The following is a 229,432-nucleotide window of genomic DNA, read 5'->3' as shown; positions in this document are numbered from 1 at the left end:
TCCCTGCTCTCCGGCACGCTTGCCAAAGGAGAGGCCTGGCCGACTACCAACCGGGATCTCAATTTCAGACTGACGGTGCGTGATGGTCAGGGTGGCGTTGCCAGTGATGACATGAAAGTGCAAGTGATCAATACCGGCGCGGCATTTCGCATCACCAATCCGTTTTACGGGGTGACTCTCACTCCGGGGGCCAGTCAGGCCGTAGCATGGGATGTGGCGGGCACAACTGTGGCGCCGATCAGTTGCAGCAAGGTGGACATCTCGGTGACTCAGGATGAGGGCGTAAGCTGGACAATGCTTGCCGCCGGACAACCCAATAACGGCGCAGCAACGGTAACGTTGCCTGCCGATCTCACCAGCAGCGTCAGGCTGAAAGTGGCATGCAGCGACAATATCTTCTTTGCCATCAGTCCCCTCAAATTGCCTCTGGTGCAAGGTGGCTCGACTTCAGGTGGCGGCGGTGGTGGCGGGGCGCTCGGATTGTGGACGCTGGCTCTGGCACTGCTCGGCTGGCAACGGAGGCGTACATGAAGGGAGTCCCTCTGTTACTGCTTGCCATGCTCGGCGGCTGTCAGGCCGATGCCAGCACGCTGGAACAGGAGCTGAGTGCAAACCTCGCCAGGCAGGATTACCGCCTGATAGTGATAGCCGGGCGGGGAGAGTTCGCCCCCGGTATTGCAGCCGAGCAGCAGGCAGAGGCCAAGGCGCGCTGTGGCAAGCGTTATCTGGATGGATTGGGCGATGTGATAAGGCCCGGTCAGCAAGAGATACATGCCAAGTTGAGTGCTTACGCCAGCGAGTATAACCAGCGTATGGTGATTCATTGCCCAATAGCATCGGGCGCTGGCAAGCAGTAATACACCAACGAACCAATCCAAATGGAGGGGATACTCATCCCCCTATCTATCCGTGAAGGCGCCAATGGCGCCTTCACTTTTTCCGTTGTTGAATGGGGCCAGTCTGTATTGCCTGAGATGGAGGAGCGCGGGTGTAGCACGATTTTTCAGCGTGACAGAAGTTTTGTGCGAATGTTCTTTTCTGTCTGTCACGCAGATCGTCAATTGACGCTGCACCATACTTGTTGTCACCAAGGTAGGGCAAGGAGGCTCTATGAAGCATGGCATTGCGGTGATTATCACCAGTTTGTCTGTTCAGGTTGCAGCAGAACCACAGTGGACCTTCATGGATGAAAACTTGGAACGGGGAGGGGTCTATGATGTGCGAGCTGAAAAGGTCAGAGTGGTGGTTCCTGACAAGCCTTTTGAACCCGGGCATCTCGCCAGTGTATTGACCTTGCCATTGCCGGATGGCACTACGGTGCAGTTTGATGTTCATCCCAATGCCTTGCTCCCGGAGTCTTTGGCCCAGCGCTACCCTTCTATCAATACTTACAGTGGGAAGGCTATCGATCGGGCGGCGGATACAGGCCGATTCGATGTCACCACACATGGTTTTCACGGTATGTTTACCCATCAGGGGCGTACCTTTTATGTCGATCCGCTTCAGGACGGTTTCTCTTATGCCGTTTATGAACAGCAAGATGCCTGGCGGCGACAGGATGTGGATCAGGTGATTGATCCTCATGGTATCGAGCGTGAGCGAGCTGTGCTGGTCGATGGCAATTTGCGCAAGCGCTACACCATCGCCATCTCGGCAACCGGGGAATATACCCAGTATCACGGTGGTACCAAGGTTGCAGCACTCTCGGCCATTGCAACACTGCTTAATCGGGTCAATGAAGTCTATCGCCGTGATGTGGGGGCCGAGTTTCAGCTTGCAGCCGATACAGACAAGGTGATTTTCACTGATCCTGCGACGGATCCTTTCACCAACTCGACCCAGGATATTGCCATCAATCAGGTCCAACAGGATTTGCTGTTGAATCCATCCTTTGATTTGGGCCATCTGCTGGCGACATCAGGCGGCGGAGTGGCGACCCTGAGATCCCTCTGTAACCCGTTTAGCCGTTCACGGGGCATGACCGGAGGCTCACAGCCTATCGGTGATGCATTCTTTATTGATTATGTGGCTCACGAATTGGGGCACCAGCTGGGGGCAGAGCACTCCTTCAATGGCATGGCCGACAGTTGTGCCACGGGTCGCAAGGCTAGCTCAGCCTGGGAACCGGGCAGTGGCTCGACCATCATGGCCTATGCCGGGATCTGTGGTGAGGAGAATCTGCAGGTTAACAGCACACCTTTCTTTCACAGCAAGTCGATCGAGCAGATGCGGGCTCTGATGGCCTCTCTGCCCTCCTGCGGCACCGACCTGGCGCTTGCCAATAACGCGCCGGTTGTGGATGCGGGGGGCGATAGGGTGATCCCCGCCAATACGCCTTTCACTCTTGTCGGTAGTGCGCTGGATCTGGATGGTCATCCCCTCAGTTACACCTGGGAGCAGGTTGATCTTGGCAATGCATCCTACAGCGTGGCAACCATGGTGGATGATGGAACCCGCCCGCTGTTTCGCTTTGTTTCACCGACATCGGATCCCCGCAGAACATTGCCCGCCATGAGCTCTCTGATATCGGGTGTCTTGGCCAAAGGAGAGGCGTGGCCTGCGACCAATCGCAATCTCCAGTTCCGCCTTACCGTACGTGATGGTCAGGGGGCGGTGAGCAGTGATGAAATGGTGGTTCAGGTGATCAATACTGGCGCGGCATTTGCCATCACAGCTCCGCAGATCGGCGCCATGGTGGCGGGTAGCACTCAGCTAGTGACATGGAATGTTGCCGGGACCGATCAGCCTCCTATCAATTGTCCCAGCGTGGATTTGGCACTGACACAGAATGGGGGTTCTACTTGGACTACGCTGGCAAGCGGGCTTGCCAATAACGGTTCGGCCAGTGTGGTGTTGCCTGCACCGTTGACCAGCACGGCCAGGCTGAAGCTGGCATGCAGCAATAATATTTTTTTTTCTCTATCAATGGGATAAGAGGTAATGCTTCTGCCACTACGGAAAGTGCAACTGTCATTACCGACAACAATGCGGGTGGCGGCGGTGGTGGTGGTGCAGTGAATCTTATCGTGATCCTCCTGATGGGAGGGGCAGCCGGATGGCGCAGGTATTACGGTTAGCCGTCAGTTTGCTGTTTCTATATATCTGCGCAGCGCCTGTTGTGGCCGCATCACTGACCGAGACAATAGATGAAAGTCTTGCTACTCAGGATTATCGGCTCATCGTGCGTGGCGGGCGCGGTGGTATGGCCCCGGGGGTTGTGGAGTCATTGCAAGCAGAAGCGAGAACCCGGTGCGGAGTCCGTTATCTGAAAGGGTTCGGTGATGTAATTGAGATGGGCAAGGAGTCGGAGTTTGAGCTGCGGATTGACTATGCCACCCGATATAACCGACAGATGCTGGAAAGGTGCATGCCGGAGGCAATTTCAAAGCCGTAGTGGCTGTTTCACAACGGCGTGTAAATCGGCATGTTTGGAGTTATAACTCTAATATTCCAAACATAGTGATAGCCTCATGGGAATGATTCGATGACTCACATATGAGCCCCCATATACTTTTTTGGAGTTTTAACTCTATTAAAAAGAACTGCTGAAAATGCTAACAAAATGAGCTGTTTATAAACTATGACTCACTAACTTTATGATTTTAAATGAAATAAAATTCATTTAATTTTTATTGAAAAAGTTGAATTGTGATTTGCGTCACGTTATTCTCGCCGGCTGTTCAGTCAGGTGATTAATAATGATGAAGTTCACAATAAATGCAATCTCAGTTGTCATCGCAATGTCAGCCAATATCGCGCTGGCATCCCCATGGCATATGGTCGAAAAACGCAGCAAGCAGGCCGATGAACCTGTAAGGGCTCGCGCATACAATATCTTTGAGGTAGAACCGGATTTTTTAGAAAATCTGCGCTTGGGCCAAACCGTGATTACGCTACCATTGCCTGATGGCAAGATGGTGCAATATGAATTGGAAGCCTACTCCGTATTACCGCCTGCGCTGGCAGCAAAATACCCAGATATCATGACCTATAAAGGACATGAAGTTGGCACCCCCAGTAATACCGGTCGTTTTGATATTTCTCCGCGTGGTTTTAACGGCATGTTTATGCATGCCGGAGAGCAGATATTTGTCGATATTCAGCGTAATGGTACCTACGCTGTCTATTACAAAAAAGATGCACATTCAATGAATGGCAAGAATATCAAGGAGATCATTGAAAAATCCGAGCTGAAAAAAAAGTTAGCATACAAAACTGAAGCGGCTCGTAACGAGGCTGGCTATGCTGCATCTATGCTCAAGGAATATCGAATTGCATTCTCAACTACTGGGGAATATACCGAGTATTTTAAGGGGAAGGCTCAAGCGTTGGCTTCACTGACAACGTTGGTTAACCGACTTAATGACGTATATGAACGTGATCTTGGTGCTCGTTTTGTATTGGCAGATGGCAGTGATACTATTATCTATACAAAAAATGACAGCCCCTTCTACAACGGTGTAAATAAAAAATATGTAGCCGGTGTCAGTCCTTGGTATGAGGAGAATGACAGTAAAAAAAACGGCTATGTACAGGGGGAGAAAGTCAAGAATAAGGAGTTGGGTTATTTCGATATAGGTCATGTACTGACAACTGCAGATAAAACGGGTGCCGCTAACTCGGGATCTTTATGCGCAATGGTTATACAAGATGCGACTATTCCATCAAAGCCGGTTATTTCATTAAGATCGATGGGGCGAACAGGAAATACAATACCAGAAAGTGATTCATTCTTTATTGATTTTGTTGCTCATGAAATAGGCCATCAATTTGGGGCCAATCATACCTATAATGCAGGCGTAAGGCAAAGAGTTGAGGATATGGCTTTTGAGCCTGGCAGTGGTAGCACCATTATGGGTTATGCTGGCCTGATAGCGAACCAAGACTTGCAGCCCAATAGCGAAGCCTATTTTCACAGTAAGTCTATTGAACAGATGTTAGCGCATATTGCTACGCGTGAAAAAGAAGCGAGTGATGCTGTGGAAGAAATTGCTAACAACCCGAGTTTAGCTCCTTATATTGCACCGTATATGGAGCCTCGTTGTGGCATGCCTATTCCGAGAGAAAATGGAGATAATCATGCGCCGGAAATTACCGATGTGCCAGCAGGACATGTGATCCCCAAAGGGGTGGCATTTAGCCTGAGTGGCAAGGGTAATGATATTGACGGTGATACCCTTACCTATACTTGGGAACAGGTCGATCTGGGGGATGGAACGACGAGTGGCGATCAATTGAGTTCCGGTCGCCTTGCAACCGGCCCTCTGTATCGTTACGCCGCGCCGACCACTTCCCCGGTTCGTCACTTTCCTTCGCTGGCTACCCAGTTAAAAGGGGAAGCTGAGAAAGGTGATGTTTGGGTCAATGTGCCGCGCACCCTTAACTTCCGTCTGGTCGCCCGTGATGGCAAAGGCGGTGGCGCCTATGGTGAGACCTCGGTCGAGGTGGTCGATACAGGTTCACAAACCTTCAAGATATTGCCAGCCCCTGACCAGCGTATTCTGGTTGGCAACCCGACCACAGTGAATTGGCAAGTAGCTGGCACTGACCGTCATCCTGTCAACTGTCAGCGGGTCGATATCAGTTATAGCAATGATGAAGGCAAGAGTTGGCAGCCGCTGGTCAATGGCGTGAGCAACAATGGCGCTCATGAGGTAACCATTCCGGCCAATGCTGGCAGCGCTGTTCGCCTCAAGCTGGCCTGTAGCGACAATATTTTTTATGCCATTACGCCAAAGCTGGCGACCAAGAGCAGTAATACACCGGCCCCCCAGCCTGAAAGCAATGGCGGCGGCGGCGGCGGTGGTTCGACCGGTCTGTTCGCGCTGCTGGGCCTTGGTATCGCTGCGCTGCTGCGTCGTCGTGAGACCATGAGCTACTAAACCAGATAACCCAAGGGTGAGATTACCCATCTTTGGTAAATTGATAAACCAAGCGAAGAGGCGTGAGCCTCTTCGCTTTTTTTGTATGGTTTACAAGGTTCCTTTATCGAGCGCACAATGCCTGCAATCACTCTCTTGATGGTCGTGGAACCATTATTTATTTGAAGGAAAATCAAGATGATGGATGTTGCTGATCTGCGCCGTGAATACTCCCGTGGCGGGCTGCACCGGGCCGATCTGCCGGCCGAGCCGCTGGCGCTGTTCGAGAAGTGGTTGGCGCAGGCTTGTGAGGCCAAACTGACCGATCCCACCGCCATGGTGATAGCGACGGTGGATGCCGATGGTCAGCCCTGGCAGCGCACCGTGCTGCTCAAGCACTACGATGCCCAGGGGATGGTCTTTTACACCAACATGGGCAGCCGCAAGGCGCAGCAGCTGGAAGGCAATCCCCGTATCAGCCTGCTCTTCCCCTGGCACACGCTGGACAGACAGGTTCATGTGACCGGCCGAGTGGAGAAGATGAGCACTTTCGAGGTGATGAAGTATTTCCACAGCCGTCCCAAGGATAGCCAGATCGCTGCCTGGGTCTCCAAACAGTCGACCCGCATCTCGGCCCGCGGCGTGTTGGAGGCCAAGTTCCTCGAGCTCAAGCAGAAGTTTGCCAATGGCGAAGTGCCGCTGCCGAGCTTCTGGGGCGGATTCCGGGTGGTGATCGAGACGGTGGAGTTCTGGCAGGGGGGCGAGCACCGGCTCCACGACCGCTTCTACTACACCCGCGACGGGGATGGCTGGCATATCGAGCGTCTGGCTCCCTGAGCGCGCTATTCGAATCTGTTTTCACAAGGAGTGTGTATGCGTCTGTATGGTGATCTGCGTTCCGGCAACTGTTACAAGGTGTGGCTGCTGGCTCGCTGGCTGGAGCTGCCCCTTGAGTGGGTAGAGGTGGATATTCAGGCGGGGGATACCCGTACCCCCGCATTTCTGGCCATGAACCCCAACGGCAAGATCCCGTTGCTGGAGATTGGCCAGGGCGATACGCTGGCGGAATCCAATGCCATCCTCTTCTATCTGGCGCACGGCAGCGCCTTGTGGCCAACCGATCCGCGCCAGCAGGCCGAGGTGCTCAAATGGATGTTCTTCGAGCAATACAGCCATGAGCCATACATCGCGGTGGCCCGCTTTATCGTTCACTATCTCGGCCGCCCCGAGTCCCAGGAGGCGCGGCTCGACGGGCTGAAAGCCGGTGGCGAGAAGGCGCTGGCGGTAATGGAGCAGCAGCTGAAACAGAGCCCCTACCTGTGCGGTGATGCGCCTACCATCGCCGATATTGCACTTTATGCCTACACCCACGTGGCAGAGGAGGGGATCTTCTCTCTGCAGGGGTGGCCAGCTATCCGTAGCTGGATCGCCCGTATCGAAGCCCACCCCCGTCACCTGACGCTGCCAGCGGCCTGTCAGGCCAGCTGATGGAGCTGCTGATCGAGGCCAGTCTGTGGCAACCGCAGTGGGCTGCGCTGTTGCCGCACTGGCAGCAGGGTCATCGCTGGCAGCTGCTACTGGGCAAAGAGGCGGCCGCCGTCCTCGATCAAACCGATGCTCCCTGGGCGAGAAGTCCTCCTGACGGGGTGCTCTGCCCAGGGGCCCTGCTGGCTGCTTGGCTCGATGGGGATCTGCTGACGGATTTTCATGTTGATCCCAGCCGCCAGATCCTGATCAGTGCCTCTACCTCCCTATTGACCCTCGCCAGGGAGCAGGGACTGCTCACCCTTGGTCCTATGGGGGCCGATCTGCCGCTTACCCCCGAGGCCGATTTGGGCGCCGTGCTCAATCGCCTGCTGGCGCGCCGCGTGACGGTGCCGACCCTGGCTGAGGGGCATTCGCTATCAGGTGTCGTATTGCGACCACTGCAGGCCGACGATGAGCGCGAGATAGTGCGCTACTGCAGCGACGAGGCGCTGGCCCGCTACACCCTCAATATTCCTCACCCCTATCCGCCGGAGGGGGCCCGCGACTGGCTGGCGCTCAGCTGGCGCAAGGCGGCGCTTGGCCTTGGCTGGAGCTGGGCTATCACCTTGCCAGAGGAGCAAGGTGCGGCGTTGCTTGGGGTGATCTCCCTGCACTGGAATGGCGAGCTCGCCTGGTGGGTGGGCGTGCCCTGGCAAAATCGCGGTCTGGCGACTCGGGCCGCTGGCTTGGTCAAGGAGTTTGCCTTTGACCAACTGCAACTGCCTGCGCTGACGGCTCGCCATATGCCGGACAATCTCGCCTCCGGCCGGGTGATGGCAAAAGTGGGGATGCACTATCGCGGGCGGCGCCATATCAGCGGTCACCAGCCGTGTGAGGTGAGTTACTGGCGACTGGATCGCGCCCCCTCCTTACCCAATCCCTTGCCCGAGGATATTACCCGCTGGCTGGCAGATGAGCGGATCGCCGTGGTGATCCTGCGCGATCCTGTAACGTTGGATCGGCAGAGTACCAACGGCAAGCTGGCCATTTCGCTCTTTGTGGATGAGAGGGGCGCGGGGGAGAAGCCCTGTTTTCTGCACTGCCCGCCGCATCTTGAGAGGTTGCTGGCGCTACACTGTTACCCCGTCGATCTGCTGGAGCAGGCCGAACCGGAGCAGTTGTCCCATCTTGGCGGCGTCTTGCTGAAAGAGAGGGATGAACAGGGGCTGGCGTGGTTGCTGCAACTGGCCGCACTGCAGCGTCAAGGGCCCGATCTGCTCAGCCGCGAGGAGCGCGCATCACGGCGCCACTGGTTCAACCAATTGATGGCGCAGGCGCTGGGCGATCAGGGTGACTCTTTGCAGATACGCTATCAGCAGTTACGGCTGCTGGTGGAGCTGCCGGAGCTGGTCGATGAGCTGGATGGCTGTTGGCATCAAATGCCCGAACTGACCTTTGAGCGGTTGGCGCGGGAGGCTCCCGCCCTCTGGCTGGCCTACCGCGAGGCGATGAACAGGGTCACCCCGGCTACGCTAACCGCCTTGCAGCAGCAGTTTGCAGCTCGTTTTCCTGAGTGCACCCTCCCATTTTTGGACAAAGGTACTCAGAATGACCAGCCGTTGTGTGGAATAATGCCCGCTCTGCTGTACGAGGAGTAATACCTGATGTTGAGAACCGAGCGCCCCGGTGACATGCTGCCGGTTTATGAGCTGCTGAGTGCCGCCTTCGGTCGTTCCGATGAGGCCGAACTGGTCAACCGCCTGCGCGAATGTGGTGCTGCCGTGGTGACCATGGTCGAAGAGGAAGAGTACGAGTTCATGGGGCACCTGATGCTAAGCCCGATCACCATTAACGGCATGGAAGGGCCCTGGCTCGGTCTGGCGCCGGTCGCGGTTCATCCCGACTGGCAAGGTCAGGGTATTGGCTCTGATCTCATCCGTGAAGGGCTTGATACGGCGCTTGAGATGGACTGGAAAGGAGTGGTGGTACTCGGGGATCCGGCCTATTACAGCCGTTTCGGTTTCCGCCCGGCCAGCGAGTTTGGCCTCCACTGCATCTATGAGGTGCCTGCCGACTGCTTTATGGCAATGGAGCTACAGGAGCGCGGTTTTGCGGGTGTGCAGGGTGAGGTGCTCTATCACCCCCTGTTTGATGAACTCCCCGACGAGTTGCCGGATGCGCAGGCAGAAGCGTCCCATTTATAGCGAGACGTCGCAGCGACAAGCCATAACGAAAAAGCCCTCATCGAGGGCTTTTTCATCTTGTATTGGTCCCTGCCGGGCTTATTCGAGCAAATTGGCTCAGGCAATGATATCGAGCTGGGTGCCCTTGCGATTATCTTCGCCCACCATGTCACCCATCTGCTGGGCGAGCGGGCTCTGCTGGAATTGCATGTAGTCGCTGAGATTCTGCTGGCGCTGGTAGCGATTCGCAGCCTGATACATATCAGCCGTGCTCGGGCCCGACTTGCTGTCGCTCTCTTGACCGCTGGCCTCCAGGTAGCGCTCCACCACGGCTTTATCTTGCTGGTTGGCCGTATAAGAGACCGCCAGAGTTCTGCGAGCCGTTGCTTTCTCTTCGCTCTGCGCCTGCACTTCATTCTTCTTGGCCAGTGCTTCGTTACGGGCCTGACTGACCTGCTCGGGTGTGACAGCGGGAGAGGAGGGATATTTGCCGTAATCAGGCAGCGGCATGGGCCGGGAGGTGATTTGCATGGTGGCGCTTCTCTTTTGAACAGGGACGGACGCATCATACTCATCGATCTTAGTTCAATAAATCACCACTTGTCGGTTCATCAAGAGTGGGTTCAGTTTCGCGCATCGATTGTTAATTGAACCGTATCTGAGTGACAAAAAGGCGCCATAAGGCGCCTTTTTGTCGTTCAGTCATCGCTGGATCAGTTGAAGAACCAGTACCCGCGGTTGACCAGACGGGTCAGCAGTTGCAGGAAACCGGCCTGATCGGCCAGCTCCACCATATCGGCTTGAGTGATGATGTCTTTGTCACACAAGAGCGAAATGGCGGCAGCGTCTTCGCTCTGCAGGGTCCAGGCTTCGCCATCGATGAAGCACTGCTGGCTCTCGCCGCTAAACCAGACGGTGCGCAGACCCGGCACCTTGATGGCGGGCTCGCCCTGGGTCAGCAGGTCGGCCACTTCCTCGACGCTGTAGTCTGGCTCCACCGGATTGACGTCCAGATCGTGCTTGGCCTCGGAGATCATGGTGCCGAACCATTCCTTGAACAGGGTCTCGTCATCGAGGGCCTGTTGCATCAGCTCGCGCAGACGGTGCAGCTCGTGGGGCTGGATCTCGCCGTGACGGGCGCGGGGCTTGAGATCGGCATCGCCGTAACGCTCGGTACGCACCTCGTTGTCGATCAGGTGATCGGCAAAGGAGGAGATAAGTGCTTTGGCATCCGGCGCACGGAAGCCCACCGAGAAGTTCATGGAGGGCTCGATGGCGTAGCCTTCGTGGGGGAATCCGGGCGGAATGTAGAGGATGTCACCCGGCTCCATGATGACGTCGATGATCGCCTCGAACGGTTCGCAGTGCAGCAGTGCGGCGTGGGCGGCGAACTCGTTGAGGGGCTTGGCATCGCCAACCCGCCAGTGGCGTTTGCCCAGACCCTGGGTGATAAACACATCGTAGTTGTCGATGTGGGGGCCGACACCCGCATGGGGGGTGGAGAAGCTCACCATCACATCGTCAAAGCGCCAGCCCGGGATGAACTGGAACGGCACGGCCAGCTCGTTCACCTCTGGGGCCCAGTGGTTGCAAGCCTGTACCAGAATGGTCCAGTTCTCTTCGCCCAGATGGTCATAGGATTCGAAGGGACCGTGGGCCGCATCCCACTTGCCGTCGAAACGGGTGACGAGGCGCGACTCTACCACCTCTTCCATGGCCAGACCCGCCAGCTCGTCCGGGCTGATGGGATCCTGAAAGTCCTTGAAGCCACCCTTGATAAGGAGCGGGCGCTTCTGCCAGTAGTGCTCGAGGAAGTGAGCGATATCCAGATTGAGTTCGTACATGCTGTTTCTCGTGTCTCGCAAAGAGGTTTTGCCCAAGGCAGGCTTGGGAAAAGCCACTCGGGATCCTGCCGTGGCAGGGAAAATAACAGGGGCCCTGTTGCAGATCATGCACAGGGCCCCGGTGGTGTCGTTTATCCGCTTATTTCAGCAGATCAACCAGACGCTGGGCGTCACCGATGTAGTTGGCCGGGGTCAGCTTCTTTAGCTCAACCTTGACCGCTTCCGGCAGCGCCAGGGTGTCGATAAAGGTACGCATCCCTTCAGCATCGACGCGGCGACCACGGGTCAGCTCCTTGAGCTTCTCGTAGGGCTTCTCGATACCGTAGCGGCGCATCACGGTCTGGATCGGCTCGGCCAGCACTTCCCAGTTGGCATCCAGATCGGCGGCCATGGCGGCGTCGTTGGCTTCCAGCTTGGAGATGCCCTTGAGGGTCGCCTGATAGGCAATCAGGGAGTAACCCACCGCCACACCCAGGTTGCGCAGTACGGTCGAGTCGGTCAGATCACGCTGCCAGCGGGAGATAGGCAGCTTGCTCGCCAGATGCTGGAACACGGCGTTGGCCAGACCCAGATTGCCTTCGGAGTTCTCGAAGTCGATGGGGTTGACCTTGTGCGGCATGGTGGAGGAGCCGATTTCCCCCGCGATGGTGCGCTGCTTGAAGTGGCCTAGGGAGATGTAACCCCACACATCGCGGTCGAAGTCGATCAGGATGGTGTTGAAGCGGGCCATGGCGTCGAACAGCTCGGCGATGTAGTCGTGCGGCTCGATCTGGGTGGTGTAGGGGTTCCAGGTCAGGCCGAGGGAAGTCACAAACTCCTCGGAGAACTGGTGCCAGTCCACATTCGGGTAGGCGCTAAGGTGGGCGTTGTAGTTGCCGACCGCACCGTTGATTTTGCCGAGGATCTCCACCGCCATGATCTGCTTGAACTGGCGCTCCAGACGGTAGGCGACGTTGGCCATCTCCTTGCCCATGGTGCTCGGGGTTGCCGGCTGACCGTGGGTGCGGGAGAGCAGCGGCATGTCACGGTACTCGTGAGCCAGACGCTTGAGCTCGCTGATCAGCTTTTCGCAATAAGGCTTGATGACCTCTTCGCGAGCGGTTTTCAGCATCAGACCGTGGGAGTTGTTGTTGATGTCTTCCGAGGTACAGGCGAAGTGGATGAACTCGCTGACAGCCGCCAGCTCCGGGTTCACTTCGACTTTCTCTTTGAGGAAGTACTCCACCGCTTTCACATCATGGTTGGTGGTGCGCTCGATCTGTTTGATACGGGCGGCGTCACTCTCGTTGAAGTTGCTGACGATGCCGTCGAGCAGGGCGTTGGCGGCCGCGCTCAGGGCTGGGACTTCCGGGATCCCGGCGTGGCTGGCCAGTTTCTGCAACCAGCGAACCTCGACTTCAACGCGAAAACGCAGCAGGCCGAATTCGGAGAAGATAGGGCGCAGGGCATCGGCCTTGTCGCCATAACGACCGTCAATCGGGGAAACAGCAGTCAGCGCGGACAGCTCCATGGGGTGAACTCCTGATGATTTGTGTGGGGGATCCGTATCCACTCGCGCGTGGGGCTGAGTCGTCGTCAGGGCGGAGGTGCGGCTGTTCACCCTGATGTCGACCTCGGTTGCCCGCGCGCGAGCCGATGATTAGTAACGTTTGGCCAGTTCCACCATCTTCTTGCGAGCGAAGATGATCTGGGTGCGGCTGCCACCGAGCTGACGCCACAGCACGCAGGCACGAATGCCAGCCAGCAGCAGGGCGCGCACTTTGTGCTGCACCAGCGGTTGCTGCAGGAACAGCGGGGTGCCTGCCACCTGAATGCGCGGCCCGATGGGGCTGATAAGATCGCTGTAGATGCTCGCCATGTTGGCCAAAATCTGCTCGTCGAGCAGATCGAAGTGCTGTTGCTGGCGACCAATCTGGCTGATCCGCTCACCCAGCATATTGAGAATGTCCTTGCGCTTGGCCAGCTTGCGCTCCAGTGCAATCAGGCTCACCACGTAGCGGGTCAGCTCGGCATTCTTCTGGCTGCCGTCGGCACCCAGCTGCTCGACCAGCGCACGGTAGCCGTCGCGTATGGCCAGATGGGTGTTGTTGAACACCTCGAGCGGCTGGCTCGGGTTGGTCACCAGAATGCTGGAGAGGCTCTCGCGCAGGGCCGCCTCGTCACAGCTGCCGTCTCGGGCCACCTTCTGCACCAGATACGCGGCCTGGCAGATGCCGGCAAAGGCCATTGTTCTGTCTTGGAATTTATCGCTCACGTCTGCTGCCTTCTGTTAAGGATTCAAACCGGATGGCTGAAACGTTGTTCGATGATGCCGCCGCCCAGACACACTTCCCCGTCGTAGAAGACGGCGGACTGGCCCGGGGTCACTGCAGCCTGCTTCTCGTCGAAGATGACCCGGATGGTCTCGTCGTCGATGGGCTGGATCAGGCAGGGGATATCCTGCTGGCGGTAGCGGGTCTTGACGGTGCAGCGACGCGGCTCGCGGATCGGGGTGCGATCCACCCAGTGCAGCTGGCTGGCGATGAGGCCATCGGAGTAGAGGCGGGGATGCTCGCCCTGCGCCACCACAAGCACGTTGCGTTCGACCTCTTTGTCGACCACATACCAGGCCTCTTCGGTGGCATCTTTGCGACCACCGATACCGAGCCCCTTGCGCTGGCCCAGGGTGTGATACATCAGACCCTGATGCTCGCCGATCACCTTGCCATCCACGGTCTCGATTTTACCGGGCTGGGCGGGCAGGAACTTGGCCAGGAAGTCCTTGAACTTGCGCTCGCCGATAAAGCAGATACCGGTGGAGTCTTTCTTCTTGGCGGTGATGAGATCCAGCTGCTCGGCGATGCGGCGCACCTCCGGCTTCTCCAGATCGCCAACCGGGAACAGGCTCTGACCCACTTGCTTCTCGCTCAGGGTATAGAGGAAGTAGCTCTGATCCTTGTTGGTATCGAGACCGCGCAGCAGGCGCGGGCGGCCGGTGCTGTCGTCACGGCGCACATAGTGGCCGGTGGCGATGTAGGTGGCACCCAGCTCTTCGGCGGCAAATTCGAGGAACGCCTTGAACTTGATCTCCTTGTTGCACAGGATATCCGGGTTCGGCGTGCGGCCAGCCTTGTACTCTTCGAGGAAGTGCTCGAACACATTGTCCCAGTACTCGGCCGCGAAGTTGATGGTGTGGAGTTTCATCCCCAGCTTGTCGCAGACGGCCTTGGCATCAGCCAAATCCTGGGCGGCAGAGCAGTACTCGTCCGTGTCGTCTTCTTCCCAGTTCTTCATGAACAAGCCTTCGACCTGATAGCCCTGCTGCTGGAGCAGGTAGGCCGAGACGGAAGAATCCACGCCGCCGGACATGCCGACGATCACCTTGATTTGGCTGTTGTCTGTCATTAGTCGAAGTTACCAGTTCGTTTAAACGGGGCGTATTCTACCAGAGTTTTGCGCCCCCGGTCACATATCCATGCCGCAGTTCCCATCAGGAGCCTGATAGCAGGAAATCGTTTTTCTGTTTGTCAGCACCATGATGAAAAAATGGTGCCAAACGATATCGGATAGCCTGTTCACGATCTGTCACGAGAGGCCGTCAGCAAGGTAAAGAGCAGCGCAGGAACCGGAGCGTATGTATATACGTGAGCTTTCCTGATTGCAAACAAGCGAGCAGCACATGAGCCTTGATCACGGCCTCGCAGTAAGAGCGTGGACAGGTTCTCAAATAAAGGCCTTGAGTGCCGACAGCGGCAGCCGTGTCCCCACCAGATAATCCTGAATGCATTGCCATACCAGGGGGCTGCGCAGAGCCGGTTTGCATTCTGCTATTTCTTCCAGCGTAAGCCAGTGACAAGCCAGCACATCGCCGTCAGGATCCTCTGGATGGTGCTGGCCGGGCGCTTTTTCAAGGTCGAAGATGATGGCGGTGCGCACATAGGTGGCCTCGCTGTCGGCCGGTTTGAACAGATAGGTGCCAAGCCAGGCGGTCGGCGTGGCGGTCAGCCCCGTCTCCTCTTTGAGCTCGCGGCAAGCCGCTTCGAGCAGGTTTTCCCCCGGCTCCACATGGCCGGCGGGCTGGTTGAAGCGGCGCTGGCCTTTAATCTCCTCTTCCACTACCAGAAAGCGTCCCTGCCACTGCACCAGGGCTGCTACCGTCAGGCGCGCCTCCATGCGGGCGTGGCTGGTGGCCGATTGCTCTGCCTGATTGCTCATCATGACTCCTTGTCGCTGCTATTGGGATTGCCCGTACGGGCGGGTCTGCGTGCTGTTCCTCGCCCGCTGCTGCGGGGTTTGCCGCGGGTCGGGTTCGTGGCTGCGCGCTCGGTTGGGTGAGTGCTGCGGGGGCGTTCGTCCCGTCTCGGCTGGGCTGGCCCGCCGTGGTGCCTCCCCTGCCGGTTTGGCCGGTTTGGCCGGTTTGGCGGTATGAGCGCCTGAACGGGATGAGGAGGGACGCGGGCGGCTGTTGGAGCTCGGCGCCAGCTCGGGAGCGGGCAGGGCGCGGCTCTCGCCGGGGGCCAGTCCATCGAGGGTCCAGTCACCGATGGCATAGCGAATAAGGCGCAGGGTGGGGTGGCCGATATGGGCGGTCATCCGCCGTACCTGGCGGTTGCGCCCCTCGATAATCTTGATCTCCAGCCAGCTGGTGGGGATCTCCTTGCGCTCGCGGATCGGCGGATTGCGCGGCCACACCGCAGGTTCATCCATGATGCGGGCCCCGGCAGGCAGGGTCATGCCGTCGTTGAGCTCCACACCGGCGCGCAGGGCGGCCAGTTGCTCCTCGCTCGGGATGCCTTCTACCTGCACCCAGTAGGTCTTGGGGGTCTTCTCCCCCGGCTGGGTGAGGCGCGCCTGCAGCTTGCCGTCGTTGGTGAGTAGCAACAGTCCCTCGCTGTCGCGATCGAGCCGCCCTGCGGCATAGATGCCGGGCTCTTTGATGTAATCCTTGAGGGTCTCGCGGCCCGCCTCGTCGGTGAACTGGCAGAGCACCATGTAGGGCTTGTTCAGCAGGAGCAATTTGCGATCCGCTGGGGCCAGCTCCGGTTTGCGGGGGGATGCATGGCGGGGTGCGGCTGGTTTGGCCGCCGTGCGCGGGGCGTTATCGAGCGGCGCACGGCTGACAGAGAGACGGGAGCGGGGAGATTTCATCGGATACACACTTCAGACAGACGATGGCAGCGAGTGTACCACAGGGTGCTGAGGGCAGGATGAATGGCTGGCGTTACAGCAAGCAGCGCCCAGAGCCAATTCGCCTAGCTCAGCAGGCTCTCGATCACGATAGCCTGACGGGCGGGGGTCGAGCCCGCCAACAGCAGGGCGTGGCTGACGACATCGTCGATCATCGCCTGTGCCAGTCGGGTAAGGGGGCGCAGGGTCTCCCGTCCGCTACCAATCGGCACCGCCAGCAGAATAATGGTCTGCACCGGCCCGATTTGAGAGCCCCACTCAATGGGCTCCTTGCAATTGAGCAGGGTCAGCGCTGGCTGGCTGATCCCTTCACTCAATACATGGGGCATGGCAAGGCCGGGGCGGATGATGGTGGCCGAGACCTGCTCGCGCCGACTGATCGCCTCCTCCAGCGCGGCTCTGTTGCTGACCAGCTCGGCGGGGAGCAGATCGATTAGATGCTCGAGGGCCTCGGCTTTGGTCAGCGGTTCGGGGCTGTGGGCCAGCTGGCGCAGGGCAAAATGGTAGTCGGGCAGCGCGTTGGCCAGTCGCAACTCCGCCAGTGCGGCGGTGCGCGGGCGCACCAGTGGTTGACCCAGTTCCCCGCACCAGCAGGTGAAGGCCATGTGGGCCAGCTCGGCATCGCACCCTTCAATTTGCAACTGGCAGAGATCGCCGGGCTGGGTGGCGAGGGTCAACAGGGAGAGCTGGTTGCTGGCGGCAACGGTCTGGCGCCGGGTGAGGTTGGCACAGCGGATGGTGGATTTGAACATCCCCGCCAGCCGGTTCAACTGCTTGGCCTGGGTGATGCTCAACCCCTGCTGGCAGTAGAAGGTGATCTCGCGGGTCAGCATCAGACCGGGATCGGCAGGGCCTTGAGTACGGCGTTGGCATCCAGCAGCACGGTTTCCAGTCTCACCTGATGGATGGTGCAGCCGAGGAAGCGCTCTTTCTGCTCAATCTCGATATCGGAGGCAATCAGCACCAGGTCGGCGCTGGCAATATCGCGGGCGGTCAGCATGTTCTCCATGCCCATGGCGCCCTGAGTCTCGACCTTGATCTTGAGTCCCTGCCCAGTGGCGGCTTTTTGCAGGGCATCGGCAGCCATATAGGTATGGGCAATACCGGTCGGGCAAGCGGTGACGGCAACGATCTTCATCTGCTCTCTGTGATGCTGACAAGGGGGAGCAACAAGATAGCGCCAGTGGGGGGCTTTTACCAAAAGTCCATATGAAAAGTGGGATCTTGATGGGGATATGCCTGCCCCTTGAACGGCAGTGCAGGTTCATGCCGGGCCAGTCGGGTGTCTAGTTGCTTCAAACAACAAGGGCCACCCCGGTGGGTGGCCCTGAACAATCTGCGTCTGTTGTTATGGCTATCAGGCGGTCTGGGCGGCCAGTTCGGCGGCTTTCAGTTCGCGCTTGATGCGGCGGATCTTGCGCTCTTCGGCGACCGCGACACAACCCATCAGTACCAGACAGGCGGCGGCTGCGATATCCAGCGCGGCGAAGGTGCCGGTCCAGCCGGTCAAGCCAAAGATGGGGGTGCCATCAGCGATCATGCCCAGACCCAGTTTGGCGAAGCTGTCACCGATGAGGTAGGCAAAGGTGCCCTTGACGCCATCGGCCACGCTGATGCCCTGCTTGGGGACGAAGCCCACGGCGGCGACGCCGATCAGCAGTTGCGGACCAAACACCAGGAAGCCCAGGGTGAACAGGGAGCCCAGGAACATAAACTGGGTGGTCGCATGCTGGTAGAGACCCAGGGTGGCGATAATCAGCGCCAGCGCCACGCAGGCAACCAGACCACGACGACCGTTGGCCAGATCGGAGAGGTAACCCCACATCAGGGTGCCGACCAATGCGCCCACTTCGAAGAAGGTAAAGCCCTGAATAGCCACGTCTTTGGAGAAGCCAAGCTCCTGGTGGGCATAGACGGTAGACCACTGGTCGATACCGATACGCACCACGTAGAGGAAGATGTTGGCAAAGCAGAGCAGCCAGATCACCTTGTTCAGCAACACGTACTTCACGAAGATCTGCCACTTGGTCAGCTGCTGCTCTTCGGTAGCGATATCCTCTTCGCTCGCCACTTCGTCAAACAGCTCTTCCACCTTGCCAAGGCCATAGGCTTCCGGCGAATCGCTACCAAAGCGCAGGCCGATAAAACCGACGATCAGCGCGATGATGGAGGGGAAGATAAACATGCCGAGCACGTTGCCATCGAACAGGTAGTTGGCACCGAACAGCGCCACTCCGGCCGCACCGGCACCGCCCACGTTGTGAGAGAGGTTCCACATACCCAGATAGGTGCCGCGCTTGTTGCGAGGGGTCCACTTGGTGATGGTGGAGTAACTGCAGGAGCCACCACAGCTCTGGAAGAAACCGCTCAGGGCGTAGAAGAAGATCATGAAGTAGAGGCTGAAACCGGTGCCGCCCATGCTGGCACTGAAGCCCAGCATGCAGAGCGCGGAGAGGATCAGCATCAGCGGCAGGAACTGCTTGGTGTTCTTGCCATCGGCGTAGTAGGAGACGATGGTCTTGCCCACCCCGTAGGTGATGGAGAAGCCAAGGCCGATCATGCCAAGCTCGGTCATGGAGAGACCGTACTCCTGGATCATGTCATTTTGCGCAATGTTGAAGTTCTTGCGGATCAGATACATGGTCAAATAGCCAATAAATACAACCAGATAAGATTGCATAAACGGCTTGAACCAGAGCTTGCGCCGGGCTTCGACCGGCAGGTCCAGGGTGGGGATCCTGACCTGTTGGAGCAATTTCAACATCTTCGTTCATCCTCTGCGAGATAGACGGTATTTCCGCCGCGCCCCTCATTTGTAGATAGGTTGTTCGAGGTCACGCCACGGAAGGGGGAACGGAACGTCGGGGCTGTCAGCCGTTGCTGCGCTCGACGCTCCATCCATATAAACCCGGGCCCGGCACGGGATGACGGGGCGCATTGCCCGTCGCGGTGCGGGTCACGACATCAGGTGGGGTGACTCTAATAAGAGGGGCAAAAAATGGCTTGAGAGCCATCCCTAGCGGGACTAGGAAATTTTCCTAGTTTTTGCGCTTTCGCGGACAAAGCGTGAGAAACATCACACCGCTGACGCCGGATTGCTGCCATTTCAGCCAGTTTGGCGCTTTGTGCGAGGGCTGGGCTGGTGGGATGGATAGGCCAGAAGGGAGCAAGGGAAAGGCAAGGAGAGAGGTGAAGGGAGAGATGAGGGAAGAGTGCTTATCGACCACTATTTCTCGGGGGGAGATATTGGGAAATACGGCCCGCCAGCCATCCCCAAAAAACAAGAGGCCACCCCGTGGGGTGGCCTCTTTTATGGTTTAGGAGCCTCGATGGTGAGGGGGGACTCAGGCCGCCTTGGCCAGGGTTACCTCGTCACTCTTTTTTACCCGCAGCTTTTTCAGGGCAACCGCGACCACGCCGGTGACGATGGCACCGCAGATCATGCAGAGCAGGGCCAGCAGCGGCTTGTTGACCGCCCCCAGCAGGGCCACGATGGGGCCACCGTGGGCAACACTGTTGGTGATGCCGAACAGGAAGGCCATCACAGCGGCGGTCATGCTGCCCAGCACGTTGGCCGGAATCACGGCCAGCGGGTCACGGGCGGCGAACGGAATCGCCCCTTCGGAGATACCCACCAGACCCATGGCACCGGCGGCTTTGCCTGCTTCGATCTCGGACTCGTCAAAGATGCCGAGCTTGCGACCGAGCACGGTAGCCAGCGACATGCCAAGGGGCGCAGCCGGGATGGCGCAGGCCATGGCACCCATAAACTGGGTCTGACCGGAGGCGATCATGCCGACGGAGAAGAGGAAGGCCACCTTGTTGACCGGGCCACCCATATCAAAACCAGCCATACCACCCAGCACGATACCCAGCAGCACCAGACTGCCACCGCTCATGGAGAGCAGCATGGCGTTGAGGCCGGTCATCATGTCGGCAATCGGGGCGCCGATGATGAAGATAAAGACCGCAGCGATAAAGAGCGACCCGATGATGGGGGCGATCAGGATCGGCACTAGCGGTTGCACCATCTTGTGGTACTGACGGGTGGCAATCCAGCGCACCAGATAACCGACCAACAGGCCCGCGATGATGGCACCGATAAAGCCGGTCCCGGCATCAGCGCCGTAGAAGCTGCCGTTGTTGGCGATCCAGCCGCCGATAAAGCCCGGCGCCAGTGCCGGACGGTCACCGATGGCGTAGGCGATATAGCCCGCCAGAATGGGGATCATCAGGGTGAAGGCGGCCACGCCCACGTTGAGGATCTGGTTCCACATGCTCCCTTCCGGGATCTGCATGCCGCTCGGAGTCGGGTTGCCGCCGATGGCCAGTGACAGGGCGATAAGCAGACCACCGGTCACCACGAACGGGATCATGTGCGATACGCCGTTCATCAGGTAGCGATAGAGATCCGAGCTGCCGCCGCTGGCGCGCTTCTCGTCACCCTTCTTCTCATCCTTGTCAGCCACATAGGCGGGGGCTTTCAGCGCCTGCTCAATCAGACCCTTGCCATCCTTGATGGGGGCTTTTACGCCGGTCTTGATGAGCGGCTTGCCAGCGAAGCGGGCCATGTCCACCTGCTTGTCACAGGCGACCACGATGGCGGTGGCGCGGGCAATCTCGTCTGCGGTCGGGCTGTTCTTGACACCGATGGAGCCGTTGGTCTCCACCTTCACCTCATAACCCAGCTCCTTGGCGGCGCGCTCCAGCGACTCGGCCGCCAGATAGGTGTGGGCGATACCGGCCGGGCAGCCGGTGACACCGATAATAAAGCCTTTGCTGGTGGTCGGGGCCGCGCTCTGCTCCTCTTTCTTGGTCAGCAGCAGCGCCAGCGCATCGGCCGGGGTTTTTGCCGCCAGCAGTTTGGCGATAAAGCCCTCTTCGATCAGCTTGCCGGAGAGCTCGGCCAGCACCTCGATATGGTGGTTGGCGCCGCCATCGGGGGAGGCGATCATAAAGAAAATATGGGACGGCTTGCCATCTTCGGCGCCGTAGTCGATGCCGTTGCGGCTGATGCCGATGGCGACCGCCGGGTTGCATACCGCTGCACTCTTGGCGTGGGGCAGGGCCACGCCCTCTTCAAAGCCGGTGTTGCCCAGCTCTTCGCGGGCCCACAGATCCTTGATAAAGGCCTGCTCGTCGCTGACCTTGCCTTGCGACGCCAGCAGGCGGGCCATCTCGGTGAAGACCTCTTCCTTACGCGTCGCTTTCAAATCGAGATTGATCAGATGTTCATTGATCAAGGTGGTGATCATGGCGCTCTCCCCGCTTCCGGTGACGGAAGCTATGCGTGAGTACGTATCGACGTACTGGATAAAAATGACCTGTTCATTATCGTGGCTCGCTCGCCCCATCCCTATCGGACAAATGTGCTAATCACTGGATTTTTGTGCGCACTAAAACGCGATGTGATGAAGATCCCATTTTCAGGCAGGACTCACCATTTTCAGGTTATTGCTAATTTTGTCTTTAAAAACAAATAAATGGATTGTGGTTGGTCTCGTAGCCAGGTTTGTAATGCGTCATGTCAATAAATTAATCACCAGCAGGGTCTGGATTTATATGTGGTTTTAAGGCGTTATCAGATGTGACCCTTCTCACAAAAAGTCGCCATTTCGTCGGGCGGATTAGGATTTTTATGCGCCTGATGGCGGAGGCCAATCGAATTGGCTGGGCGAGCGCAGAGGGGCGTTGTTTGGGAAGAAAGTGTGGTGGCAAGAGAGGGATGGCCGAAAAGAGAGAGGTGATAACACGAACGTTCGAATACGCTGCGCTATTCGAACCTGCGGATTACACCATATGCGCCACCGACCCCAGCCAGTTGGGAACTTGTTGCCGATACCACTCCAGATATTGCTGTGCCTGCGGCTTCTCTCTTCTGGTCAGCAGATTGGTGACCTCAATAATCAGCCAGCACTTGGCCATGACGAGATGGCGGAGCAACCGGTCGCCAGAGAGCAGCGAACTGTGGCGCAGATAGCGTTCAATGATGGTTTCATATTCAGCCAGCGAACCCATCCGCGGCACCAGCGGGGCCAGATCGATGGCCGGACTACCATAACCAAATCGCTCCCAGTCAAACAACACCAGCTCACCATTGTCGCGGGTGCCCCAGTTTCCCTCGTTGCTATCTCCCGAAATCAGGTATGACTCCTCGAATAGTTCGTGACCAAGTTGCTGGATATGGTGGATCTTCTCGTTTACCGCTTCCGGCAGGCAGAGTACAGAGAGCGCCTCGTTGGTGTCGACGAGCGACCAGCCGTGAGTTTTCACCGCAAAGTCGGGCTGATAGTTGGCGTTATGCAGGCTGGCCAGCTGAGCAAAGGTCTGTTCGTTGTGGTGCAGCTGCGTGAGCGTGACCGGATGAGGGATCTGCTCAAGGAACAGGGTCTCCCCTTCGACCTTGAGCAGGGCAGGAGTATTGAGCCCGCTCAAATGCAGTGCGGCGCGTTGGTAGAAATGGCGCTCGACAGGCGATGCGCCGCTTTTTCTGATACAGGGCTTGCCATCCAGCAGCTGGATATTTACCGAAGCGCCCCCCATTTTCGCCAGCTCCTGTTGCGTCATCCTCTACCCCGTTAGCTATGAGTGGTCAGTTGCGTGAGATAGCTATTTACCTCTGTGCGAGTCGTGAAACGGTGCTTGTCGTTTGGGAATCGATCAAACAGCTCTTGATGGAATTGGCGGGAGCTTTTGCCGGCTCGCTGCCCATATTCCGATGCCCACACCAGCAGTTGTTGAAAGTTATCTTCGGCTGCCACTGCATCCCCTTGCCTGGCGCTTTGTGATCCGCGCGATAGCAGTGAATCACGGCATACTGACCAGTCGAGATCCAGAAAAAGCAGGGTATCGGCGGCATCAATCAGTTGCTCGGCCAGGGCACCAAATACCCCTTCAACCACCCATGAGGGCTCTTGAGCAAGGGTTTGAATGGCATGATCAATCTCATGCTGGGGCCGTTTTTGGTTAAAGCCGCCCGGTTGCCAGACAATGGTGTCCAGATTGACCTCGCGGATAGTTAACTGCTCAGCCAATCGAGCAGCCAACCAGCTCTTGCCCGACCCCGAGTTGCCAATAATCAGAATTCGTTTCATCTATGAGTGCTCTTTTCTGGAACAGATATTTGGAGGCTGGAAAGTAGAGGTGATAACGCCAATGTCCGAATACGCTTCGCTATTCGAACCTACGGGCTGTACAGTTAATGTCATCATTTCATTTTTCGTTTATGACTAAGAAATTTCAAACGATAAAATCCAATTGATGAAGTTTGAAATTTGTTGGAAGGTAACTGCCAGCCATATTTGTATGATTGCTAGAATGGCGACGAACCAAGACATTCTCTTTTGATATGATAAATTTGCAGATTGTACTTTTTCATTGGATGCTTGCTTTTTTAATTCTAGGTTTGCCTTGATTTTACGAACATTATTCAAGTATGAATTAGCCTTTTTAAAAAACAGATCATAGTCCAACGTGTCATCATCCTTGTAATGCATGAAATCAAGTTTTGTTGCGATTATAGCAGTAAGTAACTCCTCTATCTTCAATACTTCAACGTATGAATCATAAATGTGATTGTAGCTTTTATCAGGGCTTTCATTATAGGTGTCTATAATTGACTGGCAATATTTTTGATCAAGACGGTTAAATCTGGCATCGCAAATATGTAAGAATTGATAGATGTGATGCGAGTTGATTGGTGAAAATAAACGAACTGAGAAGTCATTGAGTCGGTGTTCATCTATTTCTTCAGATGTTTGGGATGCAATATATAGATGAGATATTTTAGGAGGGATTGATCTTGGCCTAAAATAACGAAGGGAGAATAAGCATCTTTTTAAATCATCACTTTTAAATGATAAGTTAAAGCTATCGAAACTCTTAATAAAGTGTGTGTCACAGTTATCATTATATATTTCTTTTGGAGGTGGTGCTTTTTCAATAAAGTATGGATTTATATCATCTATATGGATATCCATTGTATATACAGGTACTTCGGTTTGACTTATACCAAAAAACTTGTACAACTTGCTTTCTGCCAATTGCGTTTCTTTATGTAAAAATTCAAGTCTTGATGATAAACGTTCTTCAGATAAGCTGAATCGATCTGATACGGTTGAAGCTACGAATTGTGCGCTAAATGGGTTACAGCTTAAATATTGTATCTGCTCGGGTTCAATATCTGTCACATTAATGTCTTTTAATAATTCTGTAGCTTTGTCGGATAATATCCAGTACAGAGCCAAAAAGGCTAAGCCTCCATCTATATGAATTATTTGTATCGAGCAAGCTTCTATGTAATCACTTTGATGATGAATATATCCATCAACATGATATCTTTTTGATGTGCTTCCGATTTTAAAAAAAACTACATTTAAAAAACTATTGTTAAGCATGGAGTTCTTGGCGTAGGAGTCATCTAAGTAATTGTTTTTAACTTTCCAATATTTTAATTTTATTGCGTTATCTTGAGTGATGGAACAAAAGCTACTGATGGCTTTTGCTTTCCATTTTAGTTGTGGGTTGAGTAGACTGTAATGAGTGATTATGTTGTTTGTTTTACGTTCTTTATTATGTGCGTGATATTCTTTTGTTTCGTAGTAGAACTTGCTGGCAAGATTCATTTTTTTGCTAAAAAACACAGGCGCGATCTTGATCATTCCGCATATGACAGCTGTCATGAAATTGGTATAGCTACCCACTAACCATCTCCTATTTTTAATATGAAATATAAAAATATAGTCTTTAGATATATTTTTATATAGGTTTTAAGTGCTGGAATGTTATTCAGGAATTTTAGCAATATAGTTTTTATAAGGTTTACAGTAGACTTGAAACTACTATTACAGGGCTTGAAAATGGGAGTGGAGCCGAAGGCGTAACGGACTAACTACACGAGAAAGCCCGTAGGTTCGATTAGCGCAACATAATCGGACGTTCGCGATGTTTTTAAATATCTCGCTTGTGGGGCTTCGCTCTGCGCCAACCTACAAAACCCACGCTACCGCCCGTGGATTACAGCCTCCAGCCTGCTGCTGTTATCCGGCGATGTGGTGGTTGGCGCAACGGCTGCACAGGGTTATCTCTGCAAGAGTGGTTGCCAAGTGGGGCATATTAATTGAGAGAGGGGTAGGGGGAAACCGCAGTCGGGCAAAAACCTGCCAGAGATCAATAAATTACTTATTAAGTGGCTGCTATTCGCCCACTTGGGACAGTGACCGCAGACAGAGCTTCACCTCATGCCGGATACAACCACCACTCAATACTCCAGAAACTTCTCGCCGCAGCGTTCGCAGATCAGATGTTTTACATGGGTGGCCTGATAGGCGAGGGTCTGGCCGAATACCGCATTGGTCAGGCTGCTGGAGCGAAAGGCTTGCCAGAAGGTTTTGCGCGGATCCTTGGGCATGATGTCCTGGCTGTGATCGCGGGCGACCAGCACCACGATATGGCGGGTACGTTCCCTGCATTTGTCACAGCGATGGATTTCACTCGGCGGATTCTGGTCGTGCGGGTTGCTCATAAAGAGGCTCGTGAAGAAAGTGGACGCCCATCATATCCTTCTCCACTTGGCTCTCAATCTCTCCTTGCTGGCGCAGTGAACAGCCTCACATTTTGCGCTGCTACAGGCTTGCCCAGCCAGCTCAGGCCGATGCCCGCTTCTGCGGTTTGCTGGTGAGCGGTGATGATATGGCGGCTGCAGGCTTGCCCAGCTAGTTCAAGCCGACTCCCGCTTTTGCAGATTGGGGGTGATGATATGGCGGTTGGGGGCGAGCTCGGGCTGCTGCATCCGGGTCAGCAGTCGTTTGGCCGCCTGACGGCCGATTTCGCGGGCCGGTGAGCTGACAAAGGTGAGGGCGGGTGTAAGGTCAACTTGATGTGGATTTGAAAACATAACGGGGCCATCAGTGATGGCCCCGTTATGGTTGCGCTGTTTTCCCTTATGAGCAGACGCCGAAATCAGCCGCGAATGGTCGTCGGGATAGCGCAGTCCGGGCGTGACATGGCTGGTTCGATTGCGGGCTCGATGAGCTCGGTAGCTGCTAGTGCTGTGCCTTGGGTCAGGGCTTCGGCCTGATGCAGCATGCGGCTGACAAGCTCAATCAGAAGATCCACATCCAGCTTGTCCAGCCACTCGCGACACCAGAGCAGGGTGCTCTGCTCGCTGTCTCTACTGAGTTGCAGCACAGGCCAGTCGGCCATGGCGGCGAGGGAGGGGGTCTGGATATCCTCCAGCGGGATAAACAGGGTCACCAGTTGATCCCGCTCGCGAATATGAAGGCTGAATGGGCCCGCCTGCAGATCCAGTCCCTCTTCATGCAGGCACTCCTGCGGCAGGGATAGCTGGCGAACGAGGGTCGATAGCATGGCATGGAACATCATTAATCCTCCCGATGGGTGTTATCAAAGACCGACTCTGTGGGCGGCCACAGGTTGGCGATAGGGGGGCGGGCAGGGGTACCGACCAGTGGCGCCCCTATGGTGGCGGCCCAAGGGTCGACTACCTTGGCGTGTGGCCCCCAACTTTCCGGCTTGGTGAGTTCACTCCCCTCGGCGCGGCCAATCACCACAAAGCAGTGGGTCTGGGCGTGACCTTGTGCACCACGATGGGCCAGCACTTCGATCCGCTGGTCACTGTTGTGGCGCAGCAGTTCGGCCGCCGCCGAATAGGCCAGGGTCGAGCAGCAACCGGCCTTGGCGTCATCCACCGCCTTGGCGATGTTTTCCATGGTGCGCAAGGAGAGTGGCTGCTTGTTTCTGGTTATCTGGATGGCGGCCATATTGGCGCTGTTGTTGGCGCGCTGGTTGGCTGCCAGGCGCTGGGGATCCTGCCCGAAGGCGTTGAGTTTGCCGATGATCTTCTGATAGCTCGGGTTGTTGGGCTGGACAAAGGTCTGGGCGTCGGTGCAGGCGTAGCTGCCCAGTTTTTCAAGTCCGGCCATGCTCTTTTGCAGCAGGGCCTGGGTGCCACCTGCCATCACTTTCGGTTCATGTCGCGGGGCGCCTCTGGTGATGGCCCCCTGTTCTGCCAGGGCCTGCTTCAGTTCATTCAGACGAGCGCCGCGTGCAGCCACTTCTTTGGGGTGGTGCTGCTCCCAGTGCTGGATCGCATCCTGCACCCGCTGCGCTTTGCCGCTATCGGGGGCGCTTTGCAACTGGCGCAGGGCGCTGATGACCTGCTTGAGATCGCTGCTCTGGAAGTGGCCGATGCCGCGCTTGACGGATTGTTCGAACAGCTTGTTACCCTTGGCCAGCAGCGGGCTGGCCTCTGTCTGTTGGGGCGATGCTGGGCGGTTGAGGTGAATGTGTCCACCGATTGCTGGTAAGGCCATGATGTGATTCCCGACAGGGTTGACGATAAGGGGATGATACCGAGCCGTGACGGCGCGCTATATCAGGGAGCGGTCGGGGATTTGTCAGTTTTTCGCGTGTTGCGCAGTTTGTTTGGCCAGGCGGGCAGCGTACTGCCCTACCACTGTGGCCCTTCGCTCTGGCGCCACTGCTCCAGCCAGCGCAGAACCTCGGCGGTTGCCTCAATCTGGTCGGCGGGAATGTAGTTGTTGAGCTGGGCATCCCGATAGAGGGCACGGGCCAGTGGAATGCGTTGCAGCACAGGGATCCCCTCCTCTTCGGCAATCTTGCGTACCTGCAGCGCCTGGGCATCGGTGAACTTGAGGGTCACCACCGGCAGCGGGGTTTCTCCCCGCTCGTAGCGGATACCGATAGCGATATGGGTCGGGTTGGCGACGATGACCGAGGAGCGCTTGACGTCGGCGCGCATGTTGCTCGACTGCAACTCCTGATGGAACTGGCGGCGCTTGCTCTTGATCTCGGGGCTCCCCTCCATCTCCTTGTACTCCCGCTTCACCTCGTCCTTGCTCATCTTGAGCTGCTTGATGTGCTGGTAGTGTTCGAAGGCGTAGTCAGCGATGGCGATCACCACAAAGCCCATGGCGCAAACCGCCATCAGCTGGCCCAGCATGCCCCCCAGCACCGGGGTGATGCAGCTCATGCCGCAGCCGGGCAACTGGAGCATCGCCTGCAGATTGCCCTTTATGGTGACCCACACCAAGAGGCTCAGGAGACTCACCTTGAGCAGGGATTTGACGAACTCCATCAGGCTCTTGATGGAGAAGATCTTCTTGGCCCCTTCCACCGGATTGATCTTTTTGATGTCGGGCTTGATGGACTCGCCACTCAGCAGAAAACCGTACTGGGCGAAGTGGGAGGCGAGCACCACCAGCACCGCGACCGCGAGGAGCGGAATGCAGAGATAGGCCATCTCCTGCATCAGGTTCTCCACCACATGGTTGAGCGCCTGGGTAAAGGGGAGGTTGATGTGGGACTCCGGGATCATCATCAGCTTGCCCAGATGTTCGAGGTAGTAGTCGGACATCGCCATCAGCATGCCCACCAGACTGAGGATAATTGCGGTGGAGACCACCTCCTTGCTCTTGACCACTTGCCCCTTCTGGCGGGCATCCCGCAACTTTTTGGGGGTGGGTTGTTCGGTCTTCTCGCCGCTCATCGCGCCTCCAGAATGGGGATCAGCAGTTGCAGCGGATCCATCACCGCCAGCACCTGTTGATAGGCGTGATCCATCATCAGCTTGATATAGATGACCAGCAACAGGCTGGCGACGGCGCTTTTTATCGGCATCGCCAGCACGAAGACGTTGAGGGAGGGGGCGAAGCGGCTGATCAGCGCCAGCCCGAATTCGGCCAGAAACATGGCGATCAAGAGCGGTGCCGCCAGCAAAGCGCAGAGCAGCAACATATGGCTGAACTGGCTGTAGAAAAAGTTGACCCACTGCTCGTCGATGGTGGGGAAAAAGTGCGCCACCGGCCAGCTGATGTAGCTCTGGAACAGGGCGGCCAGCAGGGCGAGAAAGGCGCCGCTGGCAAAGAAGAGGGTGATCAGGGTCTGGGTCAGCAGCAGGCCGGTGGGACTGGTCTGGCTGCCGAGACTCGGGTTGAACAGGGAACCCATGGCGGCACCGCGCTGGTTGTCGATCAGAAAACCGCTCGCCTCGATGGCCCAGAAGGGGATGGCGGCGACAAAGCCGATCAGCAGGCCGAGCAGCACCTCCTTGGCGATCAGCATGGCCAGCGCCATGCCGTCGATCTGATCCGGCAAGGTGTCGGCGACCGTGGGGTAGGCGTAGAGCGCCAGCGAGCAGACCACGCCGTTGCGGATCATCGCCCCCCCCAGCATCTGTTTGCTCAGCACCGGCAGCATCACGAAGCAGCTGATAAAGCGCGGCAGCAGCAGGGTATAGGCCAGCATCTGGGCCTGCAGGCTCTCCAGCGTCATTGGATCTGCGGTACCTTGAATAACACCATGTCGGCAAAGCTGTAGAGCTCGTTCCCCAGCCAGGCGGTGGTGGCAAACAGGGTGATCACCACGGCGATCAGCTTGGCGACAAAGCCCAGGGTCTGCTCCTGGATCTGGGTCAACGCCTGCAGCAAAGAGACAAGGGTGCCCACCAGCGCCGCCACCAGCACAGGTGGCATCGAGAGGATCAGCACCAGCCAGAGCGCCTGGCTGGTGAAGTGAAGGATATCGGCGTGACTCATGCTAGCCTCCATAACTGATGACTAGCCCGTGGGTCAGGCGGGCCCAGCCATCGAGCAGCACAAACAGCAGCAGCTTGAAGGGCAGCGAGATGGTCATGGGGGAGACCATCATCATCCCCATCGCCAGCAAGATGTTGGAGATGATGAGGTCGATGGCGATAAAGGGCAGGTAGATCAGAAAGCCGATTTCGAAGGCGCGGCTCAGCTCGCTCACGGTAAAGGCGGGCAGCAGGATCAGCAGGCTGTCTGGCTCCAGCCGGTCGGCATATTTGCTGGGCCAGAGCTGCTTGGTGCTGTCGATAAAGAAGGCGTGTTCCCGCGGTTTGATCTGCTTTTTCAAAAAGTCGCGGTAGGGGGCAATCCCCTCATCGAGGAACTTCTCCACCGATTCGGCTTTCGCCAGCGACACCTCGTTCTGGCGCAGGTAATCCTGGGTGGCAAAGCCAACCGGCGCCATCACATAGATGCTGAGAATGATCGCCAGCCCGTACATCGCCATGTTGGGGGGGATCTGCTGCACCCCGAGGGCGTTGCGCAGCAGCGAGAAGACCACCGCCAGCTTGACGAAGGAGGTGGCCATCACGGCGATAAAGGGGAGCAGGGCCAGCAGGGCCAGCCCGACGATAAGGTTTAGCTCGTCTGGCAACTGGATCATGACTGTGACTCGTTGTCGAGGCGTTCGACCCGTACACCCAGGCGACCCTGGATCTCCACCAGTCGGCCCGTTCCCAGCGAATGGCCGTTGCTGATGATGCGCACTTCGCCATCGAGGGGCGTGCCAAGATCGATCAGGGCGCCCGGTTGCAGGCTGGTGAGGGTATGCCAGTCCAGGGTCTGGCGGCCCACTTCGAAGCTCACCTGGATCGGCAGTTGATCCAGTTCGGTCGGGCCGAAGGGTTCAGCGGAGGCAGTATTATGCATGGCAGTCAATTCCAGATGTTGTTGATGGGGTTGGCAGTAGGCAAAGGGGCGACCCTCCACGCAGACCAGCAGTTGCTGGCCGAGCTGCGGATGGGGTGGCGGCAGCAGCACATCGCCGATAGCGAGGGTGACGAGCTCATCCATGGTCAGCCCCATCTCGCCCCACTGCAGCGAGAGGGTGAGGGGCAGCGGCAACCGCTGCTGCCGTGGCCGTGGTGGCAATCTGGCCAGCAGGGGCTCGGGCTGCGGCAGCCAGAGAGCGAGACTGGCCCCCTCCCGTTGTAACAGCAGTTGCAAGGCTGGCTCATCGGTCTGAACGTTACTCTCCGGTCGGGTCAGCGCCGAGCAGGTGAGGCCACCGAGGGGTTGTCCCAGCCGTTCGATCAGTGCCAGTTGCAGCGGCTCGGGCAGGCTGAACAGTGCCGCCTGTTGTAGATCCGGCGCCAGCCAGTGCGCCAGCTCTGCGCCGTTGCACAACAGCGGCAAAGAGAGCCCCTGCCACTGCAGTTGCAGCCGGGTATCGAGCGTCGCAGGCGGCAAACCGATGGTGAGGAGAAGCTCGCCGCCACTCCAGCCAAAGTGCTGGCGGTATTGGCTCAGGGTCTGCTGTAAAGTCAGCTCTGCCAGCGAGGCGGAGGTGAGGGTAATCGGTGTCATGCGTCGACATCCCACTCTTCGTAGATGGATCGTTTATGGCGTGAGCCCTGCTCACTGTCGGGCTGGCCGAAGAGATCGAGGGAGACCCGCTCGCCGGGATAGAGCCGTTGCAGGCGGTCGACCAGATCGCTGCGCCCCTGATTGAGTAGCAGTTGCCCTTCGCTGGTTGCCAGAATCTCGATCTGCAACTCGCCATGGTGGTGAGCGATGCGAATGGAGAGATCGCCCAGCTGTGGCAACGTCAGGCGCAGCAGCGGCGGACGCTCCGGGCGGCCCAGCTCCTGATAGATATCCACTGCCAGCCACTCCAGCAGTTGACCCAGTTCCCGATTATTTTCGGCAGGTGCCAGCCGGGCGAGCTGCAGATCCCCTGGGGTCACGGCAAGGGGAGCGCCCCAGATAGTCGGGTTGGCAAAAAGCTCATTTTTTGGGGCTGTTTCACCTGTAGTGACTGGCTTGAGTGCCACCAGCGGTGGTATTTCTGCGTCAAGTTGAGCTACCTGTTCACCGACCTCAGTTGGCTGGGGGGGGGGTAGTTTGGGAGTTATCGCCTCGCTGTCCGTTGCCAATGGCAGTAGATGTGGCGTGGTATTGGCGAGGGTGTGTAACGGGTTGGCGCTGCTTGCCTCATAAGCCTCAATGACTGGATGCTGTTCTTCAAGCCACTCGTTTTCAGTCTGCGTGGCTTGGGTAACATGACCATAGGGCTGGGTAATAATGGCGGTTAGCCCCAAATCGGCAGAGCTTTCAAGCAAGCTTGTCTCTGGATCTCTTTGCATGCTCTCCGGTTGCGCGGTGAGCTTGCTCCCAACCCCCTCGGTGAGCGGCAGAGACTCGTTGAGGTGCGTCGAAATTACATCGCTGCGGGTATTTGTTGGCCTCAGTGCGGCCGGATTAGCTGTTATCGTCAGTATGGGGTGGCGCTGTTCGTTGTCCTGTGCAGTGAGTTGTGTGTGCTTGGTTTGTTGACGAGATGCGCGAGCCTTATCAAGCGTCAGTGTTATTGCATTTATTGGTGCAATGGTTGGTGGCACGAGTGGTGTGTAGTCCGTTACCGCTATCGGGTTTGTGTCGAGCAGTTCAGCGCCAGAATGTGCAGCAAAAGTGGGTTTGTCGTGCCTTTCTTTAGCTGAGATATCTGTTGCTGCCACTCGCTCATCAGTAAGGCGCTGGCTCTGATCTCCGTTAGAGGGCGTGAATGTTAGCTGTTGCGGGTTGGTTTGCCCGCTCCCCTGCCGCTGTTGTTTTGATGTGATCTCTTTGTTGTCAGGCTGAGTGCCTTTGGTCGTGTGGCGTAGGGGAACTGGCTTGCCAGCTTCTGAGGGCGCGCGGTAGATATTCTGTTGCGGCAAGGGGGGGACGTCCGTCACTCTCTGTGAATGACGGATCTGCCCTTTACCATCAGGCTGCGGGTTGTGGCCGCGTTCTTTGAGGTTCTGATCCAGCCGCATCGCTTGCTCGAAACGCTGTTGTTGCGACCGATTGGCTTCAGCCATCTGGGTATCACCCCGGGCTGTCACTGTGCCCTGTATCGGGAGGATTCGCTTCATGACTCGTTACATCCTGATCTGCTGGCGGAACTCTTCCTGTTCCTGCTCTTCGTTGTAGTCGCGCAGGGCTTGCTGTGAGGCCAGCTCCTGACGGTGTAATTCGGCAAATTTCTGTTGCTGCTGGCGGGCGCGGTGTACCGCCTGCTGGCGCTCCTGCAAGCGGATGCGTTCTTCAGCCACCCGTTCGCCCTGTTCGGCGGCCAGTTGCTCAAGGTGGGCCTCTTTCTCCCGCAGCAGGGCAACCTGTTGTTGCCACGCCTTGAGCCCCTTGCGATCGAGTTGCTCCGCCTGACAGATGGCAAATAGCCGATCTTCTTCAGCCTGGCGCCACTGGCGGTAGTCGAGACTCTCCTGCTCCGCTTCGCGCTGGCGGATGCGGGCGAGTTGCAGTCGGGCCTGTTGCGCGGCGAGCTGTTGCTCGGCTCGCTCCAGCCGCAGGTCTTTGATCCGTTGCAGGCGGCCGATCATCTGGTCAGCGCCTCCAGGGTGGCGAGCGCCTCGGGCAGTGAACTCGGCTCATGGGTGCCCTGTTTCAGCCACTGGCGAATGGCCTCGATACGGGTGATCGCCTCGTCGGCCACCTTGTCCTGTCCCTTCTGGTATTCGCCGATCTGCAGCAGCAGTTCGACCTCTTCGTACTTGGCCAGCCAGCTGCGCAGGCGACCGGCCTGCGCCTGATGCCCGGGCGCGATGATCTGGTTCATCACCCGACTGGCAGAGCGCAGTACGTCGATGGCCGGGTAGTGGTTGGCCGCCGCCAGCTTGCGCGAGAGGATGATGTGGCCATCGAGGATGGAGCGGGTCTCGTCAGCCACTGGCTCGGTCATATCATCCCCCTCCACCAGCACGGTATAGAGGGCGGTGATGGAGCCCTTGTCCGACTGACCGGCCCGCTCCATCAGGCGGGGCAGGGCGGCAAACACCGAGGGTGGATAGCCCCGTCGGGTCGGCGGTTCGCCGGCGGCCAGACCAATCTCGCGCTGGGCACGGGCAAAGCGGGTGACGGAATCCATCAACAGCAACACCCGCTTGCCCTGATCCCGGAAATATTCGGCGATGGAGGTGGCGACAAAGCCCGCCTTGGCCCGCTCCATGGCGGGACGATCCGAGGTGGCCACCACCAGCACAGCCTTCTTGAGCCCCTCTTCCCCCAGATCCGCTTCGATAAATTCGCGCACCTCACGGCCCCGTTCACCGATCAGCGCCAGCACGGTGACATCTACCTCGGCGCTGCGAATAAGCGACGCCAGCAGGGTGCTCTTGCCACCACCGGCGGCCGCGAAGATCCCCATCCGTTGCCCCTCACCGCAGGTGAGCAGGCCGTCGATGGCGCGAATACCGAGCGAGATGGGCTCGGCGATGCGCTTGCGGCTCATGGGGGCCGGCGCATCCCGATAGACCGGATACCAGGCATCGGGCTCCGGCAGATGGCCACCGCCAAAGGGGTTACCGAGGCCATCGAGCACCTGACCGAGCAGATGATCGCCGACCCCGACCTGATGCATGGCACCGGTCGGGCTCACCTCGGTATTGGAGGAGATGCCGAACATTTCGCCAAGGGGGGTTAGCAGCGCCTGATGTTGGGCAAAGCCGATCACCTCAGCCTGCAGGGAGAGGGTGTTGTCCGGGTTGCGCAGATGGCAGAGCTCGCCGATCCGCACCCCGGGGACGACTGCCTTGAGCAGGGTACCGGTCACCTGGGTGACCCGGCCACGGATCTGGATCAGGCGGCACTCGTCGATGGCGTGACGAAGCTGGTCGGGGATGTGGTCGAGGGAGAGGGTCATAACAATCTGCGCCATTGAAACTGGTGGCCACTATAGGGGATGGGGGGCTACGGGGATTTCAGCGCGAGTCGGGACTTTTTAGAAAACCGTTGGGGGCGGGCTAAAAATTCACGGCCGATTTTGGCATAGGGAGGCGAGGGCGATTTTTATAATGCCATCCTCGTCAATCCATTCGTCACGGGAGTTTTCATGGCCATTATCCAGAGCAACCCCTATGCCCCTGCCGCCCAGCCCGAGCTGCGCGGAGCAGAGGTCGCATCCCGTCAGGCTCCCCTGCAGGGTGGGCAATTTCAGGGGGAGCGGGTCGTGCTGGCCAGTGCCGCTCAGTCGCTGGCCGATGCCGCTGAAGAGCTCACCTTTGTCTTTTCCGAGCGCGCTGAGCTTTCGCTCGCCAAGCGCAAGCTGAGTGACAGCCATGCCCGCATCAGCGAGATCGAGGCGCTGGTGGGGGACTACCTCGACAAGGTGCCGGAGCTGGAGCGCCAGCAGAAGATCAAGGAGATGGTGAGCCACCTCGGCAGCGGTCGGCTGGCCAATCTCTCCCAGCTGCTGGCCTACCTCGAGAGCTATTCGGGGGAAGTGAGCGAGCAGTTCGAGGCGCTCTGTCAGGCGCGCAAGGCCCTCGCCGGACGACCGGAGATGCAGGGCACCCTGGCGCTGGTGGAGCAGGCGCTGGCCAAGCTGGCGGACGAGCAGGGCAGTGCCATCGTGCTGGGAGCCCGCATTACCGGCCCCGCAGCCGAAGCGGCCAAAGCGGGCGTGGGAGCCGAGCAGGATCTACGGGATCTCTATCGCGATGCGGTGCAGGACTATCGTGCCCTTTCTGCCGCCTGGCGCGATATTCACAGCCGCTTTGGCAACGGTGCACTGGAGAAGGTGACCGGTTTCATGATGAAGGCCCTGAGTGCCGATCTCGATAGCCAGCAGCGTTGGCTCGATCCGGTCAAGCTGGAGCGGGTGATGAGCGACATGCACAAGCTGCGGCTGCTCAACACTCTCTCGGCGCAAGTGGACGAGCTGTGGCAACGGGTGAAGGAGGGCTCGGCCCATGGCATACGGGCCTTCTGAGCTGATGGGCGATCTGATCGCCCTGGTGGAGAAACGCTGGGCCAGCGTGCGGGATGTGGAGCAGGTCGGTGTGGTTCTTGAGCTGTCAGATTGTCGCCAGCAGGTGCTGCTCTATCAAGAGCTCAAGCGGCTGATCCGCCTGCTGCCGGTGGAGCTGTTCAGTGAGGAGGAGCAGCGCCAGAACCTGTTGCAGTGCTGTCAGGGTGCGCTCGATAACGCCATCGAGCGGGAAGAGGATGAGTTGTCTGGAGAGTCGTCATGAACTGGATTGAACCCCTGCTGGTGCAGTTTTGCCAGGATCTGGGCATCACCATAGGGGATAACCCCCATTCGCTGATCCAGCTTGAACTGGAGCAGAGCGGCACTCTGCAACTGGAGCTCCATCAGGGGCAACTGACCCTCTGGTTGGCCCGTGCTGTGCCCTGGCATCAGAGTGGCGAGGCGATCCGCCGCGCCATGACCTTGACTGCCGCGGCGCAGGGGCCGGCACTGCCGGTGCGCAGCGGCTGGTTGGGGGAGGATCAGCTTATCCTCTTCGTCACTCTCGATGAGCGGGCCGTGACTCTGCCCCAGCTCCATCAGGCAGTGACCACCCTGACCCGGCTGCAGCGAGAGGTGCTGGTGTCATGAGCCGGATCACTGCCGCGCATATCGGGATCGAGCAGCTTAGCGCCATCTCCCTCGACGATCAGGAGCGAAGCCTGCCGGGGCGTTATGCCCTGTTACCCGATGGCCAGTCCATCGAACCCCATATCAGCCGCCTTTACCCCGAGCGGCTGGCGGATCGGGCGCTGCTCGATTTCGCCACCCCGGATCGCGGCTTTCACGACTTGCTGCGGCCGGTCGATTTCAATCAGGCGATGCAGGGTCTGCGCAGTGTGCTGGCAGAAGGGCAGAGCCCGGAGTTGCGAGCGGCCGCTGCGCTGCTCGAACAGATGCACGCCGATGAACAACTGATGCAGATGACACTTCATCTGCTGCACAAGGTATGACCATGGTGCTTACGTCACAGCAGCAGGATGCGCTGCTGCTCACCGGCTGGTTGCAACTGCAATATGGCCACCCCGACAAGGCGAGCGTGCTGCTGGCCGCCCTGCTGCAGATCCACCCCGACCATCAGGGAGGGCGTCGGACCTTGCTGGTGGCCCTGCTCAAACAGGGGGAGGGGGAGGCGGCGCTGGCCCATGTCGATCAGCTGATGCAGCAAGGGGAGGCCGACGGCCCGCTCTGGCTCTGTCGCAGCCGGGCCTGCCAGTTGGCAGGGCGGCTGGATGAAGCCCGTTTTGCCTATCAACAATACCTCGAACTGGAAGAGCAGAATGAATCAACGCTCCCTTGAGCTGCTGCGCCGGATCGGCGAGCGCAAGGACATCATGCTGGCGATCCTGCTGCTGGCCATCGTCTTTATGATGGTCTTGCCGCTGCCGCCGGTGGCCCTCGATATCCTGATTGCCATCAACATGACCATCTCGGTGGTACTGCTGATGATGGCGGTTTATATCAATTCGCCGCTGCAGTTCTCCGCCTTTCCGGCGGTGCTGCTGATCACCACTCTGTTCAGGCTTGCCTTGTCGGTGAGTACCACCCGGATGATCCTGCTGCAGGCCGATGCGGGGCAGATCGTCTACACCTTCGGTAACTTCGTGGTGGGGGGCAATCTGGTGGTGGGGATCGTCATCTTCCTCATCATCACCATCGTCCAGTTTCTGGTGATCACCAAGGGTTCGGAGCGGGTCGCCGAGGTGAGTGCCCGTTTCTCCCTCGATGCCATGCCCGGCAAGCAGATGAGTATCGATGGTGACATGCGCGCCGGGGTGATCGACGTGCACGAGGCGCGGGATCGTCGCGGGGTCATCGAGAAAGAGAGCCAGATGTTCGGCTCCATGGATGGCGCCATGAAGTTTGTGAAGGGGGACGCCATCGCGGGCCTCATCATCATCTTCGTCAACATCCTCGGCGGCGTCACCATAGGGGTGACCCAGAAGGGGTTATCCGCCGCCGATGCGCTGCAGCTCTACTCCATCCTGACGGTAGGTGATGGCATGGTCTCCCAGGTGCCGGCGCTGCTGATCGCCATCACCGCGGGGATCATCGTTACCCGGGTCTCCTCTGAAGAGTCTTCCGATCTGGGTACCGATATTGGCGCCCAGGTGGTGGCTCAGCCCAAGGCGCTGCTGATCGGCGGTCTGTTGCTGGTGTTGTTTGGTCTGATCCCGGGCTTCCCGATGATCACCTTCTTTGCGCTGGCGGCCATCGTCACGGCAGGCGGTTATTTTATCGGCTTGCGTCAGCGCAAGGCGCAGAGCAGCAACAGTCAGGATCTTCCTGCCGTGCTGGCGCAGGGGGCGGGAGCCCCCGCCGCCCGCAGCAAGCCAAAACCGGGCAGCAAGCCGCGGGGCAAGCTGGGGGAGAAGGAGGAGTTCGCCATGACGGTGCCGCTCCTGATCGATGTGGATGCCGCTTTGCAGGCCGAGCTGGAGGCGATAGCCCTCAACGACGAACTGGTGCGGGTGCGCCGCGCCCTCTATCTCGATCTCGGGGTGCCCTTCCCGGGTATTCACCTGCGTTTCAACGAGGGGATGGGGCCCGGCGAATACCTGATCCAGCTGCAGGAGGTGCCGGTCGCCCGCGGTCAGCTGCGCCCGGGCCATCAGCTGGTGCAGGAGAGCGCCTCCCAGCTCGATCTGCTGGGGATCCCCTACGAAGAGGGGGCGCCGTTGCTGCCGGGACAACCGACCTTGTGGGTCGCTAATGAACATCAGGAGCGGCTGGAGAAGTCACGGCTGGCCACCCTCACCACCGATCAGGTGGTGACCTGGCATCTATCCCATGTGCTGCGGGAATATGCCGAGGACTTTATCGGCATTCAGGAGACCCGTTACTTGCTGGAGCAGATGGAGGGTAGCTATGGCGAGCTGGTCAAGGAAGCGCAACGCATCATCCCGCTGCAGCGAATGACCGAAATTTTGCAGCGGCTGGTGGGGGAGGATATCTCCATCCGCAACATGCGCGCCATCCTCGAGGCGATGGTGGAGTGGGGCCAGAAAGAGAAGGATGTGGTGCAGCTCACCGAGTACATCCGAAGCAGCCTCAAGCGCTACATCTGCTACAAGTACGCCAACGGCAACAACATCTTGCCCGCTTATTTGCTCGATCAGCAGGTGGAGGAGCAGATCCGCGGCGGCATTCGCCAGACCAGCGCCGGCAGCTATCTGGCGCTCGATCCCACCATTACCCAGAGCTTCCTCGATCAGGTGCGCCATACCGTCGGTGATCTGGCCCAGATGCAGAACAAGCCGGTGCTCATCGTCTCCATGGATATCCGCCGCTATGTGCGTAAGCTCATCGAGGGGGATTACCACGCCCTGCCGGTGCTCTCCTATCAGGAGCTGACCCAGCAGATCAATATCCAGCCCCTCGGGAGGGTCTGCCTGTGAGGGGGGAGCCGTTAACCTCTGACCCCCTGATCCCCTGGCTGCAGGCCATGGGAGTGGCGGTGGCCCCTCACCATCTGGGGGCGACTCCCATCCAGATCGGCCACGGTTTTTGCTATCGCCAAATTTATCTCGCCTGGCGCTTTGATCCTGCGACCCGACGGGTCTGGATCCTGCTGGTGCGCCGAGAGGGGGAACGGGCCGGACTGGCCAATCCCTTTGCCGCCCTCTATCTGCTGGCCGAAGCCACTCTGACAGTGCTCGGGCCGGGCCATTACCTCTACGGCAACGTCGATGTCTTTCGCGGCAGTAGCCTGAGCGGTGAGCGGCTTGGCCGATTCTACCTGCGCTGGACGGGAGCCAGTGAACCCGAGCCCGGCTGGTTCATGCTGGCCGCCGAGCGAGTCTGTTCCTTGCGGGATATGCGAAAACGACAAAAGCACGGCCTTGCGTGACAGGCATGTCCAAAGGGGCCTCATAGAATAGGAGCCAAGATGAAACAACCGCGTTTTGCCGACCATAGCGAGACCATATCGCAGGCAGAGCAGGCGATTGCCGACAGCGATCACCGCAACGCTCTGTTGCAAGAGATGCTGGCTGGTCTAGCTCTCTCGGATCAGACCTGTCAGCTGCTATTCGATGCGCCGACCGAGCAAGTGGCCGTGGCCGAGCAGGAGTTGCTGGCTGAGATCCAGCGCAGACAGGCGTTACTGCCGGCACAGCCGGGAGAGGGCCGCAAGAGTCGCCGTCCCACCATGATGCGCGGACTGATGATTTAAGGAGTCGTGATGAGCACTATCCCTGACTACAACACCAACCCTGGTGCGTTCGTCGGCTGGCTTGATGGGCAAGCGCTGGACGCATTGCCGGGCCATAAAAACCCCAAGTTGACCGAACTGGTCGAGCTGCTCAAGGGCAAGATCACCATCAGTGCTGACTCATCGACTGCGCTGAGCAAGGAGCAGCTGGAGAAGTTGCTGGCTGCCTATCTGACGGATCCCGCCTCGATCAACGGGGGTTGGGCGATGGGCCAGTTCCAGGGGGGGCAAGATGCGGCCATCGCCGCCATCAAGGGAATGATCGAGCGGGGAGCAAAACAAACCCCGCCAGTCACCCACTGGACCGTCCCTGAATTTATGCTGCTCTCCCTCAGTGCGCTGACCATGGATCGCATCGATGACGATCTCATCACGACCTTTACCGGGGTGATGGCGTTTCAGGACAACCAGCGTAAAGGGTTGCGGGAGGAGCTGGCAGAGATGACAGCTGAGCTGAAGATCTACGGGGTGATCCAGTCCGAGATCAACAAGAAGCTCTCGGAGGCATCCGACAAACCGACTTTCAACACCAATTTCAATCTGCTGGATTACAAGCTCTATGGCTATGAATCTCAGGCCAAATTTCTGGATGGGGCAGAGTTCAAACTGTTGTCGAAAATGTTTACCGATGATCTGGTGAAAAATGCACTGCAAGAGTTCACCAACGCTAAAAATGCGCTGGAAAAAGTAAAGTCGGCCAGCCTTGACTCCAAAACGCTGGGTGAGGCCAGTGCCGCTTATGAGCGTAAAAAAGCCAATCTTGAGCAGATCGTAGCAACGCAGGTCATCACAGTTAAAACGTTCCTCGAAAGTGGCCAGAAGAAGAGCGGTGCGATGGAAAATATCGAAGCCAGCTACAGCTATAAGAAGGATGACAACAAGCTTGGCAACTTCTCCACCAGCGTGAGCGACCGTTCTCGCCCGCTCAACGATCAGGTCAGCGAAAAGACCACCCGCCTCAACGACGTCAGCTCGCGCTACAACGCCGCCATCGAGGCACTCAACCGCTTTATCCAGAAATACGACAGCATCATGCGCGACATTCTTGGCGCAATTTGAGGAGAGATCATGCAGACCGATACCACCCTGACCCCGGAATACGAAGCAGAGCTGGAAGCCTTTATCGCTGACGGCGGCACCCTGGCCATGCTGCAGGATATTTCGGGGGACACCTTGGAACAGCTCTATGCCCTGGCCTTTGGCCAGTATCAGGCCGGCAAGTGGGAGGATGCTCACAAGGTCTTCCAGGCCCTCTGCATGCTGGATCACTACGAGCCGCGTTATTTCCTCGGGCTGGGTGCCTGCCGCCAGGCGATGGGTGAGTTTGAAACGGCGGTTCAGAGCTACAGCTTTGGCGCCATGCTTGACCTGAACGATCCCCGTTTCCCGTTTCATGCAGCCGAGTGCCGGCTGCAGCAAGGTGATTTGAACGGGGCCGAGAGTGGCTTCCACTCGGCCCGACTGCTGGCGGACACAGATCCCCGGCAGGCAGACCTGGCGGCAAGCGCCAAGGTCATGTTGGAAGCCATCGCAATCAGAAGGGATCTGCAAGATGAACCCGATCAGCAATGAAAGACAGGTTTCCCCGCTGGGAAACATAGGTGATGTTGCGGGCCTGGCGCCCGTTACCCAACCTCGCAGTGAAACACAGCTCGATGCCGCAACGGTGCAAGTCACCGGTCAGGCCCGCAAGTCAGGGGTCTCGCTGAATCCACCGCTGGCGGTAAGCAATAGCCAGGTCAGTGCGCAGCAGCTTGGCGAAATCGGCAAGTTGGTGGCCTCGGTGAAAGAGAACACCCGCTTGATTCTGCCGCACACCGCCGGGTTGGTGACCGCGGCCTTTACCTCGCCCGAAGCGTTCGAGATTGAGCTGGGCAAGCTCACCAGCGATCTGGAGAAGACCCAGACCAAGCTGAAGCTTGATGATATCCGCCGAGCTCGTGAGCTAAACGAGAAGAAGATCGGTGAGAACCAGGAGAAAATCAAAGAGGCTGAAGAGAGTGCCCAGGAGGCCAAGAAGGCCGGTATCTTTGGCAAGATTTTCGGCTGGCTCAGTGCCATCGCCTCGATAGTGATCGGTGCCATCATGGTGGCGACCGGAGTGGGCGCGGCTGCGGGAGCCCTGATGATCGCAGCTGGCGTCGTTGGCGTGGTCAACATGGCAGTTCAGCATTTGGCTGATGCTGGCTACATTTCTCCAGAAGTGATGGAGCATCTGGGGAAAGCCTTGATGGGAATAGAAATGGCGTTAGCCATTATTTCGTTGGGTGCCAGTTTTGGCTCATCGATTGGCTCTGTGATTGGCAAGGTGGCTACCAAGATTAGCAGCACGGCCGCTGATGCGGCTGCCAAGCTCATCTCAAAAGTGAGTGAACTCACTGCCAAGTTCACGGCTAAGGCCACGGTTGAAGCGCTGAAAGTGACAGGGCAGGCGGCAAAAGTATTGAAAGTTGGTACTCAAGCGGCTGATGTATTGGTAGATGTCGGGAGCGGCGTGACCAAATCTGTCCAGTCTACAAAAGAGTCCGAGTCGCTCGATGCCCAGGCTGATCTTGCCTTGAGCAAGAGCGAGATGACCGAGTTGCAAGGGGTCATCGACAAGCTCAAGGAGGCGATAGCCCAGATGCTCGAAGCGTTCCAGCAGACCATGGAGATGATCTTCCAGATGATCAATGCCAAGGGCGACATGATGAACAACCTGGCCCGCAGACCTGCCGCTATCTAAGGAGTACCGACCATGATTAACAGTGATTATGCAAATGGCGTGACCCGTACTGCCCCGCTGACCGAGGTGCAAGCTGGCGAGGCGCAGCAGGTTCGCAGTGCGGCCACGGCCCATGAGGCTGCCGTTTCGACTCGCCCGCAAGGGTCAGAGAACAAGAGCGTTCCTACTCTGCCACGCCCCTCCATCCCCTTCGATACCAAAGGGGTGACCCAGATGGTTGCGCAGCTGGACAGTGCGATGGATATGATGTCCTTGCTGTTCAAGCTGGCCCGCCAGGCTCGTGAAGAGGGGTTGCAGGTTCGGGACATCGAAAACAAGCTGGTCATCAGTAGCCAGCAGGCGCAGGTTGACGAGATGCGCCACGGCGCCAAGCTGATGATCGTCATGGCGGTGGTCTCCGGCGTGATGGCGGGGTTCTCTGCCATTATGGGCGGGATCAGCCTGGGCAAGGGCGCCAAGACTATCAAGCAGCAACAATCCCTTGATGGCAAGATTGCCGGTCGCGAGGCCTTGATTGACGCCAAGGTTGATAGCTTGAGCAAGCAGGGCCAGCAGGTTGACCGTGCTGATGTGGGCAAAGTCTGGAAACAGGATCAAGTTGCAGACAGTAATGCGAGCCGATTGTTGGACAAGAAATTTGCTCGCACTTCCGAACGGGGTCAGGTGTTCAACACCGTAACCCAGTCTGTGGGGCAAATGAGCAACTCTGCGGTGCAGGTGGCACAGGGTGATAGCCAGGCCAATGCGAAAGAAGATGAGGTCGAGGCGACCATCAGTCAGGGCGAGAAGCAGAAGGCCGAGGACAATATGTCCTTCAATGCCAACTTTATGAAAGATCTGCTGCAACTGATGCAGCAGTATTCCCAGAGCCAGAATCAGGCCTGGAAAGCGGCATTCGGCGTTGCATAAACGCCATGGCAATCAAGGCGCCCACTGGGGCGCCTTTTTGTTTTTTCCGGCCATTTTTCTTAAAAGTGGCGCCCTTGAGTGACAGCCCGCATGGCGGTGGCAGGCTAACATGCCTTTCTCTCTGCTGGAGGAAATCATGGATGTAACTGTCATCATCAATCGACTGCTCGCTGAATTTGCCACCAAATATGGTTTGCCATCCCTGGCTCTGAATCAGGAGGGGGTTGCGGCGCTCTGCTTTGACGAGCAGTTGCAACTCAGCCTGATCCTGGTGCCGGAGCGTGATCAGCTGGTGTTGCAGGCCGACGTGGCCGAGCTGCATCAGGTGGGCGAGGGGATTTTCCGTCAGTTGGCCAGCTTCAATCGTCACTGGTATCAGTTCAATCTTCACTTCGGTTTCGATGAAGAGAGTCTGACGGTGCAGCTCTATCGCCAGATGGCGGCAAGCCGGTTGACCCTGGCGTACCTTGAAGAGAGTCTCGCCAGCATGCTGGAGCATGCCGAGTTCTGGCAGGAGTTGCTGCAACCCGGTACTCGAGAGGCAGGCAGCAGCGATCAGGTGATGGGAGTGCGGGTATAACCATGAAGATTCAGGAATCACAAGGCGCGCTGGCCCTGCATGGGACAGAGGCGGGCAAGGTGGGGGCATTTGCAGGCAGAACCGTGAGTGCCCGGTCAACCAGTGCGAGCCAGGTACCCCTGTCGGCACTGCTGCGACGCTCCATTACCCTCAATCAGGTCCAGGAGCTGGCGCTGCAGCGACTGCAACAAGGTGAGCACACCCCGCTGAGTGAACGGCGGATCAGGGTGTTATGAGAGGTCTGCTGGCACTGATGTTGTCGGCCATGCTGGCCGGTTGTGTCACCACCCCGGAGCTGAAGCCATCGCAACAGCAACTCAAGGGCGAGGTGCATTTCCCGCAAGCCTTGCCACGTCCGGCGACAGTGGAGGTGGCTGTGCTCAGCGTGATCGGGGGGCGTCCGTTGCAAGTGGCTGCCACCCGTTATGAGGTGACCATGCTGCCATTGCTGTTTGATCTGCGTTTGACCCCTCTGCAACTGGCGGAAGGGGAGATCTATCTGCGTGCCCGCTTGCGATTTATGGATGGCACCGCGGTACAGGCTATGAGTCAGCAGAAAGTTTTTAAGATTTTTAATGACAAAAAAATGGTTATTCAATTGCAGCCAAAATCTTGTTATCCACAATGTCAGTAATGATTGTGTTTAAATAAAAAGCCTCAAATCAATCATTTATTAATTTGTCAGTTAAGATTGAAGGTTTCTTTTTGTAACGAAGTATCTTTTTCTGTAAGCACACCATTAAGTATGAGTCGTTGCATTGGATAAATAGTGTGTTAGCTCTAATTTTAGGCTGGTTTTTCTGCTTGTGACTGTTGTAGGATCCCCCCTCATTTCAATGGTGATTAATTTTGAACTCACCAGCGAATGACTTGATTACAAAATAATAAATAAAAATAACAGCAATAATAAAGCACCCGAGAGCGACCCGCTTCCGGAGGTGTTACTGGTACTACACGCAGATTCAGGAAAATAAAACATGAAGGGCATTACTACCACAGAGAAGGGCGATATGGCCCTGCTCCAGTGGTGCATGTCTGCTTTTAACGTTATCGAACATCCGCAAGAGGGAATTTATATTCTCCTGGAAGGATCGATGAAGTGGCAGGACTGTACCGATACCTATGAATTATCCCCCAACGAACTTCTGTTCGTGCGCCGTGGCAACTACGCGGTCTGTACCGGTGACGGCCCCTGCCGCCTGCTTTGGCTACCTCTGTCAAACTCCTTTTTGCAAGGCTTCTTGCAACGTTTCGGTTCACTGTTGAGTGAAGTCCCCCGGCTGGAGGGGATGGCCCCCACGCTGTTGCCGTTTCACTCATCCCCCTTGCTGACCCAATGTATTCAGGGACTGCGCGGGTTGACCGAACATGAACATCCCCCCGCACTGGCCCAATTACGCACCGAAGAGTTGCTGTTTCTGCTCGCTTTTGGCGAACAGGGGCCTCAACTGATGTCTATTTTGCGCCAGCTGAGCAATCGCCAGGTCGAGCGGTTGCAACAGTTTATGGAAAAGCACTATCTGATGGAGTGGAAGCTCAGCGAATTCGCCAAAGAGTTCGGTATGGGATTGACCACTTTCAAGGAGCTGTTTGGTTCGATATATGGTGTTTCTCCGCGAGCCTGGATCAGTGAAAGGCGGATCCTTTTCGCTCATCAGTTATTACTCAATAGTGAAATGAGCATCGTCGATATTGCGATGGAGGCCGGTTTCTCCAGCCAATCCTATTTTACCCAGAGTTATCGTCGTCGTTTTGGCTGTACGCCAAGCCGAGCCCGACACGGCACAGATTAACGCCGGACTAAAATAATCTGACGTTTTTTATAAGCCGCGGAGCGAGGCAATGGATAGAATAGCCAGCATATCGAAACATCATTCCATTATTGCCCGCAGCAAGATGAGCAAGGCATAGCATGAGTCAGCAAGATCACCATTCACCTAACCAGGGCCTGTTTGCAGGTCGTCGGGTTACCGTTGTCCAGCCAGATACCCTGAGTCGGGATCGTCTGGTCGGCCAGCTGTCCGTGCTCCGTTATCAGGATGCCGGCGTGATCACCTCGCAGCAGATGGCCCTGTTGCAACGACTGTTGCCAAGAACCCGACTGGAGAGCCTGTTGGGCTCCATCTGGTTTCAGCGCCGTCTCGATGCCGCGCTGGCGGTCTCGCGTGAGGAGCTGCAACAGATCTTGCGGCTGGCAGGCAGCGAGCGTTGTGACTGGATGCAGCAGCTGGGGGACCGCATCAATCTGGCGGATCGTCCCTTGCTGTGGCACTGGGTGCTCTATCCCTTGCACCGCTGGTGGGTTCAGCGTCTTGAACCACTTTACGGCGCCTGGCTTAACGAACTGGAGCAGTTGCAGGTGATGCGCCGCCAGCTCAATGCCCAGGCTGTGTTCTGGCAGACCGTGGTCGATGTACCGGCGGATCTGGAGAGCCGGATCGCCGATCAGCTTGAGCAGTTGAACCAGCGCGAGCAGGAGCTAACCCGGCTGCAGACTGATTGTGAGACACGTCTCCAGCTGGCCTGGCCTGCCTGGTATGCGCAAACGAGCAAGGAGGGGGACCCGGTTCACCTGATGCCGGTACCGCTCGAGCTCGGCACATTCTGGCATGCCCTGCAGGCTCTGCCCCATCAGGATGAGGCAGCCCTAACCCTGCATGAGTGGCTGGCCGGCCGGGGCATTGCCCTGGGTCAGGATCACTTCTACTGGCAGCCTCCTGCGCCCTAGATAGCCCGAGGAACTATGCAAACGCTACTGAATCGATTGGCCGCAAACCTTGGCCAAGGGCCTTTTATTGCCGACGCACAGGGAAAGTACCATCTGCGGATCGATGGTTATCCCCTCTTTCTGACCCCCAGAAACGGTGAATTGCTGCTGAGTACCCCGCTTGCAAGCAGCCAGAGGAATGACGCTGAGGCCCATGATCCGGCGCTGCTAAAGCGTCTGTTGCAACAGGTGGTGGCCTGGGGCCGTCATGCCCCCCATGCCCTGGTGCTGGACGATCTTGGCAATTTGCAGCTGGAGGCGCGGCTCGCGCTGGAGTGGCTCGACGAGGCGCTGCTGGCGGAGCGCCTGAGCCAGCACATCGCCCTGCTGGAGCGGTTGGAACCCCAATTGACCGAGGCCGCCTTGGCCCCCCAATGGAGACAGATGATATGGCACCCTTGAGTGTGCAACCCCTGCTGCGTCCCCTGTTGTGGATCTGCCTCGCCGTGATGGCGTGGCAGCGTCCCGCCATGGCACAGGAGCTGGACTGGGTGCCCATGCCTTACAGCTATGTGGCAGAAGGGGAGAGTCTGCGCGACGTGCTGGTCAACTTCGGTGCCAACTACGAGGTCTCGGTGGTGGTCAGCGACAAGGTCAACGATCAGGTCAACGGTCAGTTTGAGCATGACGAGCCGCTCGCCTTTTTGCAGCAGCTCTCCTCCCTCTATAACCTGGTCTGGTACTACGACGGCAATGTGCTCTACGTCTTCAAGAACAGCGAAGTGCAGTCCCGTCTCATCAATCTGGAGCAGACTGGCGCAGCAGAACTCAAGCAGGCGCTGCAACGAGCCGGGATCTGGGAGCCCCGCTTTGGCTGGCGCCCCGATGCGGATAACCGGCTGGTCTATGTCTCCGGCCCGCCCCGTTACCTTGAGCTGATCGAGCAGACCGCGCTGGCACTGGAGCAACAATCCCAGCTGCGCAGCGAGAAGACCGGGCCGCTGGCCATCGAGATCTTCCCCCTCAAGTACGCCTCGGCGACCGATCGCTCCATCCAGTACCGCGATACTGATGTGGCGGCGCCTGGTGTGGCGACCATTCTGGCCAAGCTGCTGAGCGATGCTGGCGTGCAGATGGTCAACGGCGAGGGTAGCAAGGCCGCGACGGCCACCTCCGGTCAGGCCATCGTGCAGGCCGATCCTTCCCTCAATGCGGTGATCGTGCGCGATGCTCCGGAGCGGATGGCGATGTACGGCAAGCTGATCGCCGCGCTCGACAAACCGGCGGCCCGCATTGAGGTAGCGCTCTCCATCATCGACATCAATGCCGAGGATCTCTCCCAGCTGGGGGTGGATTGGCGAGTGGGGATCCGTACCGGTTCCAACCAGCAGGTGATTATCAAGACCACCGGCGATCGCAAAGGAATTGAAGGGGGCGCTGCGCTCGGCAGTCTGGTGGACTCCAAGGGACTCGACTATCTGCTGGCCCGGGTCAACTTGCTGGAAAACGAAGGCAATGCCCAGGTGGTCTCCCGCCCGACCTTGCTGACCCAGGAAAACACCCAGGCGGTGATCGACCACAGCGAAACCTATTACGTGAAGATCAGCGGTGAGCGGGTGGCCGAGCTGCAGGGGATCACTTACGGCACCATGTTGCGGATGACCCCCCGGGTGATCCAGATGGGTGACAGACCCGAGATCAGCCTGAGCCTCCACATCGAGGATGGCAACCAGAAACCCAACAGTGCGGGGGCCGATGGCATTCCCACCATCAGTCGCACCGTGGTCGATACCATCGCCCGGGTCGGCCACGGCCAGAGCCTGCTGATAGGCGGTATCTACCGCGACGAGATGAGCGAGAACCTGAGCAAGGTGCCCTTCCTTGGTGACATCCCTTATCTGGGGGCGCTGTTCCGTAGCAAGGACACCCAGACTCGTCGTTCGGTGCGGCTCTTTATCATCGAGCCTCGTCTGATTGATGACGGTATTGCCCACTATCTGGCGCTGGGCAATGGTCAGGATCTGCGAGCCGGGGTGCTCGGGGCTGATGAGATCTCCAATCAGAGTCTCTCCCTTGGCAAGGTGCTGGGGGGCGCGCAATGCCAGCCGCTGGCTGCAGCCCGCGATGTGCAGCAACTGCTGCGTCAGGGGGGCAAGAGCTCGTCTCTCACTCAGTGCCGGATGGGCAATGAGCTGGGGTGGCGTCTGGTCGAAATGAACAAGGATCAAAAATGTACACCGGCCGCCAGCTGGTGCGTGCAGGCGGGCAATGAGGGCGCGACCCGATGAGCTGGAAGTGCCGCGTATATCGCGGGCTCAACCGCGGGGTAGAAGTTCCTCTGCCAGAGGGGCGTCTGGTCATAGGTTCCGATCCCCTCAAGGCTGATCTGGTGCTGGTGGATGAGGGGATGGCCCCCGAGCATCTGGTACTGCTGGTGAATGGGGAAGGGATCACCCTGCAAGCCTGGGCGGACGGTATTACCCCGACTCAGGACGGTGTCGCCCTGACCGCGGGAGAGACGCTCAGGGCGGGGACGCGACTGGAGGCAGGCCCGCTGCTCTGGAGCTTCTGTGACAACAGTCGTTCGCTACCCGAACAGCTTGAGGCACTGGCGGCGGTGGTTGCTCCTTCTCGTGCGCCGCGGCGGCGGGCAGCGGGCGCCGATGTCTGGATGGGGGTCCTCTGCCTGAGTCTGGTGGTCGCCGTGGTCTTGCTGCTCGGCACGGGCTGGTGGCATGGCGCCGACGAGAACGAATCCGCCCGCAGTGAGCAGGCATTGAAGCGCTTTCTGGCCGCACCAAACTACCGTCAGGTGGTGCTGAACAGCAGTGACCCCGAGCTGTGGCAACTCTCGGGTTATGTCGATGAGAACAGCGCGCGTCTTGCCTTGCAGCAGTACCTCGACAGCAAGGGTTTCAGCTACCGGCTGGAGCTGCGCACCATGGAAGATTTGCGGCAGGGTGCCGGCTTTATCTTGCAGAAGCTGGGTTATGAACAGCTGCAGATCCGCAATGGCAAGGAGCCCGGCTGGCTCAAGCTCAGTGGTGAAATTCAGGGGCAGGATGGCAAATGGAGCACCATTGAATCTCTGCTCAAGCAGGAGGTACCCGGCCTGCTGGGGATTGAGAATCAGGTACAGATTGCCGGGGCTTATCGCAAGCGCCTCGATGCCTTGCTGCAGGAGCAGGGGCTGGCTGGGACATTGCGGGTGCGCGAGGCAGGTGGGCGACTCGAACTCTCCGGCCAGCTGGATGAGCGCCAGCTCAGCCAGTTTCAGCAGGTCAATCAACAGTTTCGCCGAGAGTTCGGTACACACCCGACGCTGGAGCTGATCAACCAGACCAGAACGCCGCGTCAGGATGAGCTGGAGTTCGATGTGCGCAGCGTCTCGTTTGGCCGGGTGCCTTATGTGGTGCTGGCAGACAACCAGCGCTATCCGGTTGGGGGCGCAACCTCCAGCGGCGTGCGGGTGCTGGCTATTCGCCCCGATGCGGTGGTGGTGAGCAAGGGCAAGCAGCAATACATCGTCAAATTAAAAGGAGCCGAGCGGCATGATGACCAGTTTGGAAGCGCGACTGTCCGGCGCTGATCCCGCCTTTGCCCGTGAGCTGCATGAGCAGCTTGTTCAGGCGCAGGGAGAAGTGAAACGACAACTGCTGCGCGGGGGAACCCCGCAACAGTATCGGGAGTGGCAACAACAGGCCGACGCCATCGAGGCGGGGCTCACGATCATTGGCAAGATAAAGGAGCACAACCATGGCTGATTACTTTACCTATACGGACAAGAACAGTAACACCCTCGATCAAGTGGCAGAAAACCTTTCTGGTCAGGCCAACACCGCCAACACCGAGGTCAACAAGGCCATTGAGGCGATGAAAACCAATCCGGATAACCCGGCGCTATTGGCCGAGCTGCAGCACAAGATCAACAAATGGTCGGTGATCTACAACATCAACTCCACCGTGACTCGGGCCATGAAAGACCTGATGCAGGGTATTTTGCAGAAGATTTGATGATGAACCCTGAACTCAAGCGACAACTGGCCGAACTTGCGCTGGCTGGTACCGGCCACCATTGTCACCAGGAGGCGGCCACCATCGCCGACTGGCTGGCTGGTGCGCCGGAGATAACCGAATGTGTAACGCTCATTCGCCTCTCCTCCCTGATGAACCGGGGGGATTACCAGGCCGCTTTGCAGCTTGGTGGCGAGCACTGCACACCGGATATCGAACCCTGGCTGGCCCTGTGCGAGTGGCGGCTTGGTCGGCAGGAGGCGCTGGCTGCACGGTTGCTGCGACTGGAACAGAGCGGTCAGCCAACCTTGCAACAGTTTGCCGCAGGCCTGCGCGAGCAGATGACCTCATGAAAATTGAAGGCAGCGATCAGCTTGGGGGAGAGCAGCCGTTGCGTCAGCCACCCCCGCCCGAATCCATGGCCCAACGCCAGTTCGAGCGACTGCTGGCCAAGACCCCCGAGCCGGATCTGTTCGAACGCTGGCAACAGGGGACACCCCTTGAGGGTTTGCTGGCCGGTGTAACACCAGCCGCCAAGCGTGAACTGCTCTGGCAGATCTACCAACAGGGCGACAAACCGGCGCCGGAGATTGGCAAGCAATTGTTTGCCCCGGTCACCGACAAGCTGATCGCGCGTTTTGGCGAGCGTCAGTCGCCGGTGGTGGATGCCATCGATCTGCCGGAGCTGCGAGCCACCATGCGGGAGTTTGACCCCCTTGCGTCGCGGCGGGAGAAGGTGTTGCTGAACTTGTTGAGCGAGCTCAGGGACGGGCAGGGCGCCGTGCCTGCGGGGCATCAATTTCTCGATGCACTGGCCCGGCGCGAGCTGATGACCCTGATCCCGCTCAACGGCATGGTAGACAATCTGATGCGCAATTCGCACAAACTTGATCTGGAGGCGTGATGGAAATTGCACAGTCTGCCCAGGCGGTGGTAACCAGCCTGGATGAGTTGAAAGCGGTGGATCTCTCCTCGCCCCATGTCGCCAGTTTTGAACAGGCGATGGGGAGCACATCCCAGGGGATGGGGAGCTCTCTGCTCGGGGAGCTGGGGGAGTTGAAGCAGCAGTTTGTCGAGGCCAAGCAGAGCCTGCAAGCCGAGCTGGCCACCCCGGGGGATGATCCCAACAGCCTGATGCAGATGCAGTGGTCGCTGATGCGGATCACCATGCAGGAGGAGCTGATTGCCAAGACAGTGGGCAAGATGAGCCAGAACGTAGAAACCCTGTTGAAGACCCAGTGAGGTAGTGTGAAGAGATCGATGCTGATGGGGGTGCTTGGCGCCTCGTTGCTGCTCAGTGGCTGCAAAGTGGAGCTCTATACCGGGGTCACTCAGAAAGAGGGCAACGAGATGCTGGCGTTGCTGCAAACCGAGGGGATCGCCTCGGACAAGCAGCCGGACAAGGATGGCCGCATCAAGCTGCTGGTGGAGGAGTCCGACGTGGCGCAGGCCATCGAGACCCTCAAACGCAAGGGCTATCCAAAAGAGAGCTTCTCCACTCTGCAGGATGTGTTTCCCAAGGATGGCCTCATCTCCTCGCCCACCGAGGAGCGGGCTCGCCTCACCTATGCCAAGGCGCAGGAGATCTCCAACACTCTGTCGGAAATAGACGGCGTGCTGGTGGCTCGCGTCCATGTGGTGCTGCCGGAGGGCAATGAAGGGATCAGCAAGAAACCCTCTCCCGCCTCGGCCTCGGTCTTTATCAAGCATGCGGCGGATATCCAGCTCGATACCTACATTCCGCAGATCAAGCAGTTAGTCAACAACAGTATCGAGGGGCTCGCCTACGACCGGATCAGCGTGGTGCTGGTGCCCTCGGCGGATGTGCGCCAGAGCCCGCTGATGCCGCGCAATACCTCGCTCTTCTCCATTGAAGTGAGCGAAGGTTCAAAGTGGCGGCTGGGCGGCCTGATTGCCCTGTTGCTGGCGCTGGTGGTGACCAGCAACCTGGCGCAATACATGTGGCACCGGAGCCGGAGTCGCGGATGACGGTCGGTTTGACCCCCTATCAGCTGCGCTTTTGCCCGGCCAGTTACCTCCATGAGGCGCACCTGCCCTCATCCTGGGCGCAGGTGCCCAAACTCCTGCCCGAGTGGCGAACACTGACAGCCAGTAACGGCGCTCTGCTCGAGGCGCTGGCGCTGGGGATTGGTTATGAGATGCCAGTGCCTCTGGGTGGATTGGCGCTCTTTCCCCAAAGTGAGTTGGTGCTGTTGTTGCGCCGTTTGGGGGCCGTGCTGCACGGCGAGGCGATCCGTCACTGCTTGCTGGCACCAACGCTGCGCCAGATCATCGCCCTGCTGGGGGAGGAGGGGCACAGAGCCGTACTCTCCCAGCTCGACTTGTTGATCGGCCCCTGGCCCGCTGGCTGGCAGCAGCCTCTGCCCGCTCAGCTCGATGAGGGGGGGCTGGAAGAGGCGGGCTTGCAGTTCTGGCTGGCTGCGGCCGGGGCAGGCTACCCCGACTGGGCTCGCCGTCTCACCCTGCGACTTCCCCCTGCGCCACCCGGACCATCATGGCCTTTGGCGGCTGATCAGCTGCCACTGGCCCGGGCGCTTTGTCTCAAGATTGCCAAACAGGTAACCCCCCAATGCTGCCATTTGTTGAAATAAAGAGTGACCATCTGCAACTGGCGCCAAGCCAGCGTATTTTGCGTAGCCAGGATTACCTCTCCTACCTGAGCGCACAGGAGCTGGTAGAGGCCGCCCGCGCCCAGGCGGCTGATATCGTGGCGGAGGCCCGCGCCGTCTATGAAGAGCAGAAGAGCCTTGGCTGGCAAGCCGGGATTGATGAGGCACGGCGCGAACAGGCGGTGCTGATCCACCAGACCCAGTTGCAGTGCCAGGGGTACTATCGCACCGTGGAGCAGCAGATGAGCGAGGTGGTGCTGCAGGCGGTGCGCAAGATCCTGCACGATTACGATCAGGTGGCGCTCACCCTCAAGGTGGTGCGCGAGGCGCTCTCGCTGGTGAGCAACCAGAAGCAGGTGACGATACGGGTTCATCCCGAGCAGGTGCAGGCGGTGCGCGACCAGATTGCCCGGGTACACAAGGATTTCCCCGAAATCGGCTATCTCGAGATCTCCGCCGATGCCCGCCTCGATCAGGGGGGCTGCATTCTCGAGACCGAGGTGGGGATCATCGACGCCAGCCTCGATGGCCAGCTGGAGGCGCTCTCCTTCGCCATGAGCTCGGCGCTGGAAAAGCGTGGTGAACAGCAGGCCCGACTCGCCGGGGCGAATACCGCGGTTGAATAAGGCGGCTGAATATATGGCCGGCTACGTGAGAGAACATTCATCTGACAAGTCCCGCCGGTTGTTACCTGCGTAAAACAAAACCGCCCCGGAGATCTGGGGCGGTTTTTTATTTGCTGACACAGAGACGAGCCGTGGGCGACATAAGGGCTCAGCGATAGCGGCCACGTACCGAGCTGCTGGCGCGGCCGGCCATCTTGATCAGGCTCTGGCGGGTGTGCAGGTGGCAGAGCGCGACGCCGAGGGCATCTGCTGCATCCGCCTGCGGGGTGGCGGAGAGTTTCAGCAGATGGGTCACCATATGCTGCACCTGCTCCTTGGCGGCGCCGCCAGTGCCCACCACTGCCTGCTTGATCTGGGTGGCAGAGTATTCGCTCACCGGCAGATAGGCGTTGACCGCGGCGACGATGGCGCTGCCCCGGGCCTGTCCCAGTTTCAGGGCCGAGTCGGCGTTGCGGGCCATAAAGACCCGCTCGATGGCAAACTCGGTGGGTTTGAACTGGGTGATGATCTCGCATACCCCGTCATAGACCTGCTTGAGGCGCTCCGGCAGCTCGCCGCAATCGGTGCGGATGCAGCCAGAGCCCAAGTATTCGGCCTTGCCGCCCACGACCCGGATAACCCCGTATCCGGTGATCCGTGAACCCGGATCGATGCCCAAAATAATGCTCATGGGTGTTGATTGCTCTAAACGCGAGTGATGGCCGCCAAGATAGCAAACTGTGGCCCGTTTGGCTGTATGTCCCGGGTCAAGCGGGTAAAGATTGGCCAGCCTGCGTCGGGCGTGGCTACCCCTTGAACAATTCTATGGTGTCGCCATCCTGCAGGCTGCCGGCACCGCGCACCACCACCCGATCCCCCTGCTTGAGGGCGCCGCTCACCGCTACCTGCTGGCTGTCGCCAAACAGCACGGTGACCGGCACCCGATTAACCTTGAGCGACTTGCCGCTTCGCGCCACCTGATAGACCACGCTGCCATCGGTGCCGAGCACCAGAGCGTCACGGGGCAGCAGCATGCTCTGCTGATCCCCCAGTGGCAGGGCAACCCGTACCGGCGAGCCGATGATGAAGGTGCCCGCTTCCGGTTTGAGGCGCAACTCGATGAGGCGCGACTTGGGATCGGCGCTGGCGGCTCGCTGGTAATAGACGCCGTGACCGCTCAGCTGCTCCCCCTCCACCCGCAGCCGGGTTTGCGGCGCCAGCTGCTGGGCCCAGAGGATGGGGGCCTGCAGGCGGATATCCGGCTGATCCGGGTTGACCAGCTCCAGCGCCTGCTCGCCAGCGTCCACATGCTCGCCGGGCTGGATGAAGTGGTTGTTCACCACCCCATCGAACGGGGCATAGATGTGGCTGCGGCGCAGCTGTTCTTCAATCTGGTTCACCTGTATGGCGGCCAGGCGCTCGGCCAGCGCGGCCTGCTCCACATCATAACTGGCCTTGTCGTACTGGCTTTGGGAGGCGCTCTTTTGCTGGTGCAGCCGGGTGATCCGCTGGGATTCGGCGCGAGCGAAGCGCAGGTTGCTCTGCCATTTCGCCTGCTCGGCGCGAGCCTGCTCCAGCGAGAGGCGCAGCGCCGTACTGTCGAGGCGCAGCAGCTCATCTCCTTTTTTGACCCGGCTGCCAAATTCGGCGATCCACTCCACCCGGCCGCTCACTTCGGCGCTGAGCGCCGCCTGCTGGCGACTCGCCACCGTGCCGCTGACCCAGATATTGGCGGCCGCATCCCCTTGGGTCACATCCGCCAGGGTCACCATCTTGCCCTGATCGGCCATTACCGGTAGCGCGCTGCCTGCAATCAGCGCAGCGCCAGCCAATATTCGGGTGATCATATGTGTCATTGATGAGCTCCTTGCTCAGGCCCGCTGGCGCAGGGGTTGTGGGATCGCCACCTGCTCCCCGAGACGCAGGAAGGCAGGCAACAGGATCAGGGTAAACAGGGTGCTGCAACTCATGCCGCCGACAATGACGGTGGCGAGCCCGCGGTAAATTTCGCTCCCCTCGCTCGGGCTCAGCATCAGCGGCAGCATGCCGAAGATGCTGGTGAGACTGGTCATGGCGATGGGACGCATCCGGCTTTGCAGGGCATCGGCCACCGCCAGCTGGCGGTTCATGCCGCCCCGCTCGGCGGTGCGGGTCTGATGCACCAGCAGGATGGCGTTGTTGACCACCAGTCCCAGCAGGATGACAAAGCCGATGATGGTGAGCAGATCCATCGGCAGCGGCACCAGCAGCCCGCTCAGTTGCAGCGCCAGCACGCCGCCAACCGAGGCAAGGGGCAGGGTGAGCAGCACCAGCAGGGCATCCTTGAGGGAGGCAAACACCCCCCACAGCAGCACCAGCAGGATCACCACGGCGAACAGGAAGATGGTCCCCAGATTGTCGAGCGCCTGTTGCAGGCTGTCGGCGTTGCCGGCAATGCGCAGCTCGCCACCGGCGGGCAGCAGGGGGCGGATGGCGGCAAAACTGCGGTTTTTCAGGGTGTCGATCACCTGCTCCATGGTCATGCCCGCCGGAGGGACTATCTGCAGGCTGATACTGCGCCGCCCATCGGCCCGGAAGATGCTGGCCGGGCCCATGTCGTGCTCTACCCGCAGCAGTTCGCCAAGGGGGACGATGCGCCCGGAGGGGGTGGCTAGCGGCACTGCCTTCAGTTCGTCCGGATTGGCGGAGCTCTGCCCCATCAGCATGATGTCGAGCCGCTCCTCGTCATCGAAATACTCGCCAACCCGCAAGCCGTCGCCAAAGGTCTGGATGATGGTGGGCAAGGGCGTGCGATCCCAACCCACTTCGGCGAGACGCCGATCTTGCGGCACCAGTTTGAGCTCGGGGGCGGTGAAGTCGAGACTCGGCTCGGGTCGGATCTGTGCTCCCGGCAGGTCCTTGCTGAGGATCCCCATGCTGGCTCGGGCCGCCTGATAGAGCTCGGGCAGGTTACCCCCCTGCAGCAGCAGGGAGACGCCGTTTTCGCTGTCAAAGCCGCCAAACAGCGACCCCTGACCGCCGAACACCCGGGTGTCGGGAATACCCACCAGCAGCTGTTTCATCAATAGGCTCTCCAGCTCCTTGATACGGTTTTCGTCTTTGGGGCGCACGCCAATCTGGGCGCCCCCCGGGTAGCGCAAGATGTAGTAGTTCTTGAGGGCAGGCTCTTTCTCCCCCTTCATGTAGGGGGCGAGGCGGGCGATCAGGGTATCGATCACCTCTTCGCGCTGGGCCTTGAGGTTGACCCCGGGGGTGAAGTTCATCCAGACATCCACCGCGTCCCGTTTCACGTCCGGCAGATAGTCCATCTTGGGCAGCAGCGCCCAAGTGGCCAGTGCCGGCAGACTCATCATCAGGGTGATGACCGTCCAGCGCTGGCGTGAGGTCGAGGTCCAGCGGATCACATGACGAGTGGTGCGCTGCCACAGCGACTCATAGGGATCGGTCAGTGTTTCATGTCCCATCCAGCGCGCCGCCACCGCAGGCAGCACGATGACGGCGACCAGCATGGAGACTGTCACGGCGCAGGCGATGGTGAGCGCCAGATCGGCAAACAGCTGACCCTCCACATCGTTGAGCAGCAGCACCGGCAGGAAGATAGCAACCGTGGTGAGGGTGGAGGCGACCAGCGCCGTCCACACCTGACGGGTGCCTTCGAGCGCCGCCTCCGCCTTGCTCAAATCCCCCCGCTCGTGGCGTCGGTAGATGCTCTCCAGCACCACGATGGCGGCGTCGAGCACCATGCCGACGGCAAAGGCGATGCCCGCCAGCGAGATGATATTGAGGGTGCGATCCATCACCTTGAGCAGGCAGAAGGTGAGCATGATGCTGATGGGGATGGCGAGGGCAATCATCAGGGTCGCCTTGAGCTGGCGCAGGAAGAGCCAGAGGATGGCGCAAGAGAGCAGCACCCCGAGCCCCAGGTTGGCGGTGACCATGCTGACGGCGCGATTGATGTAGAGGGAGGCATCGAATGACTGCTCCATGTGCAGCCCGACCGGCTCCAGCACCTCCCGGTTGAGCTCGTTCACCCGGGCCTTGATCGCCTCAAGGGAGGCCAGGGCATTGGCGCCGCTCTCCTTGAAGATCTGGGCAGCGATGGCGGTATTGCCGTTCTGGATCCGCAGCACCGGGTTCTCCTCCCGTGCGACCCTTACCTCCGCTACATCCCGCAGATAGATGGGCAGGCCATTGCGCCAGTCCACCACCTTGTCCCCCAGCGTCTCGACATTATAGCGACCGGCGAAGCGCAGCTTGTACTCCCAGCGACCGATGTCGAGGGTACCGGCCGACACGTCCCAGCCGGTGGTGGCACGGCTGGCCAGTACCGGTATCTCCACCCCCAGCTCGGCGGCGCGATAGGGGTCGAAGCGGATCTGGATCTGGCGCTCGTTGATCCCCTCGACTGCGACCGTCGAGACCCCTTCAATGCGCTCCAGCTCGGGTTTGACCCGCGCCTCGATCAACGCCTGATGATCATCGATCACCCCCTTGGCGCCGGGCAGCTGCTGGATGAAGAAGAAGGTGAGGGTGTCGTTGCTGCTGTAGTTGTTGACGTAGGGGCCGCCAATCTTGTCCGGCAGTCCCGAGACCCGGTTCAGTCGCGAAATCACATCGAGTTGGGCCCGCTGCATGTCGGTGCCGAGGGCAAACTCCATGTCGATTTCGGTGAAGCCGGGATAGCTGTTGCTGACAAGGCTCTTGAGCCCTTGCACCCCCTGCATCTCCTGCTCGATGGGGTCGGTGATCTCCGACTCCATCTCTTGCGGCGAGGCGGAACGCCAGCTCACCGAGATGTTGAGGTGTGGACGGTCGATGTCGGGGAACAGCTGGATCGGCAGTCCCCGGATGCTGAGCAGGCCCAGCAGGAAAATCAGCACGATCGAGACCGCCACCCAGATGGGGCGTTCGATCGCCGTTTTGGCGAGGTTCATTCACTCTTCCTGAGTTGTTATTGGCCATTCCGCTGGCCTTGCTTCCAAAGCCCCTGCAACAGGGACTCAAGCATTTAACTGGAATTCTCCCGGCTTGTAAATGCATGGTTAACAAACAAAAAACCGGCCACGAGGGCCGGTTTGGTACTGGTTTGCCAAGGGATCAGGCTGCGTGCTCGACCTTGTTTGGCTGCTTGTTTGCTTGCTGGGAGAAGCCTTCCAGCTCGCCCGGGGCGAAGTTGTCTACCTGAATCGCTTCGTAGCGCAGGGCATCGGCGGCCAGCAGCTTGTCCGCTTCGTCCTTGCTCAGGATGGAACCGGCCAGTGCGGCGGCAACCAGCTCCGGCAGCGCCAGTTTGCGGGGCAGTTTGCCCTCTTTCTGGGCCTGCACCAGCTTCTTCTCGTAGGGCTGCACAGCGACCATGGCCTGGAAGGCGCGCTCCATCAGGCCGACCGGATCCGCCTCGTCCTTGCCCACATAGCAGAGGGCGGTCAGACGGTCGCGGAACTCGCCCGGCTTCATCATGGCCAGACAGATGGCGTGGCAGCGATCGTCGGCCGGCATCTTGTAACCGACGCCGAACGGGAACACCACGCGCTTGAGTACGGCACCCACCACCTTGTTCGGGAAGTTCTGGAAGAAGCCCTCGAACGCCTTGCCAATCAGGTAGAGGTTGCGCTCCACCGCGTACTGCACGAACGGCAGATCGGAGACCATGCGGCCCTGATCCTCGTAATGCTTGAGGGTGGCGGAGGCCAGATAGAGATGGCTCAGCACGTCACCCAGACGGGCGGAGATCATCTCCTTGCGCTTGAGATCGCCCCCCAGCATCAGCATGGAGACGTCGGCGCACAGGGCCAGCCCTTTACTCATGCGGGAGAGCTGCTTGTAGTAGCGAGCGGTTTCACCGGCTACCGGCGCGCTGTTGAACTGGCCCAGAGTCAGCCCCTGGAACAGGGAGCCGAAGAAGTTGCCGGCGCCGAAGGCGATGTGCTTCATCAGCAGGGCGTCAAACTTCTCGAGACCGCGTTCCACGTCGGTATCGGCCGCCGCTTCCAGCTCGGCAAAGACATACGGGTGGCAGCGAGTGGCCCCTTGCCCGAAGATCATCAGGTTGCGGGTCAGGATGTTGGCCCCTTCCACCGTGATGGCGACCGGAATCCCCATGTAGGCGTAGCCGGTGTAGTTTTTCGGACCGAGCTGGATGGCGCGACCGGCGTGGATGTCCATGGAGTCATCCATGATCTGGCGCGCCATCTCGGTCATGTGGTACTTGGAAATCGCGGTGACGATGGCCGGTGCCTGACCCAAGTCCAGGGAACCGGCGGTCATGCGACGAGCCCCTTCCAGCTGATAGGTGAGGCCGCCGATGCGGGCCAGCGCTTCCTGTACCCCTTCAAACTTGCCGATGGACATGCCGAACTGTTTGCGCACATAGGAGTAGGCGCCCACGGTGCGGCTCGCCATGTGACCACAGGCGGTACCCAGAGCAGGCAGCGAGATGCCGCGACCGGCGGAGAGACACTCCACCAGCATGCGCCAGCCGCGACCTGCGTAATCCGGGCCACCGATGATCCAGTCGAGCGGAATGAACACATCCTTGCCGAAGGTCGGGCCGTTCAGGAACGCCAGACCCATGGGGTAGTGGCGATCGCCGACGCGCACGCCCGGGTGGCTGGTGGGGATGAGCGCGCAGGTGATGCCGAGCTCTTCCTTGTCACCCAGCAGTTTTTCCGGGTCATAGAGTTTGAATGCCAGCCCCAGCACGGTGGCGCGCGGCGCCAGGGTGATGTAGCGCTTGTTCCAGTTGAGGCGAATACCCAGCATCTCTTCACCCTTGTGCATCCCTTTGCAGACGATCCCCTTGTCAGGAATGGCACCCGCATCGGAGCCCGCTTCCGGCCCGGTCAGGGCGAAGCAGGGCACCTCTTTGCCATTGGCCAGCCCCGGCAGCCAGAAATCTTTCTGGGCCTGGGTGCCGTAGTGCATCAGCAGCTCGCCCGGGCCGAGGGAGTTGGGCACCATGACGGTAACCGCCACGCTCAGGCTCTTGGTCGCGATACGGGTGACGATGGTGGAGTTGGCAATCGCCGAGAATTCGCGGCCGCCGTAGGATTTCGGGATGATCAGGGAGAAGAAGCCTTCCTTCTTCAGATAGTCCCACACCGGCTCTGGCAGGTCTTTGGTTTCGTTGACGATCTTGAAGTCATCAACCATGGCGAGCAGGGTTTCGACCTGATTGTCGATAAAGGCCTGCTCCTCTGCGGTCAGCTCGGCCTTGCCGTAGCCGTGCAGTTTTTTCCAGTCGGGGTTGCCGCGAAACAACTCGCCATCCCACCAGACGGAGCCAGCTTCCATGGCCTCCCGCTCGGTAGCTGACAAGGGCGGCAATATCTTTTTGAAGATGCCGAACACCGGACGGGTTACCACCTTTTTACGGATGGAGGGTACGCCGAGCACAACGGCTATCGCCAGCACCAGCAGGACAAGCAATGTGATCATACCGAAGTTCCTTCTATTTCACTGTTTCCGTTGATTTATTGTTTGTTGTTACACGGCCAGGGATAGCCTGGTCGACTCCACGGGCGCCCCGACTCCGGACGCCAGATAAGGAATAACGTTGCGCACCAGCCCTTCCACATCGAGCTGCTGGCCAAAGTCGGCCAGGGCGATGTCGCGCAGGGCATCGGCAGAGGCCATGGTGAATACGACGGTGCCCAGAGTGAAGTGCAGGCGCCAGAAGAGATCCGCCGGCGACAGGGCCGGATTGGCCTTGGAGATGGCCTGGGTGATCCGCTGCAAAATGGGGCCATAGTGGGCGGTGATAAAGCGGCGCAGGTGGCCCTGGCTGTCGATATAGCCGCGCCCCAGCAACTGCATGAAGATGGCCGGGCCGTTGGCCCGCACCGCCGATAGCTTCATCAGCGGCTCGACAAAACTTTCAAACAGTTGCAGCAGGGTCAGCTGCTCCTGCTCCATCAGTACCCGCAGGCGGGCATCGAGATCGGGCATAAACAGGCTCAGGTAACGGTCGAGTACTGCCTGGATCAGCTCCTTCTTGGAGCCGAAGTGATAGTTCACCGACGCCAGATTGACGTCGGCTTCACTGGTGATCAGACGCAAAGAGGTATCGGCGAATCCCCGCTCGGCAAACAGCACTTCAGCGGCGTCGAGAATACGGTTTTTGGTATCGATTTTACTCACTGGACACCTCACTTAAACGAATGTTTAAAAAGTACGTTTCATAACGTGAAGTGTCAAGAGAATGTGAATGAGTGTTAGCGGAATGTTTTTCGATGAAAAAAGCAAAGTGGGCGGAACTTAGTCAAAAAGCAGGACTCTATATCTATGCCACTGCAATTAAACATTAAGTCTCGCCCAACCTGCACCATGCTAGTTGGGCCTTTTTTTGCGCGTTTGTTACCAGTTTGCGGCTTGCAGGCAAAAAAAACCGCCGCAGGGCGCGACGGTGGGGAAAGTGAGTTCGCGTCATCCTGACAGCAAACTGTCGATGCGAGTTCAGGCATGTATCGACGGGGGCAGTATGCCAGCCAGAGCCCCTCAGACTATGTCAGCTTCGCGGCATTTTGTGACAAAGTGTGGCAAGCACTGGCGTGGCCCAAGCTGCCGCTCTTTGCTATGCTGCCCTTTCAAAATATGAGGGGAGAGAAGATGAAGTACCCGGTCGATACCCACACTCACACCATTGCCAGCACCCATGCCTACAGCACTATCCACGACTATCTGCCGATAGCCAGGGCCAAGGGGATCAAGCTGTTCGCCACCACGGATCATGGCCCCGAGATGGCCGATGCCCCTCATGTCTGGCATTTTGCCAACTTGCCGATATTGCCAAGAGTGGTGGATGGGGTTGGGATCCTGCGGGGTATCGAGGCCAACATCAAAAACCTGGAGGGGGAGATCGATTTTCCCGAGCGCTATGAGTCGCGTCTGGACATGATCATGGCGGGCTTTCATGAGCAGGTATTCCCTCCCTGCGATCAGGCAACCCACACCCAGGCGATGATCAACGCCATCAAGAGTGGCCGGGTCGACATGATCAGCCACCCGGGCAACCCCTCATTTCCCATCGACATTCAGGCTGTGGTCAAGGCGGCTGCGGACTATCGGGTGGCGCTGGAGATCAACAACTCCTCCTTCATTCACTCGCGCCCGGGGAGCGAAGGCAACTGCCGTGCCATAGTCGAAGCTGCGCGAGATCTGGGGGCCTATCTCACCTTCGGCTCCGATTCCCACGTGGCATTTACTCTTGGCGATTTTGACCACTGCCACCGTCTGGTGACCGAAGCGGGCTTCCCGCAAGAGCGGATCCTGGTGCGCTCCCCCCGCGCCCTGCTCGATTTTCTCGAGAGCCGCGGCCGGGCCCATATCCCCGAGTTTGCAGATCTGTAAATCGGACTCTAACACCATGAGCCAACTCATAAAATCGAGCTGACTCAATTGACTTGCCGGTCATTTTTCATGAATGTGGAGAGCAACAAGCCGGTATAGCTCAGTTGGTAGAGCAGCGCATTCGTAATGCGAAGGTCAGGAGTTCGATTCCCCTTATCGGCACCAGATCGTGAGGGCAGGTTTCATTTGTGAAACCTGCCCTTTTTACATGGCTTTTGCCAAGGCTCGCTCCACATAGAGATAGCCAATCCCCATCACCTGCTGGGCGCGGCTGAGCTGGCCGAAACGGATATGGGTGGCGTTGACCGCATCGCTGCAGTCGAACGGGTTGGCGCCGGTCTGACTGACGATCGTTTGCAGCCAGGTTTCACCAAAGTGGCAGCTGCGGCCATAGAGCCAGATGCGGTTGATGTTGAGGATATTGAGGAAGTTGTAGAGGCTCAGGCCAATGGCGCGGGCCCCTTCGTCCACCAGGGCACGGATCATGGTATCCCCCTGATGGTAGAGCGCGAGCAGTTGGGCGGTATCCAGCTCTACACCAGTCTGCGCCGGGTTGTCAGCACTGGCTTGTTGTTTGAGAAAGACCCGGGCCCGTTTCTTGATGGCAAACAGCGAGGCGACTGTCTCCAGGCAGCCATAGCGGCCGCATGCACAGGCGCTGCCGTCCGGATTGATGATGGTGTGCCCTATCTGGCCGCTGCCAAACAGGGCGCCCCGGTAGATCTGGTCGTTGATGATAAAGGCCGAGCCAATACCGTAATCGACGTTGATGACGCAAAAATCCCCGTTCCCTTCCCGGCCCTGCCACTTCTGGGCCAGCGCCAGCATGATGCAGTCGTTATCCACCATCACCTCGCAACCCAGCCGCTCCTCCAGCAGATACTTGAGCTCGACCGGCGCGTGCCAGGGGGCTTGCGGCATGGTTTGCGATACCCCGGTCGCCGGGTTGACCTGACCGTGTACCGCCAAGGCCAGCCGGATCGCCAGTCCCTTGTGGCGGCGCTTGTGCTGGTAGTAGTGCGCTTCAATCAGGTGCAGCAGCTCATCGGGGGTTTGTGGGGCAATCTTCTGGTCGCTGAACTCACCCAGTGGGGTGATCAGGTTATCCACCAAGATGCTCTCCAGATGGGTGGGACTGATATTGAGGCAAAGAATGGCCCCCTGGCCGCTGGCGATGCGGTAGCTGCCGCCATTGATGCCGCGTTGGGAGAGGTTCTGCTCGCTGTGGCTGATGACCCCCTCGGCCACCAGCTCGTCGAGGATCTTGCTGACCGCCGGAATGGAGAGCTCGCAATGGCGCGCCAGGGTGGACTTGCTCGCCTCCTTGAGCTGGTATAGCAGGGCCAGCAGTACCTGCTTGTTGTGGTGGCGTACCTTCTGGTTGTTCAACCCTGTGCTCATCACTTCACTAAACTCCGCTTACTTTATTGCGTGATCTTTAGGCAATTAATGGTGGTTTAACCATTCTAATCTGGCCTCACTGAAATTTTTACTAACAAGTATTAAGTGAGGCGAAATTGATGAGAGCTGATGTCAAGGTCTGGGTCGAAACCATCACCCTGCCGACCTACGAGGTGGGCGCCGAAGATCCCAACCCCATGTTTCTCGAGAAGCGGGTCTATCAGGGCTCCTCGGGGGCTGTCTATCCCTATGGGGTGATCGATACCCTCACCGGCCAGAAGCAGATGAAGTCCTATCAGGCGGTCTGGCTGGAGAACGACTTTATCAAGGTGATGCTGCTGCCGGAGCTGGGGGGGCGTATCCACCGTGCCTACGACAAGGTGATGAATCGCGACTTCGTCTATTACAACGAGGTGATCAAACCGGCGCTGGTGGGGTTGGTGGGGCCCTGGATTTCCGGCGGTATCGAGTTCAACTGGCCGCAGCACCACAGACCCACCACTTTCATGCCGGTGGACTTCACCATTACGGAACGGGAGGGCGGCGCCAAGACCGTCTGGCTCGGCGAGGTGGAGCCGATGCGTGGTCTGCAGGTGATGGCGGGGTTTACCCTCTATCCCGACAAGGCGCTCATCGAGATCACTGGCAAGGTGTTCAACGGCAACGACACGCCGCGCCACTTCCTCTGGTGGTCCAACCCGGCGGTGAAAGGGGGCGATGCCCACCAGAGCGTCTTCCCGCCCGATGTGACCGCCGTCTATGACCACGGCAAGCGCGACGTCAGTGCCTTCCCCATCGCCCGCGGCACCTACTACAAGGTGGACTACTCCGCCGGGGTCGATATCTCCCGTTACCGCAATATTCCGGTACCCACCTCCTATATGGCGGACAAGTCTGACTACGACTTTGTCGGTGCCTACTGCCATGACGAGCAGGGCGGCCTGTTGCACGTGGCGGATCACCACGTTTCGCCGGGCAAGAAGCAGTGGAGCTGGGGCAACTGTGACTTCGGTCTGGCCTGGGATCGCAACCTGACCGATGACAACGGCCCCTACATCGAGCTGATGACCGGGGTCTATACAGACAACCAGCCTGACTTTACCTGGCTGGATGCGGGGGAGGAGAAGGTGTTTGTGCAGAACTTCCTGCCCTACAACACCCTCGGCACCCTGCAAAACGCCAACACCCGCGCCGCCATCAAGCTGGAGCGTAGCGAGGACGGTCTGTTGTGCGGTGCCTACGCGATCGCGCCGCTGTGCCACGCCCGTTTCGAAGTGAGTGATGAGAGTGGCGTGCTGTTCACCCAGACGCTAGATCTGCAGCCGGGTCAGGCCTGGCTTGAGTCGCAGGCCATCACCAGCGAGGGACGCTTGCAGGTACGCCTGCTGGATGAGCAGGGCCAGACGATCCTGAGCTATCTCGAGCATCAGCCCGCGGGCGAAGCCCTGCCGGATCCCGCTATGGCGCCGGAGCCCGCCGTCAATCTCGACTCGGTCGACGAGCTCTACTTCATCGGCCAGCATCTTGAGCAGTATCTGCATGCCAGCCGTTCGCCCTTTGATTACTACCAGCGGGCTCTGGAACTCGATGGCGGCGACTATCGCTGCAACCTGGCGCTGGCAACGCTGGAGTACAACCGCGCCAACTATGAGCAGGCGCTGACCTACGTCAATCAGGCGCTGGTCCGTGCCCATCGCCTCAACAAGAACCCCCAGTGTGGCAAGGCGAGCTTGCTGCGTGGCCACATCGAGGAACGTTTGGGGCAGTTCGATGCCGCCTTCGATGACTTCTACAAGGCGACCTGGAGCGGTAACTGCCGCGACAGCGGCTTCTTCGGGCTGGCCCGCATCGCCATGGTGCGCCGGGATCCCGCGCAGGCACTGCAATTTGTGGAGAAGAGTCTTGCCGTCAACGGCACCCACTACGGCGCTATCGCCCTCAAAGGGTTGGCGCTGCTGGAGTCTGGCCAGCGGGAGGTGGCCATCGCCTATATCGACGAGCAGCGCGTTCGTTATCCACTTCACTATCAGCTGGCCTTCCTGCGCTGGCTGGCAAGCGAGCAGCCAAGCGATCTCGAGGCGCTGCGCACCCTGTGCAACGGGCGCGGGGTGAATGTCTGCTTCCTGGCGAGCAATCTGCTGGCGCTGGGTCGCCCCGAGCTGGCGCAGCAACTGCTCTCAACACTGCCGGTGGAGGAGACCCTGCCGCTGCTGTTCCAGGCTGCATTGTTGCCGGAAGGTGAGGCGCAGGATGCCCTGCTGGCGCGAGCCGAGCAGGCCTTTAGCCGCAAGGTGCGCTTCCCCAATACCCTTGGCGAGGTGGCCATGCTGGCGCAACTGCCACACAGCTGGTTTGCCAGCTATCTGCTGGGCTGCTTCCACTACAGCAAGCGCAGCTACCCGCAAGCTATCGCACTGTGGCAGCAGGTGTGCGAGCAGGCGCCCGGGTTTGCCCCGGCATGGCGCAACCTTGGCATCTATCACTTCAACAAGAGCGGCGATCCGGTGGCGGCCGAGCAGTGTCTGAGCCGAGCCTTTTCCCTCAAGCCGGATGATGCCCGTTTGCTGTTTGAACTGGATCAGCTGCACAAGCGTTGCGCCATGGCGCCAAGCGAGCGGTTGGCGCTGCTGGAGGCGCATCGTGAGGTCGCCCTCAAGCGCGACGATCTGACCGCCGAACTGCTCAGTCTCTATCACATCACCGGCCAGCTGGAGGCGGCGGCAGAGATCTTGCGGCTGCGCGAATTCCACCCCTGGGAGGGGGGCGAGGGCAAGGTGACCGGCCAGTACCTCATCAATCAGCAACGCCGGGCATTGGCGTTGATGATTCAGGGACGCCACGAGCAGGCTATTCCGTTGCTGCAACAGGCGTTGCACTACCCCCTCAATCTGGGGGAGGGACGTCTGGTGGGACAGACCGACAACGATATCCACTACCTGTTGGCGCTCTGCCATCTGGCCTGTGACAACCAGAGTCTGGCGGCCCAGTGTCTGCAACTGGCCTGTCTGGGTCAGGGTTCGCTCGGGGCCAGCCGCTACTACAACGATCAGCCGGTGGATTATCTCTTCTATCAGGGTATGGCGCTGGCACGTCTTGGTCGGGTTGCGGAGGCGCAGCGTCTCTTTGAAGGAATGGTCGGCTGGGCCGAGCAGGCGATGGGCGAGTCTGTCGAGGCGGACTTCTTCGCCGTCTCACTGCCGGATCTCATCGTGCTGGATGACGACCCGCAGCACAAACATCGCCAGCACTGTCTGCTGATCAGAGCACTCGGTCTGTTAGGGCTGGGTCAGCTGGATGGTTGTGAACAGACCTTGCGAGAGCTGCTCATCCTTAACCCTGCTCACGACAAGGGGCACCTCTTTGCCCTGATCTGCCGCGAGCTGTCACTCCACTCATAACAAAAACCGGCGCCCCGCCACGGTGAGGGGCGCCACTGCACCCTACAATCGACAAGATGATAAGGATGAGTCATGGAACGCACGAAAAATCAATTAGATACGAATGGGCTCAATATGAGCTACATCTGGATGATCTGTTTGGTGGCCGCCTGCGGTGGCCTGCTGTTTGGTTATGACTGGGTGGTGATTGGCGGGGCCAAGCCCTTCTATGAGGCCTATTTCGCCATCACGGATCCGGCCCAGTCCGGCTGGGCCATGAGCTCGGCGCTGGTGGGCTGCGTGCTGGGGGCCGCCATCTCCGGCTGGTCAGCCGACCGCTTTGGTCGCAAGAAGCCGCTGATCCTGGCCGCCATCCTCTTCACCATCTCGGCGTGGGGCACGGCTGCGGCCAGCAACTTCGATCTGTTTGTGGTTTATCGCATCATCGGCGGGATCGGCATCGGCCTGGCCTCTGCGCTCTCGCCCATGTACATCGCCGAGATCAGCCCGGCCAACAAGCGCGGCAAGTTCGTGGCCATCAACCAGCTCACCATCGTCATCGGTGTGCTGGCGGCTCAGCTGGTGAATCTGATGATCGCCGATCCGGTGGCAAGCAATGCGACTCAGGCCGATATTCTGGCGACCTGGAATGGACAGTCCGGCTGGCGCTGGATGTTCGGTGCCGAACTGGTACCTGCGTTGGCGTTTCTGGTGTTGATGTTCTTCGTGCCGGAGTCGCCGCGCTGGTTGGCCAAAGATGGTCAGTATGAGAAAGCCTCCCGCATGCTCGGCAAGATTGGCGGGGATGCCTATGCCAAGCAGACCCTGGCCGATATCCGCCAGACTCTGGTGGGCGAGACCCACAAGGTCTCGCTGGCGGAGCTGGGCAAACCCTCGGTGCGGCCGATCCTCATCATCGGGATTGTGCTGGCGGTGTTCCAGCAGTGGTGCGGCATCAACGTCATCTTCAACTATGCGCAGGAGATCTTTGCCTCCGCCGGGTTTGACATCAACAGCACCCTCAAATCCATCGTCGCCACCGGTCTTATCAACTTGCTGTTTACCCTGATCGCGCTGCCCATGGTGGACAAGATTGGCCGCCGCAAGCTGATGCTGATTGGCTCGGCGGGCCTGACCATTATCTACGGCATGATGGCGGCGGCCTACGCCACAGGCGTACTGGGGCTGCCAGTGTTGCTGCTGGTATTGGCGGCTATCGCCATCTATGCCTTGACCCTGGCGCCGGTTACCTGGGTGCTGCTCTCGGAGATCTTCCCGAATCGGGTGCGTGGGCTGGCGATGTCGGCCGGTACGCTGGCGCTCTGGATCGCCTGCTTCGTGCTGACCTACACCTTCCCGCTGCTCAATGCCGGGTTGGGGGCTGCGGGCAGCTTCCTGCTCTATGGCCTTATCTGTTTTGCCGGTCTCATCTTTATCTATCGCAAGGTGCCCGAGACCAAGGGCGTCACGCTGGAGGCACTGGAAGCCCAACTGGCCCAGGGCAAGGTCGAACTGACGCCGACCAAGGCTAGCGCCTCGGCATGACGGTTTACACATTAAATAACCCGCATCTTCGGATGCGGGTCTCTGCACAAGGGGCCTGCCTGCTGGGGCTGGAGGATGACAAAGGGCGCCCGCTGTTGCGCGACACGGACCTGGCGCAGCCCTGGCATCCCGGCCAGAGCGCGCTGTTTCCCATGTTGCCGCTGGCCAACCGGGTCGCAGGCAACCGTTTTGAGTTATGGGGGGAGGAGCATCGCTTGCCAGAAAGTCCCGTCGATCCCGACTTTTTCCTGCATGGCGATGGCTGGTTGCAGCCATGGCTGTGGGTGGCGGGTTCTACCAGTTCGGTGACGTTGCAGTTGACCAGCCAATGCGGCCCTTTTCACTATCTGGCGGAGATCGACTATCGGCTGCAGGGGGCGAGCCTGGTGGCGCGAATCAGCCTGACCCATCTTGGGGAGCGCCCCTGTCTCTACGGCGCGGGTTTTCACCCCTTCTTCTGGCGCGACGAGCAGACCCGCATCCGTTTTCTGGCGAGCGGCGTCTGGCAAGAGGGAGCGGAGCATCTGCCGACCGACTGGTCGAGCAGGCTGGCGCCCCACCTCGATTTTCGCCATTGGGCTCGCCCGCAAGGGTGGCTCAACTACTGTTATGGCGGCTGGCGCGGTCAGGCCGAGCTTGACCATCCTGCCCGCCAGCAGCGGCTGCTGGTTTCAAGCGAGTGTGCCTTCCTGATGCTCTATCAGCCCGATGAGGGGAGTGGCTTCGTTTGTCTGGAGCCCCAGAGTCACGCCGCCAATGCCCACCACCTGGCCGGTCACCCCGGTTTGCAGCTACTCGCCAGAGGTGACCGCATGAGTATCGGTATGACCCTGACAGTGGCGTCCGGGGGCTGATAATGATCTGGCTTGTGGTATTGGTGAACGCAAAGAGCCACCCGCCGGGTGGCTCTTTTTATTGCGGATTATCCTGCTTGTTACCTGAGCTCCGGTCAGGCTATCTCCATCTCTGGCTGTTGTGTCGAGGTGTGTTGGCTGGTCAGCTTGTCGATGCGCACCGCAGCTACCTTGAACTCGGGGATCTTGGCTTGGGGGTCGGTGGCATTGATGGTGAGCCGGTTGGCCGGGGCTTCGGCGAAGTGGAACGGGATAAAGACCACGCCCGATTGCATCCGCTTGGTGACGAAGGCGGGCAGCTCGATATGGCCGCGGCGGCTGGTGACCTTCACCCGCTCGCTGTTGCTGATGCCCAACCGCTGCGCATCCACCACGCTCATCATCACCCGTGGCCCAGCCAGCTTGTCGAGCCCCTTGGTCTTGCGGGTCATGGTGCCGGTGTGGAACTGCTCCAGCAGGCGGCCGGTAGTGAGCACGATGGGATAGGTCTCGTCTGGCAGTTCGGCGGCATAGCGGAACGGGGTCGCGACCATCTCCCCCTTGCCACGGGTGAACTGCTTGCCGTGGAGCAGGCGAGTGCCTTCGGGCGCCGCGTCGTTGCAGGGCCACTGCAGCCCTTGCGCTCCCACCTTGTCCCACTGGATGCCGGCGTATTGCGGGGTGACCCGGCAGATCTCGGCGGTGATCTCCTGTGGGTGTTGATAGCGCCAGTCGCCACCCATGGCGTTGGCGATCTGCTGGATGATCCACCAATCCTCCCGCGCTTCACCCGGCGCCTTGAGGGCGGGGGAGATGCGCTGTACCCGCCGCTCGGTATTGGTGAAGTGGCCGCTCTTCTCGGCAAAAGAGCTGGAGGGGAGCACCACATCGGCGAGTTGGGCGGTTTCGGAGAGGAAGATATCCTGTACCACCAGAAACTCCAGCTGCTTGAGCCCCTCAATGACGTGATGCTGGTCCGGATCGCTCAGCACCGGGTTTTCACCCATCACATAGAGCCCCTTGATGCTGCCTGCACAGGCGGCATCGATGGTTTCGGTGAGGGTGAGACCAGGCGTGCGCGGTAAGTCTGGCTGCTTCCAGGTGGTGGCGAAGCGGGCATGCACCTCTGGGTCGGTCACCTTCTGATAGCCGGGCAGGCAGTTGGGCAGCGCCCCCATGTCACAAGCCCCCTGCACGTTGGACTGGCCCCGCAGCGGGTTGATGCCGCCCCCTTCGATGCCGATGTTGCCGCACAGCAGTTGCAGGTTGGCGATGGCCCGCACGTTGTCGTGGCCGGTAGTGTGCTGGGTGATCCCCATCGAGTAGTAGATGGCGGTGCGTTCGGCGGTGCCGATGAGGCGGGCGAGCTCGATCACCTGCTCGGCCGGCACGCCGGTGACGAGGGCTACCTTGTCCGGTGCATAGGCCGGGGAGAGCACCTCCGCTTGCAGCGCCTCGAACCCTTCTACTCGTGCGGCGATATAGGCCTTGTCGTGCCAGTTGTTCTGAATGATCTGCTGCATCAGGCCGTTGAGCAGCATCACGTCGGTGCCGGGGCGGTGGGCCAGGTAGAGGCTGGCGTGGTCGGCCATTTCGATCCGCTTGGGATCGGCCACTACCAGCCGCGCTTTGCCCGTGGTGACGGCCTGCTTGATATGGGAGCCGATGATGGGGTGGGCCGCCGATGTGTCGGAGCCGATGATGAAGATAAGATCCGAGTGATCAATGCTCGGGATGTCGTTGGTCATGGCGCCGCTGCCGAGTGACGCCTCCAGCCCGGTGACGGTGGAGGCGTGGCAGAGCCGCGCGCAGTGATCCACGTTGTTGGTTCCCAGCTCCCGGCGCATGAACTTCTGGAACAGGTAGTTCTCTTCGTTGGTGGTTTTGGCCGACGAAAAACCTGCCAGCGCATCGCTGCCATAACGTTGGCGCAGGGCGGTGAAGCGTTCTGCAACCAGCTCAATGGCATCTTGCCAGCTGGCGGGCACCAGCTTGCCATCCTTGCGGATGAACGGTGTGGTGAGGCGCTCCTCGCTCTGGATAAAGTCAAAGCCGAAGCGCCCCTTGACGCAGAGCAGCCCCTGATTGACCGGCGAGTTGCGATTCCCCTCCACATAGCGGATGCGGTTGCGCGCCTCATCGACGTAGAGGGTGACACCGCAGCCGACCCCGCAGTAGGTGCAGATGGTATTGACCGGCGTGAGCAGTTCGGTGCGCCCCTGCGACTTGTCGCGGGCATCCACCAGGGCCCCGGTGGGGCAGACCTGTACGCAGGCGCCGCACTGCACGCAGTGGGAGTCGCCCATCGAGAGCCCCGTGTCGAACTGCGGCCGGTTCGAGAGGGTGCCATCGCTGTTCTTGGCAAAGCGCAGCACACCCTGTACCGCCTGCTCACCGCAGGTCTGCACGCACTGGCCGCAGCCGATGCAGCGGTTGGCATCAAAGACGATAAATTCGCTGCTGTTATCCACTGCAAACTTCTGGCACTGGCTGGTATCGAGGGCACTCTGCTCGACCTTGTATTCGGTGGCGTAGTCGCGTAGCGCGCAATCGGTGTTGGCCTGACAGCCGCACTCGAGGCAGCGGCTGGCCTCGCTGCGGGCATTCTGGTCACTGAGGCCGCGCTCCACCTCGGCAAAGCTGCCCTCGCGATCCTGGTCTGCTAGATGGGGCATGATGCTGCGGGCGACTTTTTTCAGGTGAGCAAACTGGGCGGGATCGACCTGCTTGAGTGTGGGTGCCTTGCAGGCGTTGAAGGGGCGAACCGGATCGATCATGTCACCGTGAAGGAACTGATCGATGGCCAGCGCGGCCTTGCGACCATCGGCGACCGCCTCGATGGCGGTGGCTGGCCCGCGGCGCAGATCGCCGATGGCGAACAGGTTGCCGTGGCCGCTGTGCATGGTCTCGGGGTGGGACTCTAAAGTCTGCCAGCGGGTGAAGGGGAGGGTGAGGGATTCCCCTTCCATAAAGCTGAGATCCGGCTGCTGCGACACTGCCGCAATCACGGTATCAAACTCTTCAATGAGGTACTCGCCGGTTGGCTCCGGGCGGCGGCGACCGGAGGCATCCGGCTCGCCGAGGGCCATCTTCTCGAGGCGCACCTGACAGACGCGACCACGACTGTCCGGCAGATTCTCTACCGGATTGGTGAGCATCAAAAAACGTACCCCTTCGTGCTCCGCCTCGTCAATCTCGTAGACTTCGGCGGGCATCTCGGCGCGGGTGCGGCGATAGATAAGGGTGGTTTCAGCGCCCAGCCTGACCGCCGTGCGGGCGCAGTCGATCGCGGTATTACCACCCCCGATCACCGCAACCCTCTTGCCGGTGGTGAGCCGCTTGGCCAGCATCCGATCCTTGAGGTAATCGACCCCGAGATAACAACCGGCCAGGGTGCTGCCCGGGTAATCCATCGGCACCGCCTTGGATGCGCCAACCGCCAGACAGACCGCATCATAGTCGCGGCACAGTGCCGAGAGGGTGATCTGGTGGCCCAACCGCTGCCTGGTGTGGATCCGCATGCCGCTTTGGCACATCAGGCCAATCTCCTGATCGAGGATCGCCTTGGGCAGCCGGTACTCGGGGATGCCGTAGCGCAGCCAGCCACCCGCTTCGGGCATCGCCTCGAACAGATCGACCTCGAACCCCTCGTAACCCAGATAGTAACCGCAGGTGAGGCCGCCCGGGCCGCTGCCGATAATGGCCACCCGCTTGCCCTTGGCGGGCTTCTTGGCTGGTTGATAGGGGGCAATCTCGGCCAGATCGAGATCTGCGGCGTGGCGCTTGAGCTGGCGAATGGCGAGCGGCTCATCTACCAAGGCGCGGCGGCACTGTGCCTCACAAAAGGCGGGGCAGACCCGGCCGATGGAGAGGGGCATCGGCAGGGTCTGTTTTATAACGGCCATCGCCGCTTCGTGCTCCCCCATGGCGATGTGGTGCAGATAGGATTGAATGTCCACGCCGGCCGGACAGGCGCGCTGGCAGGGGGCTTCGCAATCGGCGTAGTGATCCGAAAGGATGCGGCCGAGCGCCTGCTGGCGGTGGGCGCGCAGGGCATCGCTTTGGCTGGTGATCACCATTCCTGCCTCGGGGTGTGTCTCGCAGGCGCGGCGGATGCCGAGACCGGTAATTTCAACCACGCAGAGGTCGCAGGGGGTCTTGGGGCCGCTGGTGTTGTCACCGCACAGGGAGGGGATATCGATCTGGTGCTGTTTGGCTATCTGGAGCAGGGTTCTGGTCGGGTCAACCGTCAACTGAGCCCCATCGAGGGTGATGGTGATCATGGCGTCATAAACTCGCTTTTAAGGCGCAGAAAATGCTGCATCTGGCGGAGCCAGCAGGGGAAGCGACAGGGAGGCCGCTTGCTATACGCTCACCATAACAAAGATTATTTACAACTTTATTTGATTTTAGACAGCTTATTGTTCAAAAGGGAAAACGATTTTAGGTTGTCTTGTCTACCTCATCGGCACGGCGCATCGTTGAGAAATATTCCTGTTAAAGCAGGAGATTCATTGTTTTAATGTCAGTTGATGCATCTAGCAGAAGAGAGGCCGCTCTCGCTCACGGTAGGCGTGATCCGCCAGTAGCACCATTTGTGATGCAATTTATTTTGCATAAATGGTGACTCAAGGCATGCGGTGCATGCAGAGCAAAGGGGGTGGGTGGCACTCGGTTGGATAAAAGGTTGGTGGATAGGGGGCGGGCATGCGTGAGTGGCGAGCCCGACACAAAGAAAATGGCCACCTTTTCCAAGGTGGCCATTCACGTTGCCGATCGGCGCGCTGTTGGCCCAAAGGGTTGGTTGCGGAAGATCAGCCGGATATCAGGGTGGGCAGCCGGGCTTGCCAGATCTGGTGCCAGTGCTGCAGTTCGCTGCGCGGCATCGGGCGGGCGGTGAAGAAGCCCTGACAGATATCGCACCCCAGCTTGGCCAGCAGTTGCCAGGTCTGCACATCTTCTACCCCTTCGGCGACTGATTTCAGCCCCAGCTTGCGGGCCAGCTCGATGCTCGATTCGATGATGGCCAGACGGGAGGGGTCGGCATAGCAGCGATCGACAAACGAACGGTCAAGTTTGAGCTCGGTAAAAGGCAGCAGCGCCAGCTGCTGCATCGACGAGTATCCGGTGCCGAAGTCATCGATGGAGAGGCCAAAGCCGTGCATCCGCAGCCGGGTCAGCACCTCCAGTGCCTTGCCGATATCCTCGACAAACGAGCTTTCGGTCACCTCCAGGGTGATCAGCTCGGGGTTGACGCCCCAGCGCTGGCACTGGTTGATCAGGAAGTGGCAGAGGTCTCCCTCAATCAGCGAGGTGGTTGAGAGATTCATCGACAGATTGAGGGAGAGACCGGTCTGGCCCCACAGATGGCAATCCTGCAGCGACTTGTTGATGATGACATCGGTCAGCTGGTCGATAAGGCCGTTGTTTTCCGCCAGCGGGATAAACATGCCGGGGGAGATCAGCCCGTATTCCGGATGCTGCCAGCGGGCCAGCGCCTCCATCCCCACCCACTGGCCGGACGCAAAGCCGACCTTGGGTTGATACCAGGGCAGCAACTGATCGTTGTCGAGGGCGCGTTTGAGCTCGTCCACCGAGAGGACGAGGCCATCGTCCTTGCCCGAGGGGGCCGACTTGGGTGCCCAGGAGTCGATCAACTGGCGCAGCCGCTGCGGGCTGGAGGGTTTCTCGATGCGACCCAGCACATGGAGACCATAGGCCGCGCTCATGCGCAGCACGGCCTCCACCACGTCATCTTCCAGCGCGCTGGAGAGGATGATGCCGCCCCGAAAGCCACCCAGCGAGAGGCGGCGCAGCAGCGCCATGCCATCCATGCCGGGCATCCGCAGATCGCAGAACAGGATGTCGACAGTGTGGCTCTGGCACAGCGCCAGGGCTTCGATGCCGTCTGCGGCCTCCAGCAGTTGCTGATAACCGAGCGCCCGGATCTGGTGCATCAGGGTCTTGCGTTGAAAACCGTGATCCTCGACCACCATGATGACCAACTCGTCTGCCGTTCTACTCATCGAGCCACAATCCCATTTCACGTTCAATAATGTTCATCTGTTCTTCCACTCTCTGTGTCAGCAGCGCGAGCTCGCTCAACTGTTTGAGGCGGGCCGCCGATTCCAGTTGCGCCGCCTGCTCGGCCAGGGAGAGCTCCCCGACCATTCTGGCTGCCCCTTTGATGCGGTGGGCGATCTCCACCAGCTCCTGGCTATCATCGGAGGAGAGTGCGCTCATCATAGCGTGGCAATCTTTCCGGTTGGAGGCCAAATACTCCCTTGCCATGCTTTTGGCAACCCCTTCATCGCCAAACAGATCTTGCCAGCGACCGATCATGTCGAGATTGATGGCCTGTCGTGCGGGCACTCTCTCTGTGATCGTAGTCGCGGGCAACCACCGCAGCAGCATCTGGCGCAGTGACTCCAGCGAATAGGGTTTGCACAGCATGCCGTTCATGCCGGCTGCCGTCATATTGGCTGCCGCCTCCTCCGAGGTATCGGCGGTGACGCCGATGATGGGTGCCTGCTCCCCTTGTTCCCGCAGGCGGCGGGTCAGGGTGTAGCCATCCATGTGCGGCATGTGGCAGTCTGTGATCAGCAGGGCGAAATCCCGGGTTTGCCAGGCGTGCAATGCCTTCTCGCCATCTTCCACTACCTCGCACTCCACCCCCAGGATCGCCAGCTGACGGGTCAGCAGGGCGCGATTGACCAGATGGTCATCGGCGACCAGTACTCGCCCGCCCAGTTTTTCGATGCTGGCGGCATGGGTGGTCACGGCTCGCCCGGTGATCAGCTCGCGGCAGCTTTCGAGCAACAGATCCGGATAGAGGGGGGATTGGCCGAGGCGCCACCAGTTCTCCGAGCCCATGCGTCCCCGCAACGCTTCGCGGGGAGAGAGGATGACCCCCTTGAGAGTGCCGGACTGCAGCAAGGTGTGCCAATCGCTCCCCAGACTGGACTCCAGCGCGGCCTCTTCCGCCAACAGCAGGCCGTCGAGATCGGCGGTGAGCTGGTGGATCTCGAGGGGGCTCAACCGGGCGCCGAGTCGTGCCATGGTGGCCTGCAAGGCGGCATCGCTACCCAGCCACCACCATTCGCTGCCCGCCAGTGCGGGTGGTTCCCACAGGCCATTGAGCAGCGGGATGCTGAAGCGGAAACAGGCCCCTTCACCGAGCTGGCTCTTGACCGTCAGAGTGCCGCCCATCTTCTTCACCAGCTGATCACAGATGGCCAGGCCAAGACCGGTGCCACCAAAGCGGCGATTGATATCGGATTCCACCTGCTCGAACGGGGTAAAGAGCAGCGCTTGCTTCTCTTCGGCGATGCCGATGCCGGTATCCGTCACCGCGATAACCAGCTGCTGGTCCTGATAGCTGACCTGGAGCGAAATGGTGCCCTGCTCGGTGAACTTCACCGCGTTGTTGAGCAGATTGGAAATCACCTGGCCCACTCTGACCGGATCGATATCGGCCAGGTCGGGGAGTTGATCCTCCCACTGGAGCGTGACCTTCAGCCCCTTGCTGTAGGCCAGTGCGGCATGGCCGCGGATCACATCGCACACCACAGGTTGCAGACGGCAGGATTGGTGATTGAGGTGCAGCTGACCCGCCTCGATTTTAGAAAAGTCGAGGATATCGTTGACCAGATAGAGCAGGTGGTTGGCCGAGCTCTCCACATTGCGCAGCAGATAGCGCTGGTCATCATTGAGCTCACTCATGCGCAGCAGCTCCAGCATGCCGTGCATGCCCGAGATGGGGGTTCTCAGCTCATGGCTCATGGTGGCCAGAAAAAGGCTGCGAGCCTGCATCGCCTGCTCGGCCGCGGCGCGCGCCTTACGCAGCTCATGCTCCTGTTGCTTGATAGCGGTGATGTCCTGCACCACGCCATTGAGCAGGCGATCATGGCCCTGTTGCGCCACAAAGTTGCCGCGGATCTGGATATAGCGCTCCCCCTGAACAGAGGGCACCAGCACCTCCATATCGAGCGGCTCAAGGGTTCGCGCGTGTTGGGCCACCTCATCGGCAAAGGCGGCCAACGCCTCGTCGTTCAAGCCGAAGATCACGCCGCCAGACTCGGCTGCCATCAACTCTTGGTGGGTCATCCCGAGAATGTCGCTGGCTCCTTGGGACAGATAGAGGAATTTCCCCTTGCCGGCCCCTTGCCAGAGATATTGATAAACCAGACCCGGCATGCTGTCGGTGATGTCCCGCAGCCTGCCCTCCACTTCCCGCACCTTGTTTTCGGCGGCCTTGAGGGCACTGACATCGGTCAATACCGTCAGCACCCCCTGAATCTCGCCGTCTGCGCCGCGATAGGGCAACTTGACGTAGACCACGTGAAGGGGAACATCCCCCTCGCGCTGGGTATAACCCGATCCTTGGAAGATCTCGCCGGTTTCCCAGACCGCACGCTCCTCGCGCAGCATCTGTTGCCGCTCGTCCTCGGTCATATAGCCCCAGCGATCACCTTCTTCCCCATCACCGACAAACAGCTCGCGGTATGCCCGGTTGCTGAGGGTCAGGCGATGATCGCGATCCCGCAGCGCCACCATATTGGGTAGGGAGTCGAGCAGGGTCTGGACGAACACCAACTGTTCATTGAGCGTCTTCTCGGCCCGTTGTCGCTGCACGATCTCCCGTTTCAGAGTGCGGTTCCAGGCCCAGAACAGGGCAAACAGCAGAGTGGCAGCCGTGCCACCTATTACGAACCAGAGCAGCACTGTTTCGCTGTTGATGCCGGTCTGCACACTCATGGAGAGCCAGCGCCTCTCCACTTTATTGAGCTCCTCCGGCGGTATCGAATAGAGCACCTTGGTAAGGATCCGCTGCAGCATGGGATCTTTGCGCGTGGCCATGGCGACCGGCAGGCGCAAGTCTTTGCCGGCATAGACCACCTGATAGCGTTCGCTCACCCGCTTGTTGATGGATGGAAGGGTGACCATCACGTAGTCGGCATCGCCCGTGTCCAGCAGCTCCAGCAAGCGGTTGTCATTGTTGACCTCTACCGGATGGGCGCCGATGTGGGTCAGTAGATCTTTATCCAGCGAGCCATGCACCATGCCGACCCGTTTCCCTCGCAGCAGTGAGAGATCGGTGATATCGGTACTGCCTTTGGGGGCAATAACGACCCGATCGACAAACAGATAGCCGGGGGTGAACAGCGCAAACTGGCCGCGGTCGTGGTTGGGGGAGATGGCCGGAATAAAATCGATCTGCCGCAGCTTCAGCATATTCTGGGTTTCACCCCAGCTATTGGTGCGAACCAGAGAGAACTTCAGCCCGGAGACTTGCTGCATCAGCGCCATCAGGTCCGCCACATAACCGACCAGCCTGCCCCGGTAATTGAATTCGCTCATGGAGGTCCAGTCCGGAGAGACGCCGTAAGTCAGCTCAGGATGCTGGTTGAGCCACTCCTGCTCCTCAGGGGTAAACTGCACAGACTTCACCGCTCCTGAGTCCGCATGTTGGCTAGTCGTAGTGGCGGCCAGCATGTGACGACGATCTTCAACCGGTATCTCGTTGAATGCCTTGCTCACCAGGCTGACTAGTGCCGGGTCGCTCTTGTGCATATTGATGGAGAGAGACGTGCCGCTTACCCATTCCGGAGTGGCAATGGTGAAGCCAGCCTTGGGATGCTGATCTCTCACCATCACCAGTGACGGCATGTCGGCAAGATAGGCGTCAGCCATGCGCTTTTTGAGCATAAAGGCTGCTTCACTGCGACTCTCTGCCTCGGTCACACGGAGAAATCCCAGTTTTTTCAATTCACTGCAAGCATTGACTCCTGTGACACAGACCCAGTGCAAACCATGGGCATCCTGTCGTGACAACTTCGTTTTGCCATTGTTGAGCAGCACGCCGCGCGGCATGGAGAGCAAAAACGGGAGGGAGACAATATTGGATCGCCATTGTTCGCTTGGCTGGTCGTTCACCAGTATGTCGATTGCTCCGTGGTCAAGTCCGGTCAGCGCATCCACGTAGGAGGGGTAAACCTTGTAGCGCAGGGTCAACCCGAGCGTTCTGGCAATCTGCTGCGCAATGTCGGGGACTGGGCCGGTAAAGCGTTGATCTGCATCCTTATAGCTGTATGGAGGATCGCCCATCATCGGCATGCCGATGACCAGTTCCCGATGTGATGACAGCCAGGCGCGCTCAGACAGATCAAACTCGTCTTCATTCAGACTGGTAATGGCGTGCGCCGCTACGCCCCAGAGCAGTAGCAGGAGAAACAGGAATAGACGATCAGATTGGCGGAGCATCAGAAGGAATCCAACAGAATTGGGCGCATATTGTAAGTGCATTAAAATGCAGCGGCCAACATCAATTTACTCAATATTGGGCCACAACATGCCGATGTGCGGCTGTGAGTCCGGCTAGTATCGGGATGGCAACCTGATGATAAAGCCTGCGCGGTGATGCGCCTGATTTTTTGTCAAAGGCCAGTTCAAGGGGGATATTGGAAAAAAATCCAACCAGTTTGATATTGGTAAACAACATGGACATGGACAAATAAAAAGGGCCACCTCTTGCGAGGTGGCCCTTTCCAAACGTTTGGTGGAGCTGGGGGGATTTGAACCCCCGTCCAAAATTACTACATCCTTGGCACTACATGCTTAGTCACTCTTTACATTCGCCAACCCGCTGCGGAGAGACACGCCACGAATTGACTAGCTCGATTGGTTTTAATGCTTCCGCCCCGAGCAGGACTTCCACACGATCCTGTGAAGGATGACCTTCCGATTCCCTAGGACACAGGCAAGCTAGGGTAGAAGGGCTCTATGCAGGTTATTAAGCTGCTAGTGCGTAGTTTTCGTCGTTTGCGACTATTTTTTTGCGGTTTATTAACGAGGCCTACCGCACCTCGGCATGCACCTTGGGTTTCGTGAATCTTGTCGAATCCAGAATCAGCCCCAAGTTGTTAATTGCGATTGTACGCAAAAATGCTGTCATAGCAAGGCGTTGATACCCATTCCCTCTGGCAACCAGTCTGTTTGCCGATTTATTGTACGCAGCTGAGCTTGAAGGGCCAGCTGCGCCGGGGGAAGGTGAACCGGCGTCCTGATCCTGCCAGTCGCAGGTTAGCCGCGATGCTTGTTCTTCATGATGCGGGCTTTTTCCCGATCCCATTCGCGGGCCTTGGTATCTTCGCGCTTGTCGTGCTCTTTCTTGCCCTTAACCAGGCCGATCTCGACCTTGACCCAGCACTGTTTCCAGTAGAGGGCGAGGGGAACTATGGTGTAGCCCTGACGGGCGATCAGGCTTTCGAGCTTGTCGAGTTCACGACGGCTCAGCAGCAGTTTGCGGGTGCGGGTCGGGTCACATACCACATGGCTGGAGGCCGCTTGCAGTGGCAGGAAGCTGGAGCCGAACAGATAGGCCTCGCCATCGCGGAAGATGACATAGGCTTCGCTGATGTTGGCCTTGCCCGCCCGCAGGGATTTGACTTCCCACCCTTGCAGGGACAGACCCGCTTCGATCTTCTCTTCGATGAAGTATTCGTGGCGCGCGGTTCTGTTGAGTGCAATGGTGCTGGACCCGGCTTTGTTTTTACTGTTTTTTTTGCTCATGACGGGCGATTTCCGGCAATGACTAGGAGGCTCGTATTATACGTAGGCAGGGGCGGCTGTAAAACGCGCAGCAGGTCAAGTGGTGGCTTTCTGAGCGGTTTGGCTGAGGTTTTACCTCCACAACCCCAAACATGGTGATAAAATCGCGCCGATTGGATGAGGAAAAGCCATGCCCCGAATTACGCGCAGTGCCCTGGTGATGTTCAGTGCAGAACAGATGTTCAAGTTGGTTAACGATGTGGATGCCTATCCGCAGTTTTTGCCCGGCTGTGTCGGCAGCCGTGTCCACGAGGCTGGCGATGACTACATGATGGCGTCGGTCGATGTGGCCAAGGCGGGGATTGCCAAGACCTTTACTACCCGCAATCAGCTGGATGTGAACCGCCAGATCAGGATGGAGCTGGTGGATGGCCCGTTCCGCAAGCTGGCGGGCTGGTGGACCTTTACTCCGCTTGATGTGGATGCCTGCAAGGTGGAGTTTGATCTCGATTTCGAGTTTACCTCCAAGCTTATCGAGGTGGCCTTTGGTCAGGTATTCCGCGATCTGGTGAGCTCCATGGTCTCCGCCTTCTCCAACCGGGCGAAGGAGGTATACGGTGTCTGACCAGCTCAACATCGAGGTTGTCTATGCCTTGCCGCAGCAGCAGACGGTGATTGCCCTGCGGGTGGCGCCCGAGACCTGCGTGCTGGCGGCCATCGAGCAGTCCGGCATCGTACAAAAACACCCCGAGATCGATCTGGCGGTCAACAAGTTCGGTATCTACAGCCGCCCGGTGAAAGGGAGCGAGCCACTGCACGACGGCGATCGTATCGAGATCTACCGCCCGCTCATCGCCGATCCCCGCGAGATGCGCAAAAAGCGCGCCGAGAAGGCCAAAGAGGAGGGGAGAGCCGATAGCGTGACCGGTGGTCGCCCCGATGTGCATCGCAAGCACCGCGAGTAGCGCTCAGGTTTTTCTTGCAGAAAAAAGGCGCCGAGGCGCCTTTTTTTGATCCCGTTAGCCGGTGAGCTTGCCGAGGGGATATCAAGAGAGGGCTGCTTCTGCCACACCCAGTCGTGCACGGGCCCAGGCGGCCAGTAGCTCTACCCCGCTTTGCATCACCCGCTCATCGAAATCGAATTCGTTGTGATGGTGCGGCGCCGCCAGATCGGCCCCCAGGATGAGGTAAGCCGCTTCGCCCCCCTGTTTTTGCACCCGCTCCATCAGAAAACCGGCATCTTCGCTGGCGCCAAAGCGGCGAGTCTGGATAGTGGCGAGCCCCTGCTTGCGGGCCAGCGCCGCCAGCTCGGCTTGCAGGGCCGGGCTGTTGTCGAGGGCAATGGCCTCACCCTGCTTGATGATGCGATAGGTGACACCGTGGGCGAGGGCTGTCCCTTCGACGATGCGCTGTACCTGACTGAACATGTAGTCGTTGAGCATGCTATCGGCGCCGCGGGTTTCACCGCGCAGCTCTGCATGATCGGGGATGACGTTGCGGCCGCTGCCAGCGTGAAGCTGGCCGATGTTGATGCGGGTCATGCCGTCGCGGTGGCGGGGAATGCCGAGCATGGCGGTGGTGGCCATGCAGGCGGCTGCCAGTGCATTGCTGCCGGCATTGGGTTCGAGCCCGGCGTGGGCGGCGGTGCCCATAAAGTGGACGTCGAACTTGGTGGAGCAGAGAAACTCGGTGGGGTTGATCACCAGCTCGCCGCTGCCAGCGTGAATACCGATATGGAGCGAGAGCAGGGCATCCACGTCATCGAGTGCCCCCCCGGCGGCCAGCGCCTTGCCACCGCGGCACCCCTCTTCGGCGGGCTGGAAGAAGAGCTTGATGCGGCCGCACAGCTGCTCCTTCATCGCCATCAGGCTGCTGGCCAGCCCCATGCCGATGGCGGTGTGGCCATCGTGGGCGCAGGCGTGCATCCACCCCTTGTTGTGGGAGGCAAAACCCTCCTGCTGCGGCTGGTGCTGTTCGGCATCGGACTCTTCCACCTCCACCGCGTCGATATCGAAGCGAAAGGCCAGGGTCGGGCCGGGACGGCCGGTATCCAGCTCCCCCATCAGCCCGGTGACATCGCCGATCCGCTCCAGCCAGTCGGGATGGGCTCCCTGACGGCGGGCACGAGCCTTCTCGGCCGCCACATCCACATCACGCCCCATCATCAGATTGCTGGCCAGCAGTTTGTCGCCGAGCACAATGCGATAACCGAGCTCGCTCAGGTGGTGGGCAATCAGGCTGGTGGTGCGAAACTCTTTCCAGGCGGCTTCCGGCAGGCGGTGCAGGTCGCGGCGCCACAGGATCAGGTGCTCAAGGGTCATCTTGGCTTCCTTGGTGATTCGATTTGTCGGCTATTGTGCCTTTTTTCCCGGCTGACCACACGGGGGCTGCAGCTGGTCGGGGGAGCTGTGAGTGCAAGTGGTGGCTGTTCGGGCCGTGAATAGTGGTGAGCGTCCATAAAAAACGCCTCCACAAGGGAGGCGTTGTCGATAGCTGGTTATCAGGCCGCGTGATGGTAAGCGGAGGCTTCAAACAGCTTCTTGTTGGCCACCAGATCTATGGGGTCAAAATCATCGACGTTGATGGTGCGCAGGCGACTTACCTCGGCGCGGCGCAGCAGCTCGGCTTCGCTCTGGGTCAGTACGCCAGCGGCCAGGCCGATGTCGGCCACCTTGTCCAGCGCCATGAAGGGACGCTTGATACCATCGCTCTTGCAGACTTTCTCGAACAGCGGCTCGGCGGCCAGCACGTCATCGAGCGCCTGCTCCAGCAGACCGAAGGGGTTGCCCTCTTCGCGGGTCAGATATTGCCCCTTGGCCAGGCGGCTGCGGGTCTCGCTCGGGGTTTGCAGCAGACGGGCAACCTGTTGGTCCAGCTTGTCGCACGGACGGTTCAGGTCACGACCCAGCGGCAGCACCACGGCGCGCAGGGCAAGCCCAATCCAGCGGTTCGGGAAGTTGCGCAGCAGCTCGTCGATCGCCTCTTGTGCCTTGAACATGGCATCTTGCAGTGCCCAGTGCAGCAGCGGCAGGTCGGCCTGCTGGCGTCCCTCATCCTGATAGCGCTTGAGGGCGCTGGAGGCCAGATAGAGCTGGCTCAGCACGTCGCCAAGACGGGCGGAGACCCGCTCCTTGCGTTTGAGCTCGCCACCCAGAGTGCCCATCGCCATGTCTGACAGGAACGCCAGGTTGGCCGAGAGGCGGGAGAGCTGCTGGTAGTAGCCCTTGGTCTGATCCTTGTACGGTGCCGCGGCAAAGCGGGCGCCGGTGATACCGAGCCAGAAGCTGCGTACCAGGTTGCTGATGGCAAAGCCGACGTGGCTGAATACCGCCTTGTCGAAATCTTTCAGCGCCTGCTCCTTGTCGGGATGGCTGGCGGCCAGCATCTCCGGCAGTACATACGGGTGGCAGCGGATAGCGCCCTGACCATAGATGATCATGCTGCGGGTCAGGATATTGGCCCCTTCCACCGTAACGGCGATGGGCGCACCCTGATAGCCACGGGCCAGATAGTTGTTGGGGCCCATGCAGATGGCCTTGCCGCCGTGGATATCCATGGCATCGATGATGCACTTCTGGGCACGGTCGGTGAGGTGGTATTTGACGATGGCGGAGATGACCGAGGGCTTCTCGCCAAGGTCGATACCGGTCACGGTCAGGTTGGCTGCGGCGCCCATGATGTAGGCGTTGCCACCGATGCGGGCCAGCGGCTCTTCAATCCCTTCCATCTTGCCGATGGGCAGCTTGAACTGGCGACGGATGCGGCTATATGCGCCGCTCGCCAGGGCCAGCATCTTGACGCCACCGGTACTGTTGGAGGGCAAGGTGATGCCGCGACCGACCGACAGACACTCGACCAGCATACGCCAGCCCTGACCGGCCATGGCCGGGCCACCGATGATGAAATCGAGCGGGACGAACACATCCTTGCCCTGGGTCGGGCCGTTCTGGAACGGCACGTTGAGCGGGAAGTGGCGACGGCCAATGCCGACCCCCTTGATGTGAGTGGGAATGAGGGCGCAGGTGATGCCGAGCTCTTCCTCTTCACCCAGCAGGTGCTCGGGGTCACGCAGTTTGAAGGCCAGACCCAGCACGGTAGCAATGGGGGCGAGCGTGATGTAGCGCTTGTTCCAGGTGAGGCGCATACCGAGCACCTCCTTTCCTTCCCACTCGCCCTTGCAGACGATACCGAAGTCGGGGATGGAACCTGCGTCAGAGCCCGCTTCCGGGCTGGTCAGGGCGAAGCAGGGGATCTCTTTACCCACCGCCAGGCGGGGCAGGTAGTAATCTTTCTGCTCGTCAGTGCCATAGTGTTGCAGCAGTTCGCCCGGGCCCAGTGAGTTGGGCACGCCGACGGTGGAGGCGAGCACGGCGCTGGCGCCGCACAGTTTTTGCAGGACGCAGGACTGGGCGTAGGCCGAGAACTCCAGACCGCCATATTTCTTCTTGATGATCATGGCGAAGAACTTGTTGTCCTTCAGGTATTGCCACACCTCGGGGGAGAGATCCGCGCGCTCGTGGGTCACTTCCCAGTCGCTCACCATGCGGCACACTTCCTCGACCGGGCCATCCATAAAGGCCTGCTCTTCGGCAGAGAGGGTGCTGACCGGGATGGCGTGCAGCTTTTTCCAGTCCGGGTTGCCCGCGAACAGATCGGCTTCCCACCAGGTGGTGCCCGCTTCGATAGCCTCTTTCTCGGTGCGGGACATCTCCGGCATGATCGATTTGTAGATCTTGAACAGCGGCTTGGTTATTTGATTGCGGCGAAATTCCACCAGATTGAGCGGGATGGCGATCACCGCGAACAGCGCCCATACCAGCAAGGGCACATGACCATAGATGGTGCCAAGCACCAGGGCGGCGCCGGTGACCAGGGTGGAGATGAACAGGGATGCCCGGCGATAGGCCAGGGCTCCGATAACCAGGATCACCCCGAGCAGAGTGAGGGTCGTCGTCATTGCTTGCTCCTTGCGTGGTTAGGTTGCCAACGTGGCGTAACTGATCCAGAGGTCTGACCTGTTGGATATGGCCCCTGTTGTAATTCATACGCACAAAGTTATCAAGCTGTTTACATCTTCATTACCTTCTCTCTGTGATCCCCATAACGCTCACGCGCCGCCAGCGCTGTGGCTAGTAGGGGGGCGACTGTGCGATTCGCTTGTGCGAGAATAGCCGCGATCTACACGCACACTAAAAACAGTGGAAGAGACATCATGTACCAAGAATTGATCCGCAATGAACTGACCGAAGCTGCCAGCGTGCTGCAGGCCTTCCTGGCTGATGAGCAGAACCTGAAAAACATCGAAGCGGCCGCCAAACTGCTGGCTGACTCTTTCAAGGAAGAGGGCAAGGTGCTCTCTTGTGGCAACGGTGGCTCCCACTGTGACGCCATGCACTTCGCCGAAGAGCTGACCGGTCGTTACCGCGAGAACCGCCCGGGTTATGCCGGTATCGCCATCTCCGATCCGAGCCACCTCTCCTGCGTCTCCAACGACTTTGGCTATGACTATGTCTTCTCCCGCTACGTAGAGGCGGTTGGCCGTCGTGGCGACGTGCTGCTTGGCATCTCCACCAGCGGCAACTCCGGCAATATCCTGAAAGCCATCGAGGCTGCCCGCGCCAAAGGGATGAAAGTGATCGCCCTGACCGGCAAGGATGGCGGCAAGATGGCGGGTCTGGCGGATGTCGAGATCCGCGTGCCGCACTTTGGCTATGCCGACCGTATTCAGGAAGTGCACATCAAGGTGATCCACATCCTGATCCAGCTGGTCGAAAAAGAGATGGCCAAGTAATCAGGCCATCGTCACCAGACAAGGGCAACGCCGGTAACATGGTTCGCCATCGGCCGGTTGTTGCCAGTCACAGGGGAAGGGATTGCGCCTTCCCCTGCTGTCTGTCGAACCAGCGTGCTGGTCGAACATGACACAAGCCAAATCATGAAAGGAGTCTGCCGGATATGTGCGAACTGCTCGGCATGAGTGCCAATGTGCCGACCGATATCTGCTTCAGCTTTACCGGGTTGATGCTGCGCGGCGGCAAGACAGGGCCTCACAAGGATGGCTGGGGGATCACCTTCTACGAGGGGAAGGGCTTTCGCACCTTCAAGGATCCCGAGCCCAGTGCCCAATCTCCCATCGCCAGACTGGTACAGGCGCTGCCCATCAAGAGCTGCGCCGTGGTCAGCCACATTCGGCAGGCCAACCGTGGCTGCGTGTCGCTAGAAAATACCCACCCCTTTACCCGTGAGCTGTGGGGCCGTTACTGGACCTTCGCCCACAACGGTCAGCTCACCGGCTACAAGAAGCTGCCAACCGGCCGCCACCGGCCGGTGGGGGATACCGACAGCGAGCACGCCTTCTGCTGGCTGCTCGATCGGCTGGAGCAAAAATATCCCAAGCGTCCGGCCAACTTTCCCGCCATGTTTCGCTATCTCGCCACCTTGTGTGACGAGCTCAGAGCGTTCGGGGTATTCAACATGCTGCTCTCGGACGGGGAGTATGTGATGAGCTACTGCAGCAACAACCTGCACTGGCTGACCCGCTGTGCGCCCTTTGGCGAGGCTAGTTTGCTGGATGAGGAGGTGGTGATCGACTTTCAAAGGGAGACCACCCCCAACGATGTGGTCACCTTGATCACTACCCGTCCGCTGACCGGCAATGAGAATTGGGTCAAAATGGCGCCCGGCGAATTCAATCTGTTTCGCATGGGGGAGCGGGTGGCGACCAATCAGGTTGCGCTTGAGCAAGATAAAAAAATACCAGGGTAGATACCTACCCTGGTTCTTCGCAGCAGCCATAAAAGGCAAAAGGGATGAGAGGTGTTGCTGAGCATCATCACTCTGACGGCATTGAGTGTTGATCGATTGTTAATTTATTGCAATTGGGTTGTTGTCTTGCCGGGCGTTTCAGCATCGCTATTTCGATACTGATCACATTTTTTGCCACTTTATTCCCTGAGCCATCCAATTGGGTGCTTCATCACTGCCTGGCCGTGAGCCACGACATCGAAAACTATCTATAGTATGGTCTGTTTGAATACCGTTCAGGAGGAGCCTCGCATGGAGTGGGTGGATCGCAAGGTGTTGCAGCAGCTGGCAGAGGATATCGGTCCGGATATGCTGCCCGTGGTCATCGCAGTCTTTATTGAAGAGGTGGGCGAGCAGCTGAGTCAGCTCAGACCCCTCTATGAACAGGGAGAGTGGGAGGCGCTGGCTCGGGTGGCGCATAGCATGAAATCATCCTGTGGCAGCTATGGCGCCATGCCGAGTTATCAGCAGGTGATGGCACTTGAGATGGCCAGCAAGCAGGCCGATGTGGCCGAGGCAGAGCGCCAGTTGCAACTGCTGGAGGCCTCCTTGCCTCAGGTGCTCGCGTTTCTTGCCGATTATCAGTAACGGCGCCATGCAGGGGGGCCGGGGCGCCGTGACCGTTGCCTAACGCTGGTTGAGCAGTTGCTGGATGATCCGGTCCAGCGCCAGTTTCAGCTTCAATCGATCGTGCCGATGGGGCAGCTCAAGCTCGCCCAGCTCGGCTTCGATCACACGCCCTTGCCAGTCCCCCGCATCACTCGCGCCCTGTGGGGCCAGGATGGCATCCAGCCGACCCTGACCGACCCGGGACTCCAGCCAGCGACACTGACTCATCAGATCCAGCTGGCTGGCAGGGCCGTTTTCTGCCACCAGATTGCAGACGAAAACCAGCATGGCGCTGCTCTCGTTGATGGCCTGGGCGATCTCGGCCAGCAGCAGTGGCGGCATGATGGAGGTGAGAAAACTGCCCGGCCCCAGAATGATCATGTCCGCCTGCTGCAATGCCAGCACCGCTTCCCGGGTCGCTTGCACCTCCGGCATCAGGCCGAGGGATAGGGGCGGTGTTGCCAGTTGATCGATGGATACCTCTCCCAGGATCTGGGTGCCACACTCCATATGGGCGCAGAGATCGGTGGGAAATTCAGACATGGGTAGCAATTGTGACTCGATTTTGAGCATGTCACTGATCAGCTTGATAGCATCAAGAGGACGGACACAGAGATTATCGAGCGCCAGCAGCATCAGGTTGCCAAGGTTGTGGCCCGCCAGCTCGCCTTTGCCGGCGAAGCGGTACTCGAACAACAGGCTGCCGATGCTGGGATCGGTCACCAGCTGGTTCAGGCAGTTGCGCAGATCGCCCCAGGCGATGCACTCCTGACTCTTGCGCAGGCGTCCGGTCGAGCCACCATCATCTGTGGTGGCGACGATGCCGGTGAGCCGTTGACCGAGAAACGAGAGGGACGAAAGCACTCGTCCCATGCCATGGCCACCACCGATGGCAACGACCCGATCGAAGTCATTGATGTTTTTTTGCCACATATGGGCGTCCTGTTATTGGTCTCAGTTGACCGCTATGTTAGCAAGCGAAGCGAGATAATTGTTTGATAAAGGTATGATTTTTGCTTGAGGCTGCCATTCGATAAAACAAGGAGATGGTGTTGAAATATCTGACCGTTCACTCCCTCGCCCAGAATTCATCGCTGGCGGCCCAAGATATCTGCGCGCAGCTGCGCCACCATGCCGATCAGGCCCCCTCCCTGCTGTTACTCTATTTTACCCAAGCCCATGACGGGGCGATACTGCACGACGCGCTCAAACACCAGTTCCCGACGACCCGCCTGCTTGGGTGCAGCTCTTGCGGTGGTGTCATGACCGAGATGGGACACCACGCCCGAGACGGATATGGGCTGGCCGTTGCTGCCCTGTACGATGAGAAAGGGGCATTCGGGGTAGCCGGTGCCAGCGGTGACGGGGTGGATGTGCGACAGTTGCTGCGCCGAGCCATGAGCGATTGTGGTCGACCGGGCGAGCTGCCCCAGTTGATCCTGTTTCACGCCAGTCCCGGCAAGGAAGAGGGGCTGCTGGCCGGTATCGAGGCAGAACTCGGTGCCTCGGTGCCGGTGGTCGGTGGATCCGCGGCTGATAGCAGTGTCAGCGGTGACTGGCAGCTCTGCTGGGATGAGGCGGTGGCTCAGGATGGCATCGGTCTGGCGGTGCTCTATCCCGATTGCCAGCTGGCTTTTCAGTTTCACTCCGGTTATGTGCCTGCCGAATTCAGCGGCGAGATCACCGCCTGCAACGGGCGGGAGGTACTCACCATCGATCACCAGCCTGCTGCCGAGGTCTATGCCCGCTGGTGCGGGCGCGAGCAGCCCTGGCCGGTGGGGGCGATTTTGCGGGAGACCACGCTCACCCCGCTGGCTCGTCAGGTGGGAGCGCTGGATGGCATTCCTTACTACAAACTCTCCCACCCCGAAGCGGTGACTGAACAGGGCGGGCTGCGGCTCTTTACCGATGTGGTGCAAGGGGAGCGTCTGTTGTTGATGTACAGCAGTCAGGAAGGGTTGTTGCAGCGCAGCCTCAATGCCATGCGCATCGAGCCAGGGTATGGGGTCGATGTGGAATTGCAGCCTATCGGCGCTCTCATCATCTTTTGTGCTGGTTGCCGTTTGGCGCTAGGTGATATGTTGTGCCAATTTGTCGAGCAGAGCCAGGCTCGCCTCGGCAAGATCCCCTTTATCACCCCCTTTACCTTCGGCGAGCAGGGGCGGCTGCCCAATGGCGAGCTGGCCCACGGCAACCTGATGGTATCGAGCGTGATTTTCCTGACCCGTTGAGTCGGCAGAACATAACAGAGCAGGCAACAAGATGATTGGCAACAGTGAACTGGAAGCCCTCGGCGACAAATTGCAGACCACGCTGGTCGACCTTATGCGTTGCCGCGAGCGCGAGGCCAAGTATCGTCACGAGTCCCAGACCCTGCTGGGCGGGGTTGCCACCCTCGCCGATGCCAAGACGCTGGAGCAGGTGCTGGAGAGCCTTATCCAGGTGCTCAAACCCTTTATCGGCTTTGAACACGCGGATGTAGTGGCCTGGGAAGGGGAGCAGGGGAGTACCCACCTCAGTACCGAGCCGATGCTATCAGCCCGCAGCTGGCGTATGACCCCGGCATTTGCCCGCGCCATCTCGGGTGAAACCCTGGTGATTTACGATCCCGCCCAGCTCCCTGAGCTGGCGCCGCTGGCGAGCGAGCCGGGCTGGGCCAGCGTGATGCTGACCGGGCTGCAGGCCCCCGGTTTTACCGCCACCCTCATCTGCCGCCACGCTCGGGCGGGCACCTTCGATCTCACCAGCAAGGCCGCCATGGAGCGTTGTCGTCCGCTTATCGCCCAGGCTCTGGTCAACATCACCTATCGGGCCCGCTTGCAGGAGCAGGTCGCGGTAAAAACCGAGGCGTTACAGGCCAGCGAACGCCGTTTTCGCAGCTTCGCCGCCATGGCCTCTGACTGGTTCTGGGAGACAGATGCCGAGCATCGCCTCAGTTATGCCTCAGAGCCGGGTTATCTGGATGAGATGACCCCGCAGGCGACCCGGCCGACCCTCTATGACTACGTCTGCAACAAGCAGAGCTGCGATGCCCAGAAATACCTGCAGCTTTTGGCGCTGCGCCAGCCGGTGCGAGGGGTGCGGATGCAGGTTGCGCTGCAACACGGCCCCTGCTGGATGGAGGTGAGCGCTGAGCCCTGCTTTGACCATGATGGCCTGTTTATCGGTTATCGCGGCACTGCCCGGGATATCAGCAACCAGATCCGCCGGGAAGAGGAGCTGGCGAGGGCACGGGATGAGGCCGAAGCGGCCAACCGTGCCAAGTCCCAGTTTCTCGCCATGATGACCCACGAGATCCGCTCGCCCATGAATGCGGTGTTGGGGATGCTCGATCTGGTGCAGCATGCCGAGCTGGCGCCGGAGCAACAGAGCCTGCTGCGCCATGCCACCCACTCGGCCAGGTTGCTGCAAACCATCATCGACGACGTGCTCGATTTTTCGAAAATCGAGTCGCAAACCCTGGTGTTTCACTGCGAGACCCTGCAACCCGTCCAGCTTTGCCAATCCCTGGTCGAGCCGCTGCAAACCCGTGCCACCGCCAAGGGGATCGCGCTGGTTTATCGGGTCGATGAGTCTGTGCCCCGGGAGTTGCAGGGGGATCCGATGCGTTTGTCACAGGTGATGGGCAATCTGCTGGACAACGCCCTCAAATTTACCGAGCAGGGGCAGGTGACACTGCACCTGGGTTGGCAGGATGAGAAGCTGCTGATCTCGGTCTCCGACACCGGGATCGGGATCGCTGATGCGGATCAGGCGCTGCTGTTTGAACCCTTCTCCCAGGTCGACAACTCGGCCACCCGGCGTTTTTCCGGTACCGGCCTCGGTCTTGCCATCAGCAAGCGTCTGGTGACGCTTATGGGGGGAGAGATCCACCTCAAGAGCGAGCCGGGCAAGGGAAGCTGTTTCTGGTTCGAACTGCCCGGCATGGCGCTACCCTGCCATAGCCAGCCGCAGCGGGAGGAGGGGGCTTCGGCACTGCTGCCACTGGATGTGCTGGTGGTGGAGGACAGCCCGGTGAACCAGTTGGTGGTGTCGCTGATGCTGCAGAAACTGGTGGGCAAGGTACGGCTGGCAGCCAATGGTCTGGAGGCGCTGGCGCAGGTGGATGAGCAGCTCCCGGATCTGATCCTGATGGATATGCGGATGCCCCTGATGGACGGACTGGAAGCCACCCGGCGCTTGCGTGAGTTGGGATGCACCATGCCTATCGTCGCCCTGACAGCCAATGCGATGGCGGAGGATAAGGCCTGCTGTCTGGCGCAGGGGATGGATGACTTTCTCGCCAAGCCTATCACCTTGTCACGGTTGAGAGAGTGTTTGCAGCGTCACTTTGGTCAGCGGTTGCCGACGCGCGGATAAAAAAAATGGTCAACTTTGTGGGTTGACCAGTTCTTCAGCAAATACTGAAGAGAGCACGGGATAAATCGGGTTGTATCAATCTATATGAAAAATCTGTGCCAACTTTTATGGGACTCTTTTGTGTTCAATTTTGGCCGTTTAGCGCAGCGGCTCTCTCTTGTTATGGCGTTTTGCGTTCCTACTTACTCGCAAAATGCGAATTTCACATTTTCATTGTTGGAATAATTGCATTTTGCAACGCTGTTTTTGTCATTGTGAAATCAGGCGATGCAGGAATTTACGGGCTGCTTCGCTGTTTTGTTTGGCAATCAGCATCTGCTTTTCATAAATTGGCATCGGCAATATCTCGAGCCAGCGTTGGCAGAGCCAGGCGGCATCTTCAAAGCGCTTGTCCGGATAGAGCTCATCAAGCTCCGGATACTGCTCGAACACTTCCCTCAGGCGATTGACCAGCAGCTTGTCGTTGAAATCTGAGTGGGTGCTCGGCCAGTTGGGCAGCATCTCCACCTTGGCCCGGCGCAGGCCCATCTCGTCTGTTTCCATCTCGTGGATGCAGAAGCGCTCCAGTCCCAGCACCGTCACTCCCAGCAGGCCATCATTAAGGCTGTAGAAGTCAGTCACCTTGACCCGGGTGCCCACCGGCAGAATGCGGCCGGATTGTCCCGAGGTGGTCGACTCTTCCATCACGATGCCAAAGCCCTGATCGTTGATGAATGACTCCTTGAGCATCTGCAGGTGGCGTGGCTCGAACAGACGCAGAGGAAGCTTGCCGCCCGGCAGTATGTGGGAAGGCAAGGGGAACAGTGCCAAAGGTTGTAGTTTCATGTTCCATCCTCCATTGAGTAGTTGCTGAATATGACAATGCAGCGACTGTGCCAGAGAATGAAAAAAGCCACCGGAGGGTGGCTTTTCGGGCGGTTGAGGGCGCTTAGTTGCGCTGCTCCAGATACATGACAGCCGCTTCCACGCGGCTTTGCGCCTCGAGTTTCTTCAGCAGGCTCTTCACGTGAACCTTGACCGTTCCCTCGGAGATATGGAGTACCGAGGCGACCTGTTTGTTGGAGAGGCCTTTTGCAATTTCGCGCAGGATTTGCATTTCGCGACGCGTTAAGCTTTCCAGCTTCTGCTGCAGGTGATCCAGCTCGTAGATGTTTTCGAGATAGGGGCGTAGCGGTTCGCTCAGGATCTGCTTACCGGTCATCACGTCGGCCAGCTGGGCCAGCAGCAGATCAGGCTCGGTATCCTTGAGCAGGTAGCCATCGGCACCCGCCTTGAGCAGGGCCACCACATCTTGACGGGCATCGGAGACGGTGAGGATCACTACCCGGGAGGTGATCTCTTCGGCCCGCAGCGCTTTGAGGGTATCGAGGCCGGAGAGCCCCTTCATGTTGAGGTCGAGCAGGATCAGATCCGGCTCTGATTCTTTGGCCAGCGCCACGGCATCTGTGCCGTTGGAGGCTTCACCGGTCACCTCCATGTTCTCTTCCAGAGCCAGCAACTGCACAATCCCTTTGCGCATGAGGGGATGGTCATCTACGACCAGAACTGTGTATTTCATCTCGTCCATCAGGCGTCTCTCGCTAGACTGGTGGGAAAGGTCAGATGCACGCAGGTGCCTTGTGGTTGCTGCTCGTTGATGGTCAGCAGACCGTGCAGTTTGCTGGCGCGCTCGTTCATGATGCTCAAACCGTAATGGTTGATCGCCGAGCTGGCGAGTCCGATCCCGACACCGTCATCTGAAATCTGAACCTCAATGTTACCACTGGCGAGGGTCTCACAGCTAACATCAATCACTTGCGCGTTGGCATGTTTGATGGCATTGAGCACTGCCTCACGGATCAGCTGCAAAATGTGGATATGCTGGCCCGCCTCCAGGTCGTTGTCGGCCAGTCCGTAATGGAACCGGATTTCGGCCTGGGTTTGGGGTTGCAGCTGATCGAGCATGACGCGGATCGCTTCCCCCAGATTGGCATCGCCAATGGTGAGACGGAAGGTACCGAGCAGTTCGCGCAACTGGGTATAGGCATTGCTAAGCCCCTCGTCGATCTGCTGCATCGCCTCCTGCGCCTTGTCATGTTGCCCCTTGGCGTAAGAGCGCTTGAGCAGGGTGGACTGGATCTTGAGATAGGAGAGGGCCTGCGCCAGCGAGTCGTGCAGCTCCCGGGCGATCACCGCCCGCTCCTCCATCAGCAGCAGTCGCTGCTGCTGCAGCAGGGTCTGGTCTTTGTGCAGCACTTGAGCCAGCAGCATGGTGAAGTTTTTAATCAACCGCTCATCGATGGGGTGTTGGCTGATGATGTCGAGGCGACCGAACTCCTGCTCATCCATCTGCAGATAAAAGCTGGCGACCGCATCGAGATCGCCGGGCCAGCCGGTGCGCCCCGAGATATAGACCGGCATGGCATTGTGCTCGAAGCGGGTCAGCCGGATATGGTCGATATGCTGGTGGGCGGCGGCGCGGTCCAGCAGTTTGATGAGGGTACGTGTGCTGAGCGGGGCGGCGTGCAGCTTCTGGGCGGTCGAGTAGAGAAACGAGAGCGTGTCGTTGGCCTGTTGCAGCTTGGCGGTTTTCTCTTCCACCTTGTTTTCCAGCTCCCGATAGAGTTTGCCCAGCTCGTCTGCCATGGTGACGAAGGCGCGCGACAGCTCCCCCAGCTCGTTTTCGCCGTGGGCGGGCAGCTTAAGATCGAAATCCTGCCGCTGGATCTGGCGGGCACAGTAGACCAGCTGGTTGAGGGGGGCGACCACCTGCTGACGGGTGAAGCGCACCGTGAACCAGGCGATGGTGATGATGGCCAGCAGGCCGAGCCCCTCCGCAAGCGCCAGCATCCTCACCTTGAATTCCACGTGGTACTGCATCTGATTGACGAAATTGTCGATGGCCGCCACAAACTGCTCGGTATTATCGGTGTACCGTCTGGGGGTGCGATCCTCGATGTGCTGGCGCATCACCAGCCACTGGCCGAGCACTTCGCCATAGGTGCGACGCAGGGAGGCAGGAGTGATCCAGCGCTGGGTCTCCTGCAGCTCTTCGGCGTGCAGGGTCTCTTCAAACTGGGAGAGGCGCCCCAGCACGCTGTCGCCCCGCTCGATTTCGTAGGCCATCCGGTAGGCTTGCATCCGCAGCGAACCGGAGAGGTTGATCGCCTTGGCATCGGGTACCGAGTAGAAGAGGGTGACCATGGCGACCAGCGCGATCAGGCTGGCCATAAAGAGGATCAACACCATGGCGCGACCAATGGCACTGCTGACCGAATGGACCCTGAACCGTTTTCCCATACTGATGCGCACCTCTGAATAGTGATAAGGACCCCGCAAGATGCGTGGGAGTGTACTCCAACTTGTGTTAGCATCGAAAAACTAGATGAACTCCGAGCGGTTTTGCCTAAGTCCTAGCGATAGGGGGAAACCAGCCGTCAGCCGACGTTCGAGCTGTAAGGGTCAGGAAAGAAATGCCCTGGCCTCCCGTATTTGGAAAGGTGTTTATGTTGCCACTTGAAGATGGTTTTTCCCGTCGTTTTTACTATTTGCGTCTGTCAGTGACCGATGTGTGCAATTTCCGTTGCACCTATTGCTTGCCTGACGGCTATCGCCCCCCGGAAGGTCACAAAGCGGGGCGTCAACCCTTTCTCTCGATTGACGAGATCCGCCGCGTGGTCAGCGGTTTTGCCGCCATGGGCACCCGCAAGGTGCGCATCACGGGGGGCGAGCCCTCCCTGCGCCGCGATTTCACCGAGATCGTCAAGGTGATTGCCACCACCCCGGGTATCGAGAAGGTCGCCATGACCACCAACGGCTATCGCCTCAAGGAGCGGGCTCAAGAGTGGTTTGATGCCGGACTCAACGCGCTGAATGTCAGTGTCGACAGTCTCGACCCGCGCCAGTTTCACCAGATCACCGGTGAGAACAAGCTGGCCGAAGTGATGGAGGGGATCGAAGCAGCACTGGCCGCCGGTTTCAAATCGGTGAAGATCAATGCGGTGCTGCTCAAGGGGCTCAACGACTACCAACTTGATGCCTTTCTGGGCTGGATCAGGTACAAGCCCATCGAGCTGCGCTTTATCGAGCTGATGCAGACCGGCGAGATGGATACCCTGTTCCGTGACCACCATGTCAGCGGCGAACAGATCAAACAGCGCTTGCTGGAGAGCGGCTGGGTGCAGCAGTTGCGGGGCACGGATGACGGTCCGGCGCAGGTCTTTATGCACCCCGATTCGCAAGGTGGGGTGGGGCTCATCATGCCCTACAGCAAGGATTTCTGTGCCGGTTGCAACCGGCTGCGGGTCTCCTCGCTGGGGAAGCTGCATCTGTGCCTGTTTGGCGACAACGGCATCGACCTGCGGGATCTGCTCGGCGCAGATGGGCAATCTGATGAGCTGCAACAGCGCATTCGCGCGGCACTGGCGGGCAAGAGTGCCACCCATCGTCTCCATGAGGGCAATACCGGTATCACCCCTCATCTCGCCTCGATCGGCGGATAACCGCAAAAAATCGCCAACGATTAAATAGCAATCCTCACATGGAGGTATTTTAACCGATACCTCCATTTTTATTGCGCTGCAAGGCTTTGATCTGGCGCAAAAGTCCCCCCTGTTTATCTCCCTGGTGGTATATCCCTTACCTTGTCAGGGCCGCAATATACACCCACTCTTATAATTGGTATCAAGAATGCCAATCATGGACTCGCACTGTCCCCTTTTTCACCAGAACAGGAGTCAACATGCCGGATGAGATCGATCTTGCCCGCCGCGGCCTGTTCCGGGGGCGGCTGAGAACTGCCGAACCGCCGGTGCAGTTGCCCTGGTCAGTCAACTGGTCGGCATTTGTCGCCGACTGCACCCGCTGCGGGGACTGTTTGGCTGCCTGTCCGGAGCAGATCCTGGTGAATGGCGAGGGTGGTTTTCCGGTGGTCGATTTCCAGCGTGGCGAATGCACCTTCTGCACCGAGTGCGTCATGGTCTGCAAGGCGCCGCTGTTTCGCCCGACCAGCGAGTCCCCCTGGCACTACAAGGCCCATATCGAGGCCAACTGTCTGGCCAATGGTCAGGTGTTCTGCCAGCGCTGTCAGGACAGCTGCGAGCCCAATGCCATTCGTTTTATTCCGGTGCTGGGGCGTGTGCCCACCCCGACGGTCGAGCCGGATCGCTGTAATGGCTGCGGCGCCTGCGTGCAGGATTGTCCGGTTGGCAGCATCAAGGTCGACGGGCGAGCCGCCCCATCCGGTGGTACGAGCCAGCCCTCCCTCAAGCAGGAGTCAGAATGAGTCAGAAGCCGTGTGACACAGAAGCCACTATGGATCAGGAGTTCCATGTATCGAGTCTGGTGGTGCTGACCCAGCCCGCATTGCGCCATCAGCTCGCCGAGCAGATTGGCGCCCTTGAAGGGGCCGAGATCCATGCCGTCAGTGACGAGGGCAAGCTGGTCGTGACCCTGGAAGGTCCGAGCCAGCGGCCGATCATGGCGGCCATTGATGCGATACAGGCGATGCCGGGTGTGCTCTCTGCCGCCCTGATTTACCACCAGTTCGATGAACTGGGCGGTCACTGAAAAGAGTGATGGGATGCCGGGCGTGCCCTCTGCCGCTGATGGCTGGCTCCCGTTCGACAGATTCGACAACTATTACGCGATAAGCAATGTGAGGATATGCCATGAAGCTGAGTCGACGCGACTTTATGAAGGCCAACGCGGTGGCAGCTGCCGCTGCCGTGGCCGGTGTCAGTGCCCCCACGCTGGCAGCCAATCTCATCACCAGTACCGACAAGACGGCCATCCATTGGGATAAGGCTCCCTGCCGCTTCTGCGGTACCGGCTGCTCCGTGCTGGTGGGCTCTCAGGATGGTCGGGTCGTGGCGACTCAGGGTGACCCCGATGCGCCGGTCAACCGTGGCCTCAACTGCATCAAGGGCTACTTCCTCTCCAAGATCATGTATGGCCAGGATCGCCTCACCCAGCCGATGCTGCGGATGAAGAACGGCCAGTTCGACAAGGATGGCGACTTCGCCCCCATCAGCTGGGATCAGGCGTTCGACATCATGGCCGAGAAGTTCAAGGCGACCCTGAAAGAGAAGGGGCCGACAGCTGTCGGCATGTTCGGCTCCGGCCAGTGGACCGTCTGGGAAGGTTACGCCGCCGCCAAGCTGATGAAGGCCGGTTTCCGCTCCAACAACATCGACCCCAACGCCCGTCACTGCATGGCCTCCGCGGTCGTCGGCTTTATGCGTACCTTCGGTATGGATGAGCCGATGGGCTGCTATGACGATATCGAGCAGGCCGACGCCTTCGTGCTGTGGGGCTCCAACATGGCCGAGATGCACCCCATCCTCTGGTCGCGGATGTCCGATCGTCGTCTCTCCAATCCGGATGTACAGGTGCACGTGCTCTCCACTTTCGAGCACCGCAGCTTCGAACTGGCGGACAACGGTATCGTCTTCACGCCCCAGACTGATCTGGCGATCCTCAACTATGTCGCCAACTACATCATTCAGAACGACAAGGTGAACTGGGACTTCGTCAACAAGCACACCGTGTTCAAGAAGGGGGTCACCGATATCGGTTATGGTCTGCGTCCGACCAACCCGCTGCAGCAGAAAGCGAAGAACCCGGACAGCGGCGATGCCACTCCGATGACCTTCGAGGAGTTTGCCAAGTTCGTGGCGGATTACGATGTGGAGTCTGTCTCCAAGCTCTCCGGCGTCTCCAAAGAGAAGCTGGAAAAGCTGGCCAAGCTCTATGCCGACCCGAGCAAGAAGGTGGTCTCCTACTGGACCATGGGTTTCAACCAGCATACCCGTGGCGTCTGGGCCAACAACCTCTGCTACAACATCCACCTGCTGACCGGCAAGATCTCCGAGCCGGGTAATGGTCCTTTCTCACTGACCGGCCAGCCCTCTGCCTGTGGCACCGCGCGTGAAGTGGGTACCTTTGCCCACCGTCTGCCTGCCGACATGGTGGTGACCGAGCCCAAGCACCGCGCCATTGCCGAGCAGATCTGGAAACTGCCGGAGGGGACCATTCCCGACAAGGTGGGTTTCCACGCCGTGCTGCAGGATCGCATGCTCAAGGACGGCAAGCTCAATGCCTACTGGGTGATGTGCAACAACAACATGCAGGCCGGCCCCAACATGAATACCGATCGCCTGCCTGGCTATCGCGATCCGCGCAACTTCATCGTGGTCTCCGACCCGTACCCGACCGTCACTGCCCAGGCCGCTGACCTCATCCTGCCCACCGCCATGTGGGTGGAGAAAGAGGGGGCCTATGGCAACGCCGAGCGCCGCACCCAGTTCTGGCACCAGCAGGTGAAAGCGCCGGAAGGGGCCAAGTCCGACTTGTGGCAGCTGATGGAGTTCTCCAAGCGCTTCAAGGTTGAGGAAGTGTGGCCGGCTGAGCTGATTGCCAAGATGCCGGAAGTGAAGGGCAAAACCCTGTTCGATGTGCTCTATGCCAACGGTCAGGTCAACCAGTTCCCGAAAGAGCAGAGCAAGGGGATGCTGAACGACGAAGCCGAGCACTTCGGTTTCTACGTCCAGAAGGGCTTGTTCGAGGAGTACGCCACCTTCGGTCGCGGTCACGGCCACGATCTGGCGCCGTTCGATCAGTACCACGAAGCCCGTGGTCTGCGCTGGCCTGTGGTAGATGGCAAAGAGACCCTGTGGCGCTACCGTGAAGGGTTCGACCCCTATGTGAAAGCGGGTGAGGGGGTGCGCTTCTATGGCAAGCCCGATGGCAAGGCGGTCATCTTCGCCCTGCCGTTCGAGCCCGCCGCCGAGTCGCCCGATAAAGAGTACGACCTGTGGCTCTCTACCGGTCGCGTGCTGGAACACTGGCACACCGGCACCATGACCCGCCGCGTGCCCGAGCTTTATCGCGCCTTCCCGGATGCGGTGCTCTTCATGCACCCGGACGATGCCAAGGCTCGCGGCGTGCGTCGTGGTGAAGAGGTGATCGTCTCCTCCCGCCGTGGCGAGGTGAAGACCCGTGTCGAAACCCGTGGTCGCAACCGTCCGCCGAAAGGACTGGTCTTCATGCCCTTCTTTGATGCCAGCCAGCTGGTCAACAAGCTGACCCTGGACGCCACCGATCCGCTCTCCAAAGAGACCGATTACAAGAAGTGCGCCGTCAAGGTGATGAAGGCTTAAGGCGGGGGTGTGCGAGATGAGTCGTAGTCGTCGCCAGTTTCTGGCCGACATGGCCAAGGGGGCCTGCGGTGTGGGCCTGCTTGGCGTGGGGCTCGGTGGCATGGCCCGCCAGCAGGCGCAAGCTGTGCCTGCCCAGGCGCTGCGCCCGCCCGCCGCCCTCGATGAAGCAGAGTTCCTCAGCGCCTGCGTGCGCTGTGGGCTCTGCGTCGAGGCGTGCCCCTACGACACCCTCAAGCTCGCCCGGCTGTTTGACCCTGTGACCACCGGTACCCCTTATTTCAAGGCGCGTGCCGTGCCCTGCGAGATGTGTGATGACATCCCTTGTGTGGTGGCCTGTCCGAGCGGGGCGCTGGATCAGCAGATGACCGACATCGATCAGGCCCGGATGGGGGTGGCAGTGCTCATCGATCACGAGACCTGCCTCAACTATCTGGGGCTGCGCTGCGATGTCTGCTATCGGGTCTGTCCGCTGATTGACAAGGCGATCACTCTTGAGTTGCAGCATAACCAGCGTACCGGCAAGCACGCCATGTTCCTGCCCACGGTGCACAGCGATATCTGTACCGGCTGTGGCAAGTGCGAGCATGCCTGTGTGCTGGAGGAGGCGGCCATCAAGGTGGTGCCACGCCAGCTCGCCAAAGGTGAACTGGGGCATCACTACCGGCTCGGTTGGGAAGAGAAGGCCAAGGCGGGGAACAAGTCGCTCATCGGCGACAGGCTCACCCTGCCCACCCGCAAACCGGAGGGGTTATGAGTCGTTATCCGGGGGAAGAGGCTCGCATCAAGCTGGGGTGGTGGCGTGCTCACCGCTTCCTGCTGCTGCGTCGGCTGAGTCAGTTGAGCGTGCTCGGGCTGTTTCTGCTGGGGCCGCTGGCGGGTGTCTGGATCCTCAAGGGCAACCTCTCCAGCTCGCTGTTGCTGGAGACGGTGCCGCTGACCGATCCCCTCACGCTGTTGCAGTCGCTGGCGGCGGGTCACTGGCCCATCACCACTCTCTGGCTGGGGGCTGCCATTGTGCTGGCCGGTTACTGGCTGGCCGGGGGGCGGGTGTTCTGCTCCTGGGTCTGTCCGGTCAACCTCATCACGGATGCGGCGGCCTGGCTCAGGGGGCGCCTTGGCCTCAAGGGCAATGGCCAGTTCAGTCGAGCGACCCGCTACTGGCTGCTGGCCATGGTTCTGGTGGTGCCTGCTGTGGTCGGCGTGATGGCGTGGGAGCTGGTCAATCCGGTGTCGCTCGCCATGCGCGGTCTGCTGTTTGGCATGGGGGCGGGCTGGGCTCTGCTTGCAGCGCTGTTCCTGTTCGATCTCTTCGTAGTTGAGCGGGGTTGGTGCGGTCATCTCTGTCCGGTGGGGGCCTTCTATGCCCTGGTCAACCGGGTCGGGTTTATCAAGATTTCTGCCAAGGGGCGCGAGCGGTGCAACAACTGCATGGATTGTTATGCGGTTTGCCCGGAGCGTCCCATCCTGCGCGGGCCTGTTCACGGTGCCAAGCGCGGTCACGGGCCCTTGATTGCGGCTCAGGAGTGCACCAACTGTGGCCGCTGCATCGATGTCTGCGCGGAACAAGTTTTTGAAATCACTGTAGGTTTTGCCGTCAAGGCAGAAAAAACGTCGGAGAACAAATAATGAAAAAGCTGATTGGAGCAATGCTGGCCTGCCTGATGGCGGGATCCTTGATGGCAGCGGCCCCCGAGATCACCAACAGTACCGGTGGCCTCAAGTCCGAGCGTGGCGCCACCGATCTGGTGACTGATGCCACCGCCGCGCCCCTGAAAAACTTCCGCAAGGATGGCGCGCCCTACGATCGCCAGTACATGCATCAGCCGCCGCTGATCCCCCACGACATTCGCAACTATGAGGTGGACACCAAGGTCAACAAGTGCCTGGCTTGCCACAGCTTCAAGAATGCCAGCGCCATGAAGGCCCCCAAGATCAGTCCGACTCACTTCGAGACCCGCGACGGCCTGACCCTGGGTGAAGTGTCGCCGCGTCGCTACTTCTGCCTGCAGTGCCATGTACCGCAAGCGGATGCCAAGCCGCTGGTGGAAAATACGTTTAAACCGGTTGAAGCGCTGAACTGAGGAATCCATAGATGAAATTACCCGGCTTTATCCAGCGTCTGTGGACCACCTTCAAGTCACCGTCGAAGGCGGCTCTCTGGGTCATCCTGCTGATGGGCTTCTTCGGTGGCGTGATTTTCTGGGGTGGCTTCAACACTGCCATGGAAGCATCCAACACCGAGGCCTTCTGCACCAGCTGTCACGAGATGAAGGACAACGTGTACGAGGAGTACCGCGATACCATCCACTACGCCAACCGCTCCGGCGTGCGGGCCAGCTGCCCGGATTGCCACGTACCCCATGAGTGGACCTACAAGATCATCCGCAAGGTGCAGGCTTCCAAGGAGCTGTGGGGCATGATCACCGGCAAGGTGGATACCCGCGAGAAGTTCGAGTCGCACCGACGCGAGATGGCGGAGCGGGAGTGGCAGAGGATGAAAGAGACCGATTCGCGCGAGTGCCGCAACTGCCACAACTTCGAGTACATGGACTTCTCCCTGCAGGGGCAGCGTGCCGCCAAGATGCACTCTACCAATCTGGCCAGTGGTGAAAGTACCTGCATCGACTGTCACAAGGGGATAGCTCACCAGCTGCCCGACATGACCGGGGTGAAAGGATTCTGATCCTGCGACGACAGGCCGGGTTTACCCGGCCTGCATTTTGTTCATATATGGGACAAGCATCAGATTTGTGTGTCTTTTAAATCCCATATCTCGTGAAACCTTTGATAGAATCAGCCCGCCGTCACACGCTTGAGCAAGTTGGTCACCTCTGTCTGCGTCAGTTTTTGCGCCCTGACAGCTGGCCTCTCATACCCCTTCTCTTCCTGCCTCGTTGACGGCCCATAGCCACAAGGAGCTGCCCGATGGGACAGAAACACAACGCATTTATTCCCCTCAAGATCGCCGTGCTGACGGTTTCCGACAGCCGCACTGCCGCCGATGACAGCTCGGGCGACTATCTGGTCTCGGCCCTCACTGACGCGGGCCATCAGTTGGCCGATCGGGCGCTCTGCCCGGACAACCTGTTTCGCATCCGCGCGCGGGTGAGCGAGTGGATCGCCGATGAGGGGGTGCAGGTGGTACTGATTAACGGCGGTACCGGCTTCAATGAACAGAACCGGGTACCGGAAGCGGTCGGTGTGCTGTTCGAGCGCACCGTACAGGGTTTTGGCGAGATGTTCCGTCAACTCTCTTTTGCCGAGATTAAAGGCTCCGCCATGCAGAGCCGTGCGCTGGCGGGACTCGCCAATCGCACCCTGATCTGCTGTCTGCCCGGCTCCACCGGCGCCTGTCAGCTGGGTTGGGAGCAACTGATCCGCGATCAGCTTGATGCCCGCACCAAGCCGTGCAACTTTGTCTCCCACCTCTGAGAGCAAGTGATGAACCAGACCGATACCAAGCAGACCCAGCCCAACCTGACGCATCTGAACCAGAGCGGCGAAGCCCATATGGTGGATGTGACCGACAAGCAGGTAACCGAGCGTGAAGCCCGTGCCGAGGCGTTTGTTGCCATGGCCCCCGAGACGCTGGCGCTGATCCTGAGCGGCCAGCACCACAAGGGTGACGTGTTCGCCACCGCCCGTATCGCCGGCATCATGGCCGCCAAGAAGACCTCCGATCTTATCCCACTCTGCCATCCGCTGGCCTTGACCAAAGTCGAGGTGGAGATAGTGCCGCTGGCCGAGCAGCAAAAGGTGCATATCCGCACCCTCTGCAAGCTCTCCGGCAAGACTGGTGTCGAGATGGAGGCGCTGACCGCCGCGTCGGTAGCTGCGCTGACCATCTACGACATGTGCAAGGCGGTGCAAAAGGACATGGTGATCGAACAGGTGCGACTGGTAGAGAAAAAGGGCGGCAAGTCCGGCCATTTTCAGCTGGGGTCAAATAGCGGGGAGCAAGCATGATCAAGGTACTGTTTTTTGCGCAAGTAAGAGAGCTGGTGGCCTGCGATGAGCTGAGCCTGCCATGCGACTACGCCACTGCGGAGCAACTGCGTGCGGCGCTTTGTGAGCGCGGCGACAAGTGGGCGCTGGCCCTTGAGGTGGGCAAACTGCTGGTGGCGGTCAACCAGACCCTGGTGCCCCTCGATACCCCCATCAATGATGGCGATGAGGTTGCTTTTTTCCCACCAGTGACCGGAGGTTAAGGATGAGCGAGGCAATCATAACCGATCGCATTGTGGTGCAGCGGGAGGATTTCTCGCTGGCGGATGAATATGCTCGCCTCGCCACCCGCCCCGACAGTGGCGCCATCGTCACTTTTGTTGGCAAGGTGCGCGACTTCAATCAGGGGGAGGAGGTGAGGGGGCTGGCCCTCGAGCACTACCCCGGTATGACCGAGAAGGCGCTGGCCGATATCGTGCAGGAGGCCCGCCGCCGCTGGCCGCTGCAGGAGTGTACCCTCATTCATCGTATCGGCGAGCTGTGGCTTGGCGATCAGATCGTGCTGGTGGCGGTGAGCAGTGCCCACCGTGACGCCGCCTTTGATGCCTGTCACTTCATCATGGATTTCTTGAAAACCCGGGCGCCGTTCTGGAAAAAAGAGCTGACCGCCGAGGGTGTGCAACGCTGGGTCGAGGCCAAGGAGAGCGACAACGCCGCCGCTGCCCGCTGGCAAGCCTGACCTGTTCATCACGAGGGGCGCAGGTTCAACGGGAACCACGGCCCCGTCAAGGGGCGCGGATGTGCGGGCCCCATCAGGAGAAAGGGAATGAAACCGCTGTTATCTGTTGTCATCGCCGGCGTCTGCGCCGCCACCTTGCATACCGGTGCCGTGCAGGCCGATGAAGTGAAAGTGGCTGTGGCTGCCAACTTCAAGGGAACCATAGAGCGTATCGGCAAGGAGTTTACCGCCAAGACCGGCCACACCCTGGCAATCTCGTCTGCCGCCACCGGAGTGCTCTACACCCAGATCAGTCACGGCGCACCGTTCGATCTCTTCCTCTCCGCCGATGCGGCGACCCCCGAGAAGCTGGAAAAAGAGGGCAAGGGGAGCGATCGCTTCACCTACGCCATCGGCCAGCTGGGGCTGTGGAAGAAGGGGGGGCCGGCCCCTGACGAGGCGACCCTGCGCAACTGGAAAGGCAACCTCGCCATCGCCAATGCCCGCACAGCTCCCTATGGTGCTGCCGCCATGGCGACCCTCACCCATCTCAAGATCGATCCCAAGCAGTACCGGTTGCTGACCGGCGCCAACATCGGCCAGACCTGGCAATTTGTCGACACCGGCAATGCCGAGCTGGGCTTTGTCGCTTGGGCCAATCTGGTGGAATCGGGCAAGACTGGTGAAGCCTGGGCAGTGCCTGCGAGCTTCTATCCCCCCATCGAGCAGCAGGGGCTGGTATTGAAAAAAGGCGCCGCGGTCGAGGCGCTGGTGGCCTGGCTCAAGGGGCCGGGTCAGGCACAGATCAAGGCAGCGGGTTATGCCTTGCCCCAATAAGGGGATGGGCCTGATGCGATATCCTGAGTGGTCGGCCTTCGGGTCGGCCACTCTTTGCAATAAGGATGGATACCATGCCGTTGGGGGCATTTATCAACCGGGAGGTCGGCAATGAGTGAAGGGGATCTGCTGGCGGTCTGGCTCACCCTGAAGCTTGCAGCCAGTACCACAGCGATTTTGCTGTTGCTGGCTCCGCCGCTGGCCTGGTGGCTGTCGCGCAGTCAGAACCGCCTGCGGCCGCTGGTTGAGGCCTTGGTGGCACTGCCGTTGGTGCTGCCTCCCACGGTACTGGGTTTTTATCTGCTACTCGCCTTTTCCCCCGAATATGGCTTCGGCGCCTGGTGGCGCGACACCTTTGGCGCCCCGCTCGCCTTCAGCTTTCTTGGCCTGCTGTTTGCCTCCATCCTCTATTCGCTGCCGTTCGTGGTGCAGCCGCTCACCTCCGCTTTCGTCAACATGGGCAACAAGGAGCTGGAAGCTGCTGCGACCCTGGGACTTGGCCCGCTGGAGCGCTTCTTCCACATCATCTTGCCGATGACCCTGCCCAGCTTCGTGATGGCGGCGGCCCTTGGCTTTGCCCATACCCTGGGGGAGTTTGGCGTGGTGCTGATGATTGGCGGCAATATCCCCGGTGAAACCCAGGTGCTCTCCATCGCCCTGTTTGATCATGTGGAGGCGATGGATTACCAGAACGCCCATATTCTGGCTGGCGGCCTGATGGCCTTCTCGCTGGTAATGCTGGTACTGGTCTATGGTGTGCTGCAGCGCAGACAGCGGAGAGTGTTTGGATGAACCAGCCCGCTACTATGCCGCCTGTGAACGTGCCGCACCGCCATGCCCTGAACCTAAATGCCCGGCGCGAGTTTGGCTCCTTTACCCTCGATTGCGCACTGACCCTCGAGCTGGGGGGGATCCTCGGCCTGTTTGGCCCCTCCGGCTGTGGCAAGAGCACATTGCTGCGCATCATCGCCGGGCTCGATCGCCAAAACGGGGATCGCTTGCTGTGGCGCGATCGGGAGTGTGCTCAACTTCTGCCCGAAGCGCGCCGGATTGGACTGGTGTTTCAGGACTCGCGCCTCTTCCCCCATCTGACGGTGCTCGGCAATCTGCAACTGGCGGCCCGCAAGGGGCGAGGGCGCTGGCAACCCGAAACGCTGGCGGCTCGGCTCGGTTTTGCCGATCTGCTGGGGCTGCCTGCCCATGCCCTCTCTGGCGGTCAACGCCAGCGGGTAGCGCTGGGGCGGGCGCTGCTGGCCGAGCCTGATTTGCTGCTGCTCGATGAGCCTTTTTCTGCGCTCGATCGGCGCAGCCGCATCCATCAGGCCCATGTGCTAAAGGGCTTGCAGCAGGAGAGCGGCATCCCGATGATCTTCGTCAGCCACGCCATGGAGGAGGTGAGCCTGCTCTGCGATCAGCTGGTGTTGCTGGAAAGTGGCAGGGTGGAGGTGCAAGGTCGGCCGAGCGAGATCTTCGCCCGAACCGATCTCTCGCTCGCCAGTCGCGACGATGCCGGGGTGATGCTGGATGCAACCCTCTCTCACTACGATGATGACGAGCAGATGGCGACCCTGCAACTCGGCGAGCAGCAGCTGCGGGTCACCATGACCCATGTGCCGGATGATAGCGGCCCCTTGCAGATCAAGGTGTCGGGGCGGGATGTGGTGATCGCCACAGCCCCCATCGAGCACTCCAGTCTCTCCAACTGTCTCGTCACCCGTCTGCTGGCGGTGCGCGAGGTGCGCCCCGGCCAGACCCTGTTGCAGTTGGCGCTGGGTGAGCAGATACTGCTGGCCCGGATCACCAGCCGCTCCGCCAGGCGGCTGGCGCTGGCGCCGGAGCAGCAGATCTACGCTTATATCAAGGCGGTGAGTCTGGTCAGCGAAGGCTGATTGGGCGCCGTGCCGTGGCAGGATAACCACGGGTGACATAACAACAAGAGATGGTTCAGGTGATGAATCGAGAGGCAATACACTGATGCGCCGCAATCAGGTGATGAAATTCAATGGTCTTGCCCTGCGCAGTGCGGGGGAGGGCCCCTTGCTGTTGCTGCTGCACGGGCTGGGCTCCTCCAGCCTCGACTGGCAGGCGCAGATCGAACGGTTTTCCGAACACTACCGGGTGGTGGCGCTGGACTTGCGTGGCCACGGCCAGAGCATGCAGGAGGGGCCGTTTGACGTGGCGACCCTGGCAGCCGATGTGGTGAGCTGGCTCGATGAGCAGCCGGAGCCCGCCTGGGTGGTGGGATTGTCGCTCGGGGCCATGGTGGCGCTGGAGCTGGCGCTGCAACTGCCCCACAAGGTGCAGGGGCTGGTGCTGGTCAACGGTTTTAGCGAGTTTCTGCTGGAAACACCCAAAGAGCAGGAGCGTTACGCCCAGCGCCTCAAATGGCTGCGCTGGTTTGGCATGCGCCCGCTCGCCTGGTGGCTGGGACGCGAGCTCTTCCCGGGCCCAGATCTGGCGCAGGTGCGCCATACCTTCCGGCTGCGTTTCGTGCGCAATAAAAAGAAAACCTACAAGGCGCTGCTGGAGGCGCTACCCGGCTGGTCGGTGCGCGCCCGGCTCGGCGCCATCTGGCAGCCGGTGGCCATCATCTCCACCAGTCACGACTATCTGCCGCTGGCCAAACGGGTAGAGCAGTTTGCCGCCCTGCCCAACGCCACCATCCACACTCCCAACGGCCACCACGCCTGGCCCGCGGAAGATCCTTCCGGATTTAATCATTTGCTTCACCGGATTTTAGAAACCCATTAAACTTGTCGCCCTTTTACCCCGTGTATGTATTGGTTCGATCGCCTTGCCAAAGGCATAAGGCAAGGCAATCGGACCCATTTCTGATCTATTAACAGGTGTTTCCTCATGTCTGAAGTAATGAAAATGGCCATCGATGATGGCTCGACCAACGTCAAGGTGAGCTGGATTGAGAACAAGGTGCTCAAGACCATCATCTCTCCCAACTCCTTTCGCAAGGACTGGAAGAGCGCCGCATTGCGTAAAGACAAGAAGATCTACAACTACGAGATAGGCAACACCAAGTACACCTACGACGCGACCTCCGACAAGTCTCTGGCCACCACTCATGTGGAGTACCAGTATGACGATCTCAACCTGCTCTCCGTGCATCATGCCCTGTTGCAGACTGGTGTGACGCCGTGCGATGTCGCCATTACCGTGACCCTGCCCATCACCGAGTTTTACAACCCGGACGATTGCCAGCGCAACGAAGAGAAGATCGAGAAGAAACGGCGCAACCTGATGCGTCCGATCACCCTTAACAAGGGCGAGCTGTTCAATATCGTCAGTGTCGAAGTGATGCCGGAGAGTCTGCCTGCTGCGCTCTCCCGCCTGATTGGCTCAGGCTGCAACGAGTTCACCAAGACTCTGGTGATCGACTGTGGCGGCACCACTCTGGATATGGGGATCATCGTTGGCGAGTTTGACGATGTCTCCGATGTCTACGGCAACAACGAGATCGGTGTCTCCATGGTGACCGACGCTACCCGCAAGGCGCTGGCCGCAGCAGACAGCGACTCCAGCTATCTGGTGGCCAACGAGTTTATCAAGCGTCGTCACGACATGAGCTTTGTACGCGATGTGGTCAACGATGAGAGCCAGATCCCCAAGATCCTCGAGAAGATGCAAAACAAGATCGACGAGCTGGGCACTCAGGTTGCACATGAAGCGAAGAAGTTTGCCAAGAACCCGAACCGTGTCTATCTGGTCGGTGGCGGCGCATCTCTGATTTATGACGCGATCAAGGCGGCCTATCCCACCCTGGGTGACCGTGTCGAGCTGCTGGACGATGCTCAGTCCGCGCTGGCTCGTGAAATCTGCCTCTACACCACGGAAGAGGATGAAGTCTATCGCGAAGCGCCTGTGATGGCCGAGGTTGACGATGAGTAGTCAACTCAAGCGCATGACCTTCTCCATCTACATGGATCCGGGTGCGCTGGAGTCTGATCGCTATGCGGTCGGGGTATTGCAGAACTGGTATCAACGGGCGCGAAAGATCCAGGAGGGGACCGAGGAGTTTGATTTCTCCAAGAGCCGTTTCCACAAGGATATCTACCTCTCCGGCATGTTCATGTACGTGCTGGCGCCCAACCTCTGCAAAGCGATTGCCAATGCGCTGGGGCCGGAGCAGGTGAGCATGACGACCCTGCGTCATGCCTTTGCCAGCTGTGGTTTCAATCTGGGGGAGGTCGCTGGCGAGGCGCAGCCTGCCGCAGATGTGATGATCGACGAGATTGTGGCCAGGCTTGCACCTCAGTTGGGACAGAGTGATACCACTTCACTGGTGGACGAGATTGTCAGCCGGCTCGGCGAGCAGCAACCCAGCGAGATGTGGGATGAACTCAGGCAAGGACTGCCTGCCGCGCTGGATCATGACCAGCTGGCCGAAGCCATCGCTGGCAAGCTGCCATCAGCAGGGGCCGAGCAGGATCTGGCTCCCCTTGCCAGCAGTATCCAGCTGCTCTCTCGCCAACTGGAAGAGCAATCCCGGCTAATCCGCGAGCAGCACAGATTGATCCAGCGACTGGCCAGTGCCCCCGCTCGACAGAGTGTTGTCGGCACAGAGGCAGAACCTTTGATCGAGGATCTCTCCAGTCAGGTGGCCAGTATGAAAAAGGTCAAAGCCAAGGGGATCTTCTGATCTCCGATGTCGCTGCTACATTGAAATAAAAAGCCGAACCACAGGGTTCGGCTTTTTTGATCCCGTTTGCGTCAAGGATGGGAGCAGACCGGGCAGTCGGGGCGCTTGGGCAGCTTCATCTCGCGGAAGGTGCCGCTCAGGCCGTCGATCATCAGCAGGCGGCCGTTGTAGTTCTTGCCCATGCCGGCCAGTAGCTTGATGGCTTCGAGCGCTTGCAGGCTGCCCACCAGACCCACCACGGGGGCGAGCACTCCCGCCTCGACACAGGTGAGGGCCTGCTTGCCAAACAGGGCGCTGAGGCAGGAGTAGCAGGGCTCATCTTCCTGCCAGGTGAAGCTGCAGAGCTGCCCCTCCAGCCGGATGGCGGCGCCGCTGACCAGTGGCACGCCATGTTGGCGTGCCTTTTGGTTGAGCAGGTTGCGAATGGCCAGGTTGTCAGTGCAATCCAATACCAGCTGGTGTTGGGGCAACAGGGTATCGAGCAGCGCCTCGTCGGCCACGGCCGCGTGGGTCTCGACGTTGAGCCAGGGATTGAGCGCGCGCAGCGACTGGGCGGCAGAGTCTACTTTGTAGTGACCGATGCGCTCATCGTTGTGCAGCACCTGACGCTGCAGGTTGGAGAGCTCCACCTTGTCGAAATCGACCAAGGTGAGTCGGCCAACCCCGGCCACCGCCAGATACTGGCTGGCGGCGCAGCCAAGGCCACCGGCACCGATCACCAGCACACGGGCTTGTTTGAGCGCCTCCTGCCCCTCGAAATCGAAGGATTTGAGGATGATCTGGCGGTTGTAACGCAGCAGTTCGGCGTCGCTCAGGATCTCGCTCACAGCAGCAATCCCCCGAATGGCTCCACGGTCACCGTCTCGCCCGCGGCGACGCGGCCCCGTTCCCGTTCAAGAACGATGTAGCAGTTGGCTCGCGACAGGGAGCTGAACACAGCGGAGTCCTGCGAGCCGGTGCTGCGCACCTCGAGGCCGTTTGGTCCCTGACTCAGGATGCCGCGTTGGAAGTCGAGTCGGCCCGGGCTCTTTTTGAGTGGCTCGGCCGCAATGGCTTGCAGCTGGAGCGGGCGCTCGAAGTGCTGGCCCGCCAGCTTGGCCAGCGCCGGTTGCACCAGCTGGTCGAAGGTGACCATGGCGGAGACGGGGTTGCCCGGCAGGCCGAAGAACCAGGCGCGGGGCAGACGACCGAAGGCAAACGGCTTGCCCGGCTTGATGGCCAGCTTCCAGAAGCCAATCTCGCCGAGCTCGTCCAGCAGCTGTTTGGTGAAATCCGCTTCCCCCACCGAGACGCCGCCGGTAGTGATGAGTACATCGGCCTCTTCGTCGGCGCGGATAAAGGCAGCGCGTAGCTGGGCCGGGTCGTCGGGGATGATGCCAAGGTCGAGGCAGTCGCAGCCCATGCGCGCCAGCATGGCCCGCACGCCGTAGCGGTTGGAGTCATAGATATCGCCGTGGGCCAGCGGGGTGCCGACCGGCTTGAGCTCATCGCCAGTGCTGAAGATGGCCACTTTCAGCGGGCGGCGCACCGTGACGGTTGCCACGCCGAGGGAGGCCAGCAGTGGCATCTCTCTTGGGGTGAGGCGAGTACCGGCTGGCAGCACGCAGGCGCCCTTGCCGATATCGCTGCCGGCGCGGCGGATATTCTGACCCGGTTCGGGTTGTGCCAGAAAAGTGATCCGATCGCCGTCGGCCTGCGTTTCTTCCTGCATAACCACCGCATCTGTGCCTGCGGGTACCGGGGCGCCGGTCATGATCCGCACGCAGTGGCCAGCGGGCCATTCGCCCTGATAGGGCTGACCGGCAAACGCTTTGCCCGCCATGATGAGCGGGGTGCCGCTGGCGAGATCTCCAAGGCGCACGGCGTAACCGTCCATGGCGGAGTTGTCGAAGGGGGGCACGGCGAGGGGAGAGGCGATGTCGCTGGCAAGAACCCGGCCAAGGGCCTCTGGCAGGGGCAACTGCTCGCTGTCGCAGCAGCAGGCGAGTTGTTCCAGCATCCCTTGCAGGGCATCGCTTAAGGGGAGTAGTCCGCTGGTATCAAATCCCATCGTCATGACCTCTTTCTATGATTGAAGGCGGGATTATCACAAAAATCCCCGGGGATGGGCAGGTTATCTCAAGGATTCTCGGGGTAATCGGCGCTGAAACGGGGTGAGATGGCCATAAAGTATGAGGTGACGCACAAGTTGACTTGAATCTTGGCGGCAATGGCCGTTTACTATGCCGCCATAACAGCTGGCCGTCACATCCCGAGTGGCGACCATTACAGCGATACCGTCGGCCCTGTACGCCGCCATAACATAAGGGGTTGCTCGATGAGCTGCCCTCACAGTCCCTGAGCGTGGGAGAGAAGATAATGACAACCTTAAGTCCGGAAGCCTTGCTGGTCAGGGCTGCCCTCGAAGCCCAGGGACTGGAAACCCCCCTGGTCATCAACGAGCTGAACAGCCAGCAGAAGCGGGAGAAGATCGAAGGCCATATGCGCTCCATCATGGAGACGCTGGGGCTGGATCTGGCCGATGACAGTCTGGCCGAGACGCCGCATCGCATCGCCAAGATGTACGTCAACGAGATCTTCTCCGGCCTCGATTATTCCACCTTCCCCAAGGTGACGGTGATCGAGAACAAGATGCAGGTGGACGAGATGATCATGGTGCGGGACATCAGCCTCACCAGCACCTGCGAACACCACTTCGTCACCATCGATGGCATGGCCCATGTGGCCTATATCCCTCGTGGCAAGGTAATTGGCCTGTCGAAGATCAACCGCATCGTGCAGTTCTTCGCCCGCCGTCCCCAGGTGCAGGAGCGGCTGACCCAGCAGATCCTGCTGGCGCTGCAGACCCTGCTCGGTACCAAGGATGTGGCCATCAGCATCAAGGCGACCCACTACTGCGTCAAGGCGCGCGGAGTGATGGACTCCACCTCCTACACCACCACCACCTCCCTCGGCGGGGTGTTCAAGACCCAGCCCGATACCCGGGCCGAGTTTCTCGGTGGCCTGCGCGGATAAGATGGTGGTTGTTTTGTAACCGCACGCTGAATAAACGAGACGCCAGCAGCCATTGCTGGCGTTTTTCATTGGTCCCGGATGAGAGTGGCGGCCTGCAACGGCTTGACCCGCGCGGCTTGCCTTATGCAAACGTTATGCATTTTTTCGATTTATTCATCTAAGCGGTATATTTAATCAAGTGCGATAAATCCCTCGTTTTCACCTTACAAAAAGTAATCGGACAGACTCTTTCCGAACCATCACAATCCGGTTACTCTAGCGCCCCCCTCACGGCTCTCGCTGCCGCTCATGGAATTCAGAGATATTCATCAAGGTTGGATGGTGCGCCACTGAACAGGTGGCCAGATAGTTCATGCCAGGAGGGCGTGAACCGGACGAGTGCTACGAATTTAACGACCACCAGGATATCCCATGAATACCAGTACCATGACCATAGGCAAAAAACTCACCGCCGGCTTTGCCGTGCTCGGTTTGATGGTCGCATTTATCGGCGGTTTTTCCCTTGTCCAGTTTGGCAACATGAATGATGTTGCCATCCGGTTTACAGACAGCATCTTGCCAGCGGTCAATCGCACCAGCGCGATCGGGGATTCTCTCGGTGAGTTGCGTCGTTATGAGCTGGGTTATTTCGTGGTGGCCGCCGAGCCGCTGAAAAGGGCTGAATATCGGAATATTGCCAGTCAGCAGCTTAACTCGATCGCGCAGCAGCTGATTGCCCATGACAAGACGATCTGGCCTGAGGATGTGGCGGAGCGCCGTACCTTCGATACGGTGAAATCTGACTGGGATCGTTACGTCGCCTTGCACCAGCGAGTCAAACAGCTGCAAGACAGCGATCAGCTTGCCGAAGCCCAACGCATCTTCCTTGAGGAGGGGGTTCCCCTTTACACCGCGCTGAGCAAGTCAGTGGCCTCCCTTATCCAGATTAACCATGGTTATGCGTCTGAATCCCGCAGCGACATTGTCGACTCTTATCAATCCGCCAATCTGAGTGTCACCATCGCGCTGGTGATCGGTTTGATCCTTGTGGTGGTGCTCTCCGTGGTATTGACCCGCCAGATCCGCGACCCGCTGATCATGCTGGCCCGTCAGGCCCAGCGTATTGCCAATGGCGATCTGGGTCAGGGCGAACTGCAGCAGTGGATCCGTGACAGCCGCTTCAACCGCGATGAACTGGGTCAGCTGGGCTCCGCCATCAACCGGATGCAGGGCTCCCTCTCCGATCTGGTGAGCGAGATCGCCGGCTCCGTGAGCCAACTCAGCAGCGCAGTGGAGGAGGTGAGCGCCATCTCCAGCCAGTCCGCCAGCGGCATGGCTATCCAGCAGAACGAAGTCTCCCAGGTGGCGACAGCCATGAACGAGATGCAGTCCACCGTCAACGAAGTGGCCCGCAACACCACGGATGCCATGAGCGCCGCCAAGGATGCCTCCCGCACCTCTGCTGCCGGCAGCGAAGTGGTACGCAGCTCCATTGCCAGCATCGAAGAGGTGTCGGTCAAGATTGAGCAAGCAGGCACAGTAGTGCAGCAGCTTGAGGCCGACAGCGCCAACATCAGCGTGGTGCTGGATGTGATCCGCGATATCGCCGGTCAGACCAACCTGCTGGCCCTTAACGCAGCCATCGAAGCGGCCCGTGCCGGTGAGCAGGGCCGTGGTTTTGCGGTCGTTGCGGATGAAGTGCGTTCATTGGCCCAGCGTACCCAGGACTCCACCGCCGAGATCAGCAAGATGATCGAGCTGTTGCAGAGCCGCGCCGCCGAGGCGGGCAACGCCATGCAACTGAGTCGTCACCAGATGCAGGAGAGTGTCGGTCTGGCACGGGATGCCGGTACCAGTATCGAAACCATCAACGGTGCCGTGGTGCGCATCACCGACATGAACACTCTGATCGCCACCGCTACCGAAGAGCAGAATGCGGTGACCGAAGAGCTCAACCGCAGCATCGTCAACATTCACAATGCCGCTGACGAGAATGCCCAGGGCGCTCATCAGATCGCCCAGGCTTGCGTCGAGCTGAGCAAGCTGGCCAACACCCTGCACCATATGACCCAGCGCTTCACCCTCTAAGGGTTGATGCATGGATAACAGAAGGCCCCGCAATTGGCGGGGCCTTGTTGTTTCTGGTGTTGTGGAAGAGCTCAGCTCAGGCCGACTATCTCGCCGTTCTCATCGATATCGATATGGCGATAGGCAGGCAGACTGCCCAGCCCCGGCATGGTCATGATGGGGCCCGCCAGCGCATAGACGAACCCGCCACCGGCGCAGAGCTTCACCTCGTCGATGGGCACCTCGAAATCGGTCGGCACCCCTTTGAGGGCTGGGTCGTGGCTGATGGAGAGCGGCGTCTTGGCCACGCAGATGGGCAAGTGATCCCACCCTTCGGCGGAGAGCTGGGCCAGCTGCTGGCGGGCTTTGTCGGAGAGCTGCACTCCGCGGCCGCCGTAGCCGGACTCCACCAGGGTCGCCAGTTTGGCGTCTAGGCTCGCCTCGTCGGGGTAGAGCAGTTTCACCTTGCCGGGTTGCTCGCAGGCGGTGACCACGGCGCGGGCCAGCTCGCTGGCACCGGCACCACCCTGGGTGAAGGCGTTGGAGATGGCCGCGCCACAGGCACCGGCTTGCTGCGCTTCATGGGCCAGCAGCGCCAGTTCGGCCTCGCTGTCGGTGGGGAAGCGGTTGATGGCGACCACCACCGGCACCCCGTAGCGCCGGGCGTTCCGGATATGCCAGGCGAGGTTGGCGCAGCCCTGCTTGAGGGTCGGCAGATCTTCCCCTTGCAGGCTGGCTGGCAGCGGCTGGCCCGGACGGATATCGAGCAGGCCGCTGTTGGCCTTGAGGCCGCGCACCGTGGCCACCAGCACCACGCAGGCGGGGGTAATACCTGATTGGCGGCTCTTGATGTTGAAGAACTTCTCCAGCCCCATGTCGGAGCCAAAACCTGCCTCGGTCACCACATAGTCGGTCAGACCAAGGGCGATGCGATCGGCGATCACCGAGGAGTTGCCGTGGGCGATATTGGCAAAGGGGCCGGCGTGCACCAGCACCGGCGTCTGCTCGGTGGTCTGCATCAGGGTCGGTTGCAGCGCATCTTTGAGCAGCACCGTCATGGCGCCCGCTACTTCCAACTGTTCGGCGGTAATGGGCTTGCCGTGAATATTGCGGGCCAGCTGGATGCGGCCGATGCGCTGGCGCAGGTCTTTCAGATCGCTCGCCAGCGCCAGAATGGCCATCAGCTCGGAGGCGGCGGTAATGACGAAGCGATCGCTGCGCTCTACACCATCGGCAGCGCCCCCCTGTCCAATCGTGAGGTGGCGCAGGGCGCGGTCATTCATGTCGAGGGTGCGTGGCCAGAGGATGTTATCGGCATCGATATCGAGCCGCGGCAGGCCGGTTTTGGCGGTGAACTGGTCGCCGAGTTTGCGCTCATGGAACAGGCGGGCATCGAGGGCTGCTGCCGCCAGATTGTGAGCCGCCGTCAGAGCGTGAAAATCGCCGGTAAGGTGGAGGTTCATCTCCTCCATCGGCACCACCTGGGCGTGGCCGCCACCAGCGGCCCCCCCCTTGACCCCGAATACCGGCCCGAGGCTCGGTTGGCGGATGGTTGCGATGCTGGGCTGGCCGATATGGTTGAGCCCCATGGAGAGGCCAAGGGTGGTCACCGTCTTCCCTTCACCGAGCGGGGTAGGGGTGATGGCGCTCACCAGTATCAGCTTGCCGCGCTGTTTGGGCTGAGACGTGAGCAGGTCGAGGCTGAGCTTGCCTTTGTAGTGGCCATGAGGGCTGAGGAGGTGCTGGGGGATGGCGAGGCGTTCGGCCAGCGCGTGGATTGAGAGACGGGGGGACTGGCGGGAGATCTCGATATCGCTTAGCATCAGCACCTCGTTGGTATATCGGGGTAAAATATGCGGCGCAGTCTAGTGGAATATAACGGGTAATCCAATGACGAAAACGATTTTATTTGGTGAGGGCGAGGTTCGTCAGAATCCTGTTCTGCTGGATCTCAACGCACTCTATCATCCCCCCAAGCAGCCGATGACGGCGCTGGGGATTGTCAGCGCGCTGGTGCCGTTGTTCGGTTTCGGCTGGCAGGCGATGACCCAGGACCCCGAAACCCAGCTGCGCCACGAGATCCGCAAACGGGTCAACAAGCACAAGACCGACGAGGCAAACCTTATTTTGATCCTGCAGCTGGCCACCATGTTTGACTGCCCCGAGATTGAAGTGGCGCTCCCCTATGCCCTCAGTGAGCCGCAGTTGTCCGTTGTCCGCACCCGTTTGCCGCGCTGGCAGTTAAGCCTCGAGCAGGAGCGTCTGCTAGCCAAGCTCACCCCTGTTGCCGCATCCACCACCGCAACCGACCTGCGTTAGGTTTCAAGCTGGACCAGCAGGCCGTACCCTCTGCTCTGGCAATCAGGTCGGCGCATCCCACTGCTGCGGGGCGAGATAGCGCTCCTGCACGAACTCGATAAAGCAGCGCACCTTGGCCGAGACGAAGCGGCGGTGCGGATAGACCGCATAAAGTCCCACCTCTCCCTTCTCCCACTCTGGCAGCAGGCTGACCAGCTGCCCTGAGCGCAGGGCCTCCCCCACGATAAAGGTGGGCTGCAATATGATGCCCTGATCATCACAAGCGGCGCGGGTCAGCGCCACCCCGTTGTTGGCCCGCAGCGGCCCCTGTGGCCGGATGCTCTGCTGCTCGTTTCCCCGTTTGAAGTGCCACTCCGGCTGGGTCAGGGTGTAGATCAGACAGTCGTGCTGCTTGAGATCCTCGGGTTTTTCCGGTCTGCCCTTGCGTGCCAGATAGGCGGGGCTGGCGCAAAGCTCGACCCGAATGGTGGCAAGCTGGCGCGCCACCAGCGAGGAGTCGCTGAGGTGGCCGATCCGCAGCGCCAGATCGAACCCCTCTTCCACCAGCGCAACCCGCCGGTCGCTGTACTCGATATCGAGTTTGAGGTCGGGAAAGCGCTGGCGAAACAGCGGCAGGGCGGGGGAGAGGTGCAGATAGCCAAAGTCCATCGGCACCGAGAGCTTGAGGGTGCCGTTGGGCTGCTGGTTGTGGTGGGTCAGCTGGCTGTGGGTCTCTTCCAGCTCTGCCAGCAGGGCGAGGGAGCGCTGGTAGTAGAATTGGCCCGCTTCGGTGGGATTGACCTGACGGGTGGTGCGCGACAGCAGCCGGGTGGCGAGGGACTCCTCCAGCTGCTGCATCAGTTTGGAGGCCATGGCGACCGAGATGCCGAGCTGGTTGGCGGCCTTGGTAAAGCTCTGGCACTCCACCACCTTGATAAAGGTGCGCATGGCGGCGATCTGGTCCATTTTCCATCCTCAGTAAATAATGAATTTAATAAATCACTGATTATTCATCTTCAGAACGAGGTTAGCATTTTAACCACTGATGTGAACCCCAAGATGAAGGAACGAACGGATGAAAATGACCAAGGCTCTGCTGGCCTCCTGCCTGTTTATGGCTACCCCTCTGATGGCGGCGGATTACGATGTGGATGCGGCGCACACCACGGTGCAGTTCAAGGTGGGTCACCTGGGCTTCTCCGAGCTGGTGGGTCGCTTCAACACCTTCAGCGGCACCTTCAGCATGGATGACGCCAACCCGGCGGCCGCCAAGGCGAGCTTTGAAGTGGATGCCGCCAGCGTCGACTCCAATCACGAAGCCCGCGACAAGCACCTGCGCAGTCCGGACTTCCTCGACGTGAAGCAGTATCCCAAGATGACCTTCGTCAGCTCCGCTTACGAGGGCACCAAGGATAAAGGCGTGCTGAAAGGGACCCTGACTCTGCACGGCGTCTCCAAGGAAGTGGCCTTCGATCTGGTCAAGATCGGTGAGGGCAAGGATCCCTGGGGCGGCTACCGCAGCGGCTTCAACGCCTCCACCACCATCAAACGCAGTGACTTTGGCGTGAGCTACATGCTGCCCGGCATTCCGGACGAGATGAACATCAACCTGTTTGTCGAAGGCGTGCGCAAGTAATGGGCGCGGAACTTCTGCTGCAAACCCTGGCGGCTCCTCTGGGAGCCGCTTTGCTATCGTGGCGCTGGCCGCGACTGGGGTATCTGTGGGGCGCGCTGGCGCTCTGGCTGGTGGGATCCTGGCTCGGCGGCTTCTATGGCATGCCGGAAAAGGCGTGGCAGTGGCTGCCGCTGACCCTGCTGGTGCCCGCCATTGCGGCTCAGGTGAACGATCTGCGTGGTTCACTGCTGCTCTTTACCGTGTTCAGTGCGCTGGTGTGGTGGCAGGGATTGGCCTCGGTACTGGCGAGCGAAGCCGGGATCTGGCTGGCCCTACTGCCCGCCATCCTCTGGTTTGGCTGGAGCACCTTGCGCTGTGATAGCCGCGAGGGGCTCGGGTTTGCTCTCGGCTTTATCTGGCTGGCGCTGGTGATCGGCATCGATGGCAGCCTGCTGATTGCCCAGCTGGCCGGTGCGCTGGCTGCTTTTGCCGGCTTTCGCGCCCTGCTTGCCACCTTTGTTGGCATCAAGGTAGCCCCAGCCGGTCTGGCGCTGGCCCTCGCCTTCGTCCAGATGCTCGCCTGGCAATATGTGGAGGTGCCGCTGGTGGTGTTGCTGCCGGTCTGGTTGCTGCCGCTGCTGGAGTGGGCGTTACGTGACAAACCCTGGCCAGTGCGTTGGGGTGGGCTGATCTTGCTCGCTGCCGCGGGAACCGGGCTCAGCCTATGGTGGGTGTGGCCTGCTGCTTCTTTGTACTGATTTTTGCATGAAAAACAGGCAATTACAGTCATTTTTGCATACCCGCTCATACTCTTGGCAGATAATGATTGAGCCCCATATGTGTTTCAGATAAAAAGGATTTTCATTTTATTTGGACACACACAGAACCCGGCCGCGCCGGGTTCTGTTTGCCTGCTTTGCGGCACATAAGGAGGCCACAGTTGCGCAGTCAAGGATCTGAGCATCTGTTTTTTCGCCATTTCACCGGACAGGGACGTATCGACGGTCTCTGCATTCTGCTGGTCACTCACCTGCTTCCCGATCGCCCCCGTTTTATCGACGCTCTCGGTCAGATTGGACGGATTGGCGCCATTTTGCCCAAACCGAAATCGGTACACGGTCCGACCCTGGAGTGGGTATCCCAGCACTATCCGGTGCTGCCCCTCAACCGACGCTGGACCAATGAACCCGACAGCATCATCCAGCAGATTGCGCCGCTGGTGGCCCCCCACGAGCGGTTGCTGATCCTCGATATAGGCGGTTACTTTGCCAAAACCCAGGTGATCTTGAGTGAATACTTCGGCCCCCGTTTCCTCGGGGTGGTGGAGATGACCGAGAACGGCCACCAGCGCTATGAGCAGGAGGTGCTGGCGACCCCGGTGGTGTCGGTGGCGCGCAGCCCCCTCAAGCAGGCCGAGGATATCCAGATTGGTTTGAGCGTGGTCTACTCCGCGGAGTCGCTGGCTCGTAATCTCAACCGTACTTTCAACGTCTGCGAAGCCGTGCTGTTTGGCTATGGCAAGGTGGGGCGCAGCATCGCCCGCGACCTGCGTTGTCGCAACCTCCATCTCGGGCTGGTGGAAACCGATGTGCTGCGACAGGTCGAAGCGCTCTCTCACGGTTTTCGCTTGATCACCAAGGCTGAAGCCTTGAGCCGCGCCGAGCTGGTGATCTGCTCTACCGGCAACGGCTCGCTGGATTTGGCGGATCTGCAGGCGCTGCGCCCCGGCACCATGGTGGCCTCGGTCACCTCGGCTGACGACGAGTTCGCCTTCTCGCTGGCCCAGTTGCCGTGGCCGAGCGAAGAGGTGTGCCCCCATGTGCTGGCCCTCAACCGGCCGGATGGTACCCAGATCTACCTGCTCAACCGGGGCGAGGCGGTCAACTTCGTTCATGGCGCCGTGATTGGCGAATATGTCTATCTGGTGCTGGCGGAGATTATGGAAGGGATCCGGATGCTGGCGGCAGGCCCTCTTGCTCCCGGCCTGTTCGAGCTGCCAGAATCGGCGATGCGTACCATTGCCCGCCATTGGCTGGCCGATTTTCATGGGGTTGATCAGCACTGATTTGACCAAACCGGGAGCGGCCATTGGGCGGCAGTACGCCATTTCCCGCCATTGTCGCTTTTTTATGGAGTCACTCATGACCGAGTCTGAAACCCTGATCAGCAAACCCCGCATCGAAATCCGCTACTGCACCCTCTGTCGCTGGATGCTGCGCGCTGCCTGGCTGGCGCAGGAGCTGCTCTCCACCTTTGACAGCGATCTGGGGGAGGTGGCGCTGGTGCCGGCCAGCAAGGGGGAGTTCCGCATTCTGGTGAACGGGGTGCAGGTGTGGGATCGGGTGGTCGATGACGGTTTCCCCGAGGCCAAGGAGATCAAGCAGCGGGTGCGCGATGTCATCGCTCCTGAGCGGGATCTCGGCCACTCGGATCGCAAGGCGGCCGAGTAACGCCTGATGGGCCGAGCGCCTCGAAAAGGTACTGAGCATGAAAACGAAAGGAGAGGGAGGCGATGGCCTCTCTCTCCTTTTTTGCCTTTGGCTATTTGCCTGGCGCCTGCAGGGCTATAAGCGCGGCTCGGCCAGATGGCTGCCGATATAGCGGGCCCGCTTGTGGGGCTTGATGCGGCTCACATCCACCCACACCAGCCCGTCGATGCAGTGGTTGAAGTCGGGGTCGATGCCAAAGTCCATAAACTGCACTCCGCCCGGTTCGCACAGCTCGGAATACTGCTTGTAGAGGGTGGGGATGGCGCAGCCCAGATTGTCGAGGCGGGCCTTGAGTGCTTTGAGGTCGGCGCCGTAATCCACCCCCTCGAACAGAGGTTGCGTCTCGGGGTAGGGACGGCGGGAGGGGGCCAGCGCCAGCTCGGGGGCAAAGTGCTCGCGGTAGAAGCTCACCAGCAGATCCTTGGCCGCCGGCGGCAGGCTGCCGGAGAGCGACACCGGGCCAAACAGGTAGCGGTAGCGGGGATAGCGGGCCAGATAGGCACCGATGCCGAACCAGAGATAATCGAGCCCTCGCTTGCCCCAGTAGGCGGGCTGGATAAAGCTGCGGCCAAGCTCGATGGCGAGCTCCAGCCGCGGCAGCAGCTTCTCTTCAAAGCCGAACAGGGTGTGGCTGTAGAGGCCATCCTTCCCCTTGCTGGCCAGCAGCTCCGCCACTGGGGCAAAGCGGTAGGCGCCGATAATGTCGAGCCGGGCCGGATCCCAGAGGATCAGGTGGTGATAGTCGTTGTCAAAGCCATCGAGATCCCGCCGCTTGCCAGACCCTTCCCCCACAGCGCGAAAGGCGATCTCCCGCAGTCGCCCCAGCTCGCGCAGGATCACCGAGTGGCTCAGTTCGTGGCGGCGGTAGAGGTAGATCCCCTGACCATCCGGGGTGGTGCCGAGCTGTTCGCAGCTTTCGATGGCCTGTTTGAGCTGGCGACGATCCTCCGGCAGGGCGATGGGGGCCTCGGTCTGCAGGCGCCCCGCCTTGCCACGGCCAATCCGGTAGAGGTGGTTGCGCACCAGCCGCGCCGCCGTCTTGGCGGGCAGATCCTGAAAACTGCCGAGTGGAATGCGCGCTCCTATGGTCACCGGCAGGGTCTGCCCCTGCTGGCGAAACAGCTGGCGCACCAGCAACAGGGCGGAGGCGGGCTTGTTGAGCCAGGAGGCGAGATAGAACCAGAGGCTGTTGCGCCCTCCCAGATGGATGGGCACCAGCGGGGTGCGGGTGCGCTTGGCCAGCTTGATAAAGCCTGCCTGCCAGGGGCCATCTTTCACCCCCTTGAGGCCAAGCCGCGAGACTTCACCTGCGGGGAAGATCACCAGCGCCCCTTCATGGGCGAGGTGTTCGTTCATGGCGAGGATGGCCTGTCGATCGGTCTTGCCCTCCATATTGTCTACCGGCAATAGCAGAGAGCGCAGCGGCGCGAGCTGGGCCAGCAGCTGGTTGGCGACGATCTTCACATCGGGGCGGATGCGACCGAGCAGTTGTAGCAGCGCCAGTCCGTCCAGCGAGCCGATGGGGTGGTTGGCGACAAGAATGACCCGGCCGCTGGCGGGAATATGCTCCAGCTGCGCCTCGCTGACCCGATAGTCGAAATCGAGCTGGGTCAGCGCCTGCTCGACAAAGTCGAGGCCGCGCAGGTGCGGGTAGCGGGTGGCAAAGTCGGCAAAGGCCTGCTCGTTGAGCAGCCAGCCCAGCAGCCGCTTTAACAGCGGGGTGAGCAGGGGGTAGCCAAGCAGGCGGGGGAAGTGCTGGGTCAGCAGGGTATCGATAGTGAACATCTGGAGGGCTCCGGCGATCCGTTGCTCCCAGCATGATGTGACACTGTTCCCGCGACATGTCAGCGGGATGACAGTTTGATGGCAGCGGCAGCCAGTAGCTCCTGAGAGACTCTCCCCGGTTTCCCTTTCCTGATGGGTGATGGCCAGATAGCAAGGGGGGAGTCGGTTAACCGGCTCCCCCCTTGATGGTCGTGGTAATGACAGCTACCGATTAACCGCGCCAGGCTGCAGTGAGGCGCACCAGCTCCACCAGGGTGGCGACTGATTTCTCCATGGATTGCAGCGGGATGAACTCGTGCTTGCCGTGGAAGTTGTGGCCACCGGTGAAGAGGTTGGGGCAGGGCAGGCCCATAAAGGAGAGGCGGGCACCATCGGTACCGCCGCGAATGGGCTTGATTTTCGGCACCACGTCGGCGGCCTCCATGGCGGCCTTGGCCAGCTCGACGATATGCATGTGCGGCTCAATCTGGCTGCGCATGTTGCGATAGCTGTCGGTCAGGGTCAGCTCGATGCGGGCCTTCGGATACTCGGCCTGCAGGGCGGCCGCCCGGCTCTGCATCTCGGCCTTGCGCGCGGCGAAGTGCTCGTCGTCGAAGTCACGGATGATGTAGTGGAGGGTGCTCTCCTCCACGGTGCCGCTCATCTGGGCCAGATGGAAGAAGCCCTCATACCCGTCGGTGCACTCCGGGGTCTGCTCGGCAGGCATGGCGGCGTGGAAGCGGGCGGCCAGGGTCTGGCTGTTGATCATGCTGCCCTTGGCGGTGCCGGGGTGGACGTTATTGCCGATAAAACGCACCGTGGCGCTGGCGGCGTTGAAGTTTTCATACTCCAGCTCGCCCAGTTCGCCGCCATCCACGGTATAGGCCCACCTGGCCGGGAATCTCTCCAGCGGGAACAGGTTGGCGCCACGGCCAATCTCTTCATCCGGGGTAAAGCCGACCCAGATATCGCCGCGCGGGATCTCGGGGTGGGCCTGCAGGTGGTCGATGGCAGTGAGGATCTCGGCGATACCCGCCTTGTCGTCGGCGCCAAGCAAGGTGGTGCCGTCGGTGGTGATGAGGTCCTGACCCAGATAGTTTTTCAGGAAGCGGTAGTCACGGATGGCGAGCACCTCGTCACCCTTGCCAAGGCAGATGTCGCCGCCCTGATAGTTTTCGATGATTTGCGGTACTACGTGCTCCGCCTCGTAGTCGGCGGTGTCCATGTGGGCAATCAGGCCGATAGCGGGGGCGTCCGGCTGGTTGCCCGGCAGGCAGCCGGTGAGGTAGCCGTGTTCATCCAGGGTGACCTGGCTAAGCCCCAGCGCCTTCATCTCTTCTTGCAGGGCACGGGCAAAGATCAGCTGGCCTTCGCTGCTGGGGCAGGCTGGATTGGTCTCATCGGAGCGGGTATGAAAAGTTACGTAACGCAGAAAACGCTCAAGCAGGGTATCCATTAGTCAGCCTCTAACCGATTGTGAGCGGTCATTGTGGCCAATCCGTGCGGGGCACTCATTGCGTCAGCGCAGGTTTTTCCCATTTTTTGACGCAAGGGAAGAGCGGCGAATGTGCGGCGCGCGGGGCAACGTCCGGGAGGGAGATCGCATAAAATTTGCATTTATTACGATATTTAGGCGCTGGCGGTGGCGACCAAATTTCCCTCAGCGACCGCACAGCAAGGCGTCAGCCCAATCATGGCGTTTTCACACACTTTTCAAGAGGAAACCGGACTGTCGCATAACCTGCGCCATCCCAGAGCCCGCCTGCCCGCCAGCAAGATTTGATCGACTTATTAAAAGGGGATTTTGAACACTATTTTTTATTGTCACTGCCCGCGGTAAGTGTGTACACTCCGCGCCGATCCAAGGGTAACCCTGAAGCAGGCAGAGCCGCCAGAAACCCGACCGATCATACGCCTATAGGGCGAGGCACGCAGAAACGACAGACACTGCTGGGGAATGGTTTCTTTAATACCGGTTAGGCTCCGGTATCAGGGAGAACAACAGACTCTCATCCTTCATTTGACCGAGTGGGCCACCGGCTCATCATCTTCCCTTGTCATGGGCGGTCACTGACGGTGAGGTGGGCTGTGGTTGTTGTCGTCTATCAACACGCATGCGTGCTGGCGCCTTCGCTTCTCTTCCTTGGAACCCTCTCCTTCTGTCGGGATCGCTGCCGAATGATGAACTGACGGCGTGGCTGATGTCGTCTGTCATCAAAGTACCGCGGCGCCACGGCATAGTGGCACCGCATACCGTTGAGCTTGATGTAAAGCCACCAGCCCCACATCAAGACTCGTTACTTCCCCAAGATCCACCAGGCAGCCTCTGGCTTGCCGCGATGTGCAAAGGGTTGGTTTGGGTGGCTGCGTCTCGTGATGGCAGCGCTCGCCGTACTCTGCACTAGATGGTCTGGATGTGATTGAGGGTAACGAAGGCGACTTTGGGTCGCTCATTTGCGAGGCATAGCCCATGACTAACTGGTCCAGCAAGGACTCCTTGAAGGTCTACAACGTTCCCTACTGGGGTGCGGGTTTTTTCAATATCAATGACGCCGGTCATGTGACCGTCGCCCCCGACAAATCACGCCCTGACGCGCATATTGTGCTCTCTGACGCCATCGAACAGTTGCGTCAGTCCGGGCTGACCACCCCCGTGTTGCTGCGCTTCCCCGACATTCTCAAGAGTCGGGTCGATGCGCTGTTCAACGCCTTTGGTCAGGCCATCGAAAAGTCTGGCTATGAAGGGGACTACCTCTGCGTTTACCCGATCAAGGTAAACCAGCAGCGTCGTGTCATCGAGACCATCAGCCAGTCCTACAGCGACAAGCCCCGGCTTGGCCTGGAAGCTGGTTCCAAACCGGAACTGCTGGCCGTGCTGTCCCATCACCATGAGCAAGGCTCGGTGATCGTCTGCAACGGTTACAAAGACCGCGAATATATCCGCCACGCCCTCCTGGGCAACCTGATGGGCCACAAGGTCTACATCGTGGTGGAGAAGCCCTCCGAGCTGGAGATGGTGCTGGACGAGTCAGCTCGTCTCAACATCAAGCCCAACATCGGGGTGCGGGCCAAGCTCGCTTCCACCGGCTCCGGCATGTGGGAATCGAGCGGCGGCTCCATGTCCAAATTTGGTCTCTCCGCCTCCCAGATCCTGGCGCTGATCGAGCGTCTGCGCGGGTTGGGCAAGCTGGATTGCCTGCAACTGCTGCACTTCCATCTGGGCTCCCAGATCGCCAATATCCGCGACATTCAGGGCGGCATCCGCGAGTGCGGCCGTTTCTACGCTGAACTGCGTCGCCTCGGTGCCAACATCGAAGTCGTGGACGTCGGTGGCGGCCTGGGCGTGGATTACGAGGGAACCCGTTCCCAGAGCCACTGCTCCGCCAACTACAGCCTCTCCGAGTACGCCAACAACGTGGTATGGGGCATCGGCGATGTCTGCCGCGAGTTCGATCTGCCGCACCCGACCATCATCAGCGAGTCTGGCCGTGCCCTGACCGCCCACCACGCCGTGCTGGTCACCAATATCATTGGTGCCGAAGGGGTGGAGATGAACGACATCAGCGCGCCGGACGAAGATGCACCGACCATTCTGCAGAACATGTGGAAAGGCTGGCTGGATCTGCGCAGCGAAGATCCCTCCCTGCTGGAGATCTTCCATGACTCGGTAGCCGATCTGGGTGACGTGAATACCCAGTACACCATGGGCCTCTTGAACCTTGAACAGCGTGCCTGGGCCGAGATGCTGCACCAGAACACCTGTCTGGCACTCAAAGAGATGCTCAATCCGGTCAACCGCAACCACCGTGCGCTGGCTGACGAGCTGAGTGAAAAGCTGGCGGACAAGTGCTTTGCCAACTTCTCCCTGTTCCAGTCTCTGCCGGATGCCTGGGGTATCGGTCAGGTATTTCCGGTGATGCCGCTGGCGGGTCTCGATCGTCCGCTTAGCCGTCGCGGTATCCTGATGGATATCACCTGTGACTCCGACGGTCAGGTCGAGCACTATGTCGACGGTCTGGGGGTCGAGAGCACCCTGCCGATGCCGGTCTACGGCGAGAACGAAGAGTGCCACGTCGGCTTCTTCCTGGTCGGTGCCTATCAGGAGATCCTGGGGGATCTGCACAACCTGTTTGGTGACACCCACTGCGCGGAAGTGTGGCTGGACGAAGAGGGCAAGATGGACATTCGCAACGTGGTGCGCGGCGACACCGTCGACCAGCTGCTGCGTTACGTCAACATCGACCCGTCCGTGATCCGCGAAAACTACCAGCGGATCGCCGCTCACCCAGCGCTGGACGATGCCACTCGCAAAGCCCTGCTCGACGAGCTGGAGCTGGGCCTGCAAGGCTACGCCTATCTGGAAGACGAATAAGCCTTCTGTTTGCCCCTCGCTTTTGAGGGAAAATCAAAAACGGCGCCTGCGGGCGCCGTTTTTGTTACCGGGGGCCATCCGGCGATATGACGGGGCACTCGGCCCATCTTCATTCGGATAACCGATGCGGGCTCAAGGCATCCGCAGGCCACAGATCTGGCTGATATCAGTCCCTTTCAGCTGTTTCCCTTGATCTGCATCAAGCGTGAACCTCGGTGGTTATTTTACGGTCAGGAGTGATGTTGATGGGATGTAACAAAAGGATGTGCATATGGAACTGAAAAGGGATCCTAGATGCTATACCGACGTCTGTATCGACGGTAAGTGGTATCACTACGACCACTGCAGCACCAACGTCTACATGCTGATGGGGGGCGCCGCGCCGAGCCTTCAGCTAGCCTATGAGCCGAGCAGCGAAGAGGAGCTGATCGAGATGCTCCAGCAGCTGGGGCGCTTCTGACTTACCGAATTGATGTCTTGCCATATGGCCATCGGGCGCGTTGCCACGATGGCCACCACTCTTCACTGCTGTACCTTATCTCAGCGTGTTTTATTGCCCAATAACCCCTTGCCAATCTCCAGCATGGCGACGGCCGCGGCGTAGCTGCTATCGGACTTGCCTATCTCATCCGCCACATAGAGAAAATTGGATTGGTACTTCTCGACGGCCTCCCGTGGACTGGTCGCGTCAATAAAGTCCTCCTCCACCTCGAATCCTTGGGTCAGCAGTGCCGCCTTTTCACTCAGAAAAGTCGGAGATGCCATGTCGATAAAGGTGTATTGCTGCCGATTGGACGCCGGAATGGTAAAAAACTGGTATCTGGCCATGGGTAAATCCTCGCTTGAAGCGGGTGATAGATGACGTGACGCTGGTTTTAATCTGTGGCTCGCAGGTGGCTTGGTTTCCCTCGACATCATCGAGAGTGCGTGTCGGGAATGCCGCATTTTGTTTTCGTTCGAGACTACTTTGTTGGCGTTTGCCCGGCAAGTGGGAGCTGCGATTTTCTGAATGATCCGCTCAACCTAGATGTTGTCGGGAGATGCGAGACCGGGATAATGCCGGGCTCACGTTGAGCCCGGCTTGTCAGCGCTATGTTACAGCACGAAGCTCTGTACCATGGCGCGCAGCTGTTCGGTGAGCTGGTGGATCTGGCGGGCGGCATCGCGGGCGGCGTTGGCCACTTGCAGCGCCTCGTCGCTGCCATCGGAGATGCGCACCACGTTGCGTTCGATCTCGTTGACCACGGCGCCCTGCTGCTCGATGGCGCTGGCGATGATGGCATTGGTATCGACCATTCGATCCACCTTCTCGGTGATGGCGCCGAAAGCCTGTTTTGCCTCCTGCGCCAGCCCGACCCCCTCCTGCGCTTCATGGCTGGCCGCCGACATGGCGGTGACCGAGGCGCGGGCGCCGGATTGCAGCTGTTCAATCATCTGCTGGATCTCGACGGTAGCCCCTTGGGTGCGGTTGGCAAGAGATCGCACCTCGTCGGCCACCACCGCAAAGCCGCGACCCTGCTCACCGGCCCGGGCCGCTTCGATGGCGGCGTTGAGGGCCAGCAGGTTGGTCTGTTCGGCGATGCCGCGGATCACGCTGATGACGCCGCCAATCTGGCTGCACTGCTGCTCCAGTTGGCCGATGGTGTCGGCGGTACGCAGCACCTCGCGGTTGATATGGTCGATTGCCTTGATGGTGCGTTCCACCACATCCTCGCCCTGACCGACCACGTTCTGCGCCTCCTGGGTCATGCGGGCGGCTTGCAGGGCGTTGCCCGCCATGTCTTGTGAGGTGGCGGCCAGCTCCTTGATGGCGGTAGCGACCTGATGGGTCTCCCCTTGCTGATCGGCAATGACCTCCTGCGAGCGGCAGGTGCGCGCTTCGATCTCGGTAGCGCTCTCCACTACTGTGACGCCATTTTCCCGCACTCGCAACATCAGGGTGCGCAGGGTCTCCAGGGTCACGTTGTAATCCCGGCTGATGGCGGCCAGCTCGTCCTGACCGACGATTTCGATATGCTGGCTGAGATCCTGGGCGTTGACCCGGGCGGCAATATCACGCACCCGCCCTACGGTGTCGCGCAGGGAGAGATAGGCGCCGATCATCAGGTAGAGGTAGAGCAGCAAGCTGGCGGTCAGCGGCGCTGTGACCCACCAGAAGTGGCGTTGGTTGGCGGTCAGCCGCTGATGCAGGTCGGCCTCCAGCCGCTGGCGTACCTGGCCTGCCAGCGCGGTGATAGCCTCGTCCATCTTATCCCCCAGTGCCTGCACCTCCTTGGTGGAGAGCTGCACCAGCTGATCCTTCATCATCTTGTTTTCCATGGTCTCGACCCCCTGACGCACCAGCTGTATCAGAGCATCGGTCTGCTGACCCAGCTCGGCGCGGTAGGCCGGTTCAATCTGGTAGAGCAGAGTCAGATCGGCCTCCAGTTCCTGCAGAGTGGCGCTGATCAGGTCGAGACGAAAACGCAGGCCGCTGTAGCCCTCTGCCTGAAACAGGCCGAAATCGGCGATGGTGGCGGCGCGATCCCGCACCTGAGCCAGCAGGTCGCGCAGCTGCGGCAACCGCTCGCTGGCGAGGATCACCATGTAGTAGGTACCGAGCGCCGGATCCTGGATCAGGCTGCTACTGGCAGTAATGTGCTTGTAGAGGTGGCGCACCTCGGTCAGCAGCTTGTCGTGGCGCAGGTTGCTCTGCTCCACTTCCAGCTTGCCCGCTTCACTCTGCAGGGCGGCCCAGCCCTGCTGGATCACCTCAAAGGAGGGGGTGTTCTGGCGGGTGTCGGCAAAGGCTTGCAGGCTCTGATCAACGGCTTGTGCGGCTGCCTTGACCTGATCATCACCGACCGGATCCACCTCATGGGCGTGACGGGTCACCAGATTGCGATGGGTGAGCAGGGCTTGCTCGATAGCGGGCACGGGGGCGAGATTGACCACTCCCGCCAGCTCGCGGTTGGCCTGGACGTTGTCATCCTGCAGCTGCCCCAGCAGATTGGTCATGCTGTACGCCAGTGGCAGCAGCATCAGGCAGGACCAGAGCAGAAATTTGTATTTGAAAGAGAGCTGATTGCCCAGCCGGATGGCGGGGTTGAAAATCCATTTCATGTTAAGCCTCGATACCTGAGTGCGGGCGTGAGTCGTGTTGCCTGAATAGTACTCCGAGCGGCCTCTCTTGGGTGATGGCCGGTTGCAAGTTGTGATCCCCTTGGCTTTTTACTTCCGGGCGGGGGCGCCGTCAGCCGAGCCAATAGAAAACGGGCCACCCGAAGGTGACCCGTGGTCGATAAGGGGATATCCGCCTGCAACCGTCAGTTGAACGCCAGGAAGGGCGAGACGCAGAGCAGCAGGCCGGTGACGATGATGATGTAGAGGGAGGTGCCCTTGTACTTGTGCAGCGCCGGTACCTGATAGACCAGATAGGCCGGGATGAGGCAACCCACCATGCCGAAGATGGGGCTGCAGATGGAGGTGAAACTCAGTACCGGTGCGTTGAGCACGATGGCCCCCCAGGAGAGCATGACGGTAAACACCATGATGCCCTTACCCACCAATCCTTTGTTGATGCGGTTTTCCGGCATGACGCGGCGCAGCAGGTTCATTGCCAGCCCCTGACAGGCTTCACGGAAACCGAGGTAAACGCCGAAGTAGGCGGTCATCACCGCGAAGATGTTGAGGGTGAGGCTCAGGAGCTTGAGGGTCTGGCCGGGCATCCCCTGGGCTACCATGGCCAGCGCGGAGATGTTCTCCTCGGAGGCTTTGACCGCCTGATCGTGGCCCATGGCAAGGGTAAAGGAGACCGCGTAGAAGAACACCACCACGAACAGGATGCCGAAGGCGATATTCATGGCGCGCATCGCCTTGAAGCGGGCCACTTCCAGCGACTTTTCCCGCGAGCGGTAGGAGATCACCATGGGGCTCAGGCTCTGGATAAAGAGGATGGAGGTGAGGGTAAAGGGCAGCATGATGATGGCATCCTTCATCCAGTCACCGGCAGCGGGCATGGCGGTGATGTTGGCCGCATCCCACTTGTCCACCATCATCAGGCCGAGCACTGCCACCACGCTGATCTTGGTCAGCACCATAAAGGTGGAGATCTTGAACAGCAGGTTTTCGCCGCGCGAGGCCAGTGCCACCAGACCGCAGATCAGCACCAGACCGTAGAGCGGGTTTTCGGAGAGCAGGCCGTCGGTGACGCCGAAGCTCTGCAGGAAGGAGGCGCTGTCATTGGTGATGGCGGTGGAGTAGACGAAGACCCAGATCACCAGCATCACGAAGTAGAGCGCGCCTAGCAGCACACCCCAGTTCTTGCCAAGGTAGCCGGTGATGACGCTGGGGTAATCCTTGCACTCCGGCGAGGTGGCCAGGGTGTTGATAAAGAGGCGCTGGAACATGTACATGGCGGGGTAGCCGATCACAGCCGAGAGCAGAAAAACCCACAAGCCCATCAGACCCACCTGTACCGGCAGGAAGACGATCCCTGCGCCGATGGCCATGCCGATGCTCATGATGATCCAGCCCCAGTCGGTGCTGTCGAAGCGAACCGCTTCTTTCCATTCCAGCGTGCCCATCACGGGGCTGGCGAGTGTAGTGCTATGCGCGTCCATTAAAACCTTCTTTTTTGTAGGGATGTGGGAAAGCGGCGCAAATATAGTTGAATGAAACTATCATAAACAATGCCCATAAGAGTACTTTTGTTCAAATCAGGATGGTGATCACGGTTTATATTGAGGCCGAAAGGTGCCTTTAAACGCCATTTTTGTATCTTTTTGTTGAATGGATAAAATAAAAAGCAAATAATGTTGAACGAAATGAGATTCATGATTGCAAAAAAAATTGCACAAACAGGAGTGGCTATATGAAACGCATCATCACAGCAGCAGCGGCACCTGACGCTATCGGTCCCTACAGCCACGGCACTGCCTATGGCGACCTTATCTTTACCTCCGGTCAGTTGCCGGTCTGCAAGCAGCAGGGTGGTGTGGTGGAAGGGGGGATTGCCGCCCAGACCCGCCAGTCACTGGAAAACCTGAAATCCGTGCTGGAAGCCGCTGGCGGCTCGCTGGATACCGTGCTCAAAACCACCTGCTACCTCGCCGAGATCAGCGATTTTGCCGCGTTCAACGAGGTCTATAAAGCCTATTTCCAGAAAGATTGTCCGGCGCGCAGCTGCTTCGCAGTGAAGGATCTGCCGATGGGCGTCAAGGTTGAAGTGGAAGCGATCGCCCATATCGCTCGTTAATGCTGATAAAAAGGTTCAAGTGATGAAACAAGCGTGGCAGCAGTATCTGCAGATTATTCAACAGGTTGTCAAACCAGCGCTGGGTTGTACCGAGCCAATCGCCGCCGCCTATGCCGCAGCGGTCGCCGTCCGGCAACTGGGTGGGGAGCCCGGTCGCCTCGAGGTTGCGGTGTCGGACAACCTCTATAAAAACTCGATGGGTGTCTATGTGCCGGGCACCGGCAAGATCGGTCTGGCCATTGCGGCCGCGGCCGGTGCCATCGGCGGCAACGCCGATGCCGGGCTGGAGGTGCTGGCCGCGATCCAGCCAGAACAGGTGGATCGTGCCCAGCAGCTGATCGATGCTGGCAAGGTGCAGGTGAGCCGCACCGCCGCCCCCGAGTTTATCTTCTGCCGCGTGACCGTTTATGGCACTGATGACAAGGGTGAAGAACACAGCGCCGAAGTGACCCTGTGCGGCGGTCATACCCGCATCGTCGAGCAGCGCCGCGATGGCGAGGTGACCTTCACCGCCGATCAGAGCCAGGGCGGTGCCACCGGTTCCATCTGCGATGGCGTCGATATCAGCATCGCCGCCATCTACGAGTTCGCCACTCAGGTGGAGTTCGAGCAGATCAGGTTCATCCTCAAAGCCTCGGAGCTCAACGGCAAGCTCTCCGCCGAGGGGATGAACAACCCCTATGGCCTGGAGATTGGCCGCACCATGCAGCAGAACATCAATGCCGGTCTTATCGGCGAGGATGTGATGAACCGCATCGTGATGATGACGGCGGCCGCTTCCGATGCCCGCATGGGGGGCGCAACCCTGCCAGCCATGAGCAACTTCGGCAGCGGCAACCAGGGCATTGCCGCCACCATTCCGGTGATGGTGATTGCCGAGCGCTTTGCAGCCAGCGAAGAGCAGCTGGCTCGCGCCCTCATCATGAGCCATCTGGGCGCCATCTATATCAAGTCCCATTATCCGCCGCTGTCGGCTTTCTGTGGCAATACCGTGACCAGCGCGGCCGCCTCAATGGCCATGGTCTATCTGGCGGGCGGCAGCTTCGAGCAATCCTGCTTCGCCATCCAGAACGTGCTGAGCGACAGTGCCGGTATGGTGTGCGACGGGGCGAAAGCCTCCTGCGCCATGAAGGTGAGTACCTCCTCCGGCGCGGCGGTGCGCGGCTTCCTGATGGCCCTCAACAGCCACTCGGTGTCGGGGCAGGGGATCGTCGCCGGCGACGTGGATCAGACCATCCGCAACGTCGGTCAGATGGTGAAGGAGGGCATGTCTGCCACAGACAGCACCATTATTGATATCATGTCCGCCTGATGTCCCTGTTGGTTGCTGCCTGACACCCATTGCCCGGCAGCAACCCTTGCAAGAAGGTCCCATTGTGAAGCTGCAAGAGTTGAGTCCGAGCGATTTTGAGATCCTCAAGTCGATGGAGAACATTGTGGACGGCATCGCCGCCATGTATGGTCAGCACACCGAAGTGCTGCTCCACAGTCTGGATGCGCGCAATCCCTCGATCGTCAAGATTGCCAACGGCCATATCACCGGCCGCAGTGTCGGCGCCCCCATCACCAACCTGGCGATGATGAAGCTCAAGAGCGGGCAGGATATCTCCAGTCCCTACATGACCAAGTGCGCCACCGGCAAGACCCTGCGCTCCATCACTACCGTGATCCGCAACGGGGAGCACAGAGCCATCGGGTTGCTCTGTATCAACAGCGACATGGATGCCCCGCTGCAATCCGTGCTACGGACCATGATGCCGGAGTGCATGCATCCCCACGAGAGCCATGCCACCCCGGAGGTGTTCGCCCGCAACATCGACGAAGCGCTCAACAGCACCATTGACACCGTCAGTGCCGAGGTGCGCGGCAACGAGGCTGTTCCCCCATCCCAGAAGACACGGGTCATCGTCAACCAGCTGCACGACATGGGGATCTTCGAGTTAAAAGACAGTGCCCAGATTGCGGCGCGCCAGCTCGGGATCTCGGTCCACTCCATCTACCGCTATCTGCGGGAGATCAAGAAGGGCTGAGCCGATACACTCTGGCCAAATTGGCAGCAAACGGGTCAGCCTTGACCCGTTTTTTACGCCCGCTTCAGCCTCTCTGTTTGGGCCATCCTTCGGGCTCATCTGTTATCATCTTCCCCCTTTATTTTTCTATCTCTCTGAACGTGCTGGAGAAATCATGTCTCGACTCATCTATCTGCTGCGCCATGGCCAGACTCGCTTCAATGCCGAGCAGCGTCTGCAGGGGCGTTGCAACTCCGATCTGACCGACAAGGGTGAGGCGCAAGCCATCGCCATGGGGCGGCGGCTTGCCGACGAGTTGGCGGATCCCGCCCGCTGGACCGTCTATGCCAGCCCGCTCGGTCGCGCCCGTCAGACTGCGCTGCTGGTGTGCGAGCAGCTGGGGCTGTCAGCGGATCGCATCATCTGGGACGATCGCTTGATGGAGCTGGGCATGGGGGAGTGGGAGAGCTGCCAGATACCTGCGCTGCGTCTTGCCCACCCCGAGCTCGATACCGGCAAGGGGGACTGGTATCTGCAGGCACCGGGGGCCGAGAGCTTCGAGAGCATTCAGCGCCGGGCACACCAGTGGTTGCAGGATCCCGCCATCGCCGAGCGGGCCATCGTTATCTCCCACGGTCTGCTCGGTGCCATCCTGCGCGGCGTCTATGCCGATCTCGGCTATGAGGCGACCTGGTCACAGGAGTTGCCGCAAGATGCCTTCTATAAGCTGCAGGATGGCCACATCACCCGCATTGCCTGCTAGTTGCCATGAGGTGGCACCATGGCATGGACCATGATGGCCACCTTCGGATGCCCATTTTTGCCGCAGTTCAACACATCAGAGCACCTTATCGCGGCAAGATGAGGTATCTTATGCCCCGATTTCATCCATTAAACGGATCCGAGACCCCATATGATCATCAAACCCAAGGTTCGCGGCTTTATCTGCACCACCACTCATCCGGTCGGTTGTGAAGCCAATGTTCGTCGCCAGATCGCTTATACCAAGGCCAAGGGCACCATCGAGAATGGTCCCAAGAAGGTGCTGGTGATCGGCGCTTCCACCGGTTATGGCCTGGCCTCCCGGATTGCGGCTGCCTTCGGTAGCGGCGCCGCCACCCTCGGCGTCTTCTTTGAAAAAGCGGGCACCGAGTCCAAGACCGGTACCGCTGGCTGGTACAACGCTGCCGCCTTCGACAAGGCAGCCAAAGAGGCGGGCCTCTACGCCAAGAGCGTCAACGGCGATGCCTTCTCCAACGAGTGCCGCGCCAAGGTGATCGAGCTTATCAAGCAGGATTTGGGTCAGATTGATCTGGTGGTCTACTCCCTGGCCTCTCCGGTGCGCAAGATGCCGGAAACCGGCGAAGTGGTGCGCTCTGCCCTGAAACCCATCGGTGAGGTCTACACCACCACCGCCATCGATACCAACAAGGACCAGATCATCACCGCCACCGTCGAGCCGGCGAACGAGGAAGAGATCCAGAACACCATCACCGTCATGGGCGGTCAGGATTGGGAGCTGTGGATGGCTGCCCTGCGTGATGCCGGCGTGCTGGCTGACGGCGCCAAGTCCGTGGCTTACTCCTACATCGGTACCGATCTGACCTGGCCAATCTACTGGCACGGCACCTTGGGCCGCGCCAAGGAAGATCTGGACCGCGCCGCTGCCGCCATCCGTGGCGATCTGGCTGCCAAGGGCGGTACCGCTCACGTAGCCGTGCTGAAATCCGTGGTGACCCAGGCCTCTTCCGCCATTCCGGTGATGCCGCTCTATATCTCCATGGCTTTCAAGATCATGAAGGAGAAGGGCATTCACGAGGGCTGCATGGAGCAGGTAGATCGCATGATGCGCACCCGTCTCTACGCGTCTGACATGGCGCTGGACGAGCAGGCTCGCATCCGCATGGATGACTGGGAACTGCGTGAAGATGTGCAGCAGACCTGCCGTGACCTGTGGCCATCCATCACCAGCGAAAACCTCTCTGAATTGACTGATTACACCGGTTACAAGCAGGAGTTCCTGCGCCTGTTCGGTTTTGGTCTGGACGAGGTCGATTACGATGCGGATGTGAATCCGGATGTGAAATTCGACGTGGTCGAGCTCTGAGTCTGACTCAAGTGAAAACAGGGCCCCGCGGGGCCCTGTTTTTTTGGCAAAAATTCCGCCAAATTGCGGAATTTTATTATCAGCGATCACCTTTTTCCCATATCAAACCCGCTAGTCTTGCGCTGATCGGATCACAGACGGCATTGCCGAGGAACGGAAGCTATGACCACTCCAAATGAGGCGCCCAAGAAGCGCCAACTCCCCACTGTCTATACCCTGCTTTTTATCATCATCGCCTTGATGGCTGGCCTCACCTGGGTGCTGCCAGCGGGCAAATATGACTATGTCACCGCCAAGACCCAGCAGCCGGTGGCGGCAGCGGCCGTGGCCGATTACAGCGGCGACGAGCGGTTGTTGCCGGTGCCTGGCAGCTACACCGAGTTACCCGCCCACCCGCAAGGGGTATTCGAGGTGCTCAAGGCCCCCATTCAGGGCTTTCACAAGGCGGCCGACGTGGCGCTGTTCGTGCTCATCATCGGTGGTTTTCTCGCGGTGACCATGCAAAGCGGTGCGCTCGATGCCGGGGTGGGGGCCATTGTGCGCGGCTTTGCCGGGCGTGAGCGGCTGCTAATTCCTGTGCTGATCGCCCTGTTTGCCCTCGGCGGCTCCACCTTCGGCATGGCAGAGGAGACGGTGGCCTTCTGGGCGCTGATCGTGCCGGTGATGATGGCGGCGGGCTTCGATCGCATGGTGGCGGCGGGGATCATCCTGCTCGGCTCCGGGGTCGGGGTGCTCGCCTCCACCGTCAACCCGTTTGCCACCGGTATTGCCTCCGGTTTTGCCGGTATCCCCATCGGCGAAGGGATCGGTTTGCGGGTCATCCAGTGGCTGCTGCTGGTGATCTTCGCCTCCTGGTTCGTGATGCGCTACGCCAAGCAGGTGCAACAGGACAAGTCCCGCTCCGTGCTGGCCGACATCACCTATGACGACGAGTTCTCCCAGATGAAGAGCGGCAACCTCGCCTTCACCGGCAAGCAGAAGCTCACCATGCTGGTCTTCTTCGGCACCTTCCTGCTGATGATCTATGCGGTGGTGCCCTGGTCGGACTTGGGGATCGATGTGCTGCCCACCTTTGGCTGGTGGTTTGACGAGCTCTCCACCCTGTTCTTCAGCTCCTCCATCCTGATTGCGCTGATCAACCGGATGCCCGAGTCCAACTATGTGGCGACCTTCCTCAATGGCGCGCGGGATCTGATCGGGGTGGCGCTGGTGGTGGCGGTGGCACGCGGCATCTATGTGGTGATGGAGCATGGCGTCATCATCGACACCATTTTGCACTGGGCCGAGGGGCTGGTGAGCGGGCTCTCCTCGTCGGTATTCATCCTGATGGCCTATCTGGTGCACATCATCCTGAGCTTCTTCATCCCCTCCACCTCGGGGCTGGCGACTGTCTCCATGCCGCTGATGGGGCCGCTGGCTGACTTCTCCGGCATCTCGCGGGATCTGGTGATCACGGCCTATCAGTCCGCCTCCGGCTGGATCAACCTGTTCGCCCCCACCGCCGCCCATCTGGTGGCGGGGCTGGCGCTCGCCAAGATCCCCTACGATCGTTTCGTGCGCTGGGTGCTGCCCTTTATCATCGGCGTAGCCCTCATCACCATGGCGGTGCTGGTGGCCGGCGCCCTGCTGCACGGCTGATGGCACGGATAAAACCACAGATAACAAAAAGGCTCCCGCGGGAGCCTTTTTCATGAGCCTTGCTTACTGCTTGTAGCCCTTGAGGAAGCGGGCGAGGCGGCCGATGGCATCCTCCAGCTCCTCTTCGCGGGGCAGGAACACCAGCCGGAAGTGATCCGGTGCCGGCCAGTTGAAGCCGGTGCCCTGCACCAGCAGCAGCTTCTCTTGCTGCAGCAGGTCGAACACCATCTTCTGATCGTCGCGTATGTCATACACCTTGGGGTCGAGACGCGGGAACATGTAGAGCGCTCCCTTGGGTTTGACGCAGGAGACCCCGGGGATCTCGTTCAAGAGCTCCCACGCCTTGTCCCGCTGCTTGCGCAGGCGGCCGCCCGGCAGGATCAGCTCGTTGATGCTCTGGTAGCCGCCAAGGGCTGTCTGGATAGCGTGCTGCATCGGCACGTTGGCACACAGCCGCATGGAGGCCAGCATCTCCAGCCCCTCGATGTAACCGCGGGCACGGCCTTTGGGGCCGGTGATGACCATCCAGCCTTGACGGAAGCCGCAGGCGCGGTAGGCCTTGGAGAGGCCGTTGAAGGTCACCACCATCACATCGTCACACAGGGTGCAGACGCTGGTGTGGGAGATATCGTCGTAGAGGATCTTGTCGTAGATCTCGTCGGCGAAGATGATGAGGTTGTGCTGGCGGGCGATCTCGATCACCTCCAGCAGGAACTCGCTGCCGTAGACGGCGCCGGTCGGGTTGTTGGGGTTGATCAGCACCAGGCCGCGGGTGCGCGGGGTGATGCGGGCGCGGATGTCGTCGAGATCCGGGTACCAGTCAGCCCCTTCGTCGCAGCGGTAGTGCACTGCATGGCCACCGGAGAGGGTGACGGCGGCGGTCCAGAGCGGGTAGTCAGGGGAGGGCACCAGCATCTCGTCACCGTTGTTGAGCAGCGCCTGCATCGCCATCACGATCAACTCGCTGGCGCCATTGCCGATGTAGATGTCGTCGATGTCGACCTTGCGCATCCCTTTTTGCTGGTAGTACTGCATCACCGCCTTGCGGGCGGAGAAGAGCCCCTTGGAGTCGCAGTAGCCCTGGCTCTGGGGCATGTTGAGGATCACATCCTTGATGATCTCTTCCGGCGCATCAAAGCCGAACGGGGCCGGGTTGCCGATGTTGAGCTTGAGAATGCGGTGGCCTTCGTCTTCGAGACGGCGAGCTTCTTTATGCACCGGGCCGCGGATGTCATAGCAGACATCGTCGAGCTTGTGCGACTTGTCGATTGTGAACATGGTGACAGTGATTCCTTCCCCACAGGGACGCGTTGGCGAAAAAGGCGGTTTTTAGTATCAAATATCTTTTCCCCTATTCTTCACAGAATTGAATGCTAGAACAATCCTCTTTTTAGAAGAATTCCCTGATTTTTAGCCCTAAAACAGGGTTGCCAGAACGTTAAATTCAGCACAATCTTTGGTGCTAACCAAGGTTAACTAGTGAAACATGGGGAACGAATTAACAATGCTGCCTGACTGTGTTGCAATATCCGGATCCTGTGGCACGATTGGCTTGTGTAAAAAATCGTCTTCGTCCCCCTTTTCGATGAGTTGAATGGCACTCATGGTGTCATCTTTATGTGGTTCGCTCATCGGCGTTTACTTCTGCGAGGTTTTCCCATGCAAGCACCTGTTCCAGGCCGCTATCGTCACTTCAAGGGGGGTTACTATCAAGTGCTTGCCCTGGCTCTGCACACTGAAACCCAGGAGCAGCTGGTCATTTATCAATCCGAGCAGGATGGTCAGGTCTATGCCCGTCCCGTCGCCATGTTCATGGAGTGGATTGAGCATCAGGGGCAGGTTTTCAGCCGTTTTGCCCCTGCAGGAGACTGACCACGCCTCCGTTTATATCGTTCAAGGGATGAGCACTCGAGCTAAACGGTGTCATAAGTTGTCGCATGACGCCCTTGGGTATGAGATGTGCAGCCAGCTGTCTTAATGATAAATCCCTTATCTAATCAACTAATTGTGATGAACATCACATTCAATGAGCTCTGCCTGCCGGGTTCGCAATCTGGACTCACACTCCCATAATGCTGCGCTTGTTCAAGCATGGGCCCTTCTCGGGTCTTGTTCGGTGTTATCTCAAATGGGAGAAATAATGTGAAACCTGTTGCTGCTGAGTTTATGGGCACTTTCTGGCTGGTATTGGGCGGTTGCGGCAGTGCCGTGCTGGCTGCTGCCTTCCCTCACGTCGGGATTGGTCTGCTGGGGGTCTCGCTGGCTTTCGGTCTGACCGTGCTGACCATGGCGTTTGCCATCGGCCATATCTCCGGTTGCCACCTCAATCCGGCCGTAACCGTCGGTCTGTGGGCGGGTGGTCGTTTTCCGGCATCCGGTGTACTGCCTTATATCGTGGCGCAAGTGTTGGGTGGCATTGCCGCCGCTGCCGTGCTTTACGTGATTGCCAGCGGTCAGGCCGGGTTTGATCTCTCTGCCGGTTTTGCTTCCAACGGCTACGGTGAGCACTCTCCGGGTGGTTATAGCCTGACTGCCGCACTGGTGTGTGAAGTGGTGATGACCGGTTTCTTTCTGTTCGTCATCATGGGCGCCACTGATAGCCGTGCGCCTGCCGGTTTCGCGCCGATCGCCATCGGTCTGTGCCTGACCCTGATCCACCTCGTCAGCATTCCGGTGACCAATACCTCGGTCAACCCGGCCCGCAGTACCGGTGTTGCGCTGTTTGTCGGTGACTGGGCTATCAGCCAGCTGTGGCTGTTCTGGGTTGCCCCGATTGTCGGTGCCATTCTGGGTGCGCTGGCTTATCGCCTGGTGGCGACTGAGCAGAAGTAATCATTTGCGAAACAAAGTGTGGTATCGACACGCCTGCGGGCGTGTTTTTTGTTTCTGTAGGGGCGAGAAAAGAGCATTAACCGAGGCTAACCTCAGAGCCCTTTGGCCTGCAGCATCTCTTTGTAGCGCAGGTGGAGGAGCTGGACGCGCTCCACATAGGCACGGGTTTCCGCATAGGGCGGGATACCGCCATGTTTTTGTACGGCGCCCGCGCCGGCGTTGTAGGCCGCGGTCGCCAGCGCCACGTTGCCGTCATACTGCTTGAGCAGTCCCGCAAGATATTTCACCCCGCCGAAGATATTCTGCTCCGCCAGCAAGGCATTGCCGACCCCCAGCTCCCGCGCTGTGGCGGGCATCAGCTGGGTCAGCCCCATCGCTCCCTTGCGGGAGACCGCCAGTGGATTGAAAGCGGATTCCGCATGGATCAGCGCCCGGATCAGCGCAGGCTCAACCTGATAGGTTTTGGCGGCCGCCTTGATGGTGCTGGCATAGTCATAGAGAAACAGCCCTGTAGTTTGCCAGTTGACGCTGGATTTGGGATCGCAGGCGAAGCAGTCGTTGAACAGCAACAGCTCGTAATGGCCCTGTTCGGGCGCCATGTCGGAGTAGCGAACCACCCCGTTCTGTTGCACCGATTTATAGACCTGGATCTGCTTCTTGCCGTTGGTGGCGACTGCTGCTGTTTGAGCGGTGTCGGGTTGTGAGGCTGGAGTGGCATCTTTGCTCGGACGCAAGGGGGAGGGAGCTGCGGTCAGGAAAATCACCTCCGCGGGGGGGGGAGTCTGGCTCCATCCGCTCAGAGGGATCAACAACATATGGCCTGCCAGCATCCATGCTTTCAACCCTGATACTCCTTCTTGTGATGACCATGTTGAGTAAAGCATCATGACGAGGGCAGAACAAGCGGCCAACAGGGGGCAAATGATCCGATTCGGTGACCGGGATCAAAGTATCCGCCGCAATAAAGGATTGTCATCATAAAGCACGGTTTTGGCCGTCGGGCGGTGGGTCATGGCCTCTTCCACCGGGTAAGCAAGCTGCCCACGACGTCCGCTTTTTTGTTGACGAAAGGCATGCTATCGTGCTGGCGTCATGTGGTCGGATTAGCGCACCGTATCTGGCACTAATAACTGATTATCAAAGGATTTGTCTGTGACAAGCAAGCTGGCGATGGAACTCACTTTCGAAGAGTACTGCGACGCCGACCTCTCCCTTATCAGGGACTATTACGAGACGACGTTTTCCCACTATGTGCCGGATCTGGCCGAGCGGATCTTTGTCGTGCGTGATGCTCACTGGCTGGTGGGGGCGGTACGGTTGCGGGACGAGGAGGAGTTTTACCATCTGTGCGGCTTTCGCCTGTTGCCCCACTACCAGTCGCTGGGATTGGGGTCACGGCTGCTGCAGCACGCCTGTCACGGTCTGTTGGACAAACCTGTGGTCTGTCAGGCGCTGCCCTTCGAGAAGCCTTTCTATCTCAAGGCCGGGTTTGCCGATATGCCCCTCAATCAATTGAGCGGGTCGCTTTTCTCCCTCTACGAGCGGCAGCAGCAGCAGGGTTATCAGGTGGAGCTGCTGGTACGGGATACCACCCAGCCCCTCCTGAATTGAGCGGTTTAGCGGGGTTTGGTCAGCAGGTGGATCTTGCCCGGTGACAGCTCCAGCCCCAGCAGATTCTCCTTCAGCCAGGCCTGATCCGGGTCCTTGTCATTGAGTTTGTAGACCGGTTTGGTCTCGAGTCGCTTCTCCATGCTCTGCAGTAGCATGTTGAGCATCAGCCCGAACTTCTTTTCGGCCGCCTCCGGCTCCAGCTTGTACTCCACCAGCTTCATGTTATCGAGAAACAGGGCACTCTGGCTCTTGTCATAGCGGGGTCTCGCCTCATAGGTCATCTGCAGGCGGGCGTCATATTCGGTATTGTCTGGCAGGGCGATTTTGAGCTTGCCCTTGCCATAGACCCGGGCGGTATCGGGGCGTTGGCGACCGATCTGGACATCGCTCTGCTCAAGCGTCACATGGGCTTTGATGATGCCCGGTAGCTCCAGCTGTTTGTCGACTTGCACCTGAGATTGCAGGTACTGGTTTATCTGTTGCTCATTGATGTCATATGAGCCTTGGCCTAGCATGGCCAGGCTGAGCAGCATAGATTGCAGGATCATGCGTGCGACCTGATAGAATGGATTTGCCTTACAGCATACCATCCCGGCCGGTTGGGGTCTGCCCACCGCGCTGTTTGTCGATTAGAAGGAGTCCCCGTTGTTTAACGGTCTGGAACACGATCTTCAACTGCTGTTTTCCCGTTTTCTGGGTTGGCTGCTACTGCTTTTTCATACCGTGATTGTCACCGGTGTGTCGTTTCGGGTGGTGATGAAACGCCGTCCCATCGGGGTGTCGCTGGCCTGGCTGGCGCTGATCTATGCCATTCCGTTTGCCGGGGTGGGTTTCTATGTGCTGTTTGGTGAAATCAAGCTGGGGCGCCGCCGTGCCGAGCGCGCCCAGGCCATGTATCGCCCTTATGCCATCTGGATCCGGCAACTGGCCCGTCTGTTCCCGCAGCACTGCTGCGAAGTGGGCGCCAAAGCACAGCCGCTGCACGATCTCATCCAGGGACGGCTCGCCATGCCGATGCTCTCTGGCAACCGCATGACCTTGCTCAACAAGCCGGACTGGATCTTGCGCGAGATTGCCCAGGATATCCGTCGCTCGACGCTCTCCTGCTATCTGGAATTCTACATCTGGCATCCGGGCGGCGATGCCGACGAGGTGTGCGAGGCGCTGATTGAAGTGGCGCAACGCGGCGTGGATTGTCGCTTGCTGCTCGATTCGGTGGGTAGTAAACAGTTCTTCCGCTCCCACTGGCCCAAAAAGCTGCGCAAGGCGGGGGTCAAGCTGGTGGAGGTGCTGCCGGTCGGCGCCTGGCGCATTCTGTTCCAGCGTCAGGATCTGCGGATGCACCGCAAGCTGGTGGTGATCGATGACAGGGTGGGTTACACCGGCTCCATGAACATGGTGGATCCCCGTTTCTTCAAGCAGGATGCCGGGGTCGGCCAGTGGGTCGACATCATGATCCGGGTGCAGGGGCCCATGGTGCCGCTGATGTGGTCGATCTTTGTCTGGGACTGGGAGATGGAGACCGGCGAGCGGCTGCTCGACAGTCTGCAGCATGAGCCGGAGGCCTGGCCCCAGACCAACTACCGCGCCCAGCTGATCCCGTCCGGTCCCTTCGTCGGCGGCGACTGCATCCAGCAGAGCCTGCTGCTGGCCATCTATCAGGCACGCAGCCATCTGGTGCTGACAACCCCCTACTTTGTACCCGACGATCCGCTGGCGGCCGCACTCAGTTCGGCAGCGGCGCGCGGGGTGCAGGTGCAGCTGGTGTTGCCGGCACGCAACGACTCCATCATGGCCAATTACGCCTGTAACGCCTTTATGGAGGAGCTGCTGGCGGCCGGGGTGGAGATCTACCGCTACGATGCCGGTCTGCTCCATACCAAGAGCGTGCTGGTGGATGATGACTTCGCGCTGGTGGGGACGGTCAATCTGGATCGGCGCAGCCTCTGGCTCAACTTCGAGGTGACCCTGCTGGTGGATAACCCCTCGTTCGTGGCCCAGATGACCCGGCTGGTACAGGGCTATATGGCGGAAGCCACCCCGATGACCCTGGCCCAATGGCAGGCCCGCCCCTGGTACAAGAAGGCGATGGAGAACATCTTCTATCTCTTCAGCCCCTTGCTGTGATGTTGTGGCGAGCCGCAAGAAAGTGGACTCGCCATCTGATTGGACTTGCCTAGCCCCGAGTCCGCCCCGTAGAGTGCAGTGACAACTCCCTGGAGACACATGGATATATGAAAAAGATAGTGGCCCTCGCCGTGGGTGCGGCACTGGTAGGTGGTGGTCTGGCTGCGTGCTGGTACACGGGAAACAGCTTCGACAACATCATGGCGGAGCAGATCGCCAAGGTGGAGAAAGAGAGCGGGCTCGACATGCAGTGGCTGCCGGGCAGCAGCAACCTCTTCACCCGTGACGGGGTCCTGAAGGTCGTGGTGACGCCGGAGGAGCTGGCTGCCATTGACAGCGAGCTGGAGGGTAGTCAGCCCATCGAGCTGCAACTGGTGGTCAAGAGCCAGATCCTGCCGCTCTACATCAAGAGCCACTTCCTGCTCGATACCCATAATGGCACTCTGGCGCCGGTTTTCACCGCACTGGGCATGGAGCAGTGGGAACTCGGTCTGGAGTCGGTCACCAGTCTCTGGACCCAGGGGAACAGCAGCCGTTTTTGGGCCAATGAATTCAAGATCAAACAGGGGCTGGACGAGTTCAGCTTCCTGCCCCTGAGCGGTGAGTTCCACGGCAATCTGGAGGGGAATGGTCACCTCACCATGACCTGGCAGGGGATGACGGTCCATGAAGAGCAGAGCAAGATGGACTTGGTGCTGGCCGACCTGAAAGGGAGTGCCGACATTGCCGAGATCAGCGGTGTGCTCCTCTCGCCCCAGAGCGAGATGACCCTCTCGGCCCTCACGGTACAACTGCCTGACAGCGTCAAGGTCGCCCTGCAGGGGATGACTACCGAGACTCAGCTGACCGGTGATGATGCCCAGACCCTCTCCAGCAGCTATCAGATGAAAATTGCCAAGCTGGATCTGGAGAACGAGACCGACACCCTGGCGGTGACCGACAGCAAGTTGGCGCTCAACCTCAACGGTCTGGATCTGGAAGGGTATCAGGGGCTGCAGGCCGCCGGTGGCAAGGGGGTTGAAGATGCCGCCATCCAGCAGGCGCTGGACAAGATGCTCAAACGTGGCGCGACCCTTGAACTGGCCGATCTCAGTGCCAAACTCAACGGTGAGGCGGTGACCATGAAGGGGGACGTGAAGCTGGCCTCCACCTCGCTGGAGCAGCTGTTCAACGGCGACGCGGGAATGCAGGCCCTCTCCGGCGTGCTGCATGCCAGCCTCAGCGACAAGCTGGGCAAGGCGGTGCCGCAACTGGCCCCAATGCTCGATCAGCTGACCCTGATGGGTTATCTGAAGGCCGACAAGCAAGCGCTGACATCCGAGCTGAAGCTGGAGAAGGGGGCGGTGACGGTAAACGATCTGCCGCTCTGACACTCGGCGCAGAAACAACAACGGCTCCCGCGGGAGCCGTTGTTGTTTCTGGCGTTTGCACACGGGCCGTGTGGGCGAATTACTTGAAGACCACCGTCTTGTTGCCGTAGACGAACACCCGCTCGTTCAGTACCAGCTCCAGCGCGCGGCTCAGCACCGATTTCTCCACATCCCGACCCGCCTTGGCCATGTCCTCCGCACTGAAGGCGTGACCGACGTGGATCACGTCCTGTTCGACGATGGGGCCTTCATCCAGATCGTCGGTCACGAAGTGGGCGGTGGCGCCGATCAGCTTGACGCCGCGATCAAACGCCTGCCGGTAGGGGCGGGCACCGATAAAGGCGGGCAGGAAGGAGTGGTGGATGTTGAGGATCTTGCGCGGATAGGCCTCGACAAAGCTCGGGGTCAGCACCCGCATGTACTTGGCCAGGATCACATAGTCAGGCTCATAGCTGTCGATGATGGCGCGCACCTGCTCTTCATGCTCGGTACGGCTCAGACCCTCGTGACTGACGGTGTGGAACGGGATATCGAACTTGCCGGTGAGCTCGGCTAGGGTGTCGTAGTTGCCGATCACCGCGACGATATCCATATCCAGCGCGCCCGCGTAGTTCTTCATCAGAATATCGCCGAGGCAGTGGGTCTCCTTGGTCACCAGGATGATGATGCGCTTCTTGCCCGCCTTGACCAGACGGCGTTGGGCACCGGTGGGCAGGGCATCATCGAGGTCGGCCAGCAGGGTCTCGTCGTTGAAGCGCCCCTCCAGCTCGGTACGCATGAAGAAGCGGCCATTCTCGTGATCCACAAACTCATCGTTCTTGATGATGTTGAGCTGGTGCTTGTAGCAGATGTTGGTGATCTTGGCGATGAGCCCTTTGGCATCCGGGCAATCCGTGAGCAGTATTTTCTTTTCCATCTCTGTCATTTTCCGTTTGTGGTGTTGGCGCTGCTGTCTGCGCCGGCAGCGTTGTTCAGGCTCTCTTTTCGGGCCCTGTTTTTTGGTTTCGGGAACTATGCCATAAACCGATCCGCGCCATAAAGAAATTCGCCAGTCATAGCCTCGCACGCTGGCGAGCAGGCCGCAGAGCGGGATCCCGTGCGCAATGTTGAAACGCTTTTCAGCCTGCGGGGGATTTTGGCTGGTATCTGCAACCGTTTTTCTTTAGGCTGTCTGCGCTTATTCTCAGGGCGGGGTGCAATTCCCCACCGGCGGTATCCCGATTGACTCGGGGAGCCCGCGAGCGCCCGACTTGGCTGATTGCTGGGTCGGGGTCAGCAGATCCGGTGAGATGCCGGAGCCGACGGTCATAGTCCGGATGAAAGAGGATAAGACAGACCTTGCCGCGTTGGCCCTTGTGGGCTGGCCGCTGCATGCCCGTCTCTGTCTGCCTTTCCATGCCCTGATTCTGGTCCTTGTCTTGTTTAGGAGTTTTACCATGAATCAGTCTCTACTCAGTGAATTCGGTGATCCCGTTGCCCGTGTCGAAGCGGCGCTGTCTGCCTTGCGTGCCGGAGGCGGCGTGCTGGTGGCCGACGATGAAGATCGGGAGAACGAGGGCGACCTCATTTTCGCCGCCGAATCCATGACCAATGAACAGATGGCGCTGATGATCCGCGAGTGCTCCGGTATCGTCTGCCTCTGTCTGCCCGACGAGCGGGTTCGCCAGCTCGAACTGCCGATGATGGTGGAGGCCAACTCCAGCCACTACCAGACCGCCTTTACCGTGACCATCGAAGCGGCGCAGGGGGTCACGACCGGTGTCTCGGCGGCTGATCGCATCACCACTATCCGTGCAGCCATCGCAGACGGCGCCAAACCGGGTGATCTGCACCGCCCGGGTCATGTTTTCCCGCTGCGGGCGCGAACCGGTGGGGTGCTTACCCGTCGGGGTCATACCGAAGCGACGGTCGATTTGATGCAGTTGGCTGGCCTCAAACCGTTTGGTGTGTTGTGTGAATTGACCAAAGAAGATGGCTCGATGGCGCGTCTGCCAGATCTGGTTGCGTTCGGTCGCAAGCACCAGATGCCGGTGCTGACCATCGAGGATCTGGTGCAATATCGTCAATTGTTGTCAGAACGTACAGCCTGAGCCTCATACGAAATTGTAATAAGGCAAAAATTTGGTTAACCTTTGTCCGTGCCCCCACCACACGGCACTCATTTTTTAGACGAATCTGGACAAAAACTGTTCATTCAAAAAAAAATGAGGGTTTTAATGCATTTATCTGTGGTGGGGACTATGCAAAGTAGGATTTTTTTGTGCCATAATCACGCCGCTTGCTAAACGTCTGGCGAGTTCAAGGGAGCTTTAAAAATGAAAAAATTGTTGTTGGTAGGTGTTGTTGGTCTGTCCGCTCTGCTGGGCGGTTGTGCAAACACCAGCGAACTGGAAACTTCCGTTCAGAATCTGTCTAACAAAGTTGACCAACTGGCTCAAGATGTTAGCGCAGTTCGTGCTGATCAGTCCAAAATCGCTGCTGATGTTGCCGAAGCCAAGCAAGAAGCTATGCGTGCTAACCAGCGCATCGACAACATGGCTACTTCCTACAAGAAGTAATCCATGCGAAAAAAATGGCGCAGTTTTGCGCCATTTTTTTTTGCCTGAAATTCACCGTATCTCCACTATTCCCACAGCACCTTATTCCCACAATACCTTCTTCGTACTTGACCCATGAGGTCATGCCGGTCTCCCGGCACTCCCCCATCATTACCAGCCAGTTCGATTCCGATCAGTAGAGCAGACTATAGAGTTTGCGACGGTAGCTCTGCGCCGCCGGTGTGCTGCCCATGGTCGCCAGAATATCGAGATAGGTCTTTCTGGCATCGCCGAATGCCAAATCCCGCTTGAGGATCTCCAGCAGCAGTCCCAACGCCTCTTCCTGACGACCAGCCTGGTTGTATTGCACCGCCAGCTCCTGAGCCAGGGCAAAATCATCAGGCTGTTCAGCATGGCGGGCTTCCAGCGCGCGCAGCTCCGGGCTGTCTGCCGCTTGCAGGGCCAGCGCCAGTCGTGAGCTCAGGGTATGGAAGTGGCCATCCTGCGCCGCCATCGGGATGGTGCCGAGGCGCTCCTGCGCTTCATCCAGCAGGTTGAGGTCGAGCGCAGCTTGAATGAGCCACAGGCTGATGTCGTGACGTTCAGGAGCCAGCTGGTGTGCCTTGGTCAGATGGGCATAGGCGATGCTGGGCTGCTCGTTAGCCAGTGCTTGTTGCCCCTTGGCCAGCAACTCTTCCTCTTCTTTGGGGGCGAAGGCGGCGAAATACTGGCGCAGGGTGGCTTCATCCTGCGGTCCTTCGATGATCCCCTGTTCGTCAGGGCGACCCTGATGGAACAGCACCAATGCCGGCAGGGCGCGCAGGCCGAGCTGACTGGCCAGCGGTTGCAGCTGGGGAGCGTTCATATCCACCTTGGCCAGGGTGACCTGCTCATTGGCGGGCCCAACCAGTGATTCGATCAGCGGTGTCATCCCTTGGCACTCCGGCATTTGCGGAGCATGGAAATAGATGACGACCGGTTTCTTCATGGACGCATCGATAAGTTCAGCGTGAAAATTCTGGGGAGTAATGTCGACGATCATGAGTTGGACTCTTCAGAAAGGGTGTTGAGTAACATGGGGTTAAGCGAGTGGCAATTCAAGCGCTCATCCAGCCGGTAAAAGGTCACGGGGGCTGCCGTCGCCGCGAGACTGAGCCAGCCGCTGGCAAAGGGCCAATCCTGTACCTGATAAGGGGTGTCATCGAGCCGGTTGTCGAGTCGCCATCCTTCCTTCGGGAGAAATCGCACCTTCTCCAGTCCCGCCGCTATGCCGCCACCGTGGGCTTTCAGTACCGCCTCCTTGCGCGACCAGAGCCGGTAGAAGGCGCTCTCCTGCTCTTGGGCAGGCAGTGCGCAGAGCCACTCATATTCACTCGGTGCATAAAACCGGCGGGCCAGGGGGAGGGGATGATGCCGCCGTTTGCCCAGTTCGATATCCACCCCAAGCGGCCCCTGTGGGCAGAGTGCCAACACCAGCCAGCTGCCACTGTGGCTCAGATTGAACTGCCAAGCATCATCATGCAGTCGGGGCTTGCCGTGGGGGCCGTTGCAAAATTGCAGACTGGCGGCGGGTTGTTGCAGCCGCTCGGCCAATAGCTGGCGCAGCAGGGAGCGGCTCACCAGATATTCCTGACGCCGTTCAGGATGGGTCATGGCTTGCCAGATATGTTGCTCATCGGTTGACAGCCATTCAGGCAATTGAGCAAGCAGCTCCTGGCATACCCTGGCCGGTTTTAACAAAAAAAGATCGGTTTCGATCATGATTTTTCACTTTAAAAAGGTGCTGAAGCAGGGATAAAAGCCAGTTATCTATGAGGCTCAAGGCTCTTTTTGCGATTGTATATTGTTTGGGCATGATCACATTAATTATGAAAAATCGTGCATTTCCTTGCAAAAATGTGAGCTTGATAGGGATTTTCACTTGCCTCGATAGAATTCTTGGATATAGTCGGGTGCTGTTGCCTTATAAATTGCCCTTTGGGGCCGTATTTTAACAAGATTTACTATTTAGCGGGGATAAAGGATTGCGCCACCTGATGCTACTGCTGGTCGCGCTCGGAATGGTGGGTTGTGCCTCGGCACCCCAACCCGAGGTCGCGAGCAAGATCGAAGTTTCCATGGTTGAACCTGTCATCGAACCGGAAGCTTCCCAGACACCCGATGTGAATGAAATCCTGACTGTATATAAAGAGTGGCGTGGTGTTCCGTACCGTATGGGTGGCAGCAGCCAGCGCGGTATCGACTGTTCCGCCTTTGCCCGTGAAGTGTTCCGCAATGCCGTCGGTATCGAATTACCCCGCGATACCCGCTCCCAAGTCCACGAAGGGACGCGCGTTTCCAAGCAGGATCTGGTCGAGGGTGACCTGGTCTTCTTCAAAATCAATCGTCGTCTCAACCACGTTGGTATCTATGTCGGCAATGGTGAATTCATCCACGCCTCGACTCGCGCCGGTGTGACACGCTCCAAGCTGGATAGCCAATATTGGCGCAACAAGTTCTGGCAAGCTCGCCGGATCGATATCTGAGTCAGGCTGGACAAACGGCTCGCAGTACGGACTGTTTTTCCAACCTCACTTGAACCGGGCTCGATAGCCCGGTTTTTTATTGCCGTCGTTTAGACTTTCCCGAGTCAAATCACTATAGTGTGGGCCCGTTTTCTTCGGCAGGCTCAGCATGAAACCCCGCATCCCATCAGCCGGTGGCCCCAAGTCGGGCGACCGCAAATCCGGACTTCACTCCCGTAATCGCCATCAGGCGGGTTACGCCTTTGAGGCGCTCTGCCTGCGAACACCCGAGTTGGCTGCCCACGTCTTTATCAATGACTACGGCACCCGCACCATCGATTTTGCCGATCCCGATGCAGTGAAGACCCTCAATCGCGCCCTGCTGGCCCATCACTACGGGATTGCCCACTGGGACTTGCCTGCCGGTTACCTCTGCCCGCCTATCCCGGGACGGGTGGACTACCTGCACTGGGCGGCCGACCTGTTGGCCGAGAGCGCAGGCCAGCTCCCTACCGGCAAGGGGGTGAGGGTGCTGGATATCGGGGTGGGGGCAAACTGCATCTATCCGCTGCTCGGCTGCCGCGAATATGGCTGGCGTTTTGTGGGATCGGATATCGATCCGGTCTCGGTCAAGGCGGCCACTCTGCTGGCCAAGAGCAACGGGCTCGGCAACCAGATTGAGTGCCGTTTGCAGGGTAACCCCAACCATGTGTTTCGCGGCATCATAGGGCCGAAGGAGCGCTTCGCTCTGACGCTATGCAATCCGCCGTTCCATGCGTCGCTGGAAGAGGCGAGCAAGGGGACGGAGCGCAAGCTGCGCAATCTGGGCAAGGAGGTGACAGGCGCCCCTGTGCTCAACTTCGGCGGCCAGAAGGCCGAGCTCTGGTGCGAAGGGGGCGAGGCGGCGTTTCTGGCCAACATGATTGCTCAGAGCAAGGAGTTTGCCACTCAGTGTCTCTGGTTCAGCTCGCTGGTGTCGAAAAAAGAGAACCTGCCGGGGGCGAAAAAGGCGTTGAGCCGGGTGGGGGCGCGTCAGGTACGGGTGATCGACATGGCACAGGGCAACAAGGTGAGCCGGATCCTCGCCTGGTCCTTCCTGGATGAAGAGGGATTGCGTCGCGGCTGGTCGAGCGCGCGCTGACTCCCCACCACAAGGCCCGATGAGGGCCTTTTTTCATAACGACCCCGATGAATTTCCCCTGCTGGCGGCATCTTTGGCAATCGATTTCCTCATTGGCAGATCGTGCTGGTTTACATAGTTTAAGTAGTTACTTCCGCCTTGGTACAGGTGTACGCCGAGATTTTTTTGCACTTACAGCTGAAACTTTAATAAAATAGGACTGGTTAGACCTCTTTACAGGCATTGAATCAAATAGGGATCGGTAGATGAAAGTTGTCGATTTTCTGAAGCGCAAGCGCGAAATTCTGGCGCAGCACCCCTTTGAGCTCAAGGATTGGCTCTCTCCGGCGATCCGCGACTACTGGCGTGAGTTTCAGCAAAAGGCACATCTTCATCCTTTGCTGGGGCGTGTGCTGGACTTGCAAGCCGAGTCCCAGAGCGAGCAGCAACAGGATGCAGCAACCGTGGCACAAGTAGCCAACGGTCAGCCTGCCGTGGCTCAGGAACCCGCTGTTGAGCTGGGGGCCGAGGCGGCCGAGCTCTATGCCGCCCTGCAGGCCCGCATCGGTGAAGAGACCCACGTCGGCGAGTGGCTGCACGTCAGCCAGCAGATGATCGATCAGTTTGCTGCCGTGACCGGGGATCACCAGTGGATCCACACCGATCCGGAGCGCGCGGCCGCCGAGTCGCCCTTCAAGACCACCATCGCCCACGGCTTCCTGACCCTGGCGCTGCTGCCACAGTTGACTGGCTCGGTCGACGAGGCCGCACCCGAGTTCCCGACCGCCCGCATGGTGGTGAACTTCGGGCTGGATCAGGTGCGCTTCCCGTACCCCATCAAGGTGGACAGCAACATCCGCGCCCGCACCAAGCTGGCCCGGGTCACCCCCATCAAGGGTGGGCTGGAGTTGCTCAAAGAGATCAAGGTTGAGATCGAAGGGATCCGCCGCCCGGGTTGCGTCATCGAGTCGGTGACCCGCATCTACTTCTGAGCCCCCTCATCGGCATGAATGGTGAAACGGGCCCGCTGTCGTGTGCAACGAACAGCGGGCCCGTTTTTTGCCTGTTTGTTGCAAGGGGGGAGGCGTCAGCCATAGCGCGCCGACCCCAGCTTGATATGACTCACAAAACGGTGCGCCGTGCAGTTAGCCAGCTCTCATTTTGGCGAGTTGGCCGCGTGAGGCGATAGCATGTTATGCCACTATTGGCTTCTTACTCCCGATCCTGGAGACAATAGTGCCCATCAATAACAAGATTATTCTGCCACTGCTGCTGAGCCTCGCCATCCTGCTGATCCCGACCCACTGGATCCCGCTCGAGGGGATCACCGTCATCGAGCAGCGGGTCGTGGCCATTTTCGTGCTGGCCGCCCTCTGCTGGATCCTGGAGCCCATCCCTATCTTCGCTACCTCGGTGCTGATCATCGTGCTGGAGCTGCTGCTGCTCTCCGACAAGGGGCTCTGGTTCATGACTGCCGACAAGGCTGAACCGGGCTTTGGTGAGCTGCTCAAGTCCACCGAGGTGATGGCGACCTTTGCCTCGCCAGTCATCATGCTGTTTCTCGGTGGTTTTTTCCTCGCCATTGCGGCTACCAAGTACCATCTGGACGTCAATCTGGCGCGGGTGCTGCTGCGCCCGTTCGGTCAGGATCCCCGGATCGTCATGCTGGGGCTGATGTTGATCACCGCCACCTTCTCCATGTTTATGAGCAATACCGCCACCACCGCCATGATGCTGGCCATCCTTACCCCGGTGCTGGCGGCGTTCCCCGACAAGGACCCGGCCAAAATCGGCTTTGTGCTGGCCATTCCACTGGCGGCCAACCTCGGCGGGATCGGCACTCCCATCGGCACTCCGCCCAACGCAGTGGCCCTCAAATACCTGACCGGCGAGCATGCCATCTCGTTCGGTCAGTGGATGGGATTTGCGGTACCCTTTGTGGTATTGCTGTTGCTGCTTGGCTGGTTTCTGCTGGGGCGCTTCTTCCCGAGCACCCTCAAGCGGATGGAGCTCAAGATTGAGGGGCGCTTTATGCAGACCCCTCGCGCCTGGGTGGTCTACCTCACCTTTATCACCACCATAGTGCTCTGGCTACTCGGGGATCTGCATGGCATGAGCTCCTACGTGGTCGCCATGATCCCGGTAGCGGTGTTCCTGACCACCGGCATCATCACCAAGGACGATCTGCACAAGATCTCCCTCGACGTGCTCTGGCTGGTCTCGGGCGGTATCGCGCTGGGGCTGGCGCTGGAGGACTCCGGGTTGGCCGAGCGGCTCATCACCCATATTCCGTTCCACGAATACTCCACGCTGGCGGTGCTGGTCGGCGCCTGTCTGCTGGCAGTGGTGATGGCCAACTTTATGTCCAACACCGCGACCGCCAACCTGTTGTTGCCACTGGTAGCGGCGCTGGCAGTCAGCATGCCGGAGCTGGCCGAGTGGGGCGGCAGTCACACCCTGATCCTGGCGGTCACCATTTCGGTTTCGCTCGGGATGTCGCTGCCCATCAGTACCCCGCCCAATGCGCTGGCCCACGCCACCGGTCTGGTGGAGAGTCACCAGATGGTGCGCATCGGCGTCATCATGGGATTGGTCGGCACATTGCTGGCGATGGTGTGGATCTACCAGATTGCCGCTTGGGGGCTGATCTAGCGAGCCTGTTCGCCTAAAGCAAAGAGGAGCCGATTTGGCTCCTCTTTGCGTGTTGGGGATCCGAGGCTAGAAACTGGCGCCAAGGCTGAGCAGGTGTCTTAGTTCACTCTCCCGGGGTTCCGGGCTGCCTGTGTCGACAAGGATGTCAGCATCTTCCCAATCCAGCTCACTCGACCAGGAGAGGCGCAGATGGTCGTTGAAGTAGTAGCGCAATCCTATGCTGCCTTTCAGATCCTGATTACGGGTGAAATAGGGGGAGGCTTGTGCCAGATATTTCAGATAGCGCCCCTGGCTGAACAGCTCCATTTTCTCCTGCCAGAGGGAGAAAGGTTGGCGATAATCCCAGTTAAAACCGGCGAAGGGGTAGTCAATGACCCGTTCACCCAGAAAAATCTTGGGAACCTCGCTATCTTCACGGAAGTAGAGTCGGCTTAATCCCCCTTGGGTCATCAGCTCCAGTCGGCGGCGTTTATCGTTCCAGAAGCGATAGCCAGGCCCCGAGCCATAGTCCATGTAGAGATAGCGATCTTTATCCAGCATGTCATATTCGGCATCAAGTGAGGTGCGCAAGAACCACTGTTGGTTGAAGAAGTAGTCCAGCGTAGGGTTGAGCTGATAATCATGGCTGTCGGTGACGTTGTCAGCGGTCTCATAGGTATATTCACCGGAGAAGCTGTAACGCCAGTCCAGATTGGCCAGCTCGCTTTTCCACTTGAGGTTGACGTTGTTGGTCTGCTTGTCATTCTGTTTGAGTTTGACATTGAGATCGCCGCTGCCGGTCCAGAGCCAGGCGTTGCGTTCATCCTGGTCATCCTCGAACAGCTTGAGCCCACCCTTTGCCGTTGCCTTGGGTTTGTCCTCTTTATCGATGCGCCAGCGTTTGATGGCCTCCCGCTGGACGGTGACTGCGCCACTGTAGGGCAGGGCGATGCGCACCGACTGTTCGGTCACCTCCTCGATGTTACCGGTCAGACGATCGCCATTGTTCATCCAGAGAATGTCCTTGGCCCACAAGGAGTGACAGGCCAACAGGAGTAGGAGGGGCAGGAATTTCATGAGGTAAGGTGACTCCGGTGCGACTCGGGCGCTGGTGACTTAGCCACTGACAAGTTGGCTGCTGATGGGGCGGGGCAGGCCGTTTTTGCTCTCCAGCGCCGCCGTCACCTCATCCTGCATCACGTCAGGTGCACTGATAAAGCTCTCTATGGCCGGAGATAGCACCAGCGGGGCGCCATTTTCAAGCTCCTCTTCGGTGCGGGAGAGCGGGGAGTGTACCTCCAGCCAGCGCCGACCATCCGGTTCGATGGCGACCTTGACCGGTTGATTGATGACCCGTACCGGCGTGCCGATCGGCACAATCTTGAACAGGGCCTCAATATCGTCAGGTCGCAGCCGGATGCAGCCTGCACTTACCCGCAGGCCAACGCCAAAATCCTTGTTGGTGCCGTGGATCAGGTAGTCGCGTTTGCCATAGCCAAGGCGCATGGCGAACTTGCCGAGGGGATTCTCCGGGCCGGGGGGCACCACGGCGGGCAGGGTGATCCCTTTTTGCTCCAGCCAGGATTTGCGCACCATGGGGCCGGGTACCCAGGTCGGGTTGGGATTCTTCTCGATGACGGTGGTGGTCATCTCGGGTGTTTCGCGGCCGATATCACCAATCCCGATGGGCAGCACGATGACCTCGCTCTTCCCTTTGGGGAAGTAGTAGAGACGCAGTTCGGGCAGATTGATGACGATCCCCTCGCGAGGCACATCAGGCAGCAGCATCTGGGTGGGCAGCGTCAAGCGGGTTCCCGGCTTGGGTAAATAGGGATCTACACCCGGATTTGCCTCAAGCAGCGCCAAAAATCCAATTTGCGTATTTTTGCCAACCAGCTCCAGATGTTCATTCTGCTGGATGATGTAATCCTCCAGCTCACCGATGAGGCGACTCCCGGCAGGTGGCAGCGGGTAGCGTTTGGCCTCTGCCGGCGCCGCGCAGAGCAGGATCGCTGCCAGCAGCAGGGAAAGGGCGGGTGTTAAGGATAGGGGCTTGAGTTTCGGCAATCGCATAAGAAGATCCATCAGTTCAATCGGGGCGGAACATCATCAACACAGCCGCCAGAATGGCGCGATTGTTCCTCAATCAGCCCATGATTACCAGCTTGCCACGCACTCGCAATGATGTGGGGATACATAGGAAACCTGCCAAAATCGGTATCACCCATAAATTTGAGCACCAAGCAGGAAAAAGAGACGCCTGATGGCAATGGGGCAATATCACGATATGGATAATGGCCGGGTGTGCGAGAGGGTTAATGTCGGGTGGATGCAGGGTGGCCTAGCAACGCGAACAGCACGCGCCGCATTGTGAGCCTGCTCCCAGATATCTGATTCAGCCATTTGATATCTAAGAAATTTTTATTGCATCCTCGGCCCAGCTTGGGTAAAACTCTCTCCCCACGGAGAGATGCCGGAGTGGCCGAACGGGATTGACTCGAAATCAATTGTGGCAGCAATGCCACCCAGGGTTCGAATCCCTGTCTCTCCGCCACATACCAAGCCCAACCTGTTTAGCAGGTTGGGCTTTTTCTTTTGGTGATGTGCTGAGGGACTATCCGGCCGCCTGTGTATCTGTGGTCATTGATCCGGATGAATGCTGTTGGATGTTCGCCGTGCCTGCCAGGAGTGCAGGCGCTGCTGCGCCCCGATGATGAAGACAAAAAAGACCGGTACGAAGAAGATGGCCAGCAGGGTGCCGCTGATCATGCCGCCGAACACGCCGGTGCCGATGGCATGCTGGGTCTCCGCGCTGGCGCCACTGGCGAGCATCAAGGGCACCACCCCGAGGGTGAAGGCCAGCGACGTCATCAGAATGGGGCGCAGGCGCAGGCGAGCAGCAGTAACAGCCGCATCAAGCAGCGAGCGCCCTTCACTGTGCAACTGGCGCGCAAACTCCACAATGAGGATGGCGTTCTTGGCCGACAGACCGATGATGGTGATCATGCCTACTTTAAAGAAGACGTCGTTGGGCATGCCGCGCAGCATCACGGCCGCGACGGCACCGAGCAGGCCCAGCGGCACCACCAGCATCACCGAGAGCGGGATCGACCAGCTCTCGTAGAGTGCCGCCAGCACCAGGAAGACCACCAGCGCGGACAACAGCATCAGCAGGGGTGCCTGCTCGGCCGACTGGCGCTCTTGCAACGACTGTCCCGTCCAGGCCAATGCGAAGCCTGGCGGCAATTGCGCCACCAGACGCTCCATCTCCGCCATCGCCGCTCCGCTGGAGATGCCGGGCGCTGCCCCCCCGGCAATACGCACGGCAGGGAAGCCATCGAAGCGCATCATCTGTTGCGGCGATTCGCGCCATTCCGGTGTCACCACCTCCCGCAGGGGCACCATGCCGCCGCTGGCATTGCGCACCCGCAGGCCGAGCACGTCATCGAGCTGCATGCGCGCCGACGCGTCTGCCTGCAGAATGACCTGCTGCATGTGCCCGCCGTTTGGGAAGTCGTTGACGTAGAGCGATCCCATCGCGGCCGACAGGGTACTGCTTACGCTGGCGAACGAGAGTCCCATGGCTTCGGCCTTCTGTCGGTTGATCTCGAGGTGAATACTCTCGCCGGGAGGCAGGTTGTCGGGATACACATCACTGACCACCTTGCTGTTGGCGGCCAGTTCCAGCAGTTGGGCCTGAGCGGCCAGCAGCGCGGCGTCCCCCCGGTTGGCTCTGTCTTGCAGGAACAGGGTGAAGCCGGAGGCGGTGCCCAGCTCGTCGATAGCGGGCGGCAGCAGGCTCATTACCGTGCCTTCAGGAATATTTGCCATGGCTGCTTGTGCCAGATCTGCCTCTTCGGCTGCCGTGGCGCCATGACGCTGATCCCAATCTTTGAGCATGGTGAAGGCCATGGCGGCATTGGGGCCAGCGCCGGAGAAGCTGAAGCCCTGCACCACCAGGTTGGTGTCTAGCGTCTCGCGAGAGACGACGTGAGCCTCGAAGGCCTTGACCACCTCAAGAGTACGCTCGCTGGTGGCGCCGGTTGGCAGCTGGATGGAGGTCATGAAGTAACCCTGATCCTCGTCCGGCAGGAAAGAGGAGGGCAGCTGGGCGGCAGCGAGGGCCAGCACGGCGCAGAGGGCGGCAAAGGTTGCCATCATCCGTCCACTTCGCCCGACCAGCCGGGTTACCCGCGCACCGTAGCCTGCCGTGAACCGCTCGAAACCCCGGTTGAAGGCACCGAAGAAGCCGCGTTTCTCATGATGACTCGGACTGACCGGACGCAGCAAGGTGGCGCAGAGCGCAGGCGTCAGGGTCAGGGCGAGGAAGGCCGAAATGAGGATCGACACCGCCATCGACAGGGTGAACTGCTGGTAGATGACCCCCACCGAGCCGCTGCCAAACGCCATGGGGAGGAACACCGCCGTGAGCACCAAGGTGATGCCGATCACCGCTCCGATGATCTCCTTCATGGCCTGCGAGGTCGCCTCCCGGGGCGACAGCCCCCGGGTGGCCATCAGGCGCTCGACATTCTCCACTACTACGATGGCGTCGTCGACTATGATGCCGATGGCCAGCACCATGCCGAACATGGTGAGGGAGTTGATCGAAAAACCGGCCAGCAGTATCACCGCGAAGGTGCCAAGCAGAGCGATGGGGGCGACGATGGCCGGGATCAGGGTGTAGCGCAGGTTCTGCAGGAAGAGAAACATCACCAGAAACACTAGCACCATGGCTTCCAGCAAGGTGTGCATCACCTTTTCGATGGAGACCTTGACGAAGGGGGCCGAGTCAAACGGGATCGAATAGGCCATGCCCGCCGGCAGCGTGGGGGCGAGCTGGGCGAGACGGGTGCGCACCGCATCTGCGGTACGCACGGCGTTGGCGCCGGGGGAGAGCTGGATGGCGGCGCTGGTGGCGGCCACGCCGTTCTCCCGGTTGGAAAAGGCGTAAGATTGCGCCCCCAGCTCGACCCGGGCGACATCACCCAGCACCAGCTTGGCGCCATCGCCACCGGCTCGCAGCACGATGGCGGCGAATGCCTCGGGGGTCGTCAGTTGGCCTTGAACCGTAAGGGGAACCGTCAGGCGCTGTCCCGGCAGGGCGGGTTCATCACCGAGGCGCCCCGGTGCAATCTGGATGTTCTGCTGCTCGATGGCCTGCGCCACCTCGCTGATGGTCAGCCCATAGGCGGCGAGTTTGGCCGGATCTACCCAGATGCGCATGGCCTGCTCGGCGCCAAACAGTTGCACTCGTCCTACCCCGTCGATGCGGCGCAACTCCTGCACAATATTGCGTGCCATGTAGTCGTTGAGGGCAACCTCATCGAAGCGGCCATCCGGTGAGGTCATGCCGACCATCATCAGAAAGCCGGATGTGGCGGACTCCACCTGCAGGCCGGTTTGCCGCACCGCCTGTGGCAAGCGAGGCTCGACCGCCTTGATGCGGTTTTGCACGTCCATCTGGGCCAGCTCCGGATCGGTGCCCGGCTTGAAGGTGGCGGTGATCTGCGCGCTGCCCGAGGCGTCCACCGACGACTCGAAGTAGAGCAGGTTCTTCACTCCCGACAGCTCGCGCTCGATAAGGCTCACCACCGCATCGTTCAGGGTCTGCGGCGTGGCGCCCGGATAGGTGGCATAGAGGGTCACCGACACCGGCGCCACCGAGGGATAGCGGGAGATGGGGAGCTTGGGGATGGCGATGACCCCTGCCAGCACGATGAACAGGGCGATCACCCAGGCAAACACCGGGCGATGGATAAAAAACTGCGGCATGGATAACTCTCCGATTCAGCGAATGCCACCGTCAGCCGGTTGGCTGACGGCGGGTGGTTGCCAGGGGGAGGCAATGACCTGAATCCCCGGGGTCAGACGGTCGAGCCCTTCGATCACCACCTGTTGCCCGGCACTGAGCCCGGACGCGATGCGGTACTGGCTATTCACCAGTTCAGCGGTGTTGACCGGAACCAGTTGTGCCTGCCTCTGGCCATCCACCACCCACACGCTGGTCTGGCCCGATGTGCGCACCACCGCCTGCTGAGGCACGCTCAGGGCGTTGGCATAGCGGGCACGGGGAATGCGCGCCTGTACGTAGAGGCCGGGCAAGAGCCGCCGCTCCGGGTTGTCCACCAGTACCCGCAGCAGTACGTCACCGGTACCGGCATCGACCTCGATGCCGGAGAAGAGGATGCGCCCCTGCATTCCCAGCGGTGTGCCATTGCTGCCGAGGATCTCCACCGCCAGTTCCGGTGCCATTGAGCCAGCCTGCTGGCGCAGGGATTCCAGCACCGAGGCCGGTTGACGCACATCGACGTAGACCTGATCAATCTGCTGGATCCGGGCCATGGGGGTGGCATCGGTGGGAGACACCAGAGCCCCTTCACTCACCAGCGCCTGATCGATACGTCCGGCGATGGGGGCCTCCACGCTGGCAAATTGCAGGTTCAGTTGGTGCCGGGCCAGAGTCGCCCTGGCCTGGGCCACATCGGCGGCCGCCTGATCCCGCTGGGAGATCGCATCGTCATAGGTCTGGCGGCTGATGGCGTCGGTGCGCAGCAGCGGCTTCAGGCGCTCAATCTGGATGCGGGCGCGGGCCAGCACAGCCTCGGCCCGTTGCAATGCGGCGGCGGCGCTGTCGACATCGGCCTTGAAGGGGGCCGGGTTTATCTGGAACAGCACGGTGCCTGCGCTGATCTCGGCGCCCTGCTCGAACAGGCGGCGCTGTACGATGCCGCTGATCTGGGCGCGAATGTCGGCGCTGCGCAGTGCCGCCACCCGGGCGGGCAGATCCTCGCTGATGACAAGCTCCCGGCCAGTCAGAGTCAGCACCGACACCTGAGGAGGGGCGGGTGCCTCCTGCTCTTGCGGCGCGACATCGCAACCCGCCAACCCGAATGCGGCAATGACGGCGAGCAGGGCGCCCGCATACCGCTGTTTGACAAACATCATCCACTCACCTCGTTAAACCGTCTCTCCGGTGTGATGTGACCGGAGAGTGCATCGAGCGGCCATTATGGCGAGGGGCTATTGCGAATGATTCGAGGCTTTGTGGAGAATCCATGGAGGCGATGATAAAGTTCAACGCCACCTTTTTTCGAGTCCGACTATGTCCCATCTCAATGCTCCCGCCAGCCCGGCGGGCCAGTCACTGGTACTGATTGCAGAGGATGAAGCCGAGATCGCCGACATCCTCGCCGCTTACCTGCAACGTCATGGCTTGCGCTCCCTGCACGCCGCCGATGGCCGTGAAGCGCTGGCCATGCATCAGGCATTCAAACCCGATCTCCTGCTGCTGGATGTGCAGATGCCGCAACTGGATGGTTGGCAGGTGCTCAGCGAGATCCGGGCGCGTGGCGACACGCCGGTGATCATGCTGACCGCCCTCGATCAGGATCTCGACAAGCTGATGGGGCTGCGCATGGGGGCGGATGACTATGTGGTCAAACCCTTCAATCCGGCCGAAGTGGTGGCTCGAGTGCAGGCCGTGCTCAGGCGCACCCGGGCCGTAAAGCCTGCCACGGCGAACGTGCTGCGGGTCGGCCTGTTTCAGATCGATCTGGAGAGCCACGAGGCCAGCATTTTCCGCGATGACCAGCAGCAGGTGCTGGAGCTGACCCTGACCGAGTTCAAGTTGCTCGCCTCTTTGATGCGGGCGCCGAAACGGGTGTTCAGCCGCGCCGAACTGCTGACTCACTGCTTGCCGGAGGGGGATACCCAGGAGCGTACGGTGGATAGCCACATCAGCAAGTTGCGCAAAAAACTGGAGACACACGGCATTCAGGGGGTCCCCGCCAGTGTCTGGGGCGTTGGCTATCGCTTCGGGGGCGATGCATGAAATCGGCGCCCGGCCTTCGCAGGCAGATCATCCGCTCTCTGGGCTTGATGACGCTTGGTATCATCTCCCTCGCGGTGATCGGCACCTATGTGTTTTATGGCATCGCCGTGGCGTTTGTGCCGGGCAGCATCTCCGAGACCTGGGTGCCCTCCAGAGTCGAGATGATCTGGATCGGCTCCACCATTCTCATTGCATTGGGGATGGCGCTGTACGTGGCTGTTCGCCTCTCTCGCCGCATCCTGACTCCCCTCAACTCGGTGGCAACCAGCCTGCGTGAGGTGGCCGAGGGCAAACTCGATGCGCGCGTGCCGCTGGATGAACAGGCGATCGGGGAGACGGCGCAACTGGTGCGCGACTTCAACGCCATGGCCGAGCGGCTGCAGAGCATGACCCGCGAGCGGGAGTTCTGGAATGCCGCCATCGCCCACGAGTTGCGTACTCCCGTCACCATTTTGCGCGGCCGCTTGCAAGGGCTGGCCGAAGGGGTATTTCCTCCCAGCAGCGAACTCTTCGAGGGGTTGCTGCGTCAGGTGGAGGGGCTCAATCACCTGATCGAGGATTTGCGGGTATTGAGCCTCAACGACAGCGGCCATCTGGAGTTGCAGCGGACCGAGGTCAGGCTGGCCGACGAGCTTGCCGTGGTGCTTGAGGCATTTGCCAGCCCTCTGGCGGCGAGCGGATTTGTGTTGCAGCGGGAGCTCGATAGCGAACTTCATGTTTGCTGCGATCTGTTTCGTATCCGTCAGGCTCTGATGGCGCTGTTGGAAAATGCCCAGAAGCACGCGCTGCCGGGCCTGCTGACCGTGCGGCTGTATCGCTCGGAGAGTGTGTGCGTCCTGAGTGTGGAAGATGAGGGGCCTGGCATCAGCGAGGAGATCGCCGCCTGTATCTTCGATGCGTTTCGTCGGGGAGATCCATCACGCTCGCGCAAGAGCGGCGGTAGCGGACTCGGACTCGCCGTGGTCAAGGCGATTGCAGAGGCCCACGGCGGCAGTGCGGTTTGCCAAGCTACCGGGCGGGGAGGGAGCCGATTCGTGCTCTCCTGGCCCATCTCAGCCATGTCCGGTGGCCCTGAAATCTAGCCTAGGGGGGGGCAGGTTCTGATGAAGCTATACAGCTGCCCGCACAGGGGCGTTCGACAAGCGACCGTTATGGGTTTTCTACCGCTTGTGCCGGGTGAGCAGGAGGGGTTGGGACATGGCTCATTTGGCGCGAAATCATGGTTTTTTGCCGTCAAAAATTGAAACCGTTTTCAGAAATCCTTTTCAACTGTGATCCGCTTCAAAGCTTTTTCGGGCGCCAACCTCTAGCATTGGCTCCACGAATTAGGGGCTAGCGCTCCCGATTTTCCCGCTGTGGGAGGTAACCGGATGATCCGGCTATTTCCTTCGTTACTTTCGACGGTCATCATGGATGGCCGTTTTTTTTTGAGTTATTTCACGGTAAAGGGTCGAGCCGCTGGCGCTTTACCGTTAAAATTTCGCTTTTGCACTTGCCCGTGAGTCTTGATGTCTGCGTCCACCCTCTCTTCGGATAGTTATGCCCTGCTCGCCACCCTGCAATTGCAGCGCGTTGCCAGTACCCGTTTGCTGCAAGAACAACTGGCGTTAGGCCATGCCCTGATCGATAAACTGACCCGACTGCAGGATGCAGGACTGGTCAGATTACGCGGGGAGCAGCAGTGGAGCCTGACCGCCGAGGGGACGTTGGCGCTGATCCTGGGGGTGCGTGCCGGTCTCTGCCCGGCGCCGGACTGGAGCCGAGTGCCCTCATTGACCGGGCAGGATCTCACCCATGCGGTGGTGCGCGAGCTCTGCCGCGGCAAGGCGGGGGAGATCCCGACCTATTTCTCGGCCAGCGATCTGCTGACCCTGCTCGATACCCCGGACGCTCACCAGTTGCTGGCGGGCTCCAGCCCCGCCTGGCAGCAAATGTTGCTGGAGCACTTCTCGCTGCAACTCTTGCTCGATGCCCCCTATGAAGAGCGCTGGCCGCTGGCCAATGCGCTGGTGCGCTGCGCCCCCGAGGTGCAGGCCCGGGCCAAAGCCTTCGAGGCGGAGTGGCGCTGGCTCTGCGGGGATGGCGAGAGCACATCGCCAACCGGCGAGGACCAGGATGCCGCCCCCGGCTGGCCAGCCCTGCAGGCGCTGGCCCAGCAGAGCCAGAGCGGCCCGCTTGGCGAGCGACTGCTCACCGCGCTGGGCCAGTGGCAGGCAACCGATGAGGGCGAGGCGGGCCAGTGGCCCCGTTCATTCAGCGCCCTGCTCTGGCTTGGCTGGTTGCAGCAGGCCGATCCCGTCATCGCCAGCGAACAGCGCAAGAAGTGGCAGCGCAGTTTGACTGGCCAGTTCCCCCTGCTTGCCGATCTGCTCAGCCAGTGGGCGGGCGATCGCCACGGTCAGGCGGTCGGCCTGTTTGATACCCTGCAACTGCCGGTGGAGGAGCTCCACTGGGGCTATCTCTGGCTCGATCTCTGCGCGCTGGCCCGTCACGGTGCCCAGAGCCCGCAGGTGGCCATGTTGCACAAGTGGGATCTCTCCCATCTGCTCGATGCCGAGCCCCATCATCGCCTGATGGCCTTTTGTCAGGATCTGCTGCGCATCTTGTTGGGCGAGGTGGCCAAAGGGGCACCCCTGTGCCAACTGCGCGGTAGTGAGGAGAGTGCGCAAGAGGGCAGTGACGAGCAGGATGATGACGGGGACGAGGACAAAACCGCGGCCTCTGCCAGCTGGCTCAACTGGCTGCAGGGGCTGGGACGCTCCAGTGGCGTACGCAAGCCGCAGGAGCGGTTGGTGTGGCTGCTCCATGCCGATGGTCCCGAGCTGGAGTGCAAGATCCAGAAGCTGAGCACCAAGGGGGAGTGGACCGCCGGTCGCCGGGTCGATCCGGCCCTGCTCTCCACCCAGTATGCCGCCATGCTCGACGAGCACGACTGGGCACTGGTTCGCACCCTGCCGCGGGTGATGGGACGACTGCCGCGGGATGTCTGGGCGCCGCTGGCCGATCACCCCCGTTTGTTCAACGCCAAGGGGCAAAAGCTGCAACTGGCCATCAGCGCCCCCCTGTTGCAGGTGGTGGCCACCGAGCAGGGGATGAGCGCGCAGCTCTGCCCCGATGCGGCCGCTCGCGGGGCCCATATCATGCCGCTGGCGCAGGATCTGTGGCAGCTGATCCTCACCCCGCAGCCGCTGCTCGACCGCTTGCCAGCGCTCGAATCCATCCCGCTGTTGCCCGCCGAGGGGCTGGCCGAGCTGCAACGCACCCTGGACGCCATTCCCGAGCTGCCCTGGCACAGTCAGGTTGCGGGGCTTAGCGGCAACGCCGAACTGGCTCCCTGGCCGGGCATTCCTTCGGTGCAACTGGATTGGCAGGATGGTCAGCTGTCGGTCAAGCTGGTGACCCGCTTTGAGGATCTGCCGCCCCAGCCCCTTGGCAAGGGGGAGGCGATCGTGCGGCAGGGGATCAAGGCGTACCACTACTGGCAGCGGGATCTCGCGGCCGAGAAGGGGCAGGCCCAGCTACTGCGCAATCAACTCCCCATCGGCCTGCCCGGCAGCGAGTGGCTGCTGCAGGGGGAGCAGGCGCTGGCGCTGGTCAATGCCCTGCCCGAGCTGGTGGATGCTGGCGTGGTCATTCACTGGCATCAGGACAGCGCTCGCCTCAAGAGCCTTGATGAAGCGGCTCTGAGCCTGCGCATCGAGCGGCGGCAGGACTGGTTCCAGGTCGAAGGGGCACTGGCGCTCGATGAGCACCAGATCCTCGATCTGCGCCTTATTCTGCGTCAGATGACCCCGGGGCAGCGCACCGTTCAGCTCGACGAGAAGACCAGCCTGATGCTGAGCGACAAGCTGGTGGAGCGGCTCACCATGCTGGGGGCCATGCTCGATGAAGAGCAGCGCATCAACAACAAGCTGGCCTATCCGCTCACTCGTCTGCTCTCGGTCATTACCACCGAAGGGGATGCAGCGTGGCAATCCCTTCAGCAGGAGTGGCAGCAGGAGGTTGATTGCCCGGAGGAGCTGCTTACCTCCCTGCGGGACTATCAGAAAGAGGGGGTGCGCTGGATGGCGACCCTGGCCCATCACGGTTTTGGTGCCTGTCTGGCCGATGACATGGGTCTGGGCAAGACACTGCAGGCGCTGATTGTGCTGCGGATGCGCCAGCACCTTGGCCCTGCCCTGGTAGTGGTGCCCAAGTCAGTGGTCACCAACTGGCAGGAGGAGGTGACCCGTTTCGCCCCCGAGCTTGATGTGGTGGTGTTCGAGAATCCTGCCGAGCGGGAGGGGATCATTCGCGAGGCCAAGGCCGGTCAGGTGATCCTCATCAACTACGGCATGCTCGGCAGCCTGGCGGAGGCGCTCAAGTCCCGCCGCTGGTCCAGCATGGTGCTCGATGAGGCGCAGCAGATCAAAAACGCCGGCACCCAGCGCGCCAAGCTGTTGTTCCAGCTCGACGGCGATTTTCGCCTCGCCCTCTCCGGCACCCCCATCGAAAACCATCTGGGAGAGTTGTGGAGCCTCTTTACCTTTATCAACCCGGGGCTGCTCGGCAGCCTCGGCGAGTTCAAACGTCGCTTTGGCAAGGCGGTCAAGGATCCCCAGCACATGGCACTGCTGCGTGCGGTGATCAGCCCCTTCATCCTGCGCCGTCTCAAGCAGCAGGTGCTGACCGAGCTGCCGGACAAGACCGAGATCATCCACCACATCAGCCTCTCCCCCGAGGAGCGTCAGCTCTACGAGGCGACCCGGCGGGAAGTGGTGCAGCAGGTGCAAAGCGCCGATGGCCGCGCCCTGATGCATGTGCTGAGTGGCCTGACCCGGCTTCGCCGCCTCTGCTGCTCACCGGAGCTGGTGATGCCCGAGTGGTCACAGACCAGCAGCAAGCTGGACGAGGCGATGGCCCTGCTGGAAGAGGCGATCGACGGCGGCCATCGGGTGCTGGTGTTCAGCCAGTTCGTCGACCTACTGAGCCTGCTGCGGGCCCGCATCGAGCAGAAGTCCTGGGACTACTGCTATCTGGATGGGGGCTGCTCCGCCAAGTCCCGTCAGGACTCCATCCTGCGTTTTCGTCATGAGGAGGTGCCGCTGTTCCTCATCAGCCTCAAGGCAGGGGGGACCGGCCTCAACCTCACCCAGGCCGATACCGTGCTGCACCTCGATCCCTGGTGGAACCCGGCGGTGGAAGATCAGGCGAGCGATCGGGCGCACCGGATGGGGCAGACCCAGCCGGTGACTGTGTACCGGCTGGTGTGCGAGCAGACGGTGGAGGAGAAGATTGTCGCTCTGCACGACGAGAAGCGGGCGCTGGCCGATGGCCTGCTGAGCGGCCAGTCCGAGGTGCGCGGGCTGGATGTGGAGAGCCTGCGGGCCCTGCTGATGGGCTGATTGGCGACGCCACCTTTCATACCGCCTATCGATACAGAAAAGGGAGAACATCCAGAGATGTTCTCCCTTTTCTTATTTGGGATGCAGATGCGGGATTCGTTGTTTATCGCGGCAAGGCGGCCCAGCTATTCCTGATCCAGTCACCCCTGATAGAGATAGAGGTGCAGCCGCTCGATGATGGGCTCACCGCCAATCTTGCGATCTCGCCGCGCCTGTCGGCTCTTGGGGGGATAGTTGCCCAGATGGGTGACCGCGGGCGGGGTATCCGAGCAGAGCAGCAGAGGCAGGCTCGCCTTGATCTGCTGCTTGCGCGGGGTGCGCTCCAGCCAGAGCAGGTTGATCATCGGGTGAGTCTTGACCGGGCGGCGGATCCGCAGCTCGGCATCGGCGGGCAGACGGCGAATGTCGTACACCTCCTGATCCACCATCTTGCTCCACTCCTCGTTGTTGGAGAGGGCCGGTATATAGCGGCGGCTGCGCTCCAGCATCTCAAGCACCTGCTCGCGACTTAGGCGATTGATGGTCTGCTTGTCAGCCCAGGTAAAGCCGAGGGATTGCAGCTCTCCCGCCAGCAGGGTCAGTTTGCGGTAGACCTGCAAGGTGATCACCCCGGGCAGAGCGGTATGTACCAGCTCGAACTTTTCGTCCCGTCCCCCCGCCTGCTGCACCAGCGCCTTGAAATCGAGCTTGTGCTGGTTTATTTGGTCGATCAGCGGTTGCAGCAAGGGGGCTGCGGCGGCAGGAAAGCGCAACCAGCCGGGCAGCCGGTGAGTCGCCTTGGTGGAGCAGCCGGGGCGGGCGCTGTGATCCCGATAGGCGGCGAGGGTGGCCGCCAGCGCGGCTTCACCGTTGAGATAGCCCACCTCAATTTGCTCGATCGGGTCGTGCTCTTCCCCCTGCGCAACCGGAGGGAGGGGATAGACATGGGCCTCCTTTAGCTCGAGCTGGCCAAGCAGATCGGCCAGCTGGTTGAGAGCGGCTTCAATGGCGGCCATCTGTTGACGCAGGGCGGCGGTCGGGGTAAAGGTATCCATCGATGATCCTGTGGTTTCATCCGCCTCTGACGGCATAAACGATGGCGTCAGGGCAGGGGAATAAACTACTGTATAAATAACCATACCAGTATGCCGGTTGCGCGCCAAGAGGGGCGTTTTCGGGTCTTCATCGAGGGAGCTGCGCGGGAGGAAAAGTAAGTTTGTTATATGTTTCATTGTGTTAATTTAAGATCGCCAAGAGATCACGGAATTAACAATCGAATGTAATGACGGGGTTGCCACCCATGGCACGTCCATTGGTGAGTGCATAGGCAATGCGGTAAATTGCATATGTAAGGTGGTGCCATGCAGCACAATATGCTGCGGGCCGTTGATGGTCGAATGGTGACTTAATTATTCTTTATAAATCAAAGCATTAAAATTGTATCAGTCAGTTTTTTACTATTAGTTTTCCTAATGTAACGTATCAAAATTCGTCAATTGAGTCGGCCCTGCTCCCTGACTAAGCTTTGCGCATCAAATAAAGCCCAGTGCGTAAACAAATATTCAGAGGAGCCACATCATGGCCAACATGACTTATACCGAAACCGGTTACCAGCATTCCAGCCAATTGAATCTGGTTGCTCGCGTTAAAATGACCGTTCTGACCTGGCTGGAGCGCAGCCGCAGCCGTCGCCAGCTCTCCGAGCTGCCCGAGTACCTGCTCAAAGATATCGGCCTGAACGAAGCTGACCGTTATCAAGAGACCACCAAGCCGTTCTGGCGTGGTTGATCAGCCGGGCATGGATGCCTTGTTTTTCTGCTGAGTCGTTTGCTGTTCTGCCCCTGTGGGGACTAGCCGCCAGGTCTGCCATTGTCTGTTTTATCTCCCCCCGTTTTACGTTGATCCTTTTTCCTATCCTCTTTATTCCATATCGCTACCGTCATTGCTGTCATCGTTCGATTGTTATCACACTTGTATCGTTAATGTTTGAATTTGTTTAAAAAACGATTTTAAGCCGCGATGCCTTGCGTATAATCCGGCCATAGTATTCCAGCGCAAGAGGGTGAGACGGATGATTCCCCAGCACGATTTTTTGGCCTTGACCCGCAGCCATGAGTGGCAGCTTGAGCCCTTTGAATTTGCCCTGCCCGATGGTGCGCGGGTCAGCGTCTGGGATACGGGCGTGCTCTGTCTGGAGCCTGCCAGTGGCACTGACGACCAGCCGGGAGGACGCAAGGATATCGTCCTCTCCTGCGGCATCCACGGCAACGAGACCGCTCCCATCGAGATCTGCAACCAGCTGCTGAGTCGTCTGCTCTCAGGCGAGCTGAGCGCCCGCCATCGGGTGCTGTTCCTGTTTGGCAATCCGGCGGCGATGAACCTCGGGCTGCGGGAGGTGGAGGAGAACATGAACCGCCTCTTCTCCGGCGCCCACAGCAAGGGGGAGGGGCTCTGCAATCGGGAGCGGATCCGCGCCATGCGCCTCGAGCAGTATGTGAGCCGCTTCTTTGCCGATCCGGCTCGTCCCCGCTACCACTACGATCTGCACACCGCCATTCGCGGCTCGCGCTACGAGAAGTTCGCCGTCTACCCCTTCCCCCACGAGCGGCCTCACTGCCGCGAGCAGGTGCAGTTCCTCGGCGCCTGCGGGGTGCGTACTATTCTGCTCTCCGCCAGCCCGACCACGACATTCAGCTACTACAGCTCCCGCCAGCATGGTGCCCATGCCTTCACGGTGGAGTTGGGCAAGGTACGGCCGTTTGGCGAGAACGACATGACCCGCTTTATCGAAACCCGCCAAGCGCTGCAGGAGCTGGTCACTCAGGATGAGGTGGCGCTGGAGCCGTGGCGGGCGGATGATTTCACCCTGTTTGCCATCGATCGGGTGATCACCAAAAAATCGGCGGACTTTTGCTTCCTGTTCGCCAGCGATGTGGACAACTTCACCGAATTCCCCCAAGGGTTTGTGCTGGCCGAGGATGGTGAGCTGCGTTACACAGTCGAGAAGCCGCGTGAGGCGGTGGTCTTCCCCAATGCCAATGTGGCGATCGGTCAGCGCACCGTGCTGATGGTGGTGCCGACAAGGCTCTGGGAATAGCGGTGATAGTTTTGCCTGCAGAGCGGTGATGCATCCGCAGGTGGCGCCAAGCCATTGTTTTAGTCGGCGGCTCAGACACAGCAGCGGTTAGCCGCAGTAATAAAAAACGGGGCCAGTCAGATGACTGGCCCCGTTTTTTATCGGGTTCAAGCGGTGAGGCTTAGCTGTTGTTCTTCACAAACAGGGTCAGCTCCTGACCGGGCTTGAGGTAATCCCCTTTATCCAGCTGATTCCAGCGCATCACATCGTTGATTGCCACCTGGAAGCGAGCAGCGATGGAGGAGATGGAGTCGCCACGGCGAACCTGATACACCATCGATTTGTCGCTCTTCTTCCCTTGCTTGGGATAGACCACCAGCTTCATGCCTAGCTTGAGCGCCGACTTGGCATTCAGACCATTCCACTTGGCGAGCTCTTCGTGGGAGACGCCGTGTGCCTGGCTGATGCTCCACAGGTTGTCACCCGAGCGCACCTTGTAACTGACTTTGGCCTTCTGGCTGCTACCACGGCTTGCCAGCTGCTGCGGTTTGCTGGCGGAGCTGGCCTTGCTGCTGACCTGACCGTGGGTCGGGATCACCAGTTGCTGACCGCGACGCAGGTTGTTGCTGCGCAGATTGTTGGCCAGCTTCAGCTCGTTCACGCTGACGCCATGATTCTGGGCAATGCGCGACAGGGTATCGCCACTGGTGACCTGATAGGAGCGGGTTCGAATACGCTCACTCTTGGGCAGATCGGCCAGTGCCAGCTCCAGAGTATCGGCATACTCTACCGGTACCAGCAGGCGGTAAGGGCCACGGGGCGACATCACACCACGGCTCAGGGCCGGATTGACCTCCTTGAGCTGTGAGGTACGCAGACCGGCCAGTTGGGCGGCCACATTCAGATCGATCTGGCTGCCGGTTTCCACCACCCGCAGCTTCGGCTCGTTGGCGAGCACCGGCAACTGGATATTGTACTTGTCCGCATTGCTGATCATGTCAGCCATGGCGAGGATCTTGGGCACATACATCCGGGTTTCCCGGGGCAGATCGAGCGACCAGTAGTCGGTCGGTTTGCCTGCGCGCTGGTTACGCTGGATGGCGTTGCGCACCCGACCTTCACCGGCATTGTAGGCGGCCAGCGTTTGCAGCCAGTCACCGTCAAAGAAGCGGTTCAGGTACTCCAGATAGTCGAGCGCCGCATTGGTGGAGGCCAGCACATCGCGCCGTCCGTCATACCAGTTGTCGTGGCGCAGACCGAAGTTTTTGCCTGTCGCTGGCACAAACTGCCAGAGTCCGACGGCATTGCTGCGGGATCGGGCATGAGGATCAAACATGCTCTCGATCATCGGGACAGTAATAAGCTCCATTGGCAGCTCACGCCGTTCAATCTCCTCTACCATCAGATAGAGGTAGGGTTCAGCCCGGCTGGCAATGGTCGCCAGATGCTTATCATTGCGCAACAGCCACTCACGTTGCTGGCGGATGCGCGGGTTGTCCGGAGTTTCCAGCTGCATATCATCGCTGATACGCACCCACAGATTGTCCGTATCTTCCATTTCGTCCAGCTGTTCATCGCCAAACAGGAAATGGGAAGAGTGTTTTTTATGCGCTTTTTTCTTGACCTGGGGGGACTTGATCGGCTCGATTGCCGTTAGCGCCCGGTCATCCTGATGGCTCAGGTTTTGGCAGCCGCTGAGCAACAGCGCTGCCAATAAGGCCGTTCGTACCTTCATCTCGTTCCGGTCATTTTTAGGAAAAACAGCTCGCATCATAAGGGGCAATGGCCCCCTGATCAAGGTTTGTTCAAAAAACGTCCTTCCACTGACGCAGGATGGTGAAGGTATCTACCGGATTTTCCACGCATTTTAGCCCGTGCTTTTCAGCAGAAAATTTCACTGAATCCTGTTCGCATCGCAGAAAAATGTTGAAAGTGCGTTCGTCACCCAGCCGGGTTGGCAGACTTGGCAGCCCTTGTTGCCGCAGTTTGCTGATCAGCCCGATCTGGCGGCGGATCGCCGGGTTGTCCGGCTCGACCGCATAGGCAAAACGCAGGTTGGAGAGGGTGTACTCGTGGGCACAATAAATGAGGGTCTCATCGGGCAGGGCGGCGAGTCGTTGCAGCGAGTGGTACATCTGCTCCGGCGTCCCTTCAAACAGGCGGCCACAACCGGCCGAGAAGAGGGTATCGCCACAAAAGAGCATGCCGTTGCCGTGGTAGGCGATGTGGCCGCGAGTGTGCCCGGGCACATGGATCACCTCGAGGGCGAGGCCGTGCCAGTTGATCTGATCGCCATCTTCCAGCCACTGACCGTGGTGATCCGGCATGGGGTCAAGTTTGGGGCCATACAGTCTCGCGTGGGGGAAGTGCTCGAGCAATGTGCTGACGCCCCCCACATGGTCGTGATGGTGATGGGTCAGCAGGATGGCATCGAGCACCAGCCCCAATGCCTCAAGCCGCTCCAGCACGGGTGCGGCATCGCCCGGATCGACAACCAGGCAGTGATTTTCGTGGCGGATCAACCAGATGTAGTTGTCATTAAAGGCTGGAACTGTGATCACTGGATACATGAGTCTGCTTCTCTTTAGGGAGGGTATCTTATATAACAGGATGGCGTTCGAAACCCCGAGTTGAGCCCTATTATGCAGGTGGCACGTACCGAACAACAAATCGAGATCCCGACCAGCTGGTCTGCATTGCCTATGGGGGACTGGGTGGCGGCCGAGATCCAGGATCGGCTCGACAACTGGTGCCCCAATCTGTTTGGGTATCATCTGCTGAAAATTGGCGCCCTGAGCGCTGAACTCTCCTGCAAACGCTCCTCCATTCGTCACCAGATCGGGGTCGCCCGCGGCGGACGGCTGCTCGACATGTATGGCGATCCCCTCGATCTGCCGGTGCGGACCGGCAGCGTCGATGCCTGCCTGCTGGCTCACTGCCTCGATTTCTCCGCCGATCCCCACCAAGTGTTGCGCGAAGCCGAAAGAGTGTTGACCGACGATGGCTGGCTGATAATCAGTGGCTATAACCCCATGAGTCTGGTCGGGATCGGTCACTGTGTGCCGTTCTTGCGGCGCAGAATGCCCTGGTCGGCACGGATGTTCACCCCGGGGCGGGTGACGGACTGGCTGCATCTGCTGGGATGCGAGGTGATGTTCGACGAGCGCTTTGGTTATTCGTTTATGGGAAAACAGAGCTGGCACAGTTGGTGGCGAGAGAGTATCGGGCGGGATTATTGCAGGGCATTTGCATCGGTATACGTGATTGCGGCCCGTAAACGGCGCTTTCCATTGATCCCGGTGCGGCGGCGCTGGCAACTGCCAAAGTCCCTCGCCACACCGGGAATGGCCCGTCAGGGCTGGTAGCCGGTATCCTCGGCCAGATCCTTGCCGCAGGCGGCCTCTCTGGCCAGCTCGTCGCACCGTTCGTTCTCCGGGTGGCCGGAGTGACCCTTCACCCAGAGCCACTCAATCTGGTGGCGACCCACTTCCGCATCCAGCTCCTTCCAGAGATCGACGTTCTTGACCGGTTGGCGGTTGGCGGTCATCCACCCTTTCTTCTTCCAGCCGATGATCCACTGGGTGATCCCCTGGCGGACATACTGGCTGTCGGTAGTGAGGCGCACCTTGCACGGTTCGTTGAGGGTACGCAGCCCCATGATGGCGGCCATCAGCTCCATCCGGTTATTGGTGGTCAACTTGAATCCGGCGGAAATCTCTTTGCGGTGCTTGCCGTAGACCATCACGGCCCCGTAACCACCCGGGCCCGGATTGCCAAGGCAGGAGCCGTCGGTATAGACATCAATCTGTTTTAACATGAGCAATCAATCTGTTTTAACATGAGGCTTGGGGTAAACTAGCGAGTAAGTAAAGCCGAAGTTTGACATAGATTGGATCATGAACACACCCCAACTGAATCGCCAGATCATTCTGGATACTGAAACCACAGGTATGAATACGGCGGGCGGCCCTGTCTATCTGGGGCACCGCATTATCGAAATCGGCTGTGTGGAGGTGATCAACCGCAAGCTGACCGGTAACCACTATCACGTCTATATCAAGCCTGATCGTCTGGTCGACCCGGAAGCGATCCAGGTGCACGGTATCACCGACGAGTTTCTGCGTGACAAACCGTCGTTCAGCCAGATTGCCGACGAATTCCTCGACTTCATCCGCGGCGCCGAACTGATTGCTCACAACGCGCCGTTTGACGTGAGCTTCATGGACTACGAGTTCAGCAAGCTCGGACTCAACTTCAAGACGGCGGATATCTGCACCATCACAGATACCCTGGCGATGGCGCGGGATCTATTCCCCGGCAAGCGCAACAACCTGGATGTGCTGTGCGATCGTTACGGTATCGACAACTCCCACCGTACCCTGCACGGGGCTTTGCTCGATGCGGAGATCCTGGCTGACGTCTATCTGTTGATGACCGGCGGCCAGACCAAACTCAATCTGGCCACCGAAAGCAATGAAAACGAGAGCAATCAGGACACCAGCATTCGCAGGTTGGAGAGCAACCGACCCGCCCTCAAGGTGGTGCGTGCCAGTGCCGAGGTTCAGGCCCTGCACGAGGCGAGACTGGATCTGGTACAGAAGAAAGGAGGAAGTTGTCTGTGGCGGCAATGAGCAAGTGGTGTGCCGGTCTGCTGTTGTTGCTCTCGCTAGGGGCGACAGCGACCGAGGTATTTGCCCCTTCCGATATTCCGCTGCTGGATAACCGCTTTCGCATCGATTACGGCGTGAAGGGGATCACCTTCATCATCAAGCGCAAGCCGGGCACCCCGTCCGTGATCCTGGTTCGACCCGATGGCAGCAAGCTTTACGTGGGTAGGGTCAAACCCGCAGATGTGGGTTGGCTGGCGCTGCCGGAGCATGATCTCATTACCCTGCGCAATCCCATGCCGGGCCCCTGGCAGGCGATTGGCGAGGTGGATCCCGACAACCGGGTGCGCATTCTCTCCGATATCCGGCTCGATATCGCCGCCCTGCCGATGCAGCTCTATCAGGGGGAGGTGATCAAGCTCAAGGCGTGGTTGTTGATCAATGGTCAGCCGCCGAAAGATAAATACTATCTCTCTGACCTTGGCATGACCGTCAAGCTGCAATCGTTCAGCGATGCCGATAAGAAAGAGGTCGTGCTGGATCAAGTACTTGGCCACTATCGCGATGATGGCAAGGGGCTAGATGAGGTGCCAGGCGATGGCATCATGACGGCGGAAGTGACGCTGCAGGATATTCCCGGTGGCAAGTACCGCGCCATGTTCAGCACGGGCAATCAGGTGTTTGTCCGTGCCCGTTATCAGGATGTACTGCTTTACCCCTACCCGTTCAGCTATAACTTGTCGCCGCCTTCGGATGAGCTCGGTGCCAAGCTCTCACTGCTAATCGACCGTGATGAGCTGGATCCCGCTTCCGTGGTGGTCAAGGGGAGTGTGACCAGCAATGTGGGCGGCCTCTACGAGTTCAGCGAGATCGCCAGCGATCCCAAGCTTGATATCGATCTCTCCAACATCAAGGAGGTCGGTCAGCATGAGGTGAAAGCAACCCTCTATGGCACCACTCGCCTCGGGCGTGAGCTGAAAATCGAGTTGCCGGTGAAAACCTTCAATGTCTTCCCGCCACCGCCGCCTCCTGTAGAGGTGGTGTCGGCCGCCGCACCGGCCTCCAGTGCCGAGGCGACCCATGAAGCTCCGGCAGAGGAGGAAATGGGCTGGCTGATCTGGGCATTGGCAGGTGGTGGTGTGTTGCTGGCGGTATTGGGTGGGGTCGGGTTTGTGGTGATACAAAAACGGCGTGCCCTGAAGCGTGCTCTGGCCGCTGCGCAGGCCGAGAACCAGCAAGCCGGACAACCTGCCGCCAAGCTGGATCTCAATCTGCCAGAGCAGTAACCCTCGTACTTCTCGCTCTGAAGTGGCGCGATGCCAGATATAGAAAACCGCCCTGATAAGCAGGGCGGTTTTTTTGAGTTCATAAACAGAACAAGCTGGCTATCAGTGTTCGCCGATATAGACATCCTTGTTCTGCTCGCGGATCTCGAGGAACTTGTCCAGATTGGCCATCATCAGCTCGACCAGCTGGGGGTCGAAATGCTGCCCCTTCTCCTCTTCAATCAGGGCCAGCACCTTGTCCAGCGGCCACGCCTTCTTGTAGCAGCGATCCGAACCCAGGGCATCGAACACGTCAGCCAGCGCCACAATTCGCCCCTCCAGCGGAATATCCGTCCCTTTCAGACCGCGGGGATAGCCACTGCCATTCCACTTTTCATGGTGATTGCCAGCGATGGTGGCACCAATCTGAAACAGCGCCAGATCGCTGCCGGAGAGCATATCCTGCCCGAGCTGGGCGTGGGTTTTCATGATCTCCCACTCTTCCGGTGTCAGCTTGCCCGGCTTGTGCAAGATGGCATCGGGAATTCCCACCTTGCCAATGTCATGGAGCGGCGAGGCACGTTTCACCAGCTCGCTCTGCTCTTCGCTCATGCCCATCAGGTGGCAGAATTGTTCGGTATAGAGCGCGACCCGTTTGACGTGCAGTCCTGACTCTTTTGAACGGGTTTCGACCAGTTCGCCGATGCGATAGATGATCTCCCGCTGGTTGTCGGCGATCACCTCATTGAGTCGGATATTCTCCAGCGCCACTATGATGTTTTCGGTAAACAGGGTCAGCAGACTGGTATCGATCTGGCTGAGCTGGCGGGTGGTCTCGATGTGGAACAGCAGGTGGTGGCGCGGGTTCTGGCAGTAGAGCACCATCTGGGTGGCGTTATAGACATTGCTGCGCTTGCTCATAGCCTGGCGCAGGATCTCCGGCGCGTCCGTGAGGAGCATGGCGGGATGGCCGGGGAGCAGGGGCTCCAATACTTGATCCTTCACCTCATAGGCGTATTGCTTGACGTCGTATATCTGGGTTTCCCCCAGATGGAGCAGGGCGCTGAGCTGCTCCTGGGCGCCTTCGACAAACTGGCGCAGGGCCCGTTTCTCAAAGATCCCCTTGGAGGCTTCGATGACTTTTTCCAGCCCCTGACGGTTACTCTCCAGGGTGCGGATATCCCGATATGAGCGCAGGCTGGCCCGCAGCAAGGTGCGCAGCTTCTGGGAGGTGAGCTCGGTTTTATCCTTGTAGTCGTTGATGTCGTAGTTGGTGACCACGTCATCTTCCGGCGCCTGGCCGGGTTGGCCGGTACGCAACACGATGCGTACCATCTTGTTTTGCAGATCTTCACGGACGTATTTGACGACATCGAGGCCGGCGTGGTCGACCTCCATCACCACGTCCAGCAGCAACAGAGCAACGTCCGGGGTGGTGGCCAGCAACTCCTTGGCCTGTGCCGCGGAATAGGCATGCAGAAAATCGATGGGGCGATTGTCAAACTCGAATTTGTTCAAGGTGATTTTGGTGATGCGATGCACTTCAGGCTCATCGTCAACAATCATCACCTTCCAGCCCGCTTGCTGTGCGTCGGGGAGGGAGAGATCGTCATCATCAATAATCAGGATCTGGTCATCCATCATACAATCCTGTTTGGCATCCTGTGCTTACATTAACCGCTTCACTAAGGATAGGAAACTTATTGGGAAATAAAATTTGATCTCGAAAAACTATGGTCGAAATAAGCAAATGGAACCCTTTGTAACTGTGGCGTTGTCCGGCTGCTTTCTTTGCCCAATCATGGCGCTAGCGTGCATAAAGTCGATTTCTGGATTGGGGTGTGGACGCCAGTGGTTGGGGATGTTTGAATCCAGCTTGTAGCTATTAGACGAGAAACAATCTTATTTGATAGTGATTCCTATTTGCGTGTAGCATGGGCGACACACTCAACGAGGAGCCCCATCGTGTCCCCATCTCTGCCTCCCAATCGTCCCCGTCTGCTGACTGTCAAAGCCATCACCCAGATCACCCCCCATTTGCGTCGCATCACCTTTGGTGGCAGCGAGTTGGCTGACTATCCCTTTACCTGCGGTGGGGCCCATATCAAGGTGATGCTGGCCCAGCCCCATCAGGTAGAGCCGGTGCTGCCTGCCATGACCCCGAGCGGCCCGCGCTGGAGTGACCCGGCTGACAAGCCGGTGATCCGCACCTACACCATCCGCGCGTTTCGCCGTGATGAGCAGGAAATTGATATCGACTTCGTGCTGCACGGTGACGGCGGGCCCGCCAGCGCCTTTGCTACCCATGCCAAGCCGGGAGAGAAGGTAATCCTCTCCGGGCCGGGTGGTCCCAACCCCATGCTGCAACCGGCCGATCACTACTGTCTGGTAGGGGATCTCACCGCCTTGCCCGCCATCATGGCGATGTGTGAGGTGATGCCTACCGAGGCCAGAGGGGAAATTGCGATTCTGGTACCGGATCAGGCCGATGCTCAGCCGTTGACACTGCCGGTCGGGGTTCGCTGTCACTGGTTTGTCGGCGAGCCCGAGTCCAGCGGCCTGCTGGAGCATGTGATTGCTCTGCCGCTGGTGCGCGATGGTGGTTTCTTCTGGCTGGGTGGGGAAGAGGCGCTGGTGCTGCCGCTGCGCCGCCATTTTCGCTCCGTGCTCGAGGTGGATCGCCAGTCGCTCTACGCCGTGCCGTACTGGCGCCGGGGCAAGAGTGAAGAGGCCTATCACCAGACCCGTCACGATGTGATGGATAATTAAGCTGACGCGAAAGAATACCTGACTCATGCTTGCAAATAAAAATGATTTGCATTTAGTATTGCGCCGTCCGGGTATTCGTCCGGGCGGCGTTTTTATTTCCGTTGACACAAGAGCGCCCTGTTTTCACGTCGGTTTGGCTGCATGTTGTCAGACCCAACGCAAGGAGTCGTAAAGGGTGGTTAAGTACCAGACCCCTCTGTTCTGGCTGGCATTGTTCCTTCTCTGCACGCTGTTTTGCCTCTCGCTCGCCACCGGTGCGGGCGTCTATGGTGCCCGCGAGGTGCTCGGCTACCTGATGGGGGATGCCCGCTGGGCTGGCGACCAGAAGCTCGCCATGGTGCTCAATACCTTGCGACTGCCGCGCACCCTCTGCGCCATGGTGGTCGGCGCCTCTTTATCTCTGGCTGCCTCCTTGTTGCAGAGTGCGACCCGCAACCCGCTGGCGGAGCCCGGCCTGCTCGGGGTCAACGCCGGGGCCGTCTTTGCGCTGGTGGTGGGGCTCACCTGGTTTGGGGTGGAGTCCGCCTACGGCTATCTGCTCTGGGCAGGACTCGGCGCGCTGCTTGGTAACGTTATTGTGCTGGGACTCGGCATGATGATTGGCCGCTCCAATCCGCTGAAACTCATTCTGGTTGGGGTGGCGCTCTCCGCCACCTTCGGCGGTCTCTCCAGCTTTTTGCTGCTCTCCAACAAGATGGTGCTGGAGCAGTACCGCTTCTGGAACCTCGGCTCCCTGTCGGCGGCCAATCTCGATGCCATCATTGCCGTACTGCCCTTCGTGCTGGCGGCGTTTGTCATCACCTTGCTGCTCTGTCGCCAGCTGACCCTGATGCAGATGGGGGACAGTCAGGCCCAGGCGCTCGGGATCCGCCCTAACCGGGTGCGAATTGGCGTGCTGCTGGCCGCCACCCTGTTTACCGCCAGTGCCATCGCCATCGCCGGCCCCATCGGCTTTGTCGGTTTTCTGGCCGCCTACTGTGGCCGACTGGTGGAGCCTGTGAAGCTGTCGGTGCAGGTCTGTTTCTCCGCCCTGTTCGGCATGCTGTTTCTGCTGTTGGCCGACATTCTGGCGCGCTGGCTGATCCAGCCGTTCGAGCTGCCCAACGGCGTCATTCTGGCCCTGATCGGTGCACCTGTGCTGATCGCCATCGTTCACCGCGGGGGCTTTCGTACCCTGCTGACCGTCAAGTGAGGGGCTGATGCGTACACCTACCGATATGCTCTGCCTGCGGGCCGGCAACCGCTCTTTGCTGCTCCATCTGCCGAGCTGGCGCTGGCTGGCTCTGCTGGCCATGGCGCTGCTAGCGTTGGGTCTGCTGGCCCTGAGCGTTGGCGGCGGCAAGCTCGGCTTTGCCGGGGTGGTCAACACTCTGCTGGGGGAGGGGACGCGGCTTGAGCAGCTCACCCTGTTCAAGATCCGGCTGCCGCGCATCCTTGGGGTGGTGGTGGCGGGGGCGGCCATGGGGCTCTCCGGCTGTCTGGTACAAACTCTGGTGCGCAACCGGCTGGCTACTCCCGACATGGTGGGGGTCAACAACGGCGCCTCTCTGGCCATCATCGTCTTCTCCCTCTACCTGACCGTGGGCAGCTGGCCCTGGTGGGCTGCCCCAATCGGTGCCATCTTCGCGGCGCTGGTGCTCTATGCCCTCTGCCGCAAACCGGGTGAGCAGGGCTATCTGTTCGTGGTGATCGGCATCGGCCTCTCCGAGCTGTTCGAGGCGCTCGGCCAGTTTGTGATGTCCACTCAGGCCCTGCTGCACCTGAGCTCTCTCTATCTGTGGAACATGGGCAGCTTTATCGCCGTGGGTTACAGCACCATCACCCCCATCGCCATCCTGTTGCTGCTGCTCTGCCCGTGGATCGTCTATCTCTCCCGCTCGCTGGCGGTGCTGCGCTTTGGCCCCGAGATGGCCAGAGGGCTTGGCGTCAACGGCGATCGGGTGCAACTGGGCATTCTGGCGCAGGCCATTCTGGTGGCGGCGCTCGGCACCGCCATCGGCGGGCCCGTGGTCTTTATCGCCATGGCGGCCCCCATTCTTGCCTCCTGGCTGGTGAAAGACCGGGTGGTGCCGCTCTGGCTGGCGGCGCTTAGCGGCGCCCTGCTGCTGCTTGCCAGCGATACCCTGGTCCGGGTGCTGGCCAGCCCCCACGAGGTGGCGACCGGCATCATGACCCGCATTCTCGGCGGCTTGTTGCTGCTGTTTCTTCTCGTTAACGATCGCCAGAGGGCTGACTGATGACGCTCACCGTAAATCGCCTCCATTTCGCCTATCAGCAGACCCCCATTTTGCGGGACATCTCTTTCAGCGTGCCGAGGGGCAAGCTGGTGGGGATCGTCGGCCCCAACGGCTGCGGCAAATCGACCCTGCTCAAGCTGCTATCCGGCCAGATGAAAGCCCAACGCGGCGAGATCCTGCTCAAAGGCAAGCCGCTCGCCAGCTACCCCATGAAGGGGTTGGCGCGGGAGCTCGCCTATCTGCCCCAGCGGCCGACCCTGCCTGCCGGCATTCTGGTGGAGCAGTTGGTGCAGTATGGCCGCCACCCTCATCAGGGCTGGTTCAATCAGTGGGGTGAGGAGGATGCCCGTATGGTGCGTATTGCCTGCGAGCGGATGCAGCTTGAAAGTATCTGGCAGCAGAGCGCAGCGTCCCTCTCCGGCGGGCAGGCACAGCGTGCGTGGCTGGCGATGATCCTGGCGCAGGACAGCGACATGGTGCTGCTCGACGAGCCCACCAGTGCCCTCGATATCGGTCACCAGACCGAGGTGATGGAGGCGATCCATCGCATCACCGCCGAGGGCAAAACCGTGCTGCTGGTGATCCACGATCTGGCGATGGCGGCCCGCTACTGTGACGAGCTGATCGCCATCGGCGAGGGGACCATTGCCGCCATGGGCCCGGCCCGGGAGGTGGTGACCAAGGATCTAATCGACCGGCTCTACCAGACCAGTGTCGACATTCTGCATGCCCCCGGCGATGGGGCGCCCATTATAGTGCCCCGTCGTCACGAACATGGCCGTTCCCTGCGTTCGGTGAATTGAGTCATATGGGCCTGCTCTGTGGGCCCACCGAGTGTATTCACGCGGCCGATTATCCGGGCCGTGCAACGAGAAGGAGTGAGATGATGAAGCGTTTTGCCGCCCTGGCAGCAGCCATCCTGATGCTGGCCGCGCCGCTGGTTCAGGCGCAGGAGATGCGTGAAGTGACCGATGCGTTTGGCCAGAAGGTGCAGGTGCCAGTCCAGCCAACGCGGGTGGTGGTGCTGAGCGAGCTCGAACTCGACAGCACCCTGACCCTGGGGCTGACCCCCATCGGCGCCGTCAATGGCCGTGGTCAACCCACTTTGCCTCGCTATTTGCTGAACAAGGCGGGCATGGGGATCCAGGTGATCGGCGATCTCGACAGCCCCAATCTGGAGTCGCTGATTGCGCTGGAGCCCGACCTTATCCTGATAGGTCAGACCCGTCCCGAGCTGCTGACCTTGCTGGGGGAGATCGCGCCGACCGTGGTGACCAGCAAGTGGGGTGAGCCGTGGCAGGATAGCTTCCGCCGCACCGCCCACACCCTCAACCGCGACCAGCAAGGGGATACTTTCTTGCTGCAGTATGCCGAGCGGCTGACTCAGGCTCGCAGCAAGCTGGCCAAGCATCAGGGGGAGAGCATCAGCATAGTGCGCTGGAACCCCAAGGGGCCGAGCTTTATGTATCAGGGCACCTTTGCCAGCAGCGTAGTGGAGTCGATGGGGCTGGTGCGTCCGAGCAAGCAGCAGGGGACTGGCGCGCCCCACTCACCGGCGCTCAGTCTGGAGTCCCTCAACCTGCTGGATGCTGACTGGCTGGTGGTCGGCACTCTGAGCGCCAGCGGTGATGCGGTGGATGCCATGCGTCAGGCGGAGCAGACCCCGGCGTTCCAGCAGCTGCCGGTGATCAAGGCCAAGCGCTTTGGCGCAGTGGACGGGTCGCTCTGGACCTCCAGCGGCGGCCCGCAGGCGGCCCTCAAGGTGATCGAGGATGTGGAGCAGTTGCTGGCAACCCGCAGCTGAGTGCTATCGCGCGCCAGAGGTTGACCACACGAACAGGTTGATCAAAAGAAGAGGGAGGCTGATGCCTCCCTCTTGCGTTGTCACTGTCTATCGTGACCTCTTCGGCGAGCCAGAGCCGTTTATTGCGGCTGGATGGCTGTCACTGTGAGCTTGCCGCTCTGGCTTTCGGCATGAAAGTGGATGGCATCCCCCATCTTCAGCCCCTTGAGCTGGGCCGGATCTGCCACTCGAAAGACCATGGTCATGGCGGGCATCTTGAGATTCTCGATCGCCTCGTGCTTGATGCCGACCTTGCCGCGCCCCTCATCGAGGCGGGTAATGACCCCCTTGGTCATCACCATTGCGGCCTGTTCGCTCATCTCACCCGTCTGACTCATATCGTGCCCTTCATGGTGCATCATCTCTTCGGCTTGCAGGTTGGTGTGGGTGGCAAGGCCAAGCAGCAGGGTCAGGGTCAGCGTCTTGTAGTTCATGGTGTTTCCTCGTCGTTGATTCAGATTCTTGGTTGTCAAAAAGGGCGCAGCCACCGGGTTAGCCGGCGGGTTGGTGCTCGGTCGCGCCCAGGTGCCGGCTGCGCCACAGGTAGTAGGCGGCGGGCAGCACCAAGAGGGTCAGCACCAGCGCGCTCACCATGCCGCCGATCATGGGGGCGGCGATGCGCTGCATCACCTCGGATCCGGTGCCGTGGCTCCACATGATGGGCAAGAGGCCAGCGATGATGGTGACCACCGTCATCATCTTGGGGCGTAGGCGCAGGGCGGCGCCGTGGATCACCGCCCGGTGCAGACCCGCCTTGTCCGGCTTGCCACTGGCCACCAGGTCATCCCAGGCATGGTTGAGGTAGACCAGCATCAAGACGCCGGTCTCTACCGCCACCCCCGCCAGAGCGATAAAGCCCACCCCGACCGCCACCGAGAGGTTGAAGTCGAGCAGCCAGAGGGTCCAGATCCCCCCCACCACCGCCAGCGGCAAGGTGGTGAGAATGAGCAGCACCTCCTGAACGCGGCGAAACGCCAGATAGAGCAGCAGCACGATAATGGCGACCGTCAGCGGCACCACGTAGGCGAGGCGCGCCTTGGCCCGTTCCATGTACTCGTATTGGCCAGACCAGGTGAGGGCGTAGCCCGCCGGCAGCACCAGCTGCTTGCCCACCTCGGCTTTGGCCTCATCGACGAAGGAGCCGATATCGCGGCCGCGAATATCGACGTAGACCCAGCCGTTGAGCCGCGCGTTTTCACTGCGCAGCATGGGGGCTTCATCGCTGATGTAGACCCGGGCTACATCCGCCAGCGCGATGCGAGCGCCACTTGGAGTGACCACCGGCAGCAGCTCCAAGCTGGCTACAGAATCGCGATAGCTCTGGGGGTAGCGCAGGTTGATGGGATAGCGTTCGCGCCCCTCGATGGTTTGGCCAACCTCCATGCCGCCCACTGCGGTGGCGAGCACCGCCTGTACATCGGCGATGTTGAGGCCATAGCGGGCCGCTTTGAGCCGGTCGATATCCACCTTGACGTAGCGGCCACCCGCCACCCGCTCGGCGTAGACCGATGAGGCGCCCTCCACCTTGCCAACGATCTGTTCGAGCTGTTGGCCGAGTTGCTGGATCACCTTGAGATCCGGCCCCGCTATCTTGATGCCGACCGGGGTCTTGATACCGGTGGCAAGCATGTCGATGCGGGTCTTGATGGGGGGCACCCAGGCGTTGGTGAGGCCGGGGAAGCGGATGAGGGAGTCGAGCTCCTCTTTGAGCTTCTCCGGGGTCATGCCGGGGCGCCACTGATCCCGGGGCTTGAGCTGGATGCTGGTCTCCATCATCACCAGATCGGCGGGGTCGGTGGCCGATTCGGCGCGCCCCGCCTTGCCGAACACGTTCTGCACCTCGGGCACGGTACGAATCAGCTTGTCGGTCTGCTGCAAAATCTCCCGTGCCTTGCCCACCGAGATATTGGCTGCGGTGGTGGGCATATACATGATGTCCCCCTCATCGAGCGGCGGAATGAACTCGGAACCCAGATACTTGAGCGGCCAGAAGCCCGCCACCGTCACCACGGCGGCGATGGCCAGAGTGGTTTTCGGACGGGCCAGTACGGCCTTGAGCAGTGGCACATAGCCCTGGCTCAGCCAGCGGTTGAGCGGGTTGGCCTGCTCCGCCAGCACCTTGCCACGGATGAAGTAGCCCATGATCACCGGCACCAGCGTGATGGCGAGCGCGGCGGCGGCGGCCATGGCGTAGGTCTTGGTGAAGGCGAGGGGGTGGAACATCCGCCCCTCCTGCGCCTCCAGCGCAAATACCGGCAGAAAGCTGATGGTGATGATGAGCAGGGAGAAGAAGATGGCGGGCCCCACCTCTATGCTCGCCTCGGTGATGATGCGCCAGCGGTTCTTGTCGGTGAGCGCTTCCCGCTCCATGTGTTTGTGGACGTTCTCGATCATCACGATGGCGCCATCCACCATGGCGCCGATGGCGATGGCGATGCCCCCGAGCGACATGATGTTGGCGTTGATCCCCTGCAGGTGCATGACGATAAAGGCCACCAGAATGGCGATGGGCAGGGTGATGACCACCACCAGTGACGAGCGCAGGTGGAACAGGAAGGCGAGGCAGACCAGCACCACCACGGCGAACTCCTCCAGCAGCTTGCCGGAGAGGTTGTCGATGGCGCGCTGGATAAGGTCGGATCGGTCGTAGACGGTGACGATCTCTACTCCTTCCGGCAGGCTACTCTTGAGCTCCGCCAGCCGTGCCTTGACTCCGTCTATGGTGTGCTGGGCATTCTCGCCGTAGCGCATGACGATAATGCCGCCCACTACTTCCCCTTCGCCGTTGAGCTCGGCAATGCCGCGCCGCATCTGGGGACCGGTGACAACATCTGCCACATCCCCCAGCAGCAGCGGGGCGCCGCGTACCGTGGTGCCGAGCGGGATCTGCTTCAGATCCTCGACGCTTTTCAGATAGCCATTGGAGCGCACCATATACTCCGCTTCCGCCATCTCGATGACGGAGGCGCCGGTCTCTTGGTTGCCCTGCTTGATGGCGGTCTCGATAAGGGAGAGCGGGATGCCGTAGGCGCGCAGCTTGTCCGGATCGACCCGCACCTGATACTGGCGCACCATGCCACCGACTGTAGCGACCTCGGAGACCCCCTCAACCATCTGCAACTCGTACTTGAGGAACCAGTTCTGCAGCGAGGTGAGCTGACTGAGGTCGTGCTTGCCGGTTTTGTCTACCAGCGCGTACTGGTAGACCCAGCCCACCCCGGTGGCATCGGGGCCGAGCTGGGGGCGGGCGGAGGCGGGCAGATTGGGCGCAACCTGGCTCAAATACTCCAGCACCCGGGCACGGGCCCAGTAGAGGTCGGTGTTGTCGTCAAACAGCACATAGACGAAGGAGTCGCCGAAGAAGGAGTAGCCACGCACCGTGGTGGCCCCCGGCACCGCCAGCATGGCGGTGGTGAGCGGGTAGGTGACCTGATCCTCCACCACCTGGGGCGCTTGGCCCGGATAGGAGGTCTTGATGATCACCTGCACATCGGAGAGATCCGGCAGGGCATCCACCGGGGTTTGCTTGACCGACCAGAGCCCCCAGGCGGTGAGCATGAGGGTCAGCAGCAGCACCAGAAAGCGGTTGCCGATGGACCAGCGAATAATCGACGGGATCATGACTTCTTCTCCATCTCGGGCATCGCCATCTGATGCTGGCTATGGTCCATGCCTTCCATCTTCTCCATCTCATCCGTTCCACGCTTGGCGTCGCCGTCAGTAGCGGGTGCTTTCTCCTGATGGATGGTGGTGATGCGGTACTCATCTCCCTCCTGTATCACCTGCAGATGGAGGGTCTGCCCCTCGACCAGCTTGCTGATATCGACCCCGTCGGCGACGGTGAACTCCATCTCCATGGCGGGCCACTGCCACTCGGGGATGGGCTGGTGGGAGACCATCAGGGTACGTTTGGCCAGATCGATGCTTTCAACCTCGCCCTGGGTCCACACCTGGGCGGGGCGCACCGCCGTCATGCGCTGGAAGTCCGAATCGATGGCCGACTCGGAGTCGAGCAGGAACTGGGCCGAGCTGACGATGTTATCCCCAGCCTCTACCCCTGCCTTGATGGCAACCTTGTCGCCAAACTGGGGGCCGAGAGTGACGGCGACCGACTTGAAGTTGCCATCCCCCAACGCCAGCACCAGCCGATCCTGACTGCCGGTGCGGATCACCGCTTCGCTCGGCACCACCAATTGCGGCTCTCCCTGCCCGGTGCGAATGCTCACCTTGGCAAACATATTGGGTTTCAAAAACTCGTCCGGGTTGTCAAAGCGCAGTCGCACCTTGAGGGTGCGGGTAGCTGCGTCCAGGGTCGGATAGAGGTAATCCACCTTACCTTGCCAACTGCGACCGGGGGCATAGTCGAGAGTCATGGTGACCGGATCCCCCACTTTCAGCTGGGCGGCTTGACGCTCGAACACCTCGGCACTGACCCACACCTGCTTGAGGGTGCTGATGTTAAACAGCGCCGCAGCGGGCTCAACATACTGGCCCTCGCGCACCTTGAGCTCGGAGACATAACCGCTGCTGGGGGCGTAAATGCTGATGGTGTCGCGCACCTGACGGGTGCGCTTGAGGGCTGAGATTTGATCTGCCGGTACCTGCAGGGACTTGAGCTTGCCCTCGGCAGCGCGCAGCAGCAGTGGGTTGGCGGTGTTGAGAGCGAGCAGGTATTCGTGCTGGGCGTTGACCAGATCCGGCGCGTAGAGCTCGTAAATAAGGCTCCCCTTGCTCACCTGCTGCCCCTCGCTCTTGATGGCGAGGGTGCGGATCCAGCCCGCCATGCGGGCGTTGACTGCCTCCAGCCTGTCCTCGTCATACCCGACATAGCCCACCGTCTCGATCTGTTGGTGGATAGGCAGCTTCTCCACCTTAGCCAGCCGCACCCCCAGGTTCTGCTGGATCTCGGGGCTGATGGTGACTGTGCCGGGTGAGCCGTTTTTTTGTTCCTCATAGACGGGGATAAAGTCCATCCCCATGTTGTCCTTGGCCGGGCCGTCGCGCTTGTCGCGGGGATCCATGGGGTTGACCCAATAGAGCGGCGTCTTCTCTTTGGCGCTGGCGCCATCGGAGGTCTGTTTGGCGGCCCAGTAGCCGCCACCGGCGCCAAGGACGAGCAGCAGGGCCGACATCAGGACGGTCTTGTTCATGACTGGCCTCCGGCGCGGATCTGCATGCAGAAAGTGCAGGAGGGTAATGCGCCCGCAAAGGCAGCAACCTTGGACGGTGAAAAGTGGGCTGGTGACATAATACGTCTTCTCTTTTGCAGGCCGCCGGTCGGGTGAGGTGCAAGGCATCACCAAAAGGGCTGGCGGCAAACGGGGCGCAGCTGTATCAGTGCGCACGGCTCCCTGTGAGCGGACCGGTTTGGCCGGGGCACAGGGTCAAGGCAAGGCAGCAGAAAGCGGACAAGCCGAGGCTTGTCGCTGCCGCAAGAGAAGGACTTTCTAGTGGCGCAGCACCGACAGCATCAGATGTCGGCGTGGCCAGGAGGGAGGGTGAGTACCGCGCGAGCGCAGGAAGGGATCCCGCAACCAGTTATCAAGCAGTGACGCTGCGACGTTGTTGCCAAGTAGCAAGGGAAAGAGCAGCAGAGCGACCAGTACCCCAAGCAGAGTCATCGCGCCGAAGGAGGGGGCATTGATGCCTGTCTGCATCTGGCACTCATCGCCCATGGCTGACCCATTGTCCCCCTGATGGCAGGAGAGGGGCATGCCATCGCCCGGGTGATCCATAGCGGGCATTGCATGAGAGATATCGCCATCCGCCATCGCCATGGATGAATCGAACATCACCATCGACTGGGCGCTGCTTGGGGTCGGCTCGGAGGAGAGGGGAGAACCATGCCAGCTGATGCAGAGAGTCAGATTGCAGACGAGCAGCAGCGCCAGCAATAGCCGGGCCAGAGCAACAGAGGGCAATCTTGCAGCAAGCTGGGTGAGTGACAATCCGGGCATCCTTCGGGAGCAGATGGCGGGACTGTAAACCTTGCCACGAGGTGAAGGTCAATGGCGCCGGTGATGTAATAGAGGTGCTGTGTTGGGGGGAGGATATTTAAGCAATGCTTAACCATTGCGTATGCCCAACCCTAATGAAGCATGCCCCTCATCCCGTTAGGATGCCCTCTGTCAGTTACCACGATGGCGTGATGGTTCACTCTTGTGCTCCGGCATAAATGACTGCGGCAGGAGTGCTTGCCGACCTTATCCATCCCGTGACGCCATGAGCGAGCAGTATAAAGCCGCAGGTCTCCCGGATGCTGACAATCAAAGAGTCAAACCGTGTTTTTGAGCAGCACACCTTGCCGGGTGCTCACCATGTTCACTATTCAGGAGTATTGAAATGCAGCCACGACTGCTGTCGCTGATGCTTGCCGCTTTGCTGAGTCCATCAGCCATGGCTGGCGGCCTTGCCCTCTACGAGACCAGCACTGCCAACAGTGCGCTGACCAACGCAGGGTCTGCCGCCCGTGCCCAAGGGGCAGATACTATCGCAAGCAACCCGGCCGGTATGACCAAACTGGAAGGTACCCAGTTGCAGGTCAATGGCGGTGTGGTATACGGCGACCTTGAGCTGGATCTGGACAACGGCGGTAACAACGGTGGAAATGCCCTGCAGACCGCGCCGCTCGGCAGCCTCTATCTGACTCATGCCATCGACGATCAATGGGTCGCAGGTATCGGCGTCTTTGGCAGTCACGGTCTGGGTATCGATTATGGCGATGGCTGGGATGGTCGTGGTTATGCCCAGTCGGCCAAGCTGACCGGCATCGCCTTTGCTCCGAGTCTGGCGTACCGCATTGACTCAAATTGGTCGGTGGGAGCCAGCCTGATCGCCATGAATGGTTCGCTGGAAGCCTCTGTGGATCTGACGTCCGGGATGGGGGAAGGTCGGGAATTCTCCAACAGCGACTGGGCGTATGGCGCCTCCTTCGGGGTACTTTACGAGCTGGATCAGCACTCCCGTATCGGCCTGAGCTACTTCTCCGAACTGAAGTGGGAGCTGGAAGATCAGCTCTTCCCACGTGCTGATGTGGCAGGTCTAGGGGTCGAGATCATGATTCCGCAGACCATTACGCTAAGTGGCTATCACCAGCTCAACGACCAGTGGGCCTTGCTGGCCAGTGCCAACTGGCAGCAGTGGTCCCGTTTTGGCGATATCGGTGTAGCATCTGCCATGGGCAGCCAAACCATTGATATGAATTACAAGGATACATGGCATGCCAGCCTGGGGGCACAGGTTGATGTCACCCCTGCACTGCGTTTGAGCAGCGGAATCGGCTATGACAGTAGTGCAGTGAGTGATGAGTACCGTACTGTGATGCTTCCAGTGGGTTCTGGTTGGCGCTGGGGTCTGGGGGCCAGTTATCAGTTGAGCCCAGCCACCAAGGTGGAAGCCAGCTATACCCTGGCCTGGCTGGGTGATATGCCAGTGGATCAGGACGGGATCGGTCGCCCGCACTTGTCCGGCAGCTACAACAACAGCTACCTGAACTTCTTCAACATCGGTGTGCAACACCAGTTCTGAGTTGTGAGCCTTGCAAGCCTTCACTGGTTGGGGGCTTCTCCATCCTGCCCGTCGCGCCGATCCGGCGCGTTATTAGCTGGGTGGCTCGTGAGGTCCACTTGTTTGCTCATCCGTTACTCAAGGAACAACATCAAATGTCATCACAATCAACCTCTGCGTTAGCGCGGTGGCTTTGGCGCCTGACGTTTATATTGGTCACGGTCGCTCTGGTTGTCTTCTTCTCGAAAGGTGCCCACATCTATCCAATTGAGGCGACCAAGTTCAACCATGCTTTGCCAGCCATCATGGTACTGCTTGATTCCGAGATCTTTATGGGGGTGATTACTGTGATCACTCTCTATGTGGTCCTCTATCTGGTCTATCTGCTGTGGCAACTGCATGAGATCGCTGTGCATCGTGCCAAGGTGTCTGAGTCGGTGCATGTCACCCTGGTGTTTGCGCTCTCCTTGTGCGGACTGTTTATCGACAAGACCTGGTGGGTGCTTGCCGTCATCATCGCCTTTGCCCGTTGGGATGTGCTGAGCGAGCGGATGAGCCTTATTATCGGCCATGGTATTCGACGTGGCCGTCATGAGGGGGAGGCATCATGAAAGAGATCCTGCTGCCCTATATCCTGATCGTCTGGTTGCTGGTCAAGCTGAACATATTGCCTTGGAACCTAAAAACGGGTTTTTGGAGTACCGCAATTGGCGCGTTATTGGCGCTTGGTTTGTTGACTACCTCTCGCCATTTGGCTCCGGTGGATTTTACCGATTCGGCGACGGTCAAGGCACCTCATGCGGTGTTGGGACCCTTACTAGGCATCAACCAGTTTCATCAGATAGATCAGATTTATGTTGCGCATAATCAGCGCGTTGCGCGTGGTCAGCCCATTTATAGTCTTGCGGACTGGGAGAGTAACGGTAAGTCTCGGGCGTTGAGCTATCAGATTGACGCCCAGCATGCCCAGGTGGCGTCAGAGGTAAGCCAGCAGCGAGCGATCCAGTCACGACTGAACCTCAATCACAAGGAATTGGCTCGGCTGACCCAGTTGGGTAACTTTGCCAGTATTCAGAGCCGTGACCAGCTGCAGACCCAAATTGATGGCGATCTGGCGCAACTGAGTGCCAGTGAAGCGAAGGTTCAGGCGATTGAAGCTCAGGTGTTGAATCTGGAGACAGAGCTGGCCTTGCAGGAGCGACGGAATGAAGAGAAGGTGATCAGGGCTCCGTTTGATGGCCAGGTCTCGATAGTCAATATTGCCAGCGGTTCCCGTACCGGCAACATGCACCTATACGACACTTCTCGCAAGTTTCTGGAGTTTCGCATTCCGGATCAGAGTTTTCGCAACATAGCACCAGGCCAGTTTGCCGAGTTTTATGTAGATGCCTATCCCGGGCGCATCTTTCGGGCACGGGTGCACTCAGTACTTACTGGTACGGGGGAGGCCCAGATGAGTGTTGCGCAGGGGGATCAGGATGTACGACAGCATGTGGGTAACAACATGTCGAGCCATGGCCGGACAGTGGTGCTCGACATGCTGGTGCCGGACGGTGTGGACCTGCCAATTGGGGCAACCGGCTCAGCCTGGATTTCGGCACATAAACCCCATCCGCTGCTTGGCTTTATCGACATCATCGGTGCCGCCACGGTACGCCTCAAAGCGATGAAGGCCTATCTGTTTGCGATGTAACGGACTGACATAAAAAAGCCCCTCCGTGAGGGAGGGGCTTGGTGAGCTTTACCGGAATAGTCAGGCCCTTTTTTCCGATCCTCTCATGATGAGGCGGAAGAAGAGCGGGATAAAGAAGATGGCGATAAAGGTGGCCGCCAGCATGCCGCCGATGACCGGCCAGCCGAGGGCGTGACGGCTTGCCGCACCGGCCCCGCTGGAGGTGACCAACGGCACACAGCCGAGGATGAAGGCGAGCGAGGTCATCACGATGGGACGGAAACGCAGGCGCGCCGCCTCCAGTGCCGACTCGATGAGGCTCATCCCCTCTTCGTGCTTCATCACCGCGAACTCCACGATCAGGATGGCGTTCTTGGCGGCAAGGCCGACCAGGGTCACCAGCCCGATCTGGAAGTAGACGTTGTTGGTCAGCCCCACCAGCCAGGTGGCGAGCAGGGCACCGAACAGGGCGAACGGTACCGCGGTGATCACCGCAAACGGCAGGCTCCAGCGTTCATACTGGGCAGCCAGAATGAGGAAGATCATCACGATACCGAAACCAAAGGCCATGCCTGCGCTGCCTGCGGCCGCTTTCTCCTGATAGGCGGAGCCGGTCCACTCCAGCTTGGCGTCGTTGCCAAGAGCTTCATTAGCAACCTCTTCCAGCGCGGCGATGGCCTGACCCGAGCTGTAGCCGGGGGCGGGCTGGGCCATGATCTTGGCGGCCTGGAAGATGTTGAAGCGTTCGACCAGTTCGGGGCCGGTGGCATCACGCACCGTCACCAGACTGCTGAGCGGGATCATCTCCCCTTTGTCGGAGCGGACATAGACATTGCGGATGTCGCTCTTCTTGGCGCGATAGTCTGCCTCGGACTGCAACTGCACCCGGTAGGTACGGCCGAACTGGTTGAAGTCGTTGACATAGACCTGACCGAAGGTGGCCTGCATGGTGTCGAATACCGCGTTGATCGGCAGCCCCAGCGCCTTGGCTTTTTCGCGATCCAGGTCGAGATAGACCTGTGGCACGTTGGCGCGGTAGGTGCTGGTGACGCTGGCAAACTCCGGGCGCGCCTTGGCCGCTTCGAGGAAGCGCTGCACTTCGCCGGAGAAGGCCTGGGCGTTGCCGGTGCCACGGTTTTGCAGATAGGCCTCAAGGCCACCTGTGGTGGACATCCCCTGAATGGGAGGCGGGTTGAAGGAGGCGACAAAGCCATCCGCCAGTCCCATCAGGCTCAAGCCCTGGAAGGTCTTGGCCAGTGAGAAGGAGTCCTGCCCGGCCCCTTGACGCTCGCTCCAGTCCTTCAGGGTAATGAAGGTCATGCCGCTGTTGCTGATGATGGCATTGGAGAGAATGTCAAAGCCCGAGAAGGTGATCACATCCTTCACATGGGGGTTGGCCATGGCGATCTTGTCGAACTGATCCGCCACTGCCTGGGTTCGGCTCATCGCGGCCGCATCCGGCAGCATGACGGCGGAGATGAGGTAGCCCTGATCTTCGTTCGGTACCAGTTCGCCCGGCACTTTCAGGAAGAGGCCGTAGATGGAGAGGATCAGCACGCCGATGATGGCAAAGGCGACCCCCACCCGACGGTTCAGGAAGGCCACACCGCGTACATAGCCGCGGGTCAGCTGGTCAAATTTTTCGTTGAACCAGACGAAGAAGCGGGCCGGTTTGTGATGTCCCTCTTTCAGCAACACGGCACAGAGGGCCGGGGAGAGGGTCAGTGCCACCAGACCGGAGATGGCGACCGAGACCGCGACAGTGATGGCAAACTGTTTGTACATCACCCCTGTCATGCCGCCCATAAAGGCGACCGGCAGGAACACGGCGCAGAGTACCAGCACGATGGCGACCACCGGACCGGAGACCTCCTGCATGGCGAGGATGGCCGCCTCCTTGGCGGAGCACTTCTTCTCGCTCATGATCCGCTCGACGTTTTCGAGCACCACGATGGCGTCATCTACCACGATACCGATGGCGAGCACCATGCCGAACAGGGTCAGCAGGTTGATGGAGAAACCGAGCACCAGCATGCCGGCGAAGGTCCCGATGAGCGACACCGGCACCGCGATACAGGGGATCAGGGTGGCGCGGAAGTTTTGCAGGAACAGGTAGACCACCACGAATACCAGTACGATTGCCTCGAACAGGGTGTGTACCACCTCTTCGATGGAGATCTTCACGAACTCGGTAGTGTCGTAGGGGATCTGGTACTCGATATCCTGCGGGAAGCGCTCCTTGAGTCGCTCCATGGTGGCATGCACCGCATCGGCGACCGCGACGGCGTTGGCGCCCGGTTGCAGATAGGTGGCAATACCGATGGCCGGTTTGCCGTTGGCGCGGGCGACCAGATCATAATCCTTGCCCCCCAGCTCGACCCGGGCGACATCGCGGACCCGGATCTTGGAGCCATCGGGCATGGAGCGGACGATGATGTTCTGGAACTCCTTCACATCCTCAAGGCGCCCCTTGGTCTGCACCGTGTAGGTGAAGTCGATGGGGGCCGTGGTGGGTTGGGCACCGATCTTGCCTGCCGCGAACTGGGTGTTCTGCTCGCGAATGGCGCCGATCACGTCGCTCGGGGTGAGCTCGAGCTGGGCCAGTCGATCCGGCCGCAGCCAGATACGCATCGCATAGTCGGTACCGCCAAACAAGGTGGTATCACCGATGCCGGGAATCCGCTTGAGCTCGTCGATGATGTTGAGCAGGGCGTAATTCGACAGATAGGTGGTATCAAACGAGCCGTTCGGTGACTGGAGGGTGACCACCTGCAGGATGGAGGTCGATTTCTTCTTGACCGTCACCCCCTGCTTTTTCACCTCTTCCGGCAGCTGGGCCATGGCGGCCGAGACCCGGTTGTTGACGTTGATGGTGGCCTGATCCGGATCGGTGCCGATCTCGAAGTAGACGTTGAGGTTCATCTGGCCGTTGGAGGCCGACCCCGACTGCATGTAGATCATCCGCTCGACGCCGTTGATCTGCTGCTCCAGCGGCGCAGCCACGGTCTGGGAGATCACCTCCGGGGTTGCGCCCGGATAAAACGCCGTGACCGAGACCACCGGCGGGGTGATCTGGGGATATTGCTCGATGGGGAGCGCTCGCATCGCCGCCAACCCGCCCAGCACGATAATGATCGAAATCACGCTGGCGAAGATGGGACGTTCTATGAAGAACTTGGAAAACATACGGGCTCCTTACTTGGCCGCAGACTGGCTGACCACCTTGCCGGTGATCGCTTTCATCTCGTCGGCAGAGACAGGTTTCACCACGGCGCCCGGGCGAGCCTTCATCAAGCCTTCGACGATATAGCGCTCACCTGCCTGCAGGCCGCTCTCGATCAGCACGCCGGAGTCGACTGCCGCGCCCAGTGTCACCGGACGGGGCACTACCTTGTTGTCGGCATCGACCACCATCACCATGCGGTCAGCCTGGGACTGCACGATGGCGCGGGGCGGCACCACGATGGCGTTTTTGCGGGTGCCCAGATCGATGGTCATGCGGACAAACTGGCCCGGCAGCAGTACGCCGTCCTTGTTGTCGAAGATGGCCCGGGCACGGATGGTGCCGGTCTGCGGATCGACCCGGTTGTCGGAGAAGTTGAGCTTGCCCGCCTCCGGATAGAGGGAGCCATCGGCCAGACGAATATGGGTGCGCCAGGTGGTGGCATCCTTCGCCTCAATCACCCCTTTCTTTACCGAGTTTTCGAAGTTGAGGCGATCCTGCTCCGAGTAGGAGAAGTTGACGTAGAGCGGATCAAACTGGGTGATGGTAGTGAGCAGGCCGTTGTCGCCGCTGGTGGAGATAAGGCTCCCCTCGGACTGGGAGCTCTTGCTCGCCATGCCGTTGATGGGGGCAGTCACCTGGGTGTAGCTGAGGTTGAGCTCCGCCTCTTTCACCTTGGCCTGAGCGGCCTGATGACTGGCGATGGCCGCTTCGTAGTTGGCGATGGTGTCGTCATAGTCCTTGCGACTCACCACCTGACGCTTGAAGAGGGGAATGATGCGATCCCGGTCGGCACGGGCCTTGTTGAGACGGGCCTGCTCCTGAGCCAAAGTCCCTTTGGCCTGCTCCAGTGCCACCTTGTAGGGCTCAGGGTCAATCAGAAACAGCTCCTGACCGGCGGTAACCGGCTGGCCTTCTACATAAGTGCGCTTGAGCAGGATGCCACTGACCCGGGAGCGCACATCAATCTCGCGAAAACCGGCGGTCTCTCCCACCATCTCGGTGGTGAGCGGCACATCGGTCAGCTTGACCTCGGCGACCACCACAGGGACGGCGGGCATGGTCTGTGCCGTCTGGGTCGTCTCGCCGCCACAGGCACTCAGACCGCTGATCAGCGCCAGGGTCAGCAAGCTGCGTTTGTAAACCTCTCTTCCGGCATTGGACACCTTCATCATCACACTCCTGTTGGATCGATTTCGGCTGCTGCGTTCAGCATGTTTCTCCATACACATCATTAACTTCATGATTAAAAAAACAACTTCTTTATGATTGGAATGGGAGATGATAGGTCGGCAACCTTGAACACAACCTTCTCAAAGTGGCAATTAGGGTTGCCGATTGACGAAAAAAGTCTGACTTTTCCGATATGGACGGGGGTCTTCGGGGATGTTCATCCCGGGCTCGGGCTCTTTGCAACCGTATCACGCCAGCCACTCCTTGCTGCAAAAAATAAGGTGCCATAAGGCACCTTGTCTGGATGGTTTTTTTTACGCCCTTTTATCGCAGGCAACCGCGAGCCGCTTCACAGTTTACGAATTCGTCGCGACTCATCGGTTAATCTTGCGCCGCATCAGGCGAAGCAGGCCCAGATGGGGGCGTGGTCGGAGGGTTTCTCGATGCCGCGCAGCTCGTAGTCGATGCCGGTCTCGGTCACCTTGTCCTTGAGGGCGTCGGAGGCCATGATGAGGTCGATGCGCAGGCCACGGTTCTCGTCAAATCCCTTGGAGCGGTAGTCAAACCAGGAGAAACGCTCGCACTCGGTGGGATTGGCGGCGCGGAAGGTGTCGGTCAGGCCGAACCCTTTCAGTCGCTCCATCCATTCGCGCTCGATGGGCAGGAAGGAGCATTTGCCATCCCGCAGCCAGCGTTTGCGGTTTGCCTCGCCGATGCCGATGTCGAGATCGGTGGGGGAGATATTCATATCCCCGATCAGCACCAGCTGGTCGTCCGGGGTGTGGTTGGTCTCCAGATAGTGCTGCAGATCCTCGTAGAACTTCTGCTTGGCCGGGAACTTGGTCTCGTGATCCTGGCTTTCACCCTGCGGGAAGTAGCCGTTCATCACCTTGATGAGAGAGCCGTCTTCACGTTCGAAGGTGGCCATGATCATCCGGCGCTGGGCCTCTTCGTCATCGGTGGGGAAGCCTTTCTCCACCTTGACCGGCTTCTGCTTGCTCATGATGGCGACCCCGTAGTGGGCCTTCTGGCCGTGAAACTCTACGTGATAGCCCATGGCTTCCACATCGGCCAGCGGGAATGCTTCATCGTGCACCTTGATCTCCTGCAGGCCGATCACATCGGGCTGGTGCTTGTCGATGATGGCTTGCAGTTGGTGCAAACGGGCGCGCAGGCCGTTGATATTGAAAGAGATGATCTTCATGTCCGGGATGCTCATGTCATTTTTATAAGTGGCTATTGGACTAGGAATCGGCGGTGGATGCAAGTTTGGCCGCGGGCCTACATCAGTGGCAGGCACCGCGGGGTGGGCAGAGGTGTCAGCGGGTCATCTTTTTGACGAATACCACCACAAACAGCGCCAGCGTAAAGCTGCCGGTGAAGGCTTCGAAGGCGGCGAAGATCCTGGAGAGCCCGACCGGAGTGAAGTCGCCGTACCCCAATGTGGTGAAGGTGACCACGCTGTAGTAGAGGCATTCGAGCAGGAAGATGGCATTTTGCTCGAGCGGGGCACCGGGCTGGTAGATGAGGTGCTCGCCCTGAAAATGCAGTCCGCAGAAGAAGTAAAAAATGCTGCAGATAAAGATGAGCAGCAACGAGAAGAGCACCACCCGCATCGGGGCCTCGCCATAGCCGCAGAAGAGATCGACCACCCAGGAGGTAAAACGCTGGGTCGACCAGAACGGCAGTTGCAGGCGGCGCATGGTGAGCTCCTGCTGGATATAGTTGCCGGACATGGTGAAGATCCCCTGTGCCTCGGAGGCTTTGCGCAGATCCCGGTAGGTCTCTTCCGCCTCCTTGAACCAGATGCGCGCCTGTTTGGGATCCCGTTCGCGGCGCCCCTTGCGATCCTGCATCACCCGTTTGCCGGTCTGCATGTTGTCGAGCCGGGTGTTGTGCCAGCGGATGCCGAGCAGGTTGACGTCATCGAGGGTGGCGCACTGGAGGTTGGCATCACTGAGATCGGCCTTCATCAGGCTGCCGCCCTTCATGCGCAGGCCGTAGAGGTGACCACCGCGCAGGTTGGCGCGATATAGGTTGCACTGCTCCAGCAAAAATCCCTGATCGGATTCCTTGTTGACCAGATTGAGGCCCGCCAGATTGGCCCGTGCCAGCTGCAGGCCGTGGCAGAGTCCGCCAGCGCGAACGTACTGTTCAAGCGCCTCGGCGCTGCGGGCTTCCTGATGGGTATGGTGGGGATCATGCCAGTGGCAGAGATCGTGCTCGCCAGCCTCTTCACTGCAGTGGCGGCCATCGGCCACCAGATAACGACACATCGCCATCTTCGTTTCCCTCGCATTGCCGAACTGGTTTCAGCATAGGCGGGGAAAAGGGGGCGTGGCGGCGTCTTAGCTGAACTGGTTGAACTCCTGACGCAGCTTGCGAAAACGCTCCTGCTGGGCCGGGTTGAGGGGGATGCCGTCGAGCACGTCCAGGGTGTCTTTGCACTCGGCACCAAACTCCGGGCTCTTGCGGTTTTTCTGCATCAGTTGCAGCAGCACCTGGATCTTGTTGAGAGCCGCACCGGTATTGGCGGGAGCGCGGCGCAGGGCCTCGCGAAAATGGCCGAGGGCCTGCTCCAGCTCGCCGCTCTGATAGGCCTTGATCCCCAGATCGTTGAGCTGCTGGTAACGCTGACGCCGCTCCAGCACCGTCTTGTCATCGCGGGTTGCCTGAATGCAGGTGGTGAGCAGCCGATCTTCGTCCTCTGCCAGCAGCCCCTGCAGGCTTTCGGCATATTCAAACTCGCCGAGCTGGTAGAGGGCAAGGATGGTCTCACCAAGCAGGACGGGGGGCATGGTGGCCGGTTCATCGAGCCAGTTCTGATTAGCGCGATAGAGCATCTTCTTGCCCTTGAGCAGCTCCCCCAGCGCAATCTGCACCCGGGCCTGACAGATCTGCTCGAACACCGGGTAGTTGAACTCCGACATCATCAGCGAATCGCGGATGCGCGACAGGGCCGAATTGACCTGCTTTTGCAGGTTGGCGATGTGGTAGCTGTCGTTGCTGTTGAGGGCGTAGAGGGTCAGGGTCTGGATATAGGCCCCCAGATAATGGGGCGTGCGGTGAATGGAGTTGCGTGACAGGTCGATCAGCGACATCAGCACATCCTTGGCCTGGGCGTAGTCGTGACGCTGCAGGCACACCTCCGCCAGCCGACGGGAGAGTTGCACCGACTGGGGGGAGATATCCACCGCCCGTCTGAGCTCCTGCTGCGCCTGCTCGTCATTGCCAAGGGCCAGCAGGGATTCTGCCAGCCAGAGGTGAGCCTCCACCATCAGCGGGGTATTTTTGAGGGTCGCCTGCAGATGGCTGACCGCCTCTTCGTGGAGCCCCAGGGTGTTGCACGCCTTGCCCAGCGTCAGGCGGGCCCAGCTGTTCTCCTGCCCGGCCAGCAGTTGGCGCATCAGGGAGCGCGCCTCCTGCGCCTGACCCAGCTTGAGGTGGGTATCGGCCTGCAGGCAGCGGCAGTAGTTGGCAAAACGGGGCACCGCATCGGCCCGCTCGGCACAGGCGGTAATGAGGGCTGCCAGATTGTCATCGGCCAGCGCGGTAAAGACGCTGGCCAGGGCGTTGCGCCGGGCGAGGGCACGCTTCAAGCGAAACGAGAACTGCTCCTGAGAGAAGGGCTTCATCAGGTATTCGTCGGGCTCGGCTTCCAGCGCGCTCAGTACCATGGCGCGGGAGCTGTCGCCACTCACCATGATCACCACGCTCTGGGGCGGGATCAGATCTTTGTCGCGCAGGCTCTCGAGCAGCTGGCGGCCATTCTCGCCAACCCCGAGATCGTAATCGATGAGATAGATGTCGAAACTGCCTTTCTGGCAGCGGCGCCGCGCATCCTCGGCGGTATTGGAGTAGGTGATGTTGCTGATACCCAGATTGAGCAGCATCGCCTTCATCATCACCTGAAACGAGCGCTGCTCATTGACCATCAGAATGCGTTGTGGCTTGGCTGGGCTCTTTTTCTCTGGCTCTTGTTCAGGTGTCTGCATCTGTCTGGGTCGAGGCGCTGCGGGCTGATGGGAGAAAGTGTGCCACCAAAGCGCCCGAAGAGGCAATTGGCCAAGTTGTCGATTGCGAACCATCTCCGTTTGTCCGCCTTTTGCCCGCGATGAGTGAAAGAGAAAGGCCCTGTTGCCAGGGCCTTGAACTCACCGTTTTTTCTCTGCCAGATAGGGAGCAAATTGCGGCGTGTACTCGGCCTTGAACCCCTGTTCGGTCTTGATGATGAGATAGACCGCCAGCTGGTGCTGCTTGGCAAATGTCATCCCCGCTTCAGGTCCCATCACCATCAGCGCGGTATCGAGGGCATCGGCCTCCAGCGCGGTCGGGGTGATGACGCTGGCGGAGACCAGCTTGTGGGTGACCGGCTGGCCGGTGGCGGGATCGATGATATGGGAGTAACGCTGGCCATCCAGCTCGTAGTAGTTGCGATAGCTGCCCGCGGTGCTGAGCGCCATGCCGTTGGGGATGACGATATCGGAAAACGCCCCCGGCTGATCGGAAGGTTCGACGATGGCCACTTTCCATGGCGAGCCCTTGCTGTTGTTGCCCTTGCTGCGCACCGCACCGGCCACTTCGATCAGATAGTTGTGTACCCCCTTGCCCTCGAGCAGGGTGGCGATTTCATCCGATGCCGCCCCTTCGCCAAGGGTGGAGAGGTCGAGATAGAGATCCGGGATCGTTTTTTCGAGCAGGAAGTGATCCCCTTGCGGGGTCAGGGTCAGCTTGTCGATCCCTACCTTGTGGCGGGCGGCGGCGATGGCTGCCTCATCGGGCCGCTTGACCGGCCGTTTGTCCGGGCCAAAGCCCCATAGATTGACCAGAGGCCCCACGGTCACATCCAGCTTGCCGTCGGTCAGCTTACCGGCATCCATCCCCTGCTGGACTATGATGGCCATGGCGGGCGGGATGGCAAACGGGGTGTTGGCGGGCCCCTGATTGAAACGGGAGATGAGCGAACCCGGATCGTAGGTGGAGATCTCTTTGTTCATCCGGGCTAGCAGGCTCTCTACGTCACTTTTGAGGGCGGGCTCCCCACCGGGATAACTATCGCTCAGGGTCACCACATAGTAGGTGCCCATGGTCTTGCCCTGAATACGGGTCTGGGCAGGCGGGGTGGGCTGGCAGCCGGCCAGCGCCAGCAGCAGGGTCAGCAGCAGGCCGCGCATGGCTGCCATGGGGGTTATCGCAATCATCCGGCGCTCTCATCTGGAGAAGGTTCATATCGGGGCGCTAGCTTAGCCAAGGGGCGCCCTTCGGGCGAGCCCTGATAGGGCCAATAGGAGGGAAAAGGGCAGAAAAAATTAAACATTTTTGAACCTGTGGCGGGAGTGGGTCGTATCGTCCATCCGTGAGGGAGATAGTGGCGAGTAGAGCACCGTCTGGTGACCTGGCCCGCAGCTTTAGCCAAAAGCCATAGCCGATTGAAGACAATTGAGTAAAATGAAGGTCGATTTAGACGGCATCTTTGCGAAGCGTTCACCGCATCCGCCAAGTCGTTGCCATCCATTGCCAATCAAAGGAGAAGATGATGAAAAAGGCGATTACCCTGCTGTTTCTGAGTACCCTGGCTGCCCCCGTGCTGGCGGATGAGTGTGCACTGGTCATCGAAGGCAATGATGCCATGCAGTACAACCTCAAAGAGATGAGCGTGCCGGCCACCTGCAAGGAGGTGACGGTCACCCTGAATCACACCGGCAAGCTGCCCGTGACCGCCATGGGCCACAACTGGGTGCTGGCCAGCACCGCCGACTATCAGACCGTGGCGACTGCCGGGATGAGCGCCGGGGCCGAGAACGGTTATCTGCCCAAGGATGATCCCCGTGTACTGGCTCACACCAAGCTGATCGGCGGTGGCGAGAGCAGCAGCGTCACCTTCAAGACCGACGGTCTGGCGGGCAAGGATCTCACCTTCTTCTGCTCCTTCCCCGGCCACTTCGCCATGATGAAGGGCTCCTTCAAGGTCAACTAAGGTGCTGACCGGCACGAGCCGGTTGCCTCAATAGCAAAAGCCGGGATTTCCCGGCTTTTTCATCTCTGCTGTTTGTGTGTGGCGTGGCATGACTGCACACCGCCGACTTTTGCGCTATTTGGCCAGCAGGGTAAAGAAGGCGATGGCGGTCTTCTTCTGGCATTCGAAGTGAATGCTCTTTTCACCGGTCACCACCAGCGTCTCGTTGATGGCCACCTCTTTGCCCTGCACGGCCAGCTGGCCGCTCAGCAGGTGACAGAGGTAGGTCTTCTCTGGCTCGAGGGTAAGGGTCAGCGGAAAGGGGAGGTTCAGCACCCGCACGTTGGCGCTGATGCGATCCGGATGGTAGATAAGCCCCAGATCGGTCACCTCTTTTTTCAGCAACTCGCAGTGGGTCTCCTCATCGCCGCTAAAGTGCGCCGCCTCGAAGGTGGCGTAGGGGTGGCCGTTGAGCACAAAGCCTGCCCCGCTTACCGGCAGCAAAATGCGCTGATAGCCGGGAAAGGGGGAGAAGGGACCCGCGCTCTTGATGGGGGCCGAGCTCAGTCGATAGTCAAAGTCGAGTTTGGCAAGGCTGCTTCCCTTGGGGGAGATGAGGATCTGGCTGGTAGTGCCCTGCTGGTTTTTCCAAGGCATCTTCTGGTGGTCAGACTCTTTAATCAGGGTGATCACGGGCACTTCCTCACGATAAAAAAACGCAGGGAGCCGGGGACATCAGCCCCGGCTCCCTGATAGAGATTGGCGATGGTAAAGGCGATCAGCCCTGACTATCCAGCGCAGCCAGCCGAGCTTCCATGGCGGCGAGACGGCTCTTGAGCTCGTTTACCTCCTGCTCCAGCTCGCTCAGACGGTCGGCGGCAGGAGAGGCATAGGCCGCGGCGGGAGCGGCATCCATCATCGCCTGAATATCCACTTCGCCGCTAAACAGGTGGGCGTAGCGGGATTCGCGCTTGCCCGGCTCGCGCGGCAGCTTGACCACGTAGGGGCCACGCTCGATAAGCTGGGTCAGCACCGCATCTACCTCGGTGACATCATCGAAGCTGCAGAGTCGGTTGGTGCGCGAGCGCAGCTCCCCAGGGGTTTGCGGGCCGCGCAGCAGCAGCTCGCAGACGATGCCGAGCTCCTGGGCACTGAATTTCAGCTCGCCAAATTCGGTGTTGCAGAATCTGTGCTGATAGCGGGGCACCCGGGCGTTGAAGCCGGCGGTGTTGACCACCAGCCGCTTGCGGATCAGCTCGTCTACCACGGCGCGGATATCGAGCTCGGAGAGCTCCAGCACCGGCTCGCGGTTGCTCTTCTGGTTGCAGGCGTTGACCAGTGCATTAAGGGAGAGGGGATATTGATCCGGGGTGCAGATCTCTTTTTCAATCAGACAGCCGATGACGCGGGCTTCCAGCGGGCCAAGTACTAACTCCATTTCCTACTCCCTTCCAAATCGAGACATCAAGAGCCCCTATCTTAGTCATGGTCCGCGCCGCGTCTAGCGTTGCGCGCCATTTTTGCGAGCTGATCAGGGGGTTGGCGAAAGGCTCGCCAACGCTACAGACCTCCGCTTTTTATCGCTGCCCCTGATAGAAGCGCGCCTTATTGGCATACATGGCATCGTCAGCCACCCGGCTCAGCTCCGCCAGTGGGGTCTGGTCGCTGTTGCTCCAGCCGATGGCAAAACGCAGCGGGAAGCTGTGCTCCCCATGCTGCACGATGGCGTGCTGCTGGCTTGCCTCCAACCTGCCTGCCAGCTGCTGGCTGGCGAGGTGATCCGCCTCCGCCAGCAGGACGAACTCGTCGCCGCCGATGCGGAAAATCTTCTCATCCTGACGGCACAGCGTGCGCAGCTGGCGAGCCATCTGGATCAGCAGGGCGTCGCCAGCCTCGTGCCCATACTGGTCGTTGGTACGCTTGAGGCCGTTGAGATCGAGCATGAAGAGGGCGAGGTGACGCTCGGGATGGCGTGCCAGCACCGCCTGATAGTGATGGAAAGCCTCTTCGAACGCCTGCCGGTTGGGCAGCCCGGTGAGGTTGTCGGTGCGGGCGACCCGCGCCAGCTCGTCGGTGAAGAGGCGCCCCTCGATGCCCACCGCCAACTGCTTGGCAAACAGCCGCAAGATGGCCCTGTCTTCGGACTCCAGCCCTTCTGCGCTTACCATCAGATAACCAAACAGCACGCCGCTCTGGCTGCCGGGCAGGGTCATGATCTTCCAGAGAGCGTCATCCCACTGGCATTCGGAGTGTTTGACCTCCTCATCCATCAGTTGAGCCAGTTTCTCCTGCAAGGCATCCCGCAAGGGGGCATCGACCCCCTGGGTCAGGGAGTAGTGAGGCTGGCCATCGCGGCGGATCACCAGTCCCCAGCGGTGGCCGGGATAGAGCTGCGAGAGCTGCAGCAGGGCGGAGCTGGCCAGCTCGGCAATATCGATATCCAGCTGCTGGTGCAGACCGAACTGCAGCCAGGATTGCAGGATATGGCGGCTGCGCTCCTCCCGGCTCAGGGCCGAGCGCAGGGCGGTCGTTTGCGAGGCAACCTCTTGCTCCAGTTCGTCGTTGAAGCCGAGCAGCCGCTGGTTGAAGGCCTCTTTCTCGCTATTGGCCTGCTGCAGCTGTTCATTTTGCTGATAGAGCGCCCGCACCTGATCCGAGATAGTGCTGGCCATCTCCTGCAGCAACTGGCGCACCTCGTCGTACTCCACAAAGCGCAGCGGCGCCTGCCGTTGCTGGTAGTTGCCCTTGCCATAGCTGCGCACCAGCGCGGCCAGCGAGCGCAGCGGTCGGGTGAGCCAGCGGGTGAGCCAGACGCAGCCGATGGCCACCAGCAGCAACATGACGGCGATGCTGACGGTCAGCAGCTGTTGGGATTTGTTGAGCTCGCTGACCCTGTCATTGCTGTAGCTGTAGAGGGTGATGGTGGGGGTGATCTCTTGCTCCAGCTGGGGCCAGCCAATGGCCAGGGGCTGCGCCAACTTGCTTGGCTCCCTGTCATCCATGGCGTTGGCGTTCTGGTGAGCCCCTTCGTAAAGACGGTTCTCGCCCTGAGAGATCACCAGATATTCGCTTCCCTTGAGATAGGGTTCCAGTAACTGGGCCATCTGCCGCCAGGGGAGAATGGCCATCACGAAGCCGGAAGGGGTCTGCATCACCCCTGCGCGCTGGTGGTTGCGATAGATGGGGGCTACCAGCGCCAGCCCGCCGCTGCGGTTTTGCTCCATGTCGTCGACCAGCACGGGATCATCGACGGGCAGCAGCAGATGCTTGCCCTGTTTTGCCTCGCGGGTCTTGCCCCAGGCCATCAGCTGCGGCATCAGGTCGCTCGACTCGAGGTGGGAGGCCTGGCCATTGATGTACTCCACCACCAACCCCTTGTCATCGATGAGGTAGGCCGAGGTCAGCAGGCTGTTGGATTTTATAAAGGTGGCCAGTGCCAGCCGGGCATGGCTGGAGAAGAGAAAGTTGTCGAGGGCCTGATGGAGTACCCGATCCTGGCTGAGCTGATTGATCTGGGTGCCGATCAGCTCGCTGCGAAAGCGGGCCTCGCGGGTCATGCTGGTGAGGGCCCGCTCCAGCTGCGACTGCTCGCTCTGGGCGATGATCTGGTGCTGGCGGATCAGCAACACAGTGCTGGCCAGCAGCGCCGGCAGCAGGGCGACGGTGAACAGGATGATGATGAGGGTCGGGCCGAGCCGAAAGGTGCGATGTTTCATGGTGCTTTGACCTGCCGGTACTGCTGATCGGCCAGCTGCTGCATATAGCGGGCGGTGTCGGCGGCACTGATCCCCTCTTTAAAGCGCTCGAACCCTTTCTCCATTGCTTGCCAGGCGATGGACATGGCGCTGTCGGAGGGCATGGGGGTACTGAGGGTGAACTGCTCCAGCAGCACTTTTTCCTGAGGCGTGGGACGGCGGCTGATGGCGGTAAAAGCCTGCTGATTGACCGGCAGCAGCGCCCCCTGATGATAGATGAACTGTTGAATATCCTGACGCTGGATAAAGGCCATCAATGCCTTGATGACGGGTTGCCGATCCTCATCGTCCATCGCCCAGCGGGAGGCTCCCATTACGTAGGCGCCGCTCATGGAGTGCATGGGATGGCTTTGCCAGCGGGGCAGCAGGGCAACGCCCAGCTTATCCCCCATATTCTTCACCAGGTCATTGAAGGCCCAGTCCCCATTGATGAGGTAGGCGCTCTTGCCCTCATTGAAGCGGGCGAGGGCGGTGTCATAGTCGCACTCGGGATCGACCCACTGTTCGCTGGCGACGGTGCGGTAGGCCTCCAGCGCCTGCACCATGGCCGGGTTGTCGAGGGTGATGCGCCCTTCGGTCACCGGCGAGCTGCCAAAGGTGTGTAAAAAGGCGGCGAAGTAGTACATGTCGTGATAGGGCCAGCTGACGGGGTAGGCCCCCTTGGTCTTGAGGGCCGGGGTGATAGCAGTCAGTTGCTGCCATTGGGTCACCGGAGTCGAGACCAGCGCCTTGTTGTAAAACAGCATCAGATGGTTGCCCTGCATCATGGGCATGCCCCAGCGTTGCCGATCCAGGGTGACATAACGCAAGGCGCTGGCCCTCAGCGCGGGGGAAAACCACTCGGCCGGGAGGGGAGCGAGGGTCATCTGGCGATAGAGGCCGATAAAATCGGAGGGGATTAGCATCAGGTCGGGCAGCCCCCTGGCCTGAGCTGCCAGCAGGAGATCCGCCTTGATCTTGCCCGGCTCAATCTGGGTGACCCGCACTCTGTGGTTCCCCTCCTGATTGAAGCGGGCGATCACGTCGTCGATCACGTAACCGGCTTGCTGGGAGTGCCACAGCTCCAGTTCAGGCTCCTGAGCCTGCAGGGGGTGGCTCAATGCGAACAGGCAAAGCAGCAAGAGATGATAAAAAGATCGTTTTCTGCTCATGTTATCATCACCGTTATTCCCTGAATTCCAAGGGAAAAATGTAACAAACTACCGGCAAGATCGGTAGGCTCGGGTGTCAACTAATTGACTGAAACAACAAAAAGCCCGGCGCGTGGGCCGGGCTGGGGGATAAATTGCTTATCCGCATATTCTTCGAGGCATCTATTGTGGATGTTGTTTGAGGATGTCGTATATCTCCTCTTTCAGTTTGAGTTTCTGTTTTTTCAGATCTCTCACCTCGGCGCTATAGTCGCTGGCGTGATGCTTTTCCAACTTTCTAATCTCCGCATCCAGGTCGTTGTGCAAGTCAAACTTCTTCTGGAAATGGACATCACTGCTCTTCAGTTTCGAGATGAGTTCTCTGTACTCTGGGAACATGTAATGGAGCCTCCTTGGTTTCGTTTGATTGTGCCTGTAAGACCAAAGCTACCCCTTAGTGCCGGGGATAAATGTGATCCTGATCGGATTTGGGGGCAATGATTTGGAGTATTCGGCGGGATATTTATAACTTGTTGAATCAAAACAAGATAAGTGATTTATCAATCTGAATGGTGAGCCAAACTGTGCGACAAGTCACAACAGGGGCAGTGTTGGCGTGAGGGTGCAGGATCAAAAAAGGGGCCGAGTGGCCCCTTCTTATGGATGCAGGCAACGTTACTCTTTCTCTTCGTCCGCCTGCTCTTTTTTCTTTTTCTTCTCGGGCAGCGGCTTGCCGTCGCGGTGGATCACCTTGCCCGCCTCAAAGCCAATCTGGGCCGCCAGCTCCTCCAGATCCGCCGACTTGGCCTGATCTCCGATGGCGTAGCGATAGTTGGCGATGGAGAGTTTGTCAGCCACCGGCGTGCCCGGGACGATAGGCTCGCGCCAGCCCTGGCCGATGTGGGCCACCAGGGTGCCGTTCATCAACAGCTCGCCGACGATCTCCTGGGTCGGATTGCCCTTGCCGTAGGTGAGACCCTGCGGGTGCTTCTTGCCGACCAGCGGCTCGTTGCTGGCGGGGATCAGCTTGGTGCGGATCAGCCACTTGGGCTTTTTGGTGTTGCCCACCGCCTTGCCGGTCTGGTACTCGTTGATCTTGATGGTCTTGATCATCTGGGCCATGAAGTCCTTGGTCAGCGCCTTCTGGGCGTCGCTGGTTTCATCGATGGCGATGGGGGCCACATACCAGGTCTGGGTGGCTTGAGCCTTGGGAGCGGCAGGGGCAGTTTGCGCCATGGCCAGGGGGCTGAGCAGGATGGCAGCCAGCAAGAGTCCTATCTTCTTCATTGTGATTCCGCTTTTGTTTCAACAAGAATTTTGTTTTGCCAGCGACGACTGCGCCAGCGCCAGAACATGGCCAGACCGCGCACCCACTCGTCGCAGGCCAGCGCCAGCCAGATACCGACCAGTCCATAACCCTGCATGATACCGAGGAAATAGGAGAGTGGCACGGCAATTCCCCACATGGAGAGCAACGCCATGTAGAGGGGGAAACGGGCATCCCCGGTGGCCCGCAGGGCGTTGATCACCACCAGATTGAAGGTGCGGCCGGGTTCGAGGATAAGGCTGATAAGAAACAGTTGCGCCACCTGGGTGATGATGTCGGCATCATCGGTAAAGAGGCTGATGATGGTACGGCCATTGAGGGCAGCCGCCACGGCGATGACGCAGGTGACTGCCAGCCCCAGCTTGAGGCTTTTGAGCAGCTGTTGATAGGCGCGATCGAACTGCCTGGCACCTGCCAGATGACCGATGATGATCTCGTTGCCAAGGCCGATAGAGAGGCCAAACAGCAGGATAAACAGGCAGATCTGGAAGAAGTAGGATTGGGTCGCCAGCGCCTTGTCCCCCAGCAGTCCGACAAAGGCTGTCACCACCATAAACTGCAGCATCCAAGAGAGGTTCTCCCCCGCCGCCGGCAGGCCGATATGGAGTACCTTGCCGAGCATCTCCCGGCTGGGGTGGACGATATCGCGCACCACCAGTCGAATGCCGGTCTTGCGGGCTACCAGCCACACCAGCAGCACCACGCCGACCAGTCGGCCCGCGACCGTGCTGATGGCGACACCGGCGACGCCAAGCTGGGGCAGGCCGAACCAGCCGTAGAGCAGCAGCAGGTTGCCGACGAAGGTGATGAGGTTGACGATGAGGGTCACATACATCGCCTGACGGGTGTGGCCGTGAGCGCGCAGGGTGGCTGCCAGACAGAGGGCTGCGGCCTCCGGTAACAGGCAGAGACCGATGATCTGCAAGTAAAGCGTCCCGTCGCTCATCAGATTGGCAGGCAGGTTCATCAGCGCCAGCATGGTGCTGGCCCCCGCCATCACGCCGATGGCGGCTACCAGACCGATCAGCAGGTTGAAGCCGATGGCGGTGTGGATCACCACCCGACTCTTCTCCCGATCGCCCGCCCCCAGATACTGGGTGATCACCACACTGGTACCGATACTGACGAAGCTGAACAATGTGATGGCGAGATCGAACACCTGATTGCCGACCGCCAGCGCGGCCACTCCCTGATAGGAGACGTGACCCACCATGAAGGTGTTGAGGGCACCGGTCAGAAAGTGCAGGGCGAGATCGATAAAGAGCGGCCAGGTCAGCGCAAATAGCGTGCCCGGGCCTGCGTGGGATTGAGATTGCATGGCATGTCCAACAGCTGGGAGGGCACGGGGGAGTGCCCTCTGGGGGCGCATTTAACACCAAGGCCAAGGCCGGTGCAATCCTTGTGCAGGATTGCACCGGCCAGGGGAGCAGGCCAAGGGATCAGGCAGGCGTGGCGCCCGCCTCCTGTTCGCTTGGCAAGGTGAGGCGCGCCGAGTCGGGCAGGGCATCATCCTGCGGCCAATTTGAGCGGATGGCATCAGTGGTGCTCTCCACCACCGCATCATCCTTGAACACCGGCTCGCGGTAGCAGCGGGTCAGGCGCAGCGCCTGATACATATCGGGGCAGAGGATGATCCCTTCATCGCCCACCCGCACGCCTGCCTGCTTTAGCCAGTGGGTCATCTGGCCGTGGCGACCCGCCATCACCATATGGATGCCGCGCCGTTTCAGCTCTTTGTGCAGCTCTCCCACCATGCTCATCACGCTGATGTCCTGATGGGTGAAGCAGGCGACCGCATCGATCACCAGACACTTGGGGGCTCGGGGATCCTGCACCAGCAGGGCCAGCACCCGCCGCTTGAAATAGGGTGCATTGAAGTAGGTGAGCGGTGAGTTGAAGCGATAGACCAGAATACCCGGGATCGCCTTGGCCTGTTCGTTGTCCCCCAGGGTACGTACTACCCCCTCGTCATCCATGCCAAGCAGCTGGTCGGTGGGGCGCATCACATTGCGCAGGAACTGGAACAGCCCCAGCAACACGGCGAGTGTGATCCCGGGGATCACTCCCATGGTGAGCACGCTGATAAAGGTGACCAGCGCCAGCCAGAAGGCGGATCGATCGGAGTGGCGCAGGGCCCAGAGACCGCGAAAATCGGTGAGCGACAGGGAGGCCATCACCAGCACCACCCCGAGGGCGGCGGTGGGAATATATTTGAGCGGCGCCGTCAGATAGAAGGTGATGAGGGCGATCACCGCCGCAGCGATGATGGAGACCAGCTGGCTCTTGCCGCCGTTGGCGTCGTTGACCGCGGTGCGTGAATCCGCGCCGCTGATGGCAAAGCCTTGCGAGACCGCGGAGGCGAGGTTAGCCATACCGAGGGCCCGAAACTCCTTGTCCGCGTCTATCTCATAACCGTTTTTGGCGGCAAAGCTGCGGGCGGTCAGCATCATGGAGACGAAGCTCACCATGGCGAGGTTAAGGGCAGGCAGCACCAGCTCCCGCATCAGACCGGGGGGAAATTCCGGCATCTGGAACGCAGGCAGGCCGGAGCCCACCGTCCCCAGGGTGGCGATATCAAACTGGCCGAGATTAAAGCCCCACACCAGCGCAGCGGTCACCACCATGGCCACCATGGAGGAGGGCCATGCCGGTTTGTAGCGCTTGGCCAGCAGCAGGGTGAGCAGGGCTACCAGACTCATGGCCAGGGTAGGCAGATGGGTCTGGGTGATATAGGTGGCCCCGCTGGCGATCCGCTCGATGAGGTAACGTTCGCTGAAAGTGAAGCCGAAGATCTTGGAGAGCTGGCCCACCATGATGGTGATGGCCACACCATTGAGCAGCCCCATCAGGATCGGGCGGGAGAGAAAGTCCGCCAGCACTCCCAGCTTGAAGCGGCTGGCAATCAGGCACCAGAAGCCGGTCATGGCGGTCATGGTCATTACCAGTTGCCAGTGACGGGTGGGGTCGCCTGCGGCCAGCGGCGTCACCACGGCGGCGATGACCGCACAGGTGGCGGCATCAGGGCCGACGATCAGCTGGCGGGAGGTGCCAAACAGGGCATAGACCAGCATGGGCAGGATGCAGGAGTAGAGGCCGACGATGGCGCCGACCCCGGCAAGCTCGGCATAGGCGATGGCGACGGGCAGTGCCACGGCCGCCACCGAGAGTCCGGCGCGAAGATCTGGCATCAACCAGGCGCGCTGGTAATGCAGCAGGGCGGCGAGGCCCGGTAGCCAGCGTTCGAGAGAGAAGAAATCGCGCATTATTTAACCCATTGAGTTACAACCAGCTTTTCCCCTAGTGTGCCCAAGGTTATCGAAAGATTGCAATCAGGTTATGGCCAGTTTACCTGAAGGTCAGGCCAGATAGCCTGCCAGCGTTTCTCCTTGATGCGCTGGGTAAAAATCTGTTTGTCCTGACGACATCTGGGGTTGGCACTCACTTGCAGCGACCAGTTTATGGCAAAGCCGTAGGGGGCGAGCCACTCGAACTCGCCATCCTGATTCAGGCGCACGCCTATGCAGGTGGGCACCTCGACCCAGTGGCTGAGCGCCTCAAGGCTGCTGGCAAATGGCGCTACCAGTTGGCGAGTGTGCATGCGGGCCTGATTGCGCACCTCCCACTGCTGGCCGGGCAGCCGTTTGGCGAGCCAGGCTTCGTGCTCTGCTTCGGCCAGCCCTTGCGGGTCGCTGCTATCGAGGTAGATAAGGTCGATATCGTTGAGTGGGGTGGGCACCGCCTTGTGGTGAAGGTGATCCCAGATGAGATTGCGGATAAAACCGGCCCCCAGCGCCCAGTCGGGCAGATTGAGCTCGGCCGCGGCTTGCAGGCAGGCCATCCGCTGCGGATCGGCCCGCAGCAGGGCTTCTGTTTTGGCTTGGAATTGCTGTTCGAGGGCGGAGTTCAGAGGTTCAGTTGTTGGCATTGCGGCGTAACCAGACATCAATGTAGCGGCAGCTCGGTACTATAGTGAGCCCCTCCGCCTGAGTCCAGTTGAAGAAGGCGCGCGCCAGCTGATCGGCAATCCCCTGCACCCTCAGCTCGGGGGGCACGAAGGTGCTGTAGGCGTCGATGGTCTTGGCATCGAGCCGCCGGTAGCGCAGTCTCGACTCTTTCCCCTCCACCATACAGATGAACTGCTGCTGGTTGGCCTGATGGATGATGTCGCTCATGGTGGGCACCTCTGGCATAAAGTTGGGTCTCTCGGCACAACATAACTGTTAGCCAAGGTATAGAACAGATAATGAGAGCCCGTGGTCAATATCATCCCCCTTTGACAGAGGGCGCATCGATATCGCGATGCAGATCAAGGTGCCCGATGGTGAGTCGGGCACCGCGTTAGTGTCAGCACAAGAGTGTTGGCAAAGGGGAGGGATCAGACCCAGGCTCGCTCCAGCAGGGTAAGTAACTGCTCACGGTCGGCATCCTTGCGATTGAACAGCAGGGCACCGTCGTTGACCGCCAGATCGCGGATCTCGGTCAGTAGCGAGCGATCGCTTACCCCAGCCTCGCTCATGGTGCGCGGCAGCTTGACCGCTTGCCACAAGGTGTCGCGCAGGGTGCGAATGGCTGTGATGGTCGCCTCCGCCCGCTGATGGGCCGGGGTGGCAGCAAAGCGCTCTGCCCCCACCAGCGGCAACAGCAGCCGGGCCAACTCGCTATCCACCTCGGGGCGGTTGTAATCGAGCACGGTCGGCAAAAAGAGGTTCATGCACAGCCCGTGGGGCAGATGGCAGCGGGCTCCCAGACTGTGGCCGAGGGCGTGCACCAGCCCCACCATGGAGTTGGAAAAAGCCATGCCAGCCAGCGTTGAGCCTTCCGCCAGTTGCAGCCGCAGCTGTTTGTTTTGCGGGTCGTGGATGATTTGCGGCAGGGCGCTGGCGATCTTCTCCACCGCCATCAGGGCCAGTGCATCGCTCACCGGGTTCTTGGCGGTACCGATAAAGGCCTCGATGGCGTGGGTCATGGCGTCCATGGCGGTAGCGGCGGTGATATTGAGGGGCAGTCCCTGGGTCAGGCGCGGGTCGAGCACCGCCAGCTGGGGCAGCAGGAAGGGGGAGGTGAAGGGCACCTTGCGCCCGCTCGCCTCATCCTTGATCACCGCCACCAGAGTCACCTCTGATCCTGTGCCCGCCGTGGTGGGCACCACCGCCAGCGGCTTGAGGGGACGGGTCAGGCAACCGGCGCCCGAGTAGTCGAGCAGATGATCCCCCCCCATGGAAGTGAGAATGTTGACTGCCTTGGCGGTGTCGATGACCGAGCCGCCCCCCAGCGCCACCAGACTGTCGCAGTCGAGCTCGCGATAGCGTTTGGCGATCCGCTCCACTACGGCAGTGGAAGAGTCGGCCGGGATCTCGTCCCAGATGGCGGCGACCGGCAGCTCCCCCTCGGCCAGCACATTGGCCAGCAGGGTGGCAAGGCCGGTGGCATTGACCCCCTTGTCGGTCAGCAGCAGCGGGCGACGGGCCCCTAGGCTGGCCAGCTCGCTGGCCAGCTGCTCCAACGCCTGTTCACCGGCCAGCAGTTTGACCGGGCAGAAGAAATCGTAATAGCGGCTCATTTCAAAGCTCCTTGCGCGTTAGCCGGTCACCAGACCCAGATAGATGTTACAGGCCCGGCCGATCTTGTTGGTCGGGGCGGGATAGTGGCGCAGCAGAGGCCGCGCGATAAAGGCGGGCAGGATCAGGGACTGCAACTGCTCAAGCCCCCGTACCAGATGCATGGCAACGGTCAGGTCTCCCTCCACCAGCAGCCGGTTTTCGCCAAATGCCTGATTGACCCCGAGCCGAAAACTCAGGGCGCGAAAGGCGATATTGGGATGCTTGAAGCGCACCCGTAGCGGATGGATGGTGGCATGAGGGGCGACTGGCGCGCCGGGATACCAGCGGCCACCCTGCTTGTGCATGTTCATGGCGTAGCCGATGCCGCCCACTTCGAGGCGGATTGCCAACCCGTCCGGCAACGGCGCCAATTCGCGGCGTACCGCCTCATCGGTGCGGGCGGCGCGACAGAGGGTGCGACCCACCACCCAGAGCAGAGTGGTGATCCAGAGGCGGCGGCCAAGGGCTGCCGCAGGTTCAAACATCCGTGTTTGCATGGGGATTGGCTCCTGAGATGGCTGACCAGAAGAGGGCGAACGCACTGGCTTGCCAGTAGTCGTCCTGTCCCAGCTCCGGTTGATCGACAAACAGTGATGCGCAGGCGAGGAACTGGCCCTGACACACCTCCAGCAACAGTGGTGCGGGAGCCTGCATCAGCTCGCCGCTGGCCTGCCCCTTTGCCAGCAGGGCAGGCAGAAAGCGCAGGGCATCGTTCAGGATCTGGCTGCGGGCCGGTCTGGCCAGCAGCGGGGAGTGAAAGAAGCCCAGCACGAATTTGAGCTCATTGGGGTTAGCCTGCATCCACTCCATCGCCAGCTGCCAGTAGTGGCGGGTCTGGTCGTACAGCGGCAGGGTGGGATCTGCTTCATGGATGGCGCTCCCCATCCGGGTTTTCACATCCTGATAGAGGGCGAGGATCAGCGCCTCCTTGCTCGGAAAGTGGTGGAACAGAGTGCCGTTGGCCACCCCGGCCGCCTTGGCGATGCGGGCGGTGGCGGCCCCCTGCAGGCCATCTTCGGCGCAGAGGGCGAGGGCGGCATCCAGGATCTGGCGGCGCTTGTCGGTCATGGTTTGTGGCTGCGGGATAGCCTGGTTCATGGTCATCTCTATCAGCGCAGGAAGAAGGCCATCATCAGCTTCTGGATCCAGCTGTGGTAGGGGGGATGGATCAGGGAGCCGGTGGTGAACTTGCCGCGGGTCAGCACGGTTTTTGCCTTGGAGAAGGTGAGGAACCCCTCGTGGCCGTGGTAGTGGCCCATACCGGAGGCGCCGATGCCGCCGAACGGCACATCGTCGGCCGCCACCTGAAACAGGCTTTCGTTGATCGCCATGCCGCCGGAGTGGGTCTCCCGGGTCACCCGTGCCTGCAACTCGGGGTCGAAGCTCATCAGATAGAGGGCCAGCGGGCGGGGCCGCTCGGCCACATAGGCGAGCGCCTCCTCCAGGGTGTCGTAGGGGATGAGCGGCAGCAGCGGCCCGAAGATCTCCTGCTGCATCACCTGACACTGACCCGGCACCCCGGTCAGCAGGTGGGGCACCAGCAGGCGACGCTGGTCGTCGCGGGCCGGGCTGCCACAGGGATGGAGCTGGGCACCCGCCTGCTCGGCTTCATCCAGCCAGCTGACGAGACGTTGATACTGGCGGTCGTTGATGATGGCGCCGTAGTCAGCACTATTGAGCCCCTGCGGGTAGAGCTTGCTGAAGTGGCGGCGATAGGCGGCGATAAAGTTATCCACCTCGCTGCGGGGCAGCAGCACATAGTCGGGGGCGACGCAGATCTGCCCGGCGTTGAGGCTCTTGCCGAAGATCATCCGCTCGACTGCGGTGGCGACCGGCATGTCGGGTGCGATGAGACAGGGGCTCTTGCCGCCCAGCTCAAGGGTGAGGGGGGTGAGCTGGGGCGCGGCGGCGGCCATCACCAGCTTGCCCACCATGGTGGAGCCGGTAAAGAGCAGGTGATCGAACGGCAGTGAGCTGAACGCCGCCGCCATCTGGGCATCTCCCTCGATGATGGCGATCTCGTTTTCGTCAAACACGCTGGTGAGCATGGTGCGCAGCACGGCGTTGGTATGAGGGGTGAACTCGGAGAGTTTCAGCATCGCCCGGTTGCCCGCCGCGATGGCGGTGATGAGGGGGCCAAGGCTCAGCATCACCGGAAAGTTCCACGGCACGATAATGCCGACCACCCCGAGCGGCTGGAAGTGCACCTCTACTTTGGCGGGAGCCAGCAGCAGGCCGGTGTGACGGCGGTGAGGCTGCATCCAGCGCTTGAGCCGCTTCTGGGTGTAGTTGATCTGCATGATGCAGGGCAGCACATCGGCGATCAGGCTGTCGTAGTGGCTGCGCTGGCCATAATCTGCCGCCAGCGCCTTGCACAGCTGCCCCTTGTGGGCGAGCAACGCCTGCTTGAGTTTGGTCAGCTGCGCCCGGCGCTCGGCCAGGGTTGGCATGGGGTGAGCCAGACTCGCCCGCTTGAGCCGCGCCAGCTGATCCGGCAGGGACAATTTGATGGCGAGGATATCCTCAGGAGTGTGTTGAAGCTGCGCCGCACCCATGTTGTTCTCCGCATGAAAAATGACCGACTGATTAGTCGGTCTAAATCTAGCTGTTTGTTACCGGAATGTAAAGCTGGCAAGCTGTCTGCCGTTCACCGCGAGCTGGACGCAAGAGAGAACTGTGTGTCTCCCCACACTTTTGTGGTTTGCTCGTTGGTGGCTTATCTAATAAGGGGTAGTTTTTGGCTATTAACCTACACGGAGAGAGCACTATGACCAGGGAACTGAACAGCTTGTTGGCCCGGCTTGAAGATGTGGTTGAGCGGATGCCGGATTGCTTCAACACCTACGAATTCGCCCAGAAGCTGGCATTGCAATATCAGCCGGAGTTCTTTGCCGCGGGCCACTCTCTGGCCGAGCACGAGGGCAAGGTACTGCGGGTGCTGCACCAGAAGATCGCCGAAGCGCTGGCAGGCAGCGAAATGGTGATTGAAGGGGCTCTGCTCCCCTGCGTCACCCCCTGGGGGGAGAAGGCGACCTCGCCGCGCTGGCACCGCAAGCACTGAGGGGCAAAGTCAGGCAGAACTGTGCCAGATAGCAGATAACGAACAACGATAAAGGGCGCGGCGCTGGCAACAGAGCCGCGTTTTTTTTATGCAGATTGTCGCCAGCTGCGTCTCGTTGTCGGGAGCAAAGGCCCGCTCTGTGATCCCATGCCGGGATACGAGACCGTCAGCCGGGTAGACTCTTCCTCTTGTCGCAGGGTTTGTCACCGTAGGAATTTCTCATGACCCATAAAATCATTCTGGATACCGATCCGGGTATCGACGATGCCATGGCCATCCTGTTTGCCGAGGCTCATCCCGCCATCGAGCTGCTCGCCATCACCACTGTTTTTGGTAACGCCACCATCGACAATGGCACCCGCAACGCCCTCTGGCTCAAGCAGAAGTACGGCATGAAGGCGGATGTGGTCAAAGGCGCTGCCGCCCCGCAGCTGCGCGAGCCGGTCGGCCCCACCACCATAGTCCACGGCCCGAGCGGCTTTGGCGACATGGAGGCGGGGGAGGTGACCATAGCCCCGGATCCTCGCCCCGCCTGGCAATATATTGTCGAGGCGGTGAAAGCCGCGCCGGGGGAGATCACCCTCGTCACTATCGGCCCGCTCACCAATCTGGCGCTGGCGCTGCAACAGGTGCCCGAGATTGTCTCGCTGGTGAAACAGGTGGTGGTGATGGGGGGCGCCTTTGGCGTCAACGGCCATCGCGGCAACGTCACCCCCTATGCCGAAGCCAATATCCACGACGATCCCGATGCCGCCGACCGGGTCTTTACCGCCGACTGGCCGGTGGTGATCATCGGGCTGGACGTGACCCAGCAGAGCTTCTTCAGCAGCGCCTATCTGGATGAGCTCAGGGACAAGGCGGGGGAGCCGGGCCGCTTCCTGTGGGATGTCAGCCGCTTCTACCTGCGCTTCTACTCCGAGAAGCTGGGGCTCTCCGGTTGCCATGTCCACGACCCGTCCGCCATCGCCTATGTCATTGACCCGACTCTCTTTACCCTGCGCGAAGGGCCGGTGCGGGTGATTACCAGCGGCCCGGCCATCGGCCACACCCTGCAAAAGTTCGATGGCAAACGCCACTCCCACGATGACTGGGCAGCCTATCGTCCGCAGCAGGTCGGGGTGGCGGTGCGCGATGAAGCCTTGCTGGCGCTCTATCGCGAGACGCTGGTGGGCTGGGGCAAGGATTGCTGAGCAAAGAGGCGTTATTACGTTGAAGCGGGGGCTGTGATCGGCGCCAAACAATCGGAACGCTCGGCCGCTTATACTGCCTTATATCAAGAGCTTGGGAGGGATGAAGATGGCCTGGATTTCCTTGATAGTGGCGATAGCCCTGATCTGGTGGTTGATGAAGCTGGGGCGTGGTGCCCTGTTCGAAATCCGCCTTGCCCCCGGCAAGGTAGTGGTCAAGCAGGGCAAGGTGTCACCCGCCTTTATTGAGCATGCCAAGCAGATCCTGCGCCACGAAACAGTGCGCGGTCGCATTGTGGGGCAGCGTGATGGCGATGGCGTGAAGCTGATCTTCTCCCGATCCATCCCCGAGCCGGTGGCCCAGCGGTTTCGCAATATCTTCCCCTATGGCGATTACCGCCAGCCAACGGCGCCGCTGCCGGGGCCCAAATCCCGCAAGGGATAAGCACCGGAACCTGGTTCATCAATAGCAAACGGGCCTCCAGTGGAGGCCCGTTTTTTATGGCACTTGGCCAAGAGAGAGCTGACAGCCCTTACTCCTTGCCGTGCAGCTCGCGCTGGGCCTTGACCGCCGCCGCCTTGACGGCGGTGCCTTCATTGCCCCAGGAGGCGCGCAGGGTGTTGACCAGCTCGGCGAGCCGCTCGTCATCCATGGTCCAGCCATAGCCTGGCATGTGGTAACCCAGATGGCCGTGGGTGACCGGTGTTTCGGCACCGTGCAGCAACACGTTGATCAGGCTCGACGGATCGCTCGCCAGCACGGTGCGGTTGTTGACCAGCGAGGGGATGACGTGGTCATTGCCCTGGCCGTTGACCCCGTGACAGGTGGAGCAGTACATGGCGTAGTCCGCCTTGCCGCTGGCACTGGCGTAGGCGCGGGCCCCTTTCTCTGCGACCGGCTCATCTTTCAGATCGGTCAGATAGGTGGCGATGCTGGCCAGATCGGCGTCGCTGAAATACTGGCTGCTGTGAGTGATCACTTCCCCCATGGGGCCCGCGACCGCTTCATGCTGGCTGCGGCCGGTTTTCAGCAGATCGATCAGCGCCTGCTTGCTGTAACGGCTGCCGCGAATGTCGGGGGCATACCAGCCATCCAGCGCCGCACCGCTCAGGTAGACGGGATCCGCCTCGGTCAGCGCTTTCTCCTGCATGCCGAGCCCGCGCGGAGTGTGGCAGCTGCCGCAGTGGCCGGCGCCTTGCACCAGATAGGCGCCACGGTTCCACTCTTCGCTCTTGCCCGCCACCGGGGTGAAGCGACTGTCATCGTGGTAGACCCAGTTCCAGCCCATCAGCGGCCAGCGCATGTTGAGGGGCCAGGGGATGTCGCTCTCCTTGTTGGCGATGGCCAGCGGCTGCACCTCCTTCATCAGATAGTGATAGAGATCTTCGAGATCTTTATCGCTCATCTTGGCGTAGGCGGTGTAGGGCATGGCCGGATAGAGGCGATGCCCATCGCGGGCCACCCCTTCGCGCATCACCTTGATGAACTCCGGCAGGCTGTAGTTGCCGATACCGTGGGTCTTGTCTGGGGTGATGTTGGTGGCAAATACGGTACCGATGGGGGTCGGGAACCCTTTGCCGCCTGCCAGCGGCTTGCTGGTCTCGCTGGTGTGACAGGCAGCGCAATCGCCGAGCTTGGCCACGTATTCCCCCGCCGACATGGCGGGGGCTGCGTTGGCGGCAAGGGCGGGCAGGGCCAGCAGCAGGGCGCTAGCGGTCAGTGACAGGGCGCGGCTCATTGGGCACCTCCCTTGCTCATGGCAACCAGCTCGTTGACGGCGCGCCACGCTTCGTCGATGGCGGCGTGGGCGTAGGGGCTCCAGCCTGCATCCGAGTTGGCGATGGTGATGTTACCGATCGGCTGGCGACCCAGTTCAATCCATTTTTCGCACTGCGCTTCGTCATCAAACAGGGTGTTGGTGACATAGGAGTAACCGTGAGACCAGCGGTTGACCGTGATGGCGAGGATGTCCTGCTCATGGTTGAAACCGGCGCTGCCGAGCATCCCCTGCAACTGTTCGCGGATCATCTGTTCATGCTGCTCGAACGGCATGCCGAGGATCATGGCGCGCCCCTTGCGGGACTGCTCGCGTGCCGAGAGGCCGCTGCCCGGCAGGGTCGGCACATAGACCATGTGCAGGCACATCGGCTGATCCGGGCTCTTGGGATGCTCGTAGCCACCCATGCTGACCGGATAGTCGAGCTTGACCCGGCTGTAAGGGGCCGCCGGGGAGTAGACCTCGTGTACCCCCAGCTTGACGAAGGCTTGCCAGTTCTTGATCACCACCTTGGTGTAGACCAGCGGCGCCTTGGCGTTCTGGCGCAGCGCCTCCTTCTGGGGCTCCGGCATCTCGGGCACCATGTAGGGGATCATCATGTTGTAGCCCGCCATGATCGACTGCTTGGCCCGTACCCGGTGCAGTTTCCCTTCCTTGATGTAGGTGACATCCACCGCCAGCTTGCCGTCGGCGAGGCGCACGTTTTTGGCCTGCAACGCCGTGCTGCCAAGTCGCAGTTGCACCTTGTGCTCAGGCAGGTCGAGCTTGCTGTAGTTAAACTTGGCCAGCACCACATCCTGCATGGTGTGACCCGGCGCCACCTGCGGAATGAGCTTGCGCACCATCAGGCGGGTGAGACCGGCGTTGCCATCGGGGAAGTGGAAGATGTAGGGATCGTCCAGCTCCGCCTGCTCCTCGGCATCCAGCGGCGTCAGATTGAGGCCGTCGAAACCCGGCAAGGCGCACAGACGCGCATCGGCGCAGGCGGTGGCGTCGATGCCGACCGCCTGGAAGTCGTTGGTGCGCTGCTGGAAGTAAGTGATCGCCCGCTCGCTCAGGCCCACTTTATCGCGCAGGAAGGTGGTGTAGCTGTTGCGAGTCACCCACTCATCCTGCTGCTCGCGGGTCATGCCGCTCAGGTAGTCTATCTTCGCTTCGTGCAGGGCCAACAGGGCGGCCTTGTCGGCATCATCCAGCGGGAAGTCACCGATAAACTCTGCCAGCGGACGACCGTTCAGGCGATCGCGCGGGATATCATCCGCCACGTTGTGGCCCGGATCCCCGTTCACTATCTTGTTGACGCCAAAGTGCTTCTCGTCGAAATAGACGCCACGGCTCAGCCCCAGATCCGGATAGAAGGTCTGCTGGAAACCGGCGGCCAGCTCGTCGATGTTGACCTCCAGCGCCTTGAGCAGACCGAGCGCAACCGGGCTGTAGACCGAACGCGGTGATTGCAGGGATTCACTGCCGCCGTAACCCAGACGCAGGCCATCGGGGGTGGTGAACTCGTTGCGCTTGGCGTGGCCGCCGAAGTCATCGTGGTTGTCGAGCAGCAGGATCTTCTTATCCGCGCCGAGCAGTTGCTGATAGAAGCAGGCGGCGGCCAGACCGCTGATCCCGGCGCCGACGATCACCAGATCGTACTCTCCCTCTAGGGGAATATTGGCAAAATCATACTGCTTGCCGTCACGGGCGATGCTGTGGGCCGGTTCGAAAGAGCCCGGGTGGTTGCCGCGCAGGCCGGTGAGGGCGGGCGGGTAGGCCAGGGTTTTATCCGCCAGCGTGCTGCCGCCTTCGGCAGCCTTGAGCAGATTGATGGGGGCGACGCCTGCCGCAATGGTGATGGCAACGCCGTTGAGAAAATCTCTGCGTGTAATACTCATGGCTATCCCTGTGTTAGGAGAAGTAATGAATAAGTGGATTCATTATGGGAGGGAGACACAGATCCTGTTCAGGATTGGGCGCCGAATCTACCGCTATCCTCACGCTGAGTCCATACGATTGCTAATGGATTATTAAGCACCATTTTCCTGCTTGTGACGAGAGTGATGCGCTGATGGGGGGGATTTGCCCTGTTGCAGGGCAAATTAACTCTCGGCTCGGTCGGTCAATGATTGCCGCAGCTGATTAGTTTGGGAGGCGTTCGGGCATCATTGTCGACTCGGGGGGATGATCGCGCTAAGCTCTTAACTACTTGTTTTATCGACTCTCTTTTTTATTCATAGGCATAAAAGCCACTCAGGAGGCGTAATGAACTGGTATATCTCGGTCCTCAAGCAATATGCGGTATTCAGCGGGCGGGCCCGTCGCACCGAATACTGGATGTTCGTGCTGTGCAACGTCATCGTCATGCTGCTGCTCGGCATGGTGGACAAGCTGATCGGCGGCGACAATGAGCTGATCAGCTCCATCTATTCGCTGGCTGTGCTGCTGCCCTCGCTGGCGGTAGCGGCTCGTCGTCTGCACGATACCGACCGCAGCGCTTGGTGGCTGCTGCTCGGGCTTATCCCCATTATCGGCACCCTGGTGCTTATCTACTTTATGGTTTGCAACGGTCAGCAGGGGCCAAACCGCTTCGGTGATGATCCCAAAGCGGCCCCCTCGCAGGGCTTTATCGTCAGCTAACGGGCGCGGCTTGGCCAATCATCGGCCAATAAAAAGAGAGGGAGGCATCAAGCCTCCCTCTCCTTTTCGTGTTGATGGTCGATCAACGCTCGATCAGCGGGGCAGATCGGTAGCTCCACATGCCGTAGGTGCGCAGGGCGTCGCGGTAGATGCCGAGCAGCTCGCTCTCGCTCGGGGTGGCCAGCTCCTCGAGGGGCTTGTCAGGGTAGCTGACGCTCGCCACCTTGATGTTGGCCGGGCCAATCTGGTCGCAGGCGATTTCCAGCACCGTCTGGCCGCGGCGTACATGGCTGGCGGAGCTTACCAGCACCGCATAGTCAATCTGGTGGCGGGCGAGGGCATAGGCGCTGTAGAGGGCGTTATCCACCGTGCTGGTGGCGTAGTTCTCTTCAATCAGGCGGCTGCGGTCGATGCCGTGGTTGGCCAGCCAGTCAGCCATCAGCTTGCCCTCGGTCTGGCGGTTCTGGGGCACGCCGCCGGTCAGGATGATCAGCGCCTCCGGGTCGGCTTTGGCCAGCGCCAGAGTGGTTTGCAGGCGGCCCAGCAGGATCTTGTCCATGCTGCCGTCGGGATTGAGGGCGTAGCCCAGGGTGACGATGGCGCGTTTGCCCTCCTTGGTGGCCTTGACCTGATCCCCGGTCAGTTCGGTCTGCAGCGGGGCGGCGGTGATCCGCTGCACCCGGGCGATGATCTCCTCCAGATCGGCGGCGCGGCCACTGCTGCGATCCGCCACTTTCGCCAGATAGCTGCGGGAGGCCTCCTTGTTACCCTTCACCAACTGCCAGATGGCGAGATAGCTGTTGATGTCGAGATCATCGGGGGCGACGGCCTGCGCCTGCTCCAGCAAGGTGATGGCGCGGCTCAGGTTGCTGTTGTAGATCTGGGCGTTGGCTGCCGAGATGAGCAGGTCGGTGCGGTAGGGTTCAAGCTGGTAGGCGGCCAGCAGCCGCTCGGTCACCAACTCCATATTGCTCGGCATCTTGGCGGTAAAACCGGCGTGGGAGATCTTGGCTGGCGACTTGTAGATCTGCAGCGCTTCGCCGAGCAGCATGTCCACCGCCTGGCGTTTGCTGACCAGGGTATTGAGGTCGTGATCCATTTGCATCGAACTCTCGGCCGCTTGCAGGGCGAGGGGCGAGAGCGCCAGCAGGCTGCCGAGGGTGAGGGCAAGAAGGGTCTGTTTCATCAAAAGGTCCTCTGTCGGGCTGAATCGCGCCGTGGCGCAGCGGTTTGCGGGCCGATGCGACGAGGAAAATGTGCGTCAATTCAGTCTGTTAGTGCCAAAGAGAGGGCAATATACCAGCTAACGGTGCGGCAAACTGTGAGTTGGGGCGAGTCGTCGGGTGATGCCACACCAGTGGCCGCAAAAATGGCCGCAACGGGTCAGCTACCATCTGAAAAGGGCAGGGGGAGCGTGACTCCCCCTGCTGGGAGGGGCGCTGGCCCCTCCCTCTATCTATCGCGATGCAAGACTGATGGCGTCTCAATCTATCTGCGGATGAGTTGTTCGAGTCAGTTCCACATCGGGGAGATGCGGGCTTCCAGTGTCTCTTGCTGCTCTTCGGGCATATCGCTGAAGAAGTTGAGCTGGGTCTGCTCCTCCACCTCACGTACCGAGACCCGGTAGTCGGCGATCTGGCTGATGGGCACCTCTTCCTGCGGCATGATAAAGGCGATGGCCTGCAGTCTGGCCGGGTCCATCACGATCTTGTAGTAGGCGCTCGGGATCGCCACACCCTGACCGATGGACTCTTCAGAGCCGGTAAAGATGGGGCCGGTGATCACCTGCACATCCTTGCGGGAGACCGCCCACTTGTTCACCTTGTCCTCCAGCACGCGCCACGCCTTCTGGTTGAGCACCCCGACCTGCGGTGTCATGTTGCTCAGCAGGAAGCTCTCTTTCATGGTGTTCTTGTTCGATTTCATGTCTCCCGCCGGGGCCTGATGGCCACGATCGTAGCCCGAGCCCTTGTAGTCGGAGAGGGTGGCGCGGTAGGCGACCGGGATCTCCCTGTCCTCGGCGAAGGCATCCTTGCGGGGCACTGTGCCCTGTGCGCTCTGGGCGGTCATCCGGTAGGAGACCCAGTCCGCCACCTTGTAGTCGTAGTTGTAGCCGACGGCATACCCTTCACGACAGAGCTTCTGATCCGATTCGGAGGGCAGACCAAAGCGCACGTGATCGCCACACGTCCAGTGTGCCGCCAGCAAGGGGGTAGTAGTGAGGGTAAGGGTAACAGCCAGAACCAATTTATTGATTTTTATCATTTTTGTGATGCTCCAGTTTAGTAGGCGGAGCCATTTGACATGAGATCTGACCAGCGCTTCAATTGCTGTTTTTTTACACGTCACCGTTCTGTGACGGCTCGCCAAGATCCGTGATGTGACAGGTTAATATGTTTTAAATCAGTGGCTTGGTTGGTGGGATGATATGCGGTTGCTCGGCAGACAACGAAAAAGGGCCCGCGATGGGCCCCTTGTACTGGTTGGTCTGACTGCTATCAGGCGG

General features: G+C 59.8%; 207 protein-coding genes, 2 tRNA genes, 1 other RNA gene, 1 pseudogene and 2 riboswitches (2 of these 213 only partly in view). Of the genes and pseudogenes, 115 read left to right on the top strand and 96 right to left on the bottom strand.

What is annotated here, in order from left to right; translation table 11 throughout:
- The 9 genes from I6L46_RS10680 to I6L46_RS10640 all read left to right on the top strand — a co-directional run.
- Positions 1-531: the 3' portion of a reprolysin-like metallopeptidase gene (locus tag I6L46_RS10680; protein ID WP_216975417.1), read on the top strand. 1,488 nt of this gene lie to the left of the window's left edge; 531 of the gene's 2,019 nt are visible here — the last part of the coding sequence; the start codon falls outside the window, past its left edge; it ends in the stop codon at positions 529-531.
- Entirely contained in the window at positions 528-857 is a 330-nt protein-coding gene (locus tag I6L46_RS10675; protein ID WP_005362007.1) for a hypothetical protein, read from the top strand. The genes I6L46_RS10680 and I6L46_RS10675 overlap by 4 nt, the downstream gene beginning before the upstream one ends.
- 253 nt (positions 858-1,110) lie before the next feature.
- On the top strand, positions 1,111-2,934 hold the full coding sequence (locus I6L46_RS10670) for a reprolysin-like metallopeptidase (RefSeq protein WP_254203095.1): 1,824 nt from the start codon (positions 1,111-1,113) through the stop codon (positions 2,932-2,934).
- A gap of 121 nt (positions 2,935-3,055) precedes the next feature.
- Positions 3,056-3,394 (top strand): hypothetical protein, encoded by a 339-nt coding sequence (locus I6L46_RS10665; RefSeq protein WP_128816156.1) that lies wholly within the window; start codon positions 3,056-3,058, stop codon positions 3,392-3,394.
- Positions 3,395-3,698: 304 nt separating this feature from the next.
- Positions 3,699-5,882, top strand: coding sequence for a reprolysin-like metallopeptidase (locus I6L46_RS10660; protein ID WP_216975415.1), 2,184 nt, complete (start codon positions 3,699-3,701; stop codon positions 5,880-5,882).
- 177 nt (positions 5,883-6,059) lie between these two features.
- Positions 6,060-6,698: a pyridoxamine 5'-phosphate oxidase gene (gene pdxH / locus I6L46_RS10655; RefSeq protein ID WP_216975413.1), complete on the top strand. Its 639-nt coding sequence runs from the start codon at positions 6,060-6,062 to the stop codon at positions 6,696-6,698.
- 36 nt (positions 6,699-6,734) lie between these two features.
- Positions 6,735-7,349, top strand: coding sequence for a glutathione S-transferase family protein (locus tag I6L46_RS10650; RefSeq protein WP_216975411.1), 615 nt, complete (start codon positions 6,735-6,737; stop codon positions 7,347-7,349).
- Positions 7,349-8,986 carry a GNAT family N-acetyltransferase gene (locus tag I6L46_RS10645; protein ID WP_216975409.1) on the top strand — a complete coding sequence of 546 codons (1,638 nt, stop codon included), beginning with the start codon at positions 7,349-7,351 and terminating at the stop codon, positions 8,984-8,986. The genes I6L46_RS10650 and I6L46_RS10645 overlap by 1 nt, the downstream gene beginning before the upstream one ends.
- A 6-nt stretch (positions 8,987-8,992) precedes the next feature.
- Complete coding sequence (locus I6L46_RS10640; protein WP_159164073.1) at positions 8,993-9,532, top strand: GNAT family N-acetyltransferase; 540 nt, start codon at positions 8,993-8,995, stop codon at positions 9,530-9,532.
- A gap of 96 nt (positions 9,533-9,628) precedes the next feature.
- Here I6L46_RS10640 and I6L46_RS10635 read toward each other — a convergent pair whose 3' ends face one another.
- From I6L46_RS10635 to ascN, 26 genes and pseudogenes are all read right to left on the bottom strand, one after another.
- On the bottom strand, positions 9,629-10,042 hold the full coding sequence (locus I6L46_RS10635) for a hypothetical protein (RefSeq protein WP_216975407.1): 414 nt from the start codon (positions 10,040-10,042) through the stop codon (positions 9,629-9,631).
- 182 nt (positions 10,043-10,224) lie between these two features.
- Entirely contained in the window at positions 10,225-11,355 is a 1,131-nt protein-coding gene (locus tag I6L46_RS10630) for a cupin domain-containing protein (RefSeq protein ID WP_204481236.1), read from the bottom strand.
- Between the two features lie 139 nt (positions 11,356-11,494).
- Complete coding sequence (gene purB / locus I6L46_RS10625) at positions 11,495-12,865, bottom strand: adenylosuccinate lyase (protein ID WP_216975405.1); 1,371 nt, start codon at positions 12,863-12,865, stop codon at positions 11,495-11,497.
- Between the two features lie 129 nt (positions 12,866-12,994).
- Positions 12,995-13,609 (bottom strand): high frequency lysogenization protein HflD, encoded by a 615-nt coding sequence (gene hflD, locus I6L46_RS10620; RefSeq protein WP_005334622.1) that lies wholly within the window; start codon positions 13,607-13,609, stop codon positions 12,995-12,997.
- Between the two features lie 23 nt (positions 13,610-13,632).
- Entirely contained in the window at positions 13,633-14,739 is a 1,107-nt protein-coding gene (mnmA, locus tag I6L46_RS10615; RefSeq protein ID WP_005353619.1) for a tRNA 2-thiouridine(34) synthase MnmA, read from the bottom strand.
- Positions 14,740-15,057: 318 nt separating this feature from the next.
- A complete protein-coding gene (locus I6L46_RS10610) occupies positions 15,058-15,549 on the bottom strand; it encodes an NUDIX hydrolase (RefSeq protein ID WP_216975403.1) in 492 nt (163 codons plus the stop codon).
- 18 nt (positions 15,550-15,567) lie between these two features.
- Positions 15,568-16,482, bottom strand: coding sequence for a 23S rRNA pseudouridine(2457) synthase RluE (rluE, locus tag I6L46_RS10605; protein WP_254203094.1), 915 nt, complete (start codon positions 16,480-16,482; stop codon positions 15,568-15,570).
- Positions 16,483-16,586: 104 nt separating this feature from the next.
- A complete protein-coding gene (locus I6L46_RS10600) occupies positions 16,587-17,354 on the bottom strand; it encodes a PTS sugar transporter subunit IIA (RefSeq protein ID WP_216975401.1) in 768 nt (255 codons plus the stop codon).
- Positions 17,354-17,659, bottom strand: a complete 306-nt coding sequence (locus tag I6L46_RS10595; RefSeq protein ID WP_216975399.1) for a PTS fructose transporter subunit IIB — start codon at positions 17,657-17,659, stop codon at positions 17,354-17,356. Before I6L46_RS10595 ends, I6L46_RS10600 begins: the two co-directional genes overlap by 1 nt.
- A gap of 219 nt (positions 17,660-17,878) precedes the next feature.
- Complete coding sequence (gene uhpT, locus I6L46_RS10590) at positions 17,879-19,285, bottom strand: hexose-6-phosphate:phosphate antiporter (RefSeq protein WP_216975397.1); 1,407 nt, start codon at positions 19,283-19,285, stop codon at positions 17,879-17,881.
- A gap of 580 nt (positions 19,286-19,865) precedes the next feature.
- The gene (locus tag I6L46_RS10585) at positions 19,866-21,776 is read right to left on the bottom strand and encodes a fructose-specific PTS transporter subunit EIIC (protein WP_216975395.1); all 1,911 of its coding nucleotides are present in this window, start codon (positions 21,774-21,776) and stop codon (positions 19,866-19,868) included.
- Between the two features lie 535 nt (positions 21,777-22,311).
- Entirely contained in the window at positions 22,312-23,088 is a 777-nt protein-coding gene (locus I6L46_RS10580; protein WP_254203093.1) for a phosphotransferase family protein, read from the bottom strand.
- Positions 23,089-23,099: 11 nt separating this feature from the next.
- On the bottom strand, positions 23,100-23,615 hold the full coding sequence (locus I6L46_RS10575; RefSeq protein ID WP_216975393.1) for an AAA family ATPase: 516 nt from the start codon (positions 23,613-23,615) through the stop codon (positions 23,100-23,102).
- A 135-nt stretch (positions 23,616-23,750) separates the two neighbouring features.
- Positions 23,751-25,223 carry a hypothetical protein gene (locus I6L46_RS10570; protein ID WP_216975392.1) on the bottom strand — a complete coding sequence of 491 codons (1,473 nt, stop codon included), beginning with the start codon at positions 25,221-25,223 and terminating at the stop codon, positions 23,751-23,753.
- Positions 25,224-25,780: 557 nt separating this feature from the next.
- Positions 25,781-26,044: a hypothetical protein gene (locus I6L46_RS10565; RefSeq protein ID WP_151285798.1), complete on the bottom strand. Its 264-nt coding sequence runs from the start codon at positions 26,042-26,044 to the stop codon at positions 25,781-25,783.
- Positions 26,045-26,239: 195 nt separating this feature from the next.
- A pseudogene (locus I6L46_RS10560) lies at positions 26,240-26,392 on the bottom strand (substrate-binding domain-containing protein); the annotation flags it as partial.
- Between the two features lie 89 nt (positions 26,393-26,481).
- Positions 26,482-26,904: a hypothetical protein gene (locus tag I6L46_RS10555; RefSeq protein WP_216975389.1), complete on the bottom strand. Its 423-nt coding sequence runs from the start codon at positions 26,902-26,904 to the stop codon at positions 26,482-26,484.
- Entirely contained in the window at positions 26,904-27,854 is a 951-nt protein-coding gene (locus tag I6L46_RS10550) for a hypothetical protein (RefSeq protein ID WP_216975387.1), read from the bottom strand. The genes I6L46_RS10555 and I6L46_RS10550 overlap by 1 nt, the downstream gene beginning before the upstream one ends.
- A gap of 137 nt (positions 27,855-27,991) precedes the next feature.
- Positions 27,992-29,050, bottom strand: a complete 1,059-nt coding sequence (gene ascU, locus I6L46_RS10545; protein WP_005334588.1) for a SctU family type III secretion system export apparatus subunit AscU — start codon at positions 29,048-29,050, stop codon at positions 27,992-27,994.
- On the bottom strand, positions 29,047-29,835 hold the full coding sequence (gene ascT, locus I6L46_RS10540) for a SctT family type III secretion system export apparatus subunit AscT (RefSeq protein ID WP_019446797.1): 789 nt from the start codon (positions 29,833-29,835) through the stop codon (positions 29,047-29,049). The genes ascU and ascT overlap by 4 nt, the downstream gene beginning before the upstream one ends.
- A complete protein-coding gene (ascS, locus tag I6L46_RS10535) occupies positions 29,832-30,098 on the bottom strand; it encodes a SctS family type III secretion system export apparatus subunit AscS (RefSeq protein WP_005334586.1) in 267 nt (88 codons plus the stop codon). The genes ascT and ascS overlap by 4 nt, the downstream gene beginning before the upstream one ends.
- A 1-nt stretch (position 30,099) precedes the next feature.
- Positions 30,100-30,753: a SctR family type III secretion system export apparatus subunit AscR gene (gene ascR, locus I6L46_RS10530; RefSeq protein ID WP_005334585.1), complete on the bottom strand. Its 654-nt coding sequence runs from the start codon at positions 30,751-30,753 to the stop codon at positions 30,100-30,102.
- Positions 30,750-31,676: a type III secretion system cytoplasmic ring protein SctQ gene (sctQ, locus tag I6L46_RS10525; protein ID WP_216975385.1), complete on the bottom strand. Its 927-nt coding sequence runs from the start codon at positions 31,674-31,676 to the stop codon at positions 30,750-30,752. Before sctQ ends, ascR begins: the two co-directional genes overlap by 4 nt.
- Positions 31,673-32,827 (bottom strand): type III secretion system needle length determinant, encoded by a 1,155-nt coding sequence (locus tag I6L46_RS10520; RefSeq protein ID WP_254203161.1) that lies wholly within the window; start codon positions 32,825-32,827, stop codon positions 31,673-31,675. The genes sctQ and I6L46_RS10520 overlap by 4 nt, the downstream gene beginning before the upstream one ends.
- A 405-nt stretch (positions 32,828-33,232) precedes the next feature.
- The gene (locus I6L46_RS10515; protein ID WP_071910849.1) at positions 33,233-33,694 is read right to left on the bottom strand and encodes a YscO family type III secretion system apparatus protein; all 462 of its coding nucleotides are present in this window, start codon (positions 33,692-33,694) and stop codon (positions 33,233-33,235) included.
- Entirely contained in the window at positions 33,691-35,013 is a 1,323-nt protein-coding gene (gene ascN, locus I6L46_RS10510) for a SctN family type III secretion system ATPase AscN (RefSeq protein WP_216978042.1), read from the bottom strand. The genes I6L46_RS10515 and ascN overlap by 4 nt, the downstream gene beginning before the upstream one ends.
- 189 nt (positions 35,014-35,202) lie before the next feature.
- Here ascN and aopN point away from each other — a divergent pair, with 189 nt between their 5' ends.
- The 28 genes from aopN to ascL all read left to right on the top strand — a co-directional run bounded on the left by aopN (position 35,203) and on the right by ascL (position 54,524).
- Positions 35,203-36,081, top strand: coding sequence for a SctW family type III secretion system gatekeeper subunit AopN (gene aopN / locus I6L46_RS10505; RefSeq protein WP_042054058.1), 879 nt, complete (start codon positions 35,203-35,205; stop codon positions 36,079-36,081).
- On the top strand, positions 36,062-36,343 hold the full coding sequence (gene acr1 / locus I6L46_RS10500; protein WP_216975383.1) for a type III secretion system gatekeeper subunit Acr1: 282 nt from the start codon (positions 36,062-36,064) through the stop codon (positions 36,341-36,343). Before aopN ends, acr1 begins: the two co-directional genes overlap by 20 nt.
- Positions 36,340-36,711, top strand: coding sequence for a SycN family type III secretion system chaperone Acr2 (gene acr2, locus I6L46_RS10495; RefSeq protein ID WP_216975381.1), 372 nt, complete (start codon positions 36,340-36,342; stop codon positions 36,709-36,711). The genes acr1 and acr2 overlap by 4 nt, the downstream gene beginning before the upstream one ends.
- Entirely contained in the window at positions 36,708-37,073 is a 366-nt protein-coding gene (gene ascX / locus I6L46_RS10490; RefSeq protein WP_005334573.1) for a type III secretion system protein AscX, read from the top strand. The genes acr2 and ascX overlap by 4 nt, the downstream gene beginning before the upstream one ends.
- Positions 37,070-37,420: a type III secretion system chaperone AscY gene (gene ascY / locus I6L46_RS10485; protein WP_020379598.1), complete on the top strand. Its 351-nt coding sequence runs from the start codon at positions 37,070-37,072 to the stop codon at positions 37,418-37,420. The genes ascX and ascY overlap by 4 nt, the downstream gene beginning before the upstream one ends.
- The gene (gene ascV / locus I6L46_RS10480; RefSeq protein WP_302054254.1) at positions 37,353-39,518 is read left to right on the top strand and encodes a SctV family type III secretion system export apparatus subunit AscV; all 2,166 of its coding nucleotides are present in this window, start codon (positions 37,353-37,355) and stop codon (positions 39,516-39,518) included. The genes ascY and ascV overlap by 68 nt, the downstream gene beginning before the upstream one ends.
- On the top strand, positions 39,515-39,970 hold the full coding sequence (locus tag I6L46_RS10475) for an LcrR family type III secretion system chaperone (protein WP_216975377.1): 456 nt from the start codon (positions 39,515-39,517) through the stop codon (positions 39,968-39,970). The genes ascV and I6L46_RS10475 overlap by 4 nt, the downstream gene beginning before the upstream one ends.
- A 39-nt stretch (positions 39,971-40,009) precedes the next feature.
- Complete coding sequence (gene acrG / locus I6L46_RS10470; RefSeq protein ID WP_005334559.1) at positions 40,010-40,294, top strand: LcrG family type III secretion system chaperone AcrG; 285 nt, start codon at positions 40,010-40,012, stop codon at positions 40,292-40,294.
- A gap of 9 nt (positions 40,295-40,303) precedes the next feature.
- Positions 40,304-41,392 (top strand): virulence-associated V antigen, encoded by a 1,089-nt coding sequence (locus I6L46_RS10465; protein WP_216975376.1) that lies wholly within the window; start codon positions 40,304-40,306, stop codon positions 41,390-41,392.
- A gap of 9 nt (positions 41,393-41,401) precedes the next feature.
- Complete coding sequence (gene acrH / locus I6L46_RS10460) at positions 41,402-41,905, top strand: SycD/LcrH family type III secretion system chaperone AcrH (RefSeq protein ID WP_088869520.1); 504 nt, start codon at positions 41,402-41,404, stop codon at positions 41,903-41,905.
- A complete protein-coding gene (aopB, locus tag I6L46_RS10455) occupies positions 41,886-43,058 on the top strand; it encodes a type III secretion system translocon subunit AopB (protein WP_216975373.1) in 1,173 nt (390 codons plus the stop codon). The genes acrH and aopB overlap by 20 nt, the downstream gene beginning before the upstream one ends.
- Before the next feature lie 12 nt (positions 43,059-43,070).
- A complete protein-coding gene (gene aopD / locus I6L46_RS10450; RefSeq protein WP_216975371.1) occupies positions 43,071-43,967 on the top strand; it encodes a type III secretion system translocon subunit AopD in 897 nt (298 codons plus the stop codon).
- A gap of 136 nt (positions 43,968-44,103) precedes the next feature.
- Positions 44,104-44,547, top strand: a complete 444-nt coding sequence (locus I6L46_RS10445; RefSeq protein ID WP_021229946.1) for a type III secretion system chaperone — start codon at positions 44,104-44,106, stop codon at positions 44,545-44,547.
- 2 nt (positions 44,548-44,549) lie between these two features.
- Entirely contained in the window at positions 44,550-44,783 is a 234-nt protein-coding gene (locus I6L46_RS10440) for a T3SS regulon translocated regulator ExsE family protein (RefSeq protein WP_216975368.1), read from the top strand.
- Complete coding sequence (locus I6L46_RS10435; protein WP_043821045.1) at positions 44,780-45,181, top strand: YscW family type III secretion system pilotin; 402 nt, start codon at positions 44,780-44,782, stop codon at positions 45,179-45,181. Before I6L46_RS10440 ends, I6L46_RS10435 begins: the two co-directional genes overlap by 4 nt.
- 343 nt (positions 45,182-45,524) lie before the next feature.
- Positions 45,525-46,340, top strand: a complete 816-nt coding sequence (locus tag I6L46_RS10430) for an AraC family transcriptional regulator (RefSeq protein WP_019446814.1) — start codon at positions 45,525-45,527, stop codon at positions 46,338-46,340.
- A 119-nt stretch (positions 46,341-46,459) separates the two neighbouring features.
- A complete protein-coding gene (gene exsD, locus I6L46_RS10425; RefSeq protein WP_005334544.1) occupies positions 46,460-47,275 on the top strand; it encodes a type III secretion system negative regulator ExsD in 816 nt (271 codons plus the stop codon).
- Between the two features lie 15 nt (positions 47,276-47,290).
- On the top strand, positions 47,291-47,716 hold the full coding sequence (ascB, locus tag I6L46_RS10420; RefSeq protein ID WP_017411838.1) for a YscB family type III secretion system chaperone AscB: 426 nt from the start codon (positions 47,291-47,293) through the stop codon (positions 47,714-47,716).
- A complete protein-coding gene (gene ascC / locus I6L46_RS10415) occupies positions 47,689-49,542 on the top strand; it encodes a SctC family type III secretion system outer membrane ring subunit AscC (protein WP_167555771.1) in 1,854 nt (617 codons plus the stop codon). Before ascB ends, ascC begins: the two co-directional genes overlap by 28 nt.
- The gene (gene ascD / locus I6L46_RS10410; protein ID WP_216975366.1) at positions 49,539-50,843 is read left to right on the top strand and encodes a SctD family type III secretion system inner membrane ring subunit AscD; all 1,305 of its coding nucleotides are present in this window, start codon (positions 49,539-49,541) and stop codon (positions 50,841-50,843) included. The genes ascC and ascD overlap by 4 nt, the downstream gene beginning before the upstream one ends.
- Positions 50,806-51,018, top strand: coding sequence for an EscE/YscE/SsaE family type III secretion system needle protein co-chaperone (locus I6L46_RS10405; RefSeq protein ID WP_005334536.1), 213 nt, complete (start codon positions 50,806-50,808; stop codon positions 51,016-51,018). The genes ascD and I6L46_RS10405 overlap by 38 nt, the downstream gene beginning before the upstream one ends.
- The gene (gene ascF, locus I6L46_RS10400) at positions 51,011-51,268 is read left to right on the top strand and encodes a type III secretion system needle filament protein AscF (protein WP_021229954.1); all 258 of its coding nucleotides are present in this window, start codon (positions 51,011-51,013) and stop codon (positions 51,266-51,268) included. The genes I6L46_RS10405 and ascF overlap by 8 nt, the downstream gene beginning before the upstream one ends.
- A complete protein-coding gene (locus I6L46_RS10395) occupies positions 51,268-51,621 on the top strand; it encodes a YscG family type III secretion system chaperone (RefSeq protein WP_216975364.1) in 354 nt (117 codons plus the stop codon). Before ascF ends, I6L46_RS10395 begins: the two co-directional genes overlap by 1 nt.
- Positions 51,618-52,172, top strand: a complete 555-nt coding sequence (locus I6L46_RS10390; protein WP_040065222.1) for a YopR family T3SS polymerization control protein — start codon at positions 51,618-51,620, stop codon at positions 52,170-52,172. The genes I6L46_RS10395 and I6L46_RS10390 overlap by 4 nt, the downstream gene beginning before the upstream one ends.
- Positions 52,172-52,510: a SctI family type III secretion system inner rod subunit AscI gene (gene ascI / locus I6L46_RS10385; protein ID WP_005320806.1), complete on the top strand. Its 339-nt coding sequence runs from the start codon at positions 52,172-52,174 to the stop codon at positions 52,508-52,510. The genes I6L46_RS10390 and ascI overlap by 1 nt, the downstream gene beginning before the upstream one ends.
- 6 nt (positions 52,511-52,516) lie before the next feature.
- Positions 52,517-53,257 (top strand): SctJ family type III secretion inner membrane ring lipoprotein AscJ, encoded by a 741-nt coding sequence (gene ascJ, locus I6L46_RS10380; RefSeq protein ID WP_179831119.1) that lies wholly within the window; start codon positions 52,517-52,519, stop codon positions 53,255-53,257.
- Entirely contained in the window at positions 53,254-53,880 is a 627-nt protein-coding gene (locus tag I6L46_RS10375) for a SctK family type III secretion system sorting platform protein (protein WP_216975362.1), read from the top strand. The genes ascJ and I6L46_RS10375 overlap by 4 nt, the downstream gene beginning before the upstream one ends.
- Positions 53,859-54,524, top strand: coding sequence for a SctL family type III secretion system stator protein AscL (ascL, locus tag I6L46_RS10370; RefSeq protein ID WP_216975359.1), 666 nt, complete (start codon positions 53,859-53,861; stop codon positions 54,522-54,524). Before I6L46_RS10375 ends, ascL begins: the two co-directional genes overlap by 22 nt.
- 148 nt (positions 54,525-54,672) lie before the next feature.
- Here the strand turns inward: ascL and ruvC are convergent, their stop codons facing one another.
- From ruvC to I6L46_RS10345, 5 genes are all read right to left on the bottom strand, one after another.
- Positions 54,673-55,194 carry a crossover junction endodeoxyribonuclease RuvC gene (gene ruvC / locus I6L46_RS10365; RefSeq protein ID WP_005334512.1) on the bottom strand — a complete coding sequence of 174 codons (522 nt, stop codon included), beginning with the start codon at positions 55,192-55,194 and terminating at the stop codon, positions 54,673-54,675.
- A gap of 115 nt (positions 55,195-55,309) precedes the next feature.
- On the bottom strand, positions 55,310-56,359 hold the full coding sequence (locus I6L46_RS10360; protein ID WP_216975358.1) for an efflux RND transporter periplasmic adaptor subunit: 1,050 nt from the start codon (positions 56,357-56,359) through the stop codon (positions 55,310-55,312).
- Positions 56,360-56,374: 15 nt separating this feature from the next.
- A complete protein-coding gene (locus tag I6L46_RS10355; RefSeq protein ID WP_216975356.1) occupies positions 56,375-59,437 on the bottom strand; it encodes an efflux RND transporter permease subunit in 3,063 nt (1,020 codons plus the stop codon).
- Between the two features lie 163 nt (positions 59,438-59,600).
- Positions 59,601-61,940, bottom strand: coding sequence for an acyl-CoA dehydrogenase (locus I6L46_RS10350; protein WP_216975354.1), 2,340 nt, complete (start codon positions 61,938-61,940; stop codon positions 59,601-59,603).
- A 48-nt stretch (positions 61,941-61,988) separates the two neighbouring features.
- Entirely contained in the window at positions 61,989-62,642 is a 654-nt protein-coding gene (locus I6L46_RS10345) for a TetR/AcrR family transcriptional regulator (RefSeq protein ID WP_005334507.1), read from the bottom strand.
- A gap of 468 nt (positions 62,643-63,110) precedes the next feature.
- Here I6L46_RS10345 and I6L46_RS10340 point away from each other — a divergent pair, with 468 nt between their 5' ends.
- Positions 63,111-63,851, top strand: coding sequence for a phosphatase (locus tag I6L46_RS10340; RefSeq protein WP_216975352.1), 741 nt, complete (start codon positions 63,111-63,113; stop codon positions 63,849-63,851).
- An 89-nt stretch (positions 63,852-63,940) separates the two neighbouring features.
- Positions 63,941-64,016 (top strand) — tRNA-Thr (locus I6L46_RS10335).
- Between the two features lie 39 nt (positions 64,017-64,055).
- On the opposite strand, the gene I6L46_RS10330 is transcribed toward I6L46_RS10335, so the two are convergent.
- Positions 64,056-65,252 (bottom strand): ROK family transcriptional regulator, encoded by a 1,197-nt coding sequence (locus tag I6L46_RS10330; RefSeq protein WP_254203091.1) that lies wholly within the window; start codon positions 65,250-65,252, stop codon positions 64,056-64,058.
- 119 nt (positions 65,253-65,371) lie between these two features.
- Between I6L46_RS10330 and I6L46_RS10325 the strand changes: the two genes are divergently transcribed.
- From I6L46_RS10325 to I6L46_RS10315, 3 genes are all read left to right on the top strand, one after another.
- Positions 65,372-68,650, top strand: coding sequence for a DUF5107 domain-containing protein (locus I6L46_RS10325; RefSeq protein WP_216975350.1), 3,279 nt, complete (start codon positions 65,372-65,374; stop codon positions 68,648-68,650).
- A gap of 72 nt (positions 68,651-68,722) precedes the next feature.
- Positions 68,723-70,174 carry a sugar porter family MFS transporter gene (locus tag I6L46_RS10320; RefSeq protein ID WP_033136275.1) on the top strand — a complete coding sequence of 484 codons (1,452 nt, stop codon included), beginning with the start codon at positions 68,723-68,725 and terminating at the stop codon, positions 70,172-70,174.
- Entirely contained in the window at positions 70,171-71,028 is an 858-nt protein-coding gene (locus tag I6L46_RS10315; protein ID WP_302054252.1) for an aldose 1-epimerase, read from the top strand. The genes I6L46_RS10320 and I6L46_RS10315 overlap by 4 nt, the downstream gene beginning before the upstream one ends.
- 95 nt (positions 71,029-71,123) lie before the next feature.
- Here the strand turns inward: I6L46_RS10315 and fdhF are convergent, their stop codons facing one another.
- The 5 genes from fdhF to smpB all read right to left on the bottom strand — a co-directional run bounded on the left by fdhF (position 71,124) and on the right by smpB (position 82,578).
- Entirely contained in the window at positions 71,124-75,290 is a 4,167-nt protein-coding gene (gene fdhF, locus I6L46_RS10310) for a formate dehydrogenase subunit alpha (RefSeq protein ID WP_216975345.1), read from the bottom strand.
- 531 nt (positions 75,291-75,821) lie between these two features.
- On the bottom strand, positions 75,822-77,033 hold the full coding sequence (locus I6L46_RS10305) for an EAL domain-containing protein (RefSeq protein WP_005353540.1): 1,212 nt from the start codon (positions 77,031-77,033) through the stop codon (positions 75,822-75,824).
- Positions 77,026-81,270, bottom strand: a complete 4,245-nt coding sequence (locus I6L46_RS10300) for a transporter substrate-binding domain-containing protein (protein WP_216975343.1) — start codon at positions 81,268-81,270, stop codon at positions 77,026-77,028. Before I6L46_RS10300 ends, I6L46_RS10305 begins: the two co-directional genes overlap by 8 nt.
- 293 nt (positions 81,271-81,563) lie before the next feature.
- Positions 81,564-81,923: a transfer-messenger RNA gene (ssrA, locus tag I6L46_RS10295) on the bottom strand.
- A gap of 166 nt (positions 81,924-82,089) precedes the next feature.
- Positions 82,090-82,578, bottom strand: coding sequence for an SsrA-binding protein SmpB (gene smpB, locus I6L46_RS10290; protein ID WP_005334498.1), 489 nt, complete (start codon positions 82,576-82,578; stop codon positions 82,090-82,092).
- A gap of 169 nt (positions 82,579-82,747) precedes the next feature.
- Here smpB and I6L46_RS10285 point away from each other — a divergent pair, with 169 nt between their 5' ends.
- Both I6L46_RS10285 and I6L46_RS10280 read left to right on the top strand, forming a co-directional pair.
- Positions 82,748-83,182, top strand: a complete 435-nt coding sequence (locus tag I6L46_RS10285) for an SRPBCC family protein (protein WP_005334496.1) — start codon at positions 82,748-82,750, stop codon at positions 83,180-83,182.
- A complete protein-coding gene (locus I6L46_RS10280; protein ID WP_005353535.1) occupies positions 83,175-83,522 on the top strand; it encodes an RnfH family protein in 348 nt (115 codons plus the stop codon). The genes I6L46_RS10285 and I6L46_RS10280 overlap by 8 nt, the downstream gene beginning before the upstream one ends.
- An 81-nt stretch (positions 83,523-83,603) precedes the next feature.
- Here I6L46_RS10280 and I6L46_RS10275 read toward each other — a convergent pair whose 3' ends face one another.
- Positions 83,604-84,878, bottom strand: coding sequence for an amidohydrolase (locus tag I6L46_RS10275; RefSeq protein ID WP_216975341.1), 1,275 nt, complete (start codon positions 84,876-84,878; stop codon positions 83,604-83,606).
- A gap of 179 nt (positions 84,879-85,057) precedes the next feature.
- Positions 85,058-87,514, bottom strand: a complete 2,457-nt coding sequence (gene fadE / locus I6L46_RS10270; RefSeq protein WP_216975339.1) for an acyl-CoA dehydrogenase FadE — start codon at positions 87,512-87,514, stop codon at positions 85,058-85,060.
- A 255-nt stretch (positions 87,515-87,769) separates the two neighbouring features.
- Between fadE and lpcA the strand changes: the two genes are divergently transcribed.
- From lpcA to I6L46_RS10255, 3 genes are all read left to right on the top strand, one after another.
- On the top strand, positions 87,770-88,348 hold the full coding sequence (gene lpcA, locus I6L46_RS10265) for a D-sedoheptulose 7-phosphate isomerase (RefSeq protein ID WP_005334485.1): 579 nt from the start codon (positions 87,770-87,772) through the stop codon (positions 88,346-88,348).
- 164 nt (positions 88,349-88,512) lie between these two features.
- Positions 88,513-89,322, top strand: coding sequence for a class II glutamine amidotransferase (locus I6L46_RS10260; RefSeq protein ID WP_005353514.1), 810 nt, complete (start codon positions 88,513-88,515; stop codon positions 89,320-89,322).
- Positions 89,323-89,613: 291 nt separating this feature from the next.
- Complete coding sequence (locus I6L46_RS10255) at positions 89,614-89,949, top strand: Hpt domain-containing protein (protein WP_005353511.1); 336 nt, start codon at positions 89,614-89,616, stop codon at positions 89,947-89,949.
- Positions 89,950-89,988: 39 nt separating this feature from the next.
- Here I6L46_RS10255 and yvcK read toward each other — a convergent pair whose 3' ends face one another.
- A complete protein-coding gene (gene yvcK, locus I6L46_RS10250) occupies positions 89,989-90,903 on the bottom strand; it encodes a uridine diphosphate-N-acetylglucosamine-binding protein YvcK (protein ID WP_040065206.1) in 915 nt (304 codons plus the stop codon).
- Positions 90,904-91,016: 113 nt separating this feature from the next.
- Between yvcK and I6L46_RS10245 the strand changes: the two genes are divergently transcribed.
- Positions 91,017-92,201, top strand: coding sequence for an FIST signal transduction protein (locus I6L46_RS10245; RefSeq protein ID WP_216975337.1), 1,185 nt, complete (start codon positions 91,017-91,019; stop codon positions 92,199-92,201).
- Positions 92,202-92,232: 31 nt separating this feature from the next.
- Positions 92,233-94,329, top strand: a complete 2,097-nt coding sequence (locus I6L46_RS10240) for an ATP-binding protein (RefSeq protein ID WP_216975335.1) — start codon at positions 92,233-92,235, stop codon at positions 94,327-94,329.
- Positions 94,330-94,578: 249 nt separating this feature from the next.
- Here I6L46_RS10240 and I6L46_RS10235 read toward each other — a convergent pair whose 3' ends face one another.
- The 3 genes from I6L46_RS10235 to narQ all read right to left on the bottom strand — a co-directional run bounded on the left by I6L46_RS10235 (position 94,579) and on the right by narQ (position 97,608).
- A complete protein-coding gene (locus tag I6L46_RS10235; RefSeq protein WP_201937094.1) occupies positions 94,579-95,154 on the bottom strand; it encodes an LON peptidase substrate-binding domain-containing protein in 576 nt (191 codons plus the stop codon).
- Between the two features lie 103 nt (positions 95,155-95,257).
- Complete coding sequence (gene narL / locus I6L46_RS10230; protein WP_005334471.1) at positions 95,258-95,896, bottom strand: two-component system response regulator NarL; 639 nt, start codon at positions 95,894-95,896, stop codon at positions 95,258-95,260.
- Complete coding sequence (gene narQ, locus I6L46_RS10225; protein WP_139473427.1) at positions 95,896-97,608, bottom strand: nitrate/nitrite two-component system sensor histidine kinase NarQ; 1,713 nt, start codon at positions 97,606-97,608, stop codon at positions 95,896-95,898. Before narQ ends, narL begins: the two co-directional genes overlap by 1 nt.
- A gap of 78 nt (positions 97,609-97,686) precedes the next feature.
- Positions 97,687-97,827, top strand: a riboswitch (molybdenum cofactor riboswitch).
- On the opposite strand from narQ, the gene moaA reads away from it, so the two are divergent.
- From moaA to I6L46_RS10135, 18 genes are all read left to right on the top strand, one after another.
- Entirely contained in the window at positions 97,815-98,810 is a 996-nt protein-coding gene (gene moaA, locus I6L46_RS10220) for a GTP 3',8-cyclase MoaA (RefSeq protein WP_157162249.1), read from the top strand. It overlaps the preceding riboswitch by 13 nt.
- A 239-nt stretch (positions 98,811-99,049) precedes the next feature.
- On the top strand, positions 99,050-99,592 hold the full coding sequence (gene napF, locus I6L46_RS10215) for a ferredoxin-type protein NapF (protein WP_216975333.1): 543 nt from the start codon (positions 99,050-99,052) through the stop codon (positions 99,590-99,592).
- A 29-nt stretch (positions 99,593-99,621) separates the two neighbouring features.
- Complete coding sequence (locus I6L46_RS10210; protein ID WP_216978040.1) at positions 99,622-99,876, top strand: chaperone NapD; 255 nt, start codon at positions 99,622-99,624, stop codon at positions 99,874-99,876.
- 101 nt (positions 99,877-99,977) lie between these two features.
- Positions 99,978-102,467, top strand: coding sequence for a nitrate reductase catalytic subunit NapA (napA, locus tag I6L46_RS10205; protein WP_216975331.1), 2,490 nt, complete (start codon positions 99,978-99,980; stop codon positions 102,465-102,467).
- A 16-nt stretch (positions 102,468-102,483) separates the two neighbouring features.
- Complete coding sequence (napG, locus tag I6L46_RS10200) at positions 102,484-103,221, top strand: ferredoxin-type protein NapG (protein WP_216975329.1); 738 nt, start codon at positions 102,484-102,486, stop codon at positions 103,219-103,221.
- Positions 103,218-104,093, top strand: coding sequence for a quinol dehydrogenase ferredoxin subunit NapH (napH, locus tag I6L46_RS10195; protein WP_042054636.1), 876 nt, complete (start codon positions 103,218-103,220; stop codon positions 104,091-104,093). The genes napG and napH overlap by 4 nt, the downstream gene beginning before the upstream one ends.
- Positions 104,093-104,548, top strand: a complete 456-nt coding sequence (locus I6L46_RS10190) for a nitrate reductase cytochrome c-type subunit (protein WP_005334452.1) — start codon at positions 104,093-104,095, stop codon at positions 104,546-104,548. Before napH ends, I6L46_RS10190 begins: the two co-directional genes overlap by 1 nt.
- 11 nt (positions 104,549-104,559) lie before the next feature.
- The gene (locus I6L46_RS10185; protein WP_107685087.1) at positions 104,560-105,150 is read left to right on the top strand and encodes a cytochrome c3 family protein; all 591 of its coding nucleotides are present in this window, start codon (positions 104,560-104,562) and stop codon (positions 105,148-105,150) included.
- A 242-nt stretch (positions 105,151-105,392) separates the two neighbouring features.
- Entirely contained in the window at positions 105,393-105,899 is a 507-nt protein-coding gene (gene moaB / locus I6L46_RS10180) for a molybdenum cofactor biosynthesis protein B (protein ID WP_005344126.1), read from the top strand.
- Positions 105,900-105,908: 9 nt separating this feature from the next.
- Complete coding sequence (gene moaC / locus I6L46_RS10175; RefSeq protein ID WP_139430233.1) at positions 105,909-106,433, top strand: cyclic pyranopterin monophosphate synthase MoaC; 525 nt, start codon at positions 105,909-105,911, stop codon at positions 106,431-106,433.
- Complete coding sequence (gene moaD / locus I6L46_RS10170) at positions 106,430-106,675, top strand: molybdopterin synthase sulfur carrier subunit (RefSeq protein ID WP_139477625.1); 246 nt, start codon at positions 106,430-106,432, stop codon at positions 106,673-106,675. Before moaC ends, moaD begins: the two co-directional genes overlap by 4 nt.
- 2 nt (positions 106,676-106,677) lie before the next feature.
- Positions 106,678-107,151, top strand: coding sequence for a molybdopterin synthase catalytic subunit MoaE (gene moaE / locus I6L46_RS10165; protein ID WP_216975328.1), 474 nt, complete (start codon positions 106,678-106,680; stop codon positions 107,149-107,151).
- 87 nt (positions 107,152-107,238) lie between these two features.
- Complete coding sequence (modA, locus tag I6L46_RS10160) at positions 107,239-107,967, top strand: molybdate ABC transporter substrate-binding protein (RefSeq protein WP_201957820.1); 729 nt, start codon at positions 107,239-107,241, stop codon at positions 107,965-107,967.
- Between the two features lie 111 nt (positions 107,968-108,078).
- Complete coding sequence (gene modB / locus I6L46_RS10155; protein WP_005353447.1) at positions 108,079-108,759, top strand: molybdate ABC transporter permease subunit; 681 nt, start codon at positions 108,079-108,081, stop codon at positions 108,757-108,759.
- The gene (gene modC, locus I6L46_RS10150; protein ID WP_216975326.1) at positions 108,756-109,856 is read left to right on the top strand and encodes a molybdenum ABC transporter ATP-binding protein; all 1,101 of its coding nucleotides are present in this window, start codon (positions 108,756-108,758) and stop codon (positions 109,854-109,856) included. Before modB ends, modC begins: the two co-directional genes overlap by 4 nt.
- Positions 109,857-109,941: 85 nt before the next feature.
- Entirely contained in the window at positions 109,942-110,718 is a 777-nt protein-coding gene (locus I6L46_RS10145) for an alpha/beta fold hydrolase (protein ID WP_216975324.1), read from the top strand.
- 105 nt (positions 110,719-110,823) lie between these two features.
- Positions 110,824-111,867: a plasmid segregation protein ParM domain-containing protein gene (parM, locus tag I6L46_RS10140; protein WP_103252105.1), complete on the top strand. Its 1,044-nt coding sequence runs from the start codon at positions 110,824-110,826 to the stop codon at positions 111,865-111,867.
- Positions 111,860-112,618 carry a hypothetical protein gene (locus I6L46_RS10135; RefSeq protein ID WP_235671844.1) on the top strand — a complete coding sequence of 253 codons (759 nt, stop codon included), beginning with the start codon at positions 111,860-111,862 and terminating at the stop codon, positions 112,616-112,618. Before parM ends, I6L46_RS10135 begins: the two co-directional genes overlap by 8 nt.
- Positions 112,619-112,689: 71 nt before the next feature.
- On the opposite strand, the gene moeB is transcribed toward I6L46_RS10135, so the two are convergent.
- Both moeB and moeA read right to left on the bottom strand, forming a co-directional pair.
- A complete protein-coding gene (moeB, locus tag I6L46_RS10130; protein WP_216975322.1) occupies positions 112,690-113,445 on the bottom strand; it encodes a molybdopterin-synthase adenylyltransferase MoeB in 756 nt (251 codons plus the stop codon).
- Entirely contained in the window at positions 113,442-114,668 is a 1,227-nt protein-coding gene (gene moeA, locus I6L46_RS10125) for a molybdopterin molybdotransferase MoeA (protein WP_302054250.1), read from the bottom strand. Before moeA ends, moeB begins: the two co-directional genes overlap by 4 nt.
- Positions 114,669-114,976: 308 nt before the next feature.
- Between moeA and folE the strand changes: the two genes are divergently transcribed.
- Both folE and I6L46_RS10115 read left to right on the top strand, forming a co-directional pair.
- Complete coding sequence (gene folE, locus I6L46_RS10120; RefSeq protein ID WP_139473435.1) at positions 114,977-115,633, top strand: GTP cyclohydrolase I FolE; 657 nt, start codon at positions 114,977-114,979, stop codon at positions 115,631-115,633.
- Positions 115,634-116,044: 411 nt separating this feature from the next.
- Entirely contained in the window at positions 116,045-117,700 is a 1,656-nt protein-coding gene (locus tag I6L46_RS10115) for a methyl-accepting chemotaxis protein (protein ID WP_106842655.1), read from the top strand.
- Between the two features lie 71 nt (positions 117,701-117,771).
- Here I6L46_RS10115 and I6L46_RS10110 read toward each other — a convergent pair whose 3' ends face one another.
- The gene (locus tag I6L46_RS10110) at positions 117,772-119,502 is read right to left on the bottom strand and encodes a formate--tetrahydrofolate ligase (RefSeq protein WP_216975317.1); all 1,731 of its coding nucleotides are present in this window, start codon (positions 119,500-119,502) and stop codon (positions 117,772-117,774) included.
- A gap of 67 nt (positions 119,503-119,569) precedes the next feature.
- On the opposite strand from I6L46_RS10110, the gene I6L46_RS10105 reads away from it, so the two are divergent.
- Positions 119,570-119,998 (top strand): hypothetical protein, encoded by a 429-nt coding sequence (locus I6L46_RS10105; protein ID WP_216975315.1) that lies wholly within the window; start codon positions 119,570-119,572, stop codon positions 119,996-119,998.
- A gap of 42 nt (positions 119,999-120,040) precedes the next feature.
- Here the strand turns inward: I6L46_RS10105 and I6L46_RS10100 are convergent, their stop codons facing one another.
- Complete coding sequence (locus I6L46_RS10100) at positions 120,041-120,943, bottom strand: LysR family transcriptional regulator (protein WP_216975313.1); 903 nt, start codon at positions 120,941-120,943, stop codon at positions 120,041-120,043.
- Between the two features lie 109 nt (positions 120,944-121,052).
- On the opposite strand from I6L46_RS10100, the gene I6L46_RS10095 reads away from it, so the two are divergent.
- The 4 genes from I6L46_RS10095 to I6L46_RS10080 all read left to right on the top strand — a co-directional run bounded on the left by I6L46_RS10095 (position 121,053) and on the right by I6L46_RS10080 (position 124,042).
- Positions 121,053-121,613, top strand: a complete 561-nt coding sequence (locus tag I6L46_RS10095) for a YceI family protein (protein WP_005334411.1) — start codon at positions 121,053-121,055, stop codon at positions 121,611-121,613.
- On the top strand, positions 121,613-122,350 hold the full coding sequence (locus I6L46_RS10090; protein ID WP_216975311.1) for a hypothetical protein: 738 nt from the start codon (positions 121,613-121,615) through the stop codon (positions 122,348-122,350). Before I6L46_RS10095 ends, I6L46_RS10090 begins: the two co-directional genes overlap by 1 nt.
- Before the next feature lie 182 nt (positions 122,351-122,532).
- A complete protein-coding gene (locus tag I6L46_RS10085; RefSeq protein WP_005361782.1) occupies positions 122,533-123,657 on the top strand; it encodes an adenosylhomocysteinase in 1,125 nt (374 codons plus the stop codon).
- Positions 123,658-123,733: 76 nt separating this feature from the next.
- On the top strand, positions 123,734-124,042 hold the full coding sequence (locus tag I6L46_RS10080) for a SelT/SelW/SelH family protein (RefSeq protein ID WP_005344153.1): 309 nt from the start codon (positions 123,734-123,736) through the stop codon (positions 124,040-124,042).
- Positions 124,043-124,156: 114 nt separating this feature from the next.
- On the opposite strand, the gene I6L46_RS10075 is transcribed toward I6L46_RS10080, so the two are convergent.
- A complete protein-coding gene (locus I6L46_RS10075; protein ID WP_216975309.1) occupies positions 124,157-125,866 on the bottom strand; it encodes a lysophospholipid acyltransferase family protein in 1,710 nt (569 codons plus the stop codon).
- A gap of 211 nt (positions 125,867-126,077) precedes the next feature.
- Positions 126,078-127,301, bottom strand: coding sequence for a peptidase T (gene pepT, locus I6L46_RS10070; RefSeq protein WP_216975308.1), 1,224 nt, complete (start codon positions 127,299-127,301; stop codon positions 126,078-126,080).
- A gap of 1,014 nt (positions 127,302-128,315) precedes the next feature.
- On the opposite strand from pepT, the gene speA reads away from it, so the two are divergent.
- Together speA and I6L46_RS10060 are read left to right on the top strand one after the other, a co-directional pair.
- The gene (speA, locus tag I6L46_RS10065) at positions 128,316-130,217 is read left to right on the top strand and encodes a biosynthetic arginine decarboxylase (protein WP_005344160.1); all 1,902 of its coding nucleotides are present in this window, start codon (positions 128,316-128,318) and stop codon (positions 130,215-130,217) included.
- Between the two features lie 271 nt (positions 130,218-130,488).
- The gene (locus I6L46_RS10060; protein ID WP_005334402.1) at positions 130,489-130,677 is read left to right on the top strand and encodes a hypothetical protein; all 189 of its coding nucleotides are present in this window, start codon (positions 130,489-130,491) and stop codon (positions 130,675-130,677) included.
- Positions 130,678-130,757: 80 nt separating this feature from the next.
- On the opposite strand, the gene I6L46_RS10055 is transcribed toward I6L46_RS10060, so the two are convergent.
- From I6L46_RS10055 to I6L46_RS10045, 3 genes are all read right to left on the bottom strand, one after another.
- On the bottom strand, positions 130,758-131,045 hold the full coding sequence (locus I6L46_RS10055) for a hypothetical protein (RefSeq protein WP_021229329.1): 288 nt from the start codon (positions 131,043-131,045) through the stop codon (positions 130,758-130,760).
- Positions 131,046-131,312: 267 nt separating this feature from the next.
- Positions 131,313-133,319: a methyl-accepting chemotaxis protein gene (locus I6L46_RS10050; protein WP_216975307.1), complete on the bottom strand. Its 2,007-nt coding sequence runs from the start codon at positions 133,317-133,319 to the stop codon at positions 131,313-131,315.
- Between the two features lie 203 nt (positions 133,320-133,522).
- Positions 133,523-134,818 (bottom strand): amino acid permease, encoded by a 1,296-nt coding sequence (locus I6L46_RS10045; RefSeq protein WP_005334398.1) that lies wholly within the window; start codon positions 134,816-134,818, stop codon positions 133,523-133,525.
- A gap of 251 nt (positions 134,819-135,069) precedes the next feature.
- Between I6L46_RS10045 and I6L46_RS10040 the strand changes: the two genes are divergently transcribed.
- The 6 genes from I6L46_RS10040 (at position 135,070) to I6L46_RS10015 (ending at position 141,207) form a co-directional block, all read left to right on the top strand.
- Entirely contained in the window at positions 135,070-135,453 is a 384-nt protein-coding gene (locus tag I6L46_RS10040; protein ID WP_005344164.1) for a Rid family detoxifying hydrolase, read from the top strand.
- Between the two features lie 22 nt (positions 135,454-135,475).
- Positions 135,476-136,765: a serine dehydratase subunit alpha family protein gene (locus tag I6L46_RS10035; RefSeq protein ID WP_167567622.1), complete on the top strand. Its 1,290-nt coding sequence runs from the start codon at positions 135,476-135,478 to the stop codon at positions 136,763-136,765.
- 64 nt (positions 136,766-136,829) lie between these two features.
- The gene (locus I6L46_RS10030) at positions 136,830-137,483 is read left to right on the top strand and encodes a transcriptional regulator (protein WP_005334376.1); all 654 of its coding nucleotides are present in this window, start codon (positions 136,830-136,832) and stop codon (positions 137,481-137,483) included.
- 154 nt (positions 137,484-137,637) lie between these two features.
- Positions 137,638-138,225 (top strand): histidine phosphatase family protein, encoded by a 588-nt coding sequence (locus tag I6L46_RS10025; protein ID WP_216975306.1) that lies wholly within the window; start codon positions 137,638-137,640, stop codon positions 138,223-138,225.
- Between the two features lie 150 nt (positions 138,226-138,375).
- Positions 138,376-139,569 (top strand): enoyl-ACP reductase FabV, encoded by a 1,194-nt coding sequence (gene fabV, locus I6L46_RS10020; RefSeq protein ID WP_216975305.1) that lies wholly within the window; start codon positions 138,376-138,378, stop codon positions 139,567-139,569.
- 162 nt (positions 139,570-139,731) lie between these two features.
- Complete coding sequence (locus I6L46_RS10015; protein ID WP_216975304.1) at positions 139,732-141,207, top strand: YfcC family protein; 1,476 nt, start codon at positions 139,732-139,734, stop codon at positions 141,205-141,207.
- 63 nt (positions 141,208-141,270) lie between these two features.
- Here the strand turns inward: I6L46_RS10015 and I6L46_RS10010 are convergent, their stop codons facing one another.
- Entirely contained in the window at positions 141,271-142,485 is a 1,215-nt protein-coding gene (locus I6L46_RS10010) for a pyridoxal phosphate-dependent aminotransferase (protein WP_043851260.1), read from the bottom strand.
- 381 nt (positions 142,486-142,866) lie between these two features.
- On the opposite strand from I6L46_RS10010, the gene I6L46_RS10005 reads away from it, so the two are divergent.
- Positions 142,867-143,079, top strand: a complete 213-nt coding sequence (locus tag I6L46_RS10005) for a DUF1653 domain-containing protein (RefSeq protein ID WP_216975303.1) — start codon at positions 142,867-142,869, stop codon at positions 143,077-143,079.
- A gap of 270 nt (positions 143,080-143,349) precedes the next feature.
- Positions 143,350-144,039 (top strand): aquaporin Z, encoded by a 690-nt coding sequence (gene aqpZ / locus I6L46_RS10000; RefSeq protein ID WP_005361747.1) that lies wholly within the window; start codon positions 143,350-143,352, stop codon positions 144,037-144,039.
- A 92-nt stretch (positions 144,040-144,131) separates the two neighbouring features.
- Here aqpZ and I6L46_RS09995 read toward each other — a convergent pair whose 3' ends face one another.
- Entirely contained in the window at positions 144,132-144,869 is a 738-nt protein-coding gene (locus tag I6L46_RS09995; RefSeq protein ID WP_058055841.1) for a lytic transglycosylase domain-containing protein, read from the bottom strand.
- Positions 144,870-145,209: 340 nt separating this feature from the next.
- Between I6L46_RS09995 and I6L46_RS09990 the strand changes: the two genes are divergently transcribed.
- The gene (locus I6L46_RS09990; RefSeq protein WP_041980377.1) at positions 145,210-145,650 is read left to right on the top strand and encodes a GNAT family N-acetyltransferase; all 441 of its coding nucleotides are present in this window, start codon (positions 145,210-145,212) and stop codon (positions 145,648-145,650) included.
- A 5-nt stretch (positions 145,651-145,655) separates the two neighbouring features.
- Here the strand turns inward: I6L46_RS09990 and I6L46_RS09985 are convergent, their stop codons facing one another.
- Complete coding sequence (locus I6L46_RS09985) at positions 145,656-146,198, bottom strand: DUF1439 domain-containing protein (RefSeq protein WP_005353308.1); 543 nt, start codon at positions 146,196-146,198, stop codon at positions 145,656-145,658.
- 97 nt (positions 146,199-146,295) lie between these two features.
- On the opposite strand from I6L46_RS09985, the gene cls reads away from it, so the two are divergent.
- Complete coding sequence (gene cls, locus I6L46_RS09980) at positions 146,296-147,777, top strand: cardiolipin synthase (RefSeq protein ID WP_005361740.1); 1,482 nt, start codon at positions 146,296-146,298, stop codon at positions 147,775-147,777.
- Positions 147,778-147,884: 107 nt separating this feature from the next.
- On the top strand, positions 147,885-149,147 hold the full coding sequence (locus I6L46_RS09975) for a DUF945 family protein (RefSeq protein WP_216975302.1): 1,263 nt from the start codon (positions 147,885-147,887) through the stop codon (positions 149,145-149,147).
- Between the two features lie 79 nt (positions 149,148-149,226).
- Here the strand turns inward: I6L46_RS09975 and purU are convergent, their stop codons facing one another.
- Complete coding sequence (gene purU, locus I6L46_RS09970) at positions 149,227-150,063, bottom strand: formyltetrahydrofolate deformylase (RefSeq protein ID WP_216975301.1); 837 nt, start codon at positions 150,061-150,063, stop codon at positions 149,227-149,229.
- 259 nt (positions 150,064-150,322) lie between these two features.
- Positions 150,323-150,479, top strand: a riboswitch (FMN riboswitch).
- Positions 150,480-150,583: 104 nt separating this feature from the next.
- Here purU and ribB point away from each other — a divergent pair.
- Together ribB and I6L46_RS09960 are read left to right on the top strand one after the other, a co-directional pair.
- Positions 150,584-151,237: a 3,4-dihydroxy-2-butanone-4-phosphate synthase gene (ribB, locus tag I6L46_RS09965; RefSeq protein ID WP_005334344.1), complete on the top strand. Its 654-nt coding sequence runs from the start codon at positions 150,584-150,586 to the stop codon at positions 151,235-151,237.
- A gap of 225 nt (positions 151,238-151,462) precedes the next feature.
- Positions 151,463-151,705 carry an Lpp/OprI family alanine-zipper lipoprotein gene (locus I6L46_RS09960; RefSeq protein WP_005334342.1) on the top strand — a complete coding sequence of 81 codons (243 nt, stop codon included), beginning with the start codon at positions 151,463-151,465 and terminating at the stop codon, positions 151,703-151,705.
- Between the two features lie 172 nt (positions 151,706-151,877).
- Here the strand turns inward: I6L46_RS09960 and I6L46_RS09955 are convergent, their stop codons facing one another.
- A complete protein-coding gene (locus I6L46_RS09955; RefSeq protein WP_216975300.1) occupies positions 151,878-152,726 on the bottom strand; it encodes a tetratricopeptide repeat protein in 849 nt (282 codons plus the stop codon).
- On the bottom strand, positions 152,723-153,445 hold the full coding sequence (locus tag I6L46_RS09950; RefSeq protein ID WP_216975299.1) for a 4'-phosphopantetheinyl transferase superfamily protein: 723 nt from the start codon (positions 153,443-153,445) through the stop codon (positions 152,723-152,725). The genes I6L46_RS09955 and I6L46_RS09950 overlap by 4 nt, the downstream gene beginning before the upstream one ends.
- A 275-nt stretch (positions 153,446-153,720) precedes the next feature.
- On the opposite strand from I6L46_RS09950, the gene I6L46_RS09945 reads away from it, so the two are divergent.
- From I6L46_RS09945 to I6L46_RS09930, 4 genes are all read left to right on the top strand, one after another.
- A complete protein-coding gene (locus I6L46_RS09945) occupies positions 153,721-154,209 on the top strand; it encodes a C40 family peptidase (RefSeq protein ID WP_005334331.1) in 489 nt (162 codons plus the stop codon).
- 148 nt (positions 154,210-154,357) lie between these two features.
- Positions 154,358-155,329: a 23S rRNA (adenine(1618)-N(6))-methyltransferase RlmF gene (gene rlmF, locus I6L46_RS09940; protein WP_216975298.1), complete on the top strand. Its 972-nt coding sequence runs from the start codon at positions 154,358-154,360 to the stop codon at positions 155,327-155,329.
- A gap of 245 nt (positions 155,330-155,574) precedes the next feature.
- Positions 155,575-156,300 carry a MaoC family dehydratase gene (locus tag I6L46_RS09935; RefSeq protein ID WP_216975297.1) on the top strand — a complete coding sequence of 242 codons (726 nt, stop codon included), beginning with the start codon at positions 155,575-155,577 and terminating at the stop codon, positions 156,298-156,300.
- A 244-nt stretch (positions 156,301-156,544) separates the two neighbouring features.
- Positions 156,545-157,960 (top strand): DASS family sodium-coupled anion symporter, encoded by a 1,416-nt coding sequence (locus I6L46_RS09930; RefSeq protein WP_216975296.1) that lies wholly within the window; start codon positions 156,545-156,547, stop codon positions 157,958-157,960.
- A gap of 66 nt (positions 157,961-158,026) precedes the next feature.
- Here I6L46_RS09930 and I6L46_RS09925 read toward each other — a convergent pair whose 3' ends face one another.
- A complete protein-coding gene (locus I6L46_RS09925) occupies positions 158,027-159,016 on the bottom strand; it encodes a DUF481 domain-containing protein (RefSeq protein ID WP_216975295.1) in 990 nt (329 codons plus the stop codon).
- A gap of 39 nt (positions 159,017-159,055) precedes the next feature.
- Positions 159,056-160,012, bottom strand: coding sequence for a L,D-transpeptidase family protein (locus I6L46_RS09920; protein WP_216977995.1), 957 nt, complete (start codon positions 160,010-160,012; stop codon positions 159,056-159,058).
- Between the two features lie 391 nt (positions 160,013-160,403).
- On the opposite strand from I6L46_RS09920, the gene I6L46_RS09915 reads away from it, so the two are divergent.
- Positions 160,404-160,493, top strand: a tRNA-Ser gene (locus I6L46_RS09915).
- 86 nt (positions 160,494-160,579) lie between these two features.
- Here I6L46_RS09915 and I6L46_RS09910 read toward each other — a convergent pair.
- Both I6L46_RS09910 and I6L46_RS09905 read right to left on the bottom strand, forming a co-directional pair.
- On the bottom strand, positions 160,580-163,714 hold the full coding sequence (locus I6L46_RS09910) for a multidrug efflux RND transporter permease subunit (protein WP_216977994.1): 3,135 nt from the start codon (positions 163,712-163,714) through the stop codon (positions 160,580-160,582).
- A 15-nt stretch (positions 163,715-163,729) separates the two neighbouring features.
- On the bottom strand, positions 163,730-164,887 hold the full coding sequence (locus I6L46_RS09905; protein WP_216977993.1) for an efflux RND transporter periplasmic adaptor subunit: 1,158 nt from the start codon (positions 164,885-164,887) through the stop codon (positions 163,730-163,732).
- 157 nt (positions 164,888-165,044) lie between these two features.
- Between I6L46_RS09905 and I6L46_RS09900 the strand changes: the two genes are divergently transcribed.
- From I6L46_RS09900 to I6L46_RS09890, 3 genes are all read left to right on the top strand, one after another.
- Positions 165,045-165,773, top strand: coding sequence for a response regulator (locus tag I6L46_RS09900; protein WP_216977992.1), 729 nt, complete (start codon positions 165,045-165,047; stop codon positions 165,771-165,773).
- Positions 165,770-166,855 carry an ATP-binding protein gene (locus I6L46_RS09895; protein WP_216977991.1) on the top strand — a complete coding sequence of 362 codons (1,086 nt, stop codon included), beginning with the start codon at positions 165,770-165,772 and terminating at the stop codon, positions 166,853-166,855. Before I6L46_RS09900 ends, I6L46_RS09895 begins: the two co-directional genes overlap by 4 nt.
- A gap of 426 nt (positions 166,856-167,281) precedes the next feature.
- The gene (locus tag I6L46_RS09890) at positions 167,282-171,157 is read left to right on the top strand and encodes a DEAD/DEAH box helicase (RefSeq protein WP_216977990.1); all 3,876 of its coding nucleotides are present in this window, start codon (positions 167,282-167,284) and stop codon (positions 171,155-171,157) included.
- A gap of 140 nt (positions 171,158-171,297) precedes the next feature.
- On the opposite strand, the gene I6L46_RS09885 is transcribed toward I6L46_RS09890, so the two are convergent.
- The gene (locus tag I6L46_RS09885; RefSeq protein WP_216977989.1) at positions 171,298-172,191 is read right to left on the bottom strand and encodes a DNA replication terminus site-binding protein; all 894 of its coding nucleotides are present in this window, start codon (positions 172,189-172,191) and stop codon (positions 171,298-171,300) included.
- A 523-nt stretch (positions 172,192-172,714) separates the two neighbouring features.
- On the opposite strand from I6L46_RS09885, the gene I6L46_RS09880 reads away from it, so the two are divergent.
- Together I6L46_RS09880 and astE are read left to right on the top strand one after the other, a co-directional pair.
- Positions 172,715-172,924, top strand: coding sequence for a DUF1127 domain-containing protein (locus I6L46_RS09880; RefSeq protein ID WP_005337823.1), 210 nt, complete (start codon positions 172,715-172,717; stop codon positions 172,922-172,924).
- A 283-nt stretch (positions 172,925-173,207) separates the two neighbouring features.
- Entirely contained in the window at positions 173,208-174,233 is a 1,026-nt protein-coding gene (astE, locus tag I6L46_RS09875; RefSeq protein WP_216977988.1) for a succinylglutamate desuccinylase, read from the top strand.
- A 160-nt stretch (positions 174,234-174,393) separates the two neighbouring features.
- Here the strand turns inward: astE and I6L46_RS09870 are convergent, their stop codons facing one another.
- Positions 174,394-175,947, bottom strand: a complete 1,554-nt coding sequence (locus I6L46_RS09870; protein ID WP_216977987.1) for a LysM peptidoglycan-binding domain-containing protein — start codon at positions 175,945-175,947, stop codon at positions 174,394-174,396.
- A 70-nt stretch (positions 175,948-176,017) separates the two neighbouring features.
- Positions 176,018-176,782 (bottom strand): hydroxyacylglutathione hydrolase, encoded by a 765-nt coding sequence (gene gloB, locus I6L46_RS09865; RefSeq protein WP_043821258.1) that lies wholly within the window; start codon positions 176,780-176,782, stop codon positions 176,018-176,020.
- A 72-nt stretch (positions 176,783-176,854) separates the two neighbouring features.
- Here gloB and I6L46_RS09860 point away from each other — a divergent pair, with 72 nt between their 5' ends.
- Positions 176,855-177,577, top strand: coding sequence for a methyltransferase domain-containing protein (locus I6L46_RS09860; protein WP_180342916.1), 723 nt, complete (start codon positions 176,855-176,857; stop codon positions 177,575-177,577).
- Here I6L46_RS09860 and rnhA read toward each other — a convergent pair.
- Entirely contained in the window at positions 177,565-178,029 is a 465-nt protein-coding gene (gene rnhA / locus I6L46_RS09855) for a ribonuclease HI (protein WP_005353268.1), read from the bottom strand. The genes I6L46_RS09860 and rnhA overlap by 13 nt on opposite strands.
- 79 nt (positions 178,030-178,108) lie before the next feature.
- Between rnhA and dnaQ the strand changes: the two genes are divergently transcribed.
- Together dnaQ and I6L46_RS09845 are read left to right on the top strand one after the other, a co-directional pair.
- On the top strand, positions 178,109-178,843 hold the full coding sequence (gene dnaQ / locus I6L46_RS09850) for a DNA polymerase III subunit epsilon (RefSeq protein WP_058055867.1): 735 nt from the start codon (positions 178,109-178,111) through the stop codon (positions 178,841-178,843).
- On the top strand, positions 178,840-180,105 hold the full coding sequence (locus tag I6L46_RS09845) for a TIGR03503 family protein (protein ID WP_216978039.1): 1,266 nt from the start codon (positions 178,840-178,842) through the stop codon (positions 180,103-180,105). The genes dnaQ and I6L46_RS09845 overlap by 4 nt, the downstream gene beginning before the upstream one ends.
- 102 nt (positions 180,106-180,207) lie before the next feature.
- Here the strand turns inward: I6L46_RS09845 and I6L46_RS09840 are convergent, their stop codons facing one another.
- Positions 180,208-181,725, bottom strand: coding sequence for an HD domain-containing phosphohydrolase (locus tag I6L46_RS09840; protein WP_019446605.1), 1,518 nt, complete (start codon positions 181,723-181,725; stop codon positions 180,208-180,210).
- Between the two features lie 324 nt (positions 181,726-182,049).
- Here I6L46_RS09840 and I6L46_RS09835 point away from each other — a divergent pair, with 324 nt between their 5' ends.
- From I6L46_RS09835 to I6L46_RS09815, 5 genes are all read left to right on the top strand, one after another.
- Positions 182,050-182,853, top strand: a complete 804-nt coding sequence (locus tag I6L46_RS09835; RefSeq protein WP_216977986.1) for a siderophore-interacting protein — start codon at positions 182,050-182,052, stop codon at positions 182,851-182,853.
- Positions 182,854-183,028: 175 nt separating this feature from the next.
- The gene (locus I6L46_RS09830) at positions 183,029-184,045 is read left to right on the top strand and encodes an iron ABC transporter permease (protein ID WP_216977985.1); all 1,017 of its coding nucleotides are present in this window, start codon (positions 183,029-183,031) and stop codon (positions 184,043-184,045) included.
- Positions 184,046-184,052: 7 nt separating this feature from the next.
- Complete coding sequence (locus tag I6L46_RS09825) at positions 184,053-185,090, top strand: iron chelate uptake ABC transporter family permease subunit (RefSeq protein WP_216977984.1); 1,038 nt, start codon at positions 184,053-184,055, stop codon at positions 185,088-185,090.
- Positions 185,090-185,893 (top strand): ABC transporter ATP-binding protein, encoded by an 804-nt coding sequence (locus tag I6L46_RS09820; RefSeq protein WP_216977983.1) that lies wholly within the window; start codon positions 185,090-185,092, stop codon positions 185,891-185,893. Before I6L46_RS09825 ends, I6L46_RS09820 begins: the two co-directional genes overlap by 1 nt.
- A gap of 83 nt (positions 185,894-185,976) precedes the next feature.
- The gene (locus I6L46_RS09815) at positions 185,977-186,894 is read left to right on the top strand and encodes an iron-siderophore ABC transporter substrate-binding protein (protein WP_150996980.1); all 918 of its coding nucleotides are present in this window, start codon (positions 185,977-185,979) and stop codon (positions 186,892-186,894) included.
- A 119-nt stretch (positions 186,895-187,013) separates the two neighbouring features.
- On the opposite strand, the gene I6L46_RS09810 is transcribed toward I6L46_RS09815, so the two are convergent.
- The 4 genes from I6L46_RS09810 to I6L46_RS09795 all read right to left on the bottom strand — a co-directional run bounded on the left by I6L46_RS09810 (position 187,014) and on the right by I6L46_RS09795 (position 192,881).
- Positions 187,014-187,367: a copper-binding protein gene (locus I6L46_RS09810; protein WP_191966314.1), complete on the bottom strand. Its 354-nt coding sequence runs from the start codon at positions 187,365-187,367 to the stop codon at positions 187,014-187,016.
- A gap of 58 nt (positions 187,368-187,425) precedes the next feature.
- On the bottom strand, positions 187,426-190,554 hold the full coding sequence (locus tag I6L46_RS09805) for an efflux RND transporter permease subunit (protein WP_216977982.1): 3,129 nt from the start codon (positions 190,552-190,554) through the stop codon (positions 187,426-187,428).
- Complete coding sequence (locus I6L46_RS09800; RefSeq protein WP_216977981.1) at positions 190,551-192,083, bottom strand: efflux RND transporter periplasmic adaptor subunit; 1,533 nt, start codon at positions 192,081-192,083, stop codon at positions 190,551-190,553. Before I6L46_RS09800 ends, I6L46_RS09805 begins: the two co-directional genes overlap by 4 nt.
- Positions 192,084-192,380: 297 nt before the next feature.
- A complete protein-coding gene (locus I6L46_RS09795; protein WP_182963563.1) occupies positions 192,381-192,881 on the bottom strand; it encodes a hypothetical protein in 501 nt (166 codons plus the stop codon).
- A 394-nt stretch (positions 192,882-193,275) separates the two neighbouring features.
- On the opposite strand from I6L46_RS09795, the gene I6L46_RS09790 reads away from it, so the two are divergent.
- From I6L46_RS09790 to I6L46_RS09780, 3 genes are all read left to right on the top strand, one after another.
- Positions 193,276-194,460 (top strand): OmpP1/FadL family transporter, encoded by a 1,185-nt coding sequence (locus I6L46_RS09790; protein ID WP_216977980.1) that lies wholly within the window; start codon positions 193,276-193,278, stop codon positions 194,458-194,460.
- Between the two features lie 191 nt (positions 194,461-194,651).
- Positions 194,652-195,050 (top strand): hypothetical protein, encoded by a 399-nt coding sequence (locus tag I6L46_RS09785; RefSeq protein WP_254203150.1) that lies wholly within the window; start codon positions 194,652-194,654, stop codon positions 195,048-195,050.
- Positions 195,047-196,132 (top strand): HlyD family secretion protein, encoded by a 1,086-nt coding sequence (locus I6L46_RS09780; protein WP_124928954.1) that lies wholly within the window; start codon positions 195,047-195,049, stop codon positions 196,130-196,132. The genes I6L46_RS09785 and I6L46_RS09780 overlap by 4 nt, the downstream gene beginning before the upstream one ends.
- Positions 196,133-196,192: 60 nt before the next feature.
- On the opposite strand, the gene I6L46_RS09775 is transcribed toward I6L46_RS09780, so the two are convergent.
- The 6 genes from I6L46_RS09775 to I6L46_RS09750 form a co-directional block, all read right to left on the bottom strand.
- Positions 196,193-199,297: an efflux RND transporter permease subunit gene (locus I6L46_RS09775; RefSeq protein WP_040067925.1), complete on the bottom strand. Its 3,105-nt coding sequence runs from the start codon at positions 199,295-199,297 to the stop codon at positions 196,193-196,195.
- Positions 199,298-199,306: 9 nt separating this feature from the next.
- Positions 199,307-200,506, bottom strand: a complete 1,200-nt coding sequence (locus I6L46_RS09770) for an efflux RND transporter periplasmic adaptor subunit (RefSeq protein ID WP_031227697.1) — start codon at positions 200,504-200,506, stop codon at positions 199,307-199,309.
- Positions 200,507-200,904: 398 nt separating this feature from the next.
- Positions 200,905-201,711: an exodeoxyribonuclease III gene (xthA, locus tag I6L46_RS09765; protein ID WP_005337776.1), complete on the bottom strand. Its 807-nt coding sequence runs from the start codon at positions 201,709-201,711 to the stop codon at positions 200,905-200,907.
- A gap of 115 nt (positions 201,712-201,826) precedes the next feature.
- Positions 201,827-202,789 carry an ion channel gene (locus I6L46_RS09760; RefSeq protein WP_216977978.1) on the bottom strand — a complete coding sequence of 321 codons (963 nt, stop codon included), beginning with the start codon at positions 202,787-202,789 and terminating at the stop codon, positions 201,827-201,829.
- Positions 202,790-202,855: 66 nt separating this feature from the next.
- The gene (locus I6L46_RS09755) at positions 202,856-204,502 is read right to left on the bottom strand and encodes a tetratricopeptide repeat-containing response regulator (RefSeq protein ID WP_216977977.1); all 1,647 of its coding nucleotides are present in this window, start codon (positions 204,500-204,502) and stop codon (positions 202,856-202,858) included.
- Positions 204,503-204,661: 159 nt separating this feature from the next.
- Positions 204,662-205,708, bottom strand: coding sequence for an FAD:protein FMN transferase (locus tag I6L46_RS09750; protein WP_216977976.1), 1,047 nt, complete (start codon positions 205,706-205,708; stop codon positions 204,662-204,664).
- Between the two features lie 335 nt (positions 205,709-206,043).
- On the opposite strand from I6L46_RS09750, the gene azu reads away from it, so the two are divergent.
- The gene (azu, locus tag I6L46_RS09745; protein ID WP_005337768.1) at positions 206,044-206,484 is read left to right on the top strand and encodes an azurin; all 441 of its coding nucleotides are present in this window, start codon (positions 206,044-206,046) and stop codon (positions 206,482-206,484) included.
- A 114-nt stretch (positions 206,485-206,598) separates the two neighbouring features.
- Here azu and I6L46_RS09740 read toward each other — a convergent pair whose 3' ends face one another.
- The 14 genes from I6L46_RS09740 to I6L46_RS09675 all read right to left on the bottom strand — a co-directional run bounded on the left by I6L46_RS09740 (position 206,599) and on the right by I6L46_RS09675 (position 220,830).
- Positions 206,599-207,156: a HutD family protein gene (locus tag I6L46_RS09740; RefSeq protein WP_216977975.1), complete on the bottom strand. Its 558-nt coding sequence runs from the start codon at positions 207,154-207,156 to the stop codon at positions 206,599-206,601.
- A gap of 85 nt (positions 207,157-207,241) precedes the next feature.
- Complete coding sequence (locus I6L46_RS09735; RefSeq protein WP_201908959.1) at positions 207,242-207,901, bottom strand: YceH family protein; 660 nt, start codon at positions 207,899-207,901, stop codon at positions 207,242-207,244.
- Between the two features lie 139 nt (positions 207,902-208,040).
- A complete protein-coding gene (locus I6L46_RS09730; RefSeq protein ID WP_216977974.1) occupies positions 208,041-210,179 on the bottom strand; it encodes a diguanylate cyclase in 2,139 nt (712 codons plus the stop codon).
- Positions 210,176-211,369 (bottom strand): extracellular solute-binding protein, encoded by a 1,194-nt coding sequence (locus I6L46_RS09725; RefSeq protein WP_216977973.1) that lies wholly within the window; start codon positions 211,367-211,369, stop codon positions 210,176-210,178. Before I6L46_RS09725 ends, I6L46_RS09730 begins: the two co-directional genes overlap by 4 nt.
- A gap of 162 nt (positions 211,370-211,531) precedes the next feature.
- On the bottom strand, positions 211,532-211,747 hold the full coding sequence (locus I6L46_RS09720; RefSeq protein WP_005337763.1) for a YdcH family protein: 216 nt from the start codon (positions 211,745-211,747) through the stop codon (positions 211,532-211,534).
- Between the two features lie 276 nt (positions 211,748-212,023).
- On the bottom strand, positions 212,024-212,635 hold the full coding sequence (locus I6L46_RS09715; protein ID WP_005337761.1) for a hypothetical protein: 612 nt from the start codon (positions 212,633-212,635) through the stop codon (positions 212,024-212,026).
- Positions 212,632-213,993 carry an MATE family efflux transporter gene (locus tag I6L46_RS09710; RefSeq protein ID WP_005361670.1) on the bottom strand — a complete coding sequence of 454 codons (1,362 nt, stop codon included), beginning with the start codon at positions 213,991-213,993 and terminating at the stop codon, positions 212,632-212,634. Before I6L46_RS09710 ends, I6L46_RS09715 begins: the two co-directional genes overlap by 4 nt.
- Before the next feature lie 121 nt (positions 213,994-214,114).
- Positions 214,115-215,938 (bottom strand): SulP family inorganic anion transporter, encoded by a 1,824-nt coding sequence (locus I6L46_RS09705; RefSeq protein WP_021230679.1) that lies wholly within the window; start codon positions 215,936-215,938, stop codon positions 214,115-214,117.
- 71 nt (positions 215,939-216,009) lie between these two features.
- Positions 216,010-216,600 (bottom strand): nucleotidyltransferase family protein, encoded by a 591-nt coding sequence (locus I6L46_RS09700; RefSeq protein WP_216977972.1) that lies wholly within the window; start codon positions 216,598-216,600, stop codon positions 216,010-216,012.
- Positions 216,587-216,847 carry a GNAT family N-acetyltransferase gene (locus I6L46_RS09695; protein WP_005337747.1) on the bottom strand — a complete coding sequence of 87 codons (261 nt, stop codon included), beginning with the start codon at positions 216,845-216,847 and terminating at the stop codon, positions 216,587-216,589. The genes I6L46_RS09700 and I6L46_RS09695 overlap by 14 nt, the downstream gene beginning before the upstream one ends.
- Positions 216,848-217,050: 203 nt before the next feature.
- Positions 217,051-218,235, bottom strand: coding sequence for an iron-containing alcohol dehydrogenase (locus I6L46_RS09690; RefSeq protein WP_139708930.1), 1,185 nt, complete (start codon positions 218,233-218,235; stop codon positions 217,051-217,053).
- Between the two features lie 18 nt (positions 218,236-218,253).
- The gene (locus tag I6L46_RS09685; RefSeq protein WP_005361659.1) at positions 218,254-218,772 is read right to left on the bottom strand and encodes a hypothetical protein; all 519 of its coding nucleotides are present in this window, start codon (positions 218,770-218,772) and stop codon (positions 218,254-218,256) included.
- On the bottom strand, positions 218,753-219,373 hold the full coding sequence (locus I6L46_RS09680) for a TetR/AcrR family transcriptional regulator (protein WP_106842896.1): 621 nt from the start codon (positions 219,371-219,373) through the stop codon (positions 218,753-218,755). The genes I6L46_RS09685 and I6L46_RS09680 overlap by 20 nt, the downstream gene beginning before the upstream one ends.
- Before the next feature lie 11 nt (positions 219,374-219,384).
- Positions 219,385-220,830: a coniferyl aldehyde dehydrogenase gene (locus I6L46_RS09675; protein WP_021230685.1), complete on the bottom strand. Its 1,446-nt coding sequence runs from the start codon at positions 220,828-220,830 to the stop codon at positions 219,385-219,387.
- 212 nt (positions 220,831-221,042) lie between these two features.
- On the opposite strand from I6L46_RS09675, the gene I6L46_RS09670 reads away from it, so the two are divergent.
- The 3 genes from I6L46_RS09670 (at position 221,043) to I6L46_RS09660 (ending at position 222,968) form a co-directional block, all read left to right on the top strand.
- A complete protein-coding gene (locus I6L46_RS09670; protein WP_005353197.1) occupies positions 221,043-221,336 on the top strand; it encodes a hypothetical protein in 294 nt (97 codons plus the stop codon).
- A gap of 221 nt (positions 221,337-221,557) precedes the next feature.
- A complete protein-coding gene (locus I6L46_RS09665) occupies positions 221,558-222,526 on the top strand; it encodes a nucleoside hydrolase (RefSeq protein WP_216977971.1) in 969 nt (322 codons plus the stop codon).
- Positions 222,527-222,632: 106 nt separating this feature from the next.
- The gene (locus I6L46_RS09660) at positions 222,633-222,968 is read left to right on the top strand and encodes a DUF3634 family protein (RefSeq protein WP_216977970.1); all 336 of its coding nucleotides are present in this window, start codon (positions 222,633-222,635) and stop codon (positions 222,966-222,968) included.
- Between the two features lie 88 nt (positions 222,969-223,056).
- Here I6L46_RS09660 and I6L46_RS09655 read toward each other — a convergent pair whose 3' ends face one another.
- Both I6L46_RS09655 and I6L46_RS09650 read right to left on the bottom strand, forming a co-directional pair.
- On the bottom strand, positions 223,057-224,262 hold the full coding sequence (locus I6L46_RS09655; protein WP_042656989.1) for a cytochrome c: 1,206 nt from the start codon (positions 224,260-224,262) through the stop codon (positions 223,057-223,059).
- On the bottom strand, positions 224,259-226,184 hold the full coding sequence (locus tag I6L46_RS09650; protein ID WP_216977969.1) for an FAD/NAD(P)-binding protein: 1,926 nt from the start codon (positions 226,182-226,184) through the stop codon (positions 224,259-224,261). The genes I6L46_RS09655 and I6L46_RS09650 overlap by 4 nt, the downstream gene beginning before the upstream one ends.
- Positions 226,185-226,551: 367 nt before the next feature.
- On the opposite strand from I6L46_RS09650, the gene I6L46_RS09645 reads away from it, so the two are divergent.
- A complete protein-coding gene (locus I6L46_RS09645; protein ID WP_005337730.1) occupies positions 226,552-226,926 on the top strand; it encodes a DUF805 domain-containing protein in 375 nt (124 codons plus the stop codon).
- 82 nt (positions 226,927-227,008) lie between these two features.
- On the opposite strand, the gene I6L46_RS09640 is transcribed toward I6L46_RS09645, so the two are convergent.
- The 3 genes from I6L46_RS09640 to I6L46_RS09630 all read right to left on the bottom strand — a co-directional run.
- Positions 227,009-228,112, bottom strand: a complete 1,104-nt coding sequence (locus I6L46_RS09640) for a YdcF family protein (RefSeq protein WP_216977968.1) — start codon at positions 228,110-228,112, stop codon at positions 227,009-227,011.
- Between the two features lie 326 nt (positions 228,113-228,438).
- On the bottom strand, positions 228,439-229,191 hold the full coding sequence (locus I6L46_RS09635) for a DNA/RNA non-specific endonuclease (protein WP_216977967.1): 753 nt from the start codon (positions 229,189-229,191) through the stop codon (positions 228,439-228,441).
- Positions 229,192-229,424: 233 nt separating this feature from the next.
- On the bottom strand, positions 229,425-229,432 hold the final stretch of the coding sequence (locus tag I6L46_RS09630) for a PTS fructose transporter subunit EIIC (protein ID WP_216977966.1). Its footprint extends 1,885 nt past the window's final position; the window shows 8 of its 1,893 coding nt (coding positions 1,886-1,893); the start codon falls outside the window, past its right edge — the gene reads right to left on this strand; its stop codon occupies positions 229,425-229,427.

Source organism: Aeromonas sp. FDAARGOS 1416, assembly GCF_019048085.1.
Taxonomy (GTDB): Bacteria; Pseudomonadota; Gammaproteobacteria; order Enterobacterales; family Aeromonadaceae; genus Aeromonas; species Aeromonas veronii.
Note: the sequence above shows the minus strand (reverse complement) of the source record. Positions and strands in the feature narration are given on the sequence as shown.

Excerpts from the sequence above, each read along its gene's own strand:
- purB (WP_216975405.1), bottom strand. The coding sequence starts at position 12,865 with ATGGAGCTGTCCGCGCTGACTGCTGTTTCCCCGATTGACGGTCGTTAT.
- ascB (WP_017411838.1), top strand. The coding sequence starts at position 47,291 with ATGCAAACGCTACTGAATCGATTGGCCGCAAACCTTGGCCAAGGGCCT.
- I6L46_RS10235 (WP_201937094.1), bottom strand. The coding sequence starts at position 95,154 with ATGAAACTACAACCTTTGGCACTGTTCCCCTTGCCTTCCCACATACTG.
- acr1 (WP_216975383.1), top strand. The coding sequence starts at position 36,062 with ATGGCATACGGGCCTTCTGAGCTGATGGGCGATCTGATCGCCCTGGTG.
- I6L46_RS10240 (WP_216975335.1), top strand. The coding sequence starts at position 92,233 with ATGATTGGCAACAGTGAACTGGAAGCCCTCGGCGACAAATTGCAGACC.
- I6L46_RS09730 (WP_216977974.1), bottom strand. The coding sequence starts at position 210,179 with ATGAAACATCGCACCTTTCGGCTCGGCCCGACCCTCATCATCATCCTG.
- I6L46_RS10300 (WP_216975343.1), bottom strand. The coding sequence starts at position 81,270 with ATGCTCCGCCAATCTGATCGTCTATTCCTGTTTCTCCTGCTACTGCTC.
- I6L46_RS10050 (WP_216975307.1), bottom strand. The coding sequence starts at position 133,319 with ATGAAATGGATTTTCAACCCCGCCATCCGGCTGGGCAATCAGCTCTCT.
- narQ (WP_139473427.1), bottom strand. The coding sequence starts at position 97,608 with ATGGGAAAACGGTTCAGGGTCCATTCGGTCAGCAGTGCCATTGGTCGC.
- I6L46_RS10285 (WP_005334496.1), top strand. The coding sequence starts at position 82,748 with ATGCCCCGAATTACGCGCAGTGCCCTGGTGATGTTCAGTGCAGAACAG.
- acrG (WP_005334559.1), top strand. The coding sequence starts at position 40,010 with ATGAAACAACCGCGTTTTGCCGACCATAGCGAGACCATATCGCAGGCA.
- napA (WP_216975331.1), top strand. The coding sequence starts at position 99,978 with ATGAAGCTGAGTCGACGCGACTTTATGAAGGCCAACGCGGTGGCAGCT.
- I6L46_RS10060 (WP_005334402.1), top strand. The coding sequence starts at position 130,489 with ATGGAACTGAAAAGGGATCCTAGATGCTATACCGACGTCTGTATCGAC.
- purU (WP_216975301.1), bottom strand. The coding sequence starts at position 150,063 with ATGGAAAAGAAAATACTGCTCACGGATTGCCCGGATGCCAAAGGGCTC.
- I6L46_RS10330 (WP_254203091.1), bottom strand. The coding sequence starts at position 65,252 with ATGAGCACAGGGTTGAACAACCAGAAGGTACGCCACCACAACAAGCAG.
- speA (WP_005344160.1), top strand. The coding sequence starts at position 128,316 with ATGACTAACTGGTCCAGCAAGGACTCCTTGAAGGTCTACAACGTTCCC.
- I6L46_RS10600 (WP_216975401.1), bottom strand. The coding sequence starts at position 17,354 with ATGCTGACCCGCGAGATCACCTTCTACTGCCAGCAGGGGTTGAGCATC.
- I6L46_RS10595 (WP_216975399.1), bottom strand. The coding sequence starts at position 17,659 with ATGAAGATCGTTGCCGTCACCGCTTGCCCGACCGGTATTGCCCATACC.
- I6L46_RS09715 (WP_005337761.1), bottom strand. The coding sequence starts at position 212,635 with ATGAAGAAGATAGGACTCTTGCTGGCTGCCATCCTGCTCAGCCCCCTG.
- I6L46_RS09870 (WP_216977987.1), bottom strand. The coding sequence starts at position 175,947 with ATGAAGGTACGAACGGCCTTATTGGCAGCGCTGTTGCTCAGCGGCTGC.
- acr2 (WP_216975381.1), top strand. The coding sequence starts at position 36,340 with ATGAACTGGATTGAACCCCTGCTGGTGCAGTTTTGCCAGGATCTGGGC.
- I6L46_RS10405 (WP_005334536.1), top strand. The coding sequence starts at position 50,806 with ATGATGACCAGTTTGGAAGCGCGACTGTCCGGCGCTGATCCCGCCTTT.
- mnmA (WP_005353619.1), bottom strand. The coding sequence starts at position 14,739 with ATGACAGACAACAGCCAAATCAAGGTGATCGTCGGCATGTCCGGCGGC.
- I6L46_RS10445 (WP_021229946.1), top strand. The coding sequence starts at position 44,104 with ATGGATGTAACTGTCATCATCAATCGACTGCTCGCTGAATTTGCCACC.
- I6L46_RS10465 (WP_216975376.1), top strand. The coding sequence starts at position 40,304 with ATGAGCACTATCCCTGACTACAACACCAACCCTGGTGCGTTCGTCGGC.
- I6L46_RS09790 (WP_216977980.1), top strand. The coding sequence starts at position 193,276 with ATGCAGCCACGACTGCTGTCGCTGATGCTTGCCGCTTTGCTGAGTCCA.
- I6L46_RS10555 (WP_216975389.1), bottom strand. The coding sequence starts at position 26,904 with ATGATGTTCCATGCCATGCTATCGACCCTCGTTCGCCAGCTATCCCTG.
- I6L46_RS10005 (WP_216975303.1), top strand. The coding sequence starts at position 142,867 with ATGCAAGCACCTGTTCCAGGCCGCTATCGTCACTTCAAGGGGGGTTAC.
- I6L46_RS09700 (WP_216977972.1), bottom strand. The coding sequence starts at position 216,600 with ATGCCAACAACTGAACCTCTGAACTCCGCCCTCGAACAGCAATTCCAA.
- I6L46_RS09685 (WP_005361659.1), bottom strand. The coding sequence starts at position 218,772 with ATGCAAACACGGATGTTTGAACCTGCGGCAGCCCTTGGCCGCCGCCTC.
- fabV (WP_216975305.1), top strand. The coding sequence starts at position 138,376 with ATGATCATCAAACCCAAGGTTCGCGGCTTTATCTGCACCACCACTCAT.
- I6L46_RS10255 (WP_005353511.1), top strand. The coding sequence starts at position 89,614 with ATGGAGTGGGTGGATCGCAAGGTGTTGCAGCAGCTGGCAGAGGATATC.
- I6L46_RS10055 (WP_021229329.1), bottom strand. The coding sequence starts at position 131,045 with ATGGCCAGATACCAGTTTTTTACCATTCCGGCGTCCAATCGGCAGCAA.
- I6L46_RS09750 (WP_216977976.1), bottom strand. The coding sequence starts at position 205,708 with ATGATTGCGATAACCCCCATGGCAGCCATGCGCGGCCTGCTGCTGACC.
- moeA (WP_302054250.1), bottom strand. The coding sequence starts at position 114,668 with ATGGGATTTGATACCAGCGGACTACTCCCCTTAAGCGATGCCCTGCAA.
- I6L46_RS10010 (WP_043851260.1), bottom strand. The coding sequence starts at position 142,485 with ATGTTCACAATCGACAAGTCGCACAAGCTCGACGATGTCTGCTATGAC.
- ascC (WP_167555771.1), top strand. The coding sequence starts at position 47,689 with ATGGAGACAGATGATATGGCACCCTTGAGTGTGCAACCCCTGCTGCGT.
- I6L46_RS09735 (WP_201908959.1), bottom strand. The coding sequence starts at position 207,901 with ATGGAGTTAGTACTTGGCCCGCTGGAAGCCCGCGTCATCGGCTGTCTG.
- gloB (WP_043821258.1), bottom strand. The coding sequence starts at position 176,782 with ATGTATCCAGTGATCACAGTTCCAGCCTTTAATGACAACTACATCTGG.
- moaC (WP_139430233.1), top strand. The coding sequence starts at position 105,909 with ATGAACCAGACCGATACCAAGCAGACCCAGCCCAACCTGACGCATCTG.
- ribB (WP_005334344.1), top strand. The coding sequence starts at position 150,584 with ATGAATCAGTCTCTACTCAGTGAATTCGGTGATCCCGTTGCCCGTGTC.
- I6L46_RS10575 (WP_216975393.1), bottom strand. The coding sequence starts at position 23,615 with ATGAAACGAATTCTGATTATTGGCAACTCGGGGTCGGGCAAGAGCTGG.
- lpcA (WP_005334485.1), top strand. The coding sequence starts at position 87,770 with ATGTACCAAGAATTGATCCGCAATGAACTGACCGAAGCTGCCAGCGTG.
- I6L46_RS10565 (WP_151285798.1), bottom strand. The coding sequence starts at position 26,044 with ATGAGCAACCCGCACGACCAGAATCCGCCGAGTGAAATCCATCGCTGT.
- ascR (WP_005334585.1), bottom strand. The coding sequence starts at position 30,753 with ATGATCCAGTTGCCAGACGAGCTAAACCTTATCGTCGGGCTGGCCCTG.
- I6L46_RS10640 (WP_159164073.1), top strand. The coding sequence starts at position 8,993 with ATGTTGAGAACCGAGCGCCCCGGTGACATGCTGCCGGTTTATGAGCTG.
- I6L46_RS09650 (WP_216977969.1), bottom strand. The coding sequence starts at position 226,184 with ATGAGTATTACACGCAGAGATTTTCTCAACGGCGTTGCCATCACCATT.
- I6L46_RS10665 (WP_128816156.1), top strand. The coding sequence starts at position 3,056 with ATGGCGCAGGTATTACGGTTAGCCGTCAGTTTGCTGTTTCTATATATC.
- I6L46_RS10645 (WP_216975409.1), top strand. The coding sequence starts at position 7,349 with ATGGAGCTGCTGATCGAGGCCAGTCTGTGGCAACCGCAGTGGGCTGCG.
- I6L46_RS10580 (WP_254203093.1), bottom strand. The coding sequence starts at position 23,088 with ATGACGCAACAGGAGCTGGCGAAAATGGGGGGCGCTTCGGTAAATATC.
- I6L46_RS09815 (WP_150996980.1), top strand. The coding sequence starts at position 185,977 with ATGAAGCGTTTTGCCGCCCTGGCAGCAGCCATCCTGATGCTGGCCGCG.
- I6L46_RS10660 (WP_216975415.1), top strand. The coding sequence starts at position 3,699 with ATGATGAAGTTCACAATAAATGCAATCTCAGTTGTCATCGCAATGTCA.
- I6L46_RS09675 (WP_021230685.1), bottom strand. The coding sequence starts at position 220,830 with ATGGGTGCGGCGCAGCTTCAACACACTCCTGAGGATATCCTCGCCATC.
- I6L46_RS10515 (WP_071910849.1), bottom strand. The coding sequence starts at position 33,694 with ATGATCGGCCGCCTGCAACGGATCAAAGACCTGCGGCTGGAGCGAGCC.
- I6L46_RS10340 (WP_216975352.1), top strand. The coding sequence starts at position 63,111 with ATGAAGTACCCGGTCGATACCCACACTCACACCATTGCCAGCACCCAT.
- I6L46_RS09825 (WP_216977984.1), top strand. The coding sequence starts at position 184,053 with ATGCGTACACCTACCGATATGCTCTGCCTGCGGGCCGGCAACCGCTCT.
- uhpT (WP_216975397.1), bottom strand. The coding sequence starts at position 19,285 with ATGTTGAAATTGCTCCAACAGGTCAGGATCCCCACCCTGGACCTGCCG.
- ascN (WP_216978042.1), bottom strand. The coding sequence starts at position 35,013 with ATGACCCTCTCCCTCGACCACATCCCCGACCAGCTTCGTCACGCCATC.
- I6L46_RS10015 (WP_216975304.1), top strand. The coding sequence starts at position 139,732 with ATGACCACTCCAAATGAGGCGCCCAAGAAGCGCCAACTCCCCACTGTC.
- I6L46_RS09910 (WP_216977994.1), bottom strand. The coding sequence starts at position 163,714 with ATGCCGCAGTTTTTTATCCATCGCCCGGTGTTTGCCTGGGTGATCGCC.
- moaE (WP_216975328.1), top strand. The coding sequence starts at position 106,678 with ATGAGCGAGGCAATCATAACCGATCGCATTGTGGTGCAGCGGGAGGAT.
- I6L46_RS09885 (WP_216977989.1), bottom strand. The coding sequence starts at position 172,191 with ATGGATACCTTTACCCCGACCGCCGCCCTGCGTCAACAGATGGCCGCC.
- I6L46_RS10135 (WP_235671844.1), top strand. The coding sequence starts at position 111,860 with ATGAGTAGTCAACTCAAGCGCATGACCTTCTCCATCTACATGGATCCG.
- I6L46_RS09770 (WP_031227697.1), bottom strand. The coding sequence starts at position 200,506 with ATGAAGGTGTCCAATGCCGGAAGAGAGGTTTACAAACGCAGCTTGCTG.
- rluE (WP_254203094.1), bottom strand. The coding sequence starts at position 16,482 with ATGAAATCTCCCCGCTCCCGTCTCTCTGTCAGCCGTGCGCCGCTCGAT.
- I6L46_RS09665 (WP_216977971.1), top strand. The coding sequence starts at position 221,558 with ATGACCCATAAAATCATTCTGGATACCGATCCGGGTATCGACGATGCC.
- aopB (WP_216975373.1), top strand. The coding sequence starts at position 41,886 with ATGAACCCGATCAGCAATGAAAGACAGGTTTCCCCGCTGGGAAACATA.
- I6L46_RS10390 (WP_040065222.1), top strand. The coding sequence starts at position 51,618 with ATGAAAATTGAAGGCAGCGATCAGCTTGGGGGAGAGCAGCCGTTGCGT.
- ascV (WP_302054254.1), top strand. The coding sequence starts at position 37,353 with ATGAAGCCCGTTTTGCCTATCAACAATACCTCGAACTGGAAGAGCAGA.
- I6L46_RS09640 (WP_216977968.1), bottom strand. The coding sequence starts at position 228,112 with ATGAAACAGACCCTTCTTGCCCTCACCCTCGGCAGCCTGCTGGCGCTC.
- modA (WP_201957820.1), top strand. The coding sequence starts at position 107,239 with ATGAAACCGCTGTTATCTGTTGTCATCGCCGGCGTCTGCGCCGCCACC.
- smpB (WP_005334498.1), bottom strand. The coding sequence starts at position 82,578 with ATGAGCAAAAAAAACAGTAAAAACAAAGCCGGGTCCAGCACCATTGCA.
- I6L46_RS09705 (WP_021230679.1), bottom strand. The coding sequence starts at position 215,938 with ATGCGCGATTTCTTCTCTCTCGAACGCTGGCTACCGGGCCTCGCCGCC.
- I6L46_RS09820 (WP_216977983.1), top strand. The coding sequence starts at position 185,090 with ATGACGCTCACCGTAAATCGCCTCCATTTCGCCTATCAGCAGACCCCC.
- I6L46_RS10080 (WP_005344153.1), top strand. The coding sequence starts at position 123,734 with ATGACCGAGTCTGAAACCCTGATCAGCAAACCCCGCATCGAAATCCGC.
- I6L46_RS09925 (WP_216975295.1), bottom strand. The coding sequence starts at position 159,016 with ATGAAATTCCTGCCCCTCCTACTCCTGTTGGCCTGTCACTCCTTGTGG.
- I6L46_RS09690 (WP_139708930.1), bottom strand. The coding sequence starts at position 218,235 with ATGAGCCGCTATTACGATTTCTTCTGCCCGGTCAAACTGCTGGCCGGT.
- I6L46_RS10360 (WP_216975358.1), bottom strand. The coding sequence starts at position 56,359 with ATGACACATATGATCACCCGAATATTGGCTGGCGCTGCGCTGATTGCA.
- rlmF (WP_216975298.1), top strand. The coding sequence starts at position 154,358 with ATGAAACCCCGCATCCCATCAGCCGGTGGCCCCAAGTCGGGCGACCGC.
- I6L46_RS10100 (WP_216975313.1), bottom strand. The coding sequence starts at position 120,943 with ATGGACCAGATCGCCGCCATGCGCACCTTTATCAAGGTGGTGGAGTGC.
- I6L46_RS10350 (WP_216975354.1), bottom strand. The coding sequence starts at position 61,940 with ATGATCACATTGCTTGTCCTGCTGGTGCTGGCGATAGCCGTTGTGCTC.
- I6L46_RS10260 (WP_005353514.1), top strand. The coding sequence starts at position 88,513 with ATGTGCGAACTGCTCGGCATGAGTGCCAATGTGCCGACCGATATCTGC.
- fdhF (WP_216975345.1), bottom strand. The coding sequence starts at position 75,290 with ATGATCACCATCACCCTCGATGGGGCTCAGTTGACGGTTGACCCGACC.
- astE (WP_216977988.1), top strand. The coding sequence starts at position 173,208 with ATGATTCCCCAGCACGATTTTTTGGCCTTGACCCGCAGCCATGAGTGG.
- I6L46_RS09720 (WP_005337763.1), bottom strand. The coding sequence starts at position 211,747 with ATGTTCCCAGAGTACAGAGAACTCATCTCGAAACTGAAGAGCAGTGAT.
- I6L46_RS10045 (WP_005334398.1), bottom strand. The coding sequence starts at position 134,818 with ATGGACGCGCATAGCACTACACTCGCCAGCCCCGTGATGGGCACGCTG.
- ascD (WP_216975366.1), top strand. The coding sequence starts at position 49,539 with ATGAGCTGGAAGTGCCGCGTATATCGCGGGCTCAACCGCGGGGTAGAA.
- I6L46_RS10145 (WP_216975324.1), top strand. The coding sequence starts at position 109,942 with ATGCGCCGCAATCAGGTGATGAAATTCAATGGTCTTGCCCTGCGCAGT.
- napH (WP_042054636.1), top strand. The coding sequence starts at position 103,218 with ATGAGTCGTTATCCGGGGGAAGAGGCTCGCATCAAGCTGGGGTGGTGG.
- I6L46_RS10025 (WP_216975306.1), top strand. The coding sequence starts at position 137,638 with ATGTCTCGACTCATCTATCTGCTGCGCCATGGCCAGACTCGCTTCAAT.
- I6L46_RS10275 (WP_216975341.1), bottom strand. The coding sequence starts at position 84,878 with ATGACCCTTGAGCACCTGATCCTGTGGCGCCGCGACCTGCACCGCCTG.
- napF (WP_216975333.1), top strand. The coding sequence starts at position 99,050 with ATGCCGGATGAGATCGATCTTGCCCGCCGCGGCCTGTTCCGGGGGCGG.
- I6L46_RS10075 (WP_216975309.1), bottom strand. The coding sequence starts at position 125,866 with ATGTTCACTATCGATACCCTGCTGACCCAGCACTTCCCCCGCCTGCTT.
- xthA (WP_005337776.1), bottom strand. The coding sequence starts at position 201,711 with ATGAAGATCATCTCTTTCAATATCAACGGCCTGCGCGCCCGTTTGCAC.
- I6L46_RS10090 (WP_216975311.1), top strand. The coding sequence starts at position 121,613 with ATGGGCGCGGAACTTCTGCTGCAAACCCTGGCGGCTCCTCTGGGAGCC.
- ascS (WP_005334586.1), bottom strand. The coding sequence starts at position 30,098 with ATGAGTCACGCCGATATCCTTCACTTCACCAGCCAGGCGCTCTGGCTG.
- I6L46_RS10610 (WP_216975403.1), bottom strand. The coding sequence starts at position 15,549 with ATGAGCAATCAGGCAGAGCAATCGGCCACCAGCCACGCCCGCATGGAG.
- I6L46_RS09880 (WP_005337823.1), top strand. The coding sequence starts at position 172,715 with ATGGCCAACATGACTTATACCGAAACCGGTTACCAGCATTCCAGCCAA.
- I6L46_RS10630 (WP_204481236.1), bottom strand. The coding sequence starts at position 11,355 with ATGTACGAACTCAATCTGGATATCGCTCACTTCCTCGAGCACTACTGG.
- I6L46_RS10675 (WP_005362007.1), top strand. The coding sequence starts at position 528 with ATGAAGGGAGTCCCTCTGTTACTGCTTGCCATGCTCGGCGGCTGTCAG.
- I6L46_RS10650 (WP_216975411.1), top strand. The coding sequence starts at position 6,735 with ATGCGTCTGTATGGTGATCTGCGTTCCGGCAACTGTTACAAGGTGTGG.
- I6L46_RS09660 (WP_216977970.1), top strand. The coding sequence starts at position 222,633 with ATGGCCTGGATTTCCTTGATAGTGGCGATAGCCCTGATCTGGTGGTTG.
- I6L46_RS09680 (WP_106842896.1), bottom strand. The coding sequence starts at position 219,373 with ATGAACCAGGCTATCCCGCAGCCACAAACCATGACCGACAAGCGCCGC.
- I6L46_RS10115 (WP_106842655.1), top strand. The coding sequence starts at position 116,045 with ATGAATACCAGTACCATGACCATAGGCAAAAAACTCACCGCCGGCTTT.
- aopD (WP_216975371.1), top strand. The coding sequence starts at position 43,071 with ATGATTAACAGTGATTATGCAAATGGCGTGACCCGTACTGCCCCGCTG.
- I6L46_RS09800 (WP_216977981.1), bottom strand. The coding sequence starts at position 192,083 with ATGAACAAGACCGTCCTGATGTCGGCCCTGCTGCTCGTCCTTGGCGCC.
- acrH (WP_088869520.1), top strand. The coding sequence starts at position 41,402 with ATGCAGACCGATACCACCCTGACCCCGGAATACGAAGCAGAGCTGGAA.
- I6L46_RS09920 (WP_216977995.1), bottom strand. The coding sequence starts at position 160,012 with ATGCGATTGCCGAAACTCAAGCCCCTATCCTTAACACCCGCCCTTTCC.
- modB (WP_005353447.1), top strand. The coding sequence starts at position 108,079 with ATGAGTGAAGGGGATCTGCTGGCGGTCTGGCTCACCCTGAAGCTTGCA.
- I6L46_RS10040 (WP_005344164.1), top strand. The coding sequence starts at position 135,070 with ATGAAACGCATCATCACAGCAGCAGCGGCACCTGACGCTATCGGTCCC.
- ascX (WP_005334573.1), top strand. The coding sequence starts at position 36,708 with ATGAGCCGGATCACTGCCGCGCATATCGGGATCGAGCAGCTTAGCGCC.
- I6L46_RS09645 (WP_005337730.1), top strand. The coding sequence starts at position 226,552 with ATGAACTGGTATATCTCGGTCCTCAAGCAATATGCGGTATTCAGCGGG.
- I6L46_RS09935 (WP_216975297.1), top strand. The coding sequence starts at position 155,575 with ATGAAAGTTGTCGATTTTCTGAAGCGCAAGCGCGAAATTCTGGCGCAG.
- napG (WP_216975329.1), top strand. The coding sequence starts at position 102,484 with ATGAGTCGTAGTCGTCGCCAGTTTCTGGCCGACATGGCCAAGGGGGCC.
- I6L46_RS10185 (WP_107685087.1), top strand. The coding sequence starts at position 104,560 with ATGAAATTACCCGGCTTTATCCAGCGTCTGTGGACCACCTTCAAGTCA.
- aopN (WP_042054058.1), top strand. The coding sequence starts at position 35,203 with ATGGCCATTATCCAGAGCAACCCCTATGCCCCTGCCGCCCAGCCCGAG.
- I6L46_RS10355 (WP_216975356.1), bottom strand. The coding sequence starts at position 59,437 with ATGAACCTCGCCAAAACGGCGATCGAACGCCCCATCTGGGTGGCGGTC.
- I6L46_RS09695 (WP_005337747.1), bottom strand. The coding sequence starts at position 216,847 with ATGAGCGACATCATCCATCAGGCCAACCAGCAGCAGTTCATCTGTATG.
- ascT (WP_019446797.1), bottom strand. The coding sequence starts at position 29,835 with ATGACGCTGGAGAGCCTGCAGGCCCAGATGCTGGCCTATACCCTGCTG.
- I6L46_RS10430 (WP_019446814.1), top strand. The coding sequence starts at position 45,525 with ATGAAGGGCATTACTACCACAGAGAAGGGCGATATGGCCCTGCTCCAG.
- I6L46_RS09840 (WP_019446605.1), bottom strand. The coding sequence starts at position 181,725 with ATGGATGACCAGATCCTGATTATTGATGATGACGATCTCTCCCTCCCC.
- ruvC (WP_005334512.1), bottom strand. The coding sequence starts at position 55,194 with ATGAGCATTATTTTGGGCATCGATCCGGGTTCACGGATCACCGGATAC.
- moaA (WP_157162249.1), top strand. The coding sequence starts at position 97,815 with ATGTTGCCACTTGAAGATGGTTTTTCCCGTCGTTTTTACTATTTGCGT.
- ascI (WP_005320806.1), top strand. The coding sequence starts at position 52,172 with ATGGAAATTGCACAGTCTGCCCAGGCGGTGGTAACCAGCCTGGATGAG.
- I6L46_RS09900 (WP_216977992.1), top strand. The coding sequence starts at position 165,045 with ATGTCCCATCTCAATGCTCCCGCCAGCCCGGCGGGCCAGTCACTGGTA.
- I6L46_RS09780 (WP_124928954.1), top strand. The coding sequence starts at position 195,047 with ATGAAAGAGATCCTGCTGCCCTATATCCTGATCGTCTGGTTGCTGGTC.
- I6L46_RS09725 (WP_216977973.1), bottom strand. The coding sequence starts at position 211,369 with ATGAGCAGAAAACGATCTTTTTATCATCTCTTGCTGCTTTGCCTGTTC.
- I6L46_RS10315 (WP_302054252.1), top strand. The coding sequence starts at position 70,171 with ATGACGGTTTACACATTAAATAACCCGCATCTTCGGATGCGGGTCTCT.
- I6L46_RS09805 (WP_216977982.1), bottom strand. The coding sequence starts at position 190,554 with ATGATCCCGTCGATTATTCGCTGGTCCATCGGCAACCGCTTTCTGGTG.
- I6L46_RS09760 (WP_216977978.1), bottom strand. The coding sequence starts at position 202,789 with ATGGCGATGTGTCGTTATCTGGTGGCCGATGGCCGCCACTGCAGTGAA.
- azu (WP_005337768.1), top strand. The coding sequence starts at position 206,044 with ATGAAAAAGGCGATTACCCTGCTGTTTCTGAGTACCCTGGCTGCCCCC.
- I6L46_RS09945 (WP_005334331.1), top strand. The coding sequence starts at position 153,721 with ATGCTACTGCTGGTCGCGCTCGGAATGGTGGGTTGTGCCTCGGCACCC.
- I6L46_RS10435 (WP_043821045.1), top strand. The coding sequence starts at position 44,780 with ATGAGAGGTCTGCTGGCACTGATGTTGTCGGCCATGCTGGCCGGTTGT.
- moaB (WP_005344126.1), top strand. The coding sequence starts at position 105,393 with ATGGGACAGAAACACAACGCATTTATTCCCCTCAAGATCGCCGTGCTG.
- ascU (WP_005334588.1), bottom strand. The coding sequence starts at position 29,050 with ATGAGCGGCGAGAAGACCGAACAACCCACCCCCAAAAAGTTGCGGGAT.
- ascL (WP_216975359.1), top strand. The coding sequence starts at position 53,859 with ATGCTGCCATTTGTTGAAATAAAGAGTGACCATCTGCAACTGGCGCCA.
- pdxH (WP_216975413.1), top strand. The coding sequence starts at position 6,060 with ATGATGGATGTTGCTGATCTGCGCCGTGAATACTCCCGTGGCGGGCTG.
- I6L46_RS09670 (WP_005353197.1), top strand. The coding sequence starts at position 221,043 with ATGACCAGGGAACTGAACAGCTTGTTGGCCCGGCTTGAAGATGTGGTT.
- pepT (WP_216975308.1), bottom strand. The coding sequence starts at position 127,301 with ATGGATACCCTGCTTGAGCGTTTTCTGCGTTACGTAACTTTTCATACC.
- I6L46_RS10305 (WP_005353540.1), bottom strand. The coding sequence starts at position 77,033 with ATGAGTAGAACGGCAGACGAGTTGGTCATCATGGTGGTCGAGGATCAC.
- I6L46_RS09775 (WP_040067925.1), bottom strand. The coding sequence starts at position 199,297 with ATGTTTTCCAAGTTCTTCATAGAACGTCCCATCTTCGCCAGCGTGATT.
- I6L46_RS09890 (WP_216977990.1), top strand. The coding sequence starts at position 167,282 with ATGTCTGCGTCCACCCTCTCTTCGGATAGTTATGCCCTGCTCGCCACC.
- rnhA (WP_005353268.1), bottom strand. The coding sequence starts at position 178,029 with ATGTTAAAACAGATTGATGTCTATACCGACGGCTCCTGCCTTGGCAAT.
- I6L46_RS09990 (WP_041980377.1), top strand. The coding sequence starts at position 145,210 with ATGGAACTCACTTTCGAAGAGTACTGCGACGCCGACCTCTCCCTTATC.
- I6L46_RS09860 (WP_180342916.1), top strand. The coding sequence starts at position 176,855 with ATGCAGGTGGCACGTACCGAACAACAAATCGAGATCCCGACCAGCTGG.
- I6L46_RS09810 (WP_191966314.1), bottom strand. The coding sequence starts at position 187,367 with ATGAACTACAAGACGCTGACCCTGACCCTGCTGCTTGGCCTTGCCACC.
- fadE (WP_216975339.1), bottom strand. The coding sequence starts at position 87,514 with ATGACGACGACCCTCACTCTGCTCGGGGTGATCCTGGTTATCGGAGCC.
- I6L46_RS09950 (WP_216975299.1), bottom strand. The coding sequence starts at position 153,445 with ATGATCGAAACCGATCTTTTTTTGTTAAAACCGGCCAGGGTATGCCAG.
- I6L46_RS09995 (WP_058055841.1), bottom strand. The coding sequence starts at position 144,869 with ATGCTGGCAGGCCATATGTTGTTGATCCCTCTGAGCGGATGGAGCCAG.
- I6L46_RS10550 (WP_216975387.1), bottom strand. The coding sequence starts at position 27,854 with ATGGCCTTACCAGCAATCGGTGGACACATTCACCTCAACCGCCCAGCA.
- I6L46_RS10325 (WP_216975350.1), top strand. The coding sequence starts at position 65,372 with ATGAGAGCTGATGTCAAGGTCTGGGTCGAAACCATCACCCTGCCGACC.
- I6L46_RS10245 (WP_216975337.1), top strand. The coding sequence starts at position 91,017 with ATGGTGTTGAAATATCTGACCGTTCACTCCCTCGCCCAGAATTCATCG.
- folE (WP_139473435.1), top strand. The coding sequence starts at position 114,977 with ATGACAACCTTAAGTCCGGAAGCCTTGCTGGTCAGGGCTGCCCTCGAA.
- moaD (WP_139477625.1), top strand. The coding sequence starts at position 106,430 with ATGATCAAGGTACTGTTTTTTGCGCAAGTAAGAGAGCTGGTGGCCTGC.
- I6L46_RS09985 (WP_005353308.1), bottom strand. The coding sequence starts at position 146,198 with ATGATCCTGCAATCTATGCTGCTCAGCCTGGCCATGCTAGGCCAAGGC.
- I6L46_RS10440 (WP_216975368.1), top strand. The coding sequence starts at position 44,550 with ATGAAGATTCAGGAATCACAAGGCGCGCTGGCCCTGCATGGGACAGAG.
- parM (WP_103252105.1), top strand. The coding sequence starts at position 110,824 with ATGTCTGAAGTAATGAAAATGGCCATCGATGATGGCTCGACCAACGTC.
- ascY (WP_020379598.1), top strand. The coding sequence starts at position 37,070 with ATGACCATGGTGCTTACGTCACAGCAGCAGGATGCGCTGCTGCTCACC.
- I6L46_RS09635 (WP_216977967.1), bottom strand. The coding sequence starts at position 229,191 with ATGATAAAAATCAATAAATTGGTTCTGGCTGTTACCCTTACCCTCACT.
- yvcK (WP_040065206.1), bottom strand. The coding sequence starts at position 90,903 with ATGTGGCAAAAAAACATCAATGACTTCGATCGGGTCGTTGCCATCGGT.
- modC (WP_216975326.1), top strand. The coding sequence starts at position 108,756 with ATGAACCAGCCCGCTACTATGCCGCCTGTGAACGTGCCGCACCGCCAT.
- I6L46_RS10375 (WP_216975362.1), top strand. The coding sequence starts at position 53,254 with ATGACGGTCGGTTTGACCCCCTATCAGCTGCGCTTTTGCCCGGCCAGT.
- I6L46_RS10190 (WP_005334452.1), top strand. The coding sequence starts at position 104,093 with ATGAAAAAGCTGATTGGAGCAATGCTGGCCTGCCTGATGGCGGGATCC.
- sctQ (WP_216975385.1), bottom strand. The coding sequence starts at position 31,676 with ATGACACCGATTACCCTCACCTCCGCCTCGCTGGCAGAGCTGACTTTA.
- I6L46_RS09975 (WP_216975302.1), top strand. The coding sequence starts at position 147,885 with ATGAAAAAGATAGTGGCCCTCGCCGTGGGTGCGGCACTGGTAGGTGGT.
- exsD (WP_005334544.1), top strand. The coding sequence starts at position 46,460 with ATGAGTCAGCAAGATCACCATTCACCTAACCAGGGCCTGTTTGCAGGT.
- I6L46_RS09895 (WP_216977991.1), top strand. The coding sequence starts at position 165,770 with ATGAAATCGGCGCCCGGCCTTCGCAGGCAGATCATCCGCTCTCTGGGC.
- I6L46_RS10110 (WP_216975317.1), bottom strand. The coding sequence starts at position 119,502 with ATGCTAAGCGATATCGAGATCTCCCGCCAGTCCCCCCGTCTCTCAATC.
- I6L46_RS10635 (WP_216975407.1), bottom strand. The coding sequence starts at position 10,042 with ATGCAAATCACCTCCCGGCCCATGCCGCTGCCTGATTACGGCAAATAT.
- I6L46_RS10210 (WP_216978040.1), top strand. The coding sequence starts at position 99,622 with ATGGATCAGGAGTTCCATGTATCGAGTCTGGTGGTGCTGACCCAGCCC.
- I6L46_RS09905 (WP_216977993.1), bottom strand. The coding sequence starts at position 164,887 with ATGATGTTTGTCAAACAGCGGTATGCGGGCGCCCTGCTCGCCGTCATT.
- I6L46_RS10585 (WP_216975395.1), bottom strand. The coding sequence starts at position 21,776 with ATGATCACCACCTTGATCAATGAACATCTGATCAATCTCGATTTGAAA.
- I6L46_RS10095 (WP_005334411.1), top strand. The coding sequence starts at position 121,053 with ATGAAAATGACCAAGGCTCTGCTGGCCTCCTGCCTGTTTATGGCTACC.
- narL (WP_005334471.1), bottom strand. The coding sequence starts at position 95,896 with ATGGACGAGATGAAATACACAGTTCTGGTCGTAGATGACCATCCCCTC.
- I6L46_RS09755 (WP_216977977.1), bottom strand. The coding sequence starts at position 204,502 with ATGCAGACACCTGAACAAGAGCCAGAGAAAAAGAGCCCAGCCAAGCCA.
- I6L46_RS10670 (WP_254203095.1), top strand. The coding sequence starts at position 1,111 with ATGAAGCATGGCATTGCGGTGATTATCACCAGTTTGTCTGTTCAGGTT.
- I6L46_RS10395 (WP_216975364.1), top strand. The coding sequence starts at position 51,268 with ATGATGAACCCTGAACTCAAGCGACAACTGGCCGAACTTGCGCTGGCT.
- I6L46_RS09710 (WP_005361670.1), bottom strand. The coding sequence starts at position 213,993 with ATGCAATCTCAATCCCACGCAGGCCCGGGCACGCTATTTGCGCTGACC.
- ascF (WP_021229954.1), top strand. The coding sequence starts at position 51,011 with ATGGCTGATTACTTTACCTATACGGACAAGAACAGTAACACCCTCGAT.
- I6L46_RS09655 (WP_042656989.1), bottom strand. The coding sequence starts at position 224,262 with ATGAGCCGCGCCCTGTCACTGACCGCTAGCGCCCTGCTGCTGGCCCTG.
- I6L46_RS09955 (WP_216975300.1), bottom strand. The coding sequence starts at position 152,726 with ATGATCGTCGACATTACTCCCCAGAATTTTCACGCTGAACTTATCGAT.
- I6L46_RS09960 (WP_005334342.1), top strand. The coding sequence starts at position 151,463 with ATGAAAAAATTGTTGTTGGTAGGTGTTGTTGGTCTGTCCGCTCTGCTG.
- I6L46_RS10320 (WP_033136275.1), top strand. The coding sequence starts at position 68,723 with ATGGAACGCACGAAAAATCAATTAGATACGAATGGGCTCAATATGAGC.
- I6L46_RS10105 (WP_216975315.1), top strand. The coding sequence starts at position 119,570 with ATGACGAAAACGATTTTATTTGGTGAGGGCGAGGTTCGTCAGAATCCT.
- dnaQ (WP_058055867.1), top strand. The coding sequence starts at position 178,109 with ATGAACACACCCCAACTGAATCGCCAGATCATTCTGGATACTGAAACC.
- I6L46_RS09845 (WP_216978039.1), top strand. The coding sequence starts at position 178,840 with ATGAGCAAGTGGTGTGCCGGTCTGCTGTTGTTGCTCTCGCTAGGGGCG.
- I6L46_RS10035 (WP_167567622.1), top strand. The coding sequence starts at position 135,476 with ATGAAACAAGCGTGGCAGCAGTATCTGCAGATTATTCAACAGGTTGTC.